Genomic DNA, 223,540 nt, shown 5'->3' with positions numbered 1-223,540 from the left:
CGCAGGCGTCGAAGTCCTGCTCGTTGACCCGGTGGAACAGCTCGACCGACAGCGACAGGTCGGCTCCCGAGGCGACCACGTCGGGGTGGTAGAGCCAGTCGCACTCCACGACCGTGCGGTCGACGGCCATCGGGAACATCCGGTGCACGATGACGTGGTCGGGCACGAGGTTGACGAACACCTGCGGCTTGACGGTGATCGCGTAGTAGCGCCGGTCCTGCTCGGCGGAGACGTCGGGCAGCTTGCCGAAGCCGGGGCTGCCGTCGACGGTGAAGCCCTGCACGCGCTCGGCGAACTCGGCGCCGTGGCCCACGTAGTACTGGGCGGCGTATCCGCCGGCGAACTCCGGCAGCACGGCCGTGAGCTCGGGGTGGATGGTCGCGCAGTGGTAGCACTCCATGAAGTTCTCGACGATCAGCTTCCAGTTGGCCCGCACGTCGTAGCGGATGCGGCGGCCGAGGGCGAGCTTGTCGGTCTGGTAGTGCTCGATGGCGGCCGGGTCGCCGAGCCGTTCCGTGGCCGCGTGCATGACCGTGTCCTCGAACGAGGGCGGCTGGTCGGCGAGGCAGACCCAGGCGTAGCCGAGCCACTCGCGCAGGGCCACCGGGACCAGGCCGTACTCGACGCGGTCCACGTCGGGCATCTTGACCAGGTTGGGCGCGGCGGCCAGGCGGCCGTCGAGGTCGTAGGCCCAGGCGTGGTAGGGGCACTTGAGCGTGCGCTTGACCTCACCCGTCTCCTCCACGCAGAGCCGGGCGCCGCGGTGCCTGCAGACGTTCAGGAACGCGCGCAGCTCCCCGTCCCGGCCCCGGACCACGATCACGCTCTCCCTGCCGACCTGGACGGTCTTGAACGCCCCGGGTCTGGCGAGTTCGTCCGACCGGAGCGCGCAGAACCACAGGACCTCGAAGATCCTGGCCTGTTCCGCCACGAACAGCGCCGGGTCGGTGTAGGAGCGTCCGGGCAGCGTGGAGATCAGACTCGATGTGCTGGTCAAGGGACACTCCTTGTTGCGTAATACGCACCGAGTTGCTCTATATGCGACATATTCGGGTCGGCCTCGGGGCGTGTCAAGAGGCATCCGGGGCGGCGCGCGCCGGGGCTGGTCAGGGCGTTCCACCCCGGCTGGCCACCTGCAGTCACCGTGGTCGTTAGCGCGGTCGTTAGCGCGGTCGTTAGCGCGGTGCAAGCGACCGTCAAGAACGCGCTTCTACTGTCCGTTCGTCCCTGAACCTACGAAAGGCACAACCATGACACCCCCTCGCCGTCGCCTGGCCCTCGCGGTCGCGACGTTCGCGTTCGCAGGTATGACGATCACCGGCTGCGGCGCCCTGAGCCAGGCGGTCGACTGCAACACCGCCGCCGCGGAAGTCACCACGATCATGAACGAGTTCAACACCACGGCCGCGTCGGCCGCGACGGACCCGAAGGCGCTGGAGACCGCGGGCAAGGAGGCCGGCGCCAAGGTGAAGACGCTGGCCGGCAACTACGACGGGGAGGTCGGCGCCGCGCTCAACGACCTCGCCACCGGCCTGGAAGGCATCAAGATCGACGGCTCCGACCCGGCGGGCTCGATGGAGTCGGTCAGCAAGCTGCAGGGCTTCATCACCAAGATCCAGCAGGCCTGCAGCTAATCAGAGAACGGTTCCGGGGGCAGTCGCCGACCGCCCCCGGTCGCGTCACGTAGGGGTGGCCGCGTTGGGGGAGGCGAGCCGGGCGGCTATCGCCCGCTCCCAGGACCCGAGGAAGTCCGCGTAGCCGTCGGCGAACCCGCGCAGCTCGCGGGCCCCCTGCGGGGACAGCGCCGTCAGCTCGTACGTGACCTCGACCGTCGTGCCGCCGTGACCGTCGTCGACGGCGGTGACCGTCACCGTGCCGGCCCGCGAGCCGGGGGTCACCCTCGCGTAGCTGATGCGGTGGCCCTCCTGCCGGTCGGCCACCACCCAGATCGTGCGCTCGCCGTGGGAGTCGGTCTCGAAGACGGTGCCGGGCCGCGAGTCGTCGGGGGCGGGGACGGGGAAGCGGGGCCGCCAGCCCTTGATCCACTCCTCCTCGCCCCGCGGGGTGAACAGGCGCAGCGCCTCCGGCGGCGGCAGCGGGACCGGCACGTGCCCGGTCAGCGTGCAGTGCCCGTCGCTCACCGGTCGACCAGCTTGTGGGCGTCGTCGGCGGTGAGCGTCAGACCGTAGACGGACTTGAGCTGGGCGATCTTGCCGAGGGTCTCGTCGGAGAACGGCGCGCGGCCTTCGAAGGCGTGCAGCGTGATGCCCTCGACCAGGTCGCCGAGTGACATGTCGAGATATTCGGCCAGCCCCTTGAGGACCTTCAACAGGTTCTTCTCCACTCTCAGGCCGGTCTGCGTCCGCTCGGTTGGTACCACGGTAACAAGATAACACCCTCAGGCGCGGCCGGCCGCTTCCGCGTACGCCCGGTCGAATCCGGCGAGCACCGTGGGCCAGGAGCCCGCCGCGGGCGGGTTGGCCCGGTTGTGGCGGGTGATCCGCTCCCGCAGCCCGCGGTCCTCGCAGAGCCGCGCCACGGCCTCGGCCACCGCGCCGGGATCGCGGCCGAGCAGGCCCTCCGTGCCGTGCTCGACGAAGTCGGCCACCCCGCTCTGCGTCCGCGCGACCACCGGCAGCCCGGCGGTCCTGGCCTCCAGCGCGGCGATGCCGAACGACTCGCGCGGCGCCGGCGCCACGAACACGTCGGCCGACTCCAGCACCTTCGCGATGCGCTCCCTGCTGTAGCGGCCGGGCAGCGACACCCACCCGCTCATGCCGTGCCTGGCCAGATAGCGCTCCATGGCCGGCCTGGCCGGGCCGTCGCCGACCACCGTGGCGCGCAGCGGGATCGCCGCGGGCACCCGCGCCCTCGCCTTCTCCAGGATCCGCAGCAGGCCCACCGGCTGCTTGCGCGGGGCCAGCCGGCCGACCGCCACCACGTGAACCTCGTCACGCGGCTCGGGCCCGCCGCCTCCGGGGAAGAGCCGCCAGCCGGACAGGTCGAGGCCGTTGGACACCACCCGCACCGGCACCCCAGGCCCGGCCACCCGGCGGATCGGCACCGCCGCCGCGTTGCTGACCGTGGTGGCCACCAGTCCCCACCGCTGCCACCCGTACAGGAGCCCCAGGAGGCGGTAGAGCGCCCGCGTGACGGGGTCCCACATGCTGTGGACGGTCACCACGCACGGCAGCCCGCGGCGCACCGCGGCGCGCACCCCCATCCACGCGAACGGCGAGACCGCCCCCATGTGCACGTGCACCACGTCGGGCCTGGACAGCGCCAGCCGTCTGGTGAGATGGCTCACCCCGCGCGGGTGGACCGGCAGGTCGAACGGCATCCTGGCGGCGACGCGGTGCACCCCGTCGAGCGGCTCCCCCCGGGTGGCGGTGGCCACCTCGACGGCGTGGCCGGACTCGCGCTGCATCCGCACGAGATCGGCGACCTGCACCTCGATGCCCCCGAGCCGCGGGAGGTAACAGTCGCTCACGTGAAAGATCCGCACCTCTCCCAGACTAATCTGGGGCCTGTGCCTCCACGTACCGCAGTCTTCTTCCACGCCCACCCCGACGACGAGGCCCTGCTGACGGCGGGCACGATGGCGATGCTGGCGGCCGAGGGGCACCGCGTGGTGCTCGTGGTGGCCACCGCCGGCGAGCGCGGCCTGGCCGACATGGATCCCGGCGAGGCGCTCGGCGAGACCCGGATGAAAGAGCTCTACCAGTCGGCCGCGGTGCTCGGCTGCGCCCGCGTGGAGTGCCTGGGCTACGGCGACTCGGGGCTGAGTCCGCAGGGCGGCGTCGCCGACGAGCGCCCCGACAACGCGTTCATCGACGCCGACACCGAGAAGGCCGCCGGCGCGCTCGCCGCGATCCTCCGCGAGGAGGAGGCCGACCTGCTCACCATCTACGACCCCGCCGGCGGCTACGGCCACCCCGACCACGTGCAGGTCCACCGGGTGGGCAGGCGGGCGGCGGAGATCGCCGGCACGCCGATCGTCCTGGAGGCCACGGTCAACCGCGACCCGCTGCTGCGGCTGCTGCGGATGGCGGGCAAGGTCTACCGGTTCCCGCCGGAGTTCGACGTGCGCACCTTCGAGAGCGCCTACTCGGCGGGCGACACCATCACCCACCGGGTCAACGTGCGCCGCTACGCGCGGCAGAAGCGGGCCGCGATGGCCGCGCACGTGTCGCAGGCCTCCGGCGGCGACAGCGACCGCACGCTCGCCGTGATGCTCAAGGTGCCGGGCCCGCTCTACCGCCTGGTCTTCGGCACCGAGTGGTACGTCCGGCGCGACCTGCCGCCGGGCACCCGGGTGCGTCATCCCTTCGACCCGGGGCCGAAATAGTCCCCCAGATGGACCCGGCCACGCCGCGCAGCCGCCAGACTGGGAGCCGATGAAGAACAAGTGGCTGCAGATCACGCTGTCCGCCCTCTCGCTGGGCCTGGCAGTGGTGCTCGTGGTCTACCTGCCGCAGATCGTGCACACCCTGACCGGCAAGCACGTCTCGTGGCGGGAGATCTGGGCCGTCTTCGGCTCGCTCGGCGCCGGCACCATCGCGCTGATGACCGGGCTGTGGCTGCTCAGCCTGCTGGCGTACACGTTCGTGCTGACGGGATCCCTGCCGGGGCTGGGGCGCCTGCAGGCGCTCACGCTCAACGCGGCGGGCAGCGCGGTGAGCAACCTGCTGCCGTTCGGCGGCGCCGCCGGGGTCGCGCTGACCTTCGCGATGGCCAGGGGGTGGGGCTTCCACAGCCGCTCGATCGTGGTCATGACGCTGGTCAGCGGCGTGTGGAACACCCTGTTCAGGTTCGTCCTGCCGGCCGTCGGCATCATCGCCCTGCTGATCGCGGGCCGGGTGCCCAACCCGACGGTGGCCAACGCGGGCTGGGCGGGCGCGGTGTCGATCCTGGTCCTCGTCACGGTGGTGGCCGTGGCGCTCTACTGGGACCGCGCCGCGGCCGTGCTGGGCCGGGGCCTCGACTCCCTCGTACGGCTGATCCGGCTGCGGGTGCGGCCGTCGGAGGCGTTCCACCGGCTGCGGGCCGACACCGCGGACGTCATCAGGACCCGGTGGCCGCCGTTGACCGCGGGCATGGTCGCGTTCCTGGTCCTGCAGGGGGCGATCATGGTGGCCTGCCTCGTCGCCGCCGGCGCCTATCCGGGCCCGGCCGAGTCGATCGCGGTCTTCGCGCTGTCGCGGGTGCTGACGACCGCGCTGATCACCCCCAGCGGGGCGGGCATCATGGAGGCGGGCGTGGTGGTGCTGCTCACCAGCGCGTTCGGGGTGCCGCTCGCTCCCGCGACGGCCGCCGCACTGCTTTTCGGCTTCTGGACTTACACTATCGAGATCCCGTTCGGTGGCCTCGCGCTCGGGGCGTGGGCGCTTCTGCGTAGGCGCGACAGGCGTGGCGCCGCCGCGGAGCCCCCGTCCACGATCTCGAAGGCCCCCAGGTGACGATCAGAAACATAACGCTCGATTATCAACCCCGGGCCTTGTGCGTGATTCGGAAGCCCGCATAGCGTGGCGGCTGAAATGGTGGCGTTCCGAGTTCTGGGGCCAGTCGAGGCGTACGCACACGACGACGAACTCGACCTCGGCGGGTTGCGGCAGCGGGCCGTCCTCGCCCGGCTCCTCGTGGCCAGGGGTCAGGTCGTGCCCGTTGACACCCTGCTCTACGACCTGTGGGACGACGACACGGCCAAGGGCGCCCAGTCCGGCCTGCAGGTCTACATCTCGCGGCTGCGCCGCGTGCTGGAGCCCGGCCGCCCGCGCGGCGGGCCCAACCGGCTGCTGGTGACGGTGGCCTCCGGCTACGCGCTGCGGGTGGCGCCCGACCAGGTCGACGCGCTGCGGTTCGAGCAGCTCGTGCGCGCGGCGGGCGAGCACCTGGAGGAGGGCGACCCCCAGTCGGCGCGCGGCCGCCTGGAGAAGTCGCTCGGCCTGTGGCGCGGCACTCCCTACTCCGACTTCGCCGACCAGACGTGGGCCGAGGCCGAGGTCAACCGGCTCGCCGAGCTGCGGCTGGTGGCCCGCGAGCGGCACGCCGACACCGGCCTGCGCCTGGGCCTGCCCTCCGAGACCGTGCCCGACCTGGAGGCGCTGACCACCGAACACCCGCTGCGCGAGGAGGGCTGGCGGCTGCTGGCGCTCGGCCTCTACCGCTGCGGACGGCAGGGCGACGCGCTGGCCGCGCTGCGCAGGGCGCGCGGCATCCTCGCCGACGAGCTGGGCATCGACCCCGGCCCGGCGCTGCGCAAGCTGGAGTCCGACATCCTGGCCCAGTCGCCCGAGCTCGACCTGACCCCGCCGCCGCGCCCGTCCAGGCCGGTCCCGGCGGCCGACACCTGGCCGCCCCGCCCGGCCACGCCCGTCGAGCCACCGCCGCTGGAGCCTGAGCCGTTCGTCGGCCGCGACGCCGAGCTGTCCAGGCTGACCACGGCCGCCGCCCGCACCGGCCGCTTCCAGGTGGCGATCGTCACCGGCGTCGCCGGCGCCGGCAAGACCACGCTGCTCCGCCAGCTCCAGGGCAGGCTCACCGCCGACGGCTGGATGACCTCGTCGGGCGCCTGCCCCGACTCCAGCGCCACCCCGCCCGGCTGGGCCTGGGTGGAGATCCTGCGCACGCTGGTCCGCGTGACCGGCGCGGGCGAGTACGCCCACTTACTCGCGCCGCTGCTCGACGACGCCGCCCCCGACCCCGACGACGACGAGGTGTCGGGCGGCTTCCGGCTGCACCGCGCCGTCGGCGGCTACCTCGCGGGCGTGGCGAGCCGCTCGCCCGTCCTGCTCACGCTGGAGGACCTCCACTGGGCCGACGACCAGACGCTCGCGCTGCTGCGCGCGCTGCCCAGCCTGCTGGCCACCAGCCGGGTGCTGCTCGTGGTCACCTGCCGCGAGAGCGAGCTCGACGACAACCAGGCCGACGTGCTCGCCGCCCTGGCCCGGCTCGGGCCGCTGCGGGTGAGCCTGTCCGGGCTCGACCCGAAGGCCGTGGCGCAGCTCGTGCGCGCCACCTGCGTGCGCGAGATCGAGGACGACGCGGTCGAGTCGATCGTGGAGCGCACCGCGGGCAACCCGTTCTTCGTGCGCGAGACCGTACGCCTGCTCGACGCCGAGGGCGCGGCCGACCGGGCCAGCGCGGCGGAGGTGCTGTCGCAGGTGCCGTCCGGGGTGCGCGACGTGCTGCGGCGGCGCATCTCCCGGCTGCCCGCCGGGGCGCAGCAGATCCTGCTGCAGGCCGCGGTGATCGGCCGCGACGTGGACGTGGACGTGCTGGTCGACGTGGCCGGCGACGAGGACGCGGTGGTCGAGGCGGTCGAGGCCGCGCTGCTGGCGGGGCTGGTGACCGAGCCGGGTCCCGGCATGCTCCGGTTCGACCACGACCTGGTGCGCGACACGATCTACTCCGACGCCTCGCGGCTGCGCCGCACCCGGCTGCACGCCGCCGTGGCGGCGGTGATCGAGCGGCGCGCCCCGTCCGACGTGGCGGCGCTGGCCCACCACTACTACCTGGCCGACGCCGCCGACAAGGCGGTCCACTACGCCGGGCTGGCGGCCGAGCAGGCCGAGCGGCGCTTCGCCCACCGCGAGGCGGCCACGCTGTGGGAGCAGGCCACCGCCGCGTTCGACCGCACCGGCGGCGACACCAAGCAGCGCCTGCAGCTCATGCTGCGCCGCATCAAGGCGCTGGCGCTGTGCGGCGACATGACGGCGGCCCGGGTGCTGCGGCGCGAGGCGATGGACGCCGCGCTGCCCCTCGGCGACCTGGAGCTGACGGCCCGGGTGGCCGCGTCGCTGGCGGTGCCGCACAAGGGCATGGCCCGCGACTTCACCCGCACCGCCTGGGAGATCGTCGACATCACCGAGCGGGCGCTGTCGGAGCTGCCGGAGGGCGAGCAGTCGCTGCGCGCCAGCCTGCTCACCACGCTGGCGCTGGAGCTGGAGGGCTCCTCCTCGCCCGAGCGGGGCCGCCAGGCGTCGCTGGAGGCGCTGGAGGTGGCCCGGCAGAGCGGCGACCCGGCGCTGATCGCGGTCGCGCTGAGCGCGCGGCTGCGGCAGTCCTACGACATCCCCGCGGTCGACACCCGCGAGAGCATCGGCCGTGAGCTGCTGCAGGTCGCCCAGCGTTCGGGGCAGATCGCCACCCAGGCGCTGGCCCACCTGGTGCTGCTGGAGTGCGCGGCCGCGCGGGGCGAGTTCGCGGCGGCCGACGAGCACGCCGCCGCCGCCGACCAGCTGGCCCGCCAGTACGACCTGCCGGCCCCCGCCGCGGTGCACGCGTGGTACGTCGGGCTGCGGCGCATGATCGCCGGCGACTACCCGGCGGCCGAGCACGCCTACCGCGACGCGGCCCGGCTGACCGCCAGGGCGGGCATGCTGGAGGGCCGCCAGGACCTGCCGCTGATCACCGCGTTCTGCCTCCACCTGGTCGACGGGCGGGCCGCCGAGATGGTCGACCTGCTGGCCGAGGCCCACCAGCGCGGCGCCAAGTGGACCCTCGACGCCTACGCGCTGGCGCTGGCCTCGGCGGGCCACCTGGCCGACGCCAAGGCCGTCGCCGCGGTGCGCCCGCCGGTGCGGCCCGACTTCCTGTACGAGCTGGCCATGACGTGGCGGGCGCTGGCCGGGATGCTCCTCGACGACCGGGAGCGGATGGTCGACTGCTACGACAAGCTCAAGCCGTTCGCCGACCGGGTCGCGGGCGCCGGCACCGGCGTGGTGGCGCTGTGGCCGGTGGCGCTGACGCTCGGCGACCTGGCGATCCGGGTGGGCCAGCCCGAGGCCGCCCGCGACCACTACCTCAAGGCGCTGGAGGTGGCCAGGCGGGTGGGCGTGCCGCGGTGGGTGGAGGCGGCGCAGCGCTCGGTCAGCAACTCACCTGGAAACGGTCGCTCTTGACGGTCTTGGCGCCCTCGACGGCCAGCTCGACGCGATACCAGCCGGGGTTGCCGGAGACCGTGGCCTCCCACTCGGCCGTCCCGCGCGCCCCGGCGAAGCCGGAGTAGTCGACGAAGTAGGTCCGCCAGGTCTTGGCCGACGGGCTCCAGCGGGCCAGCTTCCAGCTGTAGGAGACGGTCCGGCCCGGGTCCGGGTTGACCAGGAGGGTGCGGGCCACGTACGGCTTCAGGCAGCCGGGCCCGGCGGGCAGCGCGCTGACGGTGACGGTGCCGGCGGCGAGCGCCCGCGCGGTCAGGGCTGTGGTGACCGGCGTCTCCTCGGCCGACAGGCTCACGGCGGCCGGCGCGGGGGCCTGGGCGGAGCTCGCGATACCGTAGGCCGACAGGCCCGCGTACGCGGCGGTGAAGGCCAGGGCCGCCACCACGAACTTGGCCGCGTTCGCCGTACCACTGGCCAGCACCGCTCCGCTTCTCGTCGCCATGGTCACCACCTCTTTCGCTCACCCTCAGGTCTACTGGGAGGTGGTTGACCACGACTTGCAGCCCGATATGGCAGTCGTTTGCAAGGTGAAATAAGGTAAGCCTGACCTAACGATTGGGGGTGTGGAGTTCGCCATGAGGCACCTCCCGCTCGCGATGCCGGCGCCGACGGACCCGTTCTGGCTGGGCCTGCCCTACTGGCTGGTGGGCGTCATCCTGATGATCGCCCTTTTCGTGGTGTTCCAGGTCTACTACTGGGCCGGCCGCCGGCTGGGCGAGAAGCTGTACGAGTCCCGCGTCGGCGAGCGGATGGGCCGGGAGCGGATCGCCAGGATCGAGCGGACGGTCGAGAAGTGGGGGGCTCTCGCCGTCTACGGCTGTTTCTGGGTGCCCATGCTGCGTCACACGCTGCCGTGGGTGGCGGGGGCGCTGCGGGTTTCGTATCCCTGGTACGTGGTGGCCAGCGCGCTCGGGTGCATGACCTGGGCGCCGCTGTGGTGGTTCGGCGGCATGGTGGCGCTGTGGGCGTGGCTGCGGCTCGCCTACCAGTCGCCGATCGCGGCCGCGCTGGTGGCGGTGGCCGTCGTGGCGGCGGTGGCGGTTTACATCGCCCGGCGGCGCAAGAAAAGGGCGCAGCGGGAGGAAACACTCCCGGCCTGACCGTCCCGGCATGTTTCACCGAATCCGCGCCCTCTTGATGTCAACATGGTGCGCATGCGCTTCGCTGCTCTCGCCGGTTCCACCATGCTCGCCTTCACCGTGGGGGTCTCCGCCGCGCCGCCGGCCGTCGCGGCCCCCGCCGTGGCCGCCAGGCACGCTTACGTGGTCGACTCCCACGGAACGGTCCACTTCGGCAAGCGCGAGACCGCCCGGGTGCCGGTGGCCAGCCTGGTCAAGGTGATGACCGCGTACGTGGTGCTGCGCGAGGCGAAGCTGACCGACGTCGTCACCGTCACCGCCGCCGACGTCCGCTACGCGGCCAAGGGCGGCGCGGCGACGGCGGGCCTGCGCGCGGGCGAGCGGCTCACGGTCCGGGACCTGCTGTACGCGCTCATGCTGCCCTCCGGCGCCGACGCGGCCAACGCGCTGGCCCGTACCTACGGGCCGGGCAAGCCCGCCTTCGTCGCCAAGATGAACTCCGCCGCCCGCAGGATGGGGCTCGGCGACACCCGCTACACCAACGCCGACGGCATGCCCACCCCGCGCGACGGCGGCTACTCCACCGCCGTCGACCAGGCGAGGCTGGCGCAGTACGCGCTCGACATCCCGGTCTTCAAGACGGTCGTGAGCCGCGCGACGCACAAGGTGACCAAGACGGCGCTGCACCAGGCGCACACCTGGACCAACACGAACAAGCTGCTCGGCCGGGCCGACGGCGCGATCGGGGTCAAGACGGGCTACACCCGTAAGGCCGGGTTCTGCCTGCTGTTCGCGGCGGAGCAACGCGGCACGCGGGTGGTCGGCGTGCTGCTCGGCGACAGCGACGAGCGCCGGTTCAAGACCGCCGAGCGGCTGCTGGAGCACGCCGCCGGGGAGATCGTCATCGGCTGAGGCTCAGCACTGCACGACCGGGTCGAGGCGGTCGGCGGTCCGGCGCAGGCTGTGCGCCAGGCGGACCCTGACCCGGGCCCGGTCGCGATGCGGCAGCACCGGCGCGTCCGGCAGCGCCGCATGCGCCGACTCCCGGTGTCCCATCGCGGTCCGGTACGCGAGGACCTGCATGGCATCCATGGAACCCTCCTTCTTAATCCATTAAGACCTTAATCGATTAAGAGGTGGTCAGCAAGAGATCCGCTACGGTGGGAAGATGGCCAGGGTCACGCTGCAGACGATCGCCGATCGGCTGGGCGTGTCCAGGGCGACCGTGTCCTACGCCTTCTCCCGGCCCGACCAGCTCAGCGACGACCTGCGGCGGCGCATCCTCCAGGTCGCCGACGAGCTGGGCTACGCCGGCCCCAACGCGGCCGCGCGCTCGCTGCGCCTGGGCCGGGCCGGCGCGGTGGGCCTGCTGTTCAGCGAGACCCTCGCCTACGCCTTCGCCGACCCGTACGCGCTCGGGTTCTTCCAGGGGCTGGCCACCGCCGCCGAGGAGGCCGGGGTCGGACTGCTCATCCTGCCGCTCCCGCGCGGCGAGAAACGCCCGCCGCCGGTGCGCGACGCGGTGGTCGACGCGTTCTGCGTGGTGTCACTGCCCGACGGCCACCCGGCGCTGGCGGAGGTGCTGGCCCGCAGGCTGCCCACGGTGGTGGTCGACGAGCCGTACGTGCCCGGTCACCCGTTCCTGGGCATCGACGAGCCGGCCGCTGGGGCGCAGGCCGCGCGTCACCTCGTCGAGCTGGGCCACCGGCGCGTCGGCGTGGCCATGGTCGGCCTGCACGACGACGGGCGGACGGGCTGGGCCGACCCCGGGCGCCAGCGCGGCGCCGTGTTCGAGGCGATGCGGGGGCGGCGCTCCGGCTACGAGGCGGCCTGCGTGTCAGCCGGCGTCGACTGGGCGTCCGTGCCGTTCTACGAGCTGAGCAGGAACTCGCGGGCGGCCGGCAGGGAGGCCGGCCACGCGCTGCTCGGGCGCACGCCGCGGCCGACGGCCATCCTGACCAACACCGACGTGCTGGCGCTCGGCATCCTCGACGCCGCCGCCGACCTGGGGCTCGACGTCCCCCGCGACCTGTCGGTGGTGGGGTTCTCCGACAGCGCCGCCGAGGAGGCCGGGCTGACCACGATCCGGCAGGCGAAGCAGGAGATCGGGGCGGCGGCCGGGCGGCTGCTGCTGGAGCCGCCTGACGAGCCCGAGCGGCTGCTGTTCCCGCACGAGCTGATCGTCCGCGCCTCGACCGCGCCGCCGCGTCCGTAGTCCCTCGGGCGAGACGCCTCCCACCAGTCAAGTGGCGTAAACGGCAGGTTTTCAGCTCATTGCACGTGATTGACCTTCGTTGTGAGGTACGCGTAGTTTCGGTGATCGAAGTGCCAGATCCGCGAGCCTGCGAGGGAGACGTGTGATGGGGACCACGGGCGTGGCGATCGTCGGATGCGGCAACATCGCCCAGAGATACGCCGCCGACCTGGCCTCCTACCCCGAGATCGAGCTCCGCGGCGTGCAGGACGTCGACCCCGCGCGGGCCGGGACTCTCGCCGCCGCGCACGGCGTCCGCGCGTACGCGACGATGGACGAGCTGCTGGCCGACCCCGGCGTCGACATCGTGGTCAACCTGACCGCGCACAAGGCCCACTACGAGGTCATCCGCCGCGCCCTGGAGGCGGGCCGGCACGTGCACAGCGAGAAGCCGCTCGCGCTGCGCTACGAGGAGGCGGCCGAGCTGGTGACGCTGGCCGGCGAGCGCGGGCTGCGGCTCGGCGGCGCGCCCGCCACGTTCCTCGGCGAGTCCCAGCAGACGGCGCTCAAGCTGCTGCGCGAGGAGGCGATCGGCCGCGTCCGGCTGGTCTACGCGGAGGTGAACTGGGGCCGGATCGAGGTGTGGCACCCGGAGCCGGTCGGCTTCTACGAGGTGGGGGCGCTGTTCGACGTGGGCGTCTACCCGCTCACGATCGCCACGGCCGCGCTCGGCCCGGCCCGCCGGGTGACCGCGTTCGCCTCCACCCTGCACCCTCAGCGGACCCGCCTCGACGGCCTCCCGTTCACCCTCACCACGCCCGACTACGTGGTGGCCAACATCGAGTTCGAGGGCGGCGTGCTGCTCCGGCTGACCTGCGACTTCTACGTCGACCAGCGCAACACCCACCAGAAGGGCATGGAGTTCCACGGCGACGGCGGATCGCTGCTGCTGCGCGGCTGGCACGACTTCGACGCGCCGCTGGAGATCGCCGCCTTCCGCGAGGAGCCCCGGCCGGTGAAGCCGCTGCGCGAGCCGTACGCGGGCGTCGAATGGGGCCGGGCCGTGCGCGACCTCGCCGCCGCGATCCGCGAGGGGCGGCCGCACCGCGCCACCGGTCAGCAGGCCGCGCACGTGGTGGAGATCCTCTGCGCCGCGCGCGCCTCGTACGAGAAGGGCGGGACTGTCGAGCTGGTCAGCTCGTTCGAACCGCCCGCGCCGATGAGCTGGGCCGAATGACGGGTAGGCCCTCCCCGTAGGCGGCGCACGAGGGGGACACGATGCCGATCAAGGGGCCGATCAAGGGGCCGATCAAGGTCACGGTGTGGGGCGAGAACCGTCACGAGCAGCGCGAGGAGGAGGTGCGGCGGCGCTACCCCGACGGGATGCACGGGGCGATCGCGGCGGGGCTGACCGAGCACCTGGGCTCCCGGGTCCGCGTCCGCACCGCCGTCCTGGACGACCCCGAGCACGGGCTGTCGGACAAGGAGCTCGCCGAGACCGACGTGCTGACCTGGTGGGGGCACATGGCCCACGAGGACGTCGCCGACGAGGTGGTCGAGCGGGTGCGGTCGCGGGTGCTCGGCGGCATGGGGCTGCTGGTGCTCCACTCCGGCCACTACTCGAAGCTCTTCCGCTCCCTGATGGGCACCACGTGCACCCTCAACTGGCGCGACGCCGGAGAGCGCGAGCTGGTGTGGACCGTGGCCCCCGGCCATCCGATCGCCGAGGGGGTGCCGCGCCCGATCGTCATCGGCGAGCACGAGACGTACGGCGAGCCGTTCGGCGTGCCCGAGCCTGACGAGCTGGTGTTCATCAGCTCGTTCGGCGGCGGCGAGGCGTTCCGCAGCGGCTGCTGCTACCGGCGGGGGCTGGGCCGGATCTTCTACTTCAGCCCCGGCGACCAGAACTACCCCGTCTACCACCATCCCGACGTGCGCCGCGTGCTGGCCAACGCCGTGCTGTGGGCGGCCCCGCCGGCGGGCGTCGGCGAGCCGCTGGACAACGCGCACACGCCGGTCCGGTGGTAGGCGCTCTTACCGGACTATCGACCGCCGGTCAGGAAAGAGAAAAACGCCGCTAGACCGTTCCAGAAAAAAACGGTAAAGCCCATGATCAGCGACTTTACCGGTGAGTTGATCAGCCTCTTGACGGGCTGAATCCGATCATGAAAAGCTCTGGTCGCGCGCAGTATCGGCACTCGTCAAGGGGTCGGCATGACTTATTTATCCCGCGTCCGCGCCATCGACAATTCCATTATTCAACTAGAAGTCGAGGACAACGACAAAGAACTGCTGCACGTCTGGTGCGGCCATGTGCGTTACAACCCGAAATACGGGAGCCGCGACACGACGGCCGATGTCTGGGCCCTCGAACTCGCGCCCCTGACCTCGCTCGGCTCGGCCGTGCAGGCGGTCGGCGGCAAGGAGCGTGAGCGCCTGTCCGTGGCGGGCGGCGAGCTCGTCGTCCACGACTGCAAGGATCCCCAGGACGCCCGCTGGGCCGCCTGGCTCGGCCCCTGGCACATGGTGCACGGCATGTTCTACGCCCCGGAATGGGAGACGAAGGACATCATCGACACCTTCGCCCGGGTCGCGTGGACCGACACCCCCGAAGGCATGACCGCCGACGCCGGGCAGCGCTTCCAGCTGTCCATGGCCATGTACACGCAGACCATCGCCGGGGTCGGGTCGCTGCTCGTCGAGCCCAAGCAGACCAGCTCCAAGCGGATCCCGGCCTGGCGCGGCTACGAGACGAGCGCGGGCGAGATCTGGCGGGACGACGACGAGTCCAACACCCACGCGCAGCCTCTGATCATGGTCACCGACACCGCCGTGGTCACCCTGTCCCCGTGGGACGCCCCGCGGCAGGACCGGCCCGGCGTCTCCGTGCGTTCCCTGGGCGTGGCGGCCGAGGACGCCGCCGCCACCTTCCTCACGAAGATCAAGCGCCTCGAGTGGACCGCGTAGGTGGAGCCCACCACCGCCGCGATCATCGTCCTCGCCGTCCTGGTCGGGCTGCTCTTCGCGGCCGGGGCGGGTCTCTACCGCCGGGTCCGCGAGCTGGAGCTGGCCACCTACGAGGGCGTCGGCGTCCGCTTCACCTCCGGGCAGCACGAGCAGGCACGCTCGGCCATCACCAGGCCGGACGGCACGACGCTGGTCGTGAAGATCAACAGACAGTGCTCCATCTGCGACGACGTCCTCGTCGCCGTGGCCAAACTGGCTCCCGAACTCCCTGAGGACCACTCCTTCGCGGTGGTGTCCGACGACCCGGGCTTCGGCAAGAGCCTCCCCGAGACGGTACGGGTGATCAAGGACCCCGAGATGTGGCGGTCGATCACCGTCCCGTACGCACCCGCCCTCCTCGTCGTCGGCCCTGACGGGCTGGTCGTGTTCTCGACCCCGGTCGGGTCCGGCGAGGCGCTGGTGGACGTCGTGGAACGAGCGTTGGAGAAACGAAGGGAAGCACAGCCGTGACCATCTCGGACGAGAGAAGTTCGATCCTCGACCAGATTCCGAGCGCGAATCGGGAGCCCGTGGACGCGGTCCCGTCCAGGGTCGCCGCGACCAAACCGCGTCCGAGTCGCCGGGGCGTGTTCGGCCTCGCCCTCGGCGTGGCGACGGCGGCCGGGCTCGGCGCCCTCGACCTGCTGCCCGGCTCCCGCCCGCGCAGCGCCGCCGCCGCCGTCTACAAGACCGTCTGGGACACCTGCAAGGGATTCATCAACGCGTCGTCGGTGTGCGTGCCGTCCTCGGCCTACTACGGCTCCGACAACTGCACGGGCTCCTGGCACCGCGACGACGGCTACTCGGGCACCTGCGTCAGCATCAACTACACCTCGTACGCCGACTCGTGCGCCGGCCGCAACGCCTGGCGCTGGACCGGCGGCAGCACGACCAGCAAGCGGCGCAAGTGCTCCGACGGCTACCGCTACGTGGTGGCCTGCGGCGCCAGCGGCTCCGGCCAGTTCTCGATCTGCAGGACCACGATCTGAGTGAGTGACAACACGTCGGCCTCCCTCCGCCTGCTCTGGCCCGGCTTCGGGCTCATCGCGGCGGGGGAGGCGGCCGTGCTCGCGGCCCTGACCTCGGCAGGGGCGCTCGGTGCGGGCACGACCGGCTTCGTCTGGCTGGTCGCCGCCCTGGTCGCCGGGTTCTCGCTGTCGGGCTCCGTTTGAAGCCTCAACAGCGCCTGGGTGCTGTCCTCGTCGGTCCGGCGGGGCTCTGACGTCTCGGGGTTCGTCCTCGGTCTTTTCTTGGGTGCGATGGGCACTGCGTTCGCCTTCGTGGTGGTCGGCTCGCTCCTGCGCGTGCCGTTCCCGCCCGCCGTGGCGCGGGTGGTGGTCGTCGTCGCGGCGATGGTCCTGCTGCTGCAGGAGATCGGCGTGCTCCGGTTCCCGATCCTGCAGAACGCGCGGCTCGTCCCGCAGTTCGTCACCAGGATCCCGTTCTGGGGCTCGGTGCAGTTCGGCATGGAGATGGGCACGGGCATGCGCACGTACTCGCCTACGGCGCTGCCGCACATCATGGCGATCTCCATCGTGTTCCTCGCCTCCTGGCAGCAGGCGCTCCTGGCCGGCGCCGGGTTCGCGCTCGGCAGGGCCGTGATGCTGCTGACGTTCGTGGCCGCGCGCAGCAAGAACAGCGCGGACAAGGCCTTCTCCTTCGAGCTGCCGAGGCTCCGGCCGCTGTTCGTGGTCCTGGTGATCCCGATGCTGGCCCTGATGGTGATCGCGTGATCGTCGTCCGGTACGCGCTGGGGCTGGTGCTCGTCCTGGCCGTCGCGGGCAAGCTGCGGGATCCGCGCGGCTTCCGCGACAGCCTCGGCGCGTTCGGGCTGCGGGGCGCGGTGGGCACGGCCGCCGCGGGCGCGGTCGTGGCCGTGGAGGCGGGCACGGCCGCGTTGCTGTTCTCCCCCGCCCCTGGCCTGGTGGCGGGGGTGGCGGCGACGGTGCTGGGGGCCGGCTTCACCGCGGCGCAGACGTACCTGGTCGCCGCGGGCGGGCCGGCGGCCTGCCAGTGCTTCGGCGTCCGCGAGCCGGTGTCCTGGCGCACCTGGGCCAGGGCCGCGGCGGTGCTGGCCCTGGGCCTGCTGCTGCTCGCCGTCCCGGCCTGACTGGCACGATCTCGCGAACGGCCTCAACCTCCGGCGGGGTGCGGAGAGTCCTCTCCTATGACGCCGCAGGACTGAAGGGCTGGGCCGATTGATCGACACCGAGGGTTTCCGCGACTTCGTGGCCGCGCGTGGCCACGCCCTGTCCAGGACGGCGTTCCTGCTCACCGGCGACCACGGCCAGGCGGAGGACCTGCTGCAGGAGACGCTGGTCAAGGCCGCCACCCGGTGGCGCAGGGTCTCCGCCGCGGCCGATCCCGAGGCGTACGTGCGCACGATGATGCTCAACCAGCTGCGCACCTGGCGCCGCCCTCGTCGGCTCACCATCGTCCCGACCGCCGACCTGCCGGACTCCGGGCCGCACCACGACCAGTCCACGCAGGCCGACCTGAAGATCATGTTAGGGCGCGCGCTCGGCGTGCTCACGGCCAAGCAGCGGATCGTGCTCTACCTGCGGTTCTACGAGGACCTCCCGGAGTCGGCGGTCGCCGCGCAGCTGGGCTGCTCGGTCGGGACGGTCAAGCGGCACGCGCACGACGCGCTCAACCGCCTGCGCCGGGTGGCGCCGCGACTGCTGGAGAGGGTGTGCCCATGAACCTCCGCGACACGTACCACCGGCTAGGAGCCGACGCGCGCGACTACGCGGACGCGGACCTCGCCCTGCGCGTCCTGCGCCGCCGCAGGACCGTACGGGCCGTGACCGGCGCGGCGGCGGCGGCCCTGCTCGTGGCCGGAGGGTTCGGGCTGCTACAGAACCTCACCCGCTCCGCCGAGACCATCACGGCGGTGCCGGCGGTCTCCACGAGCGCGGGGTACCCGTCCCTGCCTTCGAGCGGTCCGGTGGGCCGCGGCGCGGTCGTGTACGCGCCGTGCCGGAGCTCCTGCCCCACGCTGCTCACCCTGGAGGACGGCCGGACCTACGGGCTCGGCGCGCGGACCGTGCACCCGCAGGGCAACATCACGCTGTCCCCCGACGGCCGCTGGCTGGGCCTGCCCACGCCGGACGGCTACGAGCTCAGGGACCTGCTGGGCGGCACCGCGCATCGGGTCCCCGTGCCCGGTGACGGCCGGGCCGACAGCGCCTACAGCCCGTGGGCGTGGTCGGCCGACTCCCGCAGGCTGATCCTCGGCTACCACGCGAGCGGGGACGTGCACGCGTACACCGACGTGCGTCTCGATGACGGGCGGGCGGAGCCGCTGACCCCGCCGGAGGGGTACGAGCCGGTCGGCGTGCTCCCGTCGGGCGAGCTCGTCCTCCTGGCGCTCGGGCAGGACGGCGACGGCGCGCGCGAGCGGGTGCGGCTGCGGGTGGGCGGGACGGCCCGCACGCTCTCGGCGACCGGGTCCGGGGTGCTGTCCGACGCCGACCACGGGCTGTCCGTCCAGGTCAGCGGGGAGCGGATCTTCGTGCTGGAGTACACCGGCGACAGCGTCGCCGTGCTGCGGTTCGATCCGCGCGGCACGCTCGTCGAGCGCACGCCGCTGCCGGACGGGCAGTACGCCCTCGGGCCCACGAGGGACGGGTACGCGGTCGTCCAGCCACCGGCCGACCAGCGGGGACGCCTGCGGCTGCTGACCACCGACGGGCATGTCCTGCGCGACCTGCCGGGCGAGGCGGAGCCGGCGATCCCGGGCCTGGCCCGGCACTGACTTGTTGAGCGGAGGCGGACGGGAATCGAACCCGCCGCGCCGAGATGCTCGGCGCCACCGGTTTTGAAGACCGGGAGGGCCACCAGGCACCTGGACGCCTCCGCTCGCGATCTTAGCGCTCCGGGCGGCCCGTTCCGGCGATCCGGCGCGAGCCGTCCTCGGCCCTGCGCGTCGCGCCGGTCCTGTCCAAGTGTTCGAGCAGCGGGATGACCACCCGGCGGGACGTGCCCAGCGCCTTGCGCGCGTCGGCGGCGGTGAACGGCTGGGCCAGGCCGGACAGCACGGTGAGCGCCCTTTCGGGTGCGCCCGGGGGCAGGACGACGCCGGGCGCGAGCCGTACCAGGTGTCCGGCGGCCTCCGCCGCGGCCAGATCGCGGCCGTCGAGACCGAGCTCGGCCAGCCTGGCGGCGTCGGGGGCGGCGAACGGCGCGGCGGCCCAGTCGCTGCGCAACCGCTCGACGCCGGGCGCGAGCTCCGGCGGCGCGGCGGTCAGCCGTCCCCGGGAGCGGCCGAGCGGCGTCCGCTCGGCGAGCGCGTCCACGAGCGACCGGTCGGGCAGGCCCAGCGCCTGCCTGACCTCCTCGGCCGACATCCCGGGATCGTGCGGGCTGGCCTCGGCGTGCGCGGTCACGACCTCGACCAGCCGGGCCCTGAGCGACTCCCAGTGCTCGGGATCGGCGACCCACGCGCCGGCGACGGGCTCGGCGGTCGCCGGCGCGCCCATGGCGGCCAGCTCGTCCAGCCTGGCGATCCCCCGCCGCCGCAGCTCCGCCTCTCCGTCGGGAACGCCGTCCAGGGCGGCCAGCTCCTCCGCCCGCCGCCTCGCCGCACCCCTGCGACGCAGCGCGGGCGGCCGGACGTCGAGTACGGTCACCCCCCAGACCCTGCGGCTGCCGGGATCGCGCAGCAACGCCCGATCACCGATACGCAGCGGAAGCGGCCTCTCCAACGTGACCCGCACAGTGTCCCCGCCATACGCACGATCGAGCACCGATTCCCCGCCGTACGCACGATCGAGCGTGACATGCACCGCGTCACCCCCGAACGAACGGCCCCCCGCGCCGTCGGCAAGCAGCCGATTCCCCGCGCCGAGCCCGAGGTCTCCAGGCGAGCGGTCCCGGAGGTCGCGAGCGGCCACTCCCGGCGAGTCCTGAAGGTCGCGGGCGGATGTTCCAGGCGGATGGTCCCGGAGGTCGCCAGCAGACACTCCCCGCGAATGATCCCGGAGGTCGCGAGCGGCCACTCCCGGCGGGCGATCCTGAAGGTCGCGGGCGGACGCTGCAGGCGGGTGATCCCGGAGGTCACCAGCAGACACTCCCCGCGAATGATCCCGGAGGTCGCGAGCGACCAATCCCGGCGGATGGCCCTGAAGGTCGCGAGCGGCCACTCCCGACGGGTGATCCTGGAGGTCCCGAGCGACCAATCCCGGCGGATGGCCCTGAAGGTCGCGAGCGGCCACTCCCGACGGGTGATCCTGGAGGTCCCGAGCGGACACTCCCGGCGGATGACCCTGAAGGTCGCGGGCGACTCCCCCAGACGGGCGATCCCGGAGGTCGTGGGCGGCTCCTCCATACGGGTGATCCTGAACGTCGCCGACGGACGCTCCCGGCGAGTCCTGAAGGTCGTGGGCGGACGCTCCGGGTGGGTGGTTACGGACGGTTCGGGGGGAGAGGGCTGTCAGGGGGCGGATGCGGGCGGGGGTGGCCGTTGTGCCGATGTGCCAGATGGCGTGGTGGGGGACGTCGGTCGCGGGTGAGAGCCGGACGTCGGCCTGGGTGACCTCCAGCCAACGGTCCGGGGTGAGGAGGGCGTCGCCGCGGCGGGGGGTGGCCGCGCCGCGCAGGTTGACCGCGACCCGGGCCGGGCCGCGGACCTCGTCGCGGGCCGTGCCGAGGCTGTGCAGGCCGCGGACGCGGACGGGCTCGCGGCCGGCCATCAGCCGGTCGCCGGTACGGATCGTGCCCGCGCCGAGCGTCCCGGTCACGACGGTGCCGCGGCCCTCGACGGTGAACACCCGGTCGATCCAGAGGCGGACGTCGGCGTCCGGGGACGGCTCGGGCTCGGGAAGGGCGGACAGCGCCGCTCTCAGCTCGGCCAGCCCGTCGCCGCGGACGGCGCTCACGGCGACCGCCGGGATCCCGTCGAGGCCGGTGCCGCGCAGCCGTTCCCGGCAGGCGGCCAGGACAGGACCCGGGTCCGCGAGGTCGGCGCGGGTGACCGCGAGAACCCCGGTGGTGATGCCGAGCGCGTCGACGATCCGCAGGTGCTCCTCCGACTGCACGGCCCAGCCGTCGTCGGCGGCGACCACGAACAGCACGGCCGGCGCGGGGCCGACCCCGGACAGCATGTTGCCGATGAACCGTTCGTGGCCGGGCACGTCGACGAAGGCCAGCCCGTCGGTCCAGACGAAGCCGAGGTCCAGGGTGAGGCCGCGGCGGCGTTCCTCCTCCCACCGGTCGGGCTCCATCCCGGTCAGCGCCCGGAGCAGGGTCGACTTGCCGTGGTCGACGTGCCCGGCGGTGGCGATCACGCGCATGCCGCCGCCTCCCAGGCGGCCGCCACCGCCGCCGCGAGGTCCCCGTCGTCGTCCGGGGCGACGGCGCGCAGGTCCAGCAGGTAGCGGTCCGCGGCGGCCCGGCCGACCACGGCGGGGGTCCCGGTCCGCAGCGGGCCGGCGAGCGCGAGCGGTACGGTGACGGCCACGCTGGGCAGCTCCACCCCCGGCGCGCCCCCTCCGCCGACCGCCGCCACGGTGTCCACGACGTCGGCCTTGACCCCGTCCGCGTGCAGCAGGAGCAGGAGCTCGTCCGCGCGGCGGCGCAGCGTGGGCAGGTCCGCGAGGAGCGCGGCGCGGGTCGGGTTGGCGGCGTGCGTGAGCGTGGCCTCCAGGGCGGCGAGGGTGAGCTTGTCGACGCGCAGCGCGCGGGCCAGGGGGTGGGTGCGGAGCCGTTCGACCAGGCCGGTCCGGCCGAGCAGGAGCCCGCACTGGGGGCCGCCGAGCAGCTTGTCGCCGCTGGCCGTCACCAGGTCGGCGCCCTGCTCCAGCCAGGTGGCCGCGTCCGGCTCGGCCGGCAGCGCGGGCTCCGGGCGCAGCAGCCCCGAGCCGATGTCGCCGACGACCGGGACGCCCAGCCCCGCAAGCTCGCCCACGCCGGGCGTCCCCGCGAAGCCCTCGACGCGGTAGTTGGACGGGTGGACCTTCAGCACGAACCCGGTCGCGGGGCCGATCGCCGCCCCGTAGTCGGCGACGGTGGTGCGGTTCGTGGTGCCGACCTCCCGCAGCCGGGCGCCGGTGGACTCCAGCAGCTCGGGCAGCCGGAACCCGGCGCCGATCTCGACCAGCTCGCCCCGGCTGATGACGATCTCCTTCCCGTACGCGAGCGCGGTCGCCGCGAGGACGAGGGCGGCCGCGTTGTTGTTGACGACGTGCACCGCCTCCGCCGCCGGGACGGCCTGGGCCAGGGCCGCCAGGGCGCCGCGCCCGCGCCGTCCCCTGCGTCCGGTGACCAGGTCGAGCTCCACGTCGGTGGATCCGGCCGCCACCCGCACGGCCTCCAGCGCCGGTCCGGACAGTGGCGCCCGGCCCAGGTTGGTGTGCACGACCACCCCCGTGGCGTTGATCACGCGGCGCGGCCCGGCGTCCGACAGCGACGCCAGCGCGGTCTCGGCCACCAGTTCGGGGTCGATCTCGCCATCACGTGCCCGGCGCTGCGCCGCGGTGACCGCGGCCTTCACCCGGCTCCTGCCGAAGACGGGGGTGAGCTCGGCCAGGCGGGGATCCGCCAGGACCGCGTCCGTGCGGGGAATCCGGCGCCGTTGATCGGTCATGGTCATCTGCCATACCGGAAACCCGCGATCCGCGCAATGATGTGATCATGATGAGGCTTACCCAATACGCCCAGGGCGGCGGCTGCGCGTGCAAGATCCCTCCCGGAGAGCTGGAGGACGTGCTGGCCGGCCTGGCCCGGCCGCAGGGCGCTGATCTCGTGGTCGGCCTCGACAGCGGTGACGACGCGGCGGTCGTCAGGATCGAGGGCGGGACGGCGATCGTGAGCACCGCCGACTTCTTCACGCCGGTGGTGGACGACCCGTTCGACTGGGGACGGATCGCGGCGGCCAACGCGCTCTCGGACGTCTACGCCATGGGCGGGCGCCCGTTGATGGCGATCAACCTGCTGTGCTGGCCCCGCGAGACTCTCCCATACGAGCTCGCCCGCGAGGTGCTGCGCGGGGCCGCGGAGGTCGCGGCGGACGCCGGCTGCCACGTCGCCGGAGGTCACAGCGTGGTCGACGTCGAGCCCAAGTACGGCATGGCGGTGACGGGGCTGGCTGACCCGGACCGGCTGATGCGCAACGACGCCGGGGTCGCGGGCGTGCCGCTGTCGCTCACCAAGCCGCTCGGCCTGGGCGTGCTCAACAACCGGCACAAGGCGACGGGCGAGGTGTTCCCGCACGCCGTCGCCACCATGACCGCGCTCAACGCGGCGGCGAGCCGGGCGGCGCTGGAGGCCGGGGTGCGCTGCGCCACCGACGTGACCGGGTTCGGGCTCCTGGGTCACCTGTTCAAGCTCGCCCGCGCCTCGGGGGTGACGGCGGTGGTGGACGCGGCCGCGGTGCCGATCCTGGACGACGTCCGCCGGAGCCTGCGCGAGGGGTACGTGCCGGGCGGTTCCCGCCGCAACCTGGACTGGGTCGCCGGCCACGTCGACCCGGGCGGCGCGGACGAGGAGACGATGCTCCTGCTCGCGGACGCCCAGACCTCGGGCGGCCTGCTGATCGCCGGCGAGATCCCGGGCGCCCCGGTCATCGGCGAACTGGTGCCGCGCGGCGACCACGCCATCGTCATCCGATAAGCAGGCGGGCCTTTCTAGCAGCGTTATACGCCGAAAATTCCGGAAATATCGCTTTTCACCTATTGCGGTTGCCCGAAGTCGCCTTCCCCCCTATGGTCCCGCCATGTGAAAACCCTCATGATCGCCGCGCTGGCGACCATCACCCTTCCGCTGTCCGGCACCGCGGCCAACGCCGCCATGGACCCGATCAACAGCCCCGAGCTCACCAAGAACGACCTCTACGCCACCGGGCCTCTCCCCCGTACGAAGTGCGCGGAGAAGCGCATCAGGACAGGCGACAAGAAGCAGGCCCGGGCCTATATCGACGCCGTCGTCGCCTGCCTCAACAAGACCTGGGGCGCGCACCTGACGAAGGCCGGGGTGGACTTCGGCAAGATGCGCGTCAAGCACTTCAACCGGATCCCGAAGAAGTACTGCGGCCTGGACGTGGACAAGGACGACTCGCAGGCCTGGTACTGCGAGAAGACCGAGACGCTCGCCGTCCAGGTGGGCAAGACCTGGGTCGAGGATCCGGACGACCTGTGGCTCTTCAACTACACGGCCGGCATGTACGGCTACCACGTCCAGAAGCTCACCGGCATCACCGACGCCTACAACGACGAGCCCTACGACAACAAGACGGAGCTGCGGGAGCAGTCGCGCCGCGTCAGCCTGCAGACCGACTGCCTCGGCGGGGCTTTCCTGAAGAGCGTGTGGCCGCTCAAGGGCAGGACGTCGCGTGACTATCGCGAGCTGCTGAGCCTGGTCCAGGGCGACACCGGCTCGGAGCGCTGGGTCGGGAAGACGGCCAACGTGCGTGCCTGGATCAAGCAGGGCTTCGCCACCGGTGACCCCAAGTCCTGCAACACCTGGGCGGCGTCGTCCTCCAAGGTCTCCTGACCGGCGTCACCGTCGGCCGCGCATGAGGCCGTGACAGGCGATGGCGGCGGCGGCGACCACGTTCAGCGAGTCCACGCCCGCGTCCATGGCCGCCGGGCTCATCGGGATGCAGACCGGCTCGTCCGCCTCGTGCAGCCACCGCGACGACAGGCCGTCGCCCTCGGCGCCGAGCAGCAACGCCACCCGGTCACCCAGCTTGACCTCGTCGAGCGGGGTGGCCGACTGGTCGGGGGTCAGCGCCAGGGTCTGGAAGCCGGCCGCGCGCAGCTCGTCCAGGCCGGTGTACCAGTTGTCCATCCGGGCGTACGGGATCGAGAACACCGCCCCCATCGAGACCTTCACCGCGCGCCGGTAGAGCGGATCCGCGCAGCGGGGAGACAGGATGACGCCGCCGACGCCGAGTGCGGCGGCGCAGCGGAAGACGGCGCCGACGTTGGCGTGGTCGACGATGTCCTCCAGGACGACGAGGCGGTCGGCCGACTCCATGACCGAGGCGGTGGACGGCAGCGGGAGGCGGGCCATCGAGGCGAGGGCGCCCCGGTGGACCTGGAAGCCGGCGGTGGCGGTCATGATCTCGTCGCTGACCACGTACACGGTGGCGTCGCCGAGGACGTCGGCGAGCGGCTGGAGCCAGCGGCGGGTGGTGAGGACGGAGCGGATCGGGTAGCCCGCGCCGACGGCGCGCCTGATCACCTTCTCGCCCTCGGCCATGAACAGGCCGCGCTCGGCCTCCAGGCTCTTGCGCAGCTCGACGTCGCGCAGTCTGGTGAAGTCGGTCAGGCGGGGATCGGCGGCGTCCGTGACGTACTCAAGCACGTTCCGATACTGCCATGAGCCGTCTGACCTGCCAGACGGCCGCGTAGCAGAGCAGCACGAGGCAGAACCCCACGACGGTGCCGGCGCCGACCTTGGTGATGACCCCGGGCAGGCCGAAGACCGGGTTGGGTTCGTCCAGGCGGGGCCAGGCGAACGCGCCGGCGACGACGCCCGCCGCGCTCCAGGCCAGGACCGTCCAGCGCGTCCGCGAGGGGGTGCGCAGGTCGGCGGGCACCGGCACGGGCGCCATCCTGGACAGGCCGCGCCAGGCCCACCACACGACGATCACCAGCCCCACCGCCGACGAGGTGTACTGCAGGACCCGGAACAGCGGCAGCACGCCGAGCACCGGGGTCGCCAGCCACGCGCCCCACTCCCCCGGCCCGGTGGAGTGGGTGAAGGAGTCCCAGGCGACGTGGCTGGCCGAGCCGATCAGGCCGCCGGCCACGACGGCCGGAAAGCCGCGGGCGAGCTGCGGCCAGGCGGGGCGCAGCGTGGCGGCGCGGCCCGCCAGCGCGGGCGGGAGCAGGGCCAGGAGCGGGTCGCGGAGCAGGCCGTGGAAGAGGACCAGCAGGATGAGCATCGCCGCCAGGTCCACCGTCACCACGCCCTGCCAGGAGTGCCAGTCGCTGTAGTCGGGCAGGAACGGCAGGAAGATCGGCAGGTCGGGCACCATCGCGCCGAGCGCCAGCGCCCACGGGTCGGCGAGGCGGCGCAGGCGGGCCGACGAGATGAGGGGCAGCACGAGCGCCATGTGGCTGGGTGTGAACGGCACCGGCCCCCCTGTACGAGTCGCTCCTTGATCACGACACTACCCGCGAAGTTCGGCCGTCCCTCGCCTCCACCCTCTAGGGTCACGAGCAGTGATGAGGTCGCCACGGACGCTGTCGGCGGCGAAAGCGGGGGTTCAAGGTGTCTGACCAGCGAGTTCATGCACATCCTGTGGCGTCGTCCGAATGGCTGCGCGCGGCGCGGAACGCGCGGTCCCTTTCCCTGGTCACGCTCGTCTGGCTCGGCGTGGAGAGCACGCTGGGGCTGGCGGCCGGGTTCGGCGCGCACTCGGTCGCGCTGATCGGGTGGGGGCTGTCGGCCCTGGTGGAGGCGCTGGCCAGCCTGATCGTGGTGTGGCGGTTCACCGGCGAGCGCACGCTGTCGGAGACGGCCGAGCTCCGGGCGCGGCGGGCCGTGGCGGTGAGCTTCTGGCTGCTCGCCCCGTACCTGATCGTGCATGTGGGCCACGACTTGGACGCCGGCCACCGCGCGGAGGTGAGCCTGCTCGGCATCGTGGTGACGTCGGTGAGCCTGGTCAGCATGCCGGTGCTGGGCGTGCTGAAGCGGCGGCTGGGGGTGCGGCTGGCGTCCGGGGCGACCGCGGGCGAGGGCACCCAGAACATCATCTGCGGTCTGACGGCCGCGGGCGTGCTCGCCGGGCTCTGGTTCAACACCCTCGGCCTGTGGTGGGTCGATCCGATCGTGGCGCTGGTCCTCGCCGTAGTCGCGGTACGCGAAGGGATACGGGCGTGGCGTGGTCACACGTGCTGCCACTGAACACGACCCTGAGTAATTACTGCACCAAAAGAGGTGTTTTGCCCCGGCAAGCCTACCGAGTATCGTTCCCCGGGTATCGAGGAGTACCACCCGCCAGGGTCTCCGGAAGGTCAGGCTCAGCCAGGCGATCAAGAACACCAAGAGGGACACCGTGGGGCGACACCGCACAGACGACATCGACGGCGGCTACCGAGCCCAGGACCCATCTTCCCGCTCCGCGCGCAGACGGGCGCGTGGACGCGGACGGGTCCTGGTGCCGCTCGCGGGAGCCGTGGCGCTGGCGGTGCTGCTCGGCGTAGCGGCGTTCGTCATCTTCACCCGCGAACACGACTGCTCCGCCGGAAGGCTGCCGCTGCGGGTGGTGGCGAGCCCGGACATCCAGCCGGCGCTGAACAAGATCGCGGGCACGTACACCAAGGCCCTGCACTCGATCGACAGCAAGTGCGTCGAGGTCACGGTGGCCAAGGAGACCTCCGCGAAGGCCGCGAGCGCGGTCGCCGCGGGCAAGTTCGCCGGTGACATCTGGGTGCCCGACTCCAGCCTGATCCTGAGCCAGCTGAGCAGCCGCGTGTCGGAGCAGGTCGAGGTGCCCCAGCCCGCCGGTTCGATCGCCTCCTCGCCCGTCGTGCTGGCGACGGCCGCGTCCGCGGCGGCCAAGCTGGAGGGCACGCTGAAGCCGAGCTGGTCCGGCCTGGTGGCGGCGGCGAACGTGGCCGACCCCGACGGCCCCGGCAAGAAGGTGCGCGTGGTCGCCCTCGACCCGCAGAAGAGCTCGGCCGGGATGGCGGCCCTGATGGCCGCGTCCGGCGTGGCCAGGGAGGCGGGCCAGAGCAAGGCGCTGGTGGGCGCGCTCAAGGAGCTGTCGGGCCAGGTCGCGGCCGACTCGACCGCGCTGCTCGCCAGCCTCACGGTCAAGTCCGGCGGGAAGGTGCCGATCGGCGTCAGCTCCGAGCAGGCCATCCACGTGCACAACACGAAGAAGCCGGAGACGCCGGCGGTCGCGCTCTACCCGGCCGAGGGCACGCTGAGCCTCGACTATCCCCTCACCGTCCTCACGAAGGACCTGGCGACGCAGAAGGCCGCGGCCGACTTCCGCCAGGAGCTGGCCAAGGAGTCCGCGCTCAAGGTGCTGCGCGCGCAGGGCTTCCGCGGCCCCGACGGCACGGCGGGCGAGGCGCTGTCGGAGGCCAAGGGCTTCGTCCCCGCCGCCCCCAAGGCGCTGCCGGAGCCCGACGTCAAGACGGTCGCCACCGTCAGCCAGACCTGGACCAGGCTGAACCTCGGCACCCGCCTGCTCACGCTGCTCGACGTCTCGGGCACGATGGCGCTGCCGGTCCCCGGCACGAACCTGACCCGCATGCAGGCCATCAGCAAGATCGCCACCGAGGGCCTGACGCTGTTCCCGGCGAACTCCGAGATGGGCGTGTGGATGTTCTCCACCCACCTCGACGGCCAGGGCAAGGACTGGAAGGAAGTCGTCTCCGTCGGCCCGCTCACCCAGAGCGTCGACGGCGTGCTGCGCAAGGACGCGCTGGCCAGGGAGCTCGCCTCGGTCCAGGCCAAGGCCACCGGCGACACCGGCCTGAACGACACGATCAAGGCCGCCTACACCGAGATGACCAAGACGTACGCCCGAGACAGGATCAACACGCTGCTGATCCTGACCGACGGCGCGGGGAACGACGACCCCGACGGCGGCGTCAGCGACGCGGAGATCCTGCGGTTCCTGAAGGAGACCTACAACCCGGAGCGGCCGGTCAGCATCCTGCTGATCGCGTTCGGCCCCGAGGCGCAGGCGGGCAAGCGGCAGATGGACGCGGTGGCGCGGGCCACCGGCGGCGAGGCCTACATCGCCAAGGACCCGCTCCAGGTGCGCGACTTCTTCCTCCAGGGCATGGAACGCCGCCTCTGCTCCCCCAACTGCGACGGCTGACACAACCGTCACATCTACCCCTGTTTTACCTGGTTAAGCCACTTGGGCACGACCTGGCAACCCGCCGGGCACCAGGGACGTCCTCTACGCCGGGGATTCCTTGTCACCCGCGGGGAGGTACTGGTGCCTGGATGGCCGGCGGTCGACCGCGCCCACGATCTGGAACTGGTGGCGGCGTTGCGGCGCGCCGATCCGGGTGCGCCTGAGCGCCTGTACGACGCGTACGGCGACCGGCTGCACGACTACGCCGCCTCGCTCCTGGGCGACCGGCGCGCGGCCGACGCGGTGCACGACGCGGTGGTGACCGCGCAGGGGTGCGCCGACCGGCTGCGCGAGCCGGCCAGGTTACGCGCCTGGCTGTACGCGCTGGTCAGGTTCCAGGCGATGGCCAGGCTCGGCCACCATCGCGGGGCCGCGGCGCCGCTGGACGACCCCGACGACCACGAGCTGGCCGAGCTCGTCGGGGCCGCGCTGGGCGAGATGCGCAGGAGCGAGCGGGAGATCCTGGAGCTGTCGACGCGGCACGGGCTCACGCCCGCCGAGGTCGGCTCGGTGCTGGGGCTGACCTCGCGGCAGGCGGCGAGCAGGCTGCGCCGGTCGCGCGACCTGCTGGAGAACGCGGCCGCGGCGGTGGTGCTGGCCAGGACCGGCCGGGCGCACTGCCCCGAGCTCTCGGCGCTGGTGGACTCGTGGGAGGGGCCGCTGACGCCGCCGCTGCGCCGGCGGCTGGCCGCGCACATCGGCGGCTGCGAGGTCTGCACCGAGCGGCGGCGCGCGCAGGTGTCCGCGGTGCGGCTGCTGGAGATGCTCCCGGTGGCGTACGCGCCGTTCTCCCTGCGCGAGCGGGTGCTCGGCACGTGCGCGGACCCGGCGCTGGGCGACACCCGCACGATGATCCTGGACCGGGGCGACGGCTTCGACCGCGGCGGCTTCCCCGTGCCGCCCGGCCGGTCGCGGCGGCGCGGGCGGCGCGGGCTCGCGCCGGCGCTGCTGGCGGCCGCGGCGCTGCTGGCCGGCACGGCCGTGCTGGTCGCCATGACCGGCCACGAGGGCGCCAAGACCGCGCTGGACCTGCGGCCCGAGGGCTCGCCCACCGCACACGTGCTGCCGGAGAGCCCGCCGGCCGAGACCGAGGAGGAGTCCGGCCCCACCCCGAGCCCGAGCGAGAGCAGGCGCGAGCGCACGCCGTCGCCGAAGCCGACGCGGCGGCCCGCCGCCGACCTGGCGACCACCAGGCCCCCGGCCGTCAGCACCCCCACCCGGCGGCGGGCCGCCCGTCCCGCCAGGCTCACCACGACCTGCCCGGAAGAGGTGGCCGGCGCCGCCACGATCGGGTTGCGCGCCCGCAACAGGACTGTCTCCTGGAAGGCCGCGGCGTCGGAAGGACTGGGCGTGGTCCCGGCCGCGGGCTCGATCAAGCCCGGCGGCACGGCGGTCGTCTGGGTCACGGTGGAGGATCCCGGCACAGAGGGCAGCGGAACGGTGACGATCACCTCGAACGGCGGCGGCTCGGCCTGCGCGCTGAGCTGGGACGACCCGGCCGTGCCAGGCCCCACCAGGCTGCCCGACGACGACGTCACCGCGAGCGCCGGACCGACCGGCACACCGGTGCCCGAAGCCGCCAGTTCGTCATCGCGTTAAAAAATGCGATAAGTCGGACGCGAAGTCGGTACGTGTGTGGCAGATAGGGCATCCTGGTGTAGCTGGGGAACGTGTCAGGCCGAGGTGGTTCCTACCCATGTGGTCAATCCCACATGGGTAAGTGGCGACCTGCGGTAAACCTGACGTGGTCCTCACGCGTCGGCGTTGACGCGCGCGCGCATGGATTGATGCCATGGAGCGATCAACCGCGCACCTCGAAGCGAAGAACCGGGAGAGAGACGGCATGCTCAAGCAGCACCGCAGAGCGGTCACGTGGCTGCTCTCGCTGGCCTGCATAGCGGGGGCGGTCATCGCTCTGCTCGACATCGACACGCCTCTGCGGCCGTTCCTGATCTCCCTCTTCCTTCTGGTCGTGCCGGGCACCGCGGTCGTCGGCCTGTTGCGCGATCGTGATCCGCTTGCCGCACTATCGGTAGGAGCCGCCGCGAGCCTCGTGATCAACGTGCTGCTGGCCCAGGCCATGCTGCTGTTCGACGCGTGGTCACCCCGGGCGGGCGTGGCGACGGTCGCCGTGCTCGGCGGGTTCATGTACGTGCTTCGCGTGTTGTACCGGGGGAAGAACATGCAGACCGAACAGGGGGCCAGGGCAAGGTGAAGATCAGCGTCGTGCGCCCGCGCGAGCTTGGCGGGCCCGAGCGGGCACGATGGCGGGAGCTCCAGAAGGCCGACCCGAGTCTGGACAATCCGTTCCTGTCGGTGGAGTTCGCGCTCGCCATGGATCAATTGCGGGATTATGTACGGGTTGCCGTTATTGAGAACGAAGACCGTATTGTCGGATTTTTTCCCTATGAGCGACACAATTTCGGTATTGGTAAGCCTCTCGGCGGATTCCTGACTACTTGTCATGGTTTGATCGCTGCTCCCGATCTGCAGCTCGACGCCCGCGCGCTCCTGCGCGCGTGCAGGCTCACCGTGTACGACTTCGACCACCTGGTCGCCGGCCAGCCGACGTTCGCCCCGTACGAGAGCGACGTCCGCCCGGCGCCGGTCATGGACTTCACCACCGGCTTCGACAACTGGCTCGACCAGGTCAAGGCCAACTCCCCGAAGAATCTCAAGACTGTCCGCTACAAGGAGCGCAAGCTCGGCAGGGAACACGGCGGGCTCCGGCTCGCCTGGGCCTCCGATGACGAGTCCGAGCTTCGCACGCTCCTGTCCTGGAAGTCCGATCAGTACCGGCGCACCGGCAGGGTCGACAGGTTCGCCCAGCCGTGGATCGTCGAACTGACCGGTCTGATGCACGCCTCGAGGTCGCCCGACTTCTCCGGCGTGCTCACCATGTTGTACGCGGGAGACGTGCCTGTGGCCGGCCATTTCGGGCTGATGACGGCCACCACGCTCGTCGGCTGGTTCCCCGCGTACGACACCGAATACGCCCGATACTCCCCCGGCATCGTCCACCACATGCAGATGGCGGAGGCTGCGGCCAAGAGCGGCCTGCACATCATCGACATGGGCAAGGGCGGCAAGGAGTACAAGGACTGGCTCAAGAGCGGCACTCTCTACGTCGCCGAGGGGCGCGTGTCCAGGCCGACGCCGGCGGCGGCCGTCCACTGGATCGGCCGAACTCCTTTCAACAAGGCCCGAACTATCGTGCTGGATCGGCCGTCTCTCTATAAGGCAGCCGATCGAGTCCTCAAAGGATTCGGGCGGGTCCGCAGTACCGTCCAGCACGATCCGAACGCAGTACCGAAGGAAGTGCCGGGAGCGCCCTAGTGGCGGTCCGTCAGCACTTCAGCAGCACAACCCGAGCACCACCCGCACCTCACTGGACCGGCCGATGCACCACCTGTCTCGTCAGGCGTTCCCTCAGCACCGGGGAAACACTGGCGCCGGCACGCCGCGGCCGGTCCCGGAAGGATCAACTTCGCCATGAGTTCCGACACCGTCCAGCACAACGGCAAGAGCCACGTCATGCCCTTGCGTTCGATGCCGCCTATTGAGCGATTCACGCCGATCACGCCCCACTTGGCCATTTCACCCACAGTGAGTGTGGTAGTTCCGGCGATGAACGAGGCGGAGAACCTGCCCCATGTGTTCGCCACGCTGCCGCAGTGGATCGACGAGATCGTGCTCGTCGACGGCAACTCCGTCGACGACACGGTGGCCGTGGCACGGCGCCTGCGGCCCAATGTCAAGATCGTCACGCAGACCGGGAAGGGCAAGGGCAACGCCCTCGCGGAGGGCTTCGCCGCCTGCACGGGCGACATCATCGTGATGATCGACGCCGACGGCTCGACGGACGGCCACGAGATCATCTCGTTCGTGGGCGCCCTCATGACCGGGGCCGACTTCGTGAAGGGCTCGCGCTACGCCTCCGGAGGCGGCAGCGACGACCTGACCTTCAGCCGCCGCTTCGGCAACAGGGTCCTCACCGGCATCGTCAACAAGATGTACGGCACCCAGTACACCGACCTCTGCTACGGCTACAACGCCTTCTGGTCGCGTCACCTCGACGTGCTCGACCTCGACTGCGACGGCTTCGAGGTCGAGACGCTGATGAACATCCGCGCCGCCAAGGGCGGGCTCAAGGTGCACGAGGTGCCCAGCCACGAGCGCGACCGCATCCACGGCGAGAGCAACCTGCACGTGGTACGCGACGGCCTGCGCGTGCTCAGGACGATCATGCGTGAGTGGCGTCGCCAGCCCGCGCCGCCCAGGCCCGAGCCGGCCGCCGCCCCAGCCGCGGACCGGGGTGTGGCGTAAGCGCTCGAACGCCTGAAGGAATCGTCGTGAACACGTCTGTCGTCATCTGCGTCTACACCGAGGACCGGTGGGAGGACATCAGGGAGGCCGTGGAGTCGGTGGAGCGCCAGACGCGCCCGCCCCGCGAGCTGATCCTGGTCGTCGACCACAACCCCGACCTGCACCTGAGACTCAAGCGCGCCTATCCACACGCGATCGTCGTGGAGAACTCGCACGAGCAGGGCCTGTCGGGCGGCAAGAACACCGGCGTGGCCATCGCCAACGGTGAGATCGTCGCGTTCCTCGACGACGACGCGGTCGCCGATCCCGGCTGGCTGGAGGCTTTGGAGGAGGGCTTCCAGGATCCGGGTGTCGTCGGCGTGGGCGGTCGCACCGAACCCATCTGGGCTTCAGGCCGGAGGCCGCGCTGGTTCCCGCACGAGTTCGACTGGACGGTCGGCTGCAGCTACCGGGGCATGCCCCAGGTGAAGGCGCCGATCCGCAACGTGATGGGAGGCAACGCGGCCTTCCTGCGCGAGGCGGTGTCCGAGGTGGGCGGCTTCCACAGCGGCATCGGCCGGAGCGTGCAGGGCCGCAAGAGCCGGCCGCTGGGCTGCGAGGAGACCGAGTTCTGCATCCGCCTGAGTCAGCGGAAGCCGGGCTCGGTCATGCTCTTCCAGCCCACGGCGGCGATCGGGCACAAGGTGTCAAGGCAGCGGGAGACGTTCGGCTACTTCCGCTCCCGCTGCTACGCGGAGGGCCTGTCGAAGGCCCTGGTGACCCAGGAGGTGGGCACCCAGGACGGGCTGTCCAGCGAGCGGGCGCACGCGATGAAGACGCTGCCGCTGGGCGCGCTGCGCGGTCTCGGCGAGGCGCTCAGAGGCGACCTCGGCGGCCTGGGCCGGGCCGGCGCGATCGTGGTCGGGCTGGCCTGGACCGCCTGGGGCTACCTGGTGGGCTCGATCCGGCTGAAGGGGGTGCGCTCGTGATCCGGGTGCCGATCCTGATGTACCACTCCGTCACCGACTCGCCCAACGAGGAGACCAAACCGCACTCGGTGCGCCCCTCCGACCTGGACGAGCAGCTCGCCTACCTGGCGGAGAGCGGCTTCACCCCGTTGACGCTGGGCGACCTGGTCGCCCGGCTCAACAAGATCAACGGCGTCGAGCTGCCCGGCAAGCCGATCGTGCTCACGTTCGACGACGGCTACGCCGACTTCCACACGAAGGCGCTGCCCCTGCTGGAGCGCCACGCGTTCCCCGCCACGGTCTTCCTGACCAGCGGGTGGGTGGCCGACGCGGGCAAGGACGCCGCGGGCCGGCCGCTGGACGACATGCTGAGCTGGACCCAGGCCCGCGAGGCCGCCCAGACCGGCATCGAGATCGGCGGCCACAGCCACAGCCACCCGCAGCTCGACCAGCTCCCGGGCGAGGAGCTGCGCCAGGAGCTGCGCCGCAACAAGGGCCTGCTCGAAGACAAGCTCGGCACTCCTGTGGCGACCATGGCCTATCCCTACGGCTACTCCAGCGCGCGGGTCCGCCGCGAGGTGCGCAAGGCCGGCTACTTCGCCGCCTGCGCGGTGAACAACACGATCGCGGCCGACGGCCACGACGTGCTCGCCATCCCGCGCCTGACCGTCGCCCGCCACACCACGATCAGCATGTTCAAGAAGGCCGTCGAGGGCACCGCCGTGCCCCTGATCTACCTGCGCGAACGCATCCTGACCAAGGGCTACGCCGTCGTCAGAAGGACGCGATACGGGCTGCAACGGGTTCGCGGCAATGTCTAGCCTCTGGCGGAAGGTGCTGAGCGACCTCCGCAACCCGCTCTTCCGCAACGGCTACGCGCTGATGGCCAACACCGGCATCACCGCGGTGCTCGGCATGGGCTACTGGCTGCTGGCGGCCCACTACTTCTCCGAGGAGGAGTTCGGCCGGGGCCAGGCGGTCATCACGCTGATGCGGCTGTTCGCGTCGCTGACCGCGCTGGGCCTGGTCGGGGCGCTGGCGCGTTACCTGCCGATCGGCGGCCGGAGCACGCCGGGGCTCATCCTGCGCGGCTACGGGATCGCCGCCGCCACGGGCGTGACCGCCGCGATCGGCTTCCTGCTGACGCTGCCCCTGTGGGGCGACACCTACGCCGTGCTCGGCGGGTTCGGCCCCGGGCTGTTCTTCCTCGGCGCGGTCGCGGTCTGGGCCGTCTTCACGCTCCAGGACGTGGTGCTGACCGGGCTGCGCAACGCCGTCTGGGTCCCGGTCAACAGCATCGTGTTCGGCCTGATGAAGATGGGGCTGCTGGTCGCGCTCGCCGGGGCGCTGCCCGACGGCGGGATCTTCGTCTCCTGGATGGTGCCGACGGCGATCGCGCTGATCCCGATCAACTGGCTGATCTTCGGGGTGGTGGTGCCGCGGCACATGCGGCAGACCGCCGAGCGGCACCCGCACCCTCCAGGGCTGCGCGAGATCGGCAGGTTCCTGTCCGGCGACTTCCCCGGCACGCTCTCCGTACTGGCGATCGTCTACCTGGTGCCGGTGGCCGTGGCCACCCAGGTGAGCGAGGCGACGTTCGGCCGCTTCTCGATGGCCCACACGCTGGGCTGCATGATCGAGCTGCTGGCCATGAACATGGCCGTGTCGCTGACCGTGGAGGGGTCCTTCGACCGGTCCCAGCTGGCGGTCAACTGCCGCAACGCGCTGCGCAGGGCCTTAATGATCATCGTGCCCATCATCGTGGTAGCCGTCGCCGCCGCCCCGCTCATCCTGCAGATCTTCGGTGACTCCTTCGCCGCCGAGGGGACGCTGCTGTTGCGGCTCATGGCGCTGGCCGTGCTGCCGCGCGTGCTGATCGAGATCTACCTGAGCGCGCTGCGCGCACAGGGCGAGGTACGGAAGCTGGCGTTCCTGCAGATCGGGCTCGCGGCGCTGGTGCTGACCTCGATCGCGGTGCTGTTCCCGTTCGCGAGCGTCGAAGCGGTGGGGTACGGCATGCTGATCAGCCAGAGTCTCATCGCATTGGTGATCTTCGGAAAACTACGTAAAATTCTCAGACCTGCCGACACTAGGCTGCTCAGCGTCGCTCAGGGGTCGCCCGGGGCCCCATGATGGTCACGTGAGGCAACGGGACGGCGATCGTATGACAGCGCGTTTCACCGGCTCTTCCGGCGTACGGGGGGACACGGGAGAGGAGTCAGAGGTGCCCTTCGATCCGGAGGCTACGGGGATCATCCCGCGGCTGGACCTCGATGCCGCCAAGGACCGAGCCGACACGCCCAAGCCCGCCGACGCGGACCAGCCCACCGACGGCTCGGCCGACGACCGCCCGTCCGACGAAGAGGCGGCCGAAGAGCCCCCCGCCGACGCCGAGCGGCCTGCCGGAGAGCGTGCCGCGGCTTCCTCCGGAGGCGACTCCGCCGAGGACGAGCGCGGAGCGAAGCGGGACTCCGAGGACGTCAGCCAGACCCTGACCTTCCGCATCCCCGGCCCGCCGTCGGTCCACATCGGACGCCCGCCGACCGCCGAAGAGGCCGCTGCCGCGGCCGCCCCACCACCCGCGTCCAAGGGCACCACCGCCTCCAAGGCGCAACCCGTACCCGAGAAGACCCGGTCCGCCCAGAAGGCCGTGCCCGACACGGAGAAGACCCGCTCGGGCGAGACGTCCGTACCCGAGGCAGAGACCCGCTTGGGTGAAAAGGCAGAGACCCGCTCGGGCAAGAAGGCCGCACCCGAGACGGAGGCCCGCCCGGGCAAGAAGGCCGTAGCCGAGGCAGAAGAGGCCCGCTCGGGTCAGAAGCCGGTGGGCGATGCGGCCAAGCCGAAGGCTGAGGGGGCGGCCCCCGCTGCCGCATCTGGGCAAGGGGACGCCGAGCCGGAGACGGCCACGCTGCCCAAGCTCAAGTTCGGCCCTTCGGCCAAGCCCACGGAGGACGTCTCCGGCACGACTCCGTTCCCCGCGCAGCAGGCCAGTAAGGACCCCGGCGCAACCACGGCCCCGCCGACCACGGACTTCACCTCCCCCTCGACCGGCGGAGTCTCACGACCGGCCGCCAAGGGCTCGCCGGCGCCCACCGCTCCCAGGGGCAAGACCACGGGGGCGGGTGCCTCGGCGGCGTCCGCGCCCGCCAAGGGCAAGCCCGGGCAGCCGGGCGCGAAGGCGGAAGACGGCGGACAGGAGACCACGTCCCCACAGGACGCGACGGCCACCCAAACCTCGATCGCTCTCCAAAAGGACCCGGCGGCACCCCGTACTTCGACGGCTCTCCAGAAAGACCCGGCGACCGCCCAAACCCCGGCAGCTCTCAAAAAGGACCCGGCGGCACCCCAAACTCCGGCGGGTCCCCAGAAGGACCCCGCGGCACCCCAGACTCCGGCGGGTCTCCAGAAAGACCCAGCGGCACCTCAGGGTCCGGCGGGTCTCCAAAAAGACCCGGCGGAAGCTCCAGCGGCCTCCAAGCAGGGCGCGGCGGCCGCGCAAACCGCGACCGCGGTGCGGCAGAAGCCTGTCGCGACGCCAGGCGTCGCGGGCGAGCAGGGAGGGCGCTGGGCGAGGTTGCTGGCCAGCGCGCCCAGGTGGCTGCCCGTGCTGCTGGTGCTCGAAGGTCTGGTCATGTACGTGCTGGCGGTCAAGGCGCCGCCCGGCCCGTACTGGGGTGTCGACCCCGAGGAGATCAACGGCCTGGGCCTGATCTCGGCGCTGCCCGTCACCGCGTTCGCGGCCATCCTCATCATGGTCGTGTCGTTCTTCGTCACGGTCGCCCAGAGCACCGACCGCAAGTTCCTGCTGTTGTTCCAGATCGCGGCCATCACGTTCGCCCTGCACGGCGTGGGCGCGCTGGTGGCCGAGGAACCCAGGTTCCCGACCGCGTACATCCATGCCGGTTTCGTGGAGTTCATCGGCAGGACCGGCGAGACGGCCATCAACATCGACGCCCGCATGGGCTGGCCGGGCTTCTTCGCGCTGTTCGCGTTCGTCACGAAGGCCGCCGGGATCGAGGACCTGACGCCGATACTCAACTGGTCGCCGCTGCTGTCCAACCTGCTCTACCTGCTGCCGTTCGTGCTCATCCTGCGCCAGGTGGTGGCGACCACGCGGGCGCGCTGGTTCGCGGCGCTGCTGTTCATCCTGGTCCAGTGGATCGGGCAGGACTACTTCTCGCCGCAGGGCTTCACGTTCGCCCTCTATCTGGTGTTCGTGGCGATCCTGCTGCGCTGGTTCGGGCGGGTGGAGCCGCGCACCAAGCCGATCCCGCCGAAGGGGCTGCGCAGGCTGCTGGCCCGCCTGGACGCGATGACGCCGGGCGAGCTGGCCAACACCGGCATGTTCCGGGCCGACAAGCTGCTCATGCTCATGCTGCTGCTGGCCCTGTTCGTGGCCGCGACGGCGTCCCACCAGATCACGCCGTTCATGATGCTCGGCGTGCTGACGGCGTTCCTGCTGTTCAAGCGGACCTCGCTGACGTGGGGGCTGCCGTTCTTCCTCGGCCTGGTGGTGCTGACCTGGATCAGCTACATGGCCGTCGGCTTCTGGGTCGGCCAGATCGACACGATCTTCGGCGGGCTCGGCCGGGTGCTCGACAACCTGCAGACCAACACGGGCGACCGGATCGAGGGCACCGACGCGCTGCACGCCCTGGTGCTGCAGGCGCGGCTGGGCATCCTGGTGGTGATCCTGGCGCTGGCGGCGGTGGGCCTGTTCAGGCGGCTGCACCGCGGCGTGTTCGACCGGGCGGCGCTGATCCTGCTCTGCGTGCCGGCGCTGGCACTGGCGATGCAGAGCTACGGCGGCGAGATGGGGCTGCGCATCTACATGTTCGCGCTGCCCGGCGCGTGCCTGCTGGCCGCGTACGCGTTCTTCCCCAACATGCCGGCCGACAGCGCCGACGTGCGCGAGGAGACCGTCCCGCTGCGCAAGCGGAACGTGCGCTTCAACCCCGACCTGACGAGGAAGATCTCGCTGGTGCTGGCCGCGTGCATGGCGGTGGCGTTCGCGGGCGCCTTCCTGGTCGCCCGCTACGGCAACGAGAAGTTCGAGCGGGTGACCTCGGGCGAGGTCGCGGCCATGCACTACGTGTACGAGCACGACAAGCCGAGCGCCCGGGTGGTCTACCTGGTGCCGAAGCTGGGCCCGGAGGTCACGCCCACGCTGCCGTGGGGCGAGCGCGACATCGAGCTGGTCAACTTCGCCGGCCAGGCGCAGGTGTTCAAGGACCCGACGAACATCACCGGGGTGATCGACTCCCTGAAGCCCGGCCCCGAGAGCCCGCGCAACACCTACGTGGTGGTCAGCCGCGGCCAGGTCAGCTACCTGCAGCTCAACGAGGGCTTCCCTGAGGGCTGGGGCGAGAAGTTCCGGGCCGCGCTGGACGCCGCGCCGGAGCTGAAGAGGGTCTTCTCCAACGACGACGCCGCTCTCTACACCTGGGGCAAGTTCGTGCGCGGCACGGAGATCCCCGATCCTCGCCCGTACAAGGTGCAGGGGGAGCCCACCTCGCCGTGGACGCCGGTCGGCATCGGGGCGCTGGCCGTGACCTGGATCGCGCTGTTCGGCTACGAGGTGATCAGGCTCAACGGCCCCCGCCGGGCGCCACGCGCCCGCCGCTGGATGCTGGCGGTGGCCATCCCGGCCTTCGCGGTGGCGCTCGGGGTGATCGTGGAGCGGTTCGTCTACATCGCGGGCCTCAACTGACGGTTCAGGCGGGGCCGCGGCCGCTCCACTGGATCTCGTACGGCTGGAGCGTGACCTGCTTGCCGTCGACGGTGGCGGTCACGGCGGTGTCGGCGGTGTTGACCATGACGACCTGGCGTTCCTGGGCCAGGACGCGAATCCGCTTGTCGGAGGACTGGACCTGCACCAGCTGCGCGTGGGCGGGGAACCACTTGGTGAAGCCGCTGAGCAGGCCGGCCATGGGCATCTCCTCGCCGGTGCCGGACCGCCACAGGCAGCCGGCGCACTCGCCGCGGCCCCTGGTCTGCGGGTTCCAGTAGAGAGCCGTGGAGACGCCGCTCTTGGCGAACTCCATGAGGGCCGTGGCCTGGACGGCGGTCCGCTTGTCCTCGGTCCAGCCGGAGTCGTCGGGCTCGACGTACCACTCGGCCCACCAGACCGGCAGGTCGCCGCTCTTCTGCCTGAGCCAGGTGCTGATCGCGCTGAACTTCTCCGTGGCCGCGAAGTCGTCGGGGACGTTGCCGCCGTCGGTGGTCATGGTGGCGCCGTCGACGACGATGAAGTCGGCGCCCTTCTTGTGCTCGATCCAGTACTCGATCGCGTCCAGCGCCCGCTGGTCGACGCTGCCGTACGTGCCCTTCAGCTCGGACGGCCTGTCGGCCTTGGAGCTCTCGATCGGCACGTAGGGGCCGCCGACCTTGATCTTCGGGTTGACCTTCTTGAGCGCGTCGTAGACCTTGTTGTAGAGCTCGGTGTAGCCCTCGGCGTCCCACCGGTTGGTGCTGGCGTTCCAGAAGCCCTTGAACTCGTTCCACACCATGTAGTACTCGACCGTCGGATACTGCTTGGCGACCCGGGCAGCGAGCTTGGCGTAGTCGTCGAAGTGTTCGGGCTTGACCGCGACCGTGTGGTTCTTCGACCAGTCGGTGCGGCCCGCCTGGCCGCCCTTCATCCAGTCGGGCGCGCAGCACAGCGTGATCACGGGGATGGACCGCGAGGACGCCATGAACTTCAGCCGCCTGTTGAGGTCGACGAAGTTGTACTGGCCGGGGCTCGGCTCGGGGTTGCCGGCGCCCCAGCCCATGATGTGCTGGTTCTGCAGCATCGGGACCCGGCCGAGGATCCCCCTGGCCGCCTCCCGGGCCACGCGGTCCTCGTTGTCGGCGCTGTATTGGGTGTGGGTGATGCCCCAGCGCGGCCAGTCGTCCACCGCCGGGGGCGGGTCGAGCTCGGGCGCGGGCTCGGCGGGCGCGGATGAGGCGATCTCGCCGCCGACGTAACTCGTGGGCCCGTCGTCCGGCTCCGAGCGGAGGCCGGCGTAGGTCAGGATGCCCGCGACCAGCAGGACCGCGACGACCCCCGCCCCGACGGCCAGCGGCCATGGCGACCGTTTGCGGGCATGCCTGCCGTCCGTCGGAATCACCCTGAACCCACCCCTTCACGAACGTTCCAAACAAGGCCGAGCGCCAGGACCTCGACCTTGTTCACCGTAACCGTCCGGGTTGCGAGTGGCTTGCGAACGGTCAGGACGATGGTGGCCGCTGGCCGCTCGCGGGTCCAGGAACCCCTGCATAACGGTACGGCACCGGTTGCCTACCCGGCTGCACCACGAGCAAGCTGCCGGTGTCGTCGGCGTAAAAAGCCGATTCCACGGCGGCCGCGACCTCGTCGGCCTCCAGCAAGGGGAACCCGGCGCTGATGAACAGCTCGCGCGCCTGGGCCACCAGCGGGGTGTCGGTGAAGCCGGGGCAGACGGCGGAGATGCGGATGTGCTCCTTGGCCAGCGGCGGGGCGAGGGCGCGGACGAGGCCCACGACGGCGTGCTTGGTCATCGTGTAGATCGGGTCGCCGTCGTAGCCGACCAGCCCCGCCAGCGACGCGGTGACCACGATGGCGCCGCCGCCGGAGCGCCGCAGCAACGGCAGGGCGGCGGTCACGCCGAAGACCACGCCGTCCACGTTCACCCCGACGGTCCTGCGGTACTGGGCCAGGTCGAAGGCGTTCAGGTCGACGCCGCTGGAGATGCCGGCGTTGAGGTGGACCAGGTCGAGCCGGCCGTAGGCGCTCTCGGCCAGTTCGACGGCCTGCCTGGACGCCTCCTCGGTGCGCACGTCGGCGGCCAGGGCGACGCCGCCGACCTCCTTGGCGAGCCGCTCGGCGCCGTCGCCGTCGAGGTCGACCAGGACGCACCTGGCGCCTCCCGTCGACAGGCGGCGGGCCACCGCGGCGCCGATGCCGCTCGCCGCTCCGGTGATCAGTGCAACAGTGCTCATGACGCTCCTCAGGGCGGTGGGTGTGACTGGCGTCGGGTCAGGCGTGGCCGGCGGTCAGGACGGGCCGAGCATGCGGTGCGCGCGGGCGATCAGGGTGGGCACGGCGCCGCCGATGCGCTCGAACCCCTCCCCCACGGTCTTACCCTGGCGGAAGCGGGCGTGGATACCCTCCACGATGACCGCGAGCTTGAAGTTGCCGAGCGCGACGTAGAAGCCCAGTTCGGCGGTGTCGCGGCCGGAGACCTTCGCGTAGTGGGCGGCGAACTCGGCGGCGTTCAGGAAGCCGGGCGCGGCCGTCACGTCCCCGGCGACCGGGATCCCGGCCCGTTCCTCGTCCCCGGCGTCCTGCCAGTACGTGAGCGTGAGCCCGAGGTCGGCGAGGGGGTCGCCGAGGGTCGACATCTCCCAGTCGACGACCGCGCGGATCTCCGGCTCCGGGCCGAGCCGCACCAGCGTGTTGTCGAGCCGGTAGTCGCCGTGCACGAGCGTGCCGTCCGAGTGTGCGGGCAGTCTCCGGCGCAGCCGCTCCGCCAGGCGGTCGAAGTCGGGCCGTTCCTCCGTCTTCGACCGCTCCCACTGCTTGCACCAGCGCTCGACCTGCCGGGCCAGGTAGCCGTCAGGACGGCCGAAGCCGTCCAGCCCCGCCTCCCGGTAGTCGACGGCGTGGATGGCGGCCAGCACCTCGGCCAGCCGCTCGCTCAGCCTCCTGGTCCCCTCCGGCGGCAGGTCGCCGAGTTCCTCCCGGCCGCGCACGGCGGCGCCTTCCACGTACTCCATGAGGTAGAACGGCGCGCCGATGACGTCCTCGTCCGCGCAGAACGCGACCGGGCCGGGCACGGGCACCGGGGTCGGCGCCAGCGCGGAGATGACGCGCCACTCGCGTGCCATGTCGTGCGCGGTGGGCAGCACGTGGCCGAGCGGGGGCCGGCGCAGCACCACGCGGCGTTCGCCGGTCTCGATGAGGTAGGTCAGGTTGGACCTGCCCCCGGAGATGAGCGAGACGGACAGCGGCTCACCGGCGTCGGGCGCGTGGCGGCCCATCCAGGCGAACAGCCGGGGCCGGTCGATCCCAGGTACGGTCATGGTCTGATATTAGAACGTTATTCGGTTCTGAAAACCACCTGGGAGTTGCGTAACGTTCCGCACCTGCGAGAACAGGCGACACACCGATCCTTTAAGCTGAGTTTCCACATGTCTGCCGCCCCGAGGCATGTCGACAGTAGGAGCCCAGTGCAGGTCACCCTCGCTCATCCCAGAGAGCTGGGAGACGCCGAAATCAGCCGCTGGCGTGCTTTGCAGGAAAGCGACACGGCGTTCGACAACCCCTTCCTGTCTCCGGAGTTCACGCTCACCGTCGGTGAGCTGCGCGACGCCGTGCGGGTCGCGGTGATCCACGACGGGCCGGAGATCGTCGGATTCTTCCCATTCGAGCGACACCCGCTGGGCATCGGTAAACCGGTGGCCGCGGGTCTGACCGACGCCCAGGGCATGATCTACGCCAAGGACCTCGAGATCGACCCGTTCAAGCTGCTGCGCAAGTGCGGGCTCAGCGTCTACGAGTTCGACCACCTGGTGATCGGGCAGCCCCTGCTGGGCGCCACCTACGAGACCTATCCGTCGCCGGTCATCGACCTGAGCGACGGCTACGGCCCCTACACCGAGTTCCTGCGGGCCAACTCCGGGAAGACCTACAAGACGACGCTGGCCAAGGAGCGCAAGCTCGGGCGCGAGGCCGGTGAGGTGCGCCACGAGTTCGCGATCACCGACCCGGGACCGCTCCACACGCTGCTCAACTGGAAGACCGACCAGTACCGCCGCACCGGCCGCACCGACCGGTTCTCCCACCGGTGGATCGTCGAGCTGGTGGAGCGGCTGCAGGCGACCCGCGGCGAGAGCTTCGCCGGCGTGCTCGACATGGTCTACGTCGGCGACCGGCCGGTGGCCGGCCACTTCGGCGTCCGCACCCGCACCACCCTGGCCGGCTGGTTCCCCGCCTACGACACCGCCTTCGCCAAGTACTCCCCCGGCCTCATCCAGCACCTGGCGATGGCCGAGAAGGCCGCCGCCGCCGGCATCGAGCTGATCGACATGGGCCGGGGCGCCAAGGAGTACAAGGAGAAGCTCAAGACCGGCGAGCTCTCCGTCGCGGAGGGCCGGCTCGCCAGGCCCGGCCTCCCGGCCGGCGTCCACTGGATGATGCGGGTGCCCGCGCGCAGGGCCAGGGCCACCGTGCTGGCCCATCCGGTGCTCCACAGGACCGCGGACAAGGCGCTGAAGACCTACGGCCGGTTGCGGGCCAGGATGGCCGGATGAGGTTCCTGGAGGAGCGCACCGGCCGCCACTGCCTGCTCCTCCCCTCCAACCGGCTCGGTCTCTACCTGGCGCTGCGCCACTGGTGCTCGCCCGGCCAGCGGTTGCTCATGTCGCCGGTCTCCGCCGACGAGATCCTCTTCCTGGTGCTCGCCGCCGGCCTGTGCCCGGTGATCGCGCCGCTGTCGCCGCGCGACGGCAACATCGACGTCGCCCGCGCCGACCTCTCCTCCGTGGACGCGGTCCTGACGACCAATCTGTACGGGCTGCCCGACCAGGTGACGGCGTTCACCGGGAAGGTGCTCGTCGAGGACGTGGCCCACGCGATGGAGACCTCGGTCGGCGGCCGGCCGCTCGGCACGTTCGGCCTGGCCGGGGTGTTCAGCCTGGGCAAGCACGCCGCCGCCGGCTCGGGCGGGGTGCTGGCCGTGGCGGAACGCGCCGACCTGAAGTCGCTGGAGCAGGCCCGCGACGCCCTGCTGCGGCCGGGGTCGCTGCGCGCGGAGCTGTTCGCCGTGGCCACCTCGATGGCCCGCCAGGCGGCGCTCCGGCTCGACCTGGTGCGCCCGGCGCTGTGGCTGATGCGGGCGCTGGGCCTGCAGGAGGAGCGCGAGGGCTACCGCATCGCGCTGATGGCCCGCGAGCTGGCCGAGGCGCTGCCGCGGGCGCCCTCGCTGCCGTCGTTCGACCCGTGGGTCCGGGCCGACCTGCACGACTACCGCGCCGCCAGGGGCCGGGTGTCCCGGTGGTACCAGATCAGGCGGGTGGCCAAGGTGCCGCGCGAACGCGAGCGCAGGCTGGCCGGGGTCGCCCTGCTCGCGTCGTTGCCGATCGCCGCCCCCGCCGTGCGCGACCACCTCGACCAGCCGTTGTTCAGGGTGCCGCTGCTGGTGCGCGACCGCGACGCCGCCATCGCCGAGCTGGAGCGGCGCGGGGTGGCGACCGGCTATCTCTACGACCCGCCGTACGACGACTACGCGCCGGGTCTCACCAAGCCCTCGCCCGACCCGACGCCGGCCCGCTGGTGGGCCCGGCACGTGCTGCCGGTCGACCCGCTGTACGCGCGCCGGGCGCTGCCGCTGCTGCGCGAGCTGGAGGCCGCCCCGGCGTTCAGCCTTCCCTGATCAGCTCGGCCAGGATCTGGCAGCCCCGCCGCACCTGCGCGAGCGAGGCGGAACCGTACCCGATGACCAGGCCGTGCACCCGCTCGACCCCGTGATGATGGCGTTCGGCCGTGTCGAGCAGCACCCCTCGCTCCGCGGCACGTTCCATGACGCGGGGGGCCAGCCCCGGCGGCAGCTCGGCCAGCACGTGCAGCCCGGCCGTGTCGCCGCGCAGGCGGCAGACCGGGCCCAGCGACTCCACCACCACGGCGCGCCTGCGCGCGTACTCCAGGCGCATCCTGCGCAGGTGGCGGTCGAGGTCGCCGCGCTCCAGCAGGGTCGCCACCGCCTGCTGCACCGGCCCGCTGGTGCGGTCGGAGACGGCGCGGCGGATGATGGCGATCCTGTCGAGCAGCTCGGGCGTGCCGACCAGCCAGCCGACCCCGACGTCCGGCGCCAGCGACTTCGAGAGCGTGCCGAGCAGCACCACCCGCGACGGGTCGAGGCCGTAGAGGGCGGGCAGCGGGGCGACGTCGTAGCGGAACTCGGCGTCGTAGTCGTCCTCCACCACCGTGGCGCCGGTGCGCCTGGCCCACGCCAGCAGCCGCTCGCGGCGCGGGATCGGCAGCCGCCCGCCCAGCGGGTACTGGTGGGCGGGGGTCGTGTAGAGCACGCGCAGCCCGGCGGGCAGGTCGTCGACGATCACGCCGTCCTCGTCCACGGGGCAGGCCACCACCTCCGCTCCCCTGGCGGCGAACACCGTGCGGGCCACGTGGTAGCCCGGGTCCTCGACGCCCGCGCGGGTGCCCGCGCCGAGCAGCGCCTGCGCGCACAGGTCGAGGCCGTTGCCGGTGCCGCGGGTGACCAGGATGTTCTCCGGCCCGACGGCCACCGCCCTGGCCCTGCGCAGGTGATCGGCGAGGAGCTCCCTGAGCCTGGGCAGGCCGTAGGGGTCGGGATAGTCGCCCGGCGGCAGGTCGGCGGCCTTGCGCCAGGCCCGCTTCCAGGCGGCCACGTCGTAGTCGCGCACCCAGGGGCGGCCGGGCGACAGGTTGATCACGTGGTCGCCCGGCACCGCCCGCCGCGCCATCTTCGGGGCGGGCGCCTGCGCGGCGGCGGCCCCGTTGGCGCCGGGCGGTGTCTCCATCGAGGCCACGAACGTGCCGGAGCCGTGCCGCCCCTCCAGCCAGCCCTCGGCGTAGAGCTGCTGGTAGGCCTCGGTCACCACGGTGCGGCTGACCCCGAGCTGGGCGGCCAGCCCGCGCGAGGACGGCAGCCGCTCGCCGGTCGCGAGCGCGCCCGAGAGCATGGCGTCGCGCAGCCGGCCCGTGAGCTGGACGGTCAGCGGCACGTCGGACTCCCTGGACAGGGAGATCGGGAGGTCGACGAGGGCGCGCAAGTGGTCTCCGGGAAGGCGTTGATAGTGGCTCTCCAGGATAGGTCCACTTCGCGGCTACGGTCGACGCATGCTCTCCTCCACCGCTCGCACCCGGCTGGGCCGCTCGAAGGAGCGTGGCAGCACCGACAGGAACGATCTGTACGAGATCCTCGACGCGGGTCTGATCTGCCACCTGGGCGTGGTGGCCGACGGTTACCCGATGGTGGTGCCCACCGGCTACGGGCGCGTCGGCGACACCCTCTACCTGCACGGGTCGACGGGGGCCAGGTCGCTCCGCGCGGCGGCCGGCGGCGAGGTGTGCGTGACGGTGACCCACCTCGACGGCATCGTGCTGGCCAGGTCGGTCTTCCACCACTCCGTCAACTACCGCTCCGCGATCGTCTACGGCCAGGCCAGGCTGGTGACGGACGAGGAGGAGCGGATGGCCGGCCTGCGCGCGCTGACCGAGCAGCTCGCGCCGGGCCAGTGGGACTACGCCCGGCCGCCGGACCGCAAGGAGCTGGCCGCCACCGCCGTGCTCGCCCTGCCGCTGGACGAGGCGTCGGTCAAGATCCGCCGTGGGGCGCCGAGCGACGAGGACGCCGACTACGCGCTGCCCATGTGGGCGGGGGTGCTCCCGCTCGTCACCGCCTGGGGCGAGCCGCTGCCCGACCCGGCGCTCGCAGACGGGATCGGCATACCGGTTCACATCAGTGACAGAAAGTAGTTCCATGAACAGGGGCGCACCTGGCAAACTCCTTCCCTAGATCACGCGTCTCAACTGGTGGGCCGACCCTGGTTAAAGAGGCGGACAAATGGAGTGGAGCGCACCCGGCTACACGGAGATCACGCAGCTCGGCGCGGGCGCCAGCGGCCGTGTCGTGCTGGCCGCGCACGAGGAGACCGGCGTCAAGGTCGCGATCAAGTACCTCTCCGAGAGGTTGCGACATGATCCGGCCGCGCTGGGCAGGTTCCGCTCCGAGGCGCGGCTGCTGACCACGCTGCGCGACCCGAACGTCGCCACGCTGTGGGAGTACATCCAGGATCCGCAGGGCGCCGCCATCGTCATGGAGCTGGTCAACGGCGTCCCGCTGCGCGCGCTGCTGCGCGAGAGCGGCCCGACCGGCGCGGAGGCGGCGCTGGTCGTCCTCAAGGGCTCGCTGCTCGGCCTGGCCGGGGCGCACGCGCTCGGCCTGGTCCACCGCGACTACAAGCCGGAGAACGTGATCGTCCGCGACGACGGCCACAGCAAGCTCGTCGACTTCGGCATCGCCGTCAAGCAGGGTCAGGCCACCCGGGCCGAGGGCACCCCGCCCTACATGGCGCCGGAGCTGTGGTCGGGCGAGCCCGCCACCCCGGCGACCGACGTGTACGCGGCCACGGCCGTGTTCTTCGAGTGCCTGACGGGCCACCGGCCCTACCGCTCGCCGGAGCCGAGCGTGCTGGGCTACCAGCACCTGCACGCCCCGGTTCCGGTGGACGACGCGCCCGAGCCGGTGCGCGAGCTGATCCGGCGCGGGCTGGCCAAGAGCCCCGCCGACCGGCCCGCCGGCGCCGAGGCGTTCGTCGCCGAGGTGGAGGAGGTCGCCAGGGCCGCCTACGGCGACGACTGGGAGGAGCGCGGCCGCCGGCGGCTGGCCGGGCTGGTGTTCCTGCTCGCGCTGCTGCTGCCCGAGCCCGCCGAGCCCGCCCCGCAGGTGACCACCACCCTGGCCCGCACGGTGTTCAGGGCAGCGCCGCGCAAGGCGGTGCGCGTCGCCATGGCGGGCGGGCTGGCCGCCGTGGTGGCCGCCGCCGTGGTGGTCGTGGCCGTCAACAGGGAGACGCCGACGCGGCTCGAACCCGTGGCCGCCGCGCCCTCCGAAGCGCCGTCGCCCACCCCGTCCCTGCCGCCGGCGGTGACTCCGCGGCCCTCCGGGGATCCCACCGCGGGCCCCTCCCCGGAGGACACGGCGCTCGGCCGCCTGCCGGTCATCGGCGACCCGGGATCCCCGGCCACCGCCACGGGCGGGTCGCCGGACCCCGCCGTCACCGGGGGCCCCGACCCGGTCGCGACCTCCACGGACGACCCCGGCGCCCCGCCGGCCAGCACCCCGCCTTCCTCCGAGCCTCCGACCAGCGACCCGCCCACCTCGAACCCGCCGACCAGCGCCCCGCCCTCCTCCGCCCCGCCCTCTTCCGACCCGCCGACGACGACCACTCCGACGGTGACTCCGACGGCGAGCACGTCGACGCCGAGCGACCCGGTCACGAGCGCGCCGCCCCTGACCGCGGTGTCCTCGCTCGTCGTGAACCGGCTGGCCGTCCGGGGCGCCGTCGCGGCGGGAGCGCTCACCGTCGACGCCACCGGCACCGGCCCTATCACCGCCCGCGCCACCTGGCGCGTCGCCGGTGAGGAGGTGCGCACCGAGCGGATCCGGCTCGGCGACGCCCGCACCTACACCCGCACCGTCTCGCACGACCTGGGCGAGCGCCCCTGCGGCAAGGACGTCACGCTCACCGTCGTCTCCGACCCGCCCGCACGCGGCGGGAACGGTTCGTCGACCGTGAGCGTGCCGCCCTGCCCGACCGAGGTGACCGGCCTGCGGGTGAGGCTGGCCATGGCGGGCGCAACCGCCAGAGCCACCGTGTCCATGCGCACCAGCGGCACCGGCGAGGTGCCGGTGGCGGCGGCCTTCGCGGTCAACGGCGACCAGGTCGCCACCCGGTCGGCCGAGGCGTCCGGGCGCACCTCGTACACCACGACGTTCCGGCACGCCTTCCGCAGCCGCCCGTGCGGCGCCACCGTCACGGTGCGGGTGACCGCCAAGGGCCGGACGGCCACCGGCAGCGCCGACGTCGTCTGCCCGATCGAGGTCAGGAGCGTCTCCGTCGTGCGCGCCGTGGCCGACGCGGGCGGGCTGACCGCCACGGTCTCCGTGAGAACCGGTGACACGCGGCCGGTCCGCCTCGTCGTGGGGTTCCAGGCCGGGAAGATCGCCGGTACGAGGCAGCTCACGTTGTCCGGCGCGACTTCGTACTCCAGGACGATCCGATACGCGGTCAAGACACCCTGCGGGGCCTCCTGGCGGGTACGGGCGAGCACCCGGCCGGGAGCGGGCAACGGCGGCTCCCAGCGGGGCGGCACGCTGCCGGACTGTGAACCCGAGGTGACGGAGACTCCACAGCCGGAGATCGACTGAACCTCACCCTTTCGAATTTCGGGATATCTGATGCCGGTAGGTGTGAAACGCCGGTTAAGCTACGCTCCGTCTGTTGAGGGTGGGGGCCCGGACGACCGTAGAGGAGACCGCTATGAACGGCGATGAGCGGTGGGGGGTCCCCGGTTACACCGAGGTCCGCGAGCTGGGCACCGGCGCCGCCGGCCGGGTGGTCCTGGCCACGCGCGACCACGACGGGGCCGAAGTCGCCATCAAGTACCTGTCCGACCGGCTGCGGGACGACGTCGGCTTCGTCGCCCGGTTCCGCCAGGAGGCCAGGCTGCTGGGCGCGATGCGCAGCCCGCACAACGCCAGGCTGATCGACTACGTCGAGACTGGGCACGGCGCGGCCATCGTCATGGAGCTGGTCAACGGCGTGTCTCTGCGCGAGCTGCTCCGCTCGGAGGGCCCGACGGGGCCCGAGGCCGCGCTGACCGTGCTCAAGGGCTCCTTACAGGGGCTCGCCGCGGCGCACGCGATGGGGATCGTGCACCGTGACTACAAGCCGGAGAACGTGATCGTCCAGGGCGACGGCGCCAGCAAGCTGGTCGACTTCGGCATCGCCGTGGCGGCCGGCATCGGCGCCAGCGCGGCCGGCACGCCGCCGTACATGGCGCCGGAGCAGTGGTCGGGCGCGCCGGCCTCCCCCGCGACCGACGTGTACGCGGCCACGGTGGTCTTCTTCGAGTGCCTGACCGGCGCCCGCCCCTACCGGGCGACCAACCTGGCCGCGCTGGCCCGCCAGCACCAGGCCACGCCGCCGCCCGTCGAGGAGGTGCCGCCGGCCCTGCAGGGCCTGGTCGAGCAGGGCCTGGCCAAGCGCACGGAAGAACGGCCGGCGTCCGCCGAGGCGTTCCTGGTGGAGCTGGAGACCGTCGCCCGCGAGGCGTACGGGACCGACTGGGAGGAGCGCGGCAGGCGGAGGCTGACGTCTCTGGCGGGCCTGCTCCTGCTGCTCTGGCCGGTGCCGCCCGAGGCTCCGGCGGAGGCGGTCACCACGCTGGCCGAGACCCGCTTCGAAGGCCCGGCCAAGCTGCTGAGCAAGGTGTCCGCCAAGGCCGCGATCACCACGGCCTGCGTCGGGGTGGCGATCGCGGTGGCGGTGGTGCTGGTGAACCCGTGGAAGGGCGACACCGCCCTGCGCGCGCAGACCACCACGGCCACGCCCACCCCGTCGGCCTCCAGCGCCGAGCCGGTGGAGACCGACACCTTGGAGCCGGTCGAGACGGAGACGCCCGAGGAGCCGACGCCGGAGGCGACGACGCCGCAGCCGACCACGTCCGTCGCGCCCGTCGCCCAGCCCACGGCCACCCGTCCCACGACCCGCCCCACGGTGCGGCCGACTGTGCGGCCGACCAGGACCAGGAAGCCCACGGCCCGGCCGACCCGGACCCCGGTGAAGACCCCGGTGTCCACCCCGGCCGAGACGCCGGAGACCAGGCTGTCCGGCAAGGCCGACACCGGCAACCGGGGCACCGCCGCGCCCACGCAGCCCTCCGCCACGCCCACGCGGCAGACGCCGACGCGGCAACCCACGCGGACGCCGTCCACACCGCCGACCACGCCCAGCCCGTCCGAGAGCCCGACCGGCGGCGAGCCGCCCAGGAGCACGCCCACGGTGATCATCGACTAGGGAGCGGCACCGACCGGAACGGGTGACGTCCGGTGCGGTTCCCGTCAAACTGGCGGTAAGGCGACGCAAGTCGGGGCGTCACCACAGGAAGATCTGACGCTCCGGGGGGGCAGACGGCGATGAGCAATCCGAGACAGGGGATCGCCGGGTTCCGGCTGACCGAGCACACCTGGATCACCGAGCTGGGCAACTGGATCGACGCGATCTCGCCCGACGGCCGCAGGGCCGGGGCGCTGCTGTTCGACTCCAGGATCATCGAGCTGCCCGGGGTGCGCGACCGGGTGGTGTCGGCGGTGCTGACCGACCGCCGGCTCGTCATGGGCGGGCTCGGCGGGCTGATCCCGGTCGCCGACGTGGTGGCGGCCGGCGAGCAGGTGTGGCTGCTCACCGCGCAGGCGGTCACGCCCACCCTGGCGAGCCTGCTGGCGGCCGGCACCGTGGAGGCGGGCGGCGCGGCGGCGGTGCTGGCCGACACCTCTCAGACCCTGCTCGCGCTGCACGCGTCGGGGGTGACGCACGGCTCGGTGCACCCGGGCACCGTCGTGGTCACGGCCGACGGCGCCGCGCTGCTGTCGGAGCGCGGGCTGGCCGACGCCATCCGGGGCGAGATCTCGCCGCCGGACCGCGACGTCTCCGGCTGGGCGGCGCTGGCACGCGGGCTCGCCGGCGCCTGCCAGCGCGGGGCGCCGCAGGCCGCGGCGGCGTTCGAGCGGGCCGCGGCCGCGGCCACCACCCACGGGCTGGCGGCGGCCAGGAGCGGCCTGCTCGCCGAGTCGCACGTGCTGCCCGGCGGCATGATCACCCGTGACCGGCTGGCGCAGGCGGCACGCGGCCAGTCGATGTTCGCGCAGCCCGCCGCGTACGGCATGCCGGCCCCGGCCGGGCAGGAGCGCGACGAGGGCGACATCGTCACCCTGCTACACGTCCCGCAGGGGCGCGAGAGCGCGGGCCGCACCACGCACGCCGGTCAGGCGACCACCAGTCCCAGCCCCGGCGGCGGGGAGGCGATGCGGTTCGGGCCGGGCGTCGGCGCGGCGGGGCAGGAGTCCACGGCCCAGCGGATCTGGCGCGAGGGCGCCTCCCCCGCGCGGAACGGCAGGGCCAGGGCGGTGCGCGCGCGACGCCGCCGGACGATCGTATCGGCGCTCGTGTTCGCGGCCGTGATGGCCGGGGCGGTCCTGGCCTGGCTGCGGCTCAGCGATGGGGACGACACACCCGTGGCGGTGGAGAAGGTGACCGTCACCACGTCGGAGAAGACGCTGGGCTGCGACAGCGACGCGTTCGTCTCGGGCCGGATCGACACCAACGGCGGGGCCGGCGAGATCCGCTACGAGTGGCGGATGAACCTGGACAAGGACGTCGAGGAGGGCACCCTGCGCGCCACGGCCGGCACCACCTCCTACGACGTCGACCTGACGTGGCGGCTCCAGGGCGAGCGCACCGCCAAGGCCACGGCCACGTTACGGGTGCTCTCTCCCGGCCCGGCCCGCACCGCGAAGACGACCTTCACCTACAAGTGCTGAATGCACACCAAAGCGGTTGTTTACTACGCTGACGTGCATGACCTCGCAGACCCCCGCGGGCTGGTACCCCGACCCGTACGGCTCTCCGCAACTGCGGTGGTGGGACGGCAGCCAGTGGACCGACGCCACCCATCCAATGGAGCAGGGCCCGATGGATCGAGGCCCGACGCAGCAGAGCCAGACGGATCAGGGGCCGGCGCACCAGCAGCCCTCAGGACCCCAGCCGGCCTCCGGCCCGCAGCAGCAGCACGGCAGCCGGCCGCCTGACTGGCCGCCGGCGGGGGCCAACCCCACGCTCGCCTACGGCCAGCCTGCGCCCCAGGGCCAGCCCCCTTCCGGCCAGTCAGGTCCGTACGGGCAGACCGGGCCTTCCGGCCAGTCTGGACCGTACGGGCAGTCCGGTCCTTACGGGCAGTCGGGTCCGCAGGAGGGCGCGTTCGGGCATCCCGGCGGCCAGCAGGCCCCGTACGGGCAGCCGGGAGGGCAGCAGTACGGCCAGCAGGCCCCGTACGGACAGCAGGGCTCCTACGGGCAGCAGCCGTGGGACGCTCCCGGCTACGGCCCGCCGCCCAAGCAGAGCAACCCGATGCCGTGGATCATCGGCGGGGCGGCGGCACTGCTCGTGGTGGCCCTCCTCGTGGTGGCCGCCGTCGTCTTCGTCAACAGCACCGGTGACCCGGCGGCCGCGCCGACGACGTCCCAGAGCCAGACCGAGGAGCCGGCGGAGACCGAGGACCCGGACCCGGCGCCCTCGACCGATCCCCCGCCCTCGACCGACCCGCCGCAGAGCTCCGCCGAGCTCCCGCAGCCGGTGGACGGTCGCATCACCGACGCCAAGCTGGGGGTCTCGTACGAGGTGCCGGACGCCTGGGACGTGCCGCGCGCGTCCGCGATCAACAGCACCCAGCCGGGGGCCCAGCTGTGGAGCAGCGGCGTGCAGAAGATCTCGCAGGAGAAGTTCGACGGCCGGTCCGACTGGATCGGCAACGTCTTCACCGGGGCGCTCAGCGACCGCTACCCCTACCCCGGCGCCGCCGGGATCGGGCTGACGGCCAAGGCGGTCTACGCCGACTTCAACAACAGGTACTACTCGCTCCAGCACACCAGCAAGATCGCCAAGGACCAGGCGATCAAGATCGGTGACCGGGACGCCTGGCTGGTGCAGTTCGAGATGGACTTCACCCAGATCTCCGAGGAGAAGGGCTACCAGTGGAAGAAGGAGAACGGCGCGGTCGTGCTCATGGACCGCGGTGAGGGCGAGCGGCCGGGACTCATCTACGTCTCGGTGCCCGACAACCTCGGCACCGACGTGGTCGGCAAGGTGGTGAGCTCGCTCAAGCCCGCGTGACGAGTGGCACTAGGCTGGTGGCATGAGCAGGCGGACGGGTCGCTCCGGGCCGCTGCGGCGAGGAGTACGCATGAGTGATTCCCTGGTCTGGATCGACTGCGAGATGACGGGTCTCGACCTCGGGCGCGACGCGCTCGTCGAGGTGGCGTGCATCGTCACCGACAGCGAGCTCAACCAGCTCGACAGCGGCGTGGATGTGATCATCAAGCCGCCGCCGGAGTCACTGGAGCAGATGTCGGGGGTCGTCCGCGAGATGCACACCGCGTCGGGGCTGCTGCCGGAGCTGGCGACCGGGGTCACGCTGGCCGAGGCCGAGTCGCTGGTGCTCGACTACATCCGGCGCCACGTCCCCGAGCCGAAGAAGGCTCCGCTGTGCGGCAACTCGATCGGCACCGACCGCACGTTCCTGGCCAGGGACATGCCGGCGGTCGACGCCTACCTCCACTACCGCATGGTCGACGTGTCGTCGATCAAGGAGCTGTCGCGGCGGTGGTACCCCCGCGTCTACTTCGCCGCGCCCGAGAAGCAGGGCGGCCACCGGGCTCTGGCCGACATCCTGGAGAGCATCCGGGAGCTGCGTTACTATCGGGCTGCCGTGTTCGTCGGCCAGCCCGGGCCTGACTCGGCGACGGCCCGGACACTCGCGGAGCGTGTCAGCGGTTAACGGGTGGCGTGAAGACTCCCGAACACCGCTACACTCTTCCTGTGCCGTTCTTGCGGACGGCGCGATGGTGGGTGTAGCTCAGTTGGCAGAGCGCCAGGTTGTGGTCCTGGATGTCGAGGGTTCAAGTCCCTTCACTCACCCCAGAGGGCAACGGCCGGTTCTTCGGGACCGGCCGTTGCCGTTTTCTTCCGACAACTCCCCAAAAACATGTCAATGCGAGTTATGCTCGCTGTCTACCGCTAACGCCGGTTGGTTGGGGGGACTCGGCGATCTGACCGTCTGCGCGCCCCGGAGGCCGGATGAGAGTCGACGACGCAGCGTTCGACAGCGCGTTCACGTCCTTGAGCAAGCGTGAGGCCGAGGTCATGGACCTGATCGCGACAGGACAGTCCAACAGCCAGATCGCACAGCAACTGTTTCTCAGCGAGAAAACGGTCAAGAACCACGTCAACCGCATCTATGCCAAGCTCGGCGTGGACTCCCGCGTCCGTGCCATCGGCCTCTGGCGGTCCCGTACCACGGAGTGATCCCGTTTCGGAGCGTGCGCGCCCTCCCCTGAGGCGCGCGCGCTCGGACAGAGGTGGCTACGGAGCCGTCTCCAGGAGGGCGGACAGGGCCGTGAGGCCGTGGTCCACGTCCTGCTCCGGGATGTTGAGCGCCGGGCGCAGGCGGACCGACCTGGGCCCGCACGGCAGGACCAGGACTCCCGCCTCCTCGCGCAGCCGGGTGACCAGGGCGTCCCTGTCGGCCGGCGCCGGCAGGTCGAAGGCGCACATGAGCCCGCGCCCCCGGACGCCGGACACGGTCTCCGGGTGCTCGGCCTCCAGCTTGGTCAGCCGCTCCAGGATGGTGGTGCCGAGGGCGGCCGCCCGCGGGATGAGCCCGTCGCGTTCGACGATCTCCAGGATGCCGCGGCTGCGCACCATGTCGACCAGCCCGCCGCCCCAGGTGGAGTTGATCCGCCCGCTGCGTTCGAAGACGTTGCCGGGCACCTCGTCCACGCGCCGCCCCGCCATGATGCCGCCGACCTGGACCTTCTTGGCGAAGGCCACGATGTCCGGCTGCAGCCCGAGCTGCTGGTAGGCCCAGGGGGTGCCGGTGGTGCCGCCGCCCGTCTGCACCTCGTCCAGGACGAACAGGGCGTCGTGCGCGTGGCACAGGTCCTGCATGGCCCGCAGGAACTCCGGCCGCATGTGGTTGTCGCCGCCCTCGCCCTGGATGGGCTCGGCGATGAAGCAGGCGATGTCGTGCGGATGCCGCTCGAAGGCGGCGCGGGCCTGGGCCAGCGCGCGCTCCTCGGCCGCCTCGACGTCGCCGGCGTGGATGGCGGGCACCTCGACGCGCGGCCAGTCGAAGGTGGGGAACCGGTCGGTCTTGACCGGATCGGTGTTGGTCAGGCTCAGCGTGTAGCCGCTGCGGCCGTGGAAGGCCTGGGTGAGGTGGAGGACCCGGGTGCCGAGCTCGCGCGGGCGACCGGCGGCCTCGTTGCGGCGGCTCTTCCAGTCGAAGGCGACCTTGAGCGCGTTCTCCACGGCCAGCGCGCCGCCCTCGACGAAGAACAGGTGGGGCAGGGCGGGGTCGCCGAGCACCCGGGTGAAGGTGTCGACGAAGTCGGCGAGGTGCTCGGTGTACATGTCGGGGTTGGCCGGCTTGTTGCGGGCGACCTGGCCGAGCAGGCGGGCGAAGTCGGGGTCGAAGGGCGGGTTCACGCCGAGCGGCGCGGAGGCGAAGAACGTGTAGAAGTCGAGGTAGCGGCGGCCGTCGCGGGCGTCGACGAGCCACGAGCCCTGGCTGAGTTCGAGGTCGAGTACGAGCCTGTATCCGTCGACGAGCAGGTGGCGGGCAAGGCGGGCGTGAACGTCCATGTCTCCTCCGCATTCGGCCAGACATGCCATATATTCCCCACCGTAACCCGGATTCATCCATAAAATTTACGGATCATCGCCCCATCAGACGATTTTCTTCAACCGGAAAGACAGCGCGATCAGCGTGATCCCGTACAGCAGCGCGAAGATCCCGACCAGCCAGACGAGGCTGAGCAGCCCGGCGGCCGGCCAGAGCAGGAGCAGCACGCCGAAGATGACCGACAGCACGCCGCCCAGGATGAGCATCCACTCGTTGGAGATGACCTTGCGCAGCTGGATCCCGTCCGCGATCTCCGCGATGCCGGTGAAGATCGCCCAGAGGGCGATGAGGTACAGCAGCACGAGCGAGGTGATGCCCGGCCAGATGAAGGCGGCGAGGCCGGCCAGGATGCCGATGACGCCGAGGGCCACGGCCCAGGCCCGCGACCGCACCTCGTGGCGGTACGCGGAGTAGATCGCGACGATGCCGTCGACGATCGCGTAGGCGCCGAAGAAGATCACCAGCACCAGCAGGGTGATGCCCGGCCAGATCAGTGCCAGGATGCCGAAGATCACGGCCGCGATGCCCCGGACGAGCGGCATCCACCAGGTACGTGCGAGTTGCTGCTCCATTCTTCCCTGATGTCCGCGCGAGCCGTCGGGGCATCCCTCGGCATGGTCAAGAATGGGCGATCATTGGGAGTAGACCACGATCGACACCGCGACGTACTGCACCAGGTAGGCGGCCAGGGTGAAGGCGTGGAACACCTCGTGGTAGCCGAACCAGCGGGGCGAGGGATCCGGCCGGCGCAGCCCGTACACGACGGCGCCGGCGCTGTAGAAGACGCCTCCGACGGCGACCAGCACGACGGCGGCCACCCCGGCGCCCCGCAGGAGCTGCGGCATCACGAAGATCGCGGTCCAGCCGAGCGCGAGATACAGGACGGTGTAGAGCCAGCGCGGCGCGCCCATCCACAGCACCCTGAACAGCACGCCCGCGAGCGCCCCGCCCCAGGTGACGGCGAGCACGGCGATCCGCGCGGCGCCGTCGAGGGCGAGCAGCGCGAACGGCGTGTACGTGCCCGCGATGATCAGGTAGATGTTGGCGTGGTCGAACCGGCGCAGCCACTCGGCGAGCCGGGGGCCGAGCGTGCCGCGGTGGTAGGTGGCCGAGATGCCGAAGAGCAGCCCTGAAGTGATCGCGTAGACGGCCGAGGCGAGGCGGGCCTGGAGGGTCGGGCCGAGCGCCACGAGCATGATGCCCGCGATCATGGTCACGGGCAACGCTCCCGCGTGCAACCACCCCCGCAGAATGGGCTTAACGGAGATCGTCGTCATATAACCTACGGTACCGTAGGTTAGAGTCCGTTCAAGAAGCGGGCGGCGATCGGCACCGCCGCCGACCGGCCCGAGCCGCCGTGCCTGACGAAGACGGAGAAGGCCAGGTCGCCGCGGTAACCGATGAACCACGCGTGCGGGGCGCCGTCCACGACCTCGGCGGTGCCGGTCTTGCCCGACAGGTCACCGGGCAGCCCCGCGCCGCCGGCCGTGCCGTGGTCCACGACCGCGCGCATCATCGCCCGCAGCCCGGCCACCACCCCCTGGTCCAGCTCCACGGGGTCGGGTGCGGGGCCGTCGATGCGGGTGGCCTCCTTCTCCGGCACCAGCCTGGGCGCCCGCCAGGTGCCGCTCTGCACCGCGGCGGCGACCGTCGCCATGCAGAGCGGGCTGGCCGTGACCGAGCCCTGCCCGATGGCGTCGGCGGCGCGCTGGTCGGGTCCGTCCGCCTCCTGGATCGAGCCGCAGAAGCCGCCCGCGCCGGTCGGCAGCGCCCGCCCGAAGCCCCACCGGGAGGCCGTCTCCGGCAGGTCGGCCACGTCCAGCCGGGCGAGCGACTGCTCGACGAACGTGGTGTTGCAGGAGTACGCGAACGCGTCGGTGAAGGAGACGGCGCCGCGCGCCACCTCGCCGTCGTTGCGGAGGGTGCGATGGCCGGGGATCGTGTACGTGCCGGGACACGCCACCTGGTCACCCGGGCCGAGCCCCGACTCCAGCAGCGCCGCGGCCGTGATGACCTTGAAGGTGGAGCCGGGCGGGAACACGTCCTTCAACGCGCTGAAGCCGCTCTTCAGCCGGTCGGCCACCGCGAGGATGTCGCCGCTGCTGGGCTGGATCGCCACGATGGCCGCGTCGGAGCTCGCGTCGAGCGCCCGCGCGGCCGCCGCCTGCACCGAGCGCGACAGCGTGGTCCGCTGGCGCCGGGTCTCCGGCCGCGCGCTCAGCAGCTCCCGGTCCGGCTTCCCCGGCGCCTTGGCCACCAGCACCCAGCCCACCGGCTCGCCCTCCTCCCGGTCGTCGCGCAGCGGCCGCAGGTGGGCGTCGGCGTAGCTGTTGTGCGGGATCTTGTCGCCCTCCCTGGTGACCTGCTCGGCCGGGGAGCCGAACAGCTCGACGAGCTCGATCGTGCCGCCGTCCTTGAGCAGCGGGTGCAGGGTCTCGGGCTGCCAGAGGACCTTCCACTGCCGGTCGCGCACCGCCAGCCTGAGCGTGCCGTCGAACGGCCACTCGCCCAGCTCCTCCAGCTCCCTGACCCCGGTGAACGTCACCTCGGCCGTCTCCTCGCCGGTGCGCTCGACGTCCCCGGGCTCCAGCCGCAGCCGCTCCACGCCGAGGGCGCCGCCCATCGCCTCGTGCCACTGCCTGAAGTCGCCGGGAGGCCGGTCCACCAGCCGCGACATGGCGACCACGTCGCCGTCCCGCCAGGCCTGGAAGTACGCGGCCGAGGTGTCGGCGGCGCTGCCCTCGACGCCGCCGGCGGCCGAGACCGCGAAAGCCACCGCGGCGATAACGGCCACAACTGCGCCTACGACCACAATCAGCCTGCGCTGTCGCATACGGTTCTCCCAGGAGGAGATGAACGTGGCACGTGGACAGAGGGAACCGATGCCCGGCCAGTACCCGGTGACCTTCGGCGAGGTGGAGCTGCTCCGGGACCTGGACAGGCAGGACGGCTGGGTGCTGTCCAAGGATGGCGTACCTCAGTCCTATGTGGACCTACAAGACCCGACATTTCTGGAATTCGAATACGTCCGCCTCATGGCCGACGTCATCGACCTGCTCGACGAGGGCCCGCTGAGCTGCGTGCACGTGGGCGGCGGCGCCTGCACGATCCCCCGCTACGTCGCCGCCACCCGGCCGGGCTCCCGGCACATCGTGATCGAACCCGACGGCCTCCTGGTCAACCTGGTACGCGAGCAGCTCGACCTGCGCTCGGTGCCCAAGCTCAAAATGATCATCGCGGGCGGCCGGGAGGGCACCGCCAAGGTCTGGGACTCCTCGGCCGACCTCGTGGTGCTGGACGCGTTCACCGGCGCCACCATGCCGGTGGAGCTGGCCACGGTGGAGTATCTCGGCGACGTCGCCCGCGTCCTGCGCCCCTCCGGCACGCTGCTGATCAACCTGGCCGACGGCAAGGGCCTGGCCTTCGCCAGGCGCCTGCTCGCCACCGTCACCGGCGCCTTCCGCCACGTCGCCCTGCTGGCCGAGCCCGGGGTGATGCGCGGGCGCCGGTTCGGCAACCTGATCGTCGCCGCCTCGCGCGCCGAGCTGCCGCTCGACCCGCTCACCCGCCGCGCCGCCGGCGGCCTCACCCAGGCCAGATGCGTGTACGGGGAAGCGCTGGAGAAATTCGTCGCCGGAGCCGCCCCGATCAAGGACGGCGACGCGGTGCTCGCCCCGGTGCCACCGCCGGCGGTGTTCGGCTAGGGCCGCAGGTAGGCGAGCACGGCCGCCACCCTGCGGTGCACGTCGGCGCTGACCTCCAGGCCGAGCTTGGTGAAGATGGAGTTGACGTTCTTCTCCACCGACGACACCGACAGGTGCAGGGCCCTGGCGATGGCGCCGTTGGAGCGGCCGTGGGCCATCTCGCGGAGCACGTCGCGCTCGCGCGGGGTCAGCGACTCCGGCTCGCCGCGCAGGTCGTGTCTCGCCATCAGGCCCTCGACGACCTTCGGGTCGATGACCGAACCCCCGGAGGCCACCGCCCTGATCGCGCCGAGCAGCTCGTCCAGGTCGCCGACCCGGTCCTTCAGCAGGTAGGCGAAGCCCTCGGTGCCGTGCTTGAACAGCTCCAGCGCGGACAGCGCGTCGGAGTACTGCGACAGCACCACGATGCCGACCCCCGGGTGCGCCGCCCGCACCGCGTGCGCGGCGTCGATGCCCTCGAAGCCCTGCCGCCAGTCGCCGCCGGGCATCCTGATGTCGGTGACCACCACGTCGGGCCGCAGCCTGCGCACCGCGTCGAGCAGCTCGTCGGCGTCGCCGACCGCGCTGACGACGGTGACCCCGCCGGACGTCTCCAGCAGCTGCCGGGTGCCCTCGCGCACCAGGTAGTGGTCGTCGGCCAGGACCGTCCTGATCGCGTCACCCATCGACCGGCACCCACGCGTCCACCCGTGTCCCCTCTCCGCGCGCGCTCTCGACCCGCAGCCCGCCGCCCAGCGCGTCGAGCCGGTCGGCCAGCGTGGCGAGCACGCCGGGCCGCGCCTCGAACCCCGTGCCGTCGTCGGTCACCGTGGCGCCGAGCCGCCCTTCCTCCCGGGACAGCCGCACCTCTATCCTGGCCGCCCCCGCGTGCTTGAGCGCGTTGGCGACGGCCTCGCTCACCGTGAAGTACATCGCGCCCTCGACCTCGTCGGGGAACCGCTCGGCCCGCAGCTCCCGGCCGGCGAGCACCTGGACGGGCACCGGCAGCCGGGCGCAGCGCTCCTCGACGGCCTCCACCAGGCCGCCCTGGCTGAGCGCCGACGGGTGGATGCCCGCCGCGAGCTCGCGCAGGTCGGCGAGGGTCTGGCGGGCCTGCTCGCGGAGGTTCCCGAGCGTCCCGGTGCCGCCGCCGGTGGCGCGGGCCAGCTCGATGCCGGCGATGAGGGCGACGAGCTGTTGCTGCACGCCGTCGTGGATGTTGCGCTCGATGCGCCGCCGCTCGGCCTCCTGCGCGTTGACCAGGCGGGTGGCCAGTCCGGCGCTCTGGATGGCCAGCCCGGCGGGTACGGCCAGCGCCTCCAGGAAACGCCGGTCCTCGACGGACAGGCGGCCGTGGGCACGCGGGCCGCACTCGATCCGCCCCTGCCCGCCGAGCACGGGCAGGGTGATCGCCGCGGGACCGTCCTCCGGCCCGGAGACCACCCGGCGGCCGTCGGCGAGCGTCACGGCGGCCCAGCGGGTCTCCAGGCCGGTGCGCACGGCCATGGCCAGTCTGCCGAGCTGCTCGACGGGCTCCCGGCTGTCCTCCAGCTCCGGGCCGAGGCTGGACAGCACCTCCTGCACGGTCGGCCGCACGTCGAACACCAGCAGCAGCCGCGAGCCGCGCAGGCCGACGCGGAGGTCGAGCAGGCGGTGGCGGACGACCGCGACCACGATCGCGCCGGGCAGCGCCCCCAGCATGGCCAGCGCCCCGGCCACGCCGACGACCGGCAGGGCGACCCCTCCGAAAAGGAAGAAGTACGCCAGCAGCACTCCCACCTGGGTGGCCGTGGTCCCGGCGACCATCCAGCCGTACTGCGAGCGTTCCGGCGGACGGCTGCGGCGCCAGCGCAGCACGAGCCCTCCGAGGACCACCCAGCCGGCGACCCAGACGGTGAGCTGGCCGACGGTGGCGGCGAGAACGCCGGTCAGTTGCACGGGATCGGTCACGTCCGGAGACCCGCCGAGGAAGAGGGGCGCCATCAGCACCCCCGCGGCGTGCACGGCGGCGGCGACGCCCGCGCCCCAGGCGACGGGACGCCACCGGCGCGAGGGCAGCCGGCCCTCCGGGAACAGCAGCGGGACGTACACCCAGGTCAGCGCGTAGAAGACGACCATCGCGACCATCGAAGGGGCCGCGAGCCCGGGCACGCGGCCGACCAGGCCGACGCCGAAGATGCCGGCGCCGAAGCACACCGCGGCGGCCAGCAGCAGCCGGCCGTACGGCACGTCCGGCCGGCGGGCGGCCAGCAGCCAGCCCAGCACCGGCAGGACCAGCCCGACGGCGACGAACGCCACGTGCCAGACCGTGAAGCCCTCCAGGAGCGACCCGCCCACCAGCCCCGCGGCCGCGATCAGGGCCATCAGCCCGGCCGCCAGATTCGTACGCATCGCCCCTCATCGTCACAAAGGCAGCTGACCTGCGTCCATGAAGTTGACCGCACAGTCGGTGCGGCCATCCCCACCCCGCGGGACGGTGGCCTGCCCGGTGGGCGCGGCGGCGGCGCCCGGCTTGGCTGGAGGCACGTCCACGCGAGGAGGATCTTTCATGAGAAGGCGCGTATCACTCCTGGCGGCCGCCTGTGCCGTCAGCCTGACGGCGTGCGCCGCACCGGTCGCCACCGCCGCGGCGGTCCCACCGGTCGCCACTGCCGCGACGGCGACCGCGACGCCTGCGGCCACGTCCACGGCGCCGCCCGTCGAGATCCCGGACACGCCTCTGGGGGACGCGCTGCGCTGGGTGCTGGACGCCTCCACCAGGGCGCCGGTCGGGGAGAGCGAGCTGAGGACGCGCATCGCCCCCGAGTTCCTCGCGGCGGTCCCGGCCGAGCAGTTCGACGCGGTGCTGACCGCGTACCCGGACCTGAGCCTGCGGGCGGTGAGCGTGGCGCACGCCGCCGCGCTCGTGGCGGGCGTGGAGTCGGGCGGCAAGCGGTTCCTGCTGGAGTTGTCGGTCGACGGCGCGGGGTTGATCAACGGGATGCGGCTCACCGAGGCGCCAGCCCCGCAGCCCGCGCCGAAGAGCTGGAAGGAGCTGGAGCGGCGGCTGCGCGCCGTCGCGCCGCGGGCCGGGTTCGTCGCGGCGCGGGTCGACGGCCGCGCCTGCCGCACCGTGCGCGGCGTCGCGGCGGACGTGCGCCGCCCGCTCGGCTCGATGTTCAAGCTGTACGTGCTCGGCACGGTCGCCGGGCAGATCAAGAAGGGCGCCTACGGCTGGGACACCGAGCTGACGATCACGGCGGACGTGAAGAGCCTGCCGACCGGGCAGCTCCAGGACCGCCCCGACGGGAGCCGGGTGACCGTGCTGGAGGCCGCCAGGCTGATGATCTCCATCAGCGACAACACCGCTACCGACCTGCTCATCCGCAAGGCGGGACGCGAGGCCGTGGAGCGCACCATGCGTTCCTGGACGAAGGGCCACGACCGGCGCAACACGCCGCTGCTGACCACGAGGGAGCTGTTCGTGCTCAAGGGCGCCCGCTATCCGGAGCTGGCCGAGCGCTACCTGTCGATGAACACCCGGGACAGGCGTGACTATCTGGCGAAGGTCGTGGCGAAGGTGCCGCTCTTGGACATCCGTCCGTGGACCCACCCGCGCGAGCTCGACACGATCGAGTGGTTCGTGTCACCGGAGGACGTCTGCCGCGCCCACGCCGCGCTCTCCGGGCTGGGCGACGAGCGGGTGGACGAGATCATGTCGGCGAACGACGCGGGGCTCGGGCTGCCGCCGGACCGGTGGCGGTCGGTGTGGTTCAAGGGCGGCTCCGAGCCCGGGGTGTATGACATGGGCTTCCGCGCCCGTACCACCGACGGCAGGACGTACGCCGTGACCCTGATGGGCGTCAATCCGGACGCGCCGTTCGACGACGGGAAGACCGGCCAGGAGTTCCTGGCGCTGGCGCGGGGCGCCTTCGCGCTGGCGGCGCGGGGCTAGCTGATCGTCAGGCAGGCGATCCGGTCACCGGCGTTGCCCGCGTCGGGGCCGGTCGCCGTGGTCTCCTTGGAGTGCAGCACCAGGGAGCGGGGCGGCGTGGCCGGGTCGAAGCCCCACGGGTGGCGGGCGGTGGCCCGGCCGGCGCCGGTGGCGTCGGTCTTGAGGTCGAGCCAGATCTCGTTGTCGGCGCTGGCCGGGCCGGGCCGGTGCTGGTAGTGCGGGCCCGCGTCGGCGCCGGTCTTGCCGCACGGCTTCGTGTGCAGGTGGGCGCCGTAGCCACGACTCGGCCGGAAGCCCTCGACCACCAGAGAGGTGATCGTCTGGCCGCCGGACGACTCGGCGGTGACGCTGGCCTGGGCGCCTTCGGGCGCCAGCTTCCGGTCATAGGCGATCGCGGAGGCGCCGGCGACGGTGAACTCGCCGCTGCCGTTGAGCGTGGTGGCCGGCTGGCCTTCCGTGTGGGCGAGCTGCGGCGGGCTGGCGCCGCAACCGGCCACGAGCAGGGCGAGCAGGATGACGGGCAGGCGTGTGGGCATGCCCCACTCATATCAGTAACCGAGCGACTACGCATCGTGTTTGAAGATTCGTGTCCCACTTCAGCGAACCGGCGCTCAGCCCCGCCCGCCAAGAGGTCGCGATCGAATCGAGACGTGACCTTGCCGTGCCCCTCTTGCCTAGAACCGAATTCTAGAAGCAGAGTGGGACCATGATGGAGGAGTACGCGGACCGCGTGTGGCGTGGGGAGACCGGCGACAGCATCACGGATCCCGGGTTGTCCGGCAGGGGTGTGATGACCGTCGCCGACGGCCTGGGGTGGTGGCCCGGTTTCGGCAACGTGATCGCGTTCGAGACGGAGGGCCACCTGGCGCTCTGGGACACCAGCAGCCCGTTCTCGGCGGGCAAGCTGTACGAGGACGTGCGGGGATGGACCCGGGCGCCGCTGACGGCCGCGTTCTACTCGCACGGCCACATCGACCACGTCTTCGGCACCGGGCCGTTCGAGGAGTCCGGGCCCCGGGCGACGGTGTACGCGCACGAGGCCGTCGTGCCGAGGTTCCAGCGCTACCTGCTGACCAGCGGCTACAACGCGGTGATCAACCAGCGGCAGTTCCAGCTCCCCGGCCTCCAGTGGCCCTCGGAGTACCGCCACCCCGACGTCACCTACCGGGACGCGCTCACCGTCAGGCTCGGCGGGCTGACCTTCGACCTGTTCCACGCCAAGGGCGAGACCGACGACGCCACGGTCGCGTACGTGCCCGAGCACCGGCTGCTGCTGCCCGGCGACCTGTTCATCTGGGTCACCCCCAACTGCGGCAACCCGCAGAAGGCGCAGCGCTACCCGCGCGAGTGGGTGCACGCCCTGCGCCGGATGGCCGCGCTCGACGCCGAGATCATGCTGCCCAGCCACGGCGCCCCGATCTTCGGCCGCGACCGCATCCGGCAGGCGCTGCTGGAGACGGCCGAGTGGCTGGAGTCGCTGGTCACCCAGACGCTCGGCCTGCTCAACGCGGGCGCCCGGCTGGACGAGATCGTGCACGCCGTCCGGCCGCCCGGCCACCTGGCCGACCGGCCGTACCTGCGGGCCCGTTACGACGAGCCGGAGTTCGTGGTGCGCAACCTCTGGCGGCTCTACGGCGGCTGGTACGACGGCAACCCGGCCAACCTCAAGCCCGCTCCCGACGCGGTGCTCGCCCGGGCCGTGGCGGACCTGGCGGGCGGCGCCGGGAAGCTCGCGGACGCCGCCGTGAAGGCGCTGGCGGACGGCGACGAGCGGCTCGCCGGCCACTTCGCCGAGATGGCCGCGCTCGCCGCTCCTGACGACCCGGGCGTCCACCGGGTCCGCGCCGACGTCTTCGCCGCCCGCGCCGCCCGCGAGGCGTCCCTCATGGCCAAAGGTGTCTTCACCTGGGCCGCCTCCGAGTCCGCGGAGCGGGCCGGCTCCTGACCGGTCAGCCGAAGTGCGACCGGGTCTCGGCGAAGGCCCGGTCGGTGCCCTCCAGCGCGAGGGCCACGTCCTGCTCCGTGTGGGCCGCCGACATGAACCAGTTGTGCCAGGGGTGCAGGTAGACGCCGTGCCGCAGGCAGGCGTCGCTCCAGTGCAGGGCGACCGACAGGTCCGCGTCGCCGTCGAAGCTGAGCCACGGGATCGTCACCGGGCCGGTCTGGTTCACCACGAAGCCGTGCGCCTTGGCCTGCGCGTACAGGCCCTCCCTGAGCTGGGTGCCGGCGCGCTCCATCGCCGCGATGCCGTCGGTGTCGCGCAGGGTCTCGATGGTCGCCTTGGCCGCCGCCATGGCGACCGCGGAGAACCAGAACGACCCGGTCGTGTAGAGCGTCTGGGCCGCGCCCCGCAGCGCGTCGACGCCGGTGAGGGCGGCGATCGGGTAGCCGTTGGCCATGGCCTTGGACCAGGCCGTCAGATCCGGCCGCACCCCGTACCGCTCCCACGACCCGCGCAGGTCGATCCGGAACCCGGCGCGCACGTCGTCGATCACCAGCGCCGCGCCGAGCCGGTCGGCCAGCGCCCGCGCGCCCCGCGCGAAGGCGGGCTCGACCAGGGCCTGGTCCTCGAACGAGTCGTGCTTGAACGGCGTCACGATGATCGCCGCCACGTCGTCGCCCGCGCTCGCGGCGGCGGCCTCCAGCGACTCCAGGGAGTTGTAGTCGAACTCGACCAGGTCGGCCCGCTCGTTCGGGGTGGTGCCGGCGGTGGAGGGCGTGCACCACGGGTCGGCCCCGTGGTAGGCGCCGTGCGCGCGGAGCACCTTGGTGCGGCCGGTGGCGGCGCGGGCGACCATGAGCGCCTGGGTGGTGGCGTCGGTGCCGTTCTTGGAGAACATCGCCCAGTCGGCGCTCGGGATCGTGTCGACCAGCAACTCGGCCAGCTCCACCATGATCGGGCCGGGGCCGTTGAGACAGTCGCCGAGAGCGGCCTGCCGGGCGGCGGCCTCCTCCACCCGGGGGTGGCGGTGGCCCAGCACGACCGGCCCCCAGCTGCACATGAAGTCGATGTACGCGCGCCCGTCCGCGTCCCACTGCCGGCAGCCTTCGGCCCGCTCGAAGAACTGCGGGTAGCCGGGGGCGAAGATGGCCGCGTTGAGGTGCCCGTACATGCCGCCGGGGACGACCTTGGCGGCCCGCGCGCGGAGTTCGGCGTCTGTCATCGGAGACTCCTAAGGGGTGGTCAGTCGAGGAGGGCCAGCACGGCGTCGAGGTCCGTGAGCCCGGCGTCGGAGCCGAGCCCGGTGGCCACCAGGGAGGCGGCGGCGGTGCCCCAGCGGGCGGCGGTGGGCACGTCCTCGCCGTGCAGCAGGCCGGTGACGAACCCGGCGCAGTACGCGTCGCCGCAGCCGGTGGTGTCGGCCACCTCCGTCTTGACGGCCGGGACCCGTTCGGCGCCCGCGCCGGTCACCACGAGGCTGCCCGCCTCGCCCAGCGTGACGAGCACGCCGCGCGGCCCCTCGGCCAGCAGCGCCCCGGCGGCCTCCCGCACGTCGTCGGCGCCCGCCATCAGCCGGGCCTGGCTCTCGTTCGGCAGCACGTAGTCGACGTGCGGCAGGAACGCCCGCGCCAGGCCGAGCAGGTCCGGCATCTCCGACAGCAGGTCCATGGTGACCACCGTGCCGGCGGCCCTGACCTCGTCGAGCAGCGCGAAGAAGGCGGGGTCGGCGAGCGCGAAGGTGACGTCCACACCGCCCAGGTGGATCGCCCGCGCCCGGCGCAGCAGATCGGTGTCGAGGTCGGCGGGCGTGACGCCGAGGTTCGCGCCGGGGACGTGGAAGCTGGGGCGCCCGCCGTCCGGCCGGATCGGCAGGATCGAGGCGGCGGTGCGCTCCCCCGCCCGGCGGACCAGCCGGGAGACGTCCACGCCGTGCTTGGCCAGCACCGCGACGAGGAAGTCGCCGAGCTCGTCGTCGCCGGCGGCGCCCATGGTGACGACCTCGTTGCCCAGCTTGACCAGGTCGACGGCGGTGCCGGCGGCGGAGCCCGCGGCGGTGAGCCGGATCTCGTCGACGAGCACGGTGTCCTGCCCGTCGGGGATGTGCGAGACGGGCCTGGCGAGGATGTCGACGATGTGCACGCCGACGGTGACGACGGTCATGGTTTAAATAGACAGACGTCCGACTAAAAAGTCAATATGCTGGAGCGAACACGGAAGGGGGCATGCCGATGCCGAAGGTCGTGGACCACGACGAGCGCAGGCGCGAGGTGCTGTCAGCCGCCCGCCGGGTGATCGTCAGAGACGGCATCGACGCCGCCACCACCCGCGCCATCGCCAAGGAGGCCGGCTACTCCAACGGTGTCCTGGCCCACTACTTCACCGACAAGGACGAGATCCTGCTGTCGGCGCTGAGCCAGTCCCACGAGCGCATCCGCGACCGGCTGGCCCGCAAGGTCGAGGGCGTCTCTGGGCTGGCCGCGCTGCGCGAGCTGCTCCTCGACAACCTGCCGCTCGACGCCGAGCGCACCCAGGAGACCCGCCTGGAGGTGAGCTTCTGGAGCCGCAGCCTGGCCTCCGAGCGGCTGGCCGAGGTGCAGCGGTCGGAGGCGGCCGAGCTGCGCGCCGCCGTGCGCGACCTGCTCGGCCAGGCGAGCGCGGCGGGCGAGCTGACCACCGGGCAGAACCTCGACGACGTCACGGAGCACCTGCTCGCCCTGGTCGACGGCCTGAGCCTGCACCTGCTGCTCTATCCGGACCGGCTGCGCCGGGTCGACCTCGAACGACTCCTGCTCCAGCACCTGGACGGGCTCTGATTCGTTGCCGCATTTCGGACGACCGACTACATTGCCGCCATGAGCCTCCGCGAGCAGTTGTGCGCGTACGGCAGGCGCGCCGTCGAGCTGGGCCTGGTCATCGGGACGTCGGGCAACCTGAGCGTGCGCGAGGGCGACCGGGTGGCGGTGACCCCCTCCGGGGTGGCGCTCGACCGGCTGACCCCGGAGTCGTGCCCGGTCGTGGACCTCGACGGCCATCTCCTGGAAGGTGACGCGCAGCCGTCCTCGGAGACGCCGATGCACCTGGCGATCTACCGCACCACCGACGCGCGGGCGGTGGTCCACACCCACTCGGTGTTCGGCGCGGTCGTGGCCACCACGAAGACCGAGCTGCCGCCGATCCACTACAACGCGCTGATGCTGGGCGGGGTGGTCAAGGTCGCCGAGTACGCCACGTACGGCACCGACGAGCTGGCCGCGAGCGTGCGGGCGGCGCTGGAGGGCAAGCGGGCGGCGCTGATGGCCAACCACGGCGGGGTGACCATCGGCGCCACGCTGGAGGAGGCGTTCGAGGCCACCCGGCTGCTGGAGTGGCTGTGCGAGGTGTACGTGCGCGCGCTGGGCGTGGGCGAGCCGGCCGTGCTCACCGACGAGCAGCTCGCCGCCGTGGTCGAGCGCGCGCTCAACCCGCCGGAGTTCCCCCGCCGTTGAGCGCCCGCTCGGCGAGCCCGGTCGGCAGCCCGCCGGAGCCGGCGATCCGGTCGTGGAAGGACTTCAGCGAGCCGGTGTACGACGCGCGGATCCGTTCGATCTCGATGGCGCCGGTGAGGTACGAGGGCGCCTGGGTGGGCCAGGCGCAGTAGCGGCTGACCTCGCCCTGCGCGGTGCCGGGCGAGAGCGACGCCTTGGTGGCCATGAACGTCTCGGCCTCCTCGGTCGTCATGTCCCCGCAGTGCAGCGCGGTGTCCACGACGATGCGGGCCGCCCGGAAGATCCGGAAGTCCAGGTGGGCCAGCTCGGTGGCGGGCGTGCCGAAGTAGCCCTGCTCGTGCAGGAGCTTCTCCACGTACAGCCCCCAGCCCTCGGTGAAGTACGGGGTGCGGAACACCTTGCGCACCGGGTGCGGGTTGGCGGCCAGGGTCGCCAGGTGCCAGTGGTGGCCGGGGTAGGCCTCGTGGACCGCGATCGACGGCATCTGCGCCCGGCTGTTGGTGCGCAGCCGCTGCCGCACCTGCTCGGGCGTGAAGTGGTCGGGGGTGTACGGCACGAAGAACACGCCGGTGCGCGAGCTGCTGAGCGGCGGCGGCGCCAGGTAGTGGGCCACCGCCACGACGGGCCGGCTGTAGACCGCCGACGGCAGCACCAGGCACTCCTCGCCCTCGGGGAACGTCACCAGGTCCCGCTCGCGGACGAACTCCCTGGCCCGCCGGGTCTCGGCCTCGTACTCGGCCCGCATCCCCTCCAGCGTGCCGGGGTGGTCGTCCATGAGCGTCTCCATGGCGGCCCGCCAGTCGGGCGAGCCGCTCACCCGTACCGCGACCTCGCGCATCCGCCCGTCGAGCTCGTCCCAGGCGGCCCGGCCCTTCTCGTGCAGCTCGGCGGCGCCGTACCCGAGCAGTTCGCGCTCGCGCAGCAGGCGCGAGTAGAGCCGCTCGCCCATCCGCCAGGTGCCGCCGCACTGGAAGCCGTCCAGGAACGCGACCAGTTCGTCGAACGCGGCGGCGGCCGGCTCGGCGGCCTCGGCGAGCCGGGCCCGCAGGTCCGGGTCGCCGACCATGCCGGGGACGGTCTCGGTGAGGAAGGCGCGCCCGGTGCGCGCCTGGCCGAGCCCGCGCCGCACGATCAGCGGCGCGGCCAGCTCGGGGTCGAGGTTGGCCCGGCAGGCGGCCAGCACGCCGGGCACCTCGGCCAGCCGGGAGATCGCGGCGGCCACCAGCTCGGGCTCCGGCCTGAGCCGGTGCTGGAACGGCGTGAACAGGGCCGTGAAGACGGCCGACAGGTAGACGGCCGGGTCGCGCCGCCAGTCGGGCCACTCCGCCAGCGCGACCGCGCCGCGGAGCTGGGAGATCACGAGGTCACGGTCGATCGGGTCGCCCGTGTCGCCGGCCTCCAGCCGCGCCAGCCACCGGGCCTCCTCGCGCTCGCGCTCGGCGAACGCGGCGGCGGAGAAGTCGCCGAGCGTGTGGTCGTAGCCCTCGGCGCCCAAGGTGCTCGCCAGGACCGGACGCCGGGAAAAGTACCACCTGAGAAACTCGTCCACCGATGCACCATATCCTTGGCGAATGCCCCTTCAGATCACCGGCGCGTTAGGCGATCCCGACCTGATCCGGCTCCCCTGGGAGCTGCCGCTCGCGGAGTGGCCCCAGCACCACCTCGTCGACCTGCCGCGCGGCATCTCGCGGCACGTCGTGCGGTTCGCCCGGCTGGGCGGCAAGGTCTACGCGATCAAGGAAATCAGCGAGCGGTACGCCAGGCGCGAGTACCAGCTCCTGTGGGACCTGGCCAGGCTGGACGCGCCCGCCGTGGAGCCGGTCGCCTACGTCACCGGCCGCGAGGAGGGGCTGGACGCGGCGCTGATCACCCGGCACCTGCAGTTCTCGCTCCCGTACCGGGCCGTGATGTCCGGGACGCTGCGCCCCGACACGCTCACCCGGCTGATGGACGCGCTGGTCGTGCTGCTGGTGCGGCTGCATCTCACCGGGTTCTACTGGGGCGACTGCTCGCTGTCGAACACGCTGTTCAGGCGCGACGCGGGGGCGTTCGCCGCCTACCTGGTCGACGCCGAGACCGGCGAGATGCACCCGATGCTCAGCGACGGGCAGCGGCTCGGCGACATCGACGCCGCGCACCTGAACATCTTCGGGGAGATGCTCGACCTGGAGGCCGGCGGCCTGCTCCATCCGTCGATCGACCCGATGGACACCGCCGAGGACATCGTCAGCCGCTACCACCGGCTGTGGGCCGAGCTGACCCAGGACGAGATCATCGAGGAGGTCGACTGGCACCGGGTGGAGCAGCGGATCCGGCGGCTGAACCTGCTCGGGTTCGACGTGGCCGAGATGATGGTGCGGCGCAAGGTCGGCACCGGCCGGCTGATCGTCCGGCCCAAGGTGGTCGACTCCGGGCACCACCAGCGCCGCCTGCTGCGGCTGACCGGCCTGGACGCGGAGGAGAACCAGGCCAGGCGGCTGCTCAACGACCTCGACGGGTTCCGGGTCGCCGTGGGGCTGCGGCACGAGGACGAGGCGATCGTGGCGCACCGCTGGCTGGCCGAAGTGTTCCAGCCGACGATCGCGGCCATCCCGGCCGGGCTGCGCGGCAAGCTGGAGGCGCCGCAGCTGTTCCACGAGATCCTCGACCACCGGTGGTACCTGTCGGAGGCGGCCGGGAGCGATGTGGGGCTGGCCGCGGCGGTCACGTCGTACGTGGACAAGGTGCTGGTCTTCAAGCCCGACGAGAAGGCGCTCCTTCCGGACGAGGCGACGGAACCGAATGCGAATAACCTTCCCTGAGGCCTTTGGCATTTCCTCATAAATCGCGGGATTATCCCTCTCAGTAGGGTTTTTCTTCGCCTCAGCCGTAGACAACTTCATCTCGGTACGGCTCACGTTATCGCCGTTCATTTCCGTCTCTTCTGGCATCCCTAAGCTGTCCGCGTCCGCATGACGGCGAGGGAGGCCACCGTGCTCGCACTCGACAGCTGCCTGACCGAAGTCATGGCCATACCGGGAGCGCTCGACGCGATGCTCGTGGATCACACGAGCGGCATGGCCGTGTCCTTCAGCGGGCAACCCCGCGGCGTGGACGCCGACAAGGCGGCCGCGGCGCTGACCGAGATGCTGCGGGCCAGCATGGACGGGCTCTCGCGGGCCTGTCCCGGCGACACCGTGCGCATCGGCGACCTGCTGATCAGCACCGACCAGGGACACCACCTGATCAGGCTGATGGACACCCTGTTCGAGGGGCCGCTGGTGATCTACGTGCGCCTCGACATGGAGCGGTCGAACATCGCGCTGGCCCGCCACCGGCTGCGCGCCATCTCCGAGCAGCTGCTGGCGTGACCGATGCCGTCGCTGGACACGCTCCTGGCCGGCCTCGCCAAGGAACGGGCCACCGGTGCGCTGCGGGTGGGCCGCGCCGGCACCGTCTACCTCGACGACGGGCGCATCACGTACATGACCTGCGCGCAGGTGCCCGGCGCCGAGCGGCTGCTCGCGGCCGGTGGCCGGGTGCCGGAGTCGGCGCTGCGCAGGCTGCAGGCCGACGGCGGCGCCGAGCGCCTGCTGGAGGAAGGCCGGGTCACGCTCGGCGAGCTGCAGTACTGCGTGCTCGGCGCGGTGCTGGACGCGGCGTTCTTCCTGCTGCCGGTGACCGGCGCCCGGCCGAGGTTCCGGCCCGGCGAGGGGCACTGGCTCGGCGGGTGCTGGTACTTCGACGTGCCCGGCCTGGTGCGCGAGTGCGCGCGCCGCCGGGCACGGCTCGCCGAGACGTGGCCGCGGGCCGACCTGGACACCTCCCCCGTACGCGCCGCGCCGCGGATGCCCGGGCAGAGCGTGACGCTCAGCGACGTGCAGTGGGAGGTGGCGATCGGGGCCGACGGCGAGGCCACTCCCCTGGAGCTGGCCAAGCGGCTGGGCCGGTCCGGTTACGCGGTCCTGCTGGCGGTGCGCAGGCTGGCGGCGGCGGGCCTGATCGTCGCGGCCGAGGGGACGGAGCCGCTGCCCAGGCGGGTCAAGCGGCTCGACGTCGCCCGGCACAGGGCGGACGCCACCGCCGGCGGCCCGCTCGGCCCGGTCGTCACCGGGGACCCCACGGACATCGAGCTGCTGCTGCGGCTCAGGAAGGCGTTGGAGGAGCTGACGTGAGGTTCCCCTCACGCAGGAGGAGGCCATCTGTGGAACTGCGTCAAGAGGTGCTCAAGGAGATGGTTCTCCTGCGCGAACGGACGGCCGACGTCAAAGGGAGCGTGGCCTCCACCATCGACGGGCTGACGATCGCCTGCGACCTGGCGGAGGACAGCAGCGAGCACGTGTCCGCGCTGGCCGCGGCGCTGCTCGCGATGAGCCGGCGCATGATGATCCTGGCCGGGCGGGGCGACCTGGAGGAGACGCTCGTCTCCGGCAGCGCGGGCCACGCCGCGTTCTACGCCGCCGGCCCCACTGTCGTCCTCACAGTCCTGGCTGAGCCCGGCGCCAACCTCGGGCTGCTCCGGCTGGAGGGGCGCAAGACCGCCGCCGCGGTGGCGGCGGTGGCAGCAGGCAAGAAGTGACCATTCCTGATCGGAGGAAAGCATGGCCAGCATGGACATCTCTCTCAAGGAGATGATGGCGATCGACGGCTCCATCGGCGCCGCCATCGTGGACCACGGCAGCGGCATGGCGCTCGGCGCCCTGGGCGGGTCCAAGGACCTGGACCTCCAGGTCGCCGCGGCCGGCAACACCGAGGTCGTCAAGGCGAAGCTCCGGACGATGGACTCGCTCGGGCTCAACGACGCCATCGAGGACATCCTCATCACGCTCGGCGGCCAGTACCACATCATCCGGCCGATCTCCGGGCGCGGCGGCAAGGGCCTGTTCCTCTATCTGGCCCTGGACCGCGGCCGGGCCAACCTGGCCCTGGCCAGGCACCATCTCAAGGGCATCGAGGAGAAGCTGGAGGTCTGACCCCTCCCCCGAGAACCCGGCGGCACGCGTCCGGGCGCGGCGAGCGCGTGCCGCCGCCGGGGCGCATCTCGCGAGCGGCAGCCTCCCGGCGCTTCGCGAGGTGCGCCCCTTCCAACGGTCCCGGGATCAGCGGGCCGGGCCCGCGTGACCGGCGGTGAGCTTGGTGACGGCCTCGACGAGTTCCGGCCAGAGTGCCCGCGGGAGGTCGTGTCCCATGCCGGGGAAGACCTTGAGCTCGGCGCCCGGGATGGCCGCCGCCGTGGCCTGCCCGCCGGAGAGCGGGACGAGCTGGTCGTCGGCTCCGTGGATGACCAGCGCCGGGACGTTGAGCCGGGTGAGGGCCTCGGTCCTGTCGGGCGACGCCATGATGGCGGCGAGCTGCCGGGCGAACCCCGCCGGGTCGTGGCCGCGGTCGAACGCCTGCCCGGCCAGCCGCTGGACACGCTCGCGGTCGAGCTCGTACCCCGGGGAGCCGATGACCGACCAGGTCGCCAGCGCCTGGGTCATGGCCTCCTCCCGGGTGGTCACCGGCTTGGCGAACAGGACCGACCGGGCGCTCTCGCTCGGCGGGGCGACCGCGCCACCGGGGGTCGACATGATCGAGATGAGGGTGAGCACCCGCTCGGGGTGCCGGATGGCGAGCGACTGGGCGATCATGCCGCCCATCGAGGCGCCCATCACGTGCGCGGCCGGCCAGCCGAGGGCGTCCATCAGCCCGGCGGTGTCCGCGGCCATGTCGTCCAGCAGGTAGGGCGCCGGCTTGCCCGGTGCGGGCGCGCCCGCCTCGTGGAGGTGGGTGGACATCCCGGCGTCGCGGTTGTCGAACCTGACGACATGGTGCCCCTGCTCGGCGAGCTGCTCGCACAGCTCGTCGTCCCAGTGAATGAGCTGGGCGCCCAGCCCCATGATCAGGAGGAGCGGGCGCCCGTCGGGAGAGCCGAAGCTCTCGTACGCGATGTCGATTCCATGAGCCGATGCGGTCGAGGTCACGGCTCTAGAATGACATTCTAATCGTGGTGACGCAAAGGTCAGCGGCGCACGAGCTTGCGGATGCGCTCGCGGCCCAGAACCAGGCCGCCGCCGACGAGGATCACGCCGCCGGCCACGGCGGCTCCCGCCACGTTGCTCCGATCGGTGGCCGCGGCCGCCTCGGCGCCGCCGGCGGCGGGCTGCGGCTCGGCCGGGGCCTTGACGAGGTTCACCGGGTCGGCCTTCACGGGGCTGGTCTTCACGGGCTCGGCCTTGTCGCTGCCGGACTGGCCGGCGACGGCCTTCTCCTCGTCCTTCTTGTCCGCCTTGTCCCCTGCCAGGACCGGCGGGGCGGCCGGGTTGCGGTCCATGCGCTTGTAGGCGCCCTCGGAGAAGGCGACCGGGTGGTTCTTCAGGCCCAGGCCGTCGCCCCACTTGGTGATGACGTACTCGACCTCGATGTGGCCCTTGCCGCCGTTGCCGTCCACCATGAGCGTGCGCGGGTTGAACTTCCCGCCGGTCAGGTCGGCGAAGGTCTTGCCGTCCAGGTCGAGCATGATGCCCTTGCTGGACGGGACGCCCGGGCCGCGGTCGCCGACGAAGAACGGCGCCTTCTTGCCCTTGTAGATGACGTAGCCCTCGGTCAGCAGCGGCCAGCTCGGGCTGGCGGCCATGCCTTTCTGCATGGGCTTGCCGCTGGCCGGCAGGCCGGTGTCACCCGCGCGGCCGGAGCCGTCGTCCCAGAAGTAGGAGGCCGTGGTCTCGCCCTGGAGCAGGACCTTCTCCGTGCCCTTGTCGGTGTCGGCGTGAGCGGCGGCGCCGGAGCCGAGCGCCAGCGTGCCGGCGGCGGCGACGATCGCGGCGATGGAACGCATGCTGAAACGAGCAGACATGAAAAACAGAAGTCCTTTGTGAGGCAACAGCAAAGGTGCGCTCGCGGAACGACGTAGCCGGGCATCAAGCCGTACGGACGCTACGGTGGGAGCGCGAAAGGAAGATCAGGAAATGGTGCCGCTCAATCGGCGGCCGATGACATCCCGCGGTAGGGGGGACGGGCGCGGTGATTCATCACAGGAAAACGTCCTCTCCATCTCGCCTACCGGGTTAGCTGACGGGTTCGGACGTGGAGATGCCCTACCGGCCGCATGGGCCGGATTCACCCCAGAAGGTGGGTCCCCGGTTCCCGCGGGGGAGCGGGATTCGGCGCCAGGCAGCCGCCTCTTCCTGGTGAAGAGCCGAGGTCACTGCCTGGTAACGCCGACCAATCTAGCGAGCAAATCGGACAAACGCAAAGGTAAGCCCATGATTCGGGCGAAGATCTACCTAGAAAAAGGGGGTACGGCATGCCGTACCCCCTTGAACACCCAGATTCAGCCGCCGCTCTTGCGCCTGAAGGACCGCTTGCCGGCAGCCGGGCCGTGGGCTCCGTGGATCTTGGAATGGTCGGCGCCCCTACCACTGCCGCCAGATCCCGCCTGCTGGCCGCGCTTGCGCTCCAGTGCCTCACGGAACTTGCGCTTCATCTCGTCCTCGGGAGTCTCGTCGACTTCCGGCTCCGGGGTTTCCGCCATGAGGGCCTCCTGATGTGCGTACAGCCTCCAGCTTCGCACGCAGGCCTTGACAGCGCATAACCGGGATCATCGGCGGGACGCGCGCCGGCGACTTGGTGTTGCCTTGACCCGATCGAGGAAACACCACGGACATGCAGCTCTACCCCCCGGAGCCGCGGCGGTGAGCCCGCTCGCGTTCCTCGGCCGGGATCTCGCGATCGATCTCGGCACGGCCACCACCCAGATCTACGCCCCCGGCCTGGGCGTCGTGCTCAACGAGCCGTCGATGGCGGCGGCCTGCGCGGCCACGGGCCGCACGCTCTTCGGCGCGGACGCGTACGCGGCGTGCTCGCCCTCCAGCGGGGCGGACACGCGAGCGGTACGGCACGACGACGGGATCGCCCGCTGGCCGGTGCGCGAAGGCGGCGAGCTCGCCGGGCGGCTGGTCAAGCACTTCCTGAGCAAGGTGCACGGACACCCGTACGCCCGGCCGCGGCTGGTGATGGCGCTGCCCGACGGCGCCCCGCCCATCCTGAGCTCGGCCGTGCGCGACCTGGCCTACGAGGCGGACGCCAGGCGGGTGTACCTCGTCGAGCACGCCGTCGCGGTGGCGCTCGGCGCCGGGCTGCCGGTGACGGAGCCGGCCGGGCGCATGATCGTCGACATCGGCCCTCACCTGACCAGGATCGCGATCCTCGCCTGCGGCGCCGTCGTCGCCGCCGGGACCGTCCACGCCGGCGGCAGCGCCGTGAACGCGGCGATCGCCGCCCTGGTCGCCCGTGAGCACGGGCTGCTGGTCGGCGAGGCGGAGGCGGAGGCGGCCAAGCTCCGCGCGGGCCCGTCCTGGAAACCGCTGGACCGGCACGTGCTCGTCCGCGGCCTCGACCCGGAGTCGCGGCGCGAGCGGGTCGCGTGGCTGCCCGTCCAGCAGTTGTACGAGGTCACCCGGGCGCCGGCCGACGCCATCGCCCGCGCGGCGGCGACGGCCCTGGAGCGCTGCCCCGCCGAGCTCGCCGCCGACGTCGCCGCGCACGGGGCGGTGCTGACGGGCGGCGGCGCGCTGCTGCGCGGCCTGGCCAGACGCCTGCGCGCCGCCATGGGCGTGCCGGTGCGGCGCGCGGACCGGCCCGTCGAGTCGATGGCACTCGGCCTCGGCCGCTACGCCGACCGCCTGGGCGCCATCGGCCCCCGGCCCCCGGTGTGACAACCCTTACAGCGGGGTCGAACAGGTGCCGTGCGCGATGTAGGCGAGCCCGTCGAAGGCGGCGCCGAGCACGGCCGGGGTGAAGGTCAGCTTGTACGAGAAGCGCCCGGCCGTGGCGCCGTAACCGCGCACGTACTGCTGCTCGCCCAGCCACCGGGTCACCGCCTCGGGCCTGGGCCCGAGGCGCAGGTCGACGACGTGATCGCGGGGGCAGGCGGCAGCCAGCAGGGATTCGGCCACGTCGGGCCTGCCGGCGGCGGGCACCCGGTGGCGCACCGGCGGCCGCCGCACGTCGGGCCTGCCGAACCGGAGCCGCCTGGCCCGGAACTCACCCTGTCCGAACAGCAGGCCGAGCGCGTAGTAACCGGCGCCGTGACGCTGACGGAGATGATCTCCCATGACCGGAGCACCGAGGCGCGCGTAGTGGCCGGCGGCCACGTGACCGTTGTGGGCCCAGACGGCGACCTTCGCCGCCGGGTCCTCCAGCAGCCGGTCGATGTTGTCGGCCATGAACAGGTCGCGGGCCGCCCCGGCGGTGCGCGACCCGTCGGCGTCGCGCATCGGCCGCGTGACCAGTGTCGCGAACTGCCGCACGGTCCTGGCGTGCGCCTCCCCCGGCCCGCCGGCGCCCACCTCGTCGGCCAGCCCGCGGGCGGCCGCCTCGATCGCCGGGTCGAGCGGCTCCCCCACTCCCAGGCGCGTCTCCCCCAGCACCGCCAGCGGCCCGAGCAGCTCGCGGGCCCGCTCACCCAGGTGAGCGCGGAGCCACCGCAGCGACGCGGCGGGGAACTGCGGGTCGATCCCGGCGAAGCGCACCTTCGGCTCGGCGGTGCGGTTGTGCTCGCGCATCCACTCCACCACGGCCAGCATCTCCCGCGTCCGCCACGTCCAGAACCCGAGGTCGGCCAGCAGCCGCTCCGGCTCCCCCGCCCCGCCCAGGACGTAGGCGTCCAGGGCCTCGGACGCCGACACGCTGGCCTCCATCGCCAGCACGGTGAACCCCAGCTCCTCCACGAGGAACCGCAGCAGCCGGTGCTTGAGCAGGAAGAACTCCCGCGTGCCGTGGGTCGCCTCCCCCAGCCCCACCGCCCTGACACCGTCGAGGACCTCGCGCAGCGGCTCCAGGCCGGCGACCGGCCCGCGCGGGTCGAGCCCGTCGAGCGGGACGGCCCTGGACGCGAGCCAGCCGGTCACCTCGGCCGCTCCCGTCACGACCTGTCTCGGAGACTGGCCAGGGCGAGCACCAGGCCCAGCACGCCCAGCGCGACGCTCACCACCGTCAGCGTCGCGCCGTCGAGCCAGAGATGCAGCAGCCCGAAGTCGCGGTCGAAGAACTGGCGGGCCACGAACCCGCCGAACCCCTGGATCATGAGAATGACTCCGATGAACCCCATGCGGGCAACGCTGACACCCCCGGCGGGCCCGCCGCATCGGACCAAAGTATCGCCCGCATCAGCCCTTGGCCCATACCGCCCCACCGGATCACCTCTTTCTAGAGGATAAAGATCCGTTCGTCACGAAAAAGCACTACATTTGCGGCAGAGGCTACGTGGAAGGCGAGGACATGGCGCAGCTTCCGGGGCAGATCGACCCCAACGTGCCCAGTGTGGCCCGCATGTACGACTACTACCTGGGCGGCAAGGACAACTTCCCCGCCGACCGGGAGGCCGCGGAGCAAGTCATCGAGCTCGCCCGCCAGACCGGTTCCGACATCCGCGAGGTGGCCCTGGCCAACAGGGGATTCCTCATCCGGAGCGTGCGGCACCTGGCCCAGTCCGGCATCCGGCAGTTCCTGGACATCGGGACGGGCCTGCCGACGCAGGACAACGTCCACCAGGTCGCGCAGCGGGTCGCCGCGGACTCGAAGATCGTGTACGTGGACAACGACCCGATCGTGCTCGCCCACGCCCGCGCCCTGCTGGCCGACAACGCCGAGACGATCATCGTCCAGGGCGACCTGGCCGAGCCCGACGCCATCCTGGCCGCCGCCGAAGAGCATCTGGACTTCTCCCGGCCCGTGGCCGTGGTCGTGGCGGCCGTCTTCCACTTCTTCCACGACGACGACCAGGTGGCCAAGATCGTGGCGGCCCTCAGGCAGCCTCTGGTGTCCGGCAGCTATCTGGTGGTCTCGCACGGCTACATCGAGCCCGGAGAGAGCGAGGCCTCGAAGGTCGACGGGGTCCGCGGCGTCTACCAGCGCAGCACCTCGGGCGGCCTCGCCTGGCGCGGCCGGGAGGACCTGCTCGCGCTCTTCGAGGGCCTGGAGATCCTCCCTCCGGGTGTGGTGCCGGCCCAGAAGTGGCGCAACGACGACGACCCGTACCCGTGGCCTGGCCTGGTCAAGGGCGGCGTGCTCGGCGTCGTCGGCCGCGTCCCCTAGACCGGCGGGGCCGGGTCGTACTGGATGTAGTGGCGGGTCTCCTTGGCGCGCTCGGTGCCGGCCAGCCGGGCCACCAGGTGCAGCGCCATGTCGATGCCCGCCGACACTCCAGCGGCGGTGATGGTGTCGCCGTCGTCCACGAACCGGTAGCCGGGCCGCACCTCGATCGTCGGGTCCAGCTCGGTGAGGGTGCCGATGGCCGACCAGTGGGTGGTGGCGGGGCGGCCGGCGAGCAGGCCCGCGGCCGCGTACGCCAGCGACCCCGTGCACACGCTCGTCAGCAGCGGCACGGTGGCGCGCCGGTCGCGGAGCCAGGCCAGGTGCTCCTCGTCCTTGAGCAGCGGCCGGGTGCCGCGCCCGCCCGGGTGCAGCAGCACGTCCAGCGGCCCGACGTCGGCCATGCCGTGCTCGGCGACCAGCCCCAGGCCCTTGGCGGCGCGGACCGGGCCGGGCTCGCGGGCGAAGGCGACCACCTCGGCCTCGTCCGGGTGGGCGGCGGCCCAGGAGGCCAGCACCTCCCACGGGCCGACGGCGTCCAGCTCCTCGACGCCCTCGAACAGCAAGATCCCGATGCGCATCAGTGGCTCCTCGTCATGCGGAAGTGGCGGCGGTACTGCCCCGGGGTGACCCGCAGGCTCCGCCGGAAACAGCGGTGCAGGGTCTCGACCGTGCCGAACCCGCAGGCCCTGGCGACGGCTTCGAGCGTGTCGTCGGTGGTCTCCAGCAGGCGGCGGGCCGCCTCCAGCCGCACGGACTCGACGAAGGCGGCGGGCGTGCGGCCGGTCTCGGCGGTGAACACGCGGGTGAAGTTGCGCTCGCTCATGTCCGCCCGGCGGGCCAGCGCGGGCACGGTGAGGTCCTGGTCGGGGGAGGCGGTGATCCAGGCCAGCAGGTCGCGCAGCGGCTCGCGGGCCGGCCGCCGCGCTTCGAGCTGGGCGGAGAACTGCGCCTGCCCGCCGGGCCGCTGGACGAACATCACCAGGTGGCGGGCGATCCGCCGGGTCTCGTCCGCCCCGAGGTCGTCCTCGACGAGCGCGAGCGCCAGGTCGATCCCGGCGGTCACGCCCGCCGAGGTCCACACGTTGCCGTCCTGGACGAACAGCGCGTCCGGATCGACGACGACGGACGGGTGCCGCGCGGCCAGCAGGTCGCACGACGACCAGTGGGTGACGGCCCGCCGCCCGTCCAGCAGCCCGGCCTCGGCCAGCAGGAACGCCCCGGTGCACACCGACGCCACCCGCCTGGACCGCCCGGCCGCCTCCCGCAGCCAGCCGATCAGCCGCGCGTCGGCGCACGCCTCGGGCGTGCCGCGCCCGCCCACGACGACGAGCGTGTCGATGGCGCCTTCGCAACCGGCGACGGTCGCGGTGGGCACCACGGCCAGCCCGCCCGACGCGGGGACCGGCCCCGCCGCCACCGCGACGGTCTCGATCGCGTACGGTCCGGCCTGGTGGAACACCTCGTGCGGCCCGGTCAGATCCAGGATCTGGAACCCGGGAAAGATGACGAAGACGACGCGCACGTCTCTTATGCTCCAAGGCCGCCGGTCATGGCGGCAAGGACAGGAAAGTGACGATTTCCGCCAAGATCAACTACGTGCGGCCGTGCGCAGCGCCCGGTAGAGCAGCCGGGAGTCGCCCAGGTGGTGGCGCAGGAGCTTCTCCAGGCCGCCGATCGGCACCAGGTTCTGCGGGGCGCGCGGATCCTTGTAGTCGACGCCGGCCAGCGGCGGCAGGGCCAGCGTCACCGCGTCGGCCAGCGCCGCCGCCTCCGGAGGGTCCAGCTCGGCGCTCGCCTCGCAGCGCACGATGCCCGCCCACGGGGTGACCGCGTGCACGGGCAGCCGCACGTACCAGGCGTGCCGCCGCCAGCTCGTGCCCATGAGGAACACCGGCGTGCGCTGGCCCGGCGCCAGCGAGGCCACCACCGCCGACTGGGCGGGCGGCAGATAGGCGATGTGGTGGGTCTTGATGTAGCCGATCGTGCGCGGCAGATGGCCGCGCCCGCGCAACGGCCCGTCGACCAGCAGCAGGTCGTCGGCCATCCCCCGGTGGCGGACCGACAGCTCCACCTCCAGCTGGGTGACCTGCCGCTGCAGCGCCAGCGACAGCTCCTCCGCCGTCGAGTCGGCCGCCCTGCCGGGGCGGTAGGTGGCGTGCGCGGTCTTCACCTCGGGCGTGTACGGGGAGGCGCTGATGAGCGCGCGGTGCACCTCGATGTCCGCCAGGTCGGCGCCGTCGGGACCGCACCGGACGATCCCGGCGGCGTACGAGGCCGCGATCCCCGGCACCGGCATGGCCGTGTCGGGGTCGTCCACCCACACCCGGGCGTCGATCCGGCGCACCCCGTCGGCGACCAGCAGCGTCTCGGGAGCTCTGGCGTCGGGGCCGGGGGTGACGGGCTTCCAGTCGCCGGACGGCCGCTCGATGTCGAGCACCAGCTCAGCGCTCGTGGCGCCCAGCTCGGAGAACGCCTCGGCGGCCAGCGCCGCCGCGTAGCCGGGGTCCCAGGGATCGACGGAGAACGCCGTCACGGCCCCACCTTCCGCACGTGCGAGCCCTTGGTGTCGCGGCGCACCTCGAACCGCACCGGCACCCGTTCGGCCAGCGCGGGGACGTGGGTGACGACGCCGACCATGCGCTCCTGCCCGGCGGCGAGCCGTTCGAGGGTGGTGGCGACCGTGTCGAGGGTGGCCGGGTCGAGCGTGCCGAACCCCTCGTCGAGGAAGATCGAGTCGAGGCCGCGCGCGACCGCGTCGGACAGCGCCAGCGCCAGCGCGAGGGCCGCCTGGAAGGTCTCGCCGCCGGACAGCGTGCGGGCGCTGCGCCGCATCCCGGCCTCGGCGTGGTCGATGACCTCGATCTCGGTACGGTCGCTCAGCGCGAGCTCGTACTGGCCGTCGGACAGCTCACGCAGCAGGCCGGAGGCGGTGGTGACGAGCACGGCGAGGGCCTCGGCGCACAGCCAGCGCTCGAAGGCGTTGGCGCGCAGCCGCAGCGCCAGCTCGTGCGCGACCTTGGCGGCGTGCTCCTTCACCGCGAGCTCCTCGGCCAGTTCGGCGGCGCGTTCGCGGGCCTCCCTGACCCGCTCCAGCCGGGACTCGACGCGGGCCACCTCGCCGGCGACGGCCGCGCCGAGCTGCTCGGGGGTGCCTTCGCCGGGCAGCGGGACCTCGTGCTCCCGCAGGCGCTCGGCGAGCCTGGCGCGTTCGCGGGAGAGGCCGGCGGTGGCGGCGGCGAGCTCCTCGTCACGCTCGGCCAGCACGGCGGTGGCCGCCCGGGCGGCCTCGTCGCGCCAGGCCAGCAGGTCGGTCCAGGCGCGGTGCAGGTCGTCGCGGGCCAGCGGGGGCGGCGGGTCGTCGTGCGAGCCGAGCGCGAGCAGCCGGTCGCGGGCCGTCTCCAGCGTCCGCCACGCGTCGGCGGCCCGCCGGTCGGCCCGCTCCGCCTCCGTCTGCGCCTGCCGCAGCCGGGAGCGGGCGGCCCTCACGGCGGTGCGGGCCTCGGCGGCCACCGCCTCCGCCTTGGCGATCGCGGCCAGCCTGCCCTCGACCGCCGCCCGGTCCACGGCCGGTGGCAGCGCGGCCAGCTCCGCCTCCAGCCTGGTCACCTGGGTGGCGTACATCCCCGCCGACGTCTCACCCTTCGCGTACGCGGTCCGCGCCCGCTCGGCCTCCTTCCGCGCGGCGGCCAGCGCTCCCTCCGCCGCCCTGATCTCCGCGGCCCCAGGCGCCCGCACCACCACCCGGGACGCCCCGGCGCCCGCGTGGGCATGCACAGCCGCACCCGCGCGGCTCCCCGCACCCGCGTGGCTCCCCGCACCGGCGTGGCCCCCGGCACCGGCGCGGCTCCCCGCACCGGTGTGGCTCCCCGCACCGGTGTGGCTCCCCGCACCGGTGTGGCTCCCCGCATCGGCGTGGCCCCCCGCATCGGCGTGGCCCCCCGCATCGGCGTGGCCCCCCGCATCGGCGTGGCCCCCGGCACCGGCGTGGCCCCCGGCACCGGCGCGGCTCTCCGCACCCGCGCGGCTCTCCGCATCGGCGTGGCCCCCTGTACGGGGATCTTCCGCGCCGGCGGTGGTCGCGGCGGGGGTTCCCGAGGCGGCGGAGCCCGTCGGGGCGGTCGGCCGCGGGGGTGTGTTCTCTCCAGGGGTGGGGCGGAGGCAGACGGGGCAGGGGTCGCCGGGGGTGAGGCGGGAGGCCAGGTCGGCGGCGGCGTGGGCGTCGCGCAGCCGGTCGCGGCGCCGATCCGCCTCCGCCATGGCGCTTTCGGCTTCCTGGAGCGCGGACCTCAGCGACTCCAGGGAGTCCGCCGCGGAACGGGCCTGGGCACGGGCCGACTCCATCTGGGCGGTGAGCCGGTCGCGGGAGTCGAGCGCGGTCAGCGCGGCCTGGGGGCGCTCCCGGCCGCCCAGCGCGGCCAGCGCCTCGTCCGCCTCGTGCTCGTCGGCCTCCAGCGTGGCGACCTCGTCGAGCAGGGACGTCACCGCCTCCGCGGCGGCCCGCCGGGCCGACGAGAGCGTCGCCACCCCGTCGGGCATGCGCGGCGCGGCCAGGGCCGCCTGCCGCTCGGCCACGGCGGCGCGTTCGCGGGTGGCGCGGCGGATCTCGGACTCGCGGGCACGCAGCAGGTCGAGGTCGGCGTCGAGGGTCGCGGCCAGCCGCCGCAGCGCGGAGAGCCGCCCGTCCAGCTGCTCCTCCAGCTCGGCCGTCGCCCCCGACAGCTTGCCGAGCTCGTCGCGGGCCAGGGAGGCGGAGGTCCTGGCCGTCTCCTCCTCGCGCACCGCCCGCTGCCTGATCGCCTCGTACACGTCGGCGTCGAGCAACTGCACCAGCAGGTCCTGCCGCTCGCGCGGCGCGGCGTGCAGGAACTCGGCGAAGCGCCCCTGCGGCAGCACGACGCACTGGGTGAAGAAGCGGTATTCGAGCCCGGTCACCCGCTGCACCTCGGCCGTGACGTGCTCGCCCTCGGCGAGCGGCCTGACCACGGCCTCCCACGCCTCGCCCAGCGGCACCCCGCCGGCCAGCTCGTCGATGCGCGCCTCTTTGGTGCGGACCGTGCCCTTGCCGTCGCGGACGAGCGCGCGGACCACCCCGTAGCGGCGGCCGTCGCTCTCGAACACCAGCGCCACCTTCCCCGCCGCGACGGACGGGGCCAGCGCGTGGGCGATGACGTTCTCCCTGCCCCAGCGCGGGACGGTGCCGTACAGCGCGAAGCAGAGCGCGTCGATGATCGTGCTCTTGCCGGCCCCGGTCGGCCCGGTCAGCGCGAAGTAGTCGACGTCGGAGAAGTCGACGTCCACCGGGTCGCGGAAGCTGCCGAAGTGGTCGAGTCGCAGCAGCAGCGGGCGCATCAGCCGGTCACCTCGTCGTACAGCCGGTCGAAGAGCGTGGCCACCTGTTCGTCGGCGCGGCCGGTCGCGGTCAGGTATTCGCGGAACAGCTCGCGCGGGCTGCGGGCGGGCGAGCGCGACTCCCGTACGGCGGCGACGGGGCGGAAGCGCTCGTCCAGGGTCACGTCGATCGCGCCCGGCAGCAGCTCGCGCACCTGGTCGGCGAGGCCGACGCGGGGTTTCTCCTCGACGACCACCCGGAGCCAGTCGTCGCCCTGCTCCAGGGACTCCAGCCGGTCGAGCGTGCCGCGCACGGTGCGCAGCCTGCGCGGCGAGCGGAACACGACCTCCTCCACGGCGGCGGGGCGGCCGGGCGCGACGTCCACCAGCAGGGCGCCGGGCAGGTTGCCCTCCTCGCCGAAGTCGACGGCGATGGGCGAGCCGCTGTACCAGATGGGGCACGGGCCGGGCAGCTGCTGACGGCGGTGCAGGTGGCCGAGCGCGGCGTACTGGGTGGACGGCGGGAAGGCGGTGGGCTCGAAGTAGTACGAGAAGATCGACTGGGCCTCCCGTTCGCCACCGCCGAACCGGCCGCCGGGAAGCGTGCCGTGGGTGGTGATCAGGTTGACCGTGTCGTTCTGGAATCCCGCGGTGAGCGCGGCGATCAGCTCGGCGATGCGGGCGGCGTAGTCGCGGTTGTGCTCGGCGGCGGTGCCGGCCAGCACCTCCGCGGCGCGGACCACGTAGCGGTGTGACAGGAAGGGCAGGACGGCGAGCCGGACCGGCTCGCCGGTGCGGGCGGTGAAGGAGAGTGTGCCGCCCTGGTCGGGGCGGCGGAACGCGCCCACCACGTGCAGGCCCAGCTTGCCGAGCAGCGGCCGGTAGACCTCGAAGAGCTGCGGGTTGTCGTGGTTGCCGGCCAGCACCACGACGTCGCGGCCGCCCTCGCGCAGCGCCATCAGCGCGGGCAGCACGAGCTGCTGGGCCTCGGTGGTCGGCGCGGAGGTGTCGAACAGGTCGCCGGCCACGATCACCAGGTCGACGTCCCGCTCGCGGGCGGTGGCGACCAGCTCGCGCAGCACCTCGCGGTGCTCGTCGAGGCGGGAACGCCCCTTGAGCACCTTGCCCACGTGCCAGTCGGCGGTGTGCAGGATCTTCACGAGTCGACCTCTCAGAAGGGCGGGATGTCGTCTTCGACGCCGGGCAGCCCCTGGAACGGATCGGCCGACGCCTCGGCGGGGGCGAGCGCCTCGGACGGGCGGGTGGCCCAGGCGGGGAACGGGAAGGCGACGACCAGCGGCACCGGGATCTCGGGCTGGGCCACGAACATGGTGCCGGGCCTGGCGATGGTGGCCCGGTCGCGGACGGCCGGGGGCAGCCAGCCGTACTCGGACCTGGCGGCCTCGGCGGTGTCGAGCCGGCCCGCGACGCGCACGGCGCTGTTGGCGACGATGCGGCGCTCCACCTCGGAGGCGGTCTGCTGGGCGCCGATGAGGATCACGCCGAGGCTGCGCCCGCGCTCGGCCACGTCGAGCAGGATCTCCTTGATCGGTGAGTCGCCTTCGCGCGGCGCGTACTTGTTGAGCTCGTCGAGCACCACGAACAGCAGCGGCTTGGCGGTGCCAGAGGACTCCTTGCGGTGGAACTCGCCGCGCAGCACCACGCCGACCACGAACCGCTGCGCCCGCTCGGGCAGGTTGTGCAGGTCGACGATCGTCACCTGGGCGCTGGAAGTGCTGACCGAGTGGTTGCGGTAGAACGGCAGGTCGCCGCGGATGATCGGCGACAGCGCGCGGACGGCGCTCCTGAGCCGGCGCAGGAAGGCGTTGACGGTGCCGAGCGGGGTCTGCGCGCCGGTCCACTGGGGGCGGCTGCCCTCGTCCTGGAGCTGGTCGGACAGCAGCTCGACCAGGTCGGAGAAGGTGCGGCAGGAGGTGCCCTGGATCATCACGGCGCCGCCGTCGCCGACCGGCTCCGCCCACGCCTTGAGCCGGGCCGCCACCTGGCCGACCAGCAGCGAGTAGCCGGCCCGCTCGTCGTCGGCGTCGGCGAACGCGAAGCGCAGCAGCTCGTCCTGGCAGAACTCGACGAGCGTCCAGTAGAAGGAGCTGACGCCGTGGGTGCGGGCGGAGACGTGGGGGACGCCGTTGGGATCGCCGGGCCGGGGCGGCGCGAACACGTGGACGCTGCCGAACGGCTTGGCCGGCAGCCCGAGCCGGCCGTAGACGGCCTTGGCCGGCTCGTCGAGGCGGACGTTGTCCTGGTCGAGGAAGAGCAGGTCCTCGCCCTTGACGGAAAAGATCAGCGCCTTGGTGTTGGCCGCCTCGCCGCCCAGCACCCCCGAGTTGAAGATCGAGTAGAGGAGGAAGGTGGCGAACGAGGTCTTGGTGGCGACGCCGGAGACGCCGGAGATCGACACGTGGGCGCCGCGGGTGCCGTCGAGGAAGTCGAAGTTGACGTAGAGCGGCTGCCCGTCGCGGCCCACGCCGAGCGGCACCCGGCGCTCCATCACGTCGAAGTAGAGCGCCTGGTCGCGGTCGCCCGCCCCCGCCAGATAAACCGTGGCCCCGGGCAGCGGCGGCACGAACACCTCGGGCTCGACCCGGGTGACCCGCACCTCGGCCACCTCGACCACCGCCGCGGGCAGCGCCCCTTCGGCGATCAGGAACACGTCGGAGTCGTACGCCGCGCCTTCGTGACGCGCCTCCACGGCCGTCACCACGCCGGCCATCACCAGCGGCCCGTGGCCGGGCACCTCGCGCTTGGTCACCACCACGTCGTCGAGCTGGACCACCTTGCCCGGCTCCAGCCCGATCCAGAACGACAGCGGCGAGGCGGCCTGTGTGCCCAGCACCCGGCCGACCGCCCCCGCGGCCACGGAGGCCACATCGACGCTCGTCATCCCGTTGACCGTCACGAAGCCCTCCACCCCCATCAACGCCTCCAAGCAGGGTAATGGGCCAGGGTGACAGAAGTCCCCCGTCAAGGAGCACGCGGCCGATGACTTCGCCGCCTCTCGTGGGTCTACATTCCAGGATGACTGGGAAGGAAGCGACGACATGACCCACACCCTTGAGGTGCCCGGCGCGACTCTGGCCTACGACGTGCACCAGGCCGAGACGGACGACGCGCCGATCCTGCTGATGATCGGATCGCCGATGGACGCCACCGGGTTCACCGCCCTGGCCGGGCGGTTCCGGGACCGTACGGTGGTGACCTACGACCCGCGCGGGATCGGGCGCAGCGAGCGGGACGGCGGCGGCGAGTCGACGCCCGAGCAGCACGCCGACGACCTGCACCGGCTGATCGGCGCGCTCGGCGGCGGGCCCGTGGACGTCTTCGCCAGCAGCGGGGGCGCCGTGAACGCGCTGGCGCTGGTGGCCCGGCACCCTGAGCAGGTGCGCACGCTCGTGGCGCACGAGCCGCCGGCCGCACAGGCCCTGCCGGACCGGGAGCAGGCGCTGGCCGCGGTGGCGGACATCTGCCGGACGTACGATCGCGACGGTTTCGGCGCGGCGATGGCGAAGTTCATCGCGGTCTCCAGCCTGCGGGGCGAGGTTCCCGCCGGCTTCGCCGACCTACCCGTGCAGAAGCCGGGGGAGCTCGGGTTCCCGGCGGAGGACGACGGCTCCCGCGACGACCCGATGTTCGCCCAGAACCTCATGACCTGCACGCATTACGAGCACGACTTCGAGGCGCTGCGCGCGGCGCCGACCCGGATCGTCATCGGCGTCGGCGCCGAGTCGGAAGGGGAGCTGGCGCACCGCGCGGGCGTGGCGGTCGCCGCGCGGCTCGGCACGGAGCCCGTGGTCTTCCCCAGCCACCACGGCGGATTCCTGGACGGCCAGTTCGGCATGGCGGGCGACCCCGACGGCTTCGCCGCCACGCTCCGCCGGGTCCTGTCCGCATAGGGGGGCCGACGAACCGGGCAGACTGGGCAGAGTGACGTCGATCGATCATCAACCGGCCACGCCGTTCGAGGAGCGGCTGTGGGCCGCTCATCAGGACGGGCAGACGGCCCTGTGCCTGAGTCTGCTCCGCGACGCCGACCTGGCGCTGCCGATCACCGCCGGCGCGGCGGCCAGGACCGAGGCTCCGGCCTGGGCGACGGCCGCCGACGCCGAACGGACGTGGGTGCTCGCGTTCACCTCGGTGGCGGCGATGCGGCTGGCCACCGGCGGCGTGGCCGCGCACTGCCGGATCGCGTCGCCGGTCGAGCTGGCGGCCGGCTGGCCCGACCCGCGGTGGGGTCTGGCGGTCAATCCGGGGCTGCCCGCCTCCTTCCTGCTGGAGTCGGGCACGCTGGCCAGGCTGGCGGTGCCCACGCTGGCCCAGGACCTGCTGATCGCCCCCGGTTCCGGGGTTCCGGCGGTGCAGAAGCTGCTCTCCCCCGACGGCGTGCACGACCTGCTCACCGGAGGCGAGCCGAGGATCTCCGGATACTGCCACCACGCGCTGGACGTCTCACACATCGCGACGCCCGCGGTGCTCGCCGAGGCCCTGGGGCAGCCCGACATGCTGACCTCCGACGGCTCGCTCAACATCCTGCGCTGGCGCCCCGCCGGCCTCGGCCTCTACCGCACCCCGTACGGCGGGACCGACGAGGAGCGCAGGGCCGCGGTGGCCGGGTGGGTGGTCGAGGAGCCGCCGTTCACCGGGCTGGGCCTGGCGCCGAACGTGGACCAGGTCATCCGCGAGTACAAGGTGTACGGGGTGATCCTGCCGCACGGCGCGGAGATCTGGGAGCTCACCGAGGCCGGGACCGAGCACCGGCGCGCGCTTTACCACGGCGACCTGCGGCGATGGCTGCTGATCGGGGCGCGGACGTGACAAGCCCTGCTCATTACGGTGCTCACTACCGTGCCCGCTGGCGGGGCGCCGACTACGTGGCCAGCCCCGAGCCGCACCCCCTCGAACTGTGGGTGCGGCTGCGCAGCCCCGATCCGGCGGACGGCTTCGAGGAGGTCGAGCCCGGCTGTCACGTGCGCACGGTGCCCGTGGCGGAGTGCGAGGCCCTGGACTTCGTGACGACGGTGTGCCACTGGCGGGGCGAGCGGTTCGACGTGCGCGACGAGCGTGACGGGCTGCTGCTGCTCGAGTATCTGGGCGGCTCCGCGCTCACCGCGCGGGAGCTGGGGCTGGAACGGATCGAGCGCGGCGTGTACCGCCTCTGGGTGCCCCGTGAAGAGGTGAACGATCCGCAGGAGCACGCCGTACCACTCAATGGGGAAGATTCACCACTTTGATGCACCTCTTGCCTTCTGATGTTCATGTGACGGAAACTGATCAGTAATACGGGTGTGTGATCAGATTCGCCGGGGATGGGGAGGTGTCCGTGGAGTCCCTCCCTGACGTGGCGGCGATGCGCGCGTACGCCGACGAACTGCGCGACATGTTCCGCCAGATCCAGGACGCGAGCCTGGAGTTGCACGCGAAGGCGCGAGAGGTCCAGGTCACCGAGAAGTCGCGCGACGGCCTGGTGTCGGTGACAGTCGGGGCGCGCGGGGAACTGGTCAGGCTCGATCTCGACCCGCGCATCTACCGGCGTCCCGACGCGCGGCACCTGGCCGACACGATCACCGAGACGACGCGGCGGGCGGTGGCCAGGGCCAGGGAACGCGTCACCGAGATCTTCGAGCCGGTGATCCCCCGCGCGGAGTTCGAGGCGCACCTCGACGGTGACCTCGAAGCCGCCATGAACCGGCTCGCCGACCGGATGGAGGGCCGGACGTGAGACTCTGGGACGGTACGGAGATCATCAAACCGACCGTGGACCGCGGGCTGACCCAGTGGGACACGATGGCCGGTGACCTCGACGAGAAACTGTCGGACCGGGTCGCCAAGGTCAAGGCGGCCCTCGCCGCCGCGCCGTGGGGCACCGGCGCCGAGGGCGTGGCGTTCTGGAACGCCCACTTCCAGGGCAACGGCCCGAACCTCCTGCTCGACCAGTGCGCGCAGCTGTGCAAGGAGATCTCCGGCGAGCCGGGCAGGGTGCGCACCGCCGTCGGCAACACCCTGCAGGTGAACACCGCCATGGAAGAGGATCTCTCCGCGATGATGCGGCAGGTCTGAGAGCACCGGCGTGGCGGTCAACGGCGGCCCGACCAATCCCACCGCACCGGGCGGCGGTGGGCAGCCGAGCGTGTCGGCCCTGGTCACCATCAACAGCGACGTCCAGCCCGTGTGGGAGACCGAGGCACTGCCCGACTGGGTGGTCAACTGGCTGATCCCCATGCTGTCGGCCGGGCAGAAGTGGCCGGAGGCCAGCGAGAGCGGGCTGTCGAAGCTGGCTCACGCGTACGGTGACCTCGGCACGACCGCCGTCGGCAGCACGCAGGACGCGGGCACGGCCGCCCGCACGGTCGCCACCGGCTGGAACTCGCCCTCCACCGCGGAGTTCGTCTCCAGGGCCCAGGTCCTGTACGGCAACGAGGGCGGGCTCGCCGGGGTGTCGGCGAACGCGCACGCGTACGGGCAGCAGGCCAACAACTTCGCCGTCGAGACCCAGTACTCGAAGCTCTCCATCAACGTCGCCTTCTGGGTGACGGTCGTGGCCATCGCCATCGCCCTCGTCGCCGCGTTCTTCAGCGCCGGGTCCACCACCGCCATCATCGGGCCGTACGCGGCGGCGGCCCGCGCGGCCATCAGCCGCATCCTCGTCAGGCTGGCCACCGTGGGCGGCCGGTCGCTGACCGCGTCCCGGCTGGCCAGGGTGACCACGCTCAGCGGCGCCACCGGCCGGGGCGTCATCGCCAGGCTGCTGGCCACCTCGCTCGGCCGGGAACTCGTCGAGGAGATCGGCGAGGAGTTCTTCATCGACGCCGTCGCCCAGTACCAGCAGATCCGGATGGGCACCCGGCAGGAGTGGGACTGGAAGAAGTCCCAGGCCGCGGTCATCGGCGCGGGTGCGGGCGCGGTCATCGGCACCCGGCTGTCCGGGCCGGTGTCCCGGGTGACCGGCTCGGTGCCGGGCTTCGCGGGGCGCGCGCTGACCACCGGCGCGACGAACATGATCGCCTCCCCGGTCGGCAGTTTCTTCGCCAACGGCGCCGTCTACGGCCAGTGGCAGAACCCGTTCACGGCCGAGTCCATGATGGGCGGGTTCCTCGGCGGCGCCGGGCGTGCGGGGTCGATCAGCCCGTTCAATCCCGACGTCTACTCCGCGCTGGCCAACCCGGTGTCCACGCTCGCCTCCGCGTACGACTCCGCCGCGCGCACCGACGCCGCCCGCATGGGCGGCGACCCGCCCGCCGGGCCCACGACCGGTGGCAATCCGTCGAACAACGGGCCCTCCTCCGACAACCAGCCCGCCGGGCAGGCGCCCGTGCGCGGGGGCGACCCCGGGTCCGCGCGGACGAGCACCGCGCCGGGCCAGGGCGGGACGACCCGGTCCACCACGTCCACGGCCACCCTGCCGGACACCGACACGACCACGAACCGGCGCGCCTCCGCCCCTTCGAACCCCGACGACCGGCCCGAGCAGCCCGACCGTCCCGCGCGCCCCGACCAGGACACCGACCAGCCGTCCCCGGACACGTCCGAACCTTCCGCGCGCACCACCCGCACGACGGACCAGCCGTCCCAAGACACCGACACCGCCCAGTCGTCCCCCGACACCCGCACGACGGACCAGCCGTCCCAGGACACCGACACGCCGTCCCCGACCGATTCGACCGGGCAACCGTCCCAGGACACGAGTACGGCGGAGCAGCCGTCCCAGAACGCCCGCACGACCGACCAGCCGTCCCAAGACACCGGCACGCCCTCCCCGACGACCGATTCGGACGGGCAACCGTCCCAGGACACCGGCACGGACGGGCGGACCGTTCAGGATCCTTCGGACGGCGCCACGACGACGGCTCAGGCGCCGGACGGCGGCACCACGCAGACCGGCGCCGCCGCCCCGACGTCCCCGGCCACCGGGACCGCTCCCGCCACCGGCCCCGAGCAGGGCACTACCTCCAACGGCGCGGGCGTGTACCAGAGCAAGCCGGGCACGGTCACGTCGCGGCCGGTCAAGGACACCCGGTACGTGCCCAGCGGCCGACAGGGCCCCGACATGACGCTCGACGACGTGCGGGCGGCGACCCAGGAGCTGGCCACCCAGTACTTCCGCGACGGCACCGTGACGGGCTTCACCTGGTCGCAGGACGGCAGCACACTGGCGGTGCACACCACCACGGACGGCACCCAGTACTTCCGCCCGGTCATCGGCCGCCTGTCGAGCGACGGCCTGATGGCCGAGACCGTGGTCAGGAAGCAGTCGAGCAAGAGCAACCCGCACGAGGTCCGCTTCAACCCGAACGTCACGAACGACCAGCTCTCCAGGGTCTGGCTGCACGAGATCACCGACACCCTGCAGAAGCTGCGGTCAGACGGCCGCAAGGGCTTCCTGCGGCGCCGTAAGGCCGAGGCCCGCCGCGACCACTGCGTGACCGCCCGCCTCAACGAGATGGCGCTGCTGTCCGACAAGTGGCACAACGCCCCGACGGCGCAGGAGCAGCGACTGCTCGCCATCGACATCGAGGGCGTGGCCCAGGAGCTGCGGAAACACGGCCAGACCCCGCCCGCCCGGCCGTGGGCGCCCACGCAGGCCACCCGGAAGCGGCACGCGCCGCCGTTACCGCAGGGACGCCTTTCCGACGACGACGTCCGAGAGCTCATCACCACGCTGGCCAAGGCCAAGCAGGAGCTCCAGCTCCAGATCACGGCGAAGGAGACCAGCGCCGCCGAGGCACGCGAGGCGGCGCTCAAGGCCACCGCGGACGCCCGGAAGGCGCTGCGGCAGCACGATTCGGGCCGGTTCGAGCGCGCCCGGCAGGCACGCAAGGAGAGCAGGAACCACCGGGCCACGCAGCGCCGGCACCTCCGGGTCGCCAAAGCGTACGAGCGGGCGCTGAGCCGGGCCGAGCAGGCCGAGCAGACGTACGCGCGGCTCCTGGCGGCGCGGCAGCAGCCGCTCCGGCCCAACCAGCACGGGGTGCCGAGCGTGTCCAGGCGCACCAGGCGGCTCGAGGGCGCGGTGCTGACACGGCACCAGCGCTACCTCGACGCCCTGGCCAGGGCGCTGCCGCAGCCGGCCTCCCTGTCCACCGCGATGCCGGCGGGCACCCTCGCCCACCTGAACGCCCTGACCGACACGGTCAACGACATGCTGGCCCGCAACGGGGCGCGGCACCGGTTCACCCCCGACGAGCTGGAACGCGCCGTACGGGCGGACTTCCACCGGATAGTCTCCGCCGACGGCCTGGTGCTGCGCGTGGGCCGGGGCGGCACGGCGGCGGAGCTCAGGATCAAGCTCACCCTCGCCGACCTGGTCGAGGTGCTCGACCCCGGCGTCAAGGCGTCGGAGATGATGGTGGGCCTGTTCTTCCAGGCTGCCCGGACGGTCTCCGCAACGCAGACGGCCAGCGTCGGCGGCTCCGCCGGGTTCAACACCAAGAGCCTGGCGAAGGCCCTGCCGGAAGGCGATCTGGCGTCGGCGCTCCAGCTGCTGGGCATCGCCCTCGGCAGCTCCGGCGGGCACAGCCAGTCCTCGACCGGCGGCGCCGGCATGTACGCGCAGTGGGGTTCCGTCGCGGACAACCGGAGCGAGTCCCTGCTCTTCGACGCCGAGGCCAAGTGGACCGTCGAGATCCGCACGGCGCGGGAGCGCGGCTGGCGGGAAGCCACCGAGGTGACGTCCGGCGCCCCCGGGGACCCCGCCGCCCAGCGCCTGTGGGTCTCGCACTCCTACACCGACCAGCCGCCGAGAAGGCTGACCCGGATCGACGAGAGCCTGCGCGACCCGAAGGCCCCCAACCTCGTGGTCAGCGACATGCCCGGCCTAGAGGACATGTTCGACAAGATCGCGGAGGAACTCGGCGGCGACTACGCCAAGATCGGTGAGGACACCCGCGCGAGCCTGCACGGCTTCGTCACCGCCGAGCTGCCCCACCGGTTGCGGGACGCGGTCAACGGGGGGATCGAGCGCGTCTTCACCGTCGACGGGCGGCCGCACGCGCGGGTGCGCGCGGAGAGCAAGATCATCCTGGTGGAGAGCGAGGTGCTCGGCGGCTCCACGGCCGAGGAGTGGGAGGAAGAGGTCCTCGTCGACTTCGTCGCCACGTCCGGCGGCGCGACCGCCGGCAGGTCGATCGGCGGAGAGGTCTCGGCCTCGATCGGCCACGAAGGGCTGGAGGACCTCGACGGGCCCGGTGACTACAGCCCGAACCTCGGCCCGAAGGCCAAGGGCTCCGTGGGCGGGTCGCGGTCGTCCTCGTCGACGGCCAACAGGCAGGCGATCCATCCGAGCGTGCACAGGAAGATCAGCCCGAAGCAGGGCTACCGGCTCATGGTGGAGACCACGTTCACCGTGGAGAAGTACGGTGAGGACCCGGTCACGCTGGACCCGATGCGCGGCAAGGTGACCGCGAGCATGCGGGAGTCGGCCGCCTACCGGTACGGCCTGCCGGTCGACCAGGCGGCGCTGGTGCTCCGGAACGGCCGGCCGGTCACCGACGCGAACGGGAACCCGGTGCTGCGGGGTGACCCCAACCAGGACCCGCCTCCCGGCCGGAAGCCCGAGCTGCCCCGCTTCATCGGCCACGGCCCCGGGAAGATGCGCGGCGCGGGGCCCGCCCTCGTCCAGGAGATCGACGGGCTGGACCGGTTCCGGCAGAAGGTCATGGACCAGCTCGCGGAGGAAGGACTCATCCCGAAGATCGTCGACGGCAAGCCGAAGTACGCCTCCGGCAAGCTCGCGCGCGACGCCCAGATCCTCAACCTGCAGGAGGTCACCAAGCAGCTGTCCGACAGCCGGATCAGGGGCGCGTACGACTCGCTCGCGCAGGACGGCATCGTCTTCGACCTGGTGAAGCAGGGCGTCAACAAAGCGCCCGAGCATTTCTCGCTGAAGATCTCCCTGGAGCAGGACTTCGACCGGGGAACCACGTACATCGGGCACACGGAGTCCGAGACGGTGGTCAATCTCGAGATCAGCTCCGACACCGTGGCCCGGGCCCTCTCCCTGGTGAGGAACTGGGGCGTCGGCGCCTCCTTCGGCCTGAGCGACGGCCCCCCGGAGAGGCAGAACGGCATGTTGAACGAGTTCGGCGCCGGATACGACTTCGCGAGGACGCTCGCGCACGGGCTCAGCGTCGGCGGCACGAACAACGAGGTGCTTCTCTACGAGAGCAAGGGCCCTCTCGGGATCTTCCAGCAGGCGGGCGACCTGAAGGCCGAGCTCCTGCACGGCGGCGAGACGACCACGCTGACGTCCGACCGCACCTCGGCCAAGCTGCTGTTCTCGGCCGATCTCATGCCGCCGGACACCGAGACGCCGCCCGCGACGCTCGGCAACGTGTCCCCGGAGGCGCGGGCCAAGATGAGGCTGCTCCACCTGGACGTGCCCGATGTGTGGCGCGCGGCGCGCGAGGTGCTTCCCCGGGGGACGCGCGAGGACTCCCCGGCGTTCCACAAGATCTTCTCGCTGCTGAACGTGCGCCATCTCGTCTCGCACGCCAAGTTCCTGAACGGGCCGATCGTCTCCGACCTCATCGTCCGCGGCCAGGGCATGCCGTCGCGGTCGTCGCTGTCGGTCTCGGGCGAAATGGGCCAGGCCACGGTCGTGGGCATGGTCGACCAGGTGTACGGCGACATCCTCTTCGGGCTCGGCAGCGCCGGCGTGTCCTGGGGCGGGACGTCCGGCCACACCACCGGCAGCTCGTCGAAGGTCGGCGACGTCGACGACGGCGGGAAGAGCAGCGACAGCGGGTCGACCGCGCCCGGCCGCTCCAGCGGCACCTCCGAGTCGACCGCATTCACCAACATCTGGGGCACGGAGGAACTCCTCATCGAGTTCGGCCGCCAGTACGTCATCCAGGCGCCGGTGGATCTCACGCTCACCGGTTCGGAGACCGCGGCGCCCGGGCTGCCGGGCGCCGACGTCACGCTGCGCACGAACGCCGCCCCGGCCCAGGGCACCGGGCTGTTCACGATCTCCGAGTACGACGCGCTGGTCCTCTACATGGAAGGCAAGCTCGACCTGCCGCCCCGGCTGGTGAGCGACGCCATCGAGCGCCTGCGCAACGGCAGCCTGCCGCTGGACGCCGACGTGGCCGTGCCTCTGGTGCAGAAGTATCTGCTGGACGTCGCCCGCGCGCGGAGCGCCGGGGAGGACGTCGGCTACGCCGACCGGCACACGCCGACGGCGCTGCTCGACACGATCAACGAGCTGACCGGGCTCGGGGAGAACCCGAACTCCCCGAACGCCGACAAGGAGCAGCAGCTCCAGAATGTGCTGAGCGAGGCGATCGACCTCATCGAACGCTCCCGCGACGTCGTGCTGGCGCCGTCGTTCGACATGGCGACGGGCACGTCACTGGTGGAGTCGATCACTCTGACCGACGAGCAGGGCACGGTGATCTCGTCTCGCGAAGCGGTGGAGGCCGCCATCCTGGCTCAGGAGCCCGAGGCGGGGGACCGTATCCAGAACGAGCAGGATCTGGACACCGACTTCTCCGAGAACTCCATCAGAATCCACCTCGACGACGCGTGGTCCCGCCGCGGCTTCGAGCGGAGTTACGCCCTGCGGGCCGACGATCCGTCGAAGCCACCGGAGGAGCTGACGGTCAAGTACCGGCTGATCCCCATGGATCCCGCGGATTCGCGGAGGGCCAAAGCTCTCACGCACTCGAAACTCTCGGGGATCATCAAGCAGCTCTACGCCTACATCGACCGCACCTTCTCGCGGTCCCGGACGGTCTCCTACGCCGCGGGCCTGAATTACAACGGCAGCGACGACGGCCAGGGCGACGGCGCCGGCCTCGCGACGGACCGGGGCCATACTTACACGCACTCCGTCAACACGCAGAACACCCGCCTGAACCGGATCGGCCTGTTCTTCGGGAACAACCGGGTCCGCCAGGACGGCATGATCGCCGTCGTCCAGGTCTCCCGGCACCGGGTGGGTGACGAGCCGGACTTCGGCCCTGCGGTCGTGCTCGACGCGTCGCTGGTGCGGCGGGTCCCGACCGGCATGATCATGTCCGCTGACCGGGACCCGGGGCCGATCTCCACCGCGCCCGACCCCCGGCAGGCGGAGCTGCGGGCCGGGATGGTCCCGGCGGCGATCTGGGAGGATCCGGCCAAGCCCGACCTGTTCGAAGTGATCACCAAGCAGCTGTCGAAGATGGTGGGCGCCAAGACCGTCCGGGCACAACGGTCGTATCTGGTCAACCGCCTGGCGCGATCGGCCCTGCTGCCCGCCTTCGAGCGGATGTCCGGGCAGGTCGGTGACGTGATAGAGATTCCCGGCAGCCACGCCCGGAACAAGGCCGCACAGGTCACCGTCCACGCCCGCACCTCGGACCTCACCATCGTCGCCGGACCGTTCGACGGGGAGAAGGGCCAGGTCAACAGGCAGGCCGAGTCCCACAACGTCTCCATGTCCCGCAGCCGGGTCATGCCCGTCGGCGCCAACGTCAACGGGAGCAACGAGGATTCCGGCCTGAACGGCGGCATGCGCGGCGGCGAGCAGGTGTCCGAGACCGTGAGCGACCATCACGGCGCCCGGCGCGAGCGCAGCAGCTTCGAGAAGGGCGCCCTGTACATCGTCCGGTTCAGGGTGGACTTCGACCTCACGTTCGAACGGGCCAAGCGGGCTCCGGGCCAGGAGCAGGACACCACCGGCAAGCCCGTCCACATGCCGAGCGCCGCGAACGGCCTGGTGGACGTGGTCCTCACCGGGGAGGAACTGGAGGAGCTCATCCACCGGATGGAGTCGAACGTACGGCTCGCTCCCGCATTCGATCCGGACACCAAGCCGCAGCGATTCGTTCCGGATGACTCCCGCCGTGGGCTGATCCAGGTGCTGCAGGACGCGCGTCTCGCCGCCCGCGACCGGGGCGTTCCGGTTCGCGTGAGGATCCGCGAGCAGGGCACCATGCACGATCACGTGGCCGCCCCCGACGGTTCGGTGCACAGCATGACCCCGGACAAGGCCGAGTTCGCCGCCGCGTTCGCCACCCTGCCTCCCGCCCTGCTGGACGCCGCCGACCAGGCCGGCCTCCACCTGCACCAGGTGTTCCTGACCTCGCGGCTGCGCGCCCCGTTCGTCCAGCAGGTCAGGGCCGCGTTGAACGAGCGGGGCTTCTTCATGGCGGAGGCCTCGAAGCCGATCTGGCCCGCCGACGTCCGCAAGCCGCAGTCCCCCGTGGGCGGCAGCGTCGCCCAGGGCTGGGCCGGCGGCGCCTCGCCCTCCCCCGCGATCGAGGGCACGGTCTTCGACCGGGCGGCCCGGCCCGACGGGACGCCCGACCTCACCCTGGAGGAGGCGCGCGGGCAGGACCTCACCGTGCACGACCTGGGCGGCGCCGCCGCGTACCTGTCCTGGACGGCCGGCGACCGGCTGACCGTCCAGTTCCCCGCCGCGCCCGACCAGCACGTCCGGGTGGTGATCGAGGACCCGGGCGCGGGGCTCAACGGCTCCACCGAGGTACGCGCGGGCACGCCGGAGGACCCGCACGTGATGCGCCTATGGCAGCGGACGCACCCGGACGTGGTGTCGTCGATCATGGTGCACGAGCTCTCACACGTCGCGCAGGCCGTCACCGCGGCCGCGGCCGGCACGCCGCAGGGCGTGGTCAGGCCGTCGTCGCCGGACCGCGAGGGCGACGACCTGTGCCTGCTCCCCCGCCTGGACGAGCACGCCCACCTGGCGCGCCGGTGGCACGCGGCCACCGACCCGGCCGTCCGCGGGCGGCTGGCCGACGCGATCGACGCCATCGCGGACGACCTCGAACGCCGGGGCCACACGCCGCCCTCGCCGCCCTGGGGCACGGGCCCGCGCGACGCCGCGCCCGAGCAGAACCGGATCGCCAGGCTGCTCAGCGGCGGCCCGGCGGCGGACCCCGCCCTCGCGGCGGCGCACCGGCTGTCGCTCCCGGAGACGGCCGCGGTCGCCGCCGTCCAGCGCGCCGCGGCCGCCATGGACGCCCGGGTCCACGTCCGCGCGCCCGGCCGCCTGGACATCGTCCTCCCCGGCCGCCCGCCCATCCCCGTCGAGATCCATCCTCCGGGGTCCGCCGTGCCCGAGCAGCGCCGCGCGCCCGAGCAGGGGGCGCTCACGTTCCAGGTGGACGCGCGGCTCACGATCGGGGCGAACGAGCGCGCCGCCGCCGCGGCGACCGCGCAGGCGATCGCGCGGGCCAGAGGGCAGGCGGCAGCGGACCAGGCGGCCCTGGCGGAGCTTTACGAGGCCGTACGGCAGGTGCGGGCGGCCACCACGGCGCAGCGGCCCGGCCGGTTGGGCGTGCTGTTCGACCTGGTCAACGCCCACCCGGACGTGCTGCGGCTGGTACCGGAACCGGTGGCGGCCGAGCTGGCGACGCTCGCGGCGGGCGACCGGCCCCGCGACTGGCCCGCCCACCTGCAGCGCTTGCGCACGCTCGCCAACGCCACCGGCTGGCTCCCGCCGGACCAGGCGTGCCAGTGCCCGGACGGCGAGCCGTGCACGTGCGGCCGCGGCGGAGGAACCCGACCGGACGCGCCCGGCGATACCGTCATCGCTCCGGAGCAGGTGACGGCCGGCACGGTCCGGGCATGAGCCGGACGCCGGAGTTCCGGCATCATGGGGAATCCCGAGCGAGAGGACTGTCATGACGTTCGCGGTGGCGAGGACGAGGGACGAGGCCCACCTCTATCTCGATCTGCACCCGTGCGCCTGCGGGTCGGTGGAAACCTCCTGGCAGAGCGGGCTGGTCAGCGTGGACGGCGAGCTGGTCAACCGCTACCACGGCACGTGCGAGGCGTGCGGGACACCCCGGGAGTACGTGTTCGGCCTGCCGGAGCGGCCCCTGATGCCCGCCGGTTATCCGACGTTCGGCGGGGAGGAGCCGTCGGAGCTGCTCGACGCGGGCGAGTGGATGTGGGTGGCCGACCTGTCGGCGGGCAACGTGCCGACGGACGACCCGGCCGAGGCGGAGCGCACGCTGCGGGTCGCGGCGGCGGCCGTGGCGGAGGTGGTCAAGTTCGTGCCGCCGGGCGCGGACGAGGTGCCCGACGACGGGTTCTGGTCGGAGCGGGGGCAGCGGATGCGGGCGCAGGAGCCGGGCCGGTTCCAGCTCGACCGGCTGCTGGTCGTGCGGGACACCTACCAGGGGCTGGTGGAGCGGTATGCCTGAGCGGAAGCGCGCCCGCACGCTCGTGGAGGCGTACGTATACCTCGACCTGGCCGGCGGCTCGCGCGACGCGACCACCCAGGAGACGGCGGACGGCTGGGTGGTGCGCCTCGGCGGGGCGGAGGTGCTCGTGCCCCGCGAGTCCGAGGCGCGGGCGAGGGAGCGGGACCTGGTGTTCGGCGCCGGGGTGTCGGAGCTGATCGACCCCGGCCAGTGGGTGCTCATCGCGACCACGTACGCGCGCCGGGCGATGGAGGGCGCGCTGTACTCCGCCGCCGACCCCTCGGACGCCCGCAAGCACGACGAGGTGGCGTCGGGCTGGCGGTTCGCCGCCGAGGCCCTGGAGGAGGCACTGAAGTTCTTCCCCGACGGCGCCGCCGAGCTCGAATCGGAGGAGTTCTGGACGGAGACGGGCAGGTCGCTGCGCGCGTCGGAGCCCGACCGGGTCACCAGGGCCAAGCTGGAGAAGGACCTCGCCTTCTACCACCGGAGCCTGGACGACTTCCTCCGCCTGCACGGCCGCTGAGACGACGACAAGCGGAAAGCCCCGGCCCACCATGGTGAGCCGGGGCTTTCCCGTCGAGTACGCCGCCAGGGACTCGAACCCCGGACCCGCTGATTAAGAGTCAGCTGCTCTGACCAACTGAGCTAGCGGCGCTTGCGGGCATGAATATACCGGCGATTCGCATGCTGGTCGAATCGGTTGGACGCGGACATCTCCGGCTAGAATAAAGTTCGGCCACCAGACAGGAGCATCGATGTTCGCATCCCCCGCCGACGTGACCGAGCGGCTCACCGCCGTCGACTATCTCTCCGACGACGCCATCTCCACCTCGGTGTTCCTGGCCGCCGCACTCGGCAAGCCGCTGCTCGTGGAGGGCCCCGCGGGCGTCGGCAAGACCCAGCTGGCCAAGGCCGTCGCCCAGGCCACCGGGTCAGCCCTGGTCAGGCTCCAGTGCTACGAGGGCCTGGACGAGGCGCGGGCGCTGTACGAGTGGAACTACAAGAAGCAACTGCTGCGCATCCAGGCCACCAGCGCCGACGACGACATCTTCACCGAGGAGTTCCTGCTGGAGCGGCCGCTGCTCAAGGCCATCAGGGCCGAGGAGCCGACCGTGCTGCTCATCGACGAGATGGACAAGGCCGACGTCGAGGTCGAGGGCCTGCTGCTGGAGCTGCTGTCCGACTTCCAGGTGACGATCCCGGAGCTGGGCACGATCGTCGCCAGGCGCAGGCCGTACGTGGTGCTGACCTCGAACGCCACCCGCGAGCTGTCGGAGGCGCTCAAGCGGCGCTGCCTCTACCTGCACATCGAGTACCCGACACCCGAACGCGAGCGCGACATCGTGCTCGCGCAGGTGCCGTCGCTGCCCGCCGGCGTGGCCGAGCAGCTCGCCCGCACGGTGGCGACGCTGCGCGCGCTGGAGTTGAAGAAGGCGCCGTCGGTGGCCGAGACCGTCGACTGGGCCCACACGCTGCTGGCGCTCGGGCGGGGCGACCTGGACGAGGAGACCGTGGCGGAGACCTTGGGCGTGGTGCTCAAGCACAACTCCGACCACGAGCGCGCCGTCAAGGAACTCGGGCTGGCCTGATGTCGCTCGTCGACAGGCACATCGGATTCGTGCACGCGCTGCGGGACGCCGGGCTGCCCGTGTCGCTGGCCGAAGGGCTGGACGCGGCGCGGGCGCTGCAGGTGATCGACCTGGTCGAGAGGGAGTCGCTGCGCGAGGCGTACGCGGCCACGCTGGTGAAGAAGCCGGCCAACCGGCCCGGCTTCGACGTGCTGTTCGACCTGTGGTTCCCGCCGACGACGAGCGGCCTGCGGCAGCGTGAGGACGTCGACCTGGACCAGGCCCCGGTCCCCGAGCTGCGCGAGCACCTGGCCGGGCTGCTGATGGACGGCACGGAGAGCGAGCTGCGCGCGTTCGCGCGGGCCATGGTGGGCCGTTTCGGCAGGCAGGAGGCGCGGCCGGGGCGGCAGAACTGGTTCTCCTACAGCGTGCTGCGCGCCCTGTCGCCCGAGACGCTCATGGCCGGCATCCTGCGCGAGGTGCTGGCCGGGCAGGAGCGCGGCGGGCTGGCCGAGAAGACCGCCCGGCAGCGGGTGAACTCGGGCATCAGGCGGTTCGAGGAGGCGGTCTCCGCCGACGTGCGCCGCCGCATCGCCGAGGACTCCGGGATCGAGAAGATCGCCCGCTCGGCCGTGCGGCCGCCGCTCGACCAGCTCGACTTCCTCCGCGTCACCAAGGCCGACCTGGCCCGGCTGCGCCGCGAGGTCCATCCGCTGGCCCGCAGGCTGGCCGCGCGGCTGACGATCAAGCACAGGAAGGGCAGGCGCGGGCGGCTGGACTTCCGCCGCACCGTGCGGGCCTCGCTGCAGAGCGGCGGCGTGCCGATGGACACCCATTTCAAGCCGCCCCGGCCGCACAAGCCCGAGCTGGTCATCCTCTGCGACACCAGCGACTCGGTGTCGTCGTTCGCGCACTTCACGCTGCTGCTCACGTACGCGCTGCGGGAGCAGTTCACGAAGGTGCGGGCGTTCGGGTTCGTGGACACCGTGGACGAGATCACCCGGTTCTTCCAGCCCGGCGCCGACGTGCTGGACGCGATGAGCCGGCTGGCGACCGAGGCCGACATGGTGCGCTTCGGCCGCACCAACTACGGGCACGCGCTGGAGACGTTCGCCGAGCGTTACGGCGACGCGATCGGCCCGAAGAGCTCCCTGCTCATCCTGGGCGACGCCCGCTCCAACTACCAGCCGCCCGCCCTGGAGGTGCTGAAGTCGCTGGCCGGCAAGGCCCGCCACGCGTACTGGCTGAACCCGGAGCCGCGCCGCCAGTGGGACACCGGCGACTCGATCGCCACCGACTACGGCACGGTGGTGCCGATGCACGAGTGCAGGAACGTGGCCCAGCTGACCGCGTTCATCGAGGACATCGCCTGACCCGTCGCCGGGCGGCGGGTCAGACGCGCTGCAGCTCGCGGGCGGCGGTGCGGGCCAGCAGCTCGATCTGCGCGGCGTCCAGCAGGGCCTTCTGGTTGGCCTTGATGTGCCTGGCCACCAGGCGCGGCTTGAGGAAGGTGACGCCCTCGGCCGTGAGCGAGCCGCCGCGCGGCAGCATGCCGCAGTGGACGGCCATCAGCGGGCTGATGGAGATCTGGATGCCGGTCTCGCGGCCGAGCAGCTCGGCGAACGCCTGCGCGGCGTCGCACAGCGGCTTGGCCGTTTTCGTGCCGTACTTCTCGCCGAAGAACAGCCGCCCGTTGTAGGAGGCGATCTCGGTGTCCGGGCTCCACGACTCGTTGTCGACGATCCACACCCCGCCCGGCCCGATCACCAGGTGGTCGATGGACGCCTGGTCCCTGATGGCGCGGCCGTCGAGCACGCGATAGCCCTGCCTGCCGAGGGAGCGCCGCAGCAGCCGGCCCGTGATGGCCTCGCCGCGCCGCCTGCCCCGCCAGACCGCGGTGGCCCGGAACGCGCGCCAGTCGAGCCACCAGTCGATGCCCGCGACGACGCCGCCGAGCGCGACGGCGTAGAGGACGGGCGCCGGAAGGGTGAACCGGAGCGCGATCGCGAACCCGGCGACGGCTCCCACCGCCGCCTTGACCATGCGGGAGCGGCGCCTGCTCTGGGCTCCCTCCCGCCAGAACTTCTCGTACCACCACTGCGGAGACGATCCTGTGAATTTCTCGTCCTGCTGCACGTAGATAGAGCCACCGGGCACGGCAAACTCCCCGAATGAAGATGTCGTGAAACCACAGGATCTGCTACGCCGAAGATCCCTCGCCGAACTAAGAGATACCCCATGCCGAAGCAAGGCGAGCCTAAGGTGACGTAATTGGTACCTCCAGGGCCACAATCAAGACGCTCAACCGACCAGTCGGTATGCTTGCCCCGTGAAAGATGAACCGGTACGCCAGCGGCTCCTCGGCGAGGCCACCAGGCTCTTCGCCGAGCAGGGCTTCGAGAGCACCTCGGTGCAGGAGATCGTCGTCGCGGCGGGCGTCACCAAGGGCGCCATGTACCACTACTTCGACTCCAAGGACGACCTGCTGCACGAGATCTACGCCAGGGTCCTGCGCATGCAGATGCAGCGCCTGACGCAGATCGCCGACAGCGGCGGCACGGTCGTGGAGCGGCTGCACCGGGCGGCCGCCGACGTGGTGGAGACCACGACGGACAACCTCGACGACTCCAAGATCTTCTTCCGCTCGATGCACCTGCTCGCCCCCGAGACCCGCAAGACCGTGCGGGCCGAGCGCCGCCGCTACCACGAGCGCTTCCGCGACCTGGTGCTGGAGGGCCAGCGCGAGGGCGTGTTCAGCGACCGGGTGCCGGCCGAGCTGGTCGTCGACTACTTCTTCGGCTCGGTGCACCACCTGGGCACCTGGTTCCACGCGGACGGGCCGCTGACCGGTGCCCAGGTGGGCGAGCACTTCGCCGACCTGCTGCTCACCTCACTCGGGGGCGGGCACCCCGGCGAGTGAGGCCAGCGCCTCCCGGTGGTCGCCCGGCGTGCCGAGCGCGACCTCCGCGGACTTGGCGCGCTTGAGATACAGGTGCAGCGGGTGCTCCCAGGTCATGCCGATCCCGCCGTGCAACTGCAGCGCCTCCTCCGCGGCGCGTACGGCCACGCCCGCGTTCCACGCCTGGGCCACGGCGGCCGCGACCGGCGTGTCCTCGGTGACGGCGTTGCGGGCGGCGGCGCGGGCGCGCACCACGTCCAACCACAGGTCGGCCAGCCGGTGCTTGATCGACTGGAAGGAGCCGACCGGCCGGGCGAACTGGTGACGCTCCTTGACGTAGGCCAGCGTGGTGTCCAGGCACCACTGCGCGACCCCGTACTGCTCGGAGGCCAGCAGCCCGGCGCCGAACCGCAGGACGGCCACCAGGTCCACGTCGCCCACGCGGGTGGCGCCCGCGCCGTCGAACGTGACGGTGGAGACCGGCCGGGTGAGGTCGAACGAGGTCTCCGCCCGCACCTCGGCGCCCTCCACGTGATACAGGTCGCCCTCGACCGGGACGAGCAGCACGTCGGCCACGTCGGCCCCGGCGACGCCGGTGACCGTGCCGGACAGCGTCCCGCCCGAGTGCCGCACCGACGCGCCGCGGTCGGGCCGGTACGGGGACGCGGCGAACGACACCGCCAGCGCGGCCGTCGAGCGCCCGTCGGCCAGCCGTTCGAGCAGCTCGCCCGCCCCCGCCTGGACGAGCGCGCGGGTGGCCAGCACCGAGCTGGTGAAGAACGGCACCGGCGCGATGCCGCGGCCCAGCTCCTCCAGCACGACGGCGGCCTCGCTGGCGGACGCGCCCGCGCCGCCGTACTCCTCGGGGACGATCAGCCCGGCCACGCCGATCTCCCCGGCCAGCGTCTTCCACAGGTCCGGGTCGTACGGCCGCGACTCGGCGCGCTTGAGCACCGCCGACGGCGGGCAGCGGTCGGCGAGCAGGTCGCGCACGGCGGCCCGGAGCTCCTCCTCGACCTCGGAATACAGCAGGCTCATCGCGGCAGGTCCTTCCAGGGCACGTCCTTGTCGATGCGGGGTTCCGAGGGCAGGCCGAGCACCCGTTCGGAGATGATGTTGCGCAGGATCTCCGAGGTGCCGCCCTCGATCGAGTTGCCCTTGGCGCGCAGGTAGCGGTAGCCGGGGCCGCGGCCGTAGAAGTCGACGGTCTCGGAGCGGCGGAAGGCGTAGTCGTCGTAGCCGAGGTCGCGCAGGAACTCCATCTCCAGGCCGGTCAGCGCCTGGTTGAGCTTGGCGAACGACAGCTTCATGCCGGACCCCTCTGGCCCCGGCTGGCCGGCGGCGAGCTGCTCGCGCAGCCTGGCGCCCGACAGGCGGGTCACCTCGGCCTCCACCCAGAGCGACAGCAGCCGCTGGTGCAGGTCGTGGGTGCGCAGCTCGGGGTGCTCCCGCCAGGAGCGCAGCACGCCGCCCACCATGCCGCCGCCGCGGGCGCCACCGCCGCCGCCGATGGCCACCCGCTCGTTCATCAGCGTCGTCTGCGCGACCCGCCAGCCGTCGCCGACCGCGCCCAGCCGCAGGTCGTCGGCGAGCCGGACGCCGGTCAGGAAGACCTCGTTGAACTCGGCCTCGCCGGTGATCTGCCGCAGCGGCCGAACGTCGACGCCGGGCGCCTGCATGTCGCAGACGAAGTACGTCAGGCCGCGGTGCTTGGGCACGCCGGGGTCGGTGCGGGTGACCAGGATGGCCCAGCGGGCGTGGTGGGCGCCCGACGTCCACACCTTCTGCCCGTCGACCACCCACTCGTCGCCGTCCCGGACCGCCCGGGTGGCGAGCGTGGCCAGGTCGGAGCCGGCGCCGGGCTCGCTGAAGAGCTGGCACCAGATCTCCTCGCCGGTCCACAGCGGCCGCAGGAAGCGCCGCTTCTGCTCCTCGGTGCCGAAGGCGAGGATGGTGGGCGCGGCCATGCCCAGGCCGATGCCCTGCACGCCGCCGTCGATCTGCGGGGTGCCGGCCAGCTCCCGCTCCACGACCGCCTGCATGTCACGGGAGAGCCCGAGACCGCCGAGCCCTTCGGGGAACCAGACCCAGGCCAGGCCGGCGTCGAACCTGGCGCGCAGGAACTCCAGCCGGTCGCCTGCCGGGTCGTTCTCACTCAGGAACGCGGCGACGCGTTCCTTGAGCCGTGCTTCGTCCACTCCAGCTCCTGTCGTCGGGGGATCACATGTGCTTCTTGAGCTCGCGGTAGGCCAGCGACCGCTTGTGCACCTCGTCCGGCCCGTCGGCCAGGCGCAGCGACCGGGCCCCGGCCCAGAGCCCGGCCAGCGGGAAGTCCTGGGAGACGCCGCCCGCGCCGTGCACCTGGATGGCCTTGTCGAGGATCCACTCCACGGTGATCGGGGTGGAGATCTTGATGGCCTGGATCTCGGTGTGGGCGCCCTGGTTGCCGACGGTGTCCATGAGCCAGGCGGTCTTCAGCACGAGCAGGCGCAGTTGCTCGATCTTGATGCGGGACTCGGCGATCCAGTCCTGCACCACGCCCTGCCGGGCGATCGGCTTGCCGAACGCGGTCCTGGCCAGCGCCCTGCCGCACATCAGCTCGACGGCCCGCTCGGCCATGCCGATCAGGCGCATGCAGTGGTGGATCCGGCCGGGGCCGAGCCTGGCCTGGGCGATGGCGAAGCCGCCGCCCTCCTCCCCGACGAGGTTCTCCGCCGGGACGCGGACGTCCTCGAAGAGGATCTCGGCGTGCCCGCCGTGGTCGGCGTCGTCGTAGCCGAAGACGCTCATGCCGCGCCGGATGTCCATGCCGGGGGTGTCGCGGGGCACCAGGATCATGCTCTGCTGGCGGTGCTTGGGCGCCTCGGGGTCGGTCTTGCCCATCACGATGAAGATCTTGCAGTTCGGGTTCATCGCGCCGGAGGTGAACCACTTGCGGCCGTTGATGACGTACTCGCCGCCGTCACGGACGATCGAGGTGGCGATGTTGGTGGCGTCGGAGGAGGCCACGTCGGGCTCGGTCATCGCGAACGCCGAGCGGATCTCGCCGTCGAGCAGCGGGCGCAGCCACTCCTTGCGCTGCCACTCGCTGCCGAACATGGAGAGCACCTCCATGTTGCCGGTGTCGGGCGCGGCGCAGTTGGTCGCCACGGGCGCCAGCCGCGGGCTGCGGCCCATGATCTCCGCGAGCGGCGCGTACTGGAGGTTGGTCAGCCCGGCGCCGTGGTCACCGGGCAGGAACAGGTTCCACAGGCCACGCTTCCTCGCCTCGTCCTTCAGGTCCTCGACGAGCGGCGGGACGCCCCAGCCGCTGGCCTTGGCCTGCTCCTCGAAGGCGGGCTCGGCCGGGTAGACGCACTCGTCCATGAACTGCAGCAGGCGCCGGCGAAGGTCTTCGGTGACGCTGTCGAAAGCGAAGTCCATGCCGGGAGCCTACCGACCGGCCGGTATGGCTGTCGACAGTGGTCTCCGCCAAAACCCGCCAGGTGGCTCTCTCCCGTACGGACCGGTCCCCCGTAAGGTCACCGCCATGACCGCACACCTTCCCGCACCCGTGACGCTGGAGAACGACGTCGTCCGGCTGGAACCCCTCTCCCCCGGCCACGTGCCGGACCTGTTCGCCGCGGGCGGCGGTGACGACGAGGTGTGGCGGTGGATGCCGATCGCCACCCCGCGCGCCGAGGAGGAGCTGGCGGCGGCCGCCCGGGCGCTGATCGAGGACGACAGGCATGTGCCGCTGGCCGTGTTGCTCAAGGAGACCGGGCGGGCGGTCGGCTGGACCGCCTACTGCGACGTGCCGGGGTTCGACGAGAGCGTCGAGATCGGCTGGACCTGGTACGGCCGCGCCCACTGGCGCTCGGCCGTGAACACCTCCTGCAAGCTCCTGCTCCTCGACCATGCCTTCGACAAGCTCGGCCACAACCGGGTGCTGCTCAAGACCGACGCGCTCAACCTGCGCTCCCAGGCCGCCATCAAGCGGATCGGCGGGCTGCACGAGGGCACGCTCCGCCGCCACCGCCGCAGGCCGGACGGCACCTGGCGCGACACGGCCTGCTTCGGCATCCTCGACGACGAATGGCCGTCCCACCGCGCCCGCCTCACCGGCTGACGCCCGGCCCGCCCCGCCGCCGTCCCGGTGTCAGCCCTGCCGCCGCCGGCTCCGGCCGGCGGCGCTCCGGCCGTCGCCCTGGTCGGCGAGCATGCCTCTCAGCAGATCCCGCACGCCGGCCCGCAGGTCGTCCGGCGACGGCTCGGCGCCCGCACCGGCGATGACGTCGAACATGACGCCCTCGGCGAACGCCACGAGCTGGCGGCCGTGCCGTACCGGATCACGCGAGCCCGCGGCGGCGAGCAGGGCGACGGCGGGATCGCGGAACCGGCGGCCCGCCCGGTCGTAGATCTCCCGCAGCTCCGGCCGCCTGGTCGCCTCCAGCGCCAGCTCGTAGCGGGCCAGCGTGCGCCGCCGGTCGCGCAGCTGGGCCGTCAGCACTCCGGCGAGCAGCTCGGTCAGGTCGGCGCCCGGCGGCGGCCCGTCGCCCATCGCCCCGGAGAACAGCCGCTCCTCCAGGTCGGTGAGCCGCGACAGGGTGAGCTCCAGGAGCGCGGCGCGGGTGCGGGCCACGTTGGACGTGGACCCGGGCGGCAGCCCGGCGGCCTCGTCGACCGCCCGATGGGTCAGCCCGCGCATGCCCCGCTCGGCCAGCAGGGTGATCGCCGCTTCCGCCACGGCCTCGGATCGCTTCACGGACCCCGATACTACGCTTGTAGTCCAAACTACGGGCGTAGTATGTTGCCACTACAGGAGTAGTGAGGGGATGGACATGAAAGCGATCGTCATCGGTGGCGGCATCGGAGGGCTGACCGCGGGTGTCGCCCTGGACCGCAAGGGATGGGACGTCACCGTCCTGGAGCGGACGCCGAAGCTCGAACCGGTCGGCTCCGGGCTGGCCATAGCGGTCAACGCGCTGCGCGCCCTTGACACCGTAGGGCTCGGCGACCCGGTGCGGGCGCGCGCCAGGATGCAGGGGCAGATCGGGATCCGCAGGCCCGACGGCCGCTGGCTCACCCACACCAGCGGCAGCGCGGCCGAGGAGCGCTACGGCGACCGGACGGCCGTGGTGCTGCTCCGCGCCCAGCTGGTGGACCTGCTGGCCGAGGCCCTCGGGCCCGACCGGCTACGCCTCGGCACCACGGTCACCGGCGTGGACGCCGCCACGGGCACCGTGCGGACGGACGCCGGCGAGTTCACCGGCGACCTGGTCGTGGCGGCCGACGGCATCCACTCCCCGACCCGCCGGGCGCTCTTCCCCGGCCATCCCGGGCCGGTCTACTCGGGGGTGACGGCCTGGCGCGGCCTGGCGCCCATGCCGGCCGCGACGTCGCGCAACAGCGAGACCTGGGGCCGGGGGCTGGTGTTCGGCGCGCACCCGCTGGACGAGAAGACGGTGTACTTCTACGCCACCGACGTCGCGCCCGCAGGCGGCGCCGCCGGTGACGAGAGGGCGGAGCTGGTGCGCAGGTTCGGCGGCTGGCACGAGCCGATCCCCGAGCTGCTGCGCACCGCCGACCCGGCCCACGTCCTGCGCAACGACCTCTACTACCTGCGCGAGCCGCTGCCCGCGATGCACGCGGGGCGGGTGGCGCTGGTGGGCGACGCGGCCCATGCGATGACGCCCCACCTGGGCCAGGGCGCCTGCCAGTCGATCGAGGACGCGGTCGTGCTCGCCCACCTCGCCGGGGGCGACCTGGCCGCCTACACCGAGGCCAGGCTGAGCCGCACCGCCGGGATCGTGCGCAAGGCCATGAGCATCTGCCGGACGACCAAGCTGCGCGACCCGCTCGCCGTGGCCCTGCGCGACCTGGGCATGTCGCTGGCCACGCGGGTCACGCCAGATCTGATGCTGCGGCAAATGGACGGGGTTCTGCGGTGGCGGCCACCGGCGCCGGCCGGGAGTGATCGGGTGCGAGACGGCCGAGCGTGATCGTGCCGGCGATGGTCAGCGCCGCCGCGCACACGGCGGGGATCGCGGTGGACGGGCTGGTCGGCAACGACTCGCCGAGCAGCAGCGCGCCGGCCATCACCGACGTGATCGGGTCGACCACCTGCACGCCCGCGTAGGCGATGCCGAAGTAGCCGACCGCGTAGGAGCGCTGCAGCAGCACCACCGCGAAGATCAGCAGCACCGGGATGGCCAGCGTGAACCAGTGGACCAGCCGCCCGAGGTCGCCCTCCAGGCCGCCCCCCACCACCCGGACGAACGTCGAGACGCTGGCCGTGACCGCGCCCGCGCCGATCGCCAGCAGCATCGCCCTGACCGGCCCGCGCACCCGGGCCGCGGCGACCTGCGTGGCCAGCGCGATCAGCGTGATCACGCCGATGAACCCGAGCGCGGCCCCGTCGCTCAGCCGGGGCGTGACGTCCTGGTGGGGCACCAGCATCATCAGCCAGAGCAGGCCCACCGCCACCGCGATCGAGCCGAAGATCTCCGCCTTGTACGGTTTGCGACCGTACATGAAGGCGGCCAGCGGCACCGCGAACACCAGCGTCGCCACGCTGATCGGCTGGACCGCCACCAGCGGCGCGAAGCTCAGCGCGACCGCGTGGAGGCACGCGCCGGTGAACCCGATGACGCCGCCGATCCACCATCGGGGGCGCCGCATCAGCCTGAGCGACGCACCCTCGGCCACGGCTTCGTACTGCTGCAGCGCCGCCCCCAGCGCGTATCCGAGAGCGCCCGCCAGCGCGATGAGCACGCCGATCCAGGTCATGGGCGTGCTCGGAGGGGAGGAGATCCTTGGAGCATTGCCCCAGCTTAGAGGGTACGCGCCAGCCCCGAATCATCCTTTAGGCCATTCTTCCCCTTAAGGGGGCCGTGATCTGGCCCTCCGGGTTCAGGACTTCTCTGGGCAGACGCAGAACGCGTGGCCCTCCGGGTCCTGCATCACGATCCAGCCCACGCCCTCGTCGGTGACGCCCGGCTGGAACTCCGGCCTGGTGGCGCCCAGCGCGACGTACTCCTCGACGGCCTTTTCCACGTCGGGCACCCGGAAGTCGAAGTGGAACTGCTTGGCGGGGCTGGGCCACGGGACCGGCTCGCGGTCGGGCACCCTGCCGAAGTAGATGTTGGTCGTGCCGTCGCCCACGGCGGCGTACTCGTCCTCCGAGTACTGGATGGGCAGGCCGGTCAGCTGGTGGTAGAACTCCGCCAGCTTCTTCGGCTCCGCGCAGTCGATGGTCGTGGCGAGGAGCTTCGCTTTCGTCGTCATGCTCCGCAGCCTGCCAGGCATACCTGCCAACTACTGTCAGGTACGGGCGGGGCCGCCCTTGATCCGCTTGAGGATGCGGTCCCACTCGGTGCCGAACGGGTTGTCCTGCACCAGGTAGGTCCAGGTGGCCTCGGGACGCTTCAGGTCGGGCTCGGGGGCCTGGAACGCCTCCAGCGACCGTCGCTCGATCTCCGCCTGGAGCGTCTTGTATTCGGCCACCGCCTCCCGCTGGAACTCGTCGATCGGGCTCATCCGGCCCAGCGCCCGCAGGTGGATGCCCTCGCGCAGGTCGTGCAGGAACGCGAGGTGCTCGGTCCAGCAGGTGTCGATGGCGTGCAGCACGATCTGACGGGCCGTCTCCTCGCGGGTGTCCTCCGGCGCCGCCGCCCACTCCTCGGGGTGGGCCGCGGCCAGCGCGCGGGCCGCCGAGTCGGTGTGGAGCACCTTGTCGCGCCACTCCAGGATGAGCTCGCGCTGCTGCTCGAGCAGCCGGGTGTATCGCCAGGTGTTGCGGTGGATCTGCAGGTTGACGCCCTCGGCGATGCGCTGGGCGTGACCGACGATGTAGGCGGCGCGGCGGTGGCGCACCAGGCCGTCGGGGTCGGCGGCGGGCGGCCGCTCGTCGGGCGCGAACTGGGTGACCAGCTCGTCCTCCAGGCCGACGAAGAACACCGAGCCGCCCGGGTCGCCCTGCCGGCCCGCCCGGCCGCGGAGCTGGTCGTCCAGGCGGCTGCTGGCGTGGCGGCCGGAGCCGATCACGTACAGGCCGCCCAGCTCAGCGACGCCCTCGCCGAGACGGATGTCGGTGCCGCGGCCGGCCATCTGGGTGGACACGGTGATCGCGTCGCGCTCGCCCGCCCTGGCGATGATGGCGGCCTCTTCCGCGTCGTTCTTGGCGTTGAGCACCACCGGTTCGAGGCCGCGGCGGCGCAGCAGGTCGGCGAGGTTCTCCGACTCGGCCACGTCGAGCGTGCCGATGAGGATGGGCCTGCCGGTTTCGTGCACCCGCTGGATCTCCTCGACCAGCGCCGACTCCTTCTCCGGCACCGTCGGGTAGATCCGGTCGGGCTCGTCCTCCCTGACGCACGGCCGGTTCGGGGGGATCACCGCGACCTTCAGCCCGTAGAACTCGCCGAGCTGCTCGTGCACCGCGACGGCGGTGCCGGTCATGCCGCACACCCTCGGGTAGCGCCTGATCAGGCCCTGGATGGTGATCGAGTCGAGGATCTCGCCCTTGTCGCTGGCGGGCAGCGCCTCCTTGGCCTCGACCGCCGCCTGCAGACCGTTCGGCCAGCGCTGCAGCACCGCCACCCGGCCGCGCGACGGGTTGATGAGCTGCACCTTGCCGTCGCGCACGATGTAGTCGACGTCGCGGGTGAGCAGGGCGTGGGCGTGCAGGGCGAGGTTGAGCTCGATCAGCGTGCCGGGCTCGTCCTGGTCGTAGAGCTCGACGTCCAGCCGCTTCTCGACCGTCTCGGCGCCTTTGGGCGTCAGGTAGACGTTGCGGGCCTGCTCGTCGATCTCGTAGTGGTAGCCGCGGACGAGTGTGCGGACCAGCACCGCCATCTCGGGCACGGTGTTGCCGGCGTCGGACGAGCCGGCCATCACCAGCGGCACCCTGGCCTCGTCGACCAGGACCGAGTCGGCCTCGTCGACCAGCGCCACCTCCGGCTCCGGCACGATCAGCTCGCTCGCGTCGGTGCGCAGCCGGTCGCGCAGCACGTCGAAGCCGATCTCGCTGACCGGCCCGTAGGTGATGTCCTTCGCGTACGCCTCGCGCCGCTCGGCGGGCGTGGAGTTCTGGTCGAGCCAGCCGACGGTGACCCCCATGGCCTCGTAGAAGGGGGCCATCCACTCGGCGTCGCGCCTGGCGAGGTAGTCGTTGACGGACATGACGTGCACCCGCCTGCCCTTCAGGGCGTAGCCCGCGGCCGCCATGGCGCCGGAGAGCGTCTTGCCCTCGCCGGTGGCCATCTCCGCGACCTTGCCGTCGAGCAGCGCGAGCGTGCCGAGCAACTGCACGTCGTACGGACGGAGCCCGAGGGTGCGGTCGGCCGCCTCCCTGGCGACGGCGCAGAACGCGGCCAGGTCGCTCATGTCGGGCCGGGGCAGCTCGTCGAGCGTCTTGAGGCGGTCGGCGTGCCCGGCGGCGGCCTTGACGACCTTCCGGTAGGGGCTCAGGTTCGCCCCTCCGGGGCGGTCCAGAAGGTTCCTGACGATTCCTGTTATCGAGGCCACAGTTCCTCCAACGCGCGCTTCGCCGGCGCCGTTCCCTCGCGCCGGGGCGCAGCGGTCCGCCGTACGGACCTTAACCCATACGACGGACCGCACTCACCCGTCCGCTAGCCCCGCGCCCGCCGGGCCGGGAACACCCCGGCCAGCAGCAGCAACGCGCATCCGGCCCAGCCCGCGGGGCCGGGTCGCTCACCGAGCAACGCCACCCCGATCAGGGCAGCGAAGGCGGCCTCGCCCAGGGAGACGATGGCGACGGTGGTGGCGCTCAGCGCGGTGAGCGCGCGGAAGAACAGCCCGTAGGCCAGCGCGGTGGGCACCGCGCCGAGGAACGCGAGCAGCGCCGCGCTCTCCCAGCTCAGCCGGGGCAGCACCCCGCCGGCCAGCGCGAACGGCAGCACGCACGCGGCCCCCACGAGGAACCCGGCCGCGGCGGTGGCCAGCGGGTCCCCCGGCTCCTCCGCCGTGCCGAGCCGCCGTGACAACAACGTCACCCCGGCGTAACCGAACGCCGACAGCAGCGCGAACCCGGCCCCGCCGAGCGCGCCCCCCGCCCCGGAGCCGCCAGGCGCCTCCGGGGAGCCCGCCATCAGGAGGGCGAGTCCCGTCAGGGCGGCCAGGAGTGCGGCGAGGCCGGACCGGCCGAGCCGCTCGCCGAGGAGAAGACGCCCGCCGAGGGCGGTGAACACGGGCGTCGCGCCCATGGTGATCACGGTGGCCACCGCGACCCCCGAGCGCGCGATGGCCGCGAAGTAGGCGGCCTGGTAGACGGCCATGCCCGCGCCGACGACCAGCACGTGGCGGTCCAGCCGCCAGGACGCCCCGCCGAGCAGGGGCAGGAGGAACGCGGCGCCGAGGAGGAAGCGCCAGAAGGTGACGTCGAGGGCGTCGAAGCCGCCCGCGGCGAACAGCAGGGATCCCGCCGCGCCGCCGGTGCCCCACGCAGCCGCGGCCGTGACGACGTACCCGGTGGCACGCCGGATGGACAGTTGGGTCATGACAGATCGCTCCGGATGGGAGTGGTGGAGAAGGGCCCGGATGCGGGCAGCAGCCACCCCCGGATCGGTCAGACCCGGAAAATCAGGAAATGCCGCCCGCTAGCGGGCGGGAGGAGGGGAGCAGATCAATCGCGGCACGGGCTCACCTTAGCCGGGACGGAAAGCAGCGTTCATCCCGAAATCGGCGAGCCCGCCCGGGGACATCGAAAAGGCCGCGCCCGGCGACGCGGCCCACGGCGGTCCCCCCGTGGCTCACGGCCAGGAGGTGTCACCCGCGGGCTCGACCGGCTTCTCCAGCACGGCCAGCCGTTCGAGCAGGGTCAGGAACGTGGCCGCGTACGGGGAGGACCCGGTCACCGCCGCGACCCTGGACCAGTCCACCTGCTCCCGCAGCGCCCTGACCTGGGGCAGCAGCGCGCCGTAGTCGCAGGCGTGCTCCGACAGCGGCATCAGCCAGGAGATCACCAGGTCCGTGGCCTCCAGGACCGGCACGATCACCGCCGACGCCTTCATCGGCTCGGCCCGGTTCAGCAACTCGTCAGTGACCGGGCGGTCGGACACCTTGAAGATCAGATCCACCAGCTTGCCGTCGTCGTACGCCTTGACCAGCCAGTCCTCGGGCGGCTTGGCCGTCCGGAAACCGATGCCCCGCAGCGCTTCCAGAGCCGCGGGCACGTCGTGCTCGGTGACCACGAAGTCCACGTCGTGCAGGGACGGCGCCGCGCCGCGCGCGTACGCGGCGCACCCTCCCGCCAAGGCGAATTTCACGCCCGCGTCCTTCAAACCGGAGCTCGCCCGTTTGAGCGTGTCAAGGATGGCGTCAGTGACCTCATGACTATGACTGCTCATGAGAGCGGGCTACCCTCAGGCCCTTCGAATAGGCCTGTCCCGGCGCGTGAACCGACGGCCGAAGGGTAGCCGCGACCCCATGACGGAGTACCTGGAAAAGACCGGGCAGGAGTACGAGGGCGAGCACGATCGTCCCCTGGGCACCTACGCCCGCATCATCGGCGTGTACGGGACGGTCGTGGCGGCGGCGGCCGTCGCGGCGAAGCTCACCGGCAGGCGGCCGCCGGAGCGGATCGGGCCGATGGACGTGGCCCTGATGGCGGCCTGCACGCACAAGCTCGCCCGCCTCCTGGCCAAGGATCCGGTCACCAGCCCGATCAGGGCGCCGTTCACCCGGTTCGAGGGCGTGAGCGGGCCGTCGGAGCTGAAGGAGGAGCCGCGCAACACGGTCGGCGAGCTGGTGAGCTGCCCGTTCTGCATCGCCCAGTGGGCGGCCACGGGTTACGCCATCGGCCTGGTGTTCGCGCCGCGCGCGACCAGGCTGGTGGGAGCGGCGATGACGGCGGTGGCCGCCTCCGACTGGCTGCAGTTCGCGTACGCCAAGCTCGCCAGGTCCGCCTCATGAAAGAGGAAAATATCGGCGGCACATCGAATGTTAAAGGTCCCGCCACGAGGGCAGTGGCTGTGTCATGGCTACTTTGCTCTGGATCATCGCGGTAATTCTCGTCATCGCCGGCATCTATGTGATTCTGGCCCGTCGCGATCTCCTCTGGGGGATCGTCCTGATCGTTCTCGGGTTCCTGGTCGGCCCCGGTGGGGTCAGCATCTTCAATGTGTAGGGCGTGTTCTGACGCCCCACACGCTCGTTCGTCGGGCCGGTGTTTATCACCGGCCCGATGAATTGCCATAAATGAAGAAGGAGTTGTACGCCGAAGAAGCCCTTCCCGGTCTCCGGGAAGGGCTTCACCATGAACGGCTACTCGTCGGCCAGGCAGTAGACCGCGTAAGCGGCGCCGAGCACCGGCAGGGCGACGTTGCGCACGCGGATGCCGCCGGAGGTCATGCCCTTCTCGGTGCCCCTGTGCGCGTGGCCGTGCAGGATCAGGTCGGCACCCGCCGTGTCGACCGCCTCGGCGAGCAGGTAACTGCCCAGGAACGGGTAGATCTCCAGCGGCTCGCCCTCCAGCGTCTCCTTGATCGGAGAGTAGTGCGACAGCACCACCCGGCGGTCGGCGTCGATCTCCTTCAGCGCGTGCTGCCAGGACTCGGCGATCAGCCGGGTGTGGCGGACGAAGTTCTTGGTCTCGCGCTCGCCGAACTCGCTCGCGCACTTGCCCGCGAACCCGCCGCCGAAGCCCTTGCCGCCGACCACGCCGAGCCGCGTGCCGTCGCACTCGATGACCGCGCTGTCGTCGTTCAGCACGATGACGCCGGCGTCGCGCAGCTCACTGGCGATCTCGTGCTGCATGTCGGAGTGGTAGTCGTGGTTGCCGAGCACGGCCACGACCGGGATCGGCAGGTCGCGCAGCTCGTCGGCCACCACCCTGCCCTCCTCCAGCGTGCCGTGCCGGGTCAGGTCGCCGGCCACCATGAGGATGTCGGCGCGGTCCCCGATGCCGTCCAGGCTCTTGCGGTACTGGCCGCGCACGTCCTCACCCAGGTGGATGTCTCCCACGGCCGCGATGCGCAGTTCAGTCAAGATGCTCTACCTCCCCTGGCCTGCCGACCTCGACGACGTTGATCTCGTTGTGCACGTGAAGGTCGGGAGCGGCCTCCCTGGCCACCTCGCCGAGCCGTTCACGTTGCTCGGCCCCGCTCACCTGGCCGCGCAGGAAAAGCTGATCGCCTCTCACGTCGACACGGATGCCGAGCTCATGCGTGCGGCGGTCCTCAGCCAGCGCCGCCTGGACGCGGGCCGCGACGTACTGCGGAGCTTCCATCGCTTCCCTCCCTATACTCCCTGCCGCGCATGCCCGGCAAAGAACCGCTCAAACAGTGCGAAGGAGGTTGATGACGGCTCGTTCCACCTTGCCGTGCGTGGCCAGCTTCCCCGGGTCCACGCCGGCTCCCAGCTCGGTCAGCGCGTGACCGATCGTCTTGTCCGCCTCGTACGCGCTGATCACCCGCGGATCCACGTACGATGCCCGCGCCACGGCGGGGGTGTTGCCGAGATACTCGGCGACCTCCCGCATGACCCGGGTGACGGCCCGCTTCCTGGCCGTGTCGCTCTCGGCCATGCGGGAGACGGCCAGCCCGACGGCGGCCAGCACCGTGGCGTGCCAGGTGCGGAAGTCCTTGGCGGTGAACTCGCCGATGGTCTCGCGCAGGTAGTCGTTGATGTCCTCGCTGCGCACGTCCACCCAGCCGTTCTCGCCCCGGTAGCGGAGCAGCTCCCCCTCGGCGCTCAGGGACTTCAGCGACCGGACCACCCGGCAGGCGCCGGGGTCGGCCACCCGGATCTCACGCGGCACGTCGCCCTTGGCCGGGTACGAGCAGGTGATCGTGTTGCGCGAGCAGACGACGTGCTCCATCCGGAGCGTGGCCAGGCCGTAGGAGTCGTAGCTCTCGCCGCCGACGCGGAAGAAGCCGATGTCGAGCAGCCGCGCGGCGGCGGCCAGCACCCGTTCCTTGGTCAGCCCGCGGCCCCTGAGCTGCTCGTCGACGCTCTTCCTGAAGGCGGGCAGCCGGTCGGCCAGCTCCAGCACCCGGTCGAACTTGGCCTCGTCCTGCTGCTGCCGCCACAGGTCGTGGTAGCGGTACTGGCGGCGCCCGGCCGCGTCGGTGCCGACCGCCTGCAGGTGCCCGTGGGGCGAGGCGCAGATCCACACGTCGGTCCAGGCCGGCGGGATCGTCAGCGCCCTGATCCTGGCCAGCGTCGCATGGTCGCGGACGGTCTCGCCGCCGGGTCCGTGATAGCTGAACCCGCGGCCTCGACGGCGCCGGGTGATCCCCGGTTCGTTCTGGTCGCTGGGATGCAGCTCGGGCACGTCTGCCGCGCTACCCGGCGTGTTAGGCGGCAAACGGCTCGGGCAGGTGAAGCTACATGAGCGACAACAAGGATTGGGTCGAGACAAGGGACAAGAAGGGCCATGCGATGGTCCCCGCCACGCCGCGGGACGTGGTCCACATCAGGGTGGGCTCGTTCATCCTGGTGTTCCTGTTCGCGATGTGCGTGCTCAGCCTCATCGCGAAGGCCTGGGTCATGACCGGGATCACCGTCGTCCTGGCGATTCTCACGGTGATCAACATCTGGCGGGCCGTACGCAAGCAGAAGGACAGTGACGTCGGAGAGGTCGGCTGACTCGCCCATGGCTCCCCACATCCTCCAGGACAGGGTGGTCGTCGTCACGGGCGCGAGCGGCGGGGTAGGCAGGGCGGTGGTGCGCGAGCTCGGCGCGAAGGGCGCCAAGGTGGCGCTCATCGCCCGGGGCACCACGGGCCTCGGCGCGGCGGCGGTCGACGTCGGCGCGGCCGGCGGCGTCGGCCAGGTCTACGAGGCGGACGTCGCCGACTACGAGCAGGTCAGGAAGGCCGCCGAGCGGATCGAGGCCGAGCTGGGCCCCATCGACGTGTGGATCAACTCGGCGTTCTCCTCGGTGTTCGCCCGGTTCGCCGACATCTCCCCCGAGGAGTACGAGCGCGCGACCGCGGTCACCTACCTGGGCTACGTCTGGGGCACCAAGGTCGCCCTGGACCTGATGCGCCAGCGCAACCGGGGCACGATCGTGCAGACGGGCTCGGCCCTGGCGCACCGGGCCGTCCCCCTGCAGTCGGCGTACTGCGGCGCCAAGCACGCCATCAGGGGCTTCACCGAGTCCCTGCGCACCGAGCTGCTCGCGGAAGGGAGCGATGTCCGGGTCACGATGGTCCAGCTCCCGGCGGTGAACACGCCGCAGTTCGACTGGGTGCTGTCCAAGCTGCGCCGCCATCCCCAGCCGGTGCCCCCGATCTACCAGCCCGAGGTGGCCGCCCGGGGCGTCGTGTACGCGGCCGCGCACCCGGAACGCAAGGAGTACTGGGTCGGCGGCACCACCGCGGCCGCCCTCCTGGCCCAGCGCGCCGCCCCCGCGCTGGTGGACCGCTACCTGGCCAGGACCGGCGTCCAGGCGCAGCAGACCGACGGGCAGCCCCCGAACGGCGCCGCGAACCTGTGGGAGCCGGCCGACGAGCATCAGGACCACGGCGCGCACGGCGGCTTCGACGACCGCGGCCACCACCGCAGCCCGCAGCTCTGGCTCTCCCAGCACCGCCGGTCCGTCATGCTCACCCTGGCGGCCGCGGCGGCGGCGGGCGCGGCGGCCCTGATGCGGAAATCCCGCTGAGCGGTCCCTTCTCGGCCGTTCCGGATGGGCCGGAACAAGCGGCCCAGCCGGGAATCGCGACACGATTCGCCCGATCCCCCACGGGTAGGCGCCCGGAAACGATCGGAGGGAATCATGGCTGAACGAGATCTGCGGTTTCTCGGAGAGCTGGCCGCGCAGCTCCGCGTCGACTCGGTGAGAGCCTCCGCCGAGGCGGGCTCCGGCCACCCCACGTCGTCGATGTCCGCCGCCGATCTGATGGCGGTGCTCTTCGCCCACTATCTGCGTTACGACTTCGAGGACCCGGGCAACCCGGCGAACGACCACCTCATCTTCTCCAAGGGCCACGCGTCGCCCCTGCTGTACTCACTGTTCAAGGCGGCCGGCGCGGTCACCGACAGGGAACTGCTCAGGTTCAGGAAGCGCGGCAGCCGGATGGAGGGCCATCCGACGCCCAGGCTGCCCTGGGTCGACGTCGCCACCGGCTCGCTCGGCCAGGGGCTGCCTGTCGGGGTCGGCGTGGCGATGGCCGGTCGGCTGGAGCGCATGCCGTACCGCGTGTGGGTGTTGTGCGGCGACAGCGAGCTGGCCGAAGGCTCCATCTGGGAGGCGGCCGAGCAGGCCGGCGACACGGGGCTGGACAACCTGACCCTGGTCGTGGACGTCAACCGCCTGGGCCAGCGCGGCCCCACCCGCCACGGCTGGGACACCGGGGCGTACGCGCGCAGGTTCGGCGCGTTCGGCTGGCACACGATCGAGGTCGACGGGCACGACCCCGGCGCGATCGACGACGCGTTCCAGGAGGCGCACGGCGTCCGCGGGCGGCCCACCGCCATCCTGGCCAGGACCCGCAAGGGCGAGGGCGTGCGGGCGGTGGCCGACCGCGAGGGCGCGCACGGCAAGCCGCTGAAGGAGCCGGAGCCCGCCGTCGCGGAGCTCGGCGGCGAACGCGACCTGCGGGTGGAGGTCCGGTCTCCGGACCGCGCGGGCGAGCCGTACCGGTTCGAGGGCGGCGAGCTGGTGCTGCCCGAGTACAAGGTCGGCGACCAGGTGGCGACCAGGAGCGCGTTCGGGGAGGCCCTGGCCGCGCTGGGCGCCGCCCGCGGCGACGTGGTGGCGCTCGACGGCGAGGTGGCCGACTCGACCAAGACCGAGGAGTTCGGCCGGGCGTTCCCCGAGCGGTTCTTCGAGATGTACATCGCCGAGCAGCAGCTCGTCGCCGCCGCCATGGGCCTGGCCGTGCGCGGCTGGGTCCCGTACGCGGCCACCTTCGCCGCCTTCCTCACCAGGGCGTACGACTTCATCCGGATGGCGGGCGTGAGCCGGTCGCCGATCCGGCTGGTCGGCTCGCACGCCGGGGTGTCGATCGGCGAGGACGGCCCGTCCCAGATGGGGCTGGAGGACCTGGCCATGATGCGGGCCGTGTACGACAGCACCGTGCTCTACCCGTGCGACGCCAACCAGGCCGCGGCCCTGACCGTGGAGATGGCGGACCTGACCGGGGTGTCCTACCTGCGCACCACGCGCGGCGCGACGCCGGTCATCCACCAGCAGGGCGAGCGTTTCCCCATCGGCGGCTCGTGCGTGCTGCGCCGTTCGCCGTCGGACCGGGCCACGATCGTGGCCGCCGGGATCACCGTGCACGAGGCGCTGGCCGCCGCCGAGACGCTGGCCGCCGAGGGCATCCAGGTCGGCGTGGTGGACATGTACTCGATCAAGCCGATCGACACGGCGGTGCTGGTCGAGGCGGCGACCACGACCGGCAACCTCATCACGGTGGAGGACCACCGGCCGGAGGGCGGTCTGGGCGACGCCGTGCTGGACGCGGTGTCCGAGCTGGGGCCGCGGGTGGTGAAGCTGGCCGTGCACGGCATGCCCGGCTCGGCCACGCCCGGGGAGCAGCTCGCCGACGCGCGCATCGACCGCCACGCCATCGTCGCGGCGGTCAACAGACTGGTGTGAGCACCGGCCGGCCGCCGTCTCCCGGTGACCGGCATCACGACACGTACGGGCCGGCCGCCTTCTCCGGCGGCCGGCCCGTACCGCCGCGGCGAGCGCGGATCAGCCGCGGGCCTTCGCGGTCGCTTTCCTGTTCGCCTTCTTGATGGCGTCCACGAGCTCCTGCTTGCTCATCTTCGAACGGCCGCTGATGTCCAGGTCGGCGGCCACGCCGCGCAGGTGCTCCTTGCTGGCGTTGGCGTCGACGCCCTCGGCCGTGCGTCCAGAACGGTCCGTCGCGCCCTTGTCCGACGGCCCCTTCTTCGACTTGGGCTCCCAGTGGTCTCCCACCTTCTCGAAGGAGTGCTTCAGCGCGGCGAAGGCCGTCATGTGGGCGCGCCTGCCCTCGCCGTACGTCTCGACGGCCGAGTCGTGCGCCTTCATCCACGTGTCCTGCGCCTTCTTCGGGGAGCGGCGGATGGTGGACGGGAGTTCCTCTCTGGCCGGCATGTCCGGCTCACCTCCTAGAGCGGCGGCTCGTCGTAGTGTCGACGCTCCTCGTACACGGTCGTCCTGCGCGCCTCGGGCTCCTCGTAGATCTCGTGCCGGTGGACCGGCTCCTCGATCGGGCCGACCGCCCTGCGCGTGACGTTGATCCGGTAGAGGGCGAACAGCAATCCGACCAGTCCGCCGAGCATGATGATCACGCCGACGACGTTGATGTCCACACCGGCGAGATCGAATTCGACGGCCCACGTGAGGATCGCACCGAGCATGATGAGGATGATGCTTCCGGCGATGGTCATTTGATTTACCTCCTTGACACGAGGAACCTCTATCCACATGAAGAAAAACAAACCAATCGTGTTAATCGGGCTGATGGGCAGCGGTAAGAGCACGACAGGTCGCCTCGTCGCCGAGGCTCTCGGCCTTCCGTTCAGCGACAGCGACTCCTTTCTGCGGTCGAGATACGGAGGCCCGTCCGCGGAGATCGCCGCCCGCGAGGGAGCCGACGTGCTGCACGAGCGGGAGGCCGAGCACCTGATCGAGGAGCTCGCCGGCGAGCCCAAGGTGATCGCCGCGGCGGCCAGCACGCTCGACGACGAGCGGGCCCGCGAGGCGATGCGCGCCGCCACGGTGATCTGGCTGGACGCCGACGACGAGGTGCTCACCCAGCGGATGCGCACCAGCGACCACCGGCCCGAATTCGCCCCGGCCGCCCTGCGCGCCCGGCGCGAGCCGTACTTCCGTGAAGTTGCGGACCTGAAGTACGACGTGGGCGTGCTCAAACCGGAGGAGGTGCTGGCGGCCGTGCTGCGCGATTCGGGTTTGCCCGCGCCCGGCCGGGACTGATAACCAGGGGCGATGTTCTCCGACAAACCCGTGCTGACCGGCGAGCGGGTGACGCTGCGGCCGGTGGGGGCCGAGCACGCCGACGGCCTGTTCGCGCTGGTCTCCGATCCCGAGGTGCGGCGGCTGACCGGCTCCCACGCCGCCTTCGAGCTGGAGGCGTGCCGGCGCTGGTGCGCCACGCGGGCCGGCCAGGCGGATCGCCTCGACCTGGCCATCGAGGCCGGCGGCGACTACGTGGGCGAGGTCGTGCTCAACGAACTCGACGAGCCCAACCTGTCGTGCAACCTGCGCATCGCGCTCATCGGCGACCGGGCCTTCGGCAGGGGCTACGGCACCGAGGCCATCACGCTCGCCCTCGGCCACGCCTTCCGCACCACGCCGCTGCACCGGGTGGGCCTGGAGGTGTTCGCGTTCAACGACCGGGCCCGCCACGTCTACGAGAAGCTCGGCTTCGTGGAGGAGGGCCGGCTCCGCGACGCGCTGCGCTGGGACGGCGAGTGGTACGACTCCCTCGTCATGTCCGTGCTGCGGCCCGATTGGCAAGCAAGATCCGGATTGCTGTAATAATGATCTTTACCCACGGGCTCCCCGAGGCGCGCGGGGGGCCTGTGGCGTTCTGGGAGCCCTGCGCAACAAATTCTCGTCGTGGTGCGTCTAAGCCTTTCGATGATGCGCTCGGTGCCTGGTGATCCCGAGAGGCTCGGCGGCTACTGGCTGGCGGGGCGGCTCGGCGCGGGCCGCCACGGCGTGGTCTACGACGCCTACGACGACGAGGGGCGCAGGTTCGCGGTCAGGGTGCCGCGCGGTCCCCTCCCCCGCGTCCGGCCGGTGACCCACCCGCATCTCGCGAGCGTCCTCGAAGTCCGGTCCGGCGGCACGCCCGCCTACGTGGTGAGCGAGTTCGCGAGCGGGCCGTCCCTGCGGGAGGCGATCTCCCTGCACGGCCCGTACGCGGGTGAGGAGCTGGTCGCGCTGGCCACGGCGGTGGCGTCCGCGCTCGCCTGTCTCCACGGCGCCGGGCTCGCCCACGGCGACCTGCGGCCGGGCAAGGTGCTGCTCACCGGCGACGGCCCGAAGGTGATCTGCCCCGGCGTGCCCGGCTCGATCGGCGGCACCCGCACCTACCTCGCCCCCGAGGTCGTCACGGGGCAGCCGGGCGGCGCGGCGGGCGACGTGTTCGCCTGGGGCGCGCTGGTGCTGTTCGCGGCCACGGGCGACGACCCGTTCCGCGGCGGCTCCATGGGCGAGGTCATGCACCGGCTGCTGTCCTGCGACCCCGACCTGACGGCGCTCCCGCCGCGGCTGCGCGACCGGGTGGCGCGCGCCCTGTCCAAGGACCCGTCGTCCCGGCCCTCAGCCGACGCCCTGCCGCTCCCGACGTCGGCCCGGGTGCCGTCCCTGCCGGGGCCGCCCGCGCTGGGCGAGGTGGCCGAGGAGCTGTACGCGTCCTTGACCGCCGTCGAGCGGGACCGGCTGAGGGACCTCCTGGTCGAGCTGGCCCCCGGCACGCCACCGGCCGCCGCTCCCGCGCTCGACGAGCCCGTCCTGTCCCGGCTGCTGGAGTCGGGGCTGCTGGTCCGGCCCAGCGTCGCCGTCCCGCCCGCCCGCACCGACGCCGGCACCCTGGTGGCCGTCACCGGCGACCGCCTCGTGCCCGCCACCGCCGCGCTCTTCCACGCCTGGCCGCGCCTGCGCGGCTGGCTCGACCGGCCGCGCGAGGAGACCCGCTCGTGGGCGCTGGCCTGCCTGCCGTCGTCCCGGCCCAGACGGCTCGGGCTCCTGTCGCCCGCGCTGGCGCTGGTCGCCGCCGTCGCCCTGGCCGTCAGCGTGGCCACCGTCGTCAAGGACGCCCGCCGCACGCTCGAATGGCTCGGCGACGCCACCTCCGGAGTCGCCCCTCTTCTCCCCGTCCCCGCACCGGAACCACCACCGAGCCGCCGCTGACGGGTCGCCCCCTCAGATCCCGACGATTGGCATACGGGCGCGCGCCGAAATAGGTTTTCATGCGTGCCCGAACTCAATCCGATGACAGACCTGGTGACCTTCGGCGAGACGATGGCCCTGTTCGCGGCCCGCCGCACCGGCCCGCTGCGCTTCGCCCGCGACTTCGACCTGGGGCTCGGCGGCGCCGAGTCCAACGTGGCGATCGGCGTCGCCCGGCTGGGCCGCACGGCCTGCTGGGCGGGCCGGGTGGGCGCCGACGACTTCGGCGACCTGATCCGCTCGGCCCTCGCGGGCGAGGGCGTGGACGTGCGTGCCGTCCCCGACCTGGAGGCGCCGACGGGCCTGATGATCAAGGGCCGCCGCACGGCCGACCACATCGACGTCCGCTACTACCGCGCGGGCAGCGCCGGCTCGCGCATCCGTCCGGAGGACCTGGACCCGGACCTGATCAGGGGCGCGCGCGTGCTGCACGTCACCGCGATCACCCCGGCCCTGTCGGAGTCCGCCCGCGCGACCGTACGGCACGCCGTCGAGGTGGCGCGGAGCGCGGGAGTCCCGGTGTCCCTGGACGTCAACTACCGCAAGGCCCTGTGGTCCCCGGCGGAGGCGGGCGCCTGGCTGCGCGAGGTGATCGGCCAGGTGGACATGCTGTTCGCCACGGAGGAAGAGGCCCGACTGCTCCTCCCGGACACCTTCGCGACCCCGCCGCACGAGGACGCGGAAGGAGCCGTCCCGGAGGGGCCGGTCGCGGTGGCGGAGGCGCTGGCCGCGCTGGGCCCGCGCCACGTGCTGGTCAAGCTGGGCTCGCGGGGGGCTGTCGAACTGTCCGACGGCGTCGCGTACCGGGCGCCCGCCTACCAGGTCACCGAGGTGGACCCGGTGGGCGCGGGCGACGCGTTCGCCGCCGGATGGCTGGCCGACTGGCTGGAGGGCGCCGAGCCCGAGCACCGGCTGCGCACCGCCTGCGCCGCGGGGGCGTTCGCGGTCACCTCCCAGGGCGACTGGGAGAGCCTCCCCCGCCGCGCCGACCTGGCGCTCCTCGACCGCACCACCGACGGAGTCAGCCGCTAGGCGAGCGCGGGCGCCCGCACCGCGTCAGGCGGCTGAGCCGAAGTCGCGTACGAGGGCGACCGCCCTGCGCCAGCGCCGGAGCTCGGACTCCGGCGACGGCCGGGGGGTGAACTCGCGGGCCACCCGCCAGGCCCGGGCGAGCTCGTCCGGGCCGGCCCACACCCCGGTGGCCAGACCGGCGAGGAAGGCGGCACCGAGCCCGGTCGTCTCGGTCCCGGCCGGCCGGACGACGGGCCGGCCGAGCCGGTCGGCCTGGATCTGGCAGAGCAGGTCGTTGGCCGCGGCGCCGCCGTCGACGGCCAGCCGGGTGATGTCCACCCCGGAGGCGTCCACCACGTCGCGGATCTGGAACGCGATCCCGTCCAGCACCGCGCGGGCGACGTGCGCGGCGGTGGTGCCGCGGCTGACACCGAGGAGCGCTCCCCTGGCGTACGGGTCCCAGTGCGGGGTGCCGAGGCCGGTGAGCGCCGGTACGAAGACGGCGCCGCCGGAGTCGGGCACCGAGGCGGCCAGCCGTTCGCTGTCGGCCGTGGCGCCGAGCAGCCCCAGCCCGTCGCGCAGCCACTGCACGGCGGCCCCGGTGACGAACACCGACCCTTCCAACGCGTACTGGACGGGCCCGTCGCCGAGCCGCCAGGCGACGGTGGAGAGCAGCCCGGAGTCCGGGGACGCGGGCTGGTCGCCGGTGTTGACCAGGAGGAAGCTGCCCGTCCCGTACGTGCATTTGGAGGCGCCCGCGGTGAAGCCGGCCTGCCCGAAGAGCGCGGCCTGCTGGTCGCCCGCGACGCCCGCGATGGGCAGGCGTAGCCCGAGGAAGGCCTCCGGCGACGTCTCGCCGAGCACCGCGCTGGAGGGCACCAGCTCGGGCAGCGCGGCGGCCGGAACCCCGAACAGGTCGGCCATCTCCGCGGACCAGGTGGCGGCGGCCAGGTCGAGCAGCAGCGTGCGGGAGGCGTTGGACACGTCGGTGACGTGCAGCCGTCCGCCGGTGAGCCGGGCCAGCAGGTACGAGTCGACGGTGCCGATCGCCAGCCTGCCGGACCGGACGCCCTCCCAGGTGGCGGGGTCGTGGCGGCGCAGCCAGGTGAGCTTCGTGGCGGAGAAGTACGGGTCCAGGCGGAGCCCGGTGACCTTCCGGACCCGGTCCTCGGCGCCGGACTCGCGCAGTTCCTCGCAGACGGCGGCGGAGCGGCGGTCCTGCCAGACGATCGCGCGCCGGGCCGGGCGGAGCGTGTCGCGGTCCCAGATGACGACGGTCTCCCGCTGATTGGTCAGCCCCAGGCACGACACCGGGACCGCCGCCGCGTCCACCGCCTGGCGGCAGGCGTCCAGCACGGCGGCCCAGATGTCGTCCGGATCGTGCTCCACCTCCCCCGGCCTGGGAAAGTGCTGCGGGAACTCGCGGCTCCCCCTGGCCAGCACCCGCCCCTCGTCGTCGACGACGAGCGCGGTGACGCCGGTGGTCCCGGCGTCCACGGCGAGGACGGTCATGAGGCCTCCAGGGACAGGTCGAGGACGAGAAGGCCGGCGCGGCCACGCGAGGTCACGCGGCCTCCCGCAGGCGGGCCAGCAGGGGGACGAGGTCGGCGTCGTGGTCGACGGCGAGGGCCTCCTCGGTCATGCGCGCGGCGGCGACGTACCGTCCGACCTGGTCGGCTTCCCAGGCGGCGTCGCGGCCGAGCGCGGTGGCGAGCAGCGCGGCGACGTGCGGGGCCGCGGCGGCGCCGCCGTCGCGCGCCTCCAGCCCGGCCCGGCTGCGCCGGCGCAGCACGTCGTCCACGCCGAGCGCGCCCTCGTGCGCCGCCATGAACAGCACCTCGGCGCCCAGCAGCGACGGCGCCCCGGGGAGCGGCTCCAGCGGTCCACCCGGGAGGGAGCCCGGCGTCCCGCCGCCGAGCGGGCCGGAGCCCAGGGTGAGCACCTCGCGGTAGTCGGATCCGTACCGCAGAGCCAGCCGCTCCACCACCGAGACGGGCACCCCGGCGGCGACGGCGGCGGCGTCGCGGCGGGCCCAGGCCTGGGCGAAGCCGCTGGCGCCGGCCAGCGGGAGGGTGGCCGTCGAGGAGCGGCGCGCGCCGAGCCCGCGGACGGCGGCCGAGACCGCGTCGCGCGCCATCACCCGGTACGTGGTCAGCTTCCCGCCCGCCACGACGAAGCAGCCGGGCGCCACCTCCCGCACCACGTGCTCGCGGGACACCGCCTGGGTGTCGCCGGAGCCGGCGTCGACCAGCGGCCGCAGCCCGGCGTACACGCCGACCACGTCGTCACCGGTGAGCGGCTCGCGCAGCCACCGGTTGGCCTGGTCGAGCAGGTAGCGCACGTCGGAGCCGGTCGGCAGCACCGGCCCAGGCCCGATCTCCCACGGCGTGTCCGTGGTCCCGACGAGCACCACGTCCCCCGCGGGGATCACGAACAGCACCGAACTCGCCGTCCGCGCGATGAGCGCCGACGACATGGGCAGCCGCGACTTGGGCACCACCAGGTGCACCCCCTTGGAGGCCCGCGTCCGTACGGGGGAGACGCCCAGCATCCGCTGGGTGAGCTCCGACCACGGCCCGGTGGCGAGCACCACGCGCCGCGCCCGGATCGCGAACCGCTCGCCGCTGAGCACGTCCTCACAGGTGGCGACCGTGTGGCCGGGCCGGGTGGCGAGGCCGGTGACCCGCACGCGGGTGAGCACGGTGGCGCCCTCGCGCACGGCGGTGCGGGCCAGCGTGACCACCAGCCGGGCGTCGTCCACCTGACCGTCGTCGTAGGCGAGGGCGCCGACCGCGGCGTCGGGCCGCAGCGACGGCGCGGCGCGCAGGAGCGCCCGCCGGCTGAGGTGGCGGTGCCGCCGGAAGCCGTGCCGGTCGCCGATCCCGGCGAGCCCGTCGTAGAGGGCGAGCCCGGCGCCCACGTAGCCGCGCTCCCACATCCGGTGGGTGAGCGGATACAGGAAGGACAGCCGCCGCACGAGGTGCGGGGCCAGGTCGTGCAGGAGGCCGCGCTCGTGCAGCGCCTCGCGCACCAGCCCGAACCTGAGCTGCTCCAGATAGCGCACGCCGCCGTGCAGCAGCCTGCTGGACTTGCCCGACGTGCCCGACGCCAGGTCGCCGGCCTCGACGAGGGCCACGGTGAGCCCTCGGGAGGCCGCGTCCAGCGCGGCTCCGGCGCCGGTCGCGCCACCGCCGACGACCAGCACGTCGAGCAGGTTCTCCGACACCTCGTGCAGCAGGGCGTCGCGCTGTCCCATGACCGTTGCCATCCTCATCCTCACCAGCGCCTGTAGACCTCTTCGGCCCAGCCGTACAGATCGGAGATCTCCACGATCTCCCCGTCGTCCGCGACGACCGTGCCCCGGTAGTGACCGAACGCCTGGGCCTCGCGGGTGCGCATGTAGAGCGCCCGCCGCACGTCGGCCTCGCGTACGTGCTCGGGGACGAACTCCAGGTCCACCCGGTCGCCGGTGATCCGCCAGGGCGCGTTCCAGTCGCTCGTGTCGTAGTACCAGACCAGCTCCTCGCTGATCTTGTGGACGCGGCCGTCGAGGATCAGCGCGTTCTCCACGCTGCCGGTGCCGTCGGTCCACTTGCCGCCGATCTGGATAGCCACGTCGCGGCCGCCGGGGCGGCCCGCGGCCGCGCCCCAGTTCCACAGGACCTCCCCCGGCCAGCGGCCGCGGCCGAGGTCGAGCGTGGCCAGCGCGTCCTCGGTGGCGAACTCGTACGTCCTGCCGTTGACGCGGACGGTGCCCTCGGCGGGCCGGCCGACGTCCTTGACCGTGTACTGGAAGCGGCGGGCGCTCCACGGCACCACAAGCGACAGGCTCTCCCTGCCCGGAACCCGGTGCACCAGGATCTCCGCGTCCAGCTCGGCCGACCTCAGCCGGAGCCGGGTGCCGGCCGCGGTCTCGTCGACGCTGATCCGGACGGGACCGGCGCCGATGCGCACGCTGCCCTCGCCGCTGCGCGCGGAGAACGAGACGCCTCTGGCGGGCACGAGCAGGCCCCTGCTCGTCACCTGCTCGCCGGTGCGCCGGTCCAGGAAGAACGCCGCCTCGCCGGCCAGGTAGTCGAGGCTGCTCGCGCTGAAGGCGAACACCTGCTCCGGGCTGGTCACGCACCAGTAGTCCCAGCGCATGGTGCGGCCCCAGCCGCGGATGTTGGCGCGGTGCAGCGGGGTGCGGCTCCACCCGACGGCGGCCGGGTTGAGCCGTCCGCTCGGCAGGCACAGGTCGACCCTGCTGGTGATCTCGCGCTCGGCGACCGCGCGCGGGCTCGTCTTCATCGTGCTCTCCGTCATCGCCCCAGCCCCACGCTGAGGTACTTGTACTCCAGGTAGTCGGCCACCCCGTGGTGGCCGCCCTCGCGGCCGTAGCCGCTGCTCTTCACCCCGCCGAACGGCGCCTGTGGCGGCGCCAGCGGGCCGCCGTTCACGGTGACCATCCCGAACTGGAGCTCCTCCGCGATCCGGATGGTCCTGTTCAGGTCGTTCGTCCACACATAAGCGGTCAGTCCGTACGGGGTCGCGTTCGCGCGGGCGACGACCGTGTCGCAGTCGTCGAACTCCAGCACCGGGGCGACCGGCCCGAAGGTCTCCTCGCGGCAGATCAGCATGTCGTCGGTGACCCCGGACAGCACCGTGGCCGGGTAGGACGTGCCCGGCCCGCCGGAGGCCCGGCCGCCGGTCAGCGCCGTGGCGCCGCGGGCCAGCGCGTCCTCGACGTGCCTGGTCACCTTGGCCACGGCCCGCTCGTCGATGAGCGGCCCCAGCTCGGCCGCCTCGGCCCGGCGGACCAGCTCGGCGGTGAAGGCGGCGGCCAGCGAGGAGTGCACGTAGATCCGGTTGGGCGCGGTGCAGGCCTGGCCGGCGTTGAGGAACTTGCTGCGGGCCACGGCCCGGGCGGCGGCGACCGGGTCGGCGTCGGGGAAGACCAGCACCGGCGCGTGCCCGCCCAGCTCGACGCTGAGCCGCTTCACGTCCTGGGCGCTCTGCCTGATCAGCTCCCTGCCGACCTCCGTGGAGCCGGTGAACGACACCTTGCGCACCCGCGGGTCGGCCATGACGACCGCGCCGAACTCCGCCGGGCGGGACGTGGTGACCAGGTTGAACACGCCGGCCGGCAGCCCGGCGGCGACGAACGCCTCGGCGACCGCGATGGCCGACAGCGGGGTCAGCTCGGCCGGCTTGAGCACCACCGTGCAGCCGGCGGCCAGCGCCGGGCCCAGTTTGCGGGTGATCATGGAGACCGGGAAGTTCCACGGCGTGATGCCCGCCACCACGCCCACCGGTTCGGGCAGCAGCCAGATGCGGTTGTCGGCGTGCGCGCCCGGCACGGTCTCACCGTAGAGGCGGCGGGTCTCCTCTGCCGCCCACAGCAGGTGGTCGGCCCCCGACAGCACCTCGCCGGTCGCCTCGGCGAGCGGCTTGCCCTGCTCGGCCGTCATGATCGCGCCGATCGTCTCCGCTCTGGCCGCCAGCTCCCGTGCGGCGGCCCGCATGAGGTCGGCCCGCTCGTGCGCGGGCATGGCACGCCAGGCCGGGAACGCCTCGGCGGCGGCGTCGACCGCCCGCGCCGTCAGCTCGGGGCCGCAGTCGGCGACCTCGCCCAGCGGCTGCCCGGTGGCGGGCGCGTAGACGGTGAACGTGCCGTCCGCCTCCCGCCACTCGGCCCCGATGAGTGCCCTTCCCGTGTCAGCCATCTGTCTCCCGCAATCCGTCGATCAGCGCTTTCATGGCGGCCATCTCGTGCGCGTGCTGCAACTCGCTGGCCAGGGTGATGTCGCCGGCCACCAGGGCGTTCCTGATGGCGACGTGTTCGGTGTGCGATTCGGGCAGCCGCCAGGGCACCAGGCGGAAGCCGCGCTGGGCGGTCTCCGTCCGGGCCCACAGGCTCTGCAGCATGCGGTGGGTGAGCCTGCTGCTCTCGGTGTCGCACAGCAGGGAGTGGAAGCGCCGGTTGAGCCGGGCGAACGCGGCCACGTCCAGCTTCGCGACGGCGACCTCGCACTCGGCGAGGACCGCGTCCACCTCGGCCAGCCGGTCGCCGGCCAGCGGCCGGCCGTCCAGCTTCAGGGCCAGCGAGGTCAGCGCGGCCCGCACGCTGTAGAGCTCGCGGACGTTCTCGACGGTGTACGCGGCCACCACGGCCCCGACGTGCGGGCGCTCGACCAGCCACTCCTCCGAGCAGAGCTGCTTGATGGCCTCGCGCACCGGCGTCTCGCTGATGCCCACGGCCTCGGCGACCATCCGGGTGGTGATCTTCATCCCGGGTGGCGCCTCTCCTGACATGATCAGATTCTTGATGTGGTCCGCTGCCAGATCCGCCTTGGTGCGGAAGGGGGAACGCGATTCGGCCATGGTTGGGGGAGCCCTTCAGACCCGCTGGACAGTGAGCGGCTCGATCGCCGCGTGGTCCAGCTCTACACCGAGTCCCGGTCCTTCCGGAACGCCTACGAGCCCGGAGGAGTCCGGCAGCAGCGGTTTCGTCAGCATCGCGTGGAACACCTCCGGGACGATCACCGGCGGGTCGTACGGGTACTCCAGCCAGTCGCAGTTCGGCAGCGACGCGCAGAGCTGCAGGTTTCCCGCGACGCCGAGGCCGGTGGCCCAGGCGTGCGGGATCACCTTGCGCTGCCGGGCCGCGGCCATGGCGCCGAAGTCGCGCAGCGCGCCGATCTCCTCGCTCTCGTTGGCGTCCGGCTGGAAGATGTCGAAGCACCCGTCCTCCAGCATCCGCACGAGCTGGCCGATGCCGCGGTTGTGCTCGCAGCCGGCGATCGGGATCGGCGCGGCCGCGGTCAGCTCGCACAGCGCGCGGTAGTCGTGCCGGGGCATCGGCTCCTCCAGCCAGGCCACGCCGAGATCGGCCAGCTCCCTGGCGGTGGTCAGGGCGCGGTCGTAGTCCCAGATCAACCGGCTGCCGTCGGGCGCGTACCGCCAGCGGGCGGCGGCCTGGTTGGCGTCCACCATGATCGCGACGTCCGGTCCGACGGCCTCGCGCACGGCGGCCACCTGGGCGACGTCCTCGGCGATCGTCGCGGCGTGGACCCGCAGCTTGATGCCCCGGAACCCCTCCTCGACGACCTTCAGACTGTCCTCCACCCGCTGCTCCGGGCTGCGGACCTCGCCGAAGCTCGCATAGGCGCGAACCGCTCCCGAGTGCCCGCCCCACAGCTTGTACAGCGGCTGACCGCAGGCCTTGCCCACCGCGTCCCACACCGCGACCCCGACGACCCAGGGCCGGGGGAAGACGTACTCGGCCACGTACCGCAGCCGGTTGGCGACGTGCGTGGTGTCGAACACGTCCAGGCCCACGAGCTGCGGGCGGATCCAGCCGCGGATCGCCTCCAGCAGCATCGGACCGGTGCCGTGCCCCATGTCGCCGCCCGACACGCCGACGATGCCCTCGTCGGTCTCGACCTCGACGATGACCGCCGACATCGCCCGGTGGGCGCCCTCCGGAGCCCACGACGGCACGAAAGGCCGCGGATAGGGCAGCTCGATGACCCTGGCCCGCACGTCTGTGATCTTCATCGGCCCATCACCCCTTGGTCGCGCCGTCCGCGAGGCCCTTGATCAGGTACTTCTGCACGAGCAGCGCGAAGACCACCACGGGCAGCACGGTCAGCACCCCGACCGCGGCCAGCGGCCCCCACATGCCGCCCTTCTCGGTGTCGGCCGCCATGCCGGCGATCGCCACCGGGATGGTGACCGCCTTGTCATTGGTGAGGATGAGCGCGAACAGCAGCTCCTCCCAGGCCAGGATGATGCAGAAGATCAGCGTCGAGACCAGCCCGGTCAGGCTCGTCGGCACGATGATCCGGAAGAACGCGCCGAAGCGGGTGCACCCGTCGATCATCGCGGCCTCCTCCAGTTCCTTCGGCAGGCCGCGGAAGAACGCCCGCATCAGCCAGACCACGTACGGCACGAGGAAGGTCACGTACGCGAGGATCACCGTGATGTACTGGTCGGTCAGCCCGAGCTTCCTGGCCACCAGGAACAGCGGGACGACCAGCGCGATCGGCGGCACCGCGCGGGAGGCCAGGATGAGCCCGCCCACGACGCCCGCGCCGCGCATGCGCATCCGCGACAGCGCGTAGCCCGCCATGGATCCGGCGACCATGGAGATGACCGACGCGCCCACCGCCACGATGACCGTGTTGACCATCCGGGGCATGATGCGCGCCTGGTGGAAGTAGCTGACGTAGTTGTCGAGCGTGAACTCGCTCAGCCACCTCGGCGGCACCGTGAAGATGTCCTTGGGCAGCTTGAAGGAGATGCTGACCATGTAGAGGACGGGAAACAGGAAGAGCAGCGTGACCAGGATCGCCCCGGTGATGGCCGCGTACCTCCTCACCATCGGTTCTCCAGACGCCGGGTCACGTTGAACAGGACATAGGTGATGATCATCGTCAGGACCAGCACGATCGTGGCCATCGAGGAGGCCGTGCCGAACTCCAGGCTCCGGAACCCCTTCTCGTAGATGTAGAGGTTGACCACGTTGGTCGCGTTGCCGGGCCCGCCCTTGGTGGCGGCCAGCGCGATGTCGAACATCTTGACCGCGCCCAGCCAGCGCACCACGAACGCGGCGGCCATCACCGGCACCAGCAGCGGCAGCGTGATGTGCCGCAGCGTGGCCCACCGGCCCGCGCCGTCGGACTTGGCCGCCTCGTACACGTCACCCGGCAGCGCCATGATCCCGGCCGCGGCGATGAGCACCACGAACGGCGTCCAGCGCCACGTGTCGATGATGATCAGGCTCGCCATGGCCAGCGTCGGGTCGCCGATCCACTCGACCGGGCCGATCCCGACCAGGCCGAGCGCGTAGTTGACGACGCCCCAGAGAGGGTCGAGCAGCATCCGCCAGACGCCGCCCGCGACCACCGGCGCCACCACCATCGGGATGAGGAACAGCGCGCGCAGCACGCCCCGCCCCCGCCAGGCGACGTTGAGCAGGAACGCGATGGCGAACCCGAGCACCATCTGCAGCGGCAGCGCGATCACCAGGTAGACCGCGGTGACCCGGAGCGACTCCAGGAAACCGGGGTCGTTCAGCACGGCCTCGTAGTTGCGCCAGCCGACCCACCCGGCGGGCTGGAAGGTGGCGAGGTCGAAGTCGGACAGGCTCACCCAGAGGGTGTAGAAGATCGGGTAGAGCAGCATGCCCGCGAGCAGGATCAGAGCGGGTGCCAGGAAGAGCCAGGCGGTGCCCGGCTCTCCCAGGCGAACGCGTCTCACTGCCCGTAGCCCTTGGACTTCAGCAGTGCCGTGATCTCACTGGCGGCCGCCTCGATCGCCTGCTGGGCGGTCGACTGGCCGGACACGGCCTGGCTGGTGTGCAGTGCCAGGATCTGCTGGACGGCGTCGGACTCGGGCAGCCTCGGACGCCACATCTCGCCCTTGGTGACGACCTCGTAGCCCTCCTTGAGCGCCTTGTAGACCGGCTCGGCCCAGTCGGCCGGCGGCTCGCCGTCGAGCGTGGAGACCCGCGCGGGGAACGTGCCGAACTCCTTGGCGGTGAACTGCTCGCCCTGCTTGGAGGTGACCCACTGCAGCCACGTCCAGGCGGCGGCCGGGTGCTGGGACTTCTTGGAGATGCCCGCCGTCCAGATGCCGCGGTGCGCGCCCGGCGCGGCGGTCCCGGCGGGCAGCGTGGTGATGCCGACCTCGTCGGGGGTCAGGGTGGTGGTCTCCTTGTCCACGGCCGTGCCCTTGAAGACGCTGCCCCACATGAACATGGTGGCCGCCTTGCCCTGGCGGAACGCCTCCAGCGGCTCGTTGAACTGGTAGGTGCTCGCCCCGGGAGGCGCGTACTTGAGCAGGTCAACCTGCGTCTGCAGAGCCTTGACCCCCGCCTCGTTGTCGAACGCGACCCGCATGTTCTCGTCGAGCAGCTGACCGCCGTCGGAGTCGAGCACGGTCTGCCACACCGTGGGGGTCAGCGGGTCCTTGGTGAAGTACGTGGCCGCCGCCCACGAGTCGGTCTGGCCGTCGCCGTCGGTGTCCTGGACGAGCTTCTCGGCGTCCTTGAAGTACTGCTCCCAGGTGGTCTCGGCGGTCGGCTCGGCGACCCCGGCCTTCTTGTAGAGCGTCTTGTTGTAGAACATCAGCAGCAGGTTGGAGCGGACCGGCACCGCGTACTGCTTGCCCTCCCACTCCCCCGCCGCCAGCGGCGCCGGGTGGATGTCGTCCCAGTCGTACCCGGGATCGTTCCACTGCGCCAGCTCGGTGCCCTTGAGGTCGTGCAGGGCGCCGGTCTTGGCGAGCTGCGGCAGCCAGTTGTCGTCGGCGAGCACCGCGTCGTAGGTGGCGTTCGCGCCGGTCAGCTCCAGCATCGTCTTGGCGAGCTGGTCGTTGTACGGGACGCCGTCGATCGTGACCTTGATGTTCGGGTACTTCTTGTTGAACTCGGGCACGAGGCCGTCCTGCCACTGCTTGGCGAACGCGTCGTTGGCGATGACGCGGATCGACACCGGGTTCTCCGCGGTGCCGAGACCGCCGCCGTCGGCCGGGACTTCCTCCGCCGACGAACCGCAGGCCGCGACGGCCAGGCCGAGCACGGCCGTGGCCGCGACGAGCCGAATGCTTCTCAACACTTCTCCTTGGGGGAAAGGGGGTTCAGGCGACCGGATCGATCGCGAGCTTCACGACGTCCCTGCCGTCGAGGGCGTAGCCGCCGCCGAGTGCTTCCAGTGCCTCGCGGACTCTGGCCAGCGGCACGCGGTGGCTCACCACGCGCTCGTACGGCCTGCCGCCGCGCTCCAGGAGCGTCAGCGCCTGGTGGTAGCGGCGCTGCATGTCGGGACCGGCGCCGTACACGCCGGCGATCGTGATGTCCCGCCTCAGCAGGTCGCTGTAGGGGTTGAAGGGGATGGCGCCGCGGTCGGTGAAGTTGCCGAGCTCGGCCAGCACACCGCCGTCGGCGACGAGGCCGAGCGCCTCGGCGAACGACTCGGGCGAGCCGGCCGTGCCGATGACGGCGTCGGCGCCCTGGCGTCCGAGCGCGTCGAAGACCGCCCGCCTGCGCTCCTCCGGGCTCTGGCCGAGGCCGACCACCGCGTCGGCGCCCAGTCCTGCGGCCAGGTCCAGCCGGGCGCGGGGCCCGCCGACGGCGACCACGCGGGCGGCGCCGGCGGCGCGGGCGGCGGCCACGGCCATCAGACCGATCGCGCCGACGCCCTGGACCACGACGGTGGAGCCGATCCGGATCGCGGAGCGCTCCACGCCGTGCAGGGCCACGGACATGGGCTCCTGCAGCACGGCGACCTCGGCGGGCAGGTCGGTCCGGTAGAACACCGTGCCCGCGTTCGAGGCGTACAGATGGGTGGCGAAGCCGCCGGTCAGGTGCGGGGGACGGTCGGCGGGCGAGGCGAACCCGTACGAGGGACGGCGGTCCGGGCAGTTGGCCGGCCTGTGCCGCACCTGGCATTCGAAGCACCGGCCGCAGCTCAGCGACGGGAAGACGCCGACCTGGTCGCCGACGGCCACCGGCCTGCCCGCGTGGTCCGTCTCGACGCCTTCGCCGAGGGCGGCCAGCCGGCCGACGATCTCGTGCCCGAGCAGAGCGGGGAAGCGCACGCTGGCCAGCCTGCCGCGGTAGATGTGCGCGTCGGTGCCGCACATCCCGCAGAGCTCGACCTGGAGCACGAACTCTCCCGGGCCGGGCCGCGGCAGGGCGTACTCGCGCACCTCCACTGGTCCAGTGACGTCGGTGACGATCGCCGCACGTGCCAGCCCGTCCATCCACGTCCTCCACATTCTACTTTCTATAGAATATGGAGGAGGTTAGTTTGTCCGGTTTTGGCAGGTCAAATGCCGTTACCGGATTGTTTCCTTGCCACTAGGCTGGAACGCATGGCTGAGATCGCGCTTGCCGACGGCGTGTGGACCTTCGACGGCGAGACGCTGCGGATCGTGCCGGGCAGCGGGCGCGACGTGCACGAGATCCGCAAGGCGCTCGGAGAGCTGGTCATCCCGCTGGAGGCGATCGCGGGGGCCACGTTCGAGCCCGCGCGCAAGGGCGGCCATCTCAGGCTGCGGCTGCGCAAGGGGGCCGACCCGCTGACCGACGCGGTGGCGGGCTCGCTCACCGCGCCCGCCGACCCGTACCGATTGCAGATCCCGAAGGACCGCACCGGCGCGGCCGAGTACTTCGCCGACGAGATCCGCGACAGCCTCGCGGTGTGGCAGACGGCGGCGGGGCCGTGCGAGGACTTCGTGCTGCCCGGCCCGGAGGTGCCGATCACGGCGACCGCGGGCGACGGCACGGTGAGCTTCGACGGCGAGCGCGTGCGCGTCGAGTGGACCGGTTTCGCCTCGACGGCCAAGGACGAGGCGGGCCCGCAGGAGTTCGCGGTGGCCGACCTGACCGGCGTGGAGTGGAAGCCGCAGAGCGGCATGGGCTACGGCGTCCTGCGTTTCCACCCTAAGGACGAGGGCCCGCTCAAGCCGCCGCAGAAGGACCCGCGCTGCCTGTCGTGGGGGGTGCAGCGGTTCGGCGGGACGACCTGCCTGGTCGCGGCGGCCGTCCTGGCCCGCATCCCGCGCGGGCCCGCCGAGCTGCCCCCGCCGCCGAGCACGACGGCGGAGACGCAGACGATCCTGGGCCAGTTGTCCGAGCTCGGCGAGCTGCACCGCCAAGGCGTGCTGACGGACGAGGAGTTCAGTGCGGCGAAGCAGGCCCTGCTCCGCCGCCTGGGGTGACTTCCGGGACTGTCCGGGACTACTGCTCGGCGCGCGCGGCGCGCTCGTTCGGCACGCAGTGCGTCATCTTCAGGCCCTGCACGTCGCGCGGCCCGTTCCTGCCGAGGTTCGCCATGCGCTCCCGCTCCTCCTTGGTGAGGTCCTGGGTCGCGAGCGGCTCCAGGTGCGCCACGTCGTCGGGCGTGATGCCGAGCCCTTCGCCGACGCGCAGTCCAAGCTCGTCCTCGGCCATGAGGAAGTGCCAGACCATGCGCTCGGCGATGCGCCGGTCGCACTGCCTGAGGTTCGCCGTGAAGTTGGCCACCAGGTCGTCGCGTTCCCATTCCTCCATGAGCAGGTAACGCTGCCCCGCCTGGGCGTAGTCGTTGGTCCTCGGGATGCGCTTGCGGGTCAGCCGCCCGGAGATGACCGGCCCCTCCTCGTCCACGGTCGGGTACTCGGCCTCGCGCAGCCCGTCGATCAGCGACGGCTCGTAGTTGATGTGCGGCGACTCGCTGGCGGTGTCGACGAAGTACGTCATCTGACCGTCGCGCTGGTTCGTCCGGATCTCCGCGTTCTTCGCCTGGTTGACCGGGAGCTGCAGGTAGTTCGGGCCGACCCGGTAGCGCTGGGTGTCGCTGTACGAGAACGTCCGGCCGACGAGCATCTTGTCGTCGGAGAAGTCCAGGCCGTCGACCAGCACGCCGGTGCCGAAGGAGATCTGCTCGTTCTCGGCGAAGTTGTTCGACACGTTGCGGTTGAGCACCAGCCGCCCGACCGGCCTGGCCGGGAACTCGTTCTCCGGCCACACCTTGGTGTCGTCGAGCGGGTCGAAGTCGAGCTCGGGGTGCTCGTCGTCGCTCATCATCTGCACGAGCAGCTCCCACTCGGGGTAGTCGCCCCGGTCGATCGCCTCGTGCAGGTCACGGGTCGCGTGCCCCAGGTCCTGGGCCTGGACGACGGCGGCGTCCAGCTCGGTCATGCTGCGCACGCCCTGCTTGGGCATCCAGTGGTACTTGACCAGCACGGTCTCGCCCTGCTGGTTGACCCACTTGTAGGTGTTGACGCCGAACCCCTGCATGTGGCGGTAGTCGGACGGGATGCCGCGCGGGCTGAACAGGTTGACCAGCATGTGCAGGCACTCGGGCGTCTGCGACATGAAGTCGAAGATCCGGTTCGGCTCCTGCCGGAACGTCACCGGGTCGGGCTTGAGCGAGTGGATCACGTCGGGGAACTTGATCGCGTCCCGGATGAAGAACACGGCCAGGTTGTTGCCGACCAGGTCCCAGTTGCCGTCCTCGGTGTAGAACTTGACCGCGAACCCCCGAGGGTCGCGGGCCGTCTCCGCCGAGTCCCGGCCGCCGATGACCGTGGAGAACCGCAGCGCCACGTCGGTCCGCTTGCCCGCCTCCTGGAACAGCTTCGCGCGGGTGTAGCGGCTGATCGGCTCGTCGCCGATCTTCCCGTACGCTTCGAAGAAGCCGAACGCGGTCGCGCCGCGGGCGTGCACCACCCGCTCCGGGATGCGCTCCCGGTCGAAGTGGCTGATCTTCTCCAGGAACTGGTAGTTCTCCAGCGTCGCGGGGCCTCTGGCGCCGACCGTGCGCTGGTTCTGGTTGTCGTATACGGGGTGGCCTTGCCGGTTCGTCAGAATCTGCCGCTGGTCACCGGTGCCGGACCCCTGTCCGGAAACATCTGTCATGTCACCGTTCCTCTCCTCCGTTGGCCTCTTCCCCCCATGCCCTCAACCCTCGACAGCTCACAGGCAAAGACTCACTCCTGCCCTGTCGCGGGCTGAGGTGGGCGGAGGATGACTCGTCGCGGAAACCGGTCCGGACATGAAACAACCCCGATCCGGCTGAACCGAATCGGGGTTTCTTGATGGTGCGCCGCCAGGGACTCGAACCCCGGACCCGCTGATTAAGAGTCAGCTGCTCTGACCAACTGAGCTAGCGGCGCCCGCAACACGTGTAACTGTATCAGCCGCCGAACACTCCCCGCACCACGCGCGCGTCAGCCCAGACGCTCCGCCAGCCTGCCGTACGCGTCCAGCATCGTGTCCCAGAAGCGGTCCACGTCCAGGTGGGTGCCGACGAGCGCGTTGGGGTCACGGTCCGCCGGCCGGAAGTCCACGACGGTCATGCCCCGGGTGTGCTCGCCCCTGGTCTCCACGTCGACCACGGCCGGCGTCATCGTGACCAGGGCCGGGTCCAGCACGTACGCCACCGCGCACGCGTCGTGGATGGTGGGGCCGCCGTCGGCGGTGACCACGCCGTAGGAGGTGGCGGCGGGGATCAGGAACTCGGCCAGACGGCCGAGCGGCCGCATGCGGTCGAGCACCGCGGAGGTGACGATGGCGGTGAGCGTCACGTCCAGGCCCAGCATCTTCACCGTCCAGCCGGACCTGAAGACGATGGCGGCGGCCTCCGGGTCGGCGAGCATGTTGAACTCGGCGGCCGGGTTGTGGTTGCCGCGCGTGGCGGAGCCGCCCATGATGACCAGGTCGCGGGCCCACTCCACGACGCGCGGCTCCTTGCGGACGGCGAGCGCGATGTTGGCGAGCGGGCCGATCGCGACGAGGGTGACCTCGCCGGGGGCGGCGCGCAGGGTGTCGATGATGACGTCGACCGCGTGCCCGTCCGCCGCGGCGCGCACCGGTTCGGGGAGCACGGCGGCGCCGAGGCCGGTGGGTCCGTGCACGTGATCGGCGCGGACGACGGGGTGCAGGAGGGCGCCGGGGCTTCCCGGGGCGACCGGGATGTCGCCCAGGTCCAGGAACTCCCGCAGCGCCAGCGCGTTCCTGGTGGTCACGGCCAGGTCGGCGTTGCCGCCCACGGTGGTGACGGCGACGACCTCCAGACCGGGCGCGCCGGCCGCGAGGGCCAGGGCCATGGCGTCGTCGATGCCGGGATCGCAGTCAATGAGGATCTTCGTCACGGAACCGTACGATACGCAAAGATCAAAAAGTCGGAGCCGGGCGGTCTGCCGCCCGGCTCCGGTGGGTATGAGACCGGGGCCGGGCAGTTCCCCCAAATCTGCCCGACCCCGGTCCGGTGGCGGTCCGGGCCGGTCGGCTTTCCCCCAAAAGCCCCGGCGGTCCCGCGCTGCAGACGAGCGGTCCCCCTCCGCTGCCTGCTTTTCGGTGTAGGTCTCTCGGCCGGTCACCATGCTTCCGACCTGTCTACGACGCTACCGGGGCCTATGCAACGACCGCGTCATAACGCAGTCGAATATCCGTTTAATCAGGGCTACGGGATCTCCAAACGGACCTCGGTGCCCTCTTCGAGCGAGCGGCCGACGGTGCAGTACTTCTCGTGCACCCGGTGCGCCACCGCCCTGAACACCTCGTCGGCCTCCTCCGAGGGCAGCTCGACGTCGTAGCGGACGGTGACGGGACCCAGACGGTTCGGCTCGACCTTGTCGGCCGAGACCTCCATGGCCAGGCGCACCAGCCGCTGGCCGCGCTTGGCGGTCAACGGCTCGACGGTGACGATGTGACACCCGCCCAGCGCCGCGAGCAACAACTCGACAGGCGTGAACACGCCGTCCTCCGCACCACCCATCCGCACCTGGGCGCCCCTGGCATTGGTCGCCAGGAATCCGCCGTCCTCGGTCCGCTCTACCCGCACGTTAGCCATGTTTTAGACCTTACTCAGACGCTTCTCATCTTCGAGACGCATCGTTCAATCATGGCTAGTGAGCGGAAATTCCTCGGTTCCCTGCTCTTCTGTCTGGGAGCGGGTGCGGCGCCGGCCGCGTACCTGCTCGGTCACGCGTCCCCGGTCACGGGCGCGGCTCTGGCCGTGTACGCGGTGGCGGCCGTCATGGCGGTACGCGTCCACGGCCGGCACACGAAGGGCACCGTGCTCATCGCCACCGGGCTGGAGCCCGGCGCGCTGCGGGGGCTGCTGGCCGGCAAGGGCGCGGACACCGTCGCCGTCTACCGCACCGAGCGGGTCGACGCCGAGCTGCTCGACCTTCACCAGCGGTACGGCCTGGTGCTGGTGGTCGGCGCGGAGCACGACCCGCGGACGAAGGAGCGGCTGAGCGCCTCCGGCCTGAGCAGGCAGGTTCCGGACATCGTCGAGCGCGAGGTGATCCTCGCCGGCCCCCGGCACTTCCAGCGGTACGTGCGCGGCGCGCTCTCCCGGCTGGCCGTCCCCGGCGCCCAGGTGCGGACGGCCAGGACACGGTAAAAGGCCGGTAAAGCTGCGGCATACCCTTAACCCGACATTACGGACGTTATGAGAGTGTTACTGGGGACAAGGAGGCGAAGGTGACGACTTTCCCCGGAACGGCCCGTGTCGGGAACTTCATGGGCACACACGTCAGTGTCGACATCCGTACCGCCCTGCCGACGCGGGAGCTCACTCCCGTGCTCGACCACGCGTTCAGGTGGCTGCGGTGGGTGGAAGAGACGTTCGACCCGGACGACGAGGACAGCCAGATCTTCCGCCTCAACCGCGGGCAGACCCTGCGTCAGGTGCCGGAGCTCGTCGAGGTGCTCCACCGGTGCGACGAACTGAGCAAAGCGACCGACGGCTGGTTCGAGGCCCGGATCGACGGCAGGGTCGACCCGTCCGGCTACATCAAAGGCTGGGCGCTGGAGCGGCTGTCACGGGCGCTGACGCAGTCGGGAGCGGTGGACCACCTCATCGACGCCGGCGGCGACATCCGGGTGCGCGGCTCGGCCTCGCCGGGCAAGCGCTGGCGGATCGGCGTCCGCGACCCGAAGACCGGGGTGGTGCGCAGGGTCCTGTTCGCCCACGACCTGGCCGTCGCGACCTCCGGCCGCGCCGAGATCGTGAACCCCCGTACGGGCGAACGGCAGGAGGCCCTGTCGTCCGTCACCGTGCTCGGCCCCGACCTGGGAGTGGCGGACGCCTACGCCACCGCCATGTACGCGATGGGACCGGTGCTCGCCAGGCGCTTCGGGACCGAGCTGGGCGAGGGCCCGTACCAGAGCCTGATCGTGACCCGTGACGGCCAGGAGTTCGGCACCCCCGGCCTGGCCGCCTACAGCGGGGCGGGCACCCTGCTGGCCGGCTAGCTGGCCGGCTAGGCGTCGGGATGCTCGCGTAGATACTCAAGGTAGACGGGGCGCAGCGCCGCCCCCAGGTTGCCCTCGCCCGCGGTCATCGCGTCGCTCAGCAGCGCCGAGACGCGGGTGAGGTCGGCCGTCGTCTCGCTCGCGTGGCCGGTGGCCGCCTCGGCCGCGGGGATCACCTTGAGCAGGTTCCACAGGAACCCGAGGTCCCCATGGCGGACGGCGTAGCGCACGGCGCGTTCGTGCAGCTCGCTGTCCGACAGCGTTTCGAGTCCGGTGGCGTCCATCTCGCTCCTCCCTGGTAACCTCCCCCTTTCCCGGGCGAGCGGGGCGGTAACGCATCGGGATCCGCTCCGGCCTATCCGTATGGCGACGGCAGTGGGAGGATCAAGCAGCGTGAGATTCATCATCAGAACCCTCGCGGCCGCGGTCGCGCTCTGGGTGGCGGTCCAGTTCCTCGACGGCATCGACGTGACGGCGCCGGAGTATTCGGCGAGCTACTGGGGCACGCTCCTCGTCGTCGCGCTGATCTTCGGCCTCATCAACGCCATCGTCAAACCCATCGTGAAAGGCCTCGGGTGCGCGCTGATCGTGCTCACCCTCGGGTTGTTCCTGCTGGTCATCAACGCCGCCATGCTGCTGCTGACCAGCTGGGTGGCCGACCAGCTGAGCATCCCCTTCCATGTCGACTCCTTCTGGCCCGACGCGTTCTTCGGCGCGATCATCATCAGCGTGGTGACCTGGCTGCTCAGCTGGCTCATCCCCGACGACTGAGGTCGGCCACCGACTCGCGCTCGCGCAGGGTGGGCAGCTGGACGACGCGCCGGCGCTCGCCCTGGCCGTCGGCCGCGTCGGTCATGAGGCGGACGGCCGCGCCGACGATGCCGTCGATGTTCCAGTCGACGGTTGACAGCTCGGGAGTGAGCAGGCCGGACATCGGGTGGTCGTCGTAGCCCATCACCGAGACGTCGCCGGGGATCGACAGCCCCAGCTCCCGGGCGGCGGCGTAGACGCCGTAGGCGATGGAGTCGGCGAAGCAGAAGACGGCGCTCGGCCGGGCGCCGCCGAGCAGGTCGCGGGCGGCCCGCGTGGCGGCGATCGGGCCGTGCGCGGCGCTCGCCACCTCGATGTCGAGGCCCAGCCGCTCGGCCTCGGCCAGGACGTGCACGTCGGCGGGGCGGTCGGGGGTGCTGGGCCGGGTGGGGGTGAGCACGCCGACGCGGCGGTGGCCGAGCGCCCGCAGGTGCTCCAGCGCGAGCGTGACGCCGCGCCGGTTGTCGAAGACGACCTCGGCGGCGGTGCCGCGCAGCGAGTCGCCGACCGCGACCACCGGCAGCGACGCGCACAGCTCGGGCCAGAACGGCGCGGCGGGGTCGAGCGGCTGCACGATGAGGCCGTCGACGCGCTGGTCACGCAGCTGGCCGGCGAGCGCCCGCTCGCGCGCCGGGTCGCCGGCGGCGTCGAGGATGAGCGCGTAGCGGTCGCGTTCGCGCAGGCCCCTGCTGATGCCCACGGCCAACGACTGCTGCCAGAGGTCCTCCAGCGAGGCGCAGAGCACCCCGATCATGCCGGTGCGGCCGCTGGCCAGGGCGCGGGCGATCGGGTCGGCCTCGTAGCCGAGCTCGGCCGCGGCGGCGCGGACCCGCTCGACGGTCTCGGGCGCGACCTGCACGCCGCGCAGCGCGTAGGAGACGGCGGCCTGGGACAGGCCCGTGGCGCGCGCCACCTCCCGGATCGTCGCTCGCTTGCGGGGCATCCCGCCACGATAAACGCCGCCACCGACATTCCGGTGACCGCATGGTAACGCCCCGGTCACGCCGCGCGTTCAGGCACTTCACGTCCCCGCGATCAGACGCCGTCCAAGCCGCCGTCCCCAGGTCCGTGGTCAGGCGGCGGGCTTCCTCAGCACGCAGCAGCTCCCGCACAGCTCGGCGTCCGGCAGCGTCACCCACAGGCAGCAGGTACGGCGGAAGTATCCGTCGCCGGACGGCTCGATCAGGCCGTCGACCGGCTCGCCGACGCGCCTGAGCAGGTCCATGTAGTCGCCGGGCACCATCGAGATCAGAGGGTGCGCGAACGCCTCGGCCGTCGAGCCCCACAAGGTCCGCTCGCCCACCCTGGCCATCGAGCCGATCGCCTTGACCAGGGGCCGCTGCGACTCCGCCAGCGCCTCCCGGATCGCGCCGGCGCCCTTCGTCCAGCTCACCCGGCTCGCCGCGATCGTCACCCCGGCGTCGGAGCGCCTGACGTACGTGTCGGCCAGCTTCATGATCGGCACGCGCCCGTCCAGCGCCCAGCCGAGCGCCATCGGCAGCGTGTGCCAGTAGCCGTAGGTCTTCCAGAACAGCGCCGCGCCGACGTGGCGTGGCGCGTTCCAGCGCGCCGCCGTCTCGTCGACCAGCTCGCCCAGCACCGTGTACGGCTCCCGCACCAGACCGGCGACGGCCGTCCAGCTCTCGTCGGGCTCGATGACCAGGCCCGGCTCCACGCCCAGCACGCCGCCGCGCTCGGCGGCGACGCGTTCCAGCACCTCGGTCAGCACCCCGAACCCCTTCGCTAAAGGTTAGCCTTGCCTAAGGTAGCAGGGCGTCCCGCGAACCATCCGGTGACCAGCTGCGCGCCCACCACGCCCAGCCCGGCCGCCAGCGGCACGGACCAGCCACCGGACACCTGCCCCAGATACCCGAACAGCAGCGGGCCGAGCGCCGCGATCACGTACCCGAGCGACTGCGCCACCGCGGACAGCGCCGTCACCGCCGCCGGGTCGGCCGGGCGCAGCGCGATGATCAGCAGCGCCAGCGCGAACGACGCGCCCTGCCCGATGCCCAGCACGATCATCCACAGCCACGGCACCGTCGTCGGCGCCACCAGCACCCCCAGGTAGCCGAGGCCGGTCAGCACACCCGCCGCCATCACGTACGGCACCTGCGACGCCCGCCGCCCGGCCACGACCGGCACGCCCAGCGTGGCGGCCACCTGGACCAGGGTCGTCAGCCCGAGCAGGTAACCGGCCTGGTCGGCGGGCAGCCCGGCGTCCAGGAAGATCTTCGGCAGCCACGTCAGCATGATGTAGAACGTCGCCGACTGCAGCCCCATCCAGGCCGTCACCTGCCAGGTCACCCGGCTGCGCAGGACCGCCCGGATGGGCCGCGGCCCCTGCGGCGGGAGCACCTGCCTGCCGAACACCTGCGGCAGCCAGAGCAGGGCGGCGGCCAGGGCCGGCACGGCCATCAGCGCCGACACGCCGCGCCAGTCGTGACCGGTGGCGTTCTCCAGCGGGATGACCAGGGCCGAGGCGCCCGCCGCGCCGCCCACGATGGCCGAGGAGTAGACGCCGGTGAGCAGGTTCAGCCGGTGGGGGAAGTGCTGCTTGACGATGGCGGGCATGATCACGTTCATCACGGCGATGGCCGTCGCCGCGACGGCCGAGCCCACGTACAGGACCGGGGCGCCGTCGAGGACCCGCAGCACCACCCCGAGCGCGAGCAGCAGCAGGCCGGCCAGGAGCGTGCGGTCCAGCCCGATGCGGCGGGCGAGCAGCGGCGCCAACGGCCCGAACACGCCCAGGCAGATCACCATGACCGTGGAGATGCCGCCGGCTCCTGCGGGGCTGAGCCCGACGTCGGTCATGATCTCGTCGAGGAGCGGCGAGACCCCGGCGATGGCGGGCCGGAGGTTCAGCCCGGCCAGCACGATGCCGGCGACGAGCAGTGCGGATCTGAACGACATCGGGTTCCTCCTGTCGCACAGTGCTTTGACAACGTTGTCCGGCACTGCGAGGTGAGAAAGGATCCTAGACGTGAGACCGACGATGAAGGACGTCGCCTCGGCCGCGGGCGTCGCGCTCAAGACCGTGTCCCGCGTGGTCAACGGCGAGCCCGGCGTGCATCCGGCGACCGCCGACCGGGTGCGCGCCGCCATCGACCGGCTCGGCTACAGCCGCAACGAGAGCGCCCGCGTGCTGCGCCGGGGCCGCACCGCCACCATCGGCCTGGTCATCGAGGACGTCGCCGACCCCTTCTACGCCGGGCTGAGCCGGGCCGTGGAGTCGGTGGCCGCCGCCCACGGGTGCCTGCTGCTCAGCGGGTCGTCCAGCGAGGACCCGGAGCGCGAGCGGGAGCTGGTGCTCACGTTCTGCGCGCGGCGGGTCGACGGGCTGATCGTGGTGCCCGCCGGCGAGGACCACTCCTACCTGCGGCCCGAGCTCGACGCGGGCACCCCGGCCGTGTTCGTGGACCGGCCGCCGGGGCCGGGGATCGACGTCGACACGGTGCTCGCCGACAACGCGGGCGGCGCGGCCCTGGCCACCCGGCACCTCGTCGCGCACGGGCACAGCAGGATCGCGTTCCTCGGCGACGAGCCGTCGATCTTCACGGCCGCGCGGCGGCTGCACGGCTTCCGGACCGCGCTGGGTCACCTCTACGACGAGCGGCTGGTGTGCATGCGGGCCCCCGCGCTCGACACCGTACGGGCGGCGCTCGACCGGATGCTGGCCCTGGACCGGCCGCCGACGGCGGTGTTCACCGGCAACGGGCGGCTCACCGTGACCGCCCTGCGCGCGCTGGCGGGGCGGCGCGGGCCGGCGGTGGTCGGGTTCGACGACTTCGAGCTGTCGGACCTGCTCGGCGTGACGGTGGTGGCGCAGGATCCGGCGCGCATGGGGCGGGTGGCGGCCGAGCTGCTGTTCCGCAGGCTCTCGGGCGACACCGGACCCGCCGAGCACCCGGTGCTGCCGGTCGGCCTCGTCCCCCGCGGCTCGGGCGAGCTGCCCCCCGTGAGACCCGCTGAGATCGACGCGCCGCACCCCAGAGAGCTTCGGCCGAACGATTCCCCTCCCTGACGCGGGCGGCCCCGTCAGCGGACGCGGTCCCGAACCCGGGCCTACGGCGGGCTGAGCGGGCCGTCAGGCACGCATGACGGCGCCGAGCCCGAGGGGTTTCCCAAAAGGTCGTGATTTTTCTGAACTTACGGCAAGGCCGACGGGCCTCAGGCACGCACTGCGGCGCCCTGCCCGAGAGGGGATCAACGGATCAAGGGGTTCGGGTGGGGGTCTGGTCGGCGGTGATTCTCTCCGGGGCAGGCTCCGGGCGGAGGGGCCGCCACAGGGCCAGGGCGGCGAGGACGCCGGCGGCGCCCGCGACCACGATCCCGAGCCGGGGCGAGAACACCTCGCCCACGACGCCGATGAGCGCCGCGCCCACCGCCTGCCCGGTCATCAGCCCCGTCGACAGCAGCCCGAACGCCTGCCCGCGCACGTCCTCGGGCACCGCGTCGACGAACCGGCGCTGCAGCCCGAGCTGGTAGGCGAGGCCCGCGGCCGCGACGGCGGCGAGGGCTGCGGCCCACCCGACGCCGGGCGCGGCCAGGAACCCCAGCCACGGCACCCCGAGCAGCACCGCCAGCGGCAGCGAGAGCCGCTCCCGCAGCGCCGGCGCGGCGAACCGGCCGACGGCGAACTCCCCCACGGCCATCCCGGCGGCGGCCGCGGCCAGCACCACGCCGGCCTTGCCCTGCCCGCCCAAGTACGGCACGATCATCGCCTCACCCCCGGCCAGGAACAGCGGCGGCACCCACGACGCCAGCAGCAGCCCGCGCACCCGCCGGTCGGCGAGCAGCACTCTGTTGACCCGCAGCGTGGTCCGCACCGCTCCGGAAGCGGAGCCCCGCCGGTCAGTCTGGCGGGGCGGACTGGACGAAAGGCCGAAGCGGAGGATCAGGGCGCCGAAGGCGGAGAGCGCCGCGGTGGCCGCGAGGGCGCCCTGGGGGCCGGTGGCGGCCAGGAAGGCGCCGCCCACGGCCAGGCCGCCGATCTGGGCTCCGGCCGAGGTGACGCCCAGGAGCGACCGTCCCAGGACGAACGCGTCACCGGGCAGCACGTCCGGCAGCATGGCGCTGCGCGCGGCGCCGAAGACGGGCGAGAACAGCCCCGTGACCAGCACCAGCGCCAGCATCGCCCAGACCGGCAGCCCCGCGTACGCCAGCAGCAGGCACACCACCACCCTGACCAGCTCGCCCACCACCATGAGCCCCCGCGCGGGCAGCCGGTCGGCCAGCGACAGCAGGAACATGCCACCGACGATGTACGGCAGCCAGCCCACCATGTAGGCGGCCGCGGCCAGCCCGGGCGAGCCGCTCTCCGCGTACACCAGCACCGACAGCGCCAGCATCTTGATCGAGTCGCCGGACACCAGCAGCGCGAAGCTGCCGAACAGCACCCGGAACTCGCGGACGGCGAACACCTCGCCGTAGGTCGCCGCGCGTTCGGTGGACAAGGCGGATCTCCTCAGGAGGGGTGGGAGGGGCGGCCCCGGAGGGAGGGTCGGGGCCGCCTCGTCTGTTCATCCGATGGTGGCCGGGGTCCAAGCTCACGGCGAAGCTTTCGGATATAACCGAAAGATGGTGTACAGGATCGAGGTCACCTCACAGGACGTGGCCGCCAGCCGGTTCGCCATCTCGCCGCTGATCGAGACCATGCACGCGCAGTGGCTGCTCGACGGCCGCGGACCGGCGGGCGTGCACCGGCAGTGGGTGGACCGGTGGCGGCCGGCGTACCGGGAGCTGGCGCGCCGCCACCCGGCGCTGCGCGCCACGGCCGTGATCTCCGGCAACCGGGGCGACGCGAACGTGGACTTCATCGCGCCCCCGCCCACCGGCGTGGGCGTGCCGTTCGAGGCGGAGCTGTCCGCCGTCAGGGAGACCCCGATCGAGCAGGCGCACGCCGAGATCGCCGCGGTGCTGGCCCGCCGCCCGCCGGCCGCCGAGGAGGCCAGAGCCCTGCTGCTCGGCGCCGACGTGGTGCGGCTCATCGCCGACGCGTACGAGGCGCTCTGGACGGAGATCGTGTCCAGGGAGTGGCCGCACTTCCAGGCGATCTTGGAGCGGGACGTGGTGCACCGGGCAGGGCGGCTGGCGGCGTACGGGTGGGCGGCGGCGCTCGACGGCCTGAGCGAGCAGGTGCGCTGGAACGGCGACGGCCACATCGAGATCGCGATGGGCACGCAGGACGAGTGGTACCGGCTGGGCGGCAAGGGGCTGCTGTTCCTGCCGTCGGCGTTCATCGGCAACCTGGGCGCGTACCTGGAGGAGGCGTGGCCGTCCGCGCTGGTCTACCCCGCCCGCGGGATCGCGGCCGGACGGCGCCGGGCGGGGGCCGGCCTGGCGCGGCTGATCGGGCGCACCCGCGCCCGCGTCCTGGAGGAGCTGGCCGCGCCGGCCACGACCACCCACCTGGCCGCGCTGCTCGGGCAGAGCCTCGGCACCACGGGCGGCCACCTGGCGGCGCTGCGCGAGGCGGGGCTGATCAGCGGCACCCGGACCGGCCGCAGCGTCCTGTACGCGCGCACCCCTCTCGGCGACGCCCTCGTCGCGGGCGCGATCCGGCCGGGCATCCCGGATTCGCGCCAGGATCGCTAGCCTTTCTTCCGGGCGGCGCGAAGGTATAGTCGAGCGCATACGTTCAGCACAATTGTTCAGAGAATCCCCAGGGAGCGCGCGCATGAATGTCGACGCCGCACAGGAAGCCCGCTTCCCCCAGGAGCTGATGTACGCCGCGGCGTCGCAGTACTACCTCCACGACGCCACCCAGGCCGACATCGCCAAGCGGCTGGGCGTCAGCAGGGCGACCGTGAGCCGGCTGCTGACCGAGGCGCGCAGGCAGGGCATCGTCGAGATCAAGGTGCACCGCCCCGAACGGCTGGCCGGAGGCCACCTGGCGAGCGAGGTCGCCGCCGCGCTGAACCTCCACGACGTCCACCTCGTCCCCAAGGTCAGCGGCCCCGCGCTGGGCCCGTGGCTGGCCCCCGGCCTGGCCAAGGCGCTGGCGGCGGTGGGGCTGGAGTCGGGCGACGTGGTGCTGGTGTCGTCGGGCAGCACCGTGTACGAGTGCGCGCGCGAAGGGCTCGGCCGCTTCCCCGGCGTGCGGATCGCCCCGGCGGTCGGCGGGCAGCAGGACCCGCAGCCCTGGTTCCAGACCAACGAGACCACCCGCCTGCTGGCCGACCAGGTCGGCGGCGTGCCCCACTACCTGTACGCGCCCGCGCTGCCTGGCCCCGAGCTGTTCTACTCGCTGCAGCACGAGCCGTCGGTGCGCCGGGTGATGGACCTGTGGGCGCAGGCCAGGTGCGCGGTCGTGGGCGTCGGCTCGCCGCCGCTGACGCGCCAGGTCGTGCCCGCGTTCGTGCCGCGCGACGAGCCCAGCCTGCGCAGGGCCGTGGGCGACGTCTGCTCGCGCTTCTACGACCGCGACGGCGAGCCGGTCGGCTATCCGGGCAGCGAACGCCTGGTCGCGGCCGGCCTGGAGGAGCTGCGGCGCATCCCGCACTCGATCGCCGTCGCCGTGGGCGGGGAGAAGGTGGCCTCGATCATCGCGGGTGCCAGGGGCGGCTACTTCAACCGGCTCGTGACCGACGCGCTGACCGCCGAGAGCATCCTCGCCGCCACGCGTTGAGCACCACGCCGGGGTGAACCCGGCGTCGTCCGCATGCCTAGAGTGTGAACACTCGTGCTGGACAAATGTTCTGGCCCCGGCTAGCGTGATGCCCACCACAGGACGTGGCCCGACAGGCGCGTCATTGGTCGCATTCGGGGGACGCGACGCATACGAGATCGTCCGCTGGACGTAGCGAGTGAGGAAAGAACCCGTGAAGAGAATCAAGATGCGGACGTCCGCCTTCGCCGCCGTGGCGGTCCTCGCGACTTCGGCGCTGGCCGCGTGCGGCTCGACCGGCGGCGACGGTGCGGCGACCAGCGGCGCCGAGGGCGGCGCGGAGAACGCCAAGGTGGCGTTCCTCATGCCCGACCTCGCCTCCACCCGGTACGAGCAGCAGGACAAGCCGCTGTTCGAGGCCAAGATGAAGGAGCTCTGCCCCAGCTGCTCCGTCATCTACCAGAACGCCGACTCCGACGCCGCCAAGCAGCAGCAGCAGGCGAACTCCGCGCTGGCCCAGGGCGTCAAGGCGATCGTGATCGACCCCGTCGACTCCACCGCGGCGGCCACCATCGTGCGCGCCGCGCAGGCGCAGCAGGTGCCGATCATCGCCTACGACCGGCCGATCCCGTCCACTCCGGCCGACTACTACATCTCGTTCGACAACGAGAAGATCGGCTCGCTGATCGCCCAGTCGCTGGTCGACCACCTCAAGGCGGAGAACGCCGAGGGCGGCATCCTCCAGGTGAACGGCTCCCCGACGGACGCCGCGGCCGGCCTGATCAAGAAGGGCATCCACAGCGCCGTCGACCCCAGCGGCTTCAAGCTGCTGGCCGAGTACGACACGCCCGAGTGGAGCCCGGAGAAGGCGCAGACCTGGGTCAGCGGCCAGATCACCCAGTTCGGCGACGACATCGTCGGCGTGGTCGCGGCCAACGACGGCACCGCCAGCGGCACCATCGCCGCCTTCAAGGCTGCGGGCAAGGACGTGCCGCCGGTCACCGGCAACGACGCGGAGATCGCCGCCGCCCAGCGCATCATCAAGGGCGACCAGTACAACACGATCTCCAAGCCGATCAAGATCGTCGCCGAGGCCGCCGCCGACGTCGCCTACCAGTTCATGCAGGGCCAGAAGCCCGAGGGCAAGGACTCCCTGTACGACACGCCCTCCGAGCTCTTCGTCCCGACGGTCGTGACGAAGGAGAACGTCAAGGAGGTGCTGTTCGACAGCGGCATCATGAAGGCCTCCGAGGTGTGCACCGGCGAGTACGCCGAGGGCTGCGCCGCGCTCGACATCAAGTAAGGGGTCCCCGTGTCGCCCACACAGAAGCCGGACGCAGTCCTGTCCCTGCGCGGCATCAGCAAGACCTTCGGGGCCGTCGCCGCGCTCACCGACATCGAGCTCGACGTGGCCCCGCACCAGGTCGTCGCGGTGGTCGGCGACAACGGCGCCGGCAAGTCCACGCTGGTCAAGATCCTCTCAGGGGTGCATCCGCCGGACTCGGGGACGATCACGTTCGCCGGCCGTGAGGTCGACATCCCCAACCCGGCGGCCGCGCACAAGCTCGGCATCGCCACCGTCTTCCAGGACCTGGCGCTCTGCGAGAACCTCAACGTGATCCAGAACCTGTTCCTGGGCCAGGAGATCCGCCCGCTGCGCCTGAACGACGTGGCGATGGAGACGCGTTCGTGGGAGCTGCTCCGGCAGCTCTCCGCGAAGATCCCGAGCGTGCGGGTCCCGGTGGCGGCGCTGTCCGGGGGCCAGCGCCAGACGGTGGCGATCGCCAGGTCGCTGCTCGGCGACCCGAAGATCATCATCCTGGACGAGCCGACGGCCGCGCTGGGCGTCGCCCAGACGGCCGAGGTGCTCAACCTGGTCGAGCGGCTGCGCGAGAACGGCCTGGGGGTGATCATGATCAGCCACAACATGGCCGACGTGAAGGCCGTGGCCGACAAGGTCGCGGTGCTCAGGCTCGGCCGCAACAACGGCGTCTTCGACGTCGGCGACGTCTCCGCCGAAGACATCATCGCCGCGATCACCGGGGCCACCGACAACGCGGTGGCCCGGCGGGCGTCCCGGCGTCAGGAAGGGCTCCCGTCATGAAGGACACGGTGAACAGCACGACGGGCGGCACGGTCGACCACCAGGACGAGCGGCTGCAGCGGCGCGAGGGCCTGCGCGGCGCGTTCACCGACGTGGTCGAGCGGGCGCGCGGCGGCGACCTCGGCGTGATCCCGGTCGTGGTCGGGCTGATCGTCATCTGGAGCGTGCTGCAGATCCTCAACCCGATCTTCCTGTCCAGCCAGAACCTGGTGAACCTGACGATGGAGTCGGCCGCGGTCGGCGTCATCGCGCTGGGCATCGTCTGCGTCCTGCTGGTCGGCCAGATCGACCTGTCCGTCGGCTCGGTCAGCGGCCTGTCGGGCGCGGTGCTGGCGGTGCTCTTCGTGGACCAGGGGCTGCCGGCCTGGGTGGCGATCTCGGCCGCGGTCATCATCGGCGCCGCCGTCGGCTGGGTGTACGCGCAGCTGTTCAACAGGTTCGGCGTGCCCAGCTTCGTCATCACGCTCGCGGGCCTGCTCGGCTTCCTCGGCCTGCAGCTGTACGTGCTCGGCACCAAGGGCGCGATCAACCTGCCGTTCGACTCGGGGCTGGTGAACTTCGCCCAGCTCGCCTTCGTGCCCGCCTGGCTGTCGTACACGCTGGCGGTGGTCGCGGCCGGGTGGCTGTTCGCGAGCGGCTACCTGCACGCCAGGGAGCGGCGCAAGGCCGGGCTGTCGTCGAAGAGCACCTCGGCGCTGGTGGTGCGGAGCGCCGCGCTGCTGGTGGCGCTGCTGTTCATGGTCTGGTACCTGGGACAGACGCGCGGCGTCGGCTGGATGTTCGTGTTCTTCGTCGCGCTGGTGCTGGTCATGCACTACCTGCTCTCGCGGACGCGGTGGGGCAGATCCGTGTACGCGGTCGGCGGCAACGTCGAGGCCGCCAGGCGCGCCGGCATCAACGTCAGGACCATCTACACCTCGGTGTTCGTGCTCTGCTCCTCCTTCGCGGCGGTCGGCGGCATCCTCGCCGCGGCCCGGCTCGCGGCGGCCAACCAGAGCAGCGGCGGCGGCGACGTCAACCTCAACGCCATCGCCGCGGCGGTCATCGGCGGCACGAGCCTGTTCGGCGGGCGCGGCACCGCGTTCGGCGCGCTGCTCGGCATCATCGTCATCCAGTCGATCTCCAGCGGCCTGACGCTGCTGAACCTCGACTCCTCCATCCGCTTCATGGTCACCGGGGCCGTCCTGCTCCTGGCGGTGGTCGTCGACTCCGTCTCGCGCCGGTCGAGGACCTCGCACGGCAGGGCATGATGGCGGCCATCTGCGTCGACGCGGGCACCACGGTGATCAAAGCCGTCGGCTACGACGCCCGGGGCGCCGAGTCCGCGGTGTCCAGGCGGCCCACGGCCGTCTCCAGGCCCGTCCCCGGCCACGCCGAGCAGGACATGGCCGCGGTCTGGGACGCCGTCGAGGCGACCGTGCGCGAGGTGGCCGCCGCGCTCGGCGAGCCGGTGGACTTCGTGGCCTTGACCGCGCAGGGCGACGGCTGCTGGCTGGTCGACTCCGCCGGCGAGCCCACCGGCCCGGCCATCCTGTGGAACGACGGCCGCGCGGCCGGGATCGTCGACGGCTGGACCCGGTCCGGGCTGGCCGCGCGGGCCTTCCGGGTCAACGGCTCGTCGGCGGCCTCCGGGCTGCCGCACGCGATCCTCGCCTGGCTGAAGGAGCACGACCCCGGACGACTGACCCGCTCCGCCGCCGCACTCACCTGCGGCGGCTGGATCTTCGCGCGGCTGACCGGCGAGCTCGCCGCCGACGAGTCCGACGCCTCCGCCCCGTTCATGGACCTGCGCGCCCGCCGCTACGCGCCCGAGCTGCTTGAGCTGTTCGGGCTGGAATGGGCGGAGCGGCTGCTGCCCGGCATCCGCGACGACGACCGGCGCACGGCCGGGCTGTCGAAGCGGGCGGCGGAGCGGCTCGGGCTGGCCGAGGGCACGCCCGTGGTGCTGGCCCCGTACGACATCGTCACGACCGCGCTCGGCGCGGGCGCGGTCAGCCCGGGGCAGGCGTGCGGCATCCTCGGCACCACGCTCTGCGTGGAGACCCTGGTCGAACGGCCGGACCTGGACGGCGACCCGGTCGGCATCACGATCGCGGCGCCGGGCGGCTACCTGCGCGCCTTCCCCACGTTCGCCGGCACCGAGGTGATCCAGTGGGCCTGCCGGATGCTCGGCCTGGACCGGCCCGCCGAGCTGAGCGAGCTGGCCGAGCGGAGCGAACCGGGGGCGCGCGGGCTGGCGTTCCTGCCCTACTTCTCCCCCGCCGGTGAGCGGGCGCCGTTCTCCGACCCGTACGCCAGGGGCGCGTTCCTCGGCATGTCCGTCGAGCACGGCCGCGAGCACCTCGCCCGCGCCGTGCTGGAAGGGCTCACGCTCGTCGTCCAGGACTGCCTGGCCGCCACCGGCGCCGCCCCGCGCGAGCTGCGGGTCTGCGGCGGCGGCTCGGCGAGCGGGCTGTGGCTGCGGCTCATCGCCGCCGTCACCGGGCTGCCTGTGCTGCGCCCGGCCGACGCCGAAGTCGGCGCGAGGGGCGCCTTCCTCGTCGGGCTCGCCGCCACCGGCGCCGCGACGATCCAGGACGCCGCCGCCCGTCACGTGCGGCTCGGTGACGTCGTGGAGCCCGAGCCCGGCCCGTACGCGAGCGCGTACCGGGACTTCCTGACCCTGCGCGAGCACGCGGCCCGATCCTGGCCGCTGCTCGCCGAGATGCGGAGCAGGTCATGAGCGCGTGGATCGGGATCGACCTCGGCACCCAGAGCGTGCGCGCGATGGTCGTGGACGCCGGCGGGCGGGTGCTCGGCGCGGCCGTCCGCCCGCTGACCAGCCGCCGCGACGGCGTCCGGCACGAGCAGGACCCCGAGGAGTGGTGGCAGGCGCTGGCCGCGGCCACCCGCGAGGCGCTGCGCGACGTGCCCGCCGGGCGGATCGAGGGGGTCGCGGTCGACGCCACGTCCGGGACGATCCTGCTCACCGCGCCGGACGGGACGCCGCTGACGCCCGCGCTCATGTACGACGACAGGCGCGCCGCCGGGTTCGTGGACCGGGTGAACGAGGTGGGCGCGCCGGTCTGGGAGCGGCTGGGTTACCGGCGCATGCAGGCCAACTGGGCGCTGCCCAAGCTGCTGTGGCTGCTCGGCGACGCCCCGGCGGGGGCCCGCCTGGCCCACCAGAGCGACTTCGTCAACCGCCGGCTGGCCGGGCGCGAGGTGGCGACCGATCTGGGCAACGCGCTCAAGACCGGGGTGGACCTGATCGACGAACGCTGGCCGTCCGACGTCCTGTCCGCGCTCGGGGTGCCCGCCGGCGTGCTGCCCGCCGTGGTACGTCCCGGCACCCGCGTCGGCGAGGTCTGCGCGGAGGCGGCCAGGGCCACCGGCATCCCGCGGGGCACCCCGGTGATCGCGGGGACCACCGACGGGTGCGCCGCCCAGCTCGGCGCGGGCGCGCTGACCCCCGGGAGCTGGAACTCCGTCCTGGGCACCACCCTCGTGCTCAAGGGCGTCACCCGTGAGCCGGTGCGCGACCCGCTCGGCGTCGTCTACTCACACCGCGCCCCGGACGGGTCCTGGCTCCCGGGCGGCGCGTCGAGCACCGGCGCCGGCGTCCTCTCCCGCGACCTCCCTGGCCGCGACCTCGACGCCCTGTCCCTGGAAGCCGCCACCCGCTACGCCCCCGCAACCTCCACAGGTCTCACGCACGGCCGCTCGGGCTCCTCAGGTGCCACGTACGGTCGCGTGGACTCCCCGGGTGGCACGTACGGTCGCCGGGACTCCGCAGCCGTGGACGGCGCGTACGGCCGCAGGAACTCCTCGGACGTGGACAGTCCTTACGGTCGTGGGACCACCGTGGGCGCGTACCCTGTGGGCCGGGGTGGAGGCGGCGGCCCGCTGGATCCGGCAGGGCTGCCGATCACGTATCCGCTGGTCTCGCGGGGTGAGCGGTTCCCGTTCGCGGCGCCGGACGCCGAGGGTTTCACGCTCGGGGACCCCGCCGACGACGTGGAGCGGTACGTCGCGATCCTGCTCGGCGCGGCGTTCGTCGAACGGCTCTGCTTCGACTACCTCGACCTGCTCGGCGCCCCCGTGGACGGCGAGATCATCCTCACCGGCGGCGCCACCCGCAGCGCGTACTGGACCCAGCTCCGCGCCGACGTCCTCGGCCGTCCGGTGACCCTCCGGGAGAACGCCGAACCGGCACTCGGCATGGCCGTCCTGGCAGCCGGAGCCACTGACACGGCCGGAACCGCCGGCGCCGCAGACGCCGCCGCCCGCATGATCCGCACCCGCGAGGTCGTCGAACCCTCCGGCGCCGACCTGCGCGACCCGTACCTGCGCTTCGTCACCGCCCTGGAAGAGCGCGGCTGGCTCCCCACCCCCGCCGCCGCCCACGCCCGCCAAAGGAGCGAGCGATGACCCCGCCCGCACACACAACGCGGCCCACCCAGGGCGCGCGGCCAACGCATGCGGCGCAGCCCGCAAGGGTGCGGCCCGCGACTGAGCCTCAGCCCTCGCAGGCGGCACGACCCCCGCGAGCGGCGCGCCCCGTGGACAAGCCGCAGCCCACACATGGCGCGCAGCCAACCGCAGGGGCGCAGCCCGCAAGGGTGCGGCCCGCGGCCGAGCCTCAGCCGTCGCAGGCGGCACGACCCCCGCGAGCGGAACCGCCGCGAGTGGCGCCGGACGAGGGCGGGGCGCGGTTTGCGGGGCTGGTGGGGATCGTCGGGAACGGGATGAGGAGGACGTGGTGACCGACGCAAGGGCCGCGACGCTGGTGCTGGTGCGGCATGGTGAGACCGTCTGGCACGCCGAGAACCGCTACGCGGGGATCAGCGACGTGGAGCTGACCCCGCGCGGTCACGAGCAGGCGCGGCAGCTAGCCGGATGGGCCGCCGGGGCGGGACTGAGCGCGGTGTGGGCGTCCACGCTGAGCCGGGCCCAGATCACCGCCGGTGCCAGCGCCGAGGCGGCCGGGGTGCGGCTGCGGGTGGACGAGCGGCTGCGGGAGCTGGACTTCGGCCAGGCCGAGGGCCTGACCGCGCGCGAGATGCGCGAGCGTTTCCCCGAGGCCCGCGCCGCCTTCGAGGCCGACCCCGGCGCGAACCCGCTGCCCGGCGGCGAGGACCCGGCCGCCGCCGCGGACCGGTTCACGGCCGCGCTGCGCGACATCGCCGCCGCCGACCCGGACGGGCGGGTGCTCGTCGTCGCGCACACCACCGCCATCAGGATCGCCCTGTGCCGCCTCGTCGGCGTGCCGCTCGGCGAGTACCGGCGGCTGTTCCCGCGCCTGGACAACTGCGCCCTCACCGAGCTGCGCCTGCGCGACGACGCGCCCCGGGCCGCGATCCTGCAGTACAACACCCCGATTGGAGCCGTTCGTTGACCATCCGAGTGCTTGCCGCCGGCGACCACTTCGTCCGGAACGACCTGCTGGCCGGCGCGCTGCGCCGCGAGGTCGCCGGTGGCCTGGCGATCAGCGAGCTCACCCTGCCGTGGCCGGTCGTCCCGTTCGGCCCCGTGGGCGAGGTCGACGAGGCGTCGGACGTGGAGGACGAGCTGATCGCCGCGCTGCGGGGCGTGGAGGTGTGCGTGACCCAGATGGCCCCGCTCACCAGGCGCGTCCTCGACGCCTGCCCCGACCTGCGGCTGTTCTGCGTCAGCCGGGGCGGCCCGGTGAACGCCAACCTGGAGGCCGCCACCGAGGCCGGCGTGGCGGTCACCTTCGCCCCCGGGCGCAACGCGGTGGCCACCGCGGAGCACACGATGGCGCTGCTGCTCGCCGCCACCCGCCGGATCCCGCAGACGCATGGCGACCTGGCCGGGGGCGTCTGGCGCGGCGACTACTACACCTACGACAGGGTGGGCCCGGAGCTGGAAGGCAGCACGGTCGGCCTGGTCGGCTACGGCGCGATCGGCCGCCGGGTGGCCCGCATGGTGGAGGGCTTCGGGGCCGAGGTGCTCGTGTACGACCCGTACGTGGACGTGCCCGGACAGGTGGAGCTGGACGAGCTGCTGCGCCGCTCCCGGTTCGTGTCGCTGCACGCGCGGGCCACGCCCGAGACCACCGGCATGATCGGCGCCGAGCAGCTCGCGCTGATGCCGCGCGGCTCGGTACTGGTCAACTGCGCGCGCGGCGCGCTGCTCGACTACGACGCGCTCTGCGACGCGCTGGAGTCGGGCCACCTGTTCGGCGCCGGCGTGGACGTCTTCCCTGAGGAGCCGATCCCGGCCGGCTCGCGGCTGCTCGCCGCGCCGAACCTGGTGATGACCCCGCACCTGGCCGGCGCCAGCAAGGAGACGGCCATGAAGGCCGCCTCCATCGTGGCCGCCGACGTGGCCAGGTACGTCCGCGGTGAGCCGCCGGCGCACTGCGCCAACCCCGCTGTCACCCTTTCAGCGCGCCGGCCATCAGGCCGCGCATGAAGAACCGGCCGAGCAGCACGTAGATGAGCATGGTCGGGATCGACGCCAGGATGGCCGCGGCCATCTGCTGGCTGTAGGGGGTGGCCTGGGCGCCGGCGATGTTGTTCAGCATCACCGTGGCCGGCCAGCTCTGCGGGCCGGTGAGGAAGACGGCGAACAGGAAGTCGTTCCACAGTGAGGTGAACTGCCAGATGATCACCACCGCGATGGCCGGCCCCGACACCGGCAGGACGACCGACCAGTACGTGCGCAGCATCCCCGCCCCGTCCACCCGCGACGCCTCGATCAGCTCGTCCGGGATCGTCACGTAGTAGTTGCGGAAGATCAGCGTGGAGATCGGGATCCCGTACACCACGTGGGCCAGCACCAGCCCGGGGATGCCGCCGTACCAGACGCCCTGCATCCCGGTCAGCTCGTTCAGCCCGACGAGCAGTTGCACCAGCGGGATCATCACGCCCTGGTACGGGATGAACATGCCGAACAGGAACAGCGTGAACAGCACGTCCGCGCCGGGGAAGCGCCACTTGGAGAGCACGTACCCGTTCATCGAGCCGAGCGCGCACGACAGGATCGAGCCGGGCACGGCCAGCAGCACGCTGTTCCACAGGCCGGGCGCGAGCTTCTCCCACGCCACCCGCCACGCCTCGAACGTCCACGTCTGCGGCAGGTTCCACGCCTGGCCGGGGTCCGCTTCGGTGAGCGGCTTGAAGCTGGTGACCAGCAGCACGTAGATGGGGATCAGGAAGATCACCACGAACGCGATCAGGACCGCCAGCTTCGCGAGCGAGAAGGCCCGGCGCCTGCGCCCCGCCACCGCGACCGCCGTCATGGCCGCCTCTCCTTACGTACGGACCAGATCAGGTACGGGATCACGAAGACGGCCACGCTGAGCACGATGTAGGAGGCGATGGTCGCCCCCTTGGCCGGATCGTGGGAGTCGAAGACCGCCACCCACATGAACACCGCCGGCACGTCGGTGATGACCTGCTTGCCGGAGACCGCCACGATCAGGTCGAACACCTTGAGCGAGATGTGCCCGAGGATGATCAGCGCCGACAGGGTGACCGGGCGCAGCAGGGGCAGCACCACGTGCCGGTAGACGCCCCACTCGGTGCAGCCGTCCACCCGCGCCGCCTCCCGCAGCTCCTCGGGGACGCCGCGGAACCCCGCCAGGAATAACGCCATGACATATCCGGACATCTGCCAGATCGCAGGGATGGCCATGGCCGCCATCCCCCAGTCCGGGTCCCGGAACCACTGCCACTGCGGCAGCCCGAGCCAGTCGAACATCCGGTTCAGCCCGACCGCCCGCTCGTCCTGGCCCGAGTTCATCAGCCACCGCCACACGATGCCGGTGGCCACGAACGACACGGCCATCGGGAACAGGTAGATCGCCCGGAACGTGCCCTCGCCGCGGACGCCCTTCTCCATCAGGAACGCCAGGAACCACCCGAGCACCAGCGCCCCGGCCACGAACACGACCGTGAACATGATCGCGTGGTTGACCGACAGATGCCATCGGGCCTCGTCCCAGATGCCGATGAAGTTCGTCAGCCCGACGAACTCCCCCTCGGACACCTCGTCGTGCTTGTCCGTCATGGCCAGCTGGAAGTTCCACCCCAGCATGCCGTACACGAACACGCCGATCGCCACGATCGACGGCGCGACGAGGAGCAGCCCCGGGAGCCAGGCGCGCACTCGTCTCACCGACCACTCCCTCCGTGAAAAGGCACGGCAGGCGCGTGCCGCGCCTGCCGTGCCGTCGTCCTACTGGGCGTTCGCCGCCGCGGCGTCCGCCAGGCCCTTCTGCAGCGCGGCCACGTCCTGCGTGCCGAGGAACAGGCCGACCTGTGTGTTGATCTCGGCCAGCCACGGCTGGTTGACCGCGACGCCGTGCTGGATGGAGCCGGCGAGCTTGTCGGCCGACCAGTCCTTCAGCGCGTCGGCCAGATAGTCGGTGTAGAGCGCCTGGTCGGCGTCCTTGCGGGCGGGGATGGAACCCTTCTTCGGGTTGAACGCGTCCTGGCCCTCCTTGCTGGCGGCGACCTTCAGCCACGCGACGGCGCCGTCACGGTTCTTGGCGCCCTTGGGGAGCGTGAAGCTGTCCGACAGCCACAGGTACGTGCCCTCGGTGCCGGGAGAGGGCGCCCAGTCGAAGTCGGTCTTCGACGTCTTGCCGAGACCGCCCTCCGGCGGGTTGTGGAAGTAGCCGTACGCCCAGTCGCCCATGACGTTGAACGCGGCCTCGCCGTCGGCCACCTGCTTGGCGGCGGGCTGCCAGTCGTCCTGCGGGTCTCCCGCGTACGACATGATCTTCTTGAAGTCCTCCAGCGCCTTGGTCACCCCGGCGCTGTTCCAGTCGGCGCCCGGCAGGAACAGGGCGTTGTAGGCGTCGGTGCCGAGCGAGCCGAGCAGCACGCTCTCCAGCAGGTGGACCGCGGTCCACTCGGAGCCGATCGACAGGGGGATCTTGCCGGTTGCCTTGACCTTCTCCAGGGCCGTGAGGAACTCCTCGATGCTCTTCGGCGCGCCGGCCACGCCGGCCTCCTTGAGCACGGCCGGGTTGAACCACAGGACGTTCGACCTGTGGATGTTGACCGGCACCGAGTAGATCTTGCCGTCCACGCTGATCTGCTCGATGAGCTGGGAGGGGAAGACGTCCTGCAGCTTCAGCTCGTCGTAGAGGAAGTTCAGCTCCTCCAGGTCGCCCGCCTTGATGTAGCCCTGCAGCTCGGCGCCCGCGTGTCCCTGGAACGTGTCCGGCGGGGTGTCGGCCTGCAGCTTGGAGGCGAGCAGCGCCTTGGCCTTGTCGCCCGAGCCGCCCGCCACGGCGGCGTCGAAGAACGTCTGGCCGGGATTCTGCTGCTCGAAGATCTGCCGCATGGCCTGCAGGCCGTCGGCCTCGCCGGGGCCGGTCCACCACGAGAAGACCTCGACCTGCTGCTTCCCGCTGCTCGGCTGGCCGCCGGCCGTGTCACCACCGCCGCCGCCGCAGGCGGAAAGGCCCAGCACGCTCGCAAAAGTGATCGCGGCGGCTGCCATCCACCGTCGTCTCATCGCACACCATCCCTTCGAGAAGCCCCCGAACTTCGGTGAGTTGACAACGTTGTCAGTAGGGCCATCAACCCATCTCGCCCGCTGATGCGTCAAGGACGTGCGGATAACAGGTCGGCATACTCCCCCGGCAACGCGAAGGAACATCGCATGCGGATTCGCCGGTGCGGGCGGGAACAACACCAGGTATGGCCGACGAGCCCCTCGAACTGGGCGAGATATCCCTCTCCGACTGGCACGCGCACACCGACAAGATGGCCGAGGTGGGGTTCCTGACCATCGCCCGGCGCCTCCCCTCCCTCATCCGCCAGGCGATGGGCATGGCCTGGCGGGCCAGCCCCCGCGACACCCTGGCCACCGTCTCGCTCAACCTGCTAGGCGGCGTCTTCACCGCGTTCGGGCTGCTGGCGACCACGGGCGTGCTCAACGCCCTGTTCAGCGAGGGGCCCACGCCCGACCGGGTGCGGGCGGCGCTGCCCAGCCTGATCCTGGTCGCCACCGCCGCCGCGCTGCGCACCGCCGTCACGGCGGGCGCCGGCTGGGCGCAGGCCCGGCTCACCCCCCAGGTCGCCCGGCTGACGGAGGAGCGGCTCTACGGCCTGACCAGCCGCGTGGAGCTGGTCTCCTACGACGACCCGGCGTTCCACGACTCGCTCCAGCGGGCCAGGCTGCGCGGCGTGTCGGTGGCCGACACGGTGGTGACCTCGGCCATCGACGTGGTGACCGCCGCCGTGGGCATCGCCGCCGTGGCCGGCGTGCTCGGTGTCCTCCACCCGGTGCTGCTGCCGCTGCTGCTGCTCGCGGTGCTGCCCGACGCGTGGGCCGCGGTGCGCAGCGCCAGGATGCGCTACACGACCATGTTCGCGCTGATCCCGGTCATCCGCCGCAAGTGGATCACCGCCGACCTGCTGGCCGAGCGCGACCCCGCCGCCGAGGTCCGCTCGTTCACCATGCGCGGTTTCCTGCTGCGCATGTACGACGCGGTCGCCAGGGCGGAGCAGGAGGTGATGCTCCGGCTGGCCAGGCGGCAGACCGTCGCCAAGCTGGTCGGCGAGGCGCTCGGCGGGCTCGGCAGCGGCCTGGTCTACGTCGCGCTCGGCATCCTGCTGGCCCTCGGCGCCATCCCGCTCGCCGTCGCCGGCACCGCCGTGCTCGCCATCCGCTCCGGCTCCCAGTCGCTGGCCAACCTCATGTACGCCACCAACCGGCTCTACGAGGAGGGCCTCTACTTCACCGACTTCGTGGAGTTCTGCGCCGACGCCGAGCGGCGCCAGCCCGACCCGAGCCGCTCCCCCGCCCCCGAGCGCTTCGAACGGATCAGCGCCCGCGACCTGACCTTCACCTACCCCGGCTCCGACGAGCCCGCGCTGCGCGGCGTCAGCGTGGAGATCAAGCGGGGCGAGGTCATCGCCTTCGTCGGCGAGAACGGCTCCGGCAAGACCACCCTCGCCAAGATCCTCTCAGGCCTGTACGAGCCCGACACGGGCAGCGTCCTGTGGGACGACGTCGACCTGCGCCTCGTCAGCCCGGAGGACCTGCGCCTGCGCACCGCCGTCATCGCCCAGGACCACACCCGCTGGCCGCTCAACGCCCGCTACAACATCACCATGGGCACCGGCAAGGGCGAGCCGGCCCTGCACGCGGCGGCCGCGGTGGCCGGGGCCGACGAGGTGATCGCGGAGCTGCCCCACGGCTACCGCACCCTCCTCGACCGCCGCTTCAAGGACGGCCACGAGCTGTCGGGCGGCCAGTGGCAGCGCATCGCGGTCGCCCGCGGCTTCCACCGCGACGCCCAGCTGCTCATCTGCGACGAGCCGACCGCCGCCCTGGACGCCCGCGCCGAACACGCGCTCTTCGAGCGCATCCGCCACCACTCCGACGGCCGCACGGTCCTGCTCATCACCCACCGCCTGGCCAGCGTCCGCTACGCCGACCGCATCTACGTCCTCCGCCACGGCGAGGTCACCGAACAGGGCGACCACGAGACCCTCATGACCCTCGACGGCCTCTACGCCGAGCTCTACACCCTCCAGGCCTCGGCCTACCGCTGACCCGCCGGTTCAGTCGCCGAACATGCCCCGGAGCGTCTGGGCGGTGGCCGCGAAGAGCAGCACCGACTTGGCAGCCTCTTCAGCCTTCCCTTCGGCCACACCCTCCTGGAGGCCGCGGCCGTAGTGTTCGCGGGCCCACGGCGTGTAGACCGGCCAGTCGGTGGACGTCATGATCTCCTCCATGAGGCGGCGAATCGCGGGGGCGGCCATGAACTTACCGTTACATCATGAGCACGGAAAGTGATGGCAGTTCGCGTGCTCTACCCCGACGGCTGAAGCCGCTCGGTCAGAGGACGCTGCGGTAGTAGGAGATCTTGTTTCTGATGTAGCGCTTGCGTTCCTGGAGGTTGTCGATCTGGCCCTCGACGCGGCGGTCGTGCTCTTCGAGGAGTTTGATGCGGTCCGGGATGGTGTGGTCGCCGGCGCGGGTCAGTTCCGCGAAGCGGAGCATCTGGGCGATCGGCATGCCGGTGTCGCGGAGGCAGCGGAGCATGCCCAGCCAGCCGATGTCCTGTTCGGTGAAGCGGCGCTGGCCGGCGGCGTTGCGTTCGACGCGTTCGAGCAGGCCGATCTTCTCGTAGTAGCGCAGCGTGTCGAGGGTGAAGCCGGTCTCCTCGACGACCTCGGCGGGGGTGTAGACGCTCACGCGAAAGAGCATGCCACCTGGAGCGGACTCCAGGTCAAGCTCCAGGTCGAAATGCCCGAAATAAGCCGATAAATCCGATAAAAGTGGGCGGTTGACATGGAGTGCGCTCCAGCTTCCATCGTCATAGCCATGAGAATCGCACTCGGCACCATCCCCTTCGGCACGACCGTCAGCGAGAAGGACACCTTCGCCATCCTCGACCGCTTCGTCGAAGCCGGCGGCCGGATGCTCGACACGGCCGACAACTATCCGTTCTGGGTGCCCGGCCGCACCGGCGACGAGAGCGAGCTGGCCATCGGCGCCTGGCTCGCCGCCCGGGGCAACCGGGACCAGGTGTACCTGAGCACCAAGGTGGGCGCGCGCCCCACGGTGCCCGGCGACGTCACCCTCGACTCCGCCGAGGGCCTGTCCGCCGCGGCGATCCGTACCGCGATGGAGGGCAGCCTGCGCAGGCTGGGCACCGACCGCGTGGACCTGTACTGGGCGCACATCGAGGACAGGTCGGTGCCGCTGGAGGAGACGCTGGGCACGTTCGAGGAACTGGTCCAGGCGGGGCGGGCGCTGGCCATCGGGGCCAGCAACCTGCCGGCCTGGCGGCTGGAGCGGGCCAGGAACGTCTCGGCGGCCCACGGCTGGACCCCGTACACGCACCTGCAGCTCCGGCACACCTACCTGCGCCCGCGCCCGTACACGAAGCTCGTCGAGAGCGGTCACACGCTCACCACGGACGAGCACCTGGGCTACCTGGAGGACACCGGGGTGACGCTGTGGGCGTACAACACGCTGATGTTCGGCGCCTACACCCGCGAGGACCGGCCGATCCCCGACATCTATCACCACCCAGGTACGACCCGCCGCCTGGAGGTCCTGCACCAGGTGGCGCGGGAGCTCGGCGCGACCCCCAACCAGGTGGTGCTGGCCTGGCTCCTGGCGGACGGCCACGTGCCCATCGTCGGCGTCAGCTCGATGGCCCAGCTGGAGGAGGCCATCGCCGCGACGGAGCTCAAGCTGGACGACGACCTGAAGTCCCGCCTCGACACCCCCAGCTGAACGCGGGCGGCCCGGGGAGGGAAATTAAGCTCGGAGGATGCAGTTCGCGCCCAGCTTCCCCGTCATGCTCAGGACCGACGACGGCGTGCGCATCGACGCCGCGCACACCCCTCCCACCGGGAGCGCGGCGCGGGACGTCGGCATCGTGGTGGCGCACGGGTTCACCGGCTCGTGGCGGGAGCGGCCCGCCCGGCGGATCGTGCACGTGCTCAGCGCGTACGGCGGGGTGATCGCCTTCGACTTCCGCGGCCACGGCAGGTCCGGCGGCGAGAGCACGGTGGGCGACAAGGAGATCCTCGACGTGGCCGCGGCCGTCCGCCACGCGCGGGCGACCGGCTACCGCAGGGTCGCCGTGGTCGGCTTCTCCATGGGGGCCGCCGTGGCGGTGCGGCACGCGGGGCTGTGCGAGGGCGCGGACGCGGTGGTCGCGGTCAGCGGCCCGGCCCGGTGGTACTACCGCGGCACCAAGCCGATGCGCCAGGTCCACTGGATCATCGAGCAGCCCCTGGGCCGCTGGGCGGCCAGGATGGCGAAGCGGACCAGGATCGCCGTCGGCCGCTGGGACCCGATCCCGATGCCGCCGCACGAGGCCGCCGCGCTGATCTCGCCGACGCCGCTGCTGATCGTGCACGGTGACGCGGACGCGTTCTTCCCGCTCGATCACGCCCGGCAGCTGTACGAGGGCGCGCGGGAGCCGAAGGAGCTGTGGATCGAGCCCGGGTACGGCCACGCGGAGTCCGCGGCGACCCCCGAACTGGTCCGCAGGATCGGAAAGTGGATCTCCTCGAACTTTTCCTGAATAAAACACGTCTACCTAGGGCGGACAGCAGCAAACCGCCGGGAGAAGTCTCAGGGGTAAGCGATCCGCCCAGGCGATGGGCGTGGTTCATACTTCTCGTAGTCGGCTGATTGCCCAAGGTGGTCCACCGCAGGGTGGGCACCTAGCGTCGCGGGGGCGCGCTGGGTGCCATCCGCGTCACGACGAGGGCCCCGGCGCGTCGCCGGGGCCCTCGTCGTGACGTCAGCCCAGCCGGGCGATCGTCTTGTACTCCAGGTAGCCGGCCAGCCCTTCGGGGCCCAGCTCGCGGCCGAGCCCGCTGGCCTTATAGCCGCCGAACGGCGCGCCCGTCTCGATCATGTAGCAGTTGACGCCGTACGTGCCGGCGCGCACCTGGCGGGCCACGTCCATGCCGTGCTCGGTGTCGGCCGTCCAGACGGTGCCGGCCAGGCCGTAGTCGCTGTCGTTGGCGATCCGCACCGCGTCCGCCTCGTCCTCGTACGGAATCACCGCGAGGACCGGGCCGAAGATCTCCTCGCGGGCGATGCGCATGTCGTTGGTCACGTTCGCGAACACCGTCGGGGCGACGTACCAGCCGCGGTCGTGCGGGCGCTCCAGCCCGCCGACGACGACCTTGGCGCCCTCGTCCATACCGATCTTGATGTAGCCCTCGACCCGCTCCTGCTGCCGCCGGGCCACCAGGGGCCCGATGCCGGTGGCCGGGTCGGCGGGGTCGCCGACGGGCTGGGAGTTGACCATGTTCACGACCGCCTCGACGACCTCGTCGTAGCGGTTGCGCGAGGCCAGGATGCGGGTCTGCGCCACGCACGCCTGGCCGTTGTTCATCAGCGAGGCGATGGCCAGCATGCCCATCGAGGAGGCCAGGTCGGCGTCGTCGAGCACGATCGCGGCCGACTTGCCGCCCAGCTCCAGGCTGACCCGCTTGAGCTGCTCGCCGCAGATGGAGGCGATGCGCCGGCCGGCCGCGGTCGAGCCGGTGAACGCCACCTTGTCGACGCCCGGGTGCGACACCAGGTGCTCGCTCACCTCGCGGCCCGCGGGCACGATGTTGAGCACGCCCGCCGGCACCCCGGCCTCGCGCGCCATGTCGGCCAGCACGTACGCGTCGAGCGGCGTCTCGGGGGCCGGCTTGAGCACGATCGCGCAGCCGGCCAGCAGCGCGGGCGCGACCTTGGTCATCGTGACGAACTGCGGGACGTTCCACGGCACCACGGCCGCCACCACGCCCACCGGCTCGCGCCGGACGGTCACCGGGCCGAACACGCCGGGCCGCTGCTCCTCCTGCTCGAAGGTGGCGCCGTACTGGGCGTAGTACTGCAGCATGCCCAGCGGCTGCGGCGCCTGGGCGAGGTTGGAGAAGGTGATCGGCGAGCCCATCTCCTCGGTGATGAGCGCGGCCATCTCGCCCTGCCGCTCGGCGTAGATCTCGGCCAGCCTGCCGATGACGGCCGCCCGCTCGGCGAACGTCATGCGCGGCCACGGTCCGTGGTCGAACGCCTCGCGGGCGGCGGCCACCGCCCGGTCCACGTCCTCGGCGGTGCCGTCGGGGACCCGGCCGACGACCTCCTCGGTGTGCGGGCTGATCACGTCGATCGTGCCGGTGCCCGCCGGGGTCACCCACTCGCCCCCGATGAACAGCTTGTCGTGCTGGCGCATGTCGTGAGCCTCCTGCCGGAACCGAATGCTTTCTTCGCAAGAGGACCGAATCATGTTCTGTCCGGGCACGCAAGAGGGGCACGGCACCCGGTGCCGTGCCCCTCTTCAGACCGTCAGCGCCGGCCGTTGAGCAGGTGCGCCATCGACCGCTTCACCAGGTCGGTCCTGGTGGCCTGGTCGAGCAGGCTCTCAGCGCCGAAGCCCAGGTAGACGGTGTCGCGGGTGGTGATGCCCGCGCCCTCCTCGAACACCTGGTCCGTGCGGGCCCAGTTGTTCACCGAGGCGGACGTGCCCTCGGGCGGGTCCGCCACCGTCCAGCCGCCCAGGTCGGACTCGAACGAGGTCTCCTCCGCCGTCGCGCCGTCCAGCGTGACGACCGCGTCGTCGACGAAGATGCCGGCGCCTTGGGTGGCCCAGTCGCTGACGTACGAGATCGAGACCTCGACCTGCTTGCCCGCGTACGGGGTCAGGTCGATCCGCCACTGCTGCCAGCCGCCGGAGTTGCCCGAGGCCGCGTTCCAGGAGCCGGAGGTGCCGGTCGGCTCGCAGTTCGGGCCCTGGTACCGCTGGGTGAACGGGTGGATGCTGCTCCACCCGGACTGGCAGCTGCTGCCGGTCGCCTGGGAGGTGTGGCCGTTGGCGTCGGGCAGCGTCGTCCAGTCGTCGCCGCCCGCCGTGCGCGCCTCCACCATGAAGAAGTCCCAGTCGGACTCGGTGTCGAGCGACGCCCAGAACGTCAGCTCGCCGCTCGACCGGCCGGTCAGGTCGACCGTCCTGCTCAGCCGCTTCCACGAGACGTCGGCGATGCCGCTGTAGACGTCCCAGGACCCGGTGTGCGGGTCGAACGGGGCGCCCGGCCGCTCCCACTTGATCGGCGCCGAGCTGGCGAACAGCGGGAACTTGTCCGCGGGCAGGATCGCCGAGGTGGCCACGAAGGCGTTGGTGTGCACGTCCGGCTCCAGCGTGCCCGCGAAGCCGTCGAACCCGCCGTTCACGCCCTTCACCGGGTACGGCTGGCCGGTGACCGGGTCGCTGCCCGAGTTGTCGAAGTACACGTACGCCCCCAGCCAGTACTGCTGGAAGTCGTTGAACACCGGGATGCACGGCGGGTCGCTCGGCGCCGAGCACTCCGGCTGGCCCGGCTGGTCGGGCTCGTAGTAGTAGGCGCCGTTGGCGTTGGCCGCGTACGACGGGTACTTGCCCGCGTGCATGACCTTGCCGCCCTCGTTCAGGTAGTCGCGGACGGCCAGCTCGGTGTCCACGCCCGCCAGGGAGGTGGTGCCGGGCACCTGGCCCGCGCTGCGCGGGATGATGTCGTCACCGGTCTCCCAGATGACGGCCTTGTAGTGGCTGAGCACGCCCAGCGGGTGCGGCGCCTTGCGCCCCATCTTGTCCATGTCGTACACGTCGGAGCTGTAACCGGCCGCCTGGAGCGCCTGGGCGTAGGCGCCGGCGTACTTCGCCTCGGTGACGCCCTGCGCCGGGCTCAGGCCGGTGACGTCCTCGGCGGCCAGCACGAGCACCTTGCCGCCGATGTCGTCGTGCACCTTGTACGTGAACGACTGGCTCTTCTTGCCCAGGGAGCTGAACCACACCTTGACCGTGTCGCCCGGCTTGGTGCCGGTGACCTCGCCGCGCAACCGGTGGTAGTAGCGGTCGTAGCCCTTGCCGTACCGCTCGCCGCCCTTCCACTCCTTGGTCAGCTTCACCCGCGTGCGGCCGTTGTCGACCTGGTAGTTCAGGAACACCGGGCCGAGCTTGCGCTTGGCGTTGACCTGGACCGTCTGGTTCTTGCCGTAGCTGACGTCGAACGGGTCCAGGACGAAGTCCGGCGTGGTGTTGCCCAGGTGGCTCACCGGCTCGACCGGGTTGACCGCCGACTTGGCCACGTCGAGCGCGAACGGCAGGTTCCTCTCGAACTCGGCCTGCACCAGCGCCTCGTCGTCGGGGAAGACGAAGCCGCAGCCGTCGCAGCCCTCGTTCAGCTCGGGCGTCCACGCCAGCGTGCCGTAGGTGGAGTGGGCGTGGTCGGTGGTCTCGCCGTTCGTGGTGTAGAGCTCGGCGCCCAGGTCCGGGTCGAAGCCGGGCACCGCCGGGTTCTCGTCGTCACCGGTCAGCGCCTGGTAGATCGGGTGGTCGGCGGTCTCCGTGGCGATCTGGAAACCCGACGGGTAGAGCAGCAGCGGGCCGTACGAGTGGTAGTTGAGCTGCATCTCGAACTTCACCCGCTTGAGCAGGCCGTCCATGGCCTTCGTCTCCGGCTCGCTGGCCGGGCCGGCGCCGCGGTAGGTCTCGCTGCTCGGGATCGAGGAGGAGCCTTCCTCGTCGTAGTGGAAGTTCGTGGGGAAGTTCCGGTTCAGGTCGACGCCGTCGCCGGTGGTGATCTGGCCGTCCCCGTTCACGTCACGCAGGTTCTTGCGCCACAGGCGGTTGCCCTCGGTGAAGGTGAAGTCGTAGCCGTCGGGGTTGGCGACCGGCACGAACCACAGCTCGGTCCGGTCCAGCAGGCTCCTGAGCTGCCTCTTGTTGGCCACCACGTGCTTGAGCAGCCGCATGTCCACCTCGGTGGCGATCCACTCGCGGGCGTGCTGGGTGGCGGAGTACAGGGTGGCGGGCTTGATGCCGTCGGGCAGCACCCTGGCCAGCGAGGTCACCTTGGCGGCGAGGATGTCCTGGCCGCGGAGCGTCTTGCCGATGGACTGGAGCTTGACGACGTCCTTGTTCTCGTCGGCGATCTTCCTGAGCTGGTCGGCGATGCCGCCGCTCTCGGAGTAGGACTTGTAGACGGTGTATCCGCTCGCCGCCTGGGCCTTGGCCGCCTGGAGCTGGGTCTGGCCCTGCGGGTTGCGTACGGGCGCGGGTTCGTGGCCGAGCTTCTCCAGCCCTTCGAGATCCTTCTGGGCGGCGGTGAGCTCGATGTGCTCCTTGCCGTTCCGGATCTCCTGCTGGACGACGTCGAAGCCCTTCTCCCTGAGGGCCTGGGCGGTGCCGAGCGGGCTGTCGAGCTGGTAGAGCTCGATCCGGTCGCCGGGTGGTAGCGGGTCCACGGACGCCTGGGCTTGCAGCGCGACCATGGACGTGCCTAAGCCGAGGATCACGGCCGTGACAAGGGTGAGTGAACGAGACACAGGTTCCTGCCCCTTCGCAGAGACGCGTACGATCGCCATCTCAATGGGACTTGACGATCCCGGCAAGACCCAATCTTTATTCCTGTCTTATTCCGGACAGCCAGGACAATCCTCACTAAACGGTCGCGAGTTGAGCCGTTAAGATGACAGCTTTCAAGATCATCTTCTATAGTTTCGGTCGTCTACGAGGGGAGGACGGGCGTGAAAGCCGGGCGCGTGGCCGTGTTCGCCATCGTCCTCGCCGGGCTGCTCGCGCTCCCCTCCGGGCGGCCGGCCGCCGCCGACCCCAGCCCGGCGGAGCTGCGCAAGCTCACCAAGCAGGCCTCCCAGCTCAACGAGCGCTACCGCGGCTCGATCCAGAGCCTGGAGGAGATCCGCATCCAGGCCAAGAAGGCCGTCGACACCTCCGGCTCACTGCAGAGGCGCCTGGCGGAGGCCCAGTCCGACCTGGCCGCGCTGGCCGAGACCTCCTACATCCTCGGCCCACTCGACACCACCCGCCTCTTCGGCACGGAGATCGACCCCTACAAGGCGCTCGGCCAGGCGGCCAACATGACTCACATGATCGAGGAGCGGGCCAACCGGGTCGCGGGCGTCGAAAGGCTCATCAAGGACGCCCAGAAGGCCAAGCTGCGGGCCAACACCACGATCAAGAAGCTCCAGAAGGAGATCAAGACCCTCCAGAGCAAGCGCCGCGACCTCGACAAACTGCTCGCCAAGTACGGTTTCCAGCAGCCCGGCAGCGCCGGCGGCCTGACCCAGCGCATGGTCAACGTGCGCGCCGAGGTCATGCAGAACTTCCCGATGCCGTACGGGGTCGGCTGCCTGCGCCCCGGTGACCCCGGCGAACACGGCAAGGGCCGGGCCTGCGACTTCATGATCTCCCGCGGCATGGCCAGTGGCGGCGAGGCCGACCGCGGCGACGCCCTGGCGGAGTGGCTCATCCGCAACGGCGACCGGCTGGGCGTGATGTACATCATCTGGAAGCAGCGCTACTACGACATCAGGTCGGGCGGCGGCTGGGATCCCATGTCCGACCGCGGCGGGGCCACCGCCAACCACTACGACCACGTGCACGTCTCAGTGTTCTGACGACAGGAAGTCCCTCAGCCAGGCGTAGGACGCCTTCGGGGTGCGTCTCTGGGTGGGGAAGTCGACGTGCACCAGGCCGAACCGCTGATGGTAGCCCTCCGCCCACTCGAAGTTGTCCAGCAGCGACCAGACGAAGTATCCCCGCACGTCCACCCCCTCTCGCCCGGCCCGGCGCATCGCCTCGATGTGCTGCTCCAGGAACGCGATCCGGCCCCGGTCGTCGACCACGCCGTCCGGCCCCGGCACGTCCTCCTGGGAGCAGCCGTTCTCGGTGACGTACACGGGCGGCAACCGATCGCCGTACCGGTCCTTCAGCCGTACGAGCAGCTCCCGCAGCCCGTCCGGCACCACCGGCCAGCCGAACGCGGTGGTCGGGTAGCCGGAGATCCCGGCGTCCTCCCACGGCAGCCCCTCGGAGGAGGGCGCGGCGATCCGGGTGGGGTTGTAGTAGTTGATCCCGATGCCGTCCAGCGGGGTCGCGATGACGTCGAGGTCCCCGTCGTGCACGAAGTCCAGGTTTGTCATCCCGTACGCCGACAAATCTGGGTATTTGCCGAGAAGCACCGGGTCGTTGAAGAGGCGGTTGTGCAGGACGTCGTACGCCCCCGCCGCCGCCAGGTCCGCCTCCGAGTCCGACGCGGGCCAGACCGGCGTGCAGTTGTTGGTGATCAGCACCTGCTCGGCCCCCGCCGCCCGCAGCGCGCCCGCCGCCAGCCCGTGGCCCAGCAGCTGGTGGTGCGCGACGGGCAGCGCGTCCAGCATCAGGGCGCGGCCAGGGGCGTGGATCCCCATCGCGTACCCGTACGCCATGTGCACGAACGGCTCGTTGAGCGTGATCCACATCCGCACCCGGTCGGCCAGCCGCCCGGCGGCCAGCGCGGCGTACTCGGCGAAGCGGTGCGCCGTGTCGCGGGCGAGCCAGCCGCCGCCGTCCTCCAGCGCCTGCGGCAGGTCCCAGTGGAACAGCGTCGGCACCGGTGTGATGCCCTCCGCCAGCAGCGCGTCCACCAGCCGGTCGTAGAAGTCCAGGCCCTCGGCGTTGACCGGCCCGCTCCCGGACGGCTGGATCCGGGGCCAGGAGAGCGAGAAGCGGTAGGCGTTCACCCCGAGCCCCGCCATCAGCGCGACGTCCTCCCGCCAGCGGTGGTAGTGGTCGCAGGCGACGTCGCCGGTGTGGCCGCTCCTGGTGCGGCCGGGCTCGCGGGAGAACGTGTCCCAGACGGACGGCCCCCGGCCGCCCTCGTCCGCGGCGCCTTCGATCTGGTAAGCGGCCGTCGCCGTACCCCACAGGAACATGCCCGGCTCCCTCTGCTTGAGTCCGGCTCATGTTAACCGAGACGCCCGCTACCTGCGGGTAATGCGCCAGGATGGGGACATGACGAGTACCTTGCGTCGCAGGCCGGCCCAGCGCCGCAGCCTGGAACGGGTGGAGCGGATGCTCGACGAGTGCGCGTTCCTGCTCGACGAGATCGGCTACGAGTCGCTGACCACCAAGGAGGTCGCCCGCCGCGCCGAGGTGCCGATCGGCACCTTCTACCAGTTCTTCCCCGACAAGCAGGGGCTGGTGCGGGCGCTGGCCCTGCGCAACCTCGAAGCGTTCCTCGGCCGCGTCACCGAGCGCATCAAGGAGCGCATCACCGCCGCCGACCTCGGCCACTGGACCGACCTGGTCGACCTGGCGATCGACGAGTTCGTGGCCATGAAGCGGACCACCCCGGGGTTCGCGGTGGTCGACTTCGGCGAGATCCTGCGCGCCCCCGGCGGCCCCGCCATCGAGGGCACCAACCGGATGCTCGACACCGCCCTGGAGAACAACGCGATCGTGGCCGACCGCCTGCGCGCCATCACCGTCGACCTGCTCGACGCCCCGGCCGGGCCGGCGTTCGACCGCGCGGTCCTGGTCACGGTCGAGGCCGCCGACGCCGTACTCAAGCTGGCCTTCCGGGTCGACCCCGACGGCGACCCCGACCTGATCGCCGAGTGCAAGCGACTGGCCCACGGATATCTCGCCGCCCACCTCCCCTGAGGCGTTTCTCCTGTATCTGACGGATCTTCCCGTAGAAGACAAGATCAAAGGCTTTTCGGGAAACCCCTCGGGCCGGCCGCCGTCATGCGTGCCTCCGGCCCGCTGCGCTCGCCGACCAGGGCGAGAACCGGACCGTCGGCACCGGCGCGTGCCAACGCGCGACTTCCCGATCAGGCCCACGTGAGGCTGTCGCCGCGGCCCTTCAGGCCGCGCGAGAAGCTGTCGCGCCCGCTCAAGCCTGGGACAGGATGTTGTGCGGCGGTTCCTCCCCTATGGCGTGCAGGATCGGCAGGGTGCACGCGCGGTGGCGGGCCGCCTCGTCGTGGTCGCCCACCGTGTCGGCGACGGCCGCGAGGCGGCGGAGCGCGGCGACGATCGCGCGCGGGTCACCGGCCTCCCGCGCCAGCGTCAGCGCGGCACCCGCGTGGCGGCGCGCCTCGTGCACCTCACCGGCCAGCAGCGCCAGGTCGCCCCGCGCCATCCGCGCTCCCGCCAGCGCCACCAGGTCGTCGTCGGCCGCCGCCGCGGCCTCCAGCTCGCCCAGGTAACGCCAGCCGAGCCCGCACCGTCCGTTCGCGAAGCAGACCCGCACCGCCGCGTTGTAACCCACCCCCAGCCAGTACGAGTAGCCCCGCGCCCGCAGCCCGTCCACCCCCGCCACGACAGGCTCCACCGCGCCGCGCGCGCACCCCAGCAGCACCTGCGCGCAGTCGGCCAGCTCCCCCGGCGCCCCGAGCGCCGGCAGCCGCTCCAGCGCGTCGTCCGGGCAGGACACCCCCATCGCCATCGCGGCCCTGACCAGCCGCAGCCCGCACGCCGCCTCCCCGCGCTCCACCGCCCGCCCCAGGGCGGCGCGGCACTCCGCCCTGAGTGCCCGCGCCCTGCGCAGGTGGCGCACCCGTTCCGGCCACGGCTGCCGCCGCGCCAGTGACGCCCCCTCATGACACTCCTCGTACGCCTCGCAGAGCGCCCTCAGGTGCCGGTCGCGCAGCAGGTCGTGCTCGCCCGCCTCCCGCAGGCGCTCGGCCGCGTACTCCTTGACCACCCCGCGCAGCGCGTACGACCCCGTCACCAATCGCGCAGCCACGAGCCGGTCGAGCAGCCGGGGCACCTCGGCCCGCCGCAGGATCCCGCCGTCGCCGCACACGGCCCCGGCCAGCGGCGCGTCGAACGCCCCGGCGAACACCGCCAGCCTGCGCAGCAGCACCCGCTCGCGGGGCGCCAGCAGCTCGTGCCCGAGCCGCACCACGGCCAGCACCTTGCCGGCCCCGTCGGCGGAGGCGGGCAGGAGACCGTGGCGCCCGCCGAGCCGGTCGGCGATCCGCCCGGGGCTCAGCGCGCACCCGGCGGCCAGCTCCAGCGCGAGCGGGATCCCGTCGAGCAGCCGGCACAGCCGCTCGACGTCGTCCGTCGGCGCGCCGGCGAAGAACTGCGGCATGTGGTCACCATCTGTGGCGAGAGGATCACTCTGACGTCACAGTGTGGCACCTTCCCTAGGTCAGCACCTCAGGGAAGCGGCCTCTCCAGTCCGCGCGTGTCACCAGAGGGGATCAACTAGACTTATAAGGTCGCGAGATCGCGCGGCCGGCCCCATCAATACAGAGCGAGAACTCATCATGCCTTTGAACAGCCGCGACGACCTGAGGAACATCGCGATCATCGCGCACGTCGACCATGGCAAGACCACGCTCGTCGACGCCATGCTCTGGCAGTCCGGGGCGTTCCGCGCCAACCAGGACGTCGATGACCGGGTCATGGACTCCAACGACCTCGAGCGCGAGAAGGGCATCACCATTCTCGCCAAGAACACCGCGGTGCGCCACGGCGGCATGACCATCAACATCATCGACACCCCCGGCCACGCCGACTTCGGCGGCGAGGTCGAGCGCGGCCTGTCCATGGTCGACGGCGTGGTGCTCCTGGTCGACGCCTCCGAGGGCCCGCTGCCGCAGACCCGCTTCGTGCTGCGCAAGGCGCTGTCGGCCAAGATGCCCGTCATCCTGTGCATCAACAAGGTCGACCGGCCCGACTCGCGTATCGCCGAGGTGGTCGACGAGGTCTACGAGCTGTTCATGGACCTCGACGCGACCGACGACCAGATCGACTTCCCGATCGTCTACGCCTCGGCGAAGGCGGGCCGCGCCTCGCTGGAGCGTCCCGGCGACGGCACCATGCCCGCGTCGGCCGACCTGGAGCCGCTGTTCGACATCATCAAGTCGACGATCCCGGCCCCGACCTACGACCCCAGCGCGCCGCTGCAGGCGCACGTCACCAACCTCGACGCCTCCTCCTACCTCGGCCGCATCGCGCTGTGCCGGATCCACCAGGGCCGGCTGACCAAAGGCCAGCAGGTCGCCTGGTGCCGCACCGACGGCAGCATCCAGCGGGTGAAGATCACCGAGCTGCTGATGACCGACGCGCTGGAGCGCAAGCCCGCCGAGGAGGCCGGCCCCGGCGACATCATCGCCATCTCCGGCATCCCCGACATCATGATCGGCGAGACGCTGGCCGACCCCGAGGACCCGCGCCCGCTGCCGCTCATCACCGTCGACGAGCCCGCCATCTCGATGACGATCGGCACCAACACCTCGCCGCTGGTCGGCAAGGTCAAGGGCGCCAAGGTCACCGCCCGCATGGTGAAGGACCGCCTCGACCGGGAGCTGGTCGGCAACGTGTCGCTGCGCGTGCTGCCCACCGAGCGGCCCGACTCGTGGGAGGTGCAGGGCCGCGGCGAGCTGGCGCTGGCCATCCTGGTGGAGCAGATGCGCCGCGAGGGCTACGAGCTGACGGTCGGCAAGCCCCAGGTGGTCACCAAGGAGATCGACGGCAAGGTGCACGAGCCGGTGGAGCGGCTCACGGTCGACTGCCCTGAGGACTACCTCGGCGCCGTCACCCAGCTCCTGGCCGTGCGCAAGGGCCGCATGGAACACATGACCAACCACGGCACCGGCTGGATCCGGATGGAGTTCGTGGTCCCGGCGCGCGGGCTGATCGGCTTCCGCACCGAGTTCCTCACCGAGACCCGCGGCACCGGCCTGGTGCACCACGTGTTCGAGGCGTACGAGCCCTGGTTCGGGGAGCTGCGCACGCGCGGCAGCGGCTCGCTGGTGGCCGACCGCTCCGGGCCCGTCACCGCGTTCGCGATGCTCAACCTCCAGGAGCGCGGCGCCCTGTTCGTCTCGCCCGGCACCGAGGTCTACGAGGGCATGGTCGTCGGCGAGAACTCCCGTTCCGACGACATGGACGTCAACATCACCAAGGAGAAGAAGCTCACCAACATGCGCTCCTCCACCGCGGAGGAGACGGAGAAGGTGATCCCGCCGCGCGTGCTCTCGCTGGAGCAGGCGCTGGAATTCATCCGCGAGGACGAGTGCGTGGAGATCACTCCCGACGCGGTGCGCATCCGCAAGGTGATTCTCGACGCCGCCACGCGGGGCCGCGCCGCGGCCCGCGCCAAGCGCGCCTGACCGTCCTTACTCCGGGTCACCCCGCCGTGTGGAGATTGTTTCTCCGGTACGGCGGAGTGGCCCGTAGTCATTTCTCCGGGCGGCGATTCGGGAATCCGGGAGCGGAGCACAGGTTCCCTGGTCGGAGGCTACGATGCGGAATCACGCATTTCCGCTTACCTCTCTAGTGAGGTGTGCCGTACCTGGAGAAGGGGAATTCAAGGGATTGGCGGGCTTTTACGCTCCGGAAATAGACAGAAGATGTCAAGACCGGAGCAATGTAATCACACCGTTACCCCATCGGAGAGAACAATCGGCCGGGCGAGTGAATCATCCAGACTGTGGAGAGGCTCCGAGCTGTTGCCGGGTTCGGGCTGGCCGTCATATCGATGGGCGCCATCATCTGGTGCACCATGGCGGCGGAGCCCGTGCCTCCGGCTGCGGTCCCGCCCTCGATGCTGGAGGGCGACTCGTGGAACCTCCCCGCCACCCGCGCCGAGCCCGGCGTCGAGCGTGACCGCGAGGCGTTCACCGAGGTGACCATCGCCCCGGCGAGCGCCGCCGATCTGGCCGGCGTGCCCGAGGGGCGGCTGGACGAGCGCCGGCGTCAGGTGAAGGTGACGATCGTGCACCGGATGCTGATGGACTCCACCGACAGCCTGGCCGGCACGCTCCGGCAGGGGGCCGAGTTCCCGCGCGGCATGCGGCGCTTCACCGACGACGGGTTCGGCGCCGTCAAGGTCAACGGCACCGTGCTGGCCCCGGCCTCCCGGCTGCCGCCCCTGCTCACCACCGAGGACGGCCGCACCACCGTGCGCTTCACCGTGACGCTGCTGCGGCAGGTGCGTCCTGAAGAGCTCATGCGCGTCGACTTCAACGCCCCCACCGCCCGGCCGCTGCTGGTCGTCCACCGCAAGGTGACCCTGCTGCCCGGCGAGTGGACCGTGCTGCGGGCGGCCTCGATCGAGCCCGACCGGGAGGAGCGGCAGCGGCTGGAGTTCACCGTCGGCGTCTACCCCGTGAGCGTCACGCTCGCGCAGGGCTCCTACGGCTTCCCCGACGTGCGGGAGGAGGACGACTTCTCCTGGGCGACCGCGCTCGGCGTGCTCACCGCGGTCGTGCTGGCGGCGCTGCTGCTGCGCGCGCTCGGCGGCGAGTGGTGGCAGCGGACGGCCAACCGGGAGCTGGCCGCCGGGCTGGCCCTGGCCGTGCCGGTGGTGCTGCTGCCGGCCGTGGCCGAGGAGTTCACGCTGCCCGCGTACGTGATGCTGTTCGGCGGGCTGCCGCTGCTCGCGCTGCGCCACGCGGTCCAGGTGCTGCCGACCGGGCCGCAGTGGACGCCACGTGACGCGCTCGGCGCGACAGGGGTGGGCGTCCTGCTGGCGGTCGGCATGCTGTCGTGGTCCTACCGCTACGGGCAGCTCCCCGGCGACACGCTGCTCACCGGGTCGGGTGTCGCCGCGGTCGCGGCCGCCGGGTCCGCGGTGGTGCTCAGCGCCGACCTCGGGGTGCGGATCGTGGTCGTGCGGCTGGCCGCCTTCGCGGCCGGCTCCGCGATCGCGCTGCTGGCCCTGGCCCTGTGGGGCAAGGCGCTGGCCACCCAGGTCTACCCGCCCGACAGCGTCCGGCTGCTGCTGGCGTTCTGCTGGGCGCTGATCCCGGTGGCCGCCGTCGCCGTGGCCATCAAGCAGTGGACGCGCGGCGCGGCCGTGGTCGCCGTCGTGGTGAGCCTGATGGTGCAGGGCTGGCCGAGCGAGTGGCTCGACGCCGGCTCGTGGAGCCGCGAGGTGCCTGGCCGGGTCGTGCCCCACATCGGCGAGCTGGAGCTGACCCCGGCGGTGCGCGGGGTGATGGGACTGCTGCTGCTCGGGTTCCTGTTGCTGGTGCTCCGGCTCAGGCGGCTCGGTTCGGCCCTGGACGCGACGCGGAGCTCCGCCGCCGAGGCCACGATGATCATCTGCCTGATGGTGGCCTACCTGGCCCCGCAGGGCAGCGCCACGCTGGGCGACATCAACGTGCCGCTGCCGATGCTCTCGATCACCGCGCTCATCGCCTGGGTGACGGCGCGCTGGCTGCTGACCCATCCGCACCCGTCGGTCGTCGAGCCGGGCGACCAGGAGGAGCACCGCGAGCTGATCAGGTCCGCGCTGCACCGGCGGCTGCTGCTGGCCTCCGAGCAGGAGCTCTACCGCGCCGGCCGGGGCCGCATCGGCACCGGCGAGCTGTCCATGGAGGAGTTCGGCAGGCAGCGCGACGGACTCGACGCGGCGCTGCGCCGGCACGGCGGCCACCCCGAGACCGCCTTCGCCACCGCCGCGGGCTGCTCCCCCTGGCACAACGGCGTCTGCGGGTTCGTCGTCAGCCTGCTGCTGAGCCTGCCCTTCCTCATCGTGTTCGGGGTGCCCGCCGGGGCCGACCTGAGCAGCTTCGTGTTCGAGGCCCGCTCGGTGATCGCGCTGCCCGCGTTCGGCTTCCTGTTCGGCTACTTCTACCCGCGCGTCCGCGGCACCCAGCCGATGACGAAGGCGCTTCACCTGATGGCCGCCGCGCTGGCCACCGAGCTGTCCGGCTACCTGTCGGCCCTCGCGGAGCCCGACCTGGGCGCGATGGACAAGGTGCAGGTGGTGGCCATCATCGTGGGCAAGGTGGCGCTGGTCTCGATCGGGCTCGGCCTCTACTGGGAGTGGCGGATCATGCACCTGGCCGGCGAGCCGTGGGCCAGGGTGCGCAACGTCCGCAGCCTGCGCAGCCTCGCGACGCCGCTGCTGGCCATCGTGATCGCGGCGGTCACCACCGCCGCCACCTCGGCCGCGGGCCAGACCGTCGACCGCATCCTCAGGGGAGACGAGACCTCCCAGCAGCCCTGATCAGGGCCTGCGCGGCAGCTCGCTCCCCCGTACGTGCGCGCAGAGCCATTCGATGAGCGGCCGGAAGTCGCGCCAGCAGGCGCGCACCCGGTCGGCGGCCCGCGCGGTGTGCACCCACGGCTCCGGTTCGAACCGGCGGCTCGCGTAGAGCGACCTGTGGCGCAGCAGGTCGAGACGCGGATGGTCCTCCGGCACGCCGCGCGGCCGGGTCTTGAGCCGCTCGCCGCCGCGCTCGTAGCCGGCGGCATCGAGCGCGGCCACCACGGTCTCCAGCGGCTTGCCGGTCTCGTCGTGGTCGACGGCCGCGCGGAAGCGGGCCACCTGGTCGGGCGCCTGCGAGAACAGGCCGCCCGCGGCCTGGACGCCGGCCGCGCTGACCTCGGCGTAGAACCCGATGCCGGGCATCAGGTCGATGAAGACGCCCTGATGGGTCTTGTACGGCGACTTGTCCTTGGCGTAGCGGACGTCACGGTACGGGCGGAACAGCTTGGCGTCGCCGAACTCCTCGGCCAGCTCGTCGGCCAGGGCCAGCATCGGAGCCCGCACCGCGTCCTCGTACAGGTGCTTGTGGCGGGAGAAATAGGTCTTGGAGTTGTCCGCCTCAAGTCCCTCGTAGAACAGGAACGCCTCGTCCGGGATGCCGGTGAAACCCATGGCGCCCAGCCTGCCATGCCGGGCCCGCGGTCACGGCTTCGGCTCCGCCGCCAGGTAGCGCCGCCCCGGCTCCGGCGGCGTCTCGTAGAGCTCGCTCACCGTCACCAGCCGGTAGCCCTTGCGGGTGAGCGTCTCGATGATCCGCGGGACCGCGTCGACGGTGGTGCGGTGGATGTCGTGCAGCAGCACCACCGAGCCGGGCCTGGCCCGGACCGCGCGCTTGGCCACGACGGCGGGCACCCGGTCGCGCCAGTCGTGGGTGTCGACGTTCCACAGGATCTGCGCCAGCCCGCGCCGCCGGGACTCCTCGGCGACCGTGCGGTCGGTGGACCCGTACGGCGGCCGCATCAGGTGCATGCGCACCCCGGTCACCGAGCGCACCAGATCACCGGTGCGCTGGAGCTCCTGGGCGATCAGCCGGCGCGGCAGGGTGGTGAGCTCGGTGTGGGTCCAGGAGTGGTTGCCGAGCTCGTGCCCCTCGCCGGTGATACGGCGCAGGAGGGCGGCCCCGCCGGGAGCGGCCACCATCTGACCGACCACGAAGAACGTGGCCCGCGCGTCGTGCTCGCGCAGCACCTGGAGCAGCCGGGCGGTGTCGGCACCAGGCCCGTCGTCGAAGGTGAGTGCCACGCACCGGCCGCACTCCGTGGGGCGGGCGGGCCAGTCGCGCTGCATCGAGGTCAGCCGCCTGGCCAGCGCCTCCGGGTCGGCGGAGGCGGCGGGGCGCTCCGGCGCGGCAAGGGGCACCCGTGCGGGTGGCTGGGCCGCGCATCCCGTCACCGCCGCCAGCACCAAGACCGGCGCCACCCCCCACGCGCGCATGTTCCCCCCGGTGGCACGCCAACGGGGGCATCACGGATAGTCGCCGGCAGGCCGCCCCCGCGAGTCCCTGACCAGCTCTTCCCACCATGATGGGATATCAGCCTGCAACTCCTTGTAGCGACGCGCCACTCTTAGGGCACATCCGGCCGGATCGGTACCGAGATGGCGGCGTTTCACCGGGCCTTCCCGCCAACGGTAGAACCCGTCCCGGTAGCGCACGACGAGCCCGATCCAGACGGAGAGGGTCACACCGTCGCCGATCTCGTACGAGGTGGTCACGCCCAGGCCGTGCAGCTCCGCTCGGAGCTTCTCCGTCACCGCGCGGGACTCACTCACCCATTACCCCCTGCCGACGGTCCGTCGCACACGAAGAGGTGTACCCACCCACAGCTCACAGTCGTCAAGAAGTTTCACAGCCGGGAGTCGGCGTCAGTGGTCGGCCACCTCGCGCGGCTCCGCCACGACCATGATGAACCGCAGCTCGCCGTCGCCTTCGTTGGCGTAGCGATGCGCCCTGTCGGCGGTGAAGAGCACCGCGTCGTCGGTGCCGATCACGTGGCTCTTGCCGTAGACGGTCAGGGTCAGCTCGCCCCGCAGCACGGTCAGCATCTCCCTGGTGCCCGCCGGGTGCGGGTCGCCGTCGTGGTGTTCGCCGGGCGCCAGCCGCCAGTCCCACAGCTCCAGGATCATCGGCGAGTCCGCGCCGACCAGCAGCCTGGCCCGCACGTCGCCCTGGTCGAAGGTGACCGCGTCGGCCTTGCCGACGATGCGGACCACCGGGACGTCGCCGACCTCGACCAGCCGGGCGACGGTCACGCCCAGGGCGGAGGCGATCCGGGTGAGGGTCGACACGCTCGGGTTGGTCCTCCCCTGCTCGACCTGGACGAGCATGCCCCGGCTGACGCCTGACCGGGCGGCCAGCGCGTCCAGGGTGAGCCCGCGATGGGCCCGCTGGGCGCGCACGTTGCTGGCGATGGCCTGGGTGATCAGCTCGGTGTTCTCCACCCTTGTGCAGTGTAGTGGAAAGAGTTTGCACCACAGTGCACTCTGTGTGGTGTACTAGGAGTGCAATATATTGAACCAAGGGATGGTGAGACGTGATCGCGGTGATCCTCGCGACCGCCAGCGCGGTGGTCTACGGCACGGCCGACTTCTTCGGCGGCCTGGCCACCCGACGATCGCGGGTGCTCGCCGTGGTCGCGCTCTCCCAGCTGGCCGGGCTCGCGCTGATCCTGGCCCTGCTGCCCGCGCTGCCCGGCGCCTTCGACGGCCGGGCCGTGCTCTGGGGGCTCGGCGCCGGGCTGTCGGGCGCCGCCGGCCTGGTGCTGTTCTACCGGTCGCTGGCCACCGGCGTGATGTCCGTGGTGGCGCCGACCACCGCCGTGACCTCCGCGGCGCTGCCCGTCGGGTTCGGGCTCCTCCAGGGTGAGCGTCCCGAGGCCACGGCGCTGCTCGGGGTGGCGCTGGGGCTGGGCGCGGTGCTTCTCATCAGCCAGGACCGGTCCGGGAGCGCGAGCGGGTCGGCGAGTTCGGTGCTCACGGCGCTGGCCGCCGGCGCGGGGTTCGGCGGCTTCTTCATCCTGCTCGCCATGGCCTCGGCGGAGTCCGGGCTCTGGCCGCTGGCCGGCGCCCGGGTCTCGTCCATCAGTCTGGTGCTCCTGCTCGCGCTGGCCACCCGGCGGGCGCTGAAGCCGGCGTCCGGCTCGCTGGGCGTCATCGTCGCCGCGGGGGTCCTCGACATGGCCGCCAACGTGCTCTACCTGCTGGCCCAGCGGCAGGGCATGCTGAGCCTCGTGGCGGTGCTGGTCTCTCTCTACCCGGCCAGCACGCTGCTGCTGGCCAGGCGGGTGCTCGGCGAGCGGCTGCACGCGATCCAGCTCGCCGGCGTGGCATGCGCGCTGGGCGCGGTGGCGCTCATAGCCGTCGCGTAGCACGCGGGCGGCTCCGCGACCTCAGGCCGCGCTCGGCGCGGCCTCGCGGACCGCGCCCTCCTCCCGGGCGTACTCCTCCAGCATGCCGCGCAGCTGCCTGCGCCCCCGGTGCAGGCGGGACATCACGGTGCCGATGGGCGTGCCCATCCGCTCGGCGATCTCCTTGTAGGCGAACCCCTCGACGTCGGCGAGGTAGACCGCCACCCGGAAGTCCTCGGGTAGCGAGCGCAGCGCGTTCATCACCACGCTGTCGGGCAGCCGGTCGAGCGCCTCGGTCTCGGCCGAGCGCAGCCCGGTCGAGGTGTGGGACTCGGCGGCGTGCAGCTGCCAGTCCTCGATGTCCTCGGCGGCCGACAGCTTGGGCGAACGCTGCTTCTTGCGGTAGTCGTTGATGAAGTTGTTGGTGAGGATCCGGTGCAGCCAGGCCTTGAGGTTGGTGCCCTCGCGGAACTGGTGGTAGGACGTGAAGGCCTTGGCCACGGTCTCCTGCACCAGGTCCTCGGCATCGGCGGTGTTACGGGTCAGACGCATGGCGGACGCGAACAGCTGCGACGTCACGGGCACGACATCGCGCTCGAACCAGTCTTGACGCTGCTCTTCGGTCATCGTGATCAAATCATTCCCCCTTGCGCTATCCCCCGTTCGGCACCAGCCGACTGACAGCGGTTCCATCGTCGCAGGCCCCGCGTAAGGGCCGCGTTAGGGGTTCCGCGCTGGTCAGAGAGGTGAACAGTCCCTGCGCTCGCGGCGTGCGACATCACGTCCACGGCTGGACAAGTTTCATAATCATAACATCATCCGCTCAATTTCGTGGAAAATGTGGCGGGAATCACATGGGATAGCGTATGGGCATGGATTTCGTGGACCGCCACGCTCCGGCGACACGCCAATGGGTGGCCGAGGCCGTCCGCAAGGTGGAGGCCGACGCCAACCGGAGTTGTGATACGCACCTGCACGTGTTCCCGCTTCCCTCGGAGTGGGAGGTAAACCTCTACCTGAAAGACGAGTCGGTGCACCCCACCGGTTCACTCAAACACCGGCTCGCCCGGTCTCTTTTCCTGTACGGCCTGGCCAACGGGTGGATCGGCCCCACGACCACGATCGTGGAGGCGTCCAGCGGTTCGACCGCGGTGAGCGAGGCCTACTTCGCCCGGCTGCTCGGGCTGCCGTTCATCGCGGTCATGCCGGCCGCCACCTCGCCCGAGAAGATCCACCTGATCGAGTTCTACGGCGGCAAGTGCCACCTGGTCGGCGATCCGGGCGCGATCTACGAGGAGTCCCGCCGGCTCGCGGCCGAGACCGGCGGCCACTTCATGGACCAGTTCACCTACGCCGAACGGGCGACCGACTGGCGGGGCAACAACAACATCGCCGAGTCGATCTTCGACCAGATGCTCATGGAGCCGCACCCCGAACCCACCTGGATCGTGGTCGGCGCCGGCACCGGCGGCACCAGCGCGACGATCGGCCGCTTCATCCGCTACCGCCGCTACGCGACCCGCCTGGCCGTCGCCGACGTGGAGGGCTCGGCCTTCTACCCCGGCTGGGTCTCCGGCGATCCCGAGGTCACTGCCCCGGGGTCACGGATCGAGGGCATCGGCCGGCCGCGCGTCGAGCCGTCGTTCCTGCCGACGGTGATCGACCGCATGATCGCGGTGCCCGACGCCCGCTCGATCGCCGCCATGCACTGGGTGCGCGAGGTCACCGGCCGCGACGTGGGCGGCTCGACCGGCACCAACGTCGCCGCCTGCGTGGAGCTGATCAAGGAGATGCGCGGCGCCGGGGAGCGCGGCAGCATCGTCACGCTGATCTGCGACAGCGGCGACCGCTACCGCGGCACCTACGGCAACCCCGCCTGGCTGGCCGGCCAGGGCCTCGACATCGAGCCCCACCTCGCCGACCTGCGCGCCTTCCTGCCGTCCTAGGCGAGCTCGGCCAGGGCCTCGCCGATCTGGTCGTCCTCCGGAGCCAGAGCGGCGGCGTGCCGGAGGTCGGCGCGCGCCGCCTCCACGTCGCCGAGCGAGCGCAGCGCGTAGGCCCGGTTGAACCGCACCTCGGCCCCGTCCTCCAGTTCGACCGCCCTGGTCAGGTCGGCCACCGCCGCGTGCGCGTCGCCCTCCTCGAACGCCAGCGCCCCGCGCCCGGCCCAGGCCGCGGCCAGCTCCGGCGCCCGTTCCAGCGCCGAGTCGAACGCCTTGCGCGCGCCCACCAGGTTGCCCTGCGCCGTCTCGATCTGCCCCAGCACGCTGAGCAGGAACGGGTTGCCCGGATCCCGCTCGACGTCCGCCTTGGCCCGGTCGAACTCGTCCATGGCCACCAGCAGCCCGGCCCGGTTGACGTACGCGTCGGTGAAGCCGGGATCCAGCTCGACCGCGTGGTCCAGGTCGGCCAGCGCGCCCGCCAGGTCGCCGCGCCCGTACCGCACCTCCGAGCGGTTGTAGTACGGCTCGGGGAAGGGCGGCCCGGCCCGCATGGCGCTCTCGTAGTCGGCCTCCGCCTCGTCCAGCCGCCCCAGCCTGTATCGCAGGTTGCCCCGGTCCACGTAGTAGTCGGGATAGCCGGGATCGGCCGCGACGGCGGCGTCCAGATCGGCCAGCGCCGCCTCCGGGTCGCCGAGCACGGCCAGCAGCTGCGCCCGGTTGGCCCGCAGCACCAGCCGGTGGATCGGATGGCCCGGCGCGAGGTCGCGCTCGCCCAGGTCGATGGCCTCCTGGACGAGCCGCATCGCCTCGCCGGCGCGGCCCAGGCGGACCTGCACGAGCGCCTTGCCGTTCAGGTCGAAGCCCAGGTGGAACGCCCGCTCGCGCCGGTCGGGCAGCAACGAGGTGAGCGCGACGGCCTGGTTGATCCAGGCCAGCGCCTCCTCAGGGTCCCGCCTGCCGGGGTCGTGGTGCCTGACCAGCAGCATCGCGGTCGCGTACGCGGCGGTCGCGAGGTTCTTGGGGTCGGTGCTCGCCCGCCGGCCGCGGTCGAGCAGCTCGCGCGCCTCGTCCTCGCGGTCGAGCGCGGCCAGCGCGGTGGCGGCCCGGTGCGCGAGCGTCCACCACTGCGCGCCGCCTTCAGGCAGCGTGGGCAGCAGCGCCGCCCCGGCCTCGGCCATCGCGTGGTGGAAGCCCTCGTTGCGGTATCGGTCCAGCTCGGGCCCGAGCGCGTACGAGGGAGCCGGGTGCGAAGGCCCCGACGGCTCGCGGACGATCGCCAGGCCGGGCACCCGCCGTTCGAGCACGTCCAGCAGCTGGAGGTCGGTGGGGTCGGCATGCGCGGTGTTGGCGACCCGCAGCTCCATCGGCCCCGCGGCCGTCAGATGACCGCGGACGAACTCCGCCAGCCCGTTCGCCAGCCGCAGCGTGCGCAGCGGCGCGGGCACCAGGATGCGCTCACCCTGGGGCAGCCGGTCGGCCAGCGTCACCCGCCGGGCGGGCACCCGGTCGCGCAGCGCGGGCGCCACCGTCCTGATCTCGATGTCGTAGGCGGCGATCAGCTCGTCCCCCGCCTCGGGGACGAGCGCGTGCATGAGCGCGGCTCCGAAGGTGTAAGGGCCCCGGAGACCACGATGGGCGTCGAAAAAGATCCTTTTCAGAATCGTCGCTCCCCTGGCGAGCAGAAAACACCGCAATCACGGTCCGAAAAACCGGATCGCGAGAAAAAGCGGGAGCGGCGCCCCCGTCCGCTGGCGCCGCGCCCTCTGCCATGGAGGAGGTCAGGCGGCGTGCTTCGGCGTCGCCGCCCCGGCCAATTTGACGGTCCCCGGCTTATGGACCACGACCTTCTTCATGTTCGGCCTTTCCCGATCAATGACAGACAGATCGTCCAATATCAACACGGCTTCCGTCGGACGACAAGAGCTAACGTGAAAAGGATTATTTCCTAATTAGTGACCTTTTAGTCGCCAAGGATGGCCTCCACGAACACCTCGGGGTCGAACGGCGCCAGATCGTCCGGCCCCTCGCCCAGACCCACCAGCTTGACCGGGACGCCCAGCTCCCGCTGGACGGAGATCACGATGCCGCCCTTGGCCGTGCCGTCGAGCTTGGTCAGCGCGATGCCGGTGATGTTGACCACCTCGGCGAACACCTGGGCCTGGCGCATGCCGTTCTGGCCCGTGGTCGCGTCGAGGACGAGCAGCACCTCGTCGACGGTCGCCTTCTTCTCGATGACCCGCTTGACCTTGCCCAGCTCGTCCATCAGGCCGGTCTTGGTGTGGAGGCGGCCGGCCGTGTCGACGATCACCACGTCGGCCTTCTCCTCCATGCCCCTGGCGGTCGCGTCGAACGCCACCGAGGCCGGGTCGCCGCCCTCGGGGCCGCGCACCACGTCGGCCCCCACCCGGTCGCCCCAGGTCTGCAGCTGGTCGGCGGCCGCGGCGCGGAAGGTGTCGGCCGCGCCGAGCACGACCTTCTTGCCGTCGCCGACCAGCGAGCGGGCCAGCTTGCCGGTGGTCGTGGTCTTGCCGGTGCCGTTGACGCCCACGACCAGCACCACCGCCGGCCGCTCGCCGTGCTTGGCGATGTGGAGGCTACGGTCGAGGTCGGGGTTGATCTGGATGAGCAGCTGCTCGCGCAGCAGCTCGCGGACCTCCTGAGGGCTGCGGCTGCCGAGCACCTTGACCTTGGTGCGCAGCTCCTCGACCATGGCCTGGGTCGGCGCGACGCCGACGTCGGCCGTGATCAGCCGCTCCTCGATCTCGTCCCACACCTCGTCGTCGAGGCGGTCGCGGGACAGCAGCTCCAGCAGGCCGCGGCCGAGCGCGCTCTGCGACTTGGCCAGCCGGGAGCGCAGCCGCACCATCCGGCCGGCCGACGGCGGCGGCACCTCCAGCTCGGGCGCCTTGACCATCGGCTCGGCGGGCTTGGCCGGCGGCGGAATGGTCGTGGTCGCGCCTTCGGCCTCCTCCGCCGGGGGCCGCTTCTCCTCCTCCTCGGGAAGAGGCGGTGCCTCCGGGGGCGGCGGCGGGGCCGCCTTGCCTCCCGGCCGGAAGAGCAGGAACAGGCCACCTGCCGCGATGAGGGCGACAAGGACCACGATCACGATCACGCCGAGGTAACCATCCACAAGATGTCAGTTTTCCAGATGGACCGGCATGGTCAGGACCAAGGGCGCGCCGATCAGGCGGGCTCTCGCTCCCGCAGGCGCTGGCTGACCACCTGCGTCACACCGTCACCGCGCATCGACACGCCGTAGAGCGCGTCGGCTATCTCCATCGTGCGCTTGTTGTGGGTGATGACGATCAGCTGCGAGCTCTGCCGCAGCTCCTCGAAGAGCTTCAGCAGCCGCTGGGTGTTGGTGTCGTCGAGCGCGGCCTCGACCTCGTCCATCACGTAGAACGGCGACGGCCGCGCCTTGAAGATCGAGATCAGGAACGCCACCGCCGTCAGCGACCGCTCGCCGCCCGACAGCAGCGACAGCCGCTTGACCTTCTTGCCCGGCGGCCTGGCCTCGACCTCGATGCCGGTGGTGAGCATGTCGCCGGGCTCGGTGAGCACCAGCCGGCCCTCGCCGCCGGGGAAGACCCGGGTGAAGATCTGCTCGAACTCGCGCGCGACGTCCTCGTAGGCGGAGGCGAACATCAGCTCCACCCGCTCGTCGACCTCCTTGACCACGGTCAGCAGGTCGCGCCGGGTCTTCTTCAGGTCCTCCAGCTGGGAGTTGAGGAAGGCGTGGCGCTCCTCCAGCGCCGCGAACTCCTCCAGGGCCAGCGGGTTGACCTTGCCGAGCTGGTTCATCTGCCGCTCGGCGGTGCGGGCCCGCTTCTCCTGCTCCTCGCGCACGTACGGGACGGGCGGGTCGCCCGGCACCGGAGCGGCGGGGCCGTACTCGGCGACCAGGGCCTCCGACTCCACCCCGAACTCGTCCATCGCCCGCCGCTCCAGCTGCTCCAGGCGCATGCGCTGCTCGGTGCGGGCCACCTCGTTGCCGTGGACGCGGTTGACCAGCTTGTCGAGCTCCTGGCCCAGCTCGCGGACACGCAGGCGGACCTGCTTCAGCTCGGCGTCGACGGCCACCCTGGCCAGCTCGGCCTCGTCGCGCTCGCGGGCGGCCAGCCCGACGGAGCCGGCCAGGGCTGTCAGGACCCTCTTGGCGCCCGTGCTGACGGCCTGGGCGACCGCCGCCTGCTCACGCCTCCTGGCGCGCTGAGCGGCCGCCTGGGCGCGTTCCTGGCGTTCGCGCTGCGCTGCCCGCAGCAGGCCGTCGGCGCGGCCCTCCATGCCCTTGACGCGTTCCTCGGCGGTGCGGACCTGCAGGCGGCTCTCCATCTCGCGCCGGCGGGCGGTCTCGGACACCGTGGCGAGCTCGTCGCGCCGGTCGGTGGTCGGCTCGCTCTCCAGCTCCTGCGCGTATTCGGCCTCCGCGAGCCGGATCTCCAGCTCGGACAGCTCCTCCAGGCCCTCGGCACGGGCCTCCTGCGCGGCGGCGACGCTCCGGCCGAGGCGCTCGGCCTCGTCACGGGCGGCCTGGGCGGCGGCCTCCAGCTGGGCCAGCCGCCTGGCGACCGCCGCGGTGGCCTGGTCGGCCTCCCGCTGGCGGGCCCTGACCTGGTCGAGCATGCCCTGGGCCGCGTTCGCCTGCCCCTGGGCGGCGCCGGCGGCGGACTGCGCCTCGCTCACCGCGGCCTGCGCGGCCTCCAGAGCCGCCTGGGCGGCGTGCTCGGCCGCGACCGCCTCCTCCAGCCCCGCGGCCGTCTCGCCCGCGCGTGTCCCGGCGTCCTCCAGATCGGCGACGGCGTCGTCGAGTGCCGCCCTGACCTGCAGCACGGACGTGCCGCCCTCGGACCCGCCGGCGGCGACGTGCGCCCCCACCAGGTCGCCGCCCGTCGTGACGGCCCGCAGCCCCGGATGCTCCTCGGCCACCCGGCGCGCGGTCTCGAGGTCGGCCACCACCACGACCCCCGCCAGCACCCGGTCCAGCGCCGCCCGCAGATGCGCGGGCACGGTGACGAGCTGAGCCGCCCACCGCCCCCCACCCGGCGCCTCCCCCGCTCCACCGTCACTCACGCCTTCGCCGCTCTCCGGATACGCGGAAAGCACCTCGGAACCGCCTGGCCCGGCACCGCCGTTCTCCCCGGTCGCGGAGAGCGCCACGGCGCTCCCACGGACGGAGGGCGTGTCGTCGGGGGCCGCCACCAGGAGGGTGGCCTGGCCGGCGTCCTTGACGCGCAGCAGCTCCAGGGCGTTCACCGCGGTGGCGACCGACTTGACGGCGATGGACTCGGCGACCGGCCCGAGCGCCGCCGCGACGGCCGGCTCCGCACCGGGGGTGACCTGCATGACCGCCGCCAGCGGGCCGAGCACGCCCGCCAGGTCGGTCTCCAGCAGGGCCGCGCCCCCGTCGCCCTTGGCCAGGCCCAGCTCCAGGGCGTCGCGCCGGGCGCGCAGCGCCGCCACGGCCTGCTGGGCCTCCTGGTCGGCGGACCTCGCCGTGCCGACGGCCGCTCGCGCGGCCCTGAGCGCCGCTCGCGGGCCCTCCAGCGCGGCCTCGGCGCCCATGACGGCGGCCCGCGCCTCCTCGGCGGCCGCCCTGGCCTGCTCGACCCGCTCCTGGGCGGTGGCGAGCTCCTCGGCCAGCGCCGGATCGATCTCGGGCTGCTCCAGGCGCTGCGCCTCCAGCTCCTCGCGGGCCAGCCGCTCGCGCTCGACGGCCCCGGCCACCGACCGCTCCAGCCGCCCGATCTCCTCCTCGGCGGCCCGTGTCCGGCTCCGTACGGAGTCGACCTGGCCGCGCAGCTTGGCCAGGCCCTCGCGGCGGTCGGCGGCGGCCCTGGCCGCCATCGCCAGCCGGCGCTCCTCGGCGGCCAGCTCGGCCTCGGCGTCGGACCGCTGCTGAACCGCCTCCTCCAGCAGCTCCTGGGCCTGCTCCAGCTCGGCGCGCAGGATCAGCTCGCGCTCGCGGACCTCGGCCGCCTCGCGTTCGAGGTCTTCGGGGTCGCGGCCGCGGCGCTCGATGGCGGCGGCGTCGAGCGCGTGGCGGTGGCGTTCGGCGGCGAGCTGCTCCAGGCCGGAGATGCGCTCGCGCAGGGAGGACAGCCGGAAAAAGGTCTCCTGGGCGGCGGCCAGGCGCGGCTGGGTCTCGGCCTCGGCCGCGTCGAGCGCGGTCTCGCGCTCCTGGGCCTCGGCCAGCGCGGTCTCCACCTGGGAGCGCCTGGTCAGCACCGCGGCCTCGTCGGCGGCCTCGCGCTCCAGCCTGGCCCGCAGCGTGCAGACGTCGTCGGCGAGCAGCCGCAGCCGGGCGTCGCGCAGGTCGGCCTGGATGACGGCGGCCTTGCGGGCGATCTCGGCCTGGCGGCCCAGGGGCTTGAGCTGGCGGCGCAGCTCGGTGGCGAGGTCCTGGACGCGGGTCAGGTTGGCCTGCATCGCGTCGAGCTTGCGCAGCGCCTTCTCCTTGCGCTTGCGGTGCTTCAGCACGCCCGCGGCCTCTTCGATGAACGCCCGCCGGTCTTCGGGCCCGGCGTGCAGCACGGCGTCGAGCTGGCCCTGGCCGACGATGACGTGCATCTCACGGCCGATGCCGGAGTCGGACAGCAACTCCTGGATGTCGAGCAGCCGGCAGGTGTCGCCGTTGATCGCGTACTCGCTCTGCCCGGACCGGAACATCAGCCGGCTGATCGTCACCTCGGTGTAGTCGATGGGCAGCGCGCCGTCGGTGTTGTCGATGGTGAGCGTGACCTCGGCGCGGCCGAGCGGCGGCCTGGACGAGGTGCCGGCGAAGATGACGTCCTCCATCTTGCCGCCGCGCAGCGACTTGGCGCTGTGCTCGCCCATCACCCAGGCGAGGGCGTCGACGACGTTGGACTTGCCGGAGCCGTTGGGACCGACCACACAGGTGATGCCGGGCTCGAAACGCAGGGCGGTCGCGGAGGCGAAGGACTTGAATCCGCGCAGCGTGAGGGTCTTCAAATACAAGCGCGGGCCCCCTTCTCCCTGGACGGACTCCGGGAAAGACTACTGGTCCCGACTGCCCGTCGCTCGCGGGTGCAGTCGAGACCAGCCGGATCCCTGTCGAGAAGGTACGAAACTGTCTCGAATCAGAACTTGTGTCGAATTAGACCAAATAACGAGGGACGCCTCTCCGAGACGTCCCTGGATCTTGCGCTCCGATCACTCTCAGGTGAGTGCCGGCTCGCGCTCCTGCATGCGACTGAGCGCCTCATCGCGGGTTTGCGCCGCAAGAGCGTCATTCTGGGCCTGAAGTCGGATGAGTTCTGCCTCCAGGTCACGGATGCGCTGCTGCAGGCGGCGCATCTCCGAGACCATACGAGGGTCAGGACCGCCGACGTGGCCGAGTAGAGCCTTCGCCATGGTAAAGGGTCCTCCACGCTGAGTGACCAGACTGGTTCGCGCACTTCTTTATTCCGCGGGAGGGGTGCGCGTGGTACCTAACAAGAGTCGCACCGGCAGTGTGGGCGGTCAAGTCGAAGCGACTGTTGGAACCCACCCGCAGGCACTCCCGACATATAACTATACCCTATTTGCGCGGTTTAACGAAACCGCCTACCTCTCCACAAAACCGCCCAAACTACCTCGGGGTTCGCTCCAACGTTCCACTACTCCATCGACTCTTCCCGGCGTGTCGCAACCTCGGAGCAGCTCCAGGAGCTTGACGCAGGCGTCGCGCGGCCCTTCGGCCACGACCTCCACCCGGCCGTCGTCGGTGTTCCTGGCCCATCCTGCCAGGCCGAGCTCCAGCGCCCTGGCTCTGGTCCACCAGCGGAACCCGACTCCCTGCACCCGCCCCCGCACCCAGGCCGTCAGCCGCACGTCGTCCATATCACCCGCTGTGTCTCCACCAGTGTCCTCAGCCGCGTCTCCTGCGGCTCCTCCCGCGCCGGGCCGTCAAGCCACCATCGGCCCGGCCACCGCCGCTTGCCCGGCCGCCGCGGCGCCGAACGCCCGGATCACCGCTGTTTCCGCCTCCTTGACCCAGGCCAGCCCGAGTATCGACGGAGGCAGCCCGGTGACGGGCACGAAGCTCACGTCGGGGCGCCGGTGGTGAGCGGCCGTCGGCGCGCAGAACAGCATGCCACCCCGGCCGAGCGCCACCTGGGTCAGCCCCTCCTGACCCGTGGACACCGTACCCGCCCTGGGGATCACCCGCCCGCGCGGAGTCAGGGAGGGCGTGATCCGCTCCAGCCAGGCGCGGGGCGCGGGGCCGTCGAGCCCGATCAGGCGGATGCCGGCCAGCTCCTCCGCGTCGATCCCGGCCCGCCCGGCCCACGGATGACGGACGGAGACGCCGAGCTCGTAGGAGACCCGGTTCAGGCCCTCACCCGTGGCCAGGTCAGGCTCGTCCACCGGCAGCAGCGTGAACGCGAGATCGATCCGCCCCTCCCGTAGCCTCCCGAACGGGTCGGAGAGCGGGATCTCCACCAACTCGACCTCGCACCCGGGATGGCGGCTCTCGAAAGCCCGCACGCTGCCCGTGACGACGTCTGTGGGACTGGCCAGGAACCCCACCCTGAGCACGCCGGTGACCTCCCGGGCGGCCGCCTTCGCCCGGCCCACCGCGCTCGCCAGACCGTCGTAGGCGGGCCGCAGATCGGACAGGAAACGCTCGCCGAGAGGCGTGAGGCGCACCCGCCTGCTGGTCCGGTGGAACAGCCTGGCGCCGATCCGGCTCTCAAGCGAGCGCATGAGCTGGCTCACCCGGCCCGGCGACAGGTAGAGACGCTCCGCCGTACGGGCGAAATGCAGCTCCTCGCTGAGCACGACGAAGCACTCCAGCTCTTTGAACTCCATCCCATCCTCCGCTGATCGCTTAATCTGACTCAACCAAGCCTTCGGCCTTCGTCATTGTTCCCGGGGCGGGCCGGCGGCGAGTCTGAGCGGCATGACGACGACCGTTGAGCCCGCCTCCGAATCCGCCGCCGACCGGGCGCGGTGGCTCGCCGTGACCTCCTTGGCGGCGGGCACCTTCATCCTCGTGACCAGCGAGATGCTGCCCGTCGGCCTGTTGACGTCGATCGGGTCGAGCCTGGGCGTGTCCGACGGCACCGCCGGCCTGATGATGACCGCGCCCGGCCTGGTCGCCGCCGTCGCGGCGCCCGTGCTGGCGATCACCACCCGGCGGCTGGACCGGCGCGTCACGCTGCTGGGGCTGATGGCCCTGCTGGGGGTCGCCAACCTGGCGGGCGCGCTGGCCCAGGACTATCCGTTCATGCTGGCCGCCCGGGTGCTGACGGGAGTGAGCATCGGCGGGTTCTGGGCCTTCGCGGCCGCTCTCGGGCCGCGGCTGGTGCCGGACCGGTTCGTCGGCCGGGCCACATCGATCATCCTGGCGGGCGTGTCCGTGGCGTCCGTGCTGGGCGTGCCGGCGGCGGCGTTCCTCTCCTCGTTCGCGGACTGGAGAGCGGCGTTCGCCGCCCTGGGGGTGGCCGCGCTTGCCCTGGTCGCCCTGCTGGCCGCGACGCTCCCGCCGCTGCCCGGCGAACCGCCCACCAAGCCCGGCCCGTCCGGGCCCGCGGCGGGTGGCCCAGGGAAGCTCTCACGGCCGCTCAAGGTGGTTCTCGTCCTGACCGTGCTGATCGTCTCCGGCCACTTCGCCGCCTACACCTACGTACGGCCGTTCCTGGAGCAGGTCGCGGGCGCGGGCCCCGCCTTCGTCGGCGCGGCGCTCCTCCTGTACGGCGCCGCGGGCGTGGCGGGAAACTTCGCAGCGGGCGCGCAAGCGGCGGGAAGGCCCAGGGCCGTGCTCGTCACGCTGGCCGCGCTCATGGCCGTCGCCACCGCGGCGCTGCCGCTGATCGACCTGCCCCTGGCCGCGCTGGTGGTGTGGGGCGTGGGTTACGGCGGCGTGGGCGTGACCCTGCAGCTGTGGATCATGCGGTCGGGCGGCGGCGAGCTCGGCACCGCGCTCTTCGTCTGCGCCTTCAACGTCTCCATCGCGCTCGGCGCGTTCGCCGGCGGCCGGGTGGCGGACGGGGTCTCCGTCGCCGCAGTGATGTGGCTGGGAGCGGCGCTCGCCGCCGTCAGCGTGGCCGTCGCTGGCATCGGGGGCAGAAGTAGGAGGAGCGGTTCATGAACGGCTCGCGCCTGATCGGGGTGCCGCAGCGCGAGCAGGGCTGGTCCTGCCTCCCGTAGACCTCCAGCGAGCGCTCGAAGTAGCCGCTCTCGCCGTTGACGTTGACGTAGAGGCTGTCGAAGGACGTGCCGCCCTGCAGCAGCGCGGCGCCCATGACCTGGCGGACCGCCGCCAGCAGCTCAGTGATCTTGGGGCGCGTCAGTGTGTTGGTGGGCCGTGCCCAGTGGAGGCGGGCCAGCCAGAGCGCCTCGTCGGCGTAGATGTTGCCGACGCCGCTGATCAGCGACTGGTCGAGCAGCGCCCTCTTGATCTCGGTCCGCTTCCCGCGCAGGCCGGCGGCGAAGCGGGCGTCGTCGAACGACTCCTCAAATGGATCGGGCGCGATGTGCGTGATCGGCTCAGGCACGCCGGCGACCAGCGGGCTGACCATGATGTGGCCGAACGTCCGCTGGTCGACGAAGCGCAGGTCGGGGCCGCCGTCACGGAAGCGGATCCGCACCCGCAGATGCTTCTCCGGCGGCGCGTCCCGCTCCACCACGAGCAACTGGCCGCTCATCCCGAGATGGGCCATCAACGCGTCCTCGTCGCCCGACAGCGGCAGCCAGAGATACTTGCCGCGCCGCTCGGCCGAGACCAGCGTGCGGCCCCGCAGCCGCGCGGCCAGCTCCAGGGCCCCGGGCAGGTGGCGCCTGATCGCGCGGGGATGGAGCACCTCGGTCGAGTCGATCTCCCGCCCGATCACCCACTGTCGCAGGCCGCGGCGGACGACCTCGACCTCGGGCAGCTCCGGCAACCTAGCCCGCCGGCTGGCTCTCGCGCTGCTCGCGGCCGGCCCTGATGCGGGTCCAGGCGGCCTCGGCGGCCTGCTGCTCGGCCTCCTTCTTGCTGCGGCCGGTGCCGGAACCGTAGGACTCGCCGCCCACCCGCACCTCGGCGGTGAACGACTTGGCGTGGTCGGGGCCGCTCTCCTCGACGTGGTATTCGGGCACGCCGAGCGCCTCCGAGGCGGTCAGCTCCTGCAGCGAGGTCTTCCAGTCGAGCCCCGCGCCGAGCGAGGCCGAGCGCACGATCAGCGGGTCGAAGAGGTGGTGGACGACCCGGAACGCCTCGTCGAGCCCCTTGTCGACGTAGACGGCGCCGATGAGCGCCTCCAGGGTGTCGGCCAGTATGGAGGACTTGTCGCGCCCGCCGGTGCCCTCCTCGCCCCGGCCCAGCCGCAGGAACCGGCCGACGCCGAGCCCTCTGGCCACGTCGGCCAGGGCACGCATGTTGACCACCGCGGCCCGCAGCTTGGCCAGCTGGCCCTCGGGCAGGTCGGGGTGGTTGTGGTAGAGGGTGTCGGTGACCACGAGGCCGAGCACGGAGTCGCCCAGGAATTCCAGGCGCTCGTTGGTCGGCAGGCCGCCGTTCTCGTACGCGTAGGAGCGGTGCGTGAGCGCCCGCTCCAGGATGTCGGGGCCGAGAGCCACCGACAGGACTCGCTCGAGCTCGTCTTTGGCGACCTCCACGGCCACCGGCTTAGGACCTGCGCCCACGTGCTTTCCTCCTCGGACATCTCCACATGGCGCGACGGCCGCGGATGATGCCCGAAAACGTGGTGGGCGTCGGGGGATCGGATCCCCGGCGTCCACCACGGCCGCGGGCGAGACCGCCACCGCACACGTCTGAGACGGTAACGCCGACCGGGGCACAATGGCACCCGGCCGGAATCACGTCAACTCGGTGGATCAGGCAGACGGCTCGACGACCTGACGACGGTTGTAGGTGCCGCAGGTGGGGCACGCGATGTGCGGCTGCTTCGGAGACCGGCACTGCGGGCAGCTCACCAGGGCGACAGCAGTCGTCTTCCACTGGGAGCGACGGGCGCGGGTGTTGCTCCGCGACATCTTTCGCTTCGGGACGGCCACGTCACTTCTCCTGATCGTTATCGTTCTCGGTCATCAGACCCTGCAACGACGCCCAGCGGGCGTCGACCTTCTCGTGACGGTGATCGTCACCGGCCTCGGCCAGCTTGATCCCGCACTCAGTGCACAGCCCCTGGCAGTCGTCCTGACAGACGGGGCTCAGCGGAAGCGAGAGCACCACCGCGTCGCGGAACGTCGGCTCCAGGTCGAACAACTCGCCGTCGAGCAGCGAGTCGTCCTCGGAGGCGTCCTCGTCGGAGTAGAAGAACAGCTCCTGCAGCTCGACCTCGATGTCGGAGGACACCGGGTCCAGGCACCGCGCGCACTCCCCGGACAACGGGGCGTGCGCCGTGCCCGAGACGAGCACGCCTTCCATCACTGCTTCGAGCCGGAGAGCCAGCTCGACCTCGGCGTCCTTGGGGACGCCGATCATGTCGACGCCGAGATCCGCCGGCGTAGGGAGGACCAGGGAGAGCTCGCGCATCGTGCCCGGCCGCTTTCCCAGGTCATGGGTGGAGATCACCCAAGGGGAGCGGGGGTCGAGGTGCTGAGTCATCCTGCTCTCGCTAGGCATGGCGAAATCGCTGTCGTACAGGGCCGAAAAGAAAGGATACCAGGTCGCCGTCAGCCCTTGAGCCGCTCGACGAGCAGCTTGTGGACCAGGTCGGGGACCAGGCCCGACACGTCTCCACCGTACCGGGCGATCTCCTTCACCCGGCTCGACGACAGGAACGAGTATTCGGGATTGGTCGGCATGAACAGCGTCTCCACGCCCGACAACCGGTAGTTGAGCTGCGCCATCTGGAGCTCGTAGTCGAAGTCGCTGACCACCCGGATGCCCTTGACGATGGCCGGGATGTCGTTCTGCTTGCAGAAGTCGACCAGCAGGCCGTGGAACTTGAGCACCTTGACGTTGGAGTACTCCTTGGTCACCGTCTGCAGGATCTCGATCCGCTCGTCGACGGTGAACAGGCTGCTCTTCTCGATATTGATGAGCACGGCGACGACGACCTCGTCGTACAACCGGGCGGCTCTGGCGATGATGTCGAGGTGGCCGTTGGTGATGGGGTCGAACGACCCCGGGCAGACTACGCGGCGCAAGACGCCTCCTCTGGTCTACGGACGGTCATCATTCCCCGGCGGCGCGACCGTACCAAACGGACGCTTCGCCGTAACGACGGACCCTCTCCTCAATGAAACCATCCGGCCACACCAGGGCTTTTCCTCTGCTTTCCCGCTCAAAAGCCACCAAAGCGCTAGGCAGCAACCACCCGTTGTCCCGCAGCGACTCCAGCACCCGGGTCGCCTCCTCGCCGCCCACCGCGTACGGAGGATCGGCGAACACGATGTCGTACGGCTCCGCGCACGGCTTGGCCAGCACCCGCTCCACCCGGTCGGCCACGACCCCGGCGCCGTCGAGCCGGAGCGCCACCATGTTGGCCCGGATCGTGCGCACCGCCTTCGGGTCGGACTCCACCATCAGCGCATGCGCCGCGCCCCGCGACAGCGCCTCCAGCCCGACCGCCCCCGAACCCGCGTACAGGTCCAGCACCCGGGAGCCCGCGAGCCCGTACAGCGAGTCGAGCGTCAAGAAGATGCCTTCGCGCGCCCTGTCACTGGTCGGCCTCGTGCCGCGGCCCGGCGGCACCTCCAGCCGCCGTCCACCTGCGGCGCCCGCGATGATACGAGTCATGTGGGCCATTGTTCCCCATGTTCACGCAGGTCAAGAGTGGACAAGTGTCGGCCTCGACTGCGCAAGGGTGATTCACACCGGTGCGCTCAGTGAGCAAGATGAGTTCTGCGGCCTTCGAGGTGACCCAGAGGAGGCCGACCGGCGTGATCGTGAGCCCTTCCGCACGTCGGTACCCTCGGCACCTGACCCGAGGGATGGGCCCAGCCGGGGACGGCATTCGGGGGGAGGCCGTCCCCGCGGCTGGGTCCTTTTCTTACTTCGTCCTTCTCCGGCGCGCGGCGCCTCGACGCCGCCCGGTCAGGTTTTCTCCAGGTATTCGGCCTTCTCGTCTTCCAGGAGCCTGTCGATCTCGGCCCTCAGCGCGGGGTGGGAGGCCAGCTCCGGGTCCTCGGCGAGGAGGGCGGCGGACTCCTCGCGGGCCGCGGCGATGACGTCCTCGTCCCTCAGGAGCTGGAGCAGCTTCAGGGACGAGCGCTTGCCCGACTGGGCGGCGCCCAGGACGTCGCCTTCACGGCGCTGCTCCAGGTCGACCCGGGAGAGCTCGAACCCGTCGAGTGTCGAGGCGACCGCGTCGAGGCGGGCGCGGGCGGGGGTGCCGTCGGCGAAGTCGGTGACCAGCAGGCAGAGGCCCGGCAGGCCGCCCCGGCCGACGCGGCCGCGGAGCTGGTGGAGCTGGGAGACGCCGAACCGGTCGGCGTCCATGATGATCATGACGGAGGAGTTGGGCACGTCCACGCCGACCTCGATGACCGTGGTCGCGACCAGGATGTCGAGCTCGCCGCGGGTGAAGGCGCGCATGACCGCGTCCTTCTCCTCCGGCGGGAGCTTGCCGTGCAGGACGCCCAGCCGCAGGTCGTGGAACGGCCCCTGGCCGAGCAGCTCGGCCACGTCGAGCACCGCGAGCGGCGGGCGGCGCTCGTCGTCGGCCGCCGGGGTCTCCTGGGCCGCCAGGTCGCCCTCGTCGCCTTCGAGGTCGCCGATGCGCGGGCAGACGATGTAGGCCTGCCTGCCGAGCGCGACCTCCTCGCGGACCCGCTCCCATGTGCGCTCCAGGTAGTGGGGCTTCTGCGCGGCGGGCACCACGTGGGTGGTGATCGGCGCGCGGCCCGAGGGGAGCTGCGAGAGCGTGGACACCTCCAGGTCGCCGAAGACCGTCATGGCGACCGTGCGAGGGATCGGGGTGGCGGTCATCACCAGCACGTGCGGGCGCGCCTCGCCCGCCTTCTCGCGCAGCGCGTCGCGCTGCTCGACGCCGAAGCGGTGTTGCTCGTCGACCACCACGAGGCCCAGGTCGGCGAACTGGACGTGCTCCTGCAGCAGGGCGTGGGTGCCGACGATCACGCCTGCCGTGCCGGAGGCCGCGTCGAGCAGGGCCGCACGGCGGGCCTGGGCGCCCATGGAGCCGGTCAGCAGGGTGACGGCGGTGCCGCCGAACACGCCGCCCTGCGCCAGGTCGCCCAGCATCGAGGTGATCGAGCGGTGGTGCTGCTGGGCGAGCACCTCGGTGGGGGCGAGCAGCACCGCCTGGCCGCCCGCGTCGACCACCTGCAGCATGGCCCGCAGCGCCACCACGGTCTTGCCCGCGCCGACCTCGCCCTGCAGCAGCCGGTGCATCGGGTGCGCGGCGGCCAGGTCGTCGGCGATCTCCTCGCCGACCTGGGCCTGGCCCTCCGTGAGCGCGAACGGCAGCCGCCCGTCGAAGGCGGCCAGCATGCCGTCGTCGCGGCGCGGCCGCGGCCTGGCCGGCCAGGCGACGGCCGCCTGCCGGCGCTGCAGCAGCACGGACTGCAGCACGAACGCCTCGTCGAACTTCAGCCGATTGCGCGCCCGCTGCACGTCGGCGAGGTCCTTCGGCCGGTGGATCGCCTCCAGCGCGTCGGCCAGGCCGGTGAGGCGGTGGCGGGCGCGCAGCTCGCCGGGCAGCGGATCGTCCAGCGGGCCCAGCGTGTCGAGGACCACGCCGACGGCCCGCCTGATCGCCCAGGGCGTGATGTCCTTGCCCGCCGGATAGATCGGCACGGGTGCGGCGGCGAACTCCTCGGCGCTCGCCTCACCCTCCTCGAACAGCTCGAACTCCGGGTGGGCGAGCTGCCAGCGCGGTTTCGCGCGGGCGCCGAACAGGCCGACCTTGCCGGCGAACATGCCGCGCCGCCCCGCCTTGAGCCGCGACTCCGCGGCGTGGGAGCCCTTGCCGAAGAACGACAGGTAGATCTTGTTGCCGGTGCCGTCGACGACCTCGACCTCCAGCCACGTGCCGCCGCGGTTGCGCATCGGCTTGCGCATCAGCCGGGTCACCTCACCGACCACGGTGACGTGCTCGTCGACCGACAGCGCGTCGAGCGAGGTCAGCTCGCCGCGCTCGGCGTAGCGGCGAGGATAGTGGCGCAGCAGGTCGCCCACGGTCTCCAGGCCGAGCACGCCGCCCAGCAGCTTGGCGGTCTTCGGGTCGAGCGCCTTCGTCAGAGGCTCGTCGAAACGGCTCACGGCACCTAGTTCTACCGCGTACGGCCGACAGGAATCACTCGACACCGATGAGAAGCGGGTAACCGCCCTGCTCACCGCCGTAGACGACGAGGTCCGCGTCGGGCCTGGCGCGCCGCAGGTGAGCGGCCACGCCGTCGGCGAGCCCGGCCGGCGCGCCGGCCCCGGTCACCAGCGTCACCAGCTCGCCGCCGCCCGCCAGCATCCGGTCGACCACCAGCGCGGCGACCTCCTCCAGCGTCCGCCCGATCACCGCCACGTCGCCGTCGATCAGCCCCAGGACGTCGCCGGGGTGGCACAGGCCCGCGCTGGTGACCCCCTCGCGGTCGGCGACAGCGAGATGGCCGTAGCGGGTGTGGCCGGCCGCGCCCGTCATGGCCACCACGTCGTCGTCGTAGCGCCGCAGCGGGTCGTGCACGGCCAGCGCCGCCAGCCCCTGCACGGTCGCCCTGGTGGGCAGCACGGTCACCACCACGCCGTCCTCGCGGGCGATCTCCGCCGCCGCCACGGCCACCGCGCCGGCGTCCTCGTCGTTGGGCAGCACCACGACCTCGCGGCCCGCCTGCCGGATCGCGGCGAGCATCGCGGGCAGCGCGGGCCGGCCGCCCGGCTCGCGGCGCACCACGACCGCGCCGCACTCCTCGAACAGCTTCGCGATGCCCTCGCCCGCCGCCACGGCCACCACTCCCCTGCCGTCGCCCACGCCCCTGGCGACGCGCTCGGCGAGGTAGGTGACCCTGATGCGGTGCGGCCTGCCCACCCGCAGCGCCGCCTCGATGGCGGGCCCGGCCTCCCCGACGTGGACGTGCACGTTCCACAGGCCGTCGCCGCCGACCACGACCAGCGAGTCGCCCATCGCGTCGAGCTCCTCGCGCAGCTTGCCGACCGCGCCGTCGTCGGCGTCGAGGAGGTACATCACCTCGTAGCCGGCGCCCACCTCGGTCATCGGCGTGACCCTCGCCGTCGGCGCGGGCACGTCGTAGCGCTCGCGGTGGCTGCCGGTGATCGCCGCGGCCAGCGACTCCAGCACGATGGCCAGCCCCGCGCCGCCCGCGTCGACCACGCCGCTGCGGGCCAGCACGTCGAGCTGGTCGGGCGTACGGCGCAGCGCGGCGCGGGCCTCCTCGGCGGCCCGCCGCGCCACCTCCGCCGGCCCGCTCTCCACCTCCTGCACGGCCGCGGCCGCCGCGGTCAGGACGCTCAGCACGGTGCCCTCGACGGGCCTGGCCACGCACCCGCGCGCCAGGTCGGCGGCCCTGGACAGCGCCGCGCGCAGGTCGGCGCCGTCCTTCAGGACCTCGGCCAGCCCGCGCAGCGCCTGGCTGACGATCACCCCGGAGTTGCCGCGCGCGCCCACGAGCGCCCCGTACGAGAGCGTCTGCCACACCACGCCGGCGTCCACGTCGTCGGGCAGCGACTCCACCGCCTCGGCGGCCGAGAGCATCGTGAGGTGCAGGTTGGTGCCGGTGTCGCCGTCGGCCACCGGGAACACGTTCAGCGCGTCGATGTCGGCCCTGGCCCTGCCCAGCGCGTCGGCCGCCAGCCGCGCCCACCGCCGCACCGAGGGCGGATCGAGAACGTCCATGGGCACGCCCCGACCTCCCGGTGCTACAGTTTCGACACAGAGGAGAATATCGTCGCGTCACGCCCGGTCCCAGTGATCGGTTCGCACGCACTGGTGGCGATCCGATATTCTTGCCTGGCTAGCCGGTTGTCCCGGCATGCCCTCCGCCCTCACAGCATCAGCGGACAGGGCTACATCGACTGTTTTAAGGAGCGATACCGTGGCTTCCGTCTGCGATGTCTGCCGCAAGGGACCGACTTTCGGCAACAACGTGTCCCACTCCCACCGCCGCACCCGCCGCCGCTGGAACCCCAACATCCAGACGGTCCGCGCCGTCGTCGGCGGGACGCCGAAGAAGCTCAACGTGTGCACCTCCTGCATCAAAGCCGGCAAGGTCACCCGCTGAGCCACACCTGACGAAGAAGCCCGCACTCCGCGAGGGGTAGCGGGCTTCTCGCTTTCACCGCGCCCGCCTCTCCACGAGTGGCGGGCTTTCGCGCGTACGGGCCCGGCGGGTCAGCGCCAGCGCCAGGCGTGGTCCACGGGGCCGATGCCGGCGCCGAGCGGGAAGCCGTGGGCGATCGCGCCCGTGACGTACTCCTTGGCCTTGCCGACCGCGCCCGGCACGTCCTCGCCCAGAGCCAGGTACGAGGCGATCGCCGAGGCCAGCGTGCAGCCGGTGCCGTGCGTGTGACGGTTGTCGTGACGCTCGGCGGTGAACCGGTGCTCGGTGACGCCGTCCGTCAGCAGGTCCACCGGGGCGCCCGGCAGGTGGCCGCCCTTGATCAGCGCCCACCTGGGCCCGAGTGCGAGCACGGCGTCGGCGGCGCGGCGCAGGTCGTCCTCGTCCTCGACCTTGACGGAGGTGAGCTGCTCCACCTCCCACAGGTTCGGGGTTACGACGGTCGCCACCGGCATCAGCCGCGCCCGTACCGTCTGCACGGCCTCAGGCGCCAGCAGCGCGTCGCCGTGCTTCGACACCCCCACGGGGTCCACCACGACCGGGGCCGCGTACGCGCCGAGCGCCTCGGCCACGGTCTCCACCAGGGCCGGCGAGGCGAGCATGCCCGTCTTGACCGCCTGGGCGCCGATGTCGCCCAGCACCGAGTCGAGCTGTGCCCGCACCGCCTCGGGCGGCAGCTCCCAGTAACCCTGGACGCCGATCGAGTTCTGCGCGGTCACGGCCGCGATCACGCTCATGCCGTGCACGCCGAGGGCCAGCATGGTCTTCAGGTCGGCCTGGATGCCCGCGCCGCCGCCGGAGTCGGATCCGGCGACGGTGAGGACGCGTGCGGGACTCATGGGGGAAGCTGAATCCGTCATGTCCCCCATCCAACCACTTGACCAGCGACGCAGCGGCCGCGCTCCGATCAGGCGACGGCGCACTCCCCGCCGACGAGGCCGCAGCTCTTCGGCGCGCCCGCCTTGCCGGTGGCCGAGATCGTCAGGTCGGCGGTGGCGCCGGTGGCGATCGGCGTGGTCATGTCCAGGATCAGCAAGTTGCCGTCCTGCGTCCAGTCAGCGCCCTCCACGTCCAGGACCTTGCCCTTGACCGGCATGGACAGGGTGAAGACGCTCAGCGTCTTCCGGGAGTCGTTCGTCACGCTCATCGTCGCCGTGTAGCCGGTCAGCCGCTGCCGGTCCACGTTGAACTGGACGTTGACCGAGCTCGCCCCGCCCGACAGCGGCCGGCGCGAGCTCCCCGTGTCGCTGGACGGCGGCGTGTCCTCCGGCTGGGGGACGCCCTGGGTCGGGATGGAGCCGTTGTCGACGTCGAGCGGCGTGTCGGTCGGCTCCTGGGTGACCTCTTCCTCGGAGATCTCCACCGCCGGCTCGTCGATCAGGTCCTCGGCGGGCGCCTTGGACTTGGTCCTGGTCGGCTTCGGCGTGGGCGTGGCGGTGCGGCGCGGGGCGGGCGCCTGGGTGTTCGCCCGCGTCGGCTCGGGCCGGGACTCCTCCTCCGTGGGGTCCTCCTCCGGCGTCGCCTCGTCCTCCTCCAGCGGCTCGGACTCCTCCTCCACCGCCGGCTCGGACGCCTGCGGGCCCGGCTGGCTGGAGCCCTGCACGGCGGCGCACTTGCCGCCGGGGCAGCTCGCCTCGGCCCCGGGAGAGCTCATCATCTTGACGCCCGCGACCGTGCCGCCCAGCACGACCACCACGGCGGCCACGGACAGCAGGGCCAGCTTCCCCCTGCCGCCGCCGGACGGGGCGTCGAGCCGGTCGGGGTCCTTCTGCTGCTTGCGCCGGCCGCGCCCGCGGCGGGACTCCTGGGCGGGCTCCTGGCCCGACCAGCCGGAGTCGAGGAAGCCGGTCTCCGCTTCCGCCCAGGCCGGGGTACGGGCGACCATGGTGGGCTCGCCGGCCACCTTGACGTCACCGGGCTCGGGCGGGAGGCTGGGCGGCTCGAACCGGCCCGTCGCCTCCTGCCCGAACGGATCGCCCTGCTCCCCGGCGGACTCCCGGCCGAACCGGTCGTCCTGGAAGTCGCCGCGCGGATTCCCGAACGGGTCGTCCTGCGCACGGAGCCCGCCCTGCGGATCGGCGCCGAACGGGTCACCCTGCGCGGAGCGGAACCCGCCCTGGGGATCGCCGGGGCCGAACGGGTCGTCCTGCGGGGACCGGAAGTCACCGCGCGGATTCCTGAACGGGTCGCCCTCCGCGGAACGGAACCCGCCCTGCGGATCGCCGGGGCCGAACGGGTCGTCCTGGGGAGACCGGAAATCACCGCGCGGATTCGCGAACGGGTCGTCCTGCGCGGAGCGGAACCCGCCCGGGGGGTCGGCGGGGGCGAACGGGTCGCTCTGGGGGGCGCGGTAGGCGCTGTGGGGGTCGGCGGGGGCGTGTCCGGACGCGTGGTCCTGGTCCGGCAGGCGGCCGAAGGTCTGGGTGCTCTCCGGGACGTCGTCCCAGGACGGCGGCGGGGCGAACGCGCCGGTGGTCTCGTACGGCTGCTCGTCCTGCGGGTGCCCCTGGTCACCGCCGGGGCGCGGGGGCACCGCGAAGGCGCCGGTGGTCTCGAAGGGCGCGGACTGGTAGCCCCCGGCCGGCGGCGGGGTGTCCTGCTTCGGCATCGGCGCCCACTGACCGGTCACTTCCGGCTGATCGGGCAGGGCAGGCCAGCCCGGAGGCTCCGGCTGCTCGCCTCTGCTCCAGAAGCTGTCGGACTGCTGGTTGTCAGGGCCCCAGAAGGCGCTGTCCCCCCGATCGTGCGCGTCTTCGGATCCACCTGTCCCGTGGCGGCCCATAACAGCCCTTTCTGCCGGTTACGGTTGGCCGCCAATCTTCATAACACCTCGGCTACGTCTTTGTCCCATCAATCTCCATAGTCACAGCCCAAATCCGGAAATTATTACTCAAATCGGGACAGTCGATCACCGAAAGTGATCCCAGCCGCCGCGGCCCGGCGCGCGTCCCCGCACGTGCACGCCCTCCCCCTCGGACACCCGGCCCACGACCCGCCACGACGCCGGCAACGACACCTCCGGAGGGAAGGTCGCGGCCAGCGCGTGGTCCTCCCCGCCCGTGAGCACCCAGTCGAGCGGATCGGCGCCCAGTTCCCCGGCCGCCGCCGCGATGGCCTCCGCCACGGCGAACGCCCCGGGGTCCAGGTCGATCCGCACTCCACCGGCCTCCGCGACGTGCCCCAGGTCCTGCAGCAACCCGTCACTCACGTCGATCATCGCGCTCGCCCCGAGCCGCGCCGCCTCCACCCCGCACGAGTACGGAGGCCGCGGCCGCAGATGCGCCCCCACAACTTCCCCCAGCAGATCCTCAAGCGCTTCCCCGGCGGCTCCCCCACCGGACCCCGGGGTGGGCGGACCGGGCGCGACAGAGGCCCCGTGCGGTGCACCCTCCGGCTCCGCGATCCCGCCGTACGCGCCGGGCGCGGAGGGCCCGGGCGGAGCGCCTCCCCCGGAGGCGGCTCTCCCAGGGGCGGAAGGGTCGGACGGGGATGCGGGCTCGTCCGGGGTGACCTCTGTCTTCTGGGGTTCCTCGTACGTGGCGGAGGTCGCGGGTGGGGGGACGCGGCCGGATTCGAGGAGGGCGAGACCGGCGGCCGACCAGCCGAGGCGGCCGGCGACCGCGACGACGTGCCCCGGCCGTGCGCCGGAACGCTCCACGGGCGGGCGGCCCTGAAGGTCGCCCAGCACCGTCACCCCGATCACCACCAGGTCGCACCGGGTGATGTCACCGCCCGCCACGCTCGCCCCCACCAGCGCGCACTCGTCGCGGAACCCGTCCGTCAGCGCGTCCAGCCACGTGACGGGAAGGCACGCCGGGATGCCCAGCCCGACCACGATGGCCGTGGGCACCGCGCCCATGGCCGCCACGTCGGCGAGGTTCTGGGCGGCGGCCTTGCGTCCGACGTCGTAGCCGCTGGACCAGTGGCGGCGGAAGTGTCTACCCTCGATGAGGACGTCCGTGGAGACCACCACGCGCCCGTCGGGCGCGCTCACCATGGCGGCGTCGTCGCCCGGGCCGAGAAGCACCGTCTCGCCCTGGGGCAGCCGCCCCGAAACACGTGCTATGACACCGAACTCGCCGAGATCTCCGACTGTGATGACGCACCTCCTGACGCACACAGGGTACGGTGGCCCTTCGGCGTGATCCAATCGCCTGGGAGGACGTAATGGTGCAGGCCTACATCCTTATTCAGACCGAGGTCGGCAAGGCCGCCGCAGTGGCTCACGAGATCTCCGGCATCCCCGGGGTGACTCAGGCGGAAGACGTGACCGGACCGTACGACGTGATCGTCCGCGCCGAGGCCCGCAACGTCGACGAGCTGGGCAAGCTGGTGGTGGCCCAGATTCAGGCGGTGGAGGGCATCACACGTACTCTTACGTGTCCGATCGTCCACATCTGAGGTTCCCATCGATGCGTGCGGCTTCCATCCTGTTCGTCCTTCTCACGCTCGCCGGGTGCGGCGCCGTCCAGGTGGAGCCGCCGGTGCCGGAGGGTGAGGCGGTGGCCGCCTGCGAGCGCCTCGCCGGGCTGCTGCCCGAGACCCTCGACGGCGACGGCCGCACCGCGACCATGCCCGAGTCCCCGTACGTCGCGGTGTGGGGCGAGGGCGCCATCGCGCTGCGCTGCGGTGTGCCGCGCCCGGCCAGGATGGCGCCGACCGACCAGCTCCAGGAGATCGACGGGGTGGGCTGGTTCGCCGATCCGGAGACGCCCACCCTGTTCACGGCCGTGGCCGCGCCGCTCTACGTGGAGGTCGCGGTCGGCGGCTCGCACGTGGCCGGCGAGGTGCTGGCCCTGCTGTCGGGCCCGATCGGGCAGGTCTCACCGCAGGCCGGGTGACCGGTTCAGGGCGAGCTGGATGAGCCTGTCGACCAGCTCCGGGTAGGACAGCCCGGACGCCGCCCACAGCTGGGGCGCCACCGACAGCGAGGTGAAGCCCGGCATGGTGTTGATCTCGTTGAGCACGAGCTCGCCCTCGGGCGTGTAGAAGAAGTCGACCCGGGCCAGCCCCTCGCACTCCAGCGCCTCGAACGCGCGCACCGCCAGCGCGCGCACCTCCTCTGCCACCTCGGCGGGGATGTCGGCGGGCACGGTCAGCGACATCTGGTCGGGGTAGTACTTGGCCTCGAAGTCGAAGAACTCCTGCCCGCCCTCGACCTTGACCTCGCCGGGCCTGGAGGCGGCGGGCGGGTCGTCGCCGAGCGACTGCAGCACCGCGCACTCGATCTCCCTGCCGCCGACCGCCGCCTCGATGAGCACCTTGGGGTCGTGCTGGCGGGCGAACTCGACGGCACGCTCCAGCCCGGCCCTGTCGTGGGCCTTGGAGATGCCCTGCGAGGACCCGGCCCTGGCGGGCTTGACGAACATCGGCCAGCCGAGCTGCTGCTCGGCCTCCTTCATGATCCGGTCTCGGCCGAGCCGCCAGTCGCGGTCGCGTACGGCGAGGTAGCGGCCGATCGGCAGGCCGGCGGCGGCCAGCACGGCCTTCATGTAGCCCTTGTCCATGCCGACGGCGCTGGCCAGCACGCCGGAGCCGACGTAGCGGACCCCGGCCATCTCCAGCAGGCCCTGGATCGTGCCGTCCTCGGCGAACGGCCCGTGCATCACCGGGAAGACCACGTCGACCGACCCCAGCTCGACCGGGATGCTGCCCGGGTCGTAGGCGACCAGGCCGGTGCCGCCGGTGGGCAGCGCGAGCGACGCGCCGGAGGTGTCGACGGAGGGCAGCTCGCCGCCCTCGATCTGGAACCGCTGGTCACCGGCGGCCAGCACCCATCTGCCGTCTTGGGCGATCCCGATGGGGACCACCTCGTACTTGCTCGTGTCGATCGCCTCCAGCACGCTCCCCGCCCCCATCAGGGACACGGCGTGCTCAGAATTGCGACCTCCGAAGACGACGGCGACGCGTGGCTTGCTCATGTCGTCCGAATCTACCGGGCGCGTTCCCGTCACAGCGAGCCGAGCACGCGGTAACGGGTCAGACTCCGTAACGCTCGGGCTTGGGCGAACGCGACATCAGGAGCATCCCGGCCTCGGTCGGGGACATGCCGTCGTGCACCACGCCCACCACGACCTCGGTGATCGGCATCTCCACTTCGTGCTTCCTGGCCAGCCCCAGCACGGACTCGCAGGACTTGACGCCCTCGGCGGTCTGGCGGGTGGCGGCGATGACCTCGTCGAGGGTCATGCCCCGGCCGAGGTTCTCGCCGAAGGTGCGGTTGCGCGACAGCGGCGACATGCAGGTGGCCACCAGGTCGCCCATGCCGGCCAGGCCGGCGAAGGTGTGCGGGTCGGCGCCGAGCGCGCCCCCGAGGCGGGAGATCTCGGCCAGCCCCCTGGTCATGAGCATGGCGCTGACGTTGGCGCCCATGCCCATGCCGGCGGCCACGCCGACGGCCAGCGCGATGACGTTCTTCACGGCGCCGCCCAGCTCGACGCCCACCACGTCGGTGTTGGTGTAGGGGCGGAACCAGGGCGGCAGGTGGCAGGCCTTCTGCAGCCGGGCGGCGACGCCCTCGTCGGAGCAGGCGACGACGGCGGCGGCGGGCTGGCGCAGCGCGATCTCCTTGGCCAGGTTGGGCCCGGACACGACGGCCACCTGCTCGTCGGGGACGCCGGCGACCTCGCGGATCACCTCGCTCATCCGCTTGGAGGTGCCGAGCTCGACGCCCTTCATCAGGCTGACCAGGACCGCGTCGCGCGGGATGTGCGGGCGCCAGGCGTCCAGGTTGGCCCGCAGCGTCTGGGAGGGCACGGCGAGCACCACGAACTCGGCCCCGTCGAGCGCCTCGGCCACGTCGGTGGTGGCGCGCAGCGAGGCGGGCAGCGCGATGCCCGGCAGGTAGTCGGTGTTCATGTGGGTGCGGTCGATGGACTCGACCACCTCGCGCCTGCGCCCCCACAGGGTGGTCCGGTTTCCCGCCTCGGCCAGGATCATCGCGAACGTGGTGCCCCATGACCCGGTGCCGAACACCGCGACCTTCGCCATCACGTCACCGCCCTTCGGGGTCGTAGGGAGTCTCCGGCGCCTTCTCGCCCCGGAGCTCTGCCAGCTGCGCGGTGATCGCCGCCATGATGTCGGCGGTGGCCTCGCGCAGCACCTGAGCGTGCGGCGGCAGGCCCGCGTATCCGGACAGGTCGACCGGCTCGCCGACCATGACGCGGAACGTCTTGCGCGGGAACAGCCTGGGCTTCTTCTCCCCGTACGGGAGCAGCTCCTGGGCTCCCCAGTGGGCCACCGGGATCACCTTCGCGCCGCTCTCCAGGGCCAGCCTGGCGACGCCGGTCTTGCCCACCATGGGCCACAGCCCGGGATCGCGGGTGCAGGTGCCCTCGGGGTAGAACAGGATCGCCCCGCCGGCCCTGAGCCGCTCCGACGACGCCTCCAGCGACCTGGCCGCCTCGCTGCTGCCGCGGTTGACCGGGATGGCGCGCAGCGACCGCACCGCGTGACCCAGGAACGGCACCTTGAACAGGGTGGACTTGGCCAGGACGATCGGCCAGCGGCCGTTGTTGTAGAGGAAGTGGGCCAGCAGCACGGGATCGGTCCACGACAGGTGGTTGGCCGCGATGATGACGCCTCCGGTGCGGGGGATGCGGTCGCCCCGGCGCCAGTCGCGCTTGACCAGGAGCGTCGAGAGCGGTTTCACGATCACGACGGCCAGCGTCTCCCAGAAACGCGATGGACGCGTAAAGCGGCTCATGGGCTCCTCCAGCACCGACGGATGCGCCCAAGTGTCCCGGTTGGCCGCGCGGGATGTCGAGGCGCGATGCTTAGCCTATGAGCTTGCGCTGGTCACTGGTGATCCCGGTGAAGACGCTGGTAGCGGCGAAGACCCGGCTGGCCGCCGCCACGGGTCCGCACCGGACGCGGCTGGCCGTCGCCGTCGCCTGCGACACCGTGACGGCGGCGCTCGCCTGCCCGCCGGTGGCGCGGGTGATCGTGGTGACGGCCGACCCCGCCGCCGCGGGGCCGCTGGCGGCCCTGGGCGCCGACGTGGTGGAGGACCCCGACCGGGGGCTGAACACCGCGCTGCGCACCGGCGCCGCGCACGCCGCGCGGCTGGCGCCCGGTGACGCGGTGGGGGCGCTGCAGGCCGACCTGCCGGCGCTGCGGCCGGCCGAGCTGGCCACGGCGCTGGCCGCCGCCGCCGAGTTCGACCAGGCGTTCGTGCCCGACGCGCTGGACGTCGGCACCACCTTCTACGGGGTACGGCCCGGCCGGCCGTTCCTGCCCCGGTTCGGCGGGGAGTCGCGGGCCAGGCACCTGGCGGGCGGGGCGAAGGAGCTGTGCCTGGAGGGCATCGACTCGCTGAGGCGGGACGTGGACACGCCCGACGACCTGCGCGCGGCGCTGGCGCTGGGATTGGGGCGGCACACCGCCGCGGTGGTGGCCGAGCTGTGGCCGGGCTCGGGCTGACCCTCTAGATTGGTTCACGTGCAGGGCACAGTGCGCAGCTTCGACACCGGCACCCGGTCCGGCACGGTCTTCCTCGACGACGGGACCGTGCTGGCCTTCCCCACGCGCGCCTTCGACGCGGGCCCGCTCCGGCTGCTCCGCACCGGGCAGCGGGTCAACATCGCGGTGACGGACGGCGAGATCACCTACATCACGCTGTCGACGTTCCCGCTGCCATGAAAGAGCCCGGGGCCGCGATCGCGGAACCCGGGCCTTCGCCGTCAGCGCTTACTTCTTCTTCGCGGCCTTCTTGCCGCCCTCGTTCACCAGCTCCTTGAAGTCGGAGCCGGGCCGGAACTTGGGCCCCCAGCTCTCCGCGACCTTGATCTCGGCACCGGTCGACGGGTTCCTCGCCGTGCGGGCGGGCTTGTGCACCATTTCGAAGGCGCCGAAGCCGGTGATCGAGACCTTGTCACCATTCGCCACGGCCTTCTGGACGGCGTCGATGATCGCGTTGACGGCCTCGGTGGCCGTCCTCTTGTCGCCCACGCGGTCCGCGATGGCGTCGACGAGCTCCCGCTTGTTCATGAAAGTTCTTTCCCCCCAAGTTGCGGCTCGGGGTTCCAGCTCACGAGTCCGGCGTAGAAACCCCGTACGCGCTCGAAAGTAGGCGGGATCGCGGGTGAACTCAATCACCATGCGTGTTTTCGGCATCGCGTGGCGTGTCGAGCAGCGCCATCAGGCTTTCGAGGCGGGCGGCGGCCCGCCCAGGATCACGTTTGGCGAGATCGCAGATGGCGAGGTAGCGGCGGCCCAGCCGCTCCCGGTCTGCGGCGGGCAGCATGCGGACGCGGCGGTGCGCTTCGCGCAGCCGCCGCGCCAGTTCGTCGTCTTCTAGACGGTGGTCGGCAACCATGGCTGCCGACCATTCTCGTACGAGGTGATGTCGTCGGCGTGACGCAGGGTCAGCCCGATGTCGTCGAGGCCCTCCATCAGCCGCCAGCGGGTGTAGTCGTCGATCTCGAACGCGACGGTCTCGCCGGCCCAGCGGACCTGGCGTTCGGCCAGGTCGACGGTCACCTGCAGCTCGGGGTCCGCCTCGATCGCCCGCTGCAGGTCCTCGACCCGCTCGCCCGGCAGCACGACCGGCAGCAGGCCCATCTTGGTGGAGTTGTTGCGGAAGATGTCGCCGAACCGGGCGGCGATGACGACGCGGAAGCCGTACTGCTGCAGCGCCCAGACGGCGTGCTCGCGCGAGGAGCCGGTGCCGAAGTCGGGACCGGAGACCAGGATCGAGGCGCCCGCGTGGACGGGGTCGTTGAGCACGAACGACGGGTCCTCGCGCCAGGCGGCGAACAGGCCCTTCTCGAACCCGGTGCGGCTGACCTGCTTGAGCCAGACGGCCGGGATGATCTGGTCGGTGTCGACGTTGCTGCGGCGCAGCGGCGCGGCCTTGCCGGTGTGCGTGGTGAAAGCGTCCATCGGTACGGGGTCTCCTAGAGGTCGGCGGGCGCGGTCAGGCGGCCGGTGATCGCGGTCGCGGCGGCGACCTGCGGCGACACCAGGTGGGTGCGGCCACCCTTGCCCTGGCGGCCCTCGAAGTTGCGGTTGGAGGTGGAGGCGCTGCGCTCGCCGGGCTGGAGCGTGTCGGGGTTCATGCCCAGGCACATGGAGCACCCGGCCTCGCGCCACTCGGCGCCGGCCTCCTTGAACACCTCGTGCAGGCCCTCCTGCTCGGCCTGCTTCTTGACCATCATCGAGCCCGGCACGACCAGCATGCGGGTGGTGACCTTGCGGCCGCGCAGGATCTCGGCGGCCGAGCGCAGGTCCTCGATGCGGCCGTTGGTGCACGAGCCGACGAAGACGGTGTCGACCTCGATGTCACGCAGTCGCGTGCCGGGGGTCAGCGCCATGTACTCCAGCGCCCGCTCGGCCGCGGACCGCGCCACCGGGTCGGCGAAGCTCTCCGGGTCGGGCACGCTCGCGCCGAGCGGCAGGCCCTGGCCGGGGTTCGTGCCCCAGGTGACGAACGGGGTGAGCGTCGTGGCGTCGATCTCGACGACCTGGTCGAACACGGCGTCGTCGTCCGTCTTGAGCGTCTTCCAGTACGCCACCGCCTGGTCCCACGCCTCACCGGAGGGGGCGTGCGGGCGGCCCTTGAGGTAGGCGAACGTGGTCTCGTCCGGGGCGATCATGCCCGCGCGGGCGCCGGCCTCGATGGACATGTTGCAGACGGTCATGCGGCCCTCCATGGAGAGCTTGCGCACGGCCTCGCCGCGGTACTCGATGATGTGGCCCTGGCCGCCGCCGGTGCCGATCTTGGCGATGATGGCCAGGATCAGGTCCTTGGCCGTGACGCCGACGGGCAGCTCGCCCGAGACCTCGATGGCCATGGTCTTCGGCCGGTAGGCGGGCAGCGTCTGGGTGGCCAGGACGTGCTCGACCTCGCTGGTGCCGATGCCGAACGCGATGCCGCCGAAGGCGCCGTGCGTGGAGGTGTGGGAGTCGCCGCAGACGATGGTCATGCCCGGCTGGGTGAGACCGAACTGCGGGCCGATGATGTGGACCACGCCCTGCCCGGCGTCGCCCATCGGGTGCAGCCGGATGCCGAACTCGGCGGCGTTCTTGCGCAGGGTCTCGACCTGGGTCTTGGAGACCGGGTCGGCGATCGGGCCGAGCACGGTCGGCACGTTGTGGTCCTCGGTGGCGATCGTGAGCTCGGGCCTTCGCACCTTGCGGCCGGCGAGCCGGAGCCCGTCGAACGCCTGCGGGCTCGTTACCTCGTGGATGAGGTGAAGGTCGATGTAGAGCAGGTCGGGCTCGCCGTCGGCACGGCGCACCACATGCTGCTCCCAGACCTTCTCCGCCAGTGTGCGGCCCATGATCTCCTCCTGTTTGCCTGCGATGCCTCGTCGCACCGCCGCTCCCTCGCGGGGCTGCCCCCGACTTGCCTTCTCATATGGCGAGACTGCAGTATCGATGCATGGACAACTCTAGCGGAGTCGGAGTACTGGACAAGGCCGTTCTGGTGCTCAACGCCCTCGAAGCCGGACCGGCATCCCTGGCGCAGCTCGTTCAGGCGACCGGCCTGGCCCGCCCCACGGCCCATCGGCTCGCCGTCGCTCTCGAACACCACCGCATCGTGAGCCGTGACACGCAGGGCCGGTTCGTGCTCGGCCCTCGCCTTTCGGAGTTGTCCACCGCCGCCGGCGAGGACCGGCTGCTGGCGGTGGCGTCGCCCGTGCTGACCCAGCTGCGCGACACCACGGGCGAGAGCGCGCAACTCTACCGCCGCCAGGGCGACGAGCGGGTGTGCGTGGCCGCGGCCGAGCGCTCCAGCGGCCTGCGTGACACCGTGCCCGTCGGCTCGGCGCTGCCCATGACGGCGGGCTCGGCGGCGCAGATCCTGCTGGCCTGGGAGGAGCCCGACCGGCTGCACCGGGGGCTGCGCGGCGCCAAGTTCACCGCCGCGACGCTGGCGTCGGTGCGGCGGCGGGGCTGGGCGCACAGCGTGGGCGAGCGCGAGCAGGGGGTGGCCAGCGTCTCCGCGCCCATCAGGGGCAACGGCGGCAAGGTGATCGCGTCCGTCTCGGTGTCCGGCCCCATCGAGCGGCTGACCAGGGCACCCGGGCGGCTGCACGCCGTGCCGGTGGTGGCCGCGGCGGAGCGGATCACCGAGGCGATGCGGCGCACCTCGTGATCGGTCGAAGCCGTGACGAACGGGAAACCGGCCCACCGGCCCGCCGCCAGCGGTTCCTATAGCACATTTCCCCTTCGTATTTCGGGAGCCGAGTGTCTCGCGGGAGCACTAGCCTGAGTGCGTGACCGATCGCATCGAGGTAGCCGCCACTGAGCTGCGACCCCTGCTCGAAGAGTTCATCTTGTGGGCGCGCACCAACGCGCCTGACAGCGACCCCGAGCTGGTGGGGCCCGCCGCACTCTGGCACCGCCTCGCCTTCTCGCCGGACCTCGGCACGTGGAAGCGCGCCGACCTGCGCGACCTGCTGCTGGACCGCATGCCGGAGGTCGTGGATGATCCTGACGCCGCGGCCGACGGCATGCTGCCGGCCGTCGACGCCTACCTGACGTTCCTCGCGCAGACCGGCAGGCTGACCGCGGGCTCCGACGGCCTCGACGATCTGCGGGCCGAGCTCGACGACGTCGAGGACCGCTTCGTCGAGCTCATGGAGGACCTCATCGACGACGTCGACGAGGACGAGGGCGAGGACGACGATGACGACCTCGGCGACCTCGGCGACCTGGAGCCGTTCGCCGACGAGCTCGCCGCTCTCCCGACGATCCGGCTGCGCCCCGACTCCGAGCTGGCCGCGGCCGCCCGGGGGGTGCCGCTGATCGCCAAGGCCCGCGACCTCGCCCTGTGGGTGGGCTCGGGCCGCCGCATGGGCGACGACACGCTGCTCAGCGACGCCGAGATCGAGGAGGCGCTGGCGACCGTCGGCCTGCCCAGGCCGGAGACGTCCGGTCCGCTGGCGGAGTCCGTCCCGCAGCTGTGGAACGTCTGGAACCTCGCCGTCGACCTGGAGTTCCTGGAGCCGGGCGAGGGCAACACGGTCGCGGTGCAGGACGACACCTCGGAGTGGCCGTTCGACGACGACGAGGACGTGCTCGACGCGTGGATGCTCGGCCTCCACTCGGTCGACTACGGCGATCCGGAGCCGTCCGACGACGACCTCGCCATGGCCCTGGCGGGCCTGACCCGCAACCTGCTCGTCAGGCTGCTGCTCGGGGGCGGCTCGCGGCTGCTGCCCGAGCTCCGCGAGGAGCTGGCGGAGGCCGTCGCCGACAACGACGAGCTGGGCGGCGACGCCTGGGCGGCGACCGGCGACCCGCTGGCGCCCGTGCTCGACTGGCTGACCGGCTACGGCATGGTCGAGCTCGACGGCGACACGCTCAGGCTCACCGCGCTCGGCACCGAAGGCGTCGTCCACCTGGTGGACGATTCCGACATCGAGATCGACGCCCGCCCGGCGATCGAGTCGATGAGCGCCCACGAGCTGCTGGTGCTCAGCGCCGAGCTGCCCGAGGAGGAGGCCGACGCCGAGCTGGCCGCGTGGATGCGGCTGCGCGAGCCGGCCAAGGCGGCGGAGGAGCTGCTGCAGGCGGCGGCCGAGGACGAGGCCGACGCGCTGATCCGGGTGCAGGCGGCCAGCGTGGTCGGCACGCTCGGCGCCGACGCGGTCCCGGCCTGGCAGGCGGCGCTGAAGGAGCCGTCGCTGCGCCCGTACGCGGCCACCCACCTGAGCCAGCTGGGGGTGGAGGGCGCGCCGCAGCCGACGGAGGACGACACCTACTGGCTGATCCTCGACATGTGGACGATCTCGGCCGGGCTGGGCCGGGCGGAGTTCGTGGGCAGCCTGCGTGACATCGACCCGGAGATGATCAACAACCTGCTCGAGGTGATCTGGAAGATCCCGCACGCGCACGTCGAGGAGCTGCTGGACCGGATCTCCCAGGTCCACCCCGACAAGCAGGTGGCCAAGGCGGCGCGAAGGGCGCTGTTCAAGGCCCGCTCCGCCAGTCAGTGACGTTTCCGGGAAACGCCGTCTGCCCAAGCAACAGGGCAGGCGGCGTTTTCTGGCATATGCCCCGAAATGCGAAAAGACCCGGTCGGCAGACCGGGTCTTCATGAAAGGTGGTAGTCCCGACCGGATTCGAACCGGCGCTACCGCCTTGAGAGGGCGGCGTCCTGGGCCACTAGACGACGGGACCTTCGTGAGCTTGCGACAGTGGTAGTCCCGACCGGATTCGAACCGGCGCTACCGCCTTGAGAGGGCGGCGTCCTGGGCCACTAGACGACGGGACCTTCGTGAGCTTGCGACAG

210 protein-coding genes, 6 tRNA genes and 1 riboswitch (1 of these 217 running past the window's edge) are annotated in these 223,540 nt (G+C 72.1%); of the genes, 104 read left to right on the top strand and 112 right to left on the bottom strand.

From position 1 onward, the window contains the following. A protein-coding gene (locus tag AB0K05_RS22500; RefSeq protein WP_271277633.1) for an aromatic ring-hydroxylating dioxygenase subunit alpha crosses the window boundary here: on the bottom strand, positions 1–997 show its 5' portion. Its footprint begins 116 nt before the window's first position; only the first 997 of its 1,113 coding nucleotides appear in the window; the start codon lies at positions 995–997; the stop codon falls past the left edge of the window. A 253-nt stretch (positions 998–1,250) separates the two neighbouring features. On the opposite strand from AB0K05_RS22500, the gene AB0K05_RS22495 reads away from it, so the two are divergent. Continuing rightward, complete coding sequence (locus AB0K05_RS22495; protein WP_148029677.1) at positions 1,251–1,634, top strand: hypothetical protein; 384 nt, start codon at positions 1,251–1,253, stop codon at positions 1,632–1,634. Between the two features lie 45 nt (positions 1,635–1,679). Here AB0K05_RS22495 and AB0K05_RS22490 read toward each other — a convergent pair whose 3' ends face one another. The 3 genes from AB0K05_RS22490 to AB0K05_RS22480 are packed head-to-tail and all read right to left on the bottom strand — an operon-like array spanning position 1,680 to position 3,505. Continuing rightward, a complete protein-coding gene (locus tag AB0K05_RS22490; protein WP_148029676.1) occupies positions 1,680–2,141 on the bottom strand; it encodes an SRPBCC family protein in 462 nt (153 codons plus the stop codon). Then, the gene (locus tag AB0K05_RS22485) at positions 2,138–2,380 is read right to left on the bottom strand and encodes a hypothetical protein (protein ID WP_148029675.1); all 243 of its coding nucleotides are present in this window, start codon (positions 2,378–2,380) and stop codon (positions 2,138–2,140) included. Before AB0K05_RS22485 ends, AB0K05_RS22490 begins: the two co-directional genes overlap by 4 nt. 18 nt (positions 2,381–2,398) lie before the next feature. After that, complete coding sequence (locus AB0K05_RS22480) at positions 2,399–3,505, bottom strand: glycosyltransferase family 4 protein (protein WP_271277634.1); 1,107 nt, start codon at positions 3,503–3,505, stop codon at positions 2,399–2,401. A gap of 24 nt (positions 3,506–3,529) precedes the next feature. On the opposite strand from AB0K05_RS22480, the gene AB0K05_RS22475 reads away from it, so the two are divergent. The 3 genes from AB0K05_RS22475 to AB0K05_RS22465 all read left to right on the top strand — a co-directional run bounded on the left by AB0K05_RS22475 (position 3,530) and on the right by AB0K05_RS22465 (position 8,903). Beyond that, positions 3,530–4,348 (top strand): PIG-L family deacetylase, encoded by an 819-nt coding sequence (locus AB0K05_RS22475; RefSeq protein ID WP_219543831.1) that lies wholly within the window; start codon positions 3,530–3,532, stop codon positions 4,346–4,348. A 49-nt stretch (positions 4,349–4,397) separates the two neighbouring features. Then, positions 4,398–5,459, top strand: coding sequence for a lysylphosphatidylglycerol synthase domain-containing protein (locus tag AB0K05_RS22470; protein ID WP_364231304.1), 1,062 nt, complete (start codon positions 4,398–4,400; stop codon positions 5,457–5,459). A gap of 78 nt (positions 5,460–5,537) precedes the next feature. Continuing rightward, the gene (locus tag AB0K05_RS22465; protein WP_364231301.1) at positions 5,538–8,903 is read left to right on the top strand and encodes a BTAD domain-containing putative transcriptional regulator; all 3,366 of its coding nucleotides are present in this window, start codon (positions 5,538–5,540) and stop codon (positions 8,901–8,903) included. On the opposite strand, the gene AB0K05_RS22460 is transcribed toward AB0K05_RS22465, so the two are convergent. Next, positions 8,872–9,384 carry a hypothetical protein gene (locus AB0K05_RS22460; protein ID WP_148029671.1) on the bottom strand — a complete coding sequence of 171 codons (513 nt, stop codon included), beginning with the start codon at positions 9,382–9,384 and terminating at the stop codon, positions 8,872–8,874. The genes AB0K05_RS22465 and AB0K05_RS22460 overlap by 32 nt on opposite strands. A gap of 133 nt (positions 9,385–9,517) precedes the next feature. Here AB0K05_RS22460 and AB0K05_RS22455 point away from each other — a divergent pair, with 133 nt between their 5' ends. Further along, positions 9,518–10,042, top strand: coding sequence for a VTT domain-containing protein (locus tag AB0K05_RS22455; RefSeq protein ID WP_364231299.1), 525 nt, complete (start codon positions 9,518–9,520; stop codon positions 10,040–10,042). 54 nt (positions 10,043–10,096) lie between these two features. After that, a complete protein-coding gene (locus AB0K05_RS22450) occupies positions 10,097–10,933 on the top strand; it encodes a serine hydrolase (RefSeq protein ID WP_364231297.1) in 837 nt (278 codons plus the stop codon). A 3-nt stretch (positions 10,934–10,936) separates the two neighbouring features. Here the strand turns inward: AB0K05_RS22450 and AB0K05_RS22445 are convergent, their stop codons facing one another. Continuing rightward, a complete protein-coding gene (locus AB0K05_RS22445; protein ID WP_187280980.1) occupies positions 10,937–11,113 on the bottom strand; it encodes a hypothetical protein in 177 nt (58 codons plus the stop codon). A gap of 76 nt (positions 11,114–11,189) precedes the next feature. Between AB0K05_RS22445 and AB0K05_RS22440 the strand changes: the two genes are divergently transcribed. The 11 genes from AB0K05_RS22440 to AB0K05_RS22390 all read left to right on the top strand — a co-directional run bounded on the left by AB0K05_RS22440 (position 11,190) and on the right by AB0K05_RS22390 (position 18,978). Next, the gene (locus AB0K05_RS22440; RefSeq protein ID WP_148029669.1) at positions 11,190–12,236 is read left to right on the top strand and encodes a LacI family DNA-binding transcriptional regulator; all 1,047 of its coding nucleotides are present in this window, start codon (positions 11,190–11,192) and stop codon (positions 12,234–12,236) included. A 145-nt stretch (positions 12,237–12,381) separates the two neighbouring features. Beyond that, on the top strand, positions 12,382–13,452 hold the full coding sequence (locus tag AB0K05_RS22435) for a Gfo/Idh/MocA family oxidoreductase (protein WP_364231292.1): 1,071 nt from the start codon (positions 12,382–12,384) through the stop codon (positions 13,450–13,452). 41 nt (positions 13,453–13,493) lie between these two features. Next, positions 13,494–14,243: a ThuA domain-containing protein gene (locus AB0K05_RS22430; RefSeq protein WP_364231289.1), complete on the top strand. Its 750-nt coding sequence runs from the start codon at positions 13,494–13,496 to the stop codon at positions 14,241–14,243. 186 nt (positions 14,244–14,429) lie between these two features. Continuing rightward, entirely contained in the window at positions 14,430–15,182 is a 753-nt protein-coding gene (locus AB0K05_RS22425; RefSeq protein ID WP_271277638.1) for a hypothetical protein, read from the top strand. Beyond that, on the top strand, positions 15,183–15,692 hold the full coding sequence (locus tag AB0K05_RS22420) for a hypothetical protein (protein ID WP_219543823.1): 510 nt from the start codon (positions 15,183–15,185) through the stop codon (positions 15,690–15,692). Beyond that, positions 15,689–16,210, top strand: a complete 522-nt coding sequence (locus AB0K05_RS22415; RefSeq protein WP_271277639.1) for a hypothetical protein — start codon at positions 15,689–15,691, stop codon at positions 16,208–16,210. The genes AB0K05_RS22420 and AB0K05_RS22415 overlap by 4 nt, the downstream gene beginning before the upstream one ends. After that, complete coding sequence (locus tag AB0K05_RS22410; protein ID WP_148029663.1) at positions 16,211–16,393, top strand: hypothetical protein; 183 nt, start codon at positions 16,211–16,213, stop codon at positions 16,391–16,393. It abuts the gene before it with no gap. 87 nt (positions 16,394–16,480) lie between these two features. Then, positions 16,481–16,954, top strand: coding sequence for a hypothetical protein (locus AB0K05_RS22405; RefSeq protein ID WP_364231285.1), 474 nt, complete (start codon positions 16,481–16,483; stop codon positions 16,952–16,954). Then, positions 16,951–17,331 (top strand): MauE/DoxX family redox-associated membrane protein, encoded by a 381-nt coding sequence (locus tag AB0K05_RS22400; RefSeq protein WP_271277641.1) that lies wholly within the window; start codon positions 16,951–16,953, stop codon positions 17,329–17,331. The genes AB0K05_RS22405 and AB0K05_RS22400 overlap by 4 nt, the downstream gene beginning before the upstream one ends. A gap of 88 nt (positions 17,332–17,419) precedes the next feature. Then, positions 17,420–17,923 carry a SigE family RNA polymerase sigma factor gene (locus AB0K05_RS22395; protein WP_148029660.1) on the top strand — a complete coding sequence of 168 codons (504 nt, stop codon included), beginning with the start codon at positions 17,420–17,422 and terminating at the stop codon, positions 17,921–17,923. Continuing rightward, entirely contained in the window at positions 17,920–18,978 is a 1,059-nt protein-coding gene (locus AB0K05_RS22390) for a hypothetical protein (RefSeq protein ID WP_271277642.1), read from the top strand. The genes AB0K05_RS22395 and AB0K05_RS22390 overlap by 4 nt, the downstream gene beginning before the upstream one ends. An 8-nt stretch (positions 18,979–18,986) precedes the next feature. Here the strand turns inward: AB0K05_RS22390 and AB0K05_RS22385 are convergent. From AB0K05_RS22385 to selA, 3 genes are all read right to left on the bottom strand, one after another. Beyond that, positions 18,987–19,080 (bottom strand) — tRNA-Sec (locus AB0K05_RS22385). Positions 19,081–19,090: 10 nt separating this feature from the next. After that, a complete protein-coding gene (locus tag AB0K05_RS22380) occupies positions 19,091–21,514 on the bottom strand; it encodes a SelB C-terminal domain-containing protein (RefSeq protein WP_364231281.1) in 2,424 nt (807 codons plus the stop codon). Next, positions 21,505–22,806: an L-seryl-tRNA(Sec) selenium transferase gene (gene selA, locus AB0K05_RS22375; RefSeq protein ID WP_271277644.1), complete on the bottom strand. Its 1,302-nt coding sequence runs from the start codon at positions 22,804–22,806 to the stop codon at positions 21,505–21,507. Before selA ends, AB0K05_RS22380 begins: the two co-directional genes overlap by 10 nt. A 47-nt stretch (positions 22,807–22,853) precedes the next feature. On the opposite strand from selA, the gene selD reads away from it, so the two are divergent. Next, positions 22,854–23,831, top strand: a complete 978-nt coding sequence (gene selD, locus AB0K05_RS22370) for a selenide, water dikinase SelD (RefSeq protein ID WP_364231279.1) — start codon at positions 22,854–22,856, stop codon at positions 23,829–23,831. Positions 23,832–23,936: 105 nt separating this feature from the next. Then, a complete protein-coding gene (locus tag AB0K05_RS22365; RefSeq protein WP_148029655.1) occupies positions 23,937–24,710 on the top strand; it encodes a neutral zinc metallopeptidase in 774 nt (257 codons plus the stop codon). A gap of 6 nt (positions 24,711–24,716) precedes the next feature. Here AB0K05_RS22365 and AB0K05_RS22360 read toward each other — a convergent pair whose 3' ends face one another. Together AB0K05_RS22360 and AB0K05_RS22355 are read right to left on the bottom strand one after the other, a co-directional pair. Continuing rightward, positions 24,717–25,526 carry an RNA methyltransferase gene (locus AB0K05_RS22360; protein ID WP_364231275.1) on the bottom strand — a complete coding sequence of 270 codons (810 nt, stop codon included), beginning with the start codon at positions 25,524–25,526 and terminating at the stop codon, positions 24,717–24,719. Further along, positions 25,519–26,301: a DUF4184 family protein gene (locus AB0K05_RS22355; RefSeq protein ID WP_364231272.1), complete on the bottom strand. Its 783-nt coding sequence runs from the start codon at positions 26,299–26,301 to the stop codon at positions 25,519–25,521. The genes AB0K05_RS22360 and AB0K05_RS22355 overlap by 8 nt, the downstream gene beginning before the upstream one ends. A gap of 167 nt (positions 26,302–26,468) precedes the next feature. Here AB0K05_RS22355 and AB0K05_RS22350 point away from each other — a divergent pair, with 167 nt between their 5' ends. The 10 genes from AB0K05_RS22350 to AB0K05_RS22305 all read left to right on the top strand — a co-directional run bounded on the left by AB0K05_RS22350 (position 26,469) and on the right by AB0K05_RS22305 (position 40,035). After that, complete coding sequence (locus AB0K05_RS22350) at positions 26,469–27,074, top strand: hypothetical protein (RefSeq protein WP_219543813.1); 606 nt, start codon at positions 26,469–26,471, stop codon at positions 27,072–27,074. Between the two features lie 253 nt (positions 27,075–27,327). Continuing rightward, positions 27,328–29,007 (top strand): substrate-binding and VWA domain-containing protein, encoded by a 1,680-nt coding sequence (locus AB0K05_RS22345; RefSeq protein ID WP_261808348.1) that lies wholly within the window; start codon positions 27,328–27,330, stop codon positions 29,005–29,007. 123 nt (positions 29,008–29,130) lie between these two features. Next, positions 29,131–30,648, top strand: a complete 1,518-nt coding sequence (locus AB0K05_RS22340; RefSeq protein ID WP_364231270.1) for a sigma-70 family RNA polymerase sigma factor — start codon at positions 29,131–29,133, stop codon at positions 30,646–30,648. A gap of 193 nt (positions 30,649–30,841) precedes the next feature. Further along, positions 30,842–31,264 carry a hypothetical protein gene (locus tag AB0K05_RS22335; protein ID WP_246639421.1) on the top strand — a complete coding sequence of 141 codons (423 nt, stop codon included), beginning with the start codon at positions 30,842–30,844 and terminating at the stop codon, positions 31,262–31,264. Further along, positions 31,261–32,385: a GNAT family N-acetyltransferase gene (locus AB0K05_RS22330; RefSeq protein ID WP_148029650.1), complete on the top strand. Its 1,125-nt coding sequence runs from the start codon at positions 31,261–31,263 to the stop codon at positions 32,383–32,385. The genes AB0K05_RS22335 and AB0K05_RS22330 overlap by 4 nt, the downstream gene beginning before the upstream one ends. Positions 32,386–32,541: 156 nt before the next feature. Continuing rightward, complete coding sequence (locus AB0K05_RS22325; protein ID WP_148029649.1) at positions 32,542–33,375, top strand: glycosyltransferase family 2 protein; 834 nt, start codon at positions 32,542–32,544, stop codon at positions 33,373–33,375. Positions 33,376–33,401: 26 nt separating this feature from the next. After that, positions 33,402–34,343 carry a glycosyltransferase family 2 protein gene (locus tag AB0K05_RS22320; protein WP_219543811.1) on the top strand — a complete coding sequence of 314 codons (942 nt, stop codon included), beginning with the start codon at positions 33,402–33,404 and terminating at the stop codon, positions 34,341–34,343. Further along, positions 34,340–35,143 carry a polysaccharide deacetylase family protein gene (locus AB0K05_RS22315; protein ID WP_148029647.1) on the top strand — a complete coding sequence of 268 codons (804 nt, stop codon included), beginning with the start codon at positions 34,340–34,342 and terminating at the stop codon, positions 35,141–35,143. The genes AB0K05_RS22320 and AB0K05_RS22315 overlap by 4 nt, the downstream gene beginning before the upstream one ends. A gap of 13 nt (positions 35,144–35,156) precedes the next feature. Then, positions 35,157–36,455, top strand: coding sequence for a hypothetical protein (locus tag AB0K05_RS22310; protein WP_148029646.1), 1,299 nt, complete (start codon positions 35,157–35,159; stop codon positions 36,453–36,455). Between the two features lie 91 nt (positions 36,456–36,546). Next, positions 36,547–40,035 carry a hypothetical protein gene (locus tag AB0K05_RS22305; RefSeq protein ID WP_364231266.1) on the top strand — a complete coding sequence of 1,163 codons (3,489 nt, stop codon included), beginning with the start codon at positions 36,547–36,549 and terminating at the stop codon, positions 40,033–40,035. 4 nt (positions 40,036–40,039) lie between these two features. Here the strand turns inward: AB0K05_RS22305 and AB0K05_RS22300 are convergent, their stop codons facing one another. From AB0K05_RS22300 to AB0K05_RS22290, 3 genes are all read right to left on the bottom strand, one after another. Beyond that, positions 40,040–41,437: a xylan 1,4-beta-xylosidase gene (locus tag AB0K05_RS22300; protein WP_148029644.1), complete on the bottom strand. Its 1,398-nt coding sequence runs from the start codon at positions 41,435–41,437 to the stop codon at positions 40,040–40,042. Positions 41,438–41,537: 100 nt separating this feature from the next. Then, positions 41,538–42,287 carry an SDR family oxidoreductase gene (locus AB0K05_RS22295; RefSeq protein WP_364231263.1) on the bottom strand — a complete coding sequence of 250 codons (750 nt, stop codon included), beginning with the start codon at positions 42,285–42,287 and terminating at the stop codon, positions 41,538–41,540. Between the two features lie 54 nt (positions 42,288–42,341). Continuing rightward, the gene (locus AB0K05_RS22290; protein WP_364231261.1) at positions 42,342–43,370 is read right to left on the bottom strand and encodes a phosphotransferase family protein; all 1,029 of its coding nucleotides are present in this window, start codon (positions 43,368–43,370) and stop codon (positions 42,342–42,344) included. A gap of 147 nt (positions 43,371–43,517) precedes the next feature. On the opposite strand from AB0K05_RS22290, the gene AB0K05_RS22285 reads away from it, so the two are divergent. Next, positions 43,518–44,600 (top strand): GNAT family N-acetyltransferase, encoded by a 1,083-nt coding sequence (locus AB0K05_RS22285; protein ID WP_261808347.1) that lies wholly within the window; start codon positions 43,518–43,520, stop codon positions 44,598–44,600. Next, a complete protein-coding gene (locus AB0K05_RS22280; RefSeq protein ID WP_364231258.1) occupies positions 44,597–45,721 on the top strand; it encodes a DegT/DnrJ/EryC1/StrS family aminotransferase in 1,125 nt (374 codons plus the stop codon). Before AB0K05_RS22285 ends, AB0K05_RS22280 begins: the two co-directional genes overlap by 4 nt. Here the strand turns inward: AB0K05_RS22280 and AB0K05_RS22275 are convergent. Further along, entirely contained in the window at positions 45,708–47,099 is a 1,392-nt protein-coding gene (locus tag AB0K05_RS22275; protein ID WP_364231255.1) for a PLP-dependent aminotransferase family protein, read from the bottom strand. The two genes, AB0K05_RS22280 and AB0K05_RS22275, sit on opposite strands and share 14 nt — an antisense overlap. A 67-nt stretch (positions 47,100–47,166) precedes the next feature. Here AB0K05_RS22275 and AB0K05_RS22270 point away from each other — a divergent pair, with 67 nt between their 5' ends. The 8 genes from AB0K05_RS22270 to AB0K05_RS22235 all read left to right on the top strand — a co-directional run bounded on the left by AB0K05_RS22270 (position 47,167) and on the right by AB0K05_RS22235 (position 55,973). Next, complete coding sequence (locus AB0K05_RS22270) at positions 47,167–47,805, top strand: pyridoxamine 5'-phosphate oxidase family protein (protein ID WP_219543804.1); 639 nt, start codon at positions 47,167–47,169, stop codon at positions 47,803–47,805. A gap of 88 nt (positions 47,806–47,893) precedes the next feature. Continuing rightward, positions 47,894–50,260 carry a protein kinase gene (locus AB0K05_RS22265; protein ID WP_364231252.1) on the top strand — a complete coding sequence of 789 codons (2,367 nt, stop codon included), beginning with the start codon at positions 47,894–47,896 and terminating at the stop codon, positions 50,258–50,260. Between the two features lie 112 nt (positions 50,261–50,372). Beyond that, on the top strand, positions 50,373–51,911 hold the full coding sequence (locus AB0K05_RS22260; RefSeq protein WP_148029637.1) for a serine/threonine-protein kinase: 1,539 nt from the start codon (positions 50,373–50,375) through the stop codon (positions 51,909–51,911). 119 nt (positions 51,912–52,030) lie between these two features. Beyond that, positions 52,031–53,434, top strand: coding sequence for a hypothetical protein (locus tag AB0K05_RS22255; RefSeq protein ID WP_364231250.1), 1,404 nt, complete (start codon positions 52,031–52,033; stop codon positions 53,432–53,434). A gap of 37 nt (positions 53,435–53,471) precedes the next feature. Next, complete coding sequence (locus tag AB0K05_RS22250; protein WP_364231248.1) at positions 53,472–54,782, top strand: DUF2510 domain-containing protein; 1,311 nt, start codon at positions 53,472–53,474, stop codon at positions 54,780–54,782. 70 nt (positions 54,783–54,852) lie between these two features. Next, a complete protein-coding gene (gene orn / locus AB0K05_RS22245) occupies positions 54,853–55,446 on the top strand; it encodes an oligoribonuclease (RefSeq protein WP_148029634.1) in 594 nt (197 codons plus the stop codon). A gap of 67 nt (positions 55,447–55,513) precedes the next feature. Then, positions 55,514–55,589, top strand: a tRNA-His gene (locus tag AB0K05_RS22240). Positions 55,590–55,745: 156 nt separating this feature from the next. Further along, positions 55,746–55,973, top strand: coding sequence for a response regulator transcription factor (locus tag AB0K05_RS22235; RefSeq protein ID WP_364231245.1), 228 nt, complete (start codon positions 55,746–55,748; stop codon positions 55,971–55,973). A gap of 57 nt (positions 55,974–56,030) precedes the next feature. Here the strand turns inward: AB0K05_RS22235 and lat are convergent, their stop codons facing one another. The 4 genes from lat to AB0K05_RS22215 form a co-directional block, all read right to left on the bottom strand. After that, a complete protein-coding gene (lat, locus tag AB0K05_RS22230) occupies positions 56,031–57,311 on the bottom strand; it encodes an L-lysine 6-transaminase (protein WP_364231243.1) in 1,281 nt (426 codons plus the stop codon). An 84-nt stretch (positions 57,312–57,395) separates the two neighbouring features. Further along, positions 57,396–57,923 (bottom strand): HdeD family acid-resistance protein, encoded by a 528-nt coding sequence (locus AB0K05_RS22225; RefSeq protein WP_148029631.1) that lies wholly within the window; start codon positions 57,921–57,923, stop codon positions 57,396–57,398. Positions 57,924–57,983: 60 nt separating this feature from the next. Further along, a complete protein-coding gene (locus AB0K05_RS22220) occupies positions 57,984–58,628 on the bottom strand; it encodes a hemolysin III family protein (RefSeq protein WP_364231239.1) in 645 nt (214 codons plus the stop codon). A 20-nt stretch (positions 58,629–58,648) separates the two neighbouring features. Further along, positions 58,649–60,127: a penicillin-binding transpeptidase domain-containing protein gene (locus tag AB0K05_RS22215; RefSeq protein ID WP_271277175.1), complete on the bottom strand. Its 1,479-nt coding sequence runs from the start codon at positions 60,125–60,127 to the stop codon at positions 58,649–58,651. 82 nt (positions 60,128–60,209) lie between these two features. Between AB0K05_RS22215 and AB0K05_RS22210 the strand changes: the two genes are divergently transcribed. Next, a complete protein-coding gene (locus AB0K05_RS22210) occupies positions 60,210–61,055 on the top strand; it encodes a fused MFS/spermidine synthase (protein ID WP_364231237.1) in 846 nt (281 codons plus the stop codon). Here AB0K05_RS22210 and AB0K05_RS22205 read toward each other — a convergent pair. Genes AB0K05_RS22205 through AB0K05_RS22195 form a run of 3 tightly spaced genes read right to left on the bottom strand, consistent with a single transcriptional unit; the run spans position 61,052 to position 63,566 of the window. After that, positions 61,052–61,720 carry a response regulator transcription factor gene (locus AB0K05_RS22205; protein ID WP_364231234.1) on the bottom strand — a complete coding sequence of 223 codons (669 nt, stop codon included), beginning with the start codon at positions 61,718–61,720 and terminating at the stop codon, positions 61,052–61,054. The genes AB0K05_RS22210 and AB0K05_RS22205 overlap by 4 nt on opposite strands. Further along, on the bottom strand, positions 61,713–63,425 hold the full coding sequence (locus AB0K05_RS22200; protein WP_364231232.1) for a histidine kinase: 1,713 nt from the start codon (positions 63,423–63,425) through the stop codon (positions 61,713–61,715). Before AB0K05_RS22200 ends, AB0K05_RS22205 begins: the two co-directional genes overlap by 8 nt. Before the next feature lie 12 nt (positions 63,426–63,437). Next, complete coding sequence (locus AB0K05_RS22195) at positions 63,438–63,566, bottom strand: hypothetical protein (RefSeq protein ID WP_364231229.1); 129 nt, start codon at positions 63,564–63,566, stop codon at positions 63,438–63,440. Positions 63,567–63,582: 16 nt separating this feature from the next. On the opposite strand from AB0K05_RS22195, the gene AB0K05_RS22190 reads away from it, so the two are divergent. Further along, on the top strand, positions 63,583–64,968 hold the full coding sequence (locus tag AB0K05_RS22190) for a serine hydrolase (protein ID WP_364231226.1): 1,386 nt from the start codon (positions 63,583–63,585) through the stop codon (positions 64,966–64,968). Here AB0K05_RS22190 and AB0K05_RS22185 read toward each other — a convergent pair. Next, a complete protein-coding gene (locus tag AB0K05_RS22185) occupies positions 64,965–65,504 on the bottom strand; it encodes a hypothetical protein (RefSeq protein ID WP_364231223.1) in 540 nt (179 codons plus the stop codon). The two genes, AB0K05_RS22190 and AB0K05_RS22185, sit on opposite strands and share 4 nt — an antisense overlap. 170 nt (positions 65,505–65,674) lie before the next feature. Here AB0K05_RS22185 and AB0K05_RS22180 point away from each other — a divergent pair, with 170 nt between their 5' ends. Further along, the gene (locus AB0K05_RS22180) at positions 65,675–66,913 is read left to right on the top strand and encodes an alkyl sulfatase dimerization domain-containing protein (RefSeq protein ID WP_364231220.1); all 1,239 of its coding nucleotides are present in this window, start codon (positions 65,675–65,677) and stop codon (positions 66,911–66,913) included. Between the two features lie 4 nt (positions 66,914–66,917). Here the strand turns inward: AB0K05_RS22180 and AB0K05_RS22175 are convergent, their stop codons facing one another. Beyond that, positions 66,918–68,132 carry an aminotransferase class III-fold pyridoxal phosphate-dependent enzyme gene (locus AB0K05_RS22175; protein WP_148029623.1) on the bottom strand — a complete coding sequence of 405 codons (1,215 nt, stop codon included), beginning with the start codon at positions 68,130–68,132 and terminating at the stop codon, positions 66,918–66,920. A 20-nt stretch (positions 68,133–68,152) separates the two neighbouring features. After that, positions 68,153–69,070 carry a carbohydrate kinase family protein gene (locus AB0K05_RS22170; protein WP_364231218.1) on the bottom strand — a complete coding sequence of 306 codons (918 nt, stop codon included), beginning with the start codon at positions 69,068–69,070 and terminating at the stop codon, positions 68,153–68,155. Between the two features lie 68 nt (positions 69,071–69,138). Here AB0K05_RS22170 and AB0K05_RS22165 point away from each other — a divergent pair, with 68 nt between their 5' ends. Both AB0K05_RS22165 and AB0K05_RS22160 read left to right on the top strand, forming a co-directional pair. Further along, positions 69,139–69,723: a TetR/AcrR family transcriptional regulator gene (locus AB0K05_RS22165; protein ID WP_364231215.1), complete on the top strand. Its 585-nt coding sequence runs from the start codon at positions 69,139–69,141 to the stop codon at positions 69,721–69,723. A 39-nt stretch (positions 69,724–69,762) separates the two neighbouring features. Then, complete coding sequence (locus tag AB0K05_RS22160; RefSeq protein WP_148029620.1) at positions 69,763–70,395, top strand: class II aldolase/adducin family protein; 633 nt, start codon at positions 69,763–69,765, stop codon at positions 70,393–70,395. Here AB0K05_RS22160 and AB0K05_RS22155 read toward each other — a convergent pair. Continuing rightward, complete coding sequence (locus AB0K05_RS22155; protein ID WP_364231212.1) at positions 70,367–71,944, bottom strand: DUF885 domain-containing protein; 1,578 nt, start codon at positions 71,942–71,944, stop codon at positions 70,367–70,369. The genes AB0K05_RS22160 and AB0K05_RS22155 overlap by 29 nt on opposite strands. 22 nt (positions 71,945–71,966) lie before the next feature. Between AB0K05_RS22155 and AB0K05_RS22150 the strand changes: the two genes are divergently transcribed. The 5 genes from AB0K05_RS22150 (at position 71,967) to AB0K05_RS22130 (ending at position 75,347) form a co-directional block, all read left to right on the top strand. Further along, positions 71,967–73,196: a DUF4032 domain-containing protein gene (locus tag AB0K05_RS22150; RefSeq protein WP_271277184.1), complete on the top strand. Its 1,230-nt coding sequence runs from the start codon at positions 71,967–71,969 to the stop codon at positions 73,194–73,196. Positions 73,197–73,367: 171 nt separating this feature from the next. Then, positions 73,368–73,745, top strand: a complete 378-nt coding sequence (locus tag AB0K05_RS22145) for a roadblock/LC7 domain-containing protein (RefSeq protein ID WP_271277185.1) — start codon at positions 73,368–73,370, stop codon at positions 73,743–73,745. Positions 73,746–73,748: 3 nt separating this feature from the next. Further along, on the top strand, positions 73,749–74,549 hold the full coding sequence (locus tag AB0K05_RS22140) for a hypothetical protein (RefSeq protein ID WP_364231209.1): 801 nt from the start codon (positions 73,749–73,751) through the stop codon (positions 74,547–74,549). Positions 74,550–74,578: 29 nt separating this feature from the next. Beyond that, the gene (locus AB0K05_RS22135; protein WP_148029615.1) at positions 74,579–74,953 is read left to right on the top strand and encodes a roadblock/LC7 domain-containing protein; all 375 of its coding nucleotides are present in this window, start codon (positions 74,579–74,581) and stop codon (positions 74,951–74,953) included. A gap of 22 nt (positions 74,954–74,975) precedes the next feature. Further along, on the top strand, positions 74,976–75,347 hold the full coding sequence (locus AB0K05_RS22130; RefSeq protein ID WP_271277187.1) for a hypothetical protein: 372 nt from the start codon (positions 74,976–74,978) through the stop codon (positions 75,345–75,347). A 126-nt stretch (positions 75,348–75,473) separates the two neighbouring features. On the opposite strand, the gene AB0K05_RS22125 is transcribed toward AB0K05_RS22130, so the two are convergent. The 3 genes from AB0K05_RS22125 to AB0K05_RS22115 all read right to left on the bottom strand — a co-directional run bounded on the left by AB0K05_RS22125 (position 75,474) and on the right by AB0K05_RS22115 (position 77,887). Beyond that, a complete protein-coding gene (locus AB0K05_RS22125) occupies positions 75,474–76,337 on the bottom strand; it encodes an alpha/beta hydrolase (RefSeq protein ID WP_271277188.1) in 864 nt (287 codons plus the stop codon). 38 nt (positions 76,338–76,375) lie between these two features. Beyond that, positions 76,376–77,209 (bottom strand): hypothetical protein, encoded by an 834-nt coding sequence (locus tag AB0K05_RS22120; RefSeq protein WP_364231206.1) that lies wholly within the window; start codon positions 77,207–77,209, stop codon positions 76,376–76,378. A gap of 185 nt (positions 77,210–77,394) precedes the next feature. Continuing rightward, positions 77,395–77,532, bottom strand: a riboswitch (cyclic di-AMP (ydaO/yuaA leader). Positions 77,533–77,686: 154 nt separating this feature from the next. Then, the gene (locus AB0K05_RS22115; protein ID WP_148029613.1) at positions 77,687–77,887 is read right to left on the bottom strand and encodes a DUF5302 domain-containing protein; all 201 of its coding nucleotides are present in this window, start codon (positions 77,885–77,887) and stop codon (positions 77,687–77,689) included. A 160-nt stretch (positions 77,888–78,047) separates the two neighbouring features. Between AB0K05_RS22115 and AB0K05_RS22110 the strand changes: the two genes are divergently transcribed. Next, positions 78,048–79,070, top strand: a complete 1,023-nt coding sequence (locus AB0K05_RS22110) for a rod shape-determining protein (protein ID WP_364231204.1) — start codon at positions 78,048–78,050, stop codon at positions 79,068–79,070. 6 nt (positions 79,071–79,076) lie between these two features. Here the strand turns inward: AB0K05_RS22110 and AB0K05_RS22105 are convergent, their stop codons facing one another. Further along, entirely contained in the window at positions 79,077–80,264 is a 1,188-nt protein-coding gene (locus AB0K05_RS22105; protein WP_364231202.1) for an erythromycin esterase family protein, read from the bottom strand. Between the two features lie 14 nt (positions 80,265–80,278). Beyond that, positions 80,279–80,464 carry a hypothetical protein gene (locus AB0K05_RS22100; protein ID WP_222708829.1) on the bottom strand — a complete coding sequence of 62 codons (186 nt, stop codon included), beginning with the start codon at positions 80,462–80,464 and terminating at the stop codon, positions 80,279–80,281. Between the two features lie 170 nt (positions 80,465–80,634). Here AB0K05_RS22100 and AB0K05_RS22095 point away from each other — a divergent pair, with 170 nt between their 5' ends. Beyond that, entirely contained in the window at positions 80,635–81,450 is an 816-nt protein-coding gene (locus tag AB0K05_RS22095) for an SAM-dependent methyltransferase (protein WP_364231199.1), read from the top strand. Here AB0K05_RS22095 and AB0K05_RS22090 read toward each other — a convergent pair. From AB0K05_RS22090 to AB0K05_RS22065, 6 genes are all read right to left on the bottom strand, one after another. Beyond that, positions 81,447–82,028: a DJ-1/PfpI family protein gene (locus AB0K05_RS22090; protein ID WP_364231196.1), complete on the bottom strand. Its 582-nt coding sequence runs from the start codon at positions 82,026–82,028 to the stop codon at positions 81,447–81,449. The two genes, AB0K05_RS22095 and AB0K05_RS22090, sit on opposite strands and share 4 nt — an antisense overlap. Next, positions 82,028–82,972: a GlxA family transcriptional regulator gene (locus tag AB0K05_RS22085; RefSeq protein ID WP_364231194.1), complete on the bottom strand. Its 945-nt coding sequence runs from the start codon at positions 82,970–82,972 to the stop codon at positions 82,028–82,030. The genes AB0K05_RS22090 and AB0K05_RS22085 overlap by 1 nt, the downstream gene beginning before the upstream one ends. Before the next feature lie 66 nt (positions 82,973–83,038). Continuing rightward, on the bottom strand, positions 83,039–83,983 hold the full coding sequence (locus AB0K05_RS22080) for a hypothetical protein (protein WP_364231191.1): 945 nt from the start codon (positions 83,981–83,983) through the stop codon (positions 83,039–83,041). Then, the gene (locus AB0K05_RS22075; protein WP_364231189.1) at positions 83,980–86,799 is read right to left on the bottom strand and encodes an SMC family ATPase; all 2,820 of its coding nucleotides are present in this window, start codon (positions 86,797–86,799) and stop codon (positions 83,980–83,982) included. The genes AB0K05_RS22080 and AB0K05_RS22075 overlap by 4 nt, the downstream gene beginning before the upstream one ends. Next, positions 86,799–87,938, bottom strand: coding sequence for an exonuclease SbcCD subunit D (locus AB0K05_RS22070; protein ID WP_364231187.1), 1,140 nt, complete (start codon positions 87,936–87,938; stop codon positions 86,799–86,801). Before AB0K05_RS22070 ends, AB0K05_RS22075 begins: the two co-directional genes overlap by 1 nt. A gap of 11 nt (positions 87,939–87,949) precedes the next feature. Next, the gene (locus AB0K05_RS22065; protein WP_271275374.1) at positions 87,950–89,680 is read right to left on the bottom strand and encodes an ATP-binding protein; all 1,731 of its coding nucleotides are present in this window, start codon (positions 89,678–89,680) and stop codon (positions 87,950–87,952) included. Between the two features lie 157 nt (positions 89,681–89,837). On the opposite strand from AB0K05_RS22065, the gene AB0K05_RS22060 reads away from it, so the two are divergent. From AB0K05_RS22060 to AB0K05_RS22025, 8 genes are all read left to right on the top strand, one after another. Continuing rightward, complete coding sequence (locus AB0K05_RS22060) at positions 89,838–90,689, top strand: alpha/beta hydrolase (protein ID WP_364231183.1); 852 nt, start codon at positions 89,838–89,840, stop codon at positions 90,687–90,689. Positions 90,690–90,720: 31 nt separating this feature from the next. Continuing rightward, on the top strand, positions 90,721–91,608 hold the full coding sequence (locus AB0K05_RS22055; protein ID WP_364231181.1) for an SseB family protein: 888 nt from the start codon (positions 90,721–90,723) through the stop codon (positions 91,606–91,608). Further along, positions 91,605–92,024, top strand: coding sequence for a hypothetical protein (locus AB0K05_RS22050; RefSeq protein ID WP_364231178.1), 420 nt, complete (start codon positions 91,605–91,607; stop codon positions 92,022–92,024). The genes AB0K05_RS22055 and AB0K05_RS22050 overlap by 4 nt, the downstream gene beginning before the upstream one ends. An 89-nt stretch (positions 92,025–92,113) precedes the next feature. Beyond that, the gene (locus AB0K05_RS22045; protein WP_261808343.1) at positions 92,114–92,512 is read left to right on the top strand and encodes a YbaB/EbfC family nucleoid-associated protein; all 399 of its coding nucleotides are present in this window, start codon (positions 92,114–92,116) and stop codon (positions 92,510–92,512) included. After that, positions 92,509–92,850, top strand: a complete 342-nt coding sequence (locus AB0K05_RS22040) for a hypothetical protein (RefSeq protein WP_364231175.1) — start codon at positions 92,509–92,511, stop codon at positions 92,848–92,850. Before AB0K05_RS22045 ends, AB0K05_RS22040 begins: the two co-directional genes overlap by 4 nt. Positions 92,851–92,860: 10 nt before the next feature. Then, positions 92,861–102,364, top strand: a complete 9,504-nt coding sequence (locus AB0K05_RS22035) for a hypothetical protein (protein ID WP_364231172.1) — start codon at positions 92,861–92,863, stop codon at positions 102,362–102,364. A gap of 52 nt (positions 102,365–102,416) precedes the next feature. Next, a complete protein-coding gene (locus AB0K05_RS22030) occupies positions 102,417–102,941 on the top strand; it encodes a hypothetical protein (RefSeq protein ID WP_364231169.1) in 525 nt (174 codons plus the stop codon). Further along, positions 102,934–103,464, top strand: a complete 531-nt coding sequence (locus AB0K05_RS22025; protein ID WP_148029598.1) for a hypothetical protein — start codon at positions 102,934–102,936, stop codon at positions 103,462–103,464. Before AB0K05_RS22030 ends, AB0K05_RS22025 begins: the two co-directional genes overlap by 8 nt. A gap of 58 nt (positions 103,465–103,522) precedes the next feature. On the opposite strand, the gene AB0K05_RS22020 is transcribed toward AB0K05_RS22025, so the two are convergent. Continuing rightward, positions 103,523–103,596: transfer RNA gene (locus AB0K05_RS22020), tRNA-Lys, on the bottom strand. A 100-nt stretch (positions 103,597–103,696) separates the two neighbouring features. On the opposite strand from AB0K05_RS22020, the gene AB0K05_RS22015 reads away from it, so the two are divergent. Both AB0K05_RS22015 and AB0K05_RS22010 read left to right on the top strand, forming a co-directional pair. Next, positions 103,697–104,530, top strand: a complete 834-nt coding sequence (locus AB0K05_RS22015) for a MoxR family ATPase (RefSeq protein ID WP_148029597.1) — start codon at positions 103,697–103,699, stop codon at positions 104,528–104,530. Beyond that, a complete protein-coding gene (locus AB0K05_RS22010) occupies positions 104,530–105,882 on the top strand; it encodes a VWA domain-containing protein (protein WP_219543768.1) in 1,353 nt (450 codons plus the stop codon). Before AB0K05_RS22015 ends, AB0K05_RS22010 begins: the two co-directional genes overlap by 1 nt. Before the next feature lie 19 nt (positions 105,883–105,901). Here the strand turns inward: AB0K05_RS22010 and AB0K05_RS22005 are convergent, their stop codons facing one another. Next, positions 105,902–106,666: a nuclease-related domain-containing protein gene (locus tag AB0K05_RS22005; protein ID WP_271275384.1), complete on the bottom strand. Its 765-nt coding sequence runs from the start codon at positions 106,664–106,666 to the stop codon at positions 105,902–105,904. A gap of 172 nt (positions 106,667–106,838) precedes the next feature. Here AB0K05_RS22005 and AB0K05_RS22000 point away from each other — a divergent pair, with 172 nt between their 5' ends. Beyond that, on the top strand, positions 106,839–107,429 hold the full coding sequence (locus AB0K05_RS22000; protein ID WP_364231166.1) for a TetR/AcrR family transcriptional regulator: 591 nt from the start codon (positions 106,839–106,841) through the stop codon (positions 107,427–107,429). Here the strand turns inward: AB0K05_RS22000 and AB0K05_RS21995 are convergent. The 3 genes from AB0K05_RS21995 to AB0K05_RS21985 are packed head-to-tail and all read right to left on the bottom strand — an operon-like array spanning position 107,400 to position 110,831. Then, positions 107,400–108,446 (bottom strand): acyl-CoA dehydrogenase family protein, encoded by a 1,047-nt coding sequence (locus AB0K05_RS21995; protein ID WP_364231164.1) that lies wholly within the window; start codon positions 108,444–108,446, stop codon positions 107,400–107,402. The genes AB0K05_RS22000 and AB0K05_RS21995 overlap by 30 nt on opposite strands. Beyond that, positions 108,443–109,606 carry an acyl-CoA dehydrogenase family protein gene (locus tag AB0K05_RS21990; protein ID WP_148029592.1) on the bottom strand — a complete coding sequence of 388 codons (1,164 nt, stop codon included), beginning with the start codon at positions 109,604–109,606 and terminating at the stop codon, positions 108,443–108,445. Before AB0K05_RS21990 ends, AB0K05_RS21995 begins: the two co-directional genes overlap by 4 nt. A 22-nt stretch (positions 109,607–109,628) precedes the next feature. Next, complete coding sequence (locus AB0K05_RS21985; RefSeq protein WP_271275385.1) at positions 109,629–110,831, bottom strand: acyl-CoA dehydrogenase family protein; 1,203 nt, start codon at positions 110,829–110,831, stop codon at positions 109,629–109,631. Positions 110,832–110,937: 106 nt separating this feature from the next. Between AB0K05_RS21985 and AB0K05_RS21980 the strand changes: the two genes are divergently transcribed. Next, positions 110,938–111,516 carry a GNAT family protein gene (locus tag AB0K05_RS21980; protein ID WP_219543764.1) on the top strand — a complete coding sequence of 193 codons (579 nt, stop codon included), beginning with the start codon at positions 110,938–110,940 and terminating at the stop codon, positions 111,514–111,516. Positions 111,517–111,546: 30 nt separating this feature from the next. Here AB0K05_RS21980 and AB0K05_RS21975 read toward each other — a convergent pair whose 3' ends face one another. Beyond that, a complete protein-coding gene (locus AB0K05_RS21975; RefSeq protein ID WP_271275386.1) occupies positions 111,547–112,152 on the bottom strand; it encodes a TetR/AcrR family transcriptional regulator in 606 nt (201 codons plus the stop codon). Between the two features lie 76 nt (positions 112,153–112,228). Between AB0K05_RS21975 and AB0K05_RS21970 the strand changes: the two genes are divergently transcribed. Beyond that, complete coding sequence (locus tag AB0K05_RS21970; protein ID WP_364231160.1) at positions 112,229–113,389, top strand: FAD-dependent monooxygenase; 1,161 nt, start codon at positions 112,229–112,231, stop codon at positions 113,387–113,389. Here the strand turns inward: AB0K05_RS21970 and AB0K05_RS21965 are convergent. The 5 genes from AB0K05_RS21965 to AB0K05_RS21945 form a co-directional block, all read right to left on the bottom strand. After that, positions 113,292–114,176: a DMT family transporter gene (locus AB0K05_RS21965; RefSeq protein WP_148029588.1), complete on the bottom strand. Its 885-nt coding sequence runs from the start codon at positions 114,174–114,176 to the stop codon at positions 113,292–113,294. The genes AB0K05_RS21970 and AB0K05_RS21965 overlap by 98 nt on opposite strands. Before the next feature lie 123 nt (positions 114,177–114,299). Beyond that, entirely contained in the window at positions 114,300–114,674 is a 375-nt protein-coding gene (locus AB0K05_RS21960; RefSeq protein ID WP_148029587.1) for a VOC family protein, read from the bottom strand. A gap of 36 nt (positions 114,675–114,710) precedes the next feature. Further along, positions 114,711–116,903 (bottom strand): accessory Sec system translocase SecA2, encoded by a 2,193-nt coding sequence (gene secA2 / locus AB0K05_RS21955; RefSeq protein ID WP_308248835.1) that lies wholly within the window; start codon positions 116,901–116,903, stop codon positions 114,711–114,713. A gap of 113 nt (positions 116,904–117,016) precedes the next feature. Continuing rightward, on the bottom strand, positions 117,017–117,904 hold the full coding sequence (locus tag AB0K05_RS21950; protein ID WP_148029586.1) for an EamA family transporter: 888 nt from the start codon (positions 117,902–117,904) through the stop codon (positions 117,017–117,019). 252 nt (positions 117,905–118,156) lie between these two features. Continuing rightward, positions 118,157–118,753: a nucleotidyltransferase gene (locus tag AB0K05_RS21945; RefSeq protein ID WP_148029585.1), complete on the bottom strand. Its 597-nt coding sequence runs from the start codon at positions 118,751–118,753 to the stop codon at positions 118,157–118,159. Positions 118,754–118,832: 79 nt separating this feature from the next. Between AB0K05_RS21945 and AB0K05_RS21940 the strand changes: the two genes are divergently transcribed. Then, positions 118,833–119,318, top strand: a complete 486-nt coding sequence (locus tag AB0K05_RS21940) for a DUF1360 domain-containing protein (protein ID WP_148029584.1) — start codon at positions 118,833–118,835, stop codon at positions 119,316–119,318. Between the two features lie 64 nt (positions 119,319–119,382). Then, on the top strand, positions 119,383–119,532 hold the full coding sequence (locus tag AB0K05_RS21935) for a GPGG-motif small membrane protein (protein WP_020543887.1): 150 nt from the start codon (positions 119,383–119,385) through the stop codon (positions 119,530–119,532). Positions 119,533–119,669: 137 nt separating this feature from the next. On the opposite strand, the gene AB0K05_RS21930 is transcribed toward AB0K05_RS21935, so the two are convergent. From AB0K05_RS21930 to AB0K05_RS21920, 3 genes are read right to left on the bottom strand one after another with little or no spacing between them, the layout of a single operon-like run. Next, on the bottom strand, positions 119,670–120,392 hold the full coding sequence (locus AB0K05_RS21930; RefSeq protein WP_219543759.1) for a metallophosphoesterase: 723 nt from the start codon (positions 120,390–120,392) through the stop codon (positions 119,670–119,672). Further along, entirely contained in the window at positions 120,385–120,633 is a 249-nt protein-coding gene (locus AB0K05_RS21925) for a BON domain-containing protein (RefSeq protein WP_148029583.1), read from the bottom strand. Before AB0K05_RS21925 ends, AB0K05_RS21930 begins: the two co-directional genes overlap by 8 nt. Positions 120,634–120,681: 48 nt before the next feature. Further along, on the bottom strand, positions 120,682–121,680 hold the full coding sequence (locus AB0K05_RS21920; RefSeq protein WP_364231155.1) for a DNA topoisomerase IB: 999 nt from the start codon (positions 121,678–121,680) through the stop codon (positions 120,682–120,684). 56 nt (positions 121,681–121,736) lie between these two features. On the opposite strand from AB0K05_RS21920, the gene AB0K05_RS21915 reads away from it, so the two are divergent. The 3 genes from AB0K05_RS21915 (at position 121,737) to AB0K05_RS21905 (ending at position 124,956) form a co-directional block, all read left to right on the top strand. Next, entirely contained in the window at positions 121,737–121,994 is a 258-nt protein-coding gene (locus tag AB0K05_RS21915) for a hypothetical protein (RefSeq protein ID WP_364231153.1), read from the top strand. A 7-nt stretch (positions 121,995–122,001) separates the two neighbouring features. Beyond that, a complete protein-coding gene (locus tag AB0K05_RS21910) occupies positions 122,002–123,015 on the top strand; it encodes an SDR family oxidoreductase (RefSeq protein WP_364231152.1) in 1,014 nt (337 codons plus the stop codon). Between the two features lie 114 nt (positions 123,016–123,129). After that, complete coding sequence (locus AB0K05_RS21905) at positions 123,130–124,956, top strand: transketolase (protein WP_364231149.1); 1,827 nt, start codon at positions 123,130–123,132, stop codon at positions 124,954–124,956. Positions 124,957–125,055: 99 nt separating this feature from the next. Here AB0K05_RS21905 and AB0K05_RS21900 read toward each other — a convergent pair whose 3' ends face one another. Continuing rightward, a complete protein-coding gene (locus tag AB0K05_RS21900; RefSeq protein WP_148029579.1) occupies positions 125,056–125,442 on the bottom strand; it encodes a ChaB family protein in 387 nt (128 codons plus the stop codon). A 14-nt stretch (positions 125,443–125,456) separates the two neighbouring features. After that, positions 125,457–125,738 (bottom strand): DUF6458 family protein, encoded by a 282-nt coding sequence (locus tag AB0K05_RS21895; protein WP_148029578.1) that lies wholly within the window; start codon positions 125,736–125,738, stop codon positions 125,457–125,459. Positions 125,739–125,775: 37 nt separating this feature from the next. On the opposite strand from AB0K05_RS21895, the gene AB0K05_RS21890 reads away from it, so the two are divergent. From AB0K05_RS21890 to AB0K05_RS21875, 4 genes are all read left to right on the top strand, one after another. Further along, a complete protein-coding gene (locus tag AB0K05_RS21890) occupies positions 125,776–126,285 on the top strand; it encodes a shikimate kinase (RefSeq protein WP_261808340.1) in 510 nt (169 codons plus the stop codon). A gap of 12 nt (positions 126,286–126,297) precedes the next feature. Further along, complete coding sequence (locus AB0K05_RS21885; RefSeq protein WP_364231146.1) at positions 126,298–126,849, top strand: GNAT family protein; 552 nt, start codon at positions 126,298–126,300, stop codon at positions 126,847–126,849. Between the two features lie 114 nt (positions 126,850–126,963). Further along, on the top strand, positions 126,964–128,229 hold the full coding sequence (locus AB0K05_RS21880) for a serine/threonine-protein kinase (RefSeq protein ID WP_364231144.1): 1,266 nt from the start codon (positions 126,964–126,966) through the stop codon (positions 128,227–128,229). 63 nt (positions 128,230–128,292) lie between these two features. Next, positions 128,293–129,300 (top strand): sugar kinase, encoded by a 1,008-nt coding sequence (locus AB0K05_RS21875; protein WP_364231142.1) that lies wholly within the window; start codon positions 128,293–128,295, stop codon positions 129,298–129,300. Positions 129,301–129,324: 24 nt separating this feature from the next. Here the strand turns inward: AB0K05_RS21875 and AB0K05_RS21870 are convergent, their stop codons facing one another. Genes AB0K05_RS21870 through AB0K05_RS21825 form a run of 10 tightly spaced genes read right to left on the bottom strand, consistent with a single transcriptional unit; the run spans position 129,325 to position 141,027 of the window. Then, on the bottom strand, positions 129,325–130,791 hold the full coding sequence (locus tag AB0K05_RS21870; protein WP_364231140.1) for a glycerol kinase: 1,467 nt from the start codon (positions 130,789–130,791) through the stop codon (positions 129,325–129,327). A 52-nt stretch (positions 130,792–130,843) separates the two neighbouring features. Beyond that, a complete protein-coding gene (locus AB0K05_RS21865) occupies positions 130,844–132,535 on the bottom strand; it encodes a glycerol-3-phosphate dehydrogenase/oxidase (protein WP_364231138.1) in 1,692 nt (563 codons plus the stop codon). 20 nt (positions 132,536–132,555) lie between these two features. Further along, positions 132,556–133,569: a DUF2804 domain-containing protein gene (locus AB0K05_RS21860; RefSeq protein WP_148029572.1), complete on the bottom strand. Its 1,014-nt coding sequence runs from the start codon at positions 133,567–133,569 to the stop codon at positions 132,556–132,558. 11 nt (positions 133,570–133,580) lie between these two features. After that, complete coding sequence (locus tag AB0K05_RS21855; protein ID WP_364231134.1) at positions 133,581–134,984, bottom strand: NAD-dependent succinate-semialdehyde dehydrogenase; 1,404 nt, start codon at positions 134,982–134,984, stop codon at positions 133,581–133,583. Continuing rightward, positions 134,977–135,642 (bottom strand): GntR family transcriptional regulator, encoded by a 666-nt coding sequence (locus tag AB0K05_RS21850; RefSeq protein WP_148029570.1) that lies wholly within the window; start codon positions 135,640–135,642, stop codon positions 134,977–134,979. The genes AB0K05_RS21855 and AB0K05_RS21850 overlap by 8 nt, the downstream gene beginning before the upstream one ends. Positions 135,643–135,657: 15 nt before the next feature. After that, positions 135,658–136,818 (bottom strand): mandelate racemase/muconate lactonizing enzyme family protein, encoded by a 1,161-nt coding sequence (locus tag AB0K05_RS21845; protein WP_364231130.1) that lies wholly within the window; start codon positions 136,816–136,818, stop codon positions 135,658–135,660. Between the two features lie 7 nt (positions 136,819–136,825). Then, positions 136,826–137,644 (bottom strand): carbohydrate ABC transporter permease, encoded by an 819-nt coding sequence (locus AB0K05_RS21840; RefSeq protein WP_148029568.1) that lies wholly within the window; start codon positions 137,642–137,644, stop codon positions 136,826–136,828. Next, on the bottom strand, positions 137,638–138,522 hold the full coding sequence (locus AB0K05_RS21835) for a sugar ABC transporter permease (RefSeq protein ID WP_364231128.1): 885 nt from the start codon (positions 138,520–138,522) through the stop codon (positions 137,638–137,640). The genes AB0K05_RS21840 and AB0K05_RS21835 overlap by 7 nt, the downstream gene beginning before the upstream one ends. Then, entirely contained in the window at positions 138,519–139,880 is a 1,362-nt protein-coding gene (locus AB0K05_RS21830) for a sugar ABC transporter substrate-binding protein (protein WP_364231126.1), read from the bottom strand. Before AB0K05_RS21830 ends, AB0K05_RS21835 begins: the two co-directional genes overlap by 4 nt. Before the next feature lie 22 nt (positions 139,881–139,902). Continuing rightward, on the bottom strand, positions 139,903–141,027 hold the full coding sequence (locus tag AB0K05_RS21825; protein ID WP_364231123.1) for a zinc-binding dehydrogenase: 1,125 nt from the start codon (positions 141,025–141,027) through the stop codon (positions 139,903–139,905). A 111-nt stretch (positions 141,028–141,138) separates the two neighbouring features. Between AB0K05_RS21825 and AB0K05_RS21820 the strand changes: the two genes are divergently transcribed. Then, positions 141,139–141,987: a DUF4429 domain-containing protein gene (locus AB0K05_RS21820; RefSeq protein ID WP_364231121.1), complete on the top strand. Its 849-nt coding sequence runs from the start codon at positions 141,139–141,141 to the stop codon at positions 141,985–141,987. Between the two features lie 19 nt (positions 141,988–142,006). On the opposite strand, the gene AB0K05_RS21815 is transcribed toward AB0K05_RS21820, so the two are convergent. From AB0K05_RS21815 to AB0K05_RS21800, 4 genes are all read right to left on the bottom strand, one after another. Continuing rightward, on the bottom strand, positions 142,007–143,668 hold the full coding sequence (locus AB0K05_RS21815) for a catalase (RefSeq protein ID WP_364231118.1): 1,662 nt from the start codon (positions 143,666–143,668) through the stop codon (positions 142,007–142,009). Positions 143,669–143,848: 180 nt separating this feature from the next. After that, positions 143,849–143,925 (bottom strand) — tRNA-Lys (locus AB0K05_RS21810). Positions 143,926–143,979: 54 nt separating this feature from the next. Beyond that, complete coding sequence (locus AB0K05_RS21805; protein WP_364231115.1) at positions 143,980–144,903, bottom strand: nucleoside hydrolase; 924 nt, start codon at positions 144,901–144,903, stop codon at positions 143,980–143,982. 311 nt (positions 144,904–145,214) lie between these two features. After that, complete coding sequence (locus AB0K05_RS21800; protein WP_148029562.1) at positions 145,215–145,604, bottom strand: OsmC family protein; 390 nt, start codon at positions 145,602–145,604, stop codon at positions 145,215–145,217. Between the two features lie 51 nt (positions 145,605–145,655). Between AB0K05_RS21800 and AB0K05_RS21795 the strand changes: the two genes are divergently transcribed. Both AB0K05_RS21795 and AB0K05_RS21790 read left to right on the top strand, forming a co-directional pair. Beyond that, entirely contained in the window at positions 145,656–146,162 is a 507-nt protein-coding gene (locus AB0K05_RS21795; protein ID WP_148029561.1) for a hypothetical protein, read from the top strand. An 80-nt stretch (positions 146,163–146,242) separates the two neighbouring features. After that, positions 146,243–147,016: an FAD:protein FMN transferase gene (locus tag AB0K05_RS21790; RefSeq protein WP_364231111.1), complete on the top strand. Its 774-nt coding sequence runs from the start codon at positions 146,243–146,245 to the stop codon at positions 147,014–147,016. Positions 147,017–147,024: 8 nt separating this feature from the next. Here AB0K05_RS21790 and AB0K05_RS21785 read toward each other — a convergent pair whose 3' ends face one another. After that, positions 147,025–147,300 carry a hypothetical protein gene (locus AB0K05_RS21785; protein WP_148029559.1) on the bottom strand — a complete coding sequence of 92 codons (276 nt, stop codon included), beginning with the start codon at positions 147,298–147,300 and terminating at the stop codon, positions 147,025–147,027. Between the two features lie 109 nt (positions 147,301–147,409). On the opposite strand from AB0K05_RS21785, the gene AB0K05_RS21780 reads away from it, so the two are divergent. After that, on the top strand, positions 147,410–147,787 hold the full coding sequence (locus tag AB0K05_RS21780) for a phage holin family protein (protein WP_364231108.1): 378 nt from the start codon (positions 147,410–147,412) through the stop codon (positions 147,785–147,787). Here AB0K05_RS21780 and AB0K05_RS21775 read toward each other — a convergent pair. The 3 genes from AB0K05_RS21775 to AB0K05_RS21765 all read right to left on the bottom strand — a co-directional run bounded on the left by AB0K05_RS21775 (position 147,771) and on the right by AB0K05_RS21765 (position 150,742). Then, a complete protein-coding gene (locus AB0K05_RS21775) occupies positions 147,771–148,769 on the bottom strand; it encodes a LacI family DNA-binding transcriptional regulator (protein WP_148029557.1) in 999 nt (332 codons plus the stop codon). The genes AB0K05_RS21780 and AB0K05_RS21775 overlap by 17 nt on opposite strands. 129 nt (positions 148,770–148,898) lie before the next feature. Continuing rightward, positions 148,899–149,555, bottom strand: a complete 657-nt coding sequence (locus AB0K05_RS21770; RefSeq protein ID WP_364231105.1) for a (2Fe-2S)-binding protein — start codon at positions 149,553–149,555, stop codon at positions 148,899–148,901. Between the two features lie 14 nt (positions 149,556–149,569). Further along, positions 149,570–150,742 carry an MFS transporter gene (locus tag AB0K05_RS21765; RefSeq protein ID WP_364231102.1) on the bottom strand — a complete coding sequence of 391 codons (1,173 nt, stop codon included), beginning with the start codon at positions 150,740–150,742 and terminating at the stop codon, positions 149,570–149,572. Between the two features lie 82 nt (positions 150,743–150,824). On the opposite strand from AB0K05_RS21765, the gene AB0K05_RS21760 reads away from it, so the two are divergent. Then, positions 150,825–151,853 (top strand): LacI family DNA-binding transcriptional regulator, encoded by a 1,029-nt coding sequence (locus tag AB0K05_RS21760; protein WP_364231463.1) that lies wholly within the window; start codon positions 150,825–150,827, stop codon positions 151,851–151,853. Positions 151,854–152,043: 190 nt separating this feature from the next. Here AB0K05_RS21760 and AB0K05_RS21755 read toward each other — a convergent pair whose 3' ends face one another. Further along, complete coding sequence (locus tag AB0K05_RS21755) at positions 152,044–153,285, bottom strand: MFS transporter (protein ID WP_364231100.1); 1,242 nt, start codon at positions 153,283–153,285, stop codon at positions 152,044–152,046. Positions 153,286–153,409: 124 nt separating this feature from the next. Between AB0K05_RS21755 and AB0K05_RS21750 the strand changes: the two genes are divergently transcribed. The 9 genes from AB0K05_RS21750 (at position 153,410) to AB0K05_RS21710 (ending at position 163,959) form a co-directional block, all read left to right on the top strand. After that, positions 153,410–154,426 (top strand): winged helix-turn-helix domain-containing protein, encoded by a 1,017-nt coding sequence (locus AB0K05_RS21750; protein ID WP_364231098.1) that lies wholly within the window; start codon positions 153,410–153,412, stop codon positions 154,424–154,426. Positions 154,427–154,508: 82 nt separating this feature from the next. Further along, positions 154,509–155,459 carry a sugar-binding domain-containing protein gene (locus tag AB0K05_RS21745; protein WP_271275405.1) on the top strand — a complete coding sequence of 317 codons (951 nt, stop codon included), beginning with the start codon at positions 154,509–154,511 and terminating at the stop codon, positions 155,457–155,459. Positions 155,460–155,652: 193 nt separating this feature from the next. Continuing rightward, positions 155,653–156,741 carry a sugar ABC transporter substrate-binding protein gene (locus tag AB0K05_RS21740; protein WP_364231096.1) on the top strand — a complete coding sequence of 363 codons (1,089 nt, stop codon included), beginning with the start codon at positions 155,653–155,655 and terminating at the stop codon, positions 156,739–156,741. Positions 156,742–156,750: 9 nt separating this feature from the next. Further along, positions 156,751–157,542: an ATP-binding cassette domain-containing protein gene (locus AB0K05_RS21735; protein ID WP_148029552.1), complete on the top strand. Its 792-nt coding sequence runs from the start codon at positions 156,751–156,753 to the stop codon at positions 157,540–157,542. Continuing rightward, the gene (locus tag AB0K05_RS21730) at positions 157,539–158,792 is read left to right on the top strand and encodes a sugar ABC transporter permease (protein ID WP_364231094.1); all 1,254 of its coding nucleotides are present in this window, start codon (positions 157,539–157,541) and stop codon (positions 158,790–158,792) included. The genes AB0K05_RS21735 and AB0K05_RS21730 overlap by 4 nt, the downstream gene beginning before the upstream one ends. Beyond that, positions 158,789–160,264 (top strand): FGGY-family carbohydrate kinase, encoded by a 1,476-nt coding sequence (locus AB0K05_RS21725; RefSeq protein ID WP_364231091.1) that lies wholly within the window; start codon positions 158,789–158,791, stop codon positions 160,262–160,264. The genes AB0K05_RS21730 and AB0K05_RS21725 overlap by 4 nt, the downstream gene beginning before the upstream one ends. After that, positions 160,261–161,952: an FGGY family carbohydrate kinase gene (locus AB0K05_RS21720; protein WP_364231088.1), complete on the top strand. Its 1,692-nt coding sequence runs from the start codon at positions 160,261–160,263 to the stop codon at positions 161,950–161,952. Before AB0K05_RS21725 ends, AB0K05_RS21720 begins: the two co-directional genes overlap by 4 nt. 331 nt (positions 161,953–162,283) lie before the next feature. Next, positions 162,284–162,919: a histidine phosphatase family protein gene (locus AB0K05_RS21715; protein WP_219543739.1), complete on the top strand. Its 636-nt coding sequence runs from the start codon at positions 162,284–162,286 to the stop codon at positions 162,917–162,919. A gap of 2 nt (positions 162,920–162,921) precedes the next feature. After that, complete coding sequence (locus AB0K05_RS21710; protein ID WP_364231461.1) at positions 162,922–163,959, top strand: 2-hydroxyacid dehydrogenase; 1,038 nt, start codon at positions 162,922–162,924, stop codon at positions 163,957–163,959. Here AB0K05_RS21710 and AB0K05_RS21705 read toward each other — a convergent pair. From AB0K05_RS21705 to AB0K05_RS21695, 3 genes are read right to left on the bottom strand one after another with little or no spacing between them, the layout of a single operon-like run. Then, entirely contained in the window at positions 163,922–164,788 is an 867-nt protein-coding gene (locus AB0K05_RS21705; protein ID WP_219543737.1) for a carbohydrate ABC transporter permease, read from the bottom strand. The two genes, AB0K05_RS21710 and AB0K05_RS21705, sit on opposite strands and share 38 nt — an antisense overlap. Continuing rightward, entirely contained in the window at positions 164,785–165,666 is an 882-nt protein-coding gene (locus tag AB0K05_RS21700) for a sugar ABC transporter permease (protein WP_148029547.1), read from the bottom strand. The genes AB0K05_RS21705 and AB0K05_RS21700 overlap by 4 nt, the downstream gene beginning before the upstream one ends. Positions 165,667–165,726: 60 nt before the next feature. Next, the gene (locus tag AB0K05_RS21695; RefSeq protein ID WP_364231086.1) at positions 165,727–167,016 is read right to left on the bottom strand and encodes an ABC transporter substrate-binding protein; all 1,290 of its coding nucleotides are present in this window, start codon (positions 167,014–167,016) and stop codon (positions 165,727–165,729) included. Positions 167,017–167,201: 185 nt separating this feature from the next. On the opposite strand from AB0K05_RS21695, the gene AB0K05_RS21690 reads away from it, so the two are divergent. Continuing rightward, entirely contained in the window at positions 167,202–169,064 is a 1,863-nt protein-coding gene (locus tag AB0K05_RS21690) for an ABC transporter ATP-binding protein (protein WP_271275412.1), read from the top strand. A gap of 9 nt (positions 169,065–169,073) precedes the next feature. Here the strand turns inward: AB0K05_RS21690 and AB0K05_RS21685 are convergent, their stop codons facing one another. Both AB0K05_RS21685 and AB0K05_RS21680 read right to left on the bottom strand, forming a co-directional pair. After that, a complete protein-coding gene (locus tag AB0K05_RS21685) occupies positions 169,074–169,235 on the bottom strand; it encodes a hypothetical protein (protein WP_271275413.1) in 162 nt (53 codons plus the stop codon). Between the two features lie 115 nt (positions 169,236–169,350). Next, complete coding sequence (locus tag AB0K05_RS21680; RefSeq protein WP_261808334.1) at positions 169,351–169,710, bottom strand: MerR family transcriptional regulator; 360 nt, start codon at positions 169,708–169,710, stop codon at positions 169,351–169,353. A 129-nt stretch (positions 169,711–169,839) separates the two neighbouring features. Here AB0K05_RS21680 and AB0K05_RS21675 point away from each other — a divergent pair, with 129 nt between their 5' ends. Beyond that, a complete protein-coding gene (locus AB0K05_RS21675; RefSeq protein ID WP_148029543.1) occupies positions 169,840–170,760 on the top strand; it encodes an aldo/keto reductase in 921 nt (306 codons plus the stop codon). 37 nt (positions 170,761–170,797) lie between these two features. Then, complete coding sequence (locus AB0K05_RS21670; RefSeq protein WP_271275415.1) at positions 170,798–171,559, top strand: alpha/beta fold hydrolase; 762 nt, start codon at positions 170,798–170,800, stop codon at positions 171,557–171,559. 222 nt (positions 171,560–171,781) lie between these two features. Here AB0K05_RS21670 and AB0K05_RS21665 read toward each other — a convergent pair whose 3' ends face one another. Together AB0K05_RS21665 and AB0K05_RS21660 are read right to left on the bottom strand one after the other, a co-directional pair. Continuing rightward, on the bottom strand, positions 171,782–173,215 hold the full coding sequence (locus AB0K05_RS21665) for an aldehyde dehydrogenase (RefSeq protein ID WP_148029542.1): 1,434 nt from the start codon (positions 173,213–173,215) through the stop codon (positions 171,782–171,784). A 113-nt stretch (positions 173,216–173,328) separates the two neighbouring features. Further along, positions 173,329–176,313: a M14 family zinc carboxypeptidase gene (locus AB0K05_RS21660; protein ID WP_364231080.1), complete on the bottom strand. Its 2,985-nt coding sequence runs from the start codon at positions 176,311–176,313 to the stop codon at positions 173,329–173,331. Positions 176,314–176,544: 231 nt separating this feature from the next. Between AB0K05_RS21660 and AB0K05_RS21655 the strand changes: the two genes are divergently transcribed. Then, positions 176,545–177,435, top strand: coding sequence for a hypothetical protein (locus AB0K05_RS21655; protein WP_219543733.1), 891 nt, complete (start codon positions 176,545–176,547; stop codon positions 177,433–177,435). Here the strand turns inward: AB0K05_RS21655 and AB0K05_RS21650 are convergent. Continuing rightward, a complete protein-coding gene (locus AB0K05_RS21650; protein WP_364231078.1) occupies positions 177,424–178,731 on the bottom strand; it encodes a GH1 family beta-glucosidase in 1,308 nt (435 codons plus the stop codon). The two genes, AB0K05_RS21655 and AB0K05_RS21650, sit on opposite strands and share 12 nt — an antisense overlap. Before the next feature lie 79 nt (positions 178,732–178,810). Between AB0K05_RS21650 and AB0K05_RS21645 the strand changes: the two genes are divergently transcribed. Continuing rightward, entirely contained in the window at positions 178,811–179,461 is a 651-nt protein-coding gene (locus AB0K05_RS21645; protein WP_148029539.1) for a TetR/AcrR family transcriptional regulator, read from the top strand. A 232-nt stretch (positions 179,462–179,693) separates the two neighbouring features. On the opposite strand, the gene AB0K05_RS21640 is transcribed toward AB0K05_RS21645, so the two are convergent. Continuing rightward, complete coding sequence (locus tag AB0K05_RS21640) at positions 179,694–180,899, bottom strand: hypothetical protein (protein ID WP_364231076.1); 1,206 nt, start codon at positions 180,897–180,899, stop codon at positions 179,694–179,696. A gap of 178 nt (positions 180,900–181,077) precedes the next feature. On the opposite strand from AB0K05_RS21640, the gene typA reads away from it, so the two are divergent. Both typA and AB0K05_RS21630 read left to right on the top strand, forming a co-directional pair. After that, complete coding sequence (gene typA / locus AB0K05_RS21635) at positions 181,078–182,928, top strand: translational GTPase TypA (RefSeq protein WP_364231074.1); 1,851 nt, start codon at positions 181,078–181,080, stop codon at positions 182,926–182,928. Between the two features lie 320 nt (positions 182,929–183,248). Beyond that, positions 183,249–185,774 carry a hypothetical protein gene (locus tag AB0K05_RS21630; protein ID WP_364231073.1) on the top strand — a complete coding sequence of 842 codons (2,526 nt, stop codon included), beginning with the start codon at positions 183,249–183,251 and terminating at the stop codon, positions 185,772–185,774. Here AB0K05_RS21630 and AB0K05_RS21625 read toward each other — a convergent pair whose 3' ends face one another. The 4 genes from AB0K05_RS21625 to AB0K05_RS21610 form a co-directional block, all read right to left on the bottom strand. Then, positions 185,775–186,428, bottom strand: a complete 654-nt coding sequence (locus AB0K05_RS21625; RefSeq protein WP_271275421.1) for a DUF2461 domain-containing protein — start codon at positions 186,426–186,428, stop codon at positions 185,775–185,777. Between the two features lie 30 nt (positions 186,429–186,458). After that, complete coding sequence (locus AB0K05_RS21620) at positions 186,459–187,250, bottom strand: polysaccharide deacetylase family protein (RefSeq protein ID WP_271275422.1); 792 nt, start codon at positions 187,248–187,250, stop codon at positions 186,459–186,461. A gap of 30 nt (positions 187,251–187,280) precedes the next feature. Then, entirely contained in the window at positions 187,281–187,586 is a 306-nt protein-coding gene (locus AB0K05_RS21615; RefSeq protein WP_148029533.1) for a hypothetical protein, read from the bottom strand. A 93-nt stretch (positions 187,587–187,679) separates the two neighbouring features. Next, complete coding sequence (locus AB0K05_RS21610; RefSeq protein ID WP_219543725.1) at positions 187,680–188,255, bottom strand: XRE family transcriptional regulator; 576 nt, start codon at positions 188,253–188,255, stop codon at positions 187,680–187,682. Positions 188,256–188,347: 92 nt separating this feature from the next. Here AB0K05_RS21610 and AB0K05_RS21605 point away from each other — a divergent pair, with 92 nt between their 5' ends. Then, positions 188,348–189,181, top strand: a complete 834-nt coding sequence (locus tag AB0K05_RS21605; RefSeq protein ID WP_219543724.1) for a DMT family transporter — start codon at positions 188,348–188,350, stop codon at positions 189,179–189,181. 21 nt (positions 189,182–189,202) lie between these two features. On the opposite strand, the gene AB0K05_RS21600 is transcribed toward AB0K05_RS21605, so the two are convergent. Next, positions 189,203–189,787: a sigma-70 family RNA polymerase sigma factor gene (locus tag AB0K05_RS21600; protein ID WP_187280970.1), complete on the bottom strand. Its 585-nt coding sequence runs from the start codon at positions 189,785–189,787 to the stop codon at positions 189,203–189,205. Positions 189,788–190,032: 245 nt separating this feature from the next. Between AB0K05_RS21600 and AB0K05_RS21595 the strand changes: the two genes are divergently transcribed. Continuing rightward, complete coding sequence (locus tag AB0K05_RS21595) at positions 190,033–191,106, top strand: PLP-dependent cysteine synthase family protein (protein ID WP_271275423.1); 1,074 nt, start codon at positions 190,033–190,035, stop codon at positions 191,104–191,106. Here the strand turns inward: AB0K05_RS21595 and AB0K05_RS21590 are convergent. The 6 genes from AB0K05_RS21590 to AB0K05_RS21565 form a co-directional block, all read right to left on the bottom strand. Then, positions 191,103–192,695 (bottom strand): tetratricopeptide repeat protein, encoded by a 1,593-nt coding sequence (locus AB0K05_RS21590; RefSeq protein ID WP_271275424.1) that lies wholly within the window; start codon positions 192,693–192,695, stop codon positions 191,103–191,105. The genes AB0K05_RS21595 and AB0K05_RS21590 overlap by 4 nt on opposite strands. Positions 192,696–193,063: 368 nt before the next feature. Continuing rightward, positions 193,064–194,233 carry a signal recognition particle-docking protein FtsY gene (gene ftsY / locus AB0K05_RS21585; RefSeq protein WP_271275425.1) on the bottom strand — a complete coding sequence of 390 codons (1,170 nt, stop codon included), beginning with the start codon at positions 194,231–194,233 and terminating at the stop codon, positions 193,064–193,066. A 53-nt stretch (positions 194,234–194,286) separates the two neighbouring features. Next, positions 194,287–198,078 (bottom strand): AAA family ATPase, encoded by a 3,792-nt coding sequence (locus tag AB0K05_RS21580; protein WP_271275426.1) that lies wholly within the window; start codon positions 198,076–198,078, stop codon positions 194,287–194,289. Positions 198,079–198,279: 201 nt separating this feature from the next. Next, positions 198,280–198,474 carry a hypothetical protein gene (locus tag AB0K05_RS21575; RefSeq protein ID WP_055505123.1) on the bottom strand — a complete coding sequence of 65 codons (195 nt, stop codon included), beginning with the start codon at positions 198,472–198,474 and terminating at the stop codon, positions 198,280–198,282. 192 nt (positions 198,475–198,666) lie between these two features. Continuing rightward, positions 198,667–198,942: an acylphosphatase gene (locus tag AB0K05_RS21570; RefSeq protein ID WP_148029525.1), complete on the bottom strand. Its 276-nt coding sequence runs from the start codon at positions 198,940–198,942 to the stop codon at positions 198,667–198,669. 66 nt (positions 198,943–199,008) lie between these two features. After that, a complete protein-coding gene (locus AB0K05_RS21565) occupies positions 199,009–199,911 on the bottom strand; it encodes a LysR family transcriptional regulator (RefSeq protein WP_271275427.1) in 903 nt (300 codons plus the stop codon). Between the two features lie 91 nt (positions 199,912–200,002). On the opposite strand from AB0K05_RS21565, the gene AB0K05_RS21560 reads away from it, so the two are divergent. Beyond that, positions 200,003–201,193 carry an MFS transporter gene (locus AB0K05_RS21560; RefSeq protein WP_364231067.1) on the top strand — a complete coding sequence of 397 codons (1,191 nt, stop codon included), beginning with the start codon at positions 200,003–200,005 and terminating at the stop codon, positions 201,191–201,193. Here AB0K05_RS21560 and mutM read toward each other — a convergent pair. From mutM to AB0K05_RS21520, 8 genes are all read right to left on the bottom strand, one after another. Further along, complete coding sequence (mutM, locus tag AB0K05_RS21555; RefSeq protein ID WP_271275429.1) at positions 201,141–201,986, bottom strand: bifunctional DNA-formamidopyrimidine glycosylase/DNA-(apurinic or apyrimidinic site) lyase; 846 nt, start codon at positions 201,984–201,986, stop codon at positions 201,141–201,143. The two genes, AB0K05_RS21560 and mutM, sit on opposite strands and share 53 nt — an antisense overlap. Position 201,987: 1 nt before the next feature. Further along, entirely contained in the window at positions 201,988–202,701 is a 714-nt protein-coding gene (gene rnc / locus AB0K05_RS21550) for a ribonuclease III (protein ID WP_261808838.1), read from the bottom strand. Positions 202,702–202,920: 219 nt separating this feature from the next. After that, positions 202,921–203,100, bottom strand: a complete 180-nt coding sequence (gene rpmF / locus AB0K05_RS21545; RefSeq protein ID WP_082535183.1) for a 50S ribosomal protein L32 — start codon at positions 203,098–203,100, stop codon at positions 202,921–202,923. Between the two features lies 1 nt (position 203,101). After that, entirely contained in the window at positions 203,102–203,653 is a 552-nt protein-coding gene (locus AB0K05_RS21540; protein WP_271275430.1) for a YceD family protein, read from the bottom strand. 68 nt (positions 203,654–203,721) lie between these two features. Continuing rightward, entirely contained in the window at positions 203,722–204,198 is a 477-nt protein-coding gene (gene coaD, locus AB0K05_RS21535; RefSeq protein WP_148029520.1) for a pantetheine-phosphate adenylyltransferase, read from the bottom strand. Between the two features lie 28 nt (positions 204,199–204,226). Then, on the bottom strand, positions 204,227–204,790 hold the full coding sequence (gene rsmD / locus AB0K05_RS21530) for a 16S rRNA (guanine(966)-N(2))-methyltransferase RsmD (RefSeq protein ID WP_271275431.1): 564 nt from the start codon (positions 204,788–204,790) through the stop codon (positions 204,227–204,229). 297 nt (positions 204,791–205,087) lie between these two features. Then, positions 205,088–207,274 (bottom strand): ATP-dependent DNA helicase RecG, encoded by a 2,187-nt coding sequence (recG, locus tag AB0K05_RS21525; RefSeq protein ID WP_271275432.1) that lies wholly within the window; start codon positions 207,272–207,274, stop codon positions 205,088–205,090. 34 nt (positions 207,275–207,308) lie between these two features. Next, positions 207,309–208,856 carry a DAK2 domain-containing protein gene (locus tag AB0K05_RS21520; protein ID WP_345482851.1) on the bottom strand — a complete coding sequence of 516 codons (1,548 nt, stop codon included), beginning with the start codon at positions 208,854–208,856 and terminating at the stop codon, positions 207,309–207,311. Between the two features lie 199 nt (positions 208,857–209,055). Here AB0K05_RS21520 and rpmB point away from each other — a divergent pair, with 199 nt between their 5' ends. Continuing rightward, positions 209,056–209,241 carry a 50S ribosomal protein L28 gene (rpmB, locus tag AB0K05_RS21515; RefSeq protein ID WP_043618345.1) on the top strand — a complete coding sequence of 62 codons (186 nt, stop codon included), beginning with the start codon at positions 209,056–209,058 and terminating at the stop codon, positions 209,239–209,241. Positions 209,242–209,351: 110 nt separating this feature from the next. Here rpmB and thiD read toward each other — a convergent pair whose 3' ends face one another. The 3 genes from thiD to AB0K05_RS21500 form a co-directional block, all read right to left on the bottom strand. Then, positions 209,352–210,167 carry a bifunctional hydroxymethylpyrimidine kinase/phosphomethylpyrimidine kinase gene (thiD, locus tag AB0K05_RS21510; RefSeq protein WP_187280967.1) on the bottom strand — a complete coding sequence of 272 codons (816 nt, stop codon included), beginning with the start codon at positions 210,165–210,167 and terminating at the stop codon, positions 209,352–209,354. A gap of 38 nt (positions 210,168–210,205) precedes the next feature. Beyond that, a complete protein-coding gene (locus AB0K05_RS21505) occupies positions 210,206–211,906 on the bottom strand; it encodes a hypothetical protein (RefSeq protein WP_271280231.1) in 1,701 nt (566 codons plus the stop codon). A gap of 300 nt (positions 211,907–212,206) precedes the next feature. Further along, complete coding sequence (locus tag AB0K05_RS21500; protein WP_333485752.1) at positions 212,207–213,364, bottom strand: thiamine-monophosphate kinase; 1,158 nt, start codon at positions 213,362–213,364, stop codon at positions 212,207–212,209. A 101-nt stretch (positions 213,365–213,465) separates the two neighbouring features. On the opposite strand from AB0K05_RS21500, the gene AB0K05_RS21495 reads away from it, so the two are divergent. Together AB0K05_RS21495 and AB0K05_RS21490 are read left to right on the top strand one after the other, a co-directional pair. Then, positions 213,466–213,699 carry an Lrp/AsnC ligand binding domain-containing protein gene (locus AB0K05_RS21495; protein ID WP_138708324.1) on the top strand — a complete coding sequence of 78 codons (234 nt, stop codon included), beginning with the start codon at positions 213,466–213,468 and terminating at the stop codon, positions 213,697–213,699. An 11-nt stretch (positions 213,700–213,710) separates the two neighbouring features. Next, positions 213,711–214,139, top strand: coding sequence for a DUF3515 family protein (locus AB0K05_RS21490; RefSeq protein WP_364231060.1), 429 nt, complete (start codon positions 213,711–213,713; stop codon positions 214,137–214,139). On the opposite strand, the gene AB0K05_RS21485 is transcribed toward AB0K05_RS21490, so the two are convergent. The 3 genes from AB0K05_RS21485 to AB0K05_RS21475 are packed head-to-tail and all read right to left on the bottom strand — an operon-like array spanning position 214,122 to position 217,003. Then, on the bottom strand, positions 214,122–215,219 hold the full coding sequence (locus AB0K05_RS21485; RefSeq protein ID WP_271280229.1) for a D-alanine--D-alanine ligase family protein: 1,098 nt from the start codon (positions 215,217–215,219) through the stop codon (positions 214,122–214,124). The genes AB0K05_RS21490 and AB0K05_RS21485 overlap by 18 nt on opposite strands. 58 nt (positions 215,220–215,277) lie before the next feature. After that, entirely contained in the window at positions 215,278–216,288 is a 1,011-nt protein-coding gene (locus AB0K05_RS21480) for an NAD(P)H-dependent glycerol-3-phosphate dehydrogenase (protein WP_271280228.1), read from the bottom strand. A gap of 4 nt (positions 216,289–216,292) precedes the next feature. After that, positions 216,293–217,003 carry a lysophospholipid acyltransferase family protein gene (locus AB0K05_RS21475; RefSeq protein ID WP_271280227.1) on the bottom strand — a complete coding sequence of 237 codons (711 nt, stop codon included), beginning with the start codon at positions 217,001–217,003 and terminating at the stop codon, positions 216,293–216,295. Positions 217,004–217,080: 77 nt separating this feature from the next. Between AB0K05_RS21475 and cofC the strand changes: the two genes are divergently transcribed. Continuing rightward, positions 217,081–217,719, top strand: coding sequence for a 2-phospho-L-lactate guanylyltransferase (gene cofC, locus AB0K05_RS21470; RefSeq protein ID WP_148029509.1), 639 nt, complete (start codon positions 217,081–217,083; stop codon positions 217,717–217,719). Between the two features lie 18 nt (positions 217,720–217,737). Then, positions 217,738–217,938 carry a hypothetical protein gene (locus tag AB0K05_RS21465; protein ID WP_219543711.1) on the top strand — a complete coding sequence of 67 codons (201 nt, stop codon included), beginning with the start codon at positions 217,738–217,740 and terminating at the stop codon, positions 217,936–217,938. Between the two features lie 48 nt (positions 217,939–217,986). On the opposite strand, the gene AB0K05_RS21460 is transcribed toward AB0K05_RS21465, so the two are convergent. From AB0K05_RS21460 to leuC, 4 genes are all read right to left on the bottom strand, one after another. After that, positions 217,987–218,286 (bottom strand): HU family DNA-binding protein, encoded by a 300-nt coding sequence (locus tag AB0K05_RS21460; protein ID WP_148029507.1) that lies wholly within the window; start codon positions 218,284–218,286, stop codon positions 217,987–217,989. A gap of 100 nt (positions 218,287–218,386) precedes the next feature. Beyond that, complete coding sequence (locus tag AB0K05_RS21455; protein ID WP_148029506.1) at positions 218,387–218,614, bottom strand: hypothetical protein; 228 nt, start codon at positions 218,612–218,614, stop codon at positions 218,387–218,389. Then, positions 218,593–219,180 carry a 3-isopropylmalate dehydratase small subunit gene (gene leuD, locus AB0K05_RS21450; RefSeq protein WP_148029505.1) on the bottom strand — a complete coding sequence of 196 codons (588 nt, stop codon included), beginning with the start codon at positions 219,178–219,180 and terminating at the stop codon, positions 218,593–218,595. Before leuD ends, AB0K05_RS21455 begins: the two co-directional genes overlap by 22 nt. Before the next feature lie 14 nt (positions 219,181–219,194). Continuing rightward, the gene (leuC, locus tag AB0K05_RS21445) at positions 219,195–220,580 is read right to left on the bottom strand and encodes a 3-isopropylmalate dehydratase large subunit (RefSeq protein ID WP_148034312.1); all 1,386 of its coding nucleotides are present in this window, start codon (positions 220,578–220,580) and stop codon (positions 219,195–219,197) included. A 101-nt stretch (positions 220,581–220,681) separates the two neighbouring features. On the opposite strand from leuC, the gene AB0K05_RS21440 reads away from it, so the two are divergent. Together AB0K05_RS21440 and AB0K05_RS21435 are read left to right on the top strand one after the other, a co-directional pair. After that, the gene (locus tag AB0K05_RS21440) at positions 220,682–221,398 is read left to right on the top strand and encodes an IclR family transcriptional regulator (RefSeq protein ID WP_148029504.1); all 717 of its coding nucleotides are present in this window, start codon (positions 220,682–220,684) and stop codon (positions 221,396–221,398) included. A gap of 121 nt (positions 221,399–221,519) precedes the next feature. After that, positions 221,520–223,244 (top strand): hypothetical protein, encoded by a 1,725-nt coding sequence (locus tag AB0K05_RS21435; RefSeq protein WP_271277440.1) that lies wholly within the window; start codon positions 221,520–221,522, stop codon positions 223,242–223,244. A 108-nt stretch (positions 223,245–223,352) separates the two neighbouring features. Here the strand turns inward: AB0K05_RS21435 and AB0K05_RS21430 are convergent. Continuing rightward, positions 223,353–223,428 (bottom strand) — tRNA-Glu (locus tag AB0K05_RS21430). A gap of 18 nt (positions 223,429–223,446) precedes the next feature. After that, positions 223,447–223,522: transfer RNA gene (locus AB0K05_RS21425), tRNA-Glu, on the bottom strand. Positions 223,523–223,540 lie beyond the last annotated feature (18 nt).

It is taken from the genome of Nonomuraea sp. NPDC049486, assembly GCF_040676925.1.
In the GTDB taxonomy this organism is placed as follows: domain Bacteria; phylum Actinomycetota; class Actinomycetes; order Streptosporangiales; family Streptosporangiaceae; genus Nonomuraea; species Nonomuraea ferruginea.
The sequence above is the reverse complement of the archived record's forward strand: the minus strand, read 5'-3'. Positions and strand labels throughout refer to the sequence as shown.

What these genes read in the sequence shown, in the direction of transcription:
- AB0K05_RS22495 (WP_148029677.1), top strand. Translation starts at nt 1,251, where the DNA reads ATGACACCCCCTCGCCGTCGCCTGGCCCTCGCGGTCGCGACGTTCGCG.
- AB0K05_RS22470 (WP_364231304.1), top strand. Translation starts at nt 4,398, where the DNA reads ATGAAGAACAAGTGGCTGCAGATCACGCTGTCCGCCCTCTCGCTGGGC.
- AB0K05_RS22465 (WP_364231301.1), top strand. Translation starts at nt 5,538, where the DNA reads ATGGTGGCGTTCCGAGTTCTGGGGCCAGTCGAGGCGTACGCACACGAC.
- AB0K05_RS22460 (WP_148029671.1), bottom strand. Translation starts at nt 9,384, where the DNA reads ATGGCGACGAGAAGCGGAGCGGTGCTGGCCAGTGGTACGGCGAACGCG.
- AB0K05_RS22455 (WP_364231299.1), top strand. Translation starts at nt 9,518, where the DNA reads ATGAGGCACCTCCCGCTCGCGATGCCGGCGCCGACGGACCCGTTCTGG.
- AB0K05_RS22450 (WP_364231297.1), top strand. Translation starts at nt 10,097, where the DNA reads ATGCGCTTCGCTGCTCTCGCCGGTTCCACCATGCTCGCCTTCACCGTG.
- AB0K05_RS22445 (WP_187280980.1), bottom strand. Translation starts at nt 11,113, where the DNA reads ATGGATGCCATGCAGGTCCTCGCGTACCGGACCGCGATGGGACACCGG.
- AB0K05_RS22440 (WP_148029669.1), top strand. Translation starts at nt 11,190, where the DNA reads ATGGCCAGGGTCACGCTGCAGACGATCGCCGATCGGCTGGGCGTGTCC.
- AB0K05_RS22435 (WP_364231292.1), top strand. Translation starts at nt 12,382, where the DNA reads ATGGGGACCACGGGCGTGGCGATCGTCGGATGCGGCAACATCGCCCAG.
- AB0K05_RS22430 (WP_364231289.1), top strand. Translation starts at nt 13,494, where the DNA reads ATGCCGATCAAGGGGCCGATCAAGGGGCCGATCAAGGTCACGGTGTGG.
- AB0K05_RS22425 (WP_271277638.1), top strand. Translation starts at nt 14,430, where the DNA reads ATGACTTATTTATCCCGCGTCCGCGCCATCGACAATTCCATTATTCAA.
- AB0K05_RS22405 (WP_364231285.1), top strand. Translation starts at nt 16,481, where the DNA reads ATGGGCACTGCGTTCGCCTTCGTGGTGGTCGGCTCGCTCCTGCGCGTG.
- AB0K05_RS22390 (WP_271277642.1), top strand. Translation starts at nt 17,920, where the DNA reads ATGAACCTCCGCGACACGTACCACCGGCTAGGAGCCGACGCGCGCGAC.
- AB0K05_RS22380 (WP_364231281.1), bottom strand. Translation starts at nt 21,514, where the DNA reads ATGCGCGTGATCGCCACCGCCGGGCACGTCGACCACGGCAAGTCGACC.
- selA (WP_271277644.1), bottom strand. Translation starts at nt 22,806, where the DNA reads ATGACCGATCAACGGCGCCGGATTCCCCGCACGGACGCGGTCCTGGCG.
- selD (WP_364231279.1), top strand. Translation starts at nt 22,854, where the DNA reads ATGATGAGGCTTACCCAATACGCCCAGGGCGGCGGCTGCGCGTGCAAG.
- AB0K05_RS22335 (WP_246639421.1), top strand. Translation starts at nt 30,842, where the DNA reads ATGGAGCGATCAACCGCGCACCTCGAAGCGAAGAACCGGGAGAGAGAC.
- AB0K05_RS22325 (WP_148029649.1), top strand. Translation starts at nt 32,542, where the DNA reads ATGAGTTCCGACACCGTCCAGCACAACGGCAAGAGCCACGTCATGCCC.
- AB0K05_RS22295 (WP_364231263.1), bottom strand. Translation starts at nt 42,287, where the DNA reads ATGAGCACTGTTGCACTGATCACCGGAGCGGCGAGCGGCATCGGCGCC.
- AB0K05_RS22290 (WP_364231261.1), bottom strand. Translation starts at nt 43,370, where the DNA reads ATGACCGTACCTGGGATCGACCGGCCCCGGCTGTTCGCCTGGATGGGC.
- AB0K05_RS22280 (WP_364231258.1), top strand. Translation starts at nt 44,597, where the DNA reads ATGAGGTTCCTGGAGGAGCGCACCGGCCGCCACTGCCTGCTCCTCCCC.
- AB0K05_RS22270 (WP_219543804.1), top strand. Translation starts at nt 47,167, where the DNA reads ATGCTCTCCTCCACCGCTCGCACCCGGCTGGGCCGCTCGAAGGAGCGT.
- AB0K05_RS22265 (WP_364231252.1), top strand. Translation starts at nt 47,894, where the DNA reads ATGGAGTGGAGCGCACCCGGCTACACGGAGATCACGCAGCTCGGCGCG.
- AB0K05_RS22260 (WP_148029637.1), top strand. Translation starts at nt 50,373, where the DNA reads ATGAACGGCGATGAGCGGTGGGGGGTCCCCGGTTACACCGAGGTCCGC.
- AB0K05_RS22255 (WP_364231250.1), top strand. Translation starts at nt 52,031, where the DNA reads ATGAGCAATCCGAGACAGGGGATCGCCGGGTTCCGGCTGACCGAGCAC.
- AB0K05_RS22250 (WP_364231248.1), top strand. Translation starts at nt 53,472, where the DNA reads ATGACCTCGCAGACCCCCGCGGGCTGGTACCCCGACCCGTACGGCTCT.
- orn (WP_148029634.1), top strand. Translation starts at nt 54,853, where the DNA reads ATGAGTGATTCCCTGGTCTGGATCGACTGCGAGATGACGGGTCTCGAC.
- AB0K05_RS22235 (WP_364231245.1), top strand. Translation starts at nt 55,746, where the DNA reads ATGAGAGTCGACGACGCAGCGTTCGACAGCGCGTTCACGTCCTTGAGC.
- lat (WP_364231243.1), bottom strand. Translation starts at nt 57,311, where the DNA reads ATGGACGTTCACGCCCGCCTTGCCCGCCACCTGCTCGTCGACGGATAC.
- AB0K05_RS22225 (WP_148029631.1), bottom strand. Translation starts at nt 57,923, where the DNA reads ATGGAGCAGCAACTCGCACGTACCTGGTGGATGCCGCTCGTCCGGGGC.
- AB0K05_RS22220 (WP_364231239.1), bottom strand. Translation starts at nt 58,628, where the DNA reads ATGACGACGATCTCCGTTAAGCCCATTCTGCGGGGGTGGTTGCACGCG.
- AB0K05_RS22205 (WP_364231234.1), bottom strand. Translation starts at nt 61,720, where the DNA reads ATGGGTGACGCGATCAGGACGGTCCTGGCCGACGACCACTACCTGGTG.
- AB0K05_RS22200 (WP_364231232.1), bottom strand. Translation starts at nt 63,425, where the DNA reads ATGCGTACGAATCTGGCGGCCGGGCTGATGGCCCTGATCGCGGCCGCG.
- AB0K05_RS22190 (WP_364231226.1), top strand. Translation starts at nt 63,583, where the DNA reads ATGAGAAGGCGCGTATCACTCCTGGCGGCCGCCTGTGCCGTCAGCCTG.
- AB0K05_RS22185 (WP_364231223.1), bottom strand. Translation starts at nt 65,504, where the DNA reads ATGCCCACACGCCTGCCCGTCATCCTGCTCGCCCTGCTCGTGGCCGGT.
- AB0K05_RS22180 (WP_364231220.1), top strand. Translation starts at nt 65,675, where the DNA reads ATGATGGAGGAGTACGCGGACCGCGTGTGGCGTGGGGAGACCGGCGAC.
- AB0K05_RS22175 (WP_148029623.1), bottom strand. Translation starts at nt 68,132, where the DNA reads ATGACAGACGCCGAACTCCGCGCGCGGGCCGCCAAGGTCGTCCCCGGC.
- AB0K05_RS22170 (WP_364231218.1), bottom strand. Translation starts at nt 69,070, where the DNA reads ATGACCGTCGTCACCGTCGGCGTGCACATCGTCGACATCCTCGCCAGG.
- AB0K05_RS22165 (WP_364231215.1), top strand. Translation starts at nt 69,139, where the DNA reads ATGCCGAAGGTCGTGGACCACGACGAGCGCAGGCGCGAGGTGCTGTCA.
- AB0K05_RS22160 (WP_148029620.1), top strand. Translation starts at nt 69,763, where the DNA reads ATGAGCCTCCGCGAGCAGTTGTGCGCGTACGGCAGGCGCGCCGTCGAG.
- AB0K05_RS22150 (WP_271277184.1), top strand. Translation starts at nt 71,967, where the DNA reads ATGCCCCTTCAGATCACCGGCGCGTTAGGCGATCCCGACCTGATCCGG.
- AB0K05_RS22140 (WP_364231209.1), top strand. Translation starts at nt 73,749, where the DNA reads ATGCCGTCGCTGGACACGCTCCTGGCCGGCCTCGCCAAGGAACGGGCC.
- AB0K05_RS22130 (WP_271277187.1), top strand. Translation starts at nt 74,976, where the DNA reads ATGGCCAGCATGGACATCTCTCTCAAGGAGATGATGGCGATCGACGGC.
- AB0K05_RS22120 (WP_364231206.1), bottom strand. Translation starts at nt 77,209, where the DNA reads ATGTCTGCTCGTTTCAGCATGCGTTCCATCGCCGCGATCGTCGCCGCC.
- AB0K05_RS22115 (WP_148029613.1), bottom strand. Translation starts at nt 77,887, where the DNA reads ATGGCGGAAACCCCGGAGCCGGAAGTCGACGAGACTCCCGAGGACGAG.
- AB0K05_RS22100 (WP_222708829.1), bottom strand. Translation starts at nt 80,464, where the DNA reads ATGGGGTTCATCGGAGTCATTCTCATGATCCAGGGGTTCGGCGGGTTC.
- AB0K05_RS22095 (WP_364231199.1), top strand. Translation starts at nt 80,635, where the DNA reads ATGGCGCAGCTTCCGGGGCAGATCGACCCCAACGTGCCCAGTGTGGCC.
- AB0K05_RS22090 (WP_364231196.1), bottom strand. Translation starts at nt 82,028, where the DNA reads ATGCGCATCGGGATCTTGCTGTTCGAGGGCGTCGAGGAGCTGGACGCC.
- AB0K05_RS22075 (WP_364231189.1), bottom strand. Translation starts at nt 86,799, where the DNA reads ATGCGCCCGCTGCTGCTGCGACTCGACCACTTCGGCAGCTTCCGCGAC.
- AB0K05_RS22065 (WP_271275374.1), bottom strand. Translation starts at nt 89,680, where the DNA reads ATGACGAGCGTCGATGTGGCCTCCGTGGCCGCGGGGGCGGTCGGCCGG.
- AB0K05_RS22060 (WP_364231183.1), top strand. Translation starts at nt 89,838, where the DNA reads ATGACCCACACCCTTGAGGTGCCCGGCGCGACTCTGGCCTACGACGTG.
- AB0K05_RS22030 (WP_364231169.1), top strand. Translation starts at nt 102,417, where the DNA reads ATGACGTTCGCGGTGGCGAGGACGAGGGACGAGGCCCACCTCTATCTC.
- AB0K05_RS22025 (WP_148029598.1), top strand. Translation starts at nt 102,934, where the DNA reads ATGCCTGAGCGGAAGCGCGCCCGCACGCTCGTGGAGGCGTACGTATAC.
- AB0K05_RS22015 (WP_148029597.1), top strand. Translation starts at nt 103,697, where the DNA reads ATGTTCGCATCCCCCGCCGACGTGACCGAGCGGCTCACCGCCGTCGAC.
- AB0K05_RS22010 (WP_219543768.1), top strand. Translation starts at nt 104,530, where the DNA reads ATGTCGCTCGTCGACAGGCACATCGGATTCGTGCACGCGCTGCGGGAC.
- AB0K05_RS21995 (WP_364231164.1), bottom strand. Translation starts at nt 108,446, where the DNA reads ATGAGCCTGCTGTATTCCGAGGTCGAGGAGGAGCTCCGGGCCGCCGTG.
- AB0K05_RS21985 (WP_271275385.1), bottom strand. Translation starts at nt 110,831, where the DNA reads ATGGACTTCGCTTTCGACAGCGTCACCGAAGACCTTCGCCGGCGCCTG.
- AB0K05_RS21980 (WP_219543764.1), top strand. Translation starts at nt 110,938, where the DNA reads ATGACCGCACACCTTCCCGCACCCGTGACGCTGGAGAACGACGTCGTC.
- AB0K05_RS21970 (WP_364231160.1), top strand. Translation starts at nt 112,229, where the DNA reads ATGAAAGCGATCGTCATCGGTGGCGGCATCGGAGGGCTGACCGCGGGT.
- AB0K05_RS21965 (WP_148029588.1), bottom strand. Translation starts at nt 114,176, where the DNA reads ATGACCTGGATCGGCGTGCTCATCGCGCTGGCGGGCGCTCTCGGATAC.
- AB0K05_RS21960 (WP_148029587.1), bottom strand. Translation starts at nt 114,674, where the DNA reads ATGACGACGAAAGCGAAGCTCCTCGCCACGACCATCGACTGCGCGGAG.
- AB0K05_RS21950 (WP_148029586.1), bottom strand. Translation starts at nt 117,904, where the DNA reads ATGACCCAACTGTCCATCCGGCGTGCCACCGGGTACGTCGTCACGGCC.
- AB0K05_RS21945 (WP_148029585.1), bottom strand. Translation starts at nt 118,753, where the DNA reads ATGAGCAGTCATAGTCATGAGGTCACTGACGCCATCCTTGACACGCTC.
- AB0K05_RS21940 (WP_148029584.1), top strand. Translation starts at nt 118,833, where the DNA reads ATGACGGAGTACCTGGAAAAGACCGGGCAGGAGTACGAGGGCGAGCAC.
- AB0K05_RS21935 (WP_020543887.1), top strand. Translation starts at nt 119,383, where the DNA reads ATGGCTACTTTGCTCTGGATCATCGCGGTAATTCTCGTCATCGCCGGC.
- AB0K05_RS21925 (WP_148029583.1), bottom strand. Translation starts at nt 120,633, where the DNA reads ATGGAAGCTCCGCAGTACGTCGCGGCCCGCGTCCAGGCGGCGCTGGCT.
- AB0K05_RS21915 (WP_364231153.1), top strand. Translation starts at nt 121,737, where the DNA reads ATGAGCGACAACAAGGATTGGGTCGAGACAAGGGACAAGAAGGGCCAT.
- AB0K05_RS21910 (WP_364231152.1), top strand. Translation starts at nt 122,002, where the DNA reads ATGGCTCCCCACATCCTCCAGGACAGGGTGGTCGTCGTCACGGGCGCG.
- AB0K05_RS21905 (WP_364231149.1), top strand. Translation starts at nt 123,130, where the DNA reads ATGGCTGAACGAGATCTGCGGTTTCTCGGAGAGCTGGCCGCGCAGCTC.
- AB0K05_RS21900 (WP_148029579.1), bottom strand. Translation starts at nt 125,442, where the DNA reads ATGCCGGCCAGAGAGGAACTCCCGTCCACCATCCGCCGCTCCCCGAAG.
- AB0K05_RS21895 (WP_148029578.1), bottom strand. Translation starts at nt 125,738, where the DNA reads ATGACCATCGCCGGAAGCATCATCCTCATCATGCTCGGTGCGATCCTC.
- AB0K05_RS21890 (WP_261808340.1), top strand. Translation starts at nt 125,776, where the DNA reads ATGAAGAAAAACAAACCAATCGTGTTAATCGGGCTGATGGGCAGCGGT.
- AB0K05_RS21885 (WP_364231146.1), top strand. Translation starts at nt 126,298, where the DNA reads ATGTTCTCCGACAAACCCGTGCTGACCGGCGAGCGGGTGACGCTGCGG.
- AB0K05_RS21870 (WP_364231140.1), bottom strand. Translation starts at nt 130,791, where the DNA reads ATGACCGTCCTCGCCGTGGACGCCGGGACCACCGGCGTCACCGCGCTC.
- AB0K05_RS21865 (WP_364231138.1), bottom strand. Translation starts at nt 132,535, where the DNA reads ATGGGACAGCGCGACGCCCTGCTGCACGAGGTGTCGGAGAACCTGCTC.
- AB0K05_RS21860 (WP_148029572.1), bottom strand. Translation starts at nt 133,569, where the DNA reads ATGAAGACGAGCCCGCGCGCGGTCGCCGAGCGCGAGATCACCAGCAGG.
- AB0K05_RS21855 (WP_364231134.1), bottom strand. Translation starts at nt 134,984, where the DNA reads ATGGCTGACACGGGAAGGGCACTCATCGGGGCCGAGTGGCGGGAGGCG.
- AB0K05_RS21850 (WP_148029570.1), bottom strand. Translation starts at nt 135,642, where the DNA reads ATGGCCGAATCGCGTTCCCCCTTCCGCACCAAGGCGGATCTGGCAGCG.
- AB0K05_RS21845 (WP_364231130.1), bottom strand. Translation starts at nt 136,818, where the DNA reads ATGAAGATCACAGACGTGCGGGCCAGGGTCATCGAGCTGCCCTATCCG.
- AB0K05_RS21840 (WP_148029568.1), bottom strand. Translation starts at nt 137,644, where the DNA reads ATGGTGAGGAGGTACGCGGCCATCACCGGGGCGATCCTGGTCACGCTG.
- AB0K05_RS21825 (WP_364231123.1), bottom strand. Translation starts at nt 141,027, where the DNA reads ATGGACGGGCTGGCACGTGCGGCGATCGTCACCGACGTCACTGGACCA.
- AB0K05_RS21820 (WP_364231121.1), top strand. Translation starts at nt 141,139, where the DNA reads ATGGCTGAGATCGCGCTTGCCGACGGCGTGTGGACCTTCGACGGCGAG.
- AB0K05_RS21815 (WP_364231118.1), bottom strand. Translation starts at nt 143,668, where the DNA reads ATGACAGATGTTTCCGGACAGGGGTCCGGCACCGGTGACCAGCGGCAG.
- AB0K05_RS21800 (WP_148029562.1), bottom strand. Translation starts at nt 145,604, where the DNA reads ATGGCTAACGTGCGGGTAGAGCGGACCGAGGACGGCGGATTCCTGGCG.
- AB0K05_RS21795 (WP_148029561.1), top strand. Translation starts at nt 145,656, where the DNA reads ATGGCTAGTGAGCGGAAATTCCTCGGTTCCCTGCTCTTCTGTCTGGGA.
- AB0K05_RS21785 (WP_148029559.1), bottom strand. Translation starts at nt 147,300, where the DNA reads ATGGACGCCACCGGACTCGAAACGCTGTCGGACAGCGAGCTGCACGAA.
- AB0K05_RS21775 (WP_148029557.1), bottom strand. Translation starts at nt 148,769, where the DNA reads ATGCCCCGCAAGCGAGCGACGATCCGGGAGGTGGCGCGCGCCACGGGC.
- AB0K05_RS21765 (WP_364231102.1), bottom strand. Translation starts at nt 150,742, where the DNA reads ATGTCGTTCAGATCCGCACTGCTCGTCGCCGGCATCGTGCTGGCCGGG.
- AB0K05_RS21760 (WP_364231463.1), top strand. Translation starts at nt 150,825, where the DNA reads ATGAAGGACGTCGCCTCGGCCGCGGGCGTCGCGCTCAAGACCGTGTCC.
- AB0K05_RS21750 (WP_364231098.1), top strand. Translation starts at nt 153,410, where the DNA reads ATGGTGTACAGGATCGAGGTCACCTCACAGGACGTGGCCGCCAGCCGG.
- AB0K05_RS21745 (WP_271275405.1), top strand. Translation starts at nt 154,509, where the DNA reads ATGAATGTCGACGCCGCACAGGAAGCCCGCTTCCCCCAGGAGCTGATG.
- AB0K05_RS21730 (WP_364231094.1), top strand. Translation starts at nt 157,539, where the DNA reads ATGAAGGACACGGTGAACAGCACGACGGGCGGCACGGTCGACCACCAG.
- AB0K05_RS21725 (WP_364231091.1), top strand. Translation starts at nt 158,789, where the DNA reads ATGATGGCGGCCATCTGCGTCGACGCGGGCACCACGGTGATCAAAGCC.
- AB0K05_RS21720 (WP_364231088.1), top strand. Translation starts at nt 160,261, where the DNA reads ATGAGCGCGTGGATCGGGATCGACCTCGGCACCCAGAGCGTGCGCGCG.
- AB0K05_RS21705 (WP_219543737.1), bottom strand. Translation starts at nt 164,788, where the DNA reads ATGACGGCGGTCGCGGTGGCGGGGCGCAGGCGCCGGGCCTTCTCGCTC.
- AB0K05_RS21695 (WP_364231086.1), bottom strand. Translation starts at nt 167,016, where the DNA reads ATGAGACGACGGTGGATGGCAGCCGCCGCGATCACTTTTGCGAGCGTG.
- AB0K05_RS21690 (WP_271275412.1), top strand. Translation starts at nt 167,202, where the DNA reads ATGGCCGACGAGCCCCTCGAACTGGGCGAGATATCCCTCTCCGACTGG.
- AB0K05_RS21685 (WP_271275413.1), bottom strand. Translation starts at nt 169,235, where the DNA reads ATGACGTCCACCGACTGGCCGGTCTACACGCCGTGGGCCCGCGAACAC.
- AB0K05_RS21675 (WP_148029543.1), top strand. Translation starts at nt 169,840, where the DNA reads ATGAGAATCGCACTCGGCACCATCCCCTTCGGCACGACCGTCAGCGAG.
- AB0K05_RS21670 (WP_271275415.1), top strand. Translation starts at nt 170,798, where the DNA reads ATGCAGTTCGCGCCCAGCTTCCCCGTCATGCTCAGGACCGACGACGGC.
- AB0K05_RS21665 (WP_148029542.1), bottom strand. Translation starts at nt 173,215, where the DNA reads ATGCGCCAGCACGACAAGCTGTTCATCGGGGGCGAGTGGGTGACCCCG.
- AB0K05_RS21650 (WP_364231078.1), bottom strand. Translation starts at nt 178,731, where the DNA reads ATGTTCCTGTGGGGTACGGCGACGGCCGCTTACCAGATCGAAGGCGCC.
- AB0K05_RS21645 (WP_148029539.1), top strand. Translation starts at nt 178,811, where the DNA reads ATGACGAGTACCTTGCGTCGCAGGCCGGCCCAGCGCCGCAGCCTGGAA.
- AB0K05_RS21640 (WP_364231076.1), bottom strand. Translation starts at nt 180,899, where the DNA reads ATGCCGCAGTTCTTCGCCGGCGCGCCGACGGACGACGTCGAGCGGCTG.
- typA (WP_364231074.1), top strand. Translation starts at nt 181,078, where the DNA reads ATGCCTTTGAACAGCCGCGACGACCTGAGGAACATCGCGATCATCGCG.
- AB0K05_RS21625 (WP_271275421.1), bottom strand. Translation starts at nt 186,428, where the DNA reads ATGGGTTTCACCGGCATCCCGGACGAGGCGTTCCTGTTCTACGAGGGA.
- AB0K05_RS21620 (WP_271275422.1), bottom strand. Translation starts at nt 187,250, where the DNA reads ATGCGCGCGTGGGGGGTGGCGCCGGTCTTGGTGCTGGCGGCGGTGACG.
- AB0K05_RS21600 (WP_187280970.1), bottom strand. Translation starts at nt 189,787, where the DNA reads ATGACCGAAGAGCAGCGTCAAGACTGGTTCGAGCGCGATGTCGTGCCC.
- AB0K05_RS21595 (WP_271275423.1), top strand. Translation starts at nt 190,033, where the DNA reads ATGGATTTCGTGGACCGCCACGCTCCGGCGACACGCCAATGGGTGGCC.
- AB0K05_RS21590 (WP_271275424.1), bottom strand. Translation starts at nt 192,695, where the DNA reads ATGCACGCGCTCGTCCCCGAGGCGGGGGACGAGCTGATCGCCGCCTAC.
- AB0K05_RS21575 (WP_055505123.1), bottom strand. Translation starts at nt 198,474, where the DNA reads ATGGCGAAGGCTCTACTCGGCCACGTCGGCGGTCCTGACCCTCGTATG.
- AB0K05_RS21570 (WP_148029525.1), bottom strand. Translation starts at nt 198,942, where the DNA reads ATGGACGACGTGCGGCTGACGGCCTGGGTGCGGGGGCGGGTGCAGGGA.
- AB0K05_RS21565 (WP_271275427.1), bottom strand. Translation starts at nt 199,911, where the DNA reads ATGGAGTTCAAAGAGCTGGAGTGCTTCGTCGTGCTCAGCGAGGAGCTG.
- AB0K05_RS21560 (WP_364231067.1), top strand. Translation starts at nt 200,003, where the DNA reads ATGACGACGACCGTTGAGCCCGCCTCCGAATCCGCCGCCGACCGGGCG.
- AB0K05_RS21540 (WP_271275430.1), bottom strand. Translation starts at nt 203,653, where the DNA reads ATGACTCAGCACCTCGACCCCCGCTCCCCTTGGGTGATCTCCACCCAT.
- rsmD (WP_271275431.1), bottom strand. Translation starts at nt 204,790, where the DNA reads ATGACTCGTATCATCGCGGGCGCCGCAGGTGGACGGCGGCTGGAGGTG.
- AB0K05_RS21520 (WP_345482851.1), bottom strand. Translation starts at nt 208,856, where the DNA reads ATGGACGTTCTCGATCCGCCCTCGGTGCGGCGGTGGGCGCGGCTGGCG.
- thiD (WP_187280967.1), bottom strand. Translation starts at nt 210,167, where the DNA reads ATGGGGGACATGACGGATTCAGCTTCCCCCATGAGTCCCGCACGCGTC.
- AB0K05_RS21505 (WP_271280231.1), bottom strand. Translation starts at nt 211,906, where the DNA reads ATGCCGAAGCAGGACACCCCGCCGCCGGCCGGGGGCTACCAGTCCGCG.
- AB0K05_RS21495 (WP_138708324.1), top strand. Translation starts at nt 213,466, where the DNA reads ATGGTGCAGGCCTACATCCTTATTCAGACCGAGGTCGGCAAGGCCGCC.
- AB0K05_RS21490 (WP_364231060.1), top strand. Translation starts at nt 213,711, where the DNA reads ATGCGTGCGGCTTCCATCCTGTTCGTCCTTCTCACGCTCGCCGGGTGC.
- AB0K05_RS21485 (WP_271280229.1), bottom strand. Translation starts at nt 215,219, where the DNA reads ATGAGCAAGCCACGCGTCGCCGTCGTCTTCGGAGGTCGCAATTCTGAG.
- AB0K05_RS21480 (WP_271280228.1), bottom strand. Translation starts at nt 216,288, where the DNA reads ATGGCGAAGGTCGCGGTGTTCGGCACCGGGTCATGGGGCACCACGTTC.
- AB0K05_RS21475 (WP_271280227.1), bottom strand. Translation starts at nt 217,003, where the DNA reads ATGAGCCGCTTTACGCGTCCATCGCGTTTCTGGGAGACGCTGGCCGTC.
- cofC (WP_148029509.1), top strand. Translation starts at nt 217,081, where the DNA reads ATGAGCTTGCGCTGGTCACTGGTGATCCCGGTGAAGACGCTGGTAGCG.
- AB0K05_RS21460 (WP_148029507.1), bottom strand. Translation starts at nt 218,286, where the DNA reads ATGAACAAGCGGGAGCTCGTCGACGCCATCGCGGACCGCGTGGGCGAC.
- AB0K05_RS21455 (WP_148029506.1), bottom strand. Translation starts at nt 218,614, where the DNA reads ATGGTTGCCGACCACCGTCTAGAAGACGACGAACTGGCGCGGCGGCTG.
- leuD (WP_148029505.1), bottom strand. Translation starts at nt 219,180, where the DNA reads ATGGACGCTTTCACCACGCACACCGGCAAGGCCGCGCCGCTGCGCCGC.
- leuC (WP_148034312.1), bottom strand. Translation starts at nt 220,580, where the DNA reads ATGGGCCGCACACTGGCGGAGAAGGTCTGGGAGCAGCATGTGGTGCGC.
- AB0K05_RS21440 (WP_148029504.1), top strand. Translation starts at nt 220,682, where the DNA reads ATGGACAACTCTAGCGGAGTCGGAGTACTGGACAAGGCCGTTCTGGTG.